The 230,686-nt window shown below is 44.0% G+C and carries 184 protein-coding genes, 3 tRNA genes, 3 rRNA genes and 1 pseudogene (1 of these 191 cut by a window edge); 61 read left to right on the forward strand and 130 right to left on the reverse strand.

The window, feature by feature from the left end:
* Positions 1-7 precede the first annotated feature (7 nt).
* The 5 genes from rrf to ACXACS_RS00025 all read right to left on the reverse strand — a co-directional run bounded on the left by rrf (position 8) and on the right by ACXACS_RS00025 (position 5,368).
* Positions 8-123, reverse strand: a 5S ribosomal RNA gene (gene rrf, locus ACXACS_RS00005).
* 220 nt (positions 124-343) lie between these two features.
* Positions 344-3,219 (reverse strand): 23S ribosomal RNA (locus ACXACS_RS00010).
* 349 nt (positions 3,220-3,568) lie between these two features.
* Positions 3,569-3,645 (reverse strand) — tRNA-Ile (locus ACXACS_RS00015).
* A gap of 37 nt (positions 3,646-3,682) precedes the next feature.
* A tRNA-Ala gene (locus tag ACXACS_RS00020) sits at positions 3,683-3,758 on the reverse strand.
* Positions 3,759-3,835: 77 nt separating this feature from the next.
* Positions 3,836-5,368: ribosomal RNA gene (locus ACXACS_RS00025) — 16S ribosomal RNA — on the reverse strand.
* Together the 16S, 23S and 5S rRNA genes with 2 tRNA genes alongside form the textbook arrangement of a ribosomal RNA operon.
* Positions 5,369-5,887: 519 nt before the next feature.
* Here ACXACS_RS00025 and ACXACS_RS00030 point away from each other — a divergent pair.
* Positions 5,888-7,036 (forward strand): iron-containing alcohol dehydrogenase, encoded by a 1,149-nt coding sequence (locus tag ACXACS_RS00030; RefSeq protein ID WP_474802591.1) that lies wholly within the window; start codon positions 5,888-5,890, stop codon positions 7,034-7,036.
* Here ACXACS_RS00030 and ACXACS_RS00035 read toward each other — a convergent pair.
* The 7 genes from ACXACS_RS00035 to ACXACS_RS00065 all read right to left on the reverse strand — a co-directional run bounded on the left by ACXACS_RS00035 (position 7,033) and on the right by ACXACS_RS00065 (position 14,680).
* Complete coding sequence (locus ACXACS_RS00035; RefSeq protein WP_474802594.1) at positions 7,033-7,800, reverse strand: 3-keto-disaccharide hydrolase; 768 nt, start codon at positions 7,798-7,800, stop codon at positions 7,033-7,035. The genes ACXACS_RS00030 and ACXACS_RS00035 overlap by 4 nt on opposite strands.
* Positions 7,801-7,920: 120 nt before the next feature.
* Positions 7,921-8,538 (reverse strand): gluconate 2-dehydrogenase subunit 3 family protein, encoded by a 618-nt coding sequence (locus tag ACXACS_RS00040; protein ID WP_474802597.1) that lies wholly within the window; start codon positions 8,536-8,538, stop codon positions 7,921-7,923.
* The gene (locus ACXACS_RS00045) at positions 8,538-10,223 is read right to left on the reverse strand and encodes a GMC oxidoreductase (protein ID WP_474802600.1); all 1,686 of its coding nucleotides are present in this window, start codon (positions 10,221-10,223) and stop codon (positions 8,538-8,540) included. Before ACXACS_RS00045 ends, ACXACS_RS00040 begins: the two co-directional genes overlap by 1 nt.
* A 44-nt stretch (positions 10,224-10,267) precedes the next feature.
* Positions 10,268-11,185 (reverse strand): hydroxypyruvate isomerase family protein, encoded by a 918-nt coding sequence (locus ACXACS_RS00050; protein ID WP_474809170.1) that lies wholly within the window; start codon positions 11,183-11,185, stop codon positions 10,268-10,270.
* Complete coding sequence (locus tag ACXACS_RS00055; RefSeq protein ID WP_474802603.1) at positions 11,178-12,395, reverse strand: nucleoside permease; 1,218 nt, start codon at positions 12,393-12,395, stop codon at positions 11,178-11,180. Before ACXACS_RS00055 ends, ACXACS_RS00050 begins: the two co-directional genes overlap by 8 nt.
* 26 nt (positions 12,396-12,421) lie before the next feature.
* Positions 12,422-13,489, reverse strand: coding sequence for a sugar phosphate isomerase/epimerase family protein (locus ACXACS_RS00060; RefSeq protein ID WP_474802606.1), 1,068 nt, complete (start codon positions 13,487-13,489; stop codon positions 12,422-12,424).
* Positions 13,490-13,525: 36 nt separating this feature from the next.
* A complete protein-coding gene (locus ACXACS_RS00065; RefSeq protein ID WP_474802609.1) occupies positions 13,526-14,680 on the reverse strand; it encodes a Gfo/Idh/MocA family protein in 1,155 nt (384 codons plus the stop codon).
* A 375-nt stretch (positions 14,681-15,055) separates the two neighbouring features.
* Between ACXACS_RS00065 and ACXACS_RS00070 the strand changes: the two genes are divergently transcribed.
* The 3 genes from ACXACS_RS00070 (at position 15,056) to ACXACS_RS00080 (ending at position 17,456) form a co-directional block, all read left to right on the forward strand.
* Positions 15,056-16,060, forward strand: coding sequence for a LacI family DNA-binding transcriptional regulator (locus ACXACS_RS00070; protein ID WP_474802612.1), 1,005 nt, complete (start codon positions 15,056-15,058; stop codon positions 16,058-16,060).
* 55 nt (positions 16,061-16,115) lie between these two features.
* Entirely contained in the window at positions 16,116-17,069 is a 954-nt protein-coding gene (locus ACXACS_RS00075; RefSeq protein WP_474802615.1) for a sugar phosphate isomerase/epimerase family protein, read from the forward strand.
* Between the two features lie 63 nt (positions 17,070-17,132).
* Positions 17,133-17,456 (forward strand): DUF3392 family protein, encoded by a 324-nt coding sequence (locus ACXACS_RS00080; protein ID WP_474802618.1) that lies wholly within the window; start codon positions 17,133-17,135, stop codon positions 17,454-17,456.
* A 27-nt stretch (positions 17,457-17,483) separates the two neighbouring features.
* Here ACXACS_RS00080 and ACXACS_RS00085 read toward each other — a convergent pair whose 3' ends face one another.
* Positions 17,484-21,326, reverse strand: coding sequence for a hybrid sensor histidine kinase/response regulator transcription factor (locus ACXACS_RS00085; protein ID WP_474802621.1), 3,843 nt, complete (start codon positions 21,324-21,326; stop codon positions 17,484-17,486).
* Between the two features lie 74 nt (positions 21,327-21,400).
* Between ACXACS_RS00085 and ACXACS_RS00090 the strand changes: the two genes are divergently transcribed.
* Complete coding sequence (locus ACXACS_RS00090; protein ID WP_474802624.1) at positions 21,401-21,556, forward strand: hypothetical protein; 156 nt, start codon at positions 21,401-21,403, stop codon at positions 21,554-21,556.
* A gap of 3 nt (positions 21,557-21,559) precedes the next feature.
* On the opposite strand, the gene ACXACS_RS00095 is transcribed toward ACXACS_RS00090, so the two are convergent.
* Complete coding sequence (locus ACXACS_RS00095; RefSeq protein WP_474802626.1) at positions 21,560-22,078, reverse strand: HAD family hydrolase; 519 nt, start codon at positions 22,076-22,078, stop codon at positions 21,560-21,562.
* A gap of 278 nt (positions 22,079-22,356) precedes the next feature.
* On the opposite strand from ACXACS_RS00095, the gene ACXACS_RS00100 reads away from it, so the two are divergent.
* Positions 22,357-23,250: a DMT family transporter gene (locus ACXACS_RS00100; protein WP_474802628.1), complete on the forward strand. Its 894-nt coding sequence runs from the start codon at positions 22,357-22,359 to the stop codon at positions 23,248-23,250.
* A 149-nt stretch (positions 23,251-23,399) separates the two neighbouring features.
* On the forward strand, positions 23,400-25,199 hold the full coding sequence (locus ACXACS_RS00105) for a GGDEF domain-containing protein (protein ID WP_474802630.1): 1,800 nt from the start codon (positions 23,400-23,402) through the stop codon (positions 25,197-25,199).
* A gap of 79 nt (positions 25,200-25,278) precedes the next feature.
* Here the strand turns inward: ACXACS_RS00105 and ACXACS_RS00110 are convergent, their stop codons facing one another.
* From ACXACS_RS00110 to ACXACS_RS00120, 3 genes are all read right to left on the reverse strand, one after another.
* Complete coding sequence (locus ACXACS_RS00110) at positions 25,279-26,802, reverse strand: trehalase family glycosidase (RefSeq protein ID WP_474802632.1); 1,524 nt, start codon at positions 26,800-26,802, stop codon at positions 25,279-25,281.
* Positions 26,803-26,804: 2 nt separating this feature from the next.
* The gene (locus ACXACS_RS00115; protein WP_474802634.1) at positions 26,805-28,043 is read right to left on the reverse strand and encodes an MFS transporter; all 1,239 of its coding nucleotides are present in this window, start codon (positions 28,041-28,043) and stop codon (positions 26,805-26,807) included.
* Positions 28,044-28,210: 167 nt separating this feature from the next.
* Positions 28,211-29,245, reverse strand: coding sequence for a LacI family DNA-binding transcriptional regulator (locus ACXACS_RS00120; protein ID WP_474802636.1), 1,035 nt, complete (start codon positions 29,243-29,245; stop codon positions 28,211-28,213).
* Positions 29,246-29,549: 304 nt separating this feature from the next.
* Between ACXACS_RS00120 and ACXACS_RS00125 the strand changes: the two genes are divergently transcribed.
* Complete coding sequence (locus tag ACXACS_RS00125) at positions 29,550-31,808, forward strand: TonB-dependent receptor (protein ID WP_474802638.1); 2,259 nt, start codon at positions 29,550-29,552, stop codon at positions 31,806-31,808.
* Between the two features lie 268 nt (positions 31,809-32,076).
* On the forward strand, positions 32,077-32,748 hold the full coding sequence (locus ACXACS_RS00130; protein ID WP_474802640.1) for a haloacid dehalogenase type II: 672 nt from the start codon (positions 32,077-32,079) through the stop codon (positions 32,746-32,748).
* Between the two features lie 71 nt (positions 32,749-32,819).
* Here the strand turns inward: ACXACS_RS00130 and ACXACS_RS00135 are convergent, their stop codons facing one another.
* The 27 genes from ACXACS_RS00135 to mutY all read right to left on the reverse strand — a co-directional run bounded on the left by ACXACS_RS00135 (position 32,820) and on the right by mutY (position 67,272).
* Entirely contained in the window at positions 32,820-33,080 is a 261-nt protein-coding gene (locus ACXACS_RS00135; protein ID WP_474802642.1) for a hypothetical protein, read from the reverse strand.
* 432 nt (positions 33,081-33,512) lie between these two features.
* Complete coding sequence (locus ACXACS_RS00140; protein ID WP_474802644.1) at positions 33,513-34,559, reverse strand: protein-glutamate methylesterase/protein-glutamine glutaminase; 1,047 nt, start codon at positions 34,557-34,559, stop codon at positions 33,513-33,515.
* Between the two features lie 2 nt (positions 34,560-34,561).
* Positions 34,562-35,179: a chemoreceptor glutamine deamidase CheD gene (cheD, locus tag ACXACS_RS00145; RefSeq protein ID WP_474802646.1), complete on the reverse strand. Its 618-nt coding sequence runs from the start codon at positions 35,177-35,179 to the stop codon at positions 34,562-34,564.
* An 8-nt stretch (positions 35,180-35,187) separates the two neighbouring features.
* On the reverse strand, positions 35,188-36,018 hold the full coding sequence (locus ACXACS_RS00150) for a CheR family methyltransferase (RefSeq protein ID WP_474802648.1): 831 nt from the start codon (positions 36,016-36,018) through the stop codon (positions 35,188-35,190).
* A complete protein-coding gene (locus ACXACS_RS00155) occupies positions 36,018-38,933 on the reverse strand; it encodes a methyl-accepting chemotaxis protein (RefSeq protein ID WP_474802650.1) in 2,916 nt (971 codons plus the stop codon). The genes ACXACS_RS00150 and ACXACS_RS00155 overlap by 1 nt, the downstream gene beginning before the upstream one ends.
* Positions 38,934-39,034: 101 nt before the next feature.
* Positions 39,035-41,341, reverse strand: a complete 2,307-nt coding sequence (locus ACXACS_RS00160) for a methyl-accepting chemotaxis protein (protein ID WP_474802653.1) — start codon at positions 41,339-41,341, stop codon at positions 39,035-39,037.
* Between the two features lie 4 nt (positions 41,342-41,345).
* A complete protein-coding gene (locus ACXACS_RS00165) occupies positions 41,346-41,849 on the reverse strand; it encodes a chemotaxis protein CheW (protein WP_179982088.1) in 504 nt (167 codons plus the stop codon).
* The gene (locus tag ACXACS_RS00170) at positions 41,846-43,780 is read right to left on the reverse strand and encodes a chemotaxis protein CheA (RefSeq protein WP_474802655.1); all 1,935 of its coding nucleotides are present in this window, start codon (positions 43,778-43,780) and stop codon (positions 41,846-41,848) included. Before ACXACS_RS00170 ends, ACXACS_RS00165 begins: the two co-directional genes overlap by 4 nt.
* A 38-nt stretch (positions 43,781-43,818) precedes the next feature.
* Complete coding sequence (locus ACXACS_RS00175; RefSeq protein ID WP_039217225.1) at positions 43,819-44,184, reverse strand: response regulator; 366 nt, start codon at positions 44,182-44,184, stop codon at positions 43,819-43,821.
* Positions 44,185-44,248: 64 nt separating this feature from the next.
* Positions 44,249-45,460 carry a methyl-accepting chemotaxis protein gene (locus ACXACS_RS00180; RefSeq protein ID WP_474802658.1) on the reverse strand — a complete coding sequence of 404 codons (1,212 nt, stop codon included), beginning with the start codon at positions 45,458-45,460 and terminating at the stop codon, positions 44,249-44,251.
* 225 nt (positions 45,461-45,685) lie between these two features.
* On the reverse strand, positions 45,686-46,732 hold the full coding sequence (locus ACXACS_RS00185; protein ID WP_474802660.1) for a protein-glutamate methylesterase/protein-glutamine glutaminase: 1,047 nt from the start codon (positions 46,730-46,732) through the stop codon (positions 45,686-45,688).
* Positions 46,707-47,336, reverse strand: a complete 630-nt coding sequence (gene cheD / locus ACXACS_RS00190) for a chemoreceptor glutamine deamidase CheD (protein ID WP_179982083.1) — start codon at positions 47,334-47,336, stop codon at positions 46,707-46,709. The genes ACXACS_RS00185 and cheD (ACXACS_RS00190) overlap by 26 nt, the downstream gene beginning before the upstream one ends.
* A gap of 14 nt (positions 47,337-47,350) precedes the next feature.
* Positions 47,351-48,181, reverse strand: a complete 831-nt coding sequence (locus tag ACXACS_RS00195; protein WP_474802662.1) for a CheR family methyltransferase — start codon at positions 48,179-48,181, stop codon at positions 47,351-47,353.
* Positions 48,182-48,184: 3 nt separating this feature from the next.
* Positions 48,185-50,665: a methyl-accepting chemotaxis protein gene (locus ACXACS_RS00200; protein ID WP_474809172.1), complete on the reverse strand. Its 2,481-nt coding sequence runs from the start codon at positions 50,663-50,665 to the stop codon at positions 48,185-48,187.
* 474 nt (positions 50,666-51,139) lie between these two features.
* Positions 51,140-51,643 (reverse strand): chemotaxis protein CheW, encoded by a 504-nt coding sequence (locus ACXACS_RS00205; RefSeq protein ID WP_474802664.1) that lies wholly within the window; start codon positions 51,641-51,643, stop codon positions 51,140-51,142.
* Positions 51,640-53,811 (reverse strand): chemotaxis protein CheW, encoded by a 2,172-nt coding sequence (locus tag ACXACS_RS00210; protein WP_474802666.1) that lies wholly within the window; start codon positions 53,809-53,811, stop codon positions 51,640-51,642. The genes ACXACS_RS00205 and ACXACS_RS00210 overlap by 4 nt, the downstream gene beginning before the upstream one ends.
* A 38-nt stretch (positions 53,812-53,849) precedes the next feature.
* Positions 53,850-54,215, reverse strand: a complete 366-nt coding sequence (locus ACXACS_RS00215; RefSeq protein ID WP_474802668.1) for a response regulator — start codon at positions 54,213-54,215, stop codon at positions 53,850-53,852.
* Positions 54,216-54,272: 57 nt separating this feature from the next.
* Positions 54,273-55,433, reverse strand: coding sequence for a methyl-accepting chemotaxis protein (locus tag ACXACS_RS00220; protein ID WP_474809174.1), 1,161 nt, complete (start codon positions 55,431-55,433; stop codon positions 54,273-54,275).
* A gap of 521 nt (positions 55,434-55,954) precedes the next feature.
* Complete coding sequence (locus tag ACXACS_RS00225; protein WP_474802670.1) at positions 55,955-56,122, reverse strand: DUF2986 domain-containing protein; 168 nt, start codon at positions 56,120-56,122, stop codon at positions 55,955-55,957.
* A 451-nt stretch (positions 56,123-56,573) separates the two neighbouring features.
* The gene (locus ACXACS_RS00230) at positions 56,574-59,531 is read right to left on the reverse strand and encodes a TonB-dependent receptor (protein WP_474802672.1); all 2,958 of its coding nucleotides are present in this window, start codon (positions 59,529-59,531) and stop codon (positions 56,574-56,576) included.
* Between the two features lie 6 nt (positions 59,532-59,537).
* Positions 59,538-60,479, reverse strand: coding sequence for a FecR family protein (locus ACXACS_RS00235; RefSeq protein ID WP_474802675.1), 942 nt, complete (start codon positions 60,477-60,479; stop codon positions 59,538-59,540).
* Positions 60,479-61,009, reverse strand: a complete 531-nt coding sequence (locus ACXACS_RS00240; RefSeq protein ID WP_474802677.1) for a sigma-70 family RNA polymerase sigma factor — start codon at positions 61,007-61,009, stop codon at positions 60,479-60,481. The genes ACXACS_RS00235 and ACXACS_RS00240 overlap by 1 nt, the downstream gene beginning before the upstream one ends.
* The gene (locus tag ACXACS_RS00245) at positions 60,999-62,510 is read right to left on the reverse strand and encodes a CehA/McbA family metallohydrolase domain-containing protein (RefSeq protein WP_474802679.1); all 1,512 of its coding nucleotides are present in this window, start codon (positions 62,508-62,510) and stop codon (positions 60,999-61,001) included. Before ACXACS_RS00245 ends, ACXACS_RS00240 begins: the two co-directional genes overlap by 11 nt.
* 58 nt (positions 62,511-62,568) lie before the next feature.
* Positions 62,569-65,250 (reverse strand): TonB-dependent receptor, encoded by a 2,682-nt coding sequence (locus ACXACS_RS00250; RefSeq protein WP_474802681.1) that lies wholly within the window; start codon positions 65,248-65,250, stop codon positions 62,569-62,571.
* 396 nt (positions 65,251-65,646) lie between these two features.
* Positions 65,647-65,722 (reverse strand) — tRNA-Phe (locus ACXACS_RS00255).
* A gap of 151 nt (positions 65,723-65,873) precedes the next feature.
* Complete coding sequence (locus ACXACS_RS00260; RefSeq protein WP_474802683.1) at positions 65,874-66,146, reverse strand: oxidative damage protection protein; 273 nt, start codon at positions 66,144-66,146, stop codon at positions 65,874-65,876.
* 58 nt (positions 66,147-66,204) lie between these two features.
* Positions 66,205-67,272 (reverse strand): A/G-specific adenine glycosylase, encoded by a 1,068-nt coding sequence (gene mutY / locus ACXACS_RS00265; protein ID WP_474802685.1) that lies wholly within the window; start codon positions 67,270-67,272, stop codon positions 66,205-66,207.
* Positions 67,273-67,405: 133 nt separating this feature from the next.
* Here mutY and ACXACS_RS00270 point away from each other — a divergent pair, with 133 nt between their 5' ends.
* The 6 genes from ACXACS_RS00270 (at position 67,406) to arcA (ending at position 74,304) form a co-directional block, all read left to right on the forward strand.
* Positions 67,406-68,110: an alpha/beta fold hydrolase gene (locus tag ACXACS_RS00270; protein ID WP_474802687.1), complete on the forward strand. Its 705-nt coding sequence runs from the start codon at positions 67,406-67,408 to the stop codon at positions 68,108-68,110.
* Positions 68,111-68,201: 91 nt separating this feature from the next.
* Positions 68,202-68,921, forward strand: coding sequence for a tRNA (guanosine(46)-N7)-methyltransferase TrmB (gene trmB / locus ACXACS_RS00275; protein WP_474802689.1), 720 nt, complete (start codon positions 68,202-68,204; stop codon positions 68,919-68,921).
* Positions 68,921-70,003, forward strand: a complete 1,083-nt coding sequence (locus ACXACS_RS00280) for a methyltransferase (RefSeq protein ID WP_474802692.1) — start codon at positions 68,921-68,923, stop codon at positions 70,001-70,003. The genes trmB and ACXACS_RS00280 overlap by 1 nt, the downstream gene beginning before the upstream one ends.
* Positions 70,004-70,149: 146 nt before the next feature.
* Entirely contained in the window at positions 70,150-71,574 is a 1,425-nt protein-coding gene (glgA, locus tag ACXACS_RS00285) for a glycogen synthase GlgA (RefSeq protein WP_474802695.1), read from the forward strand.
* Between the two features lie 221 nt (positions 71,575-71,795).
* The gene (locus ACXACS_RS00290; protein ID WP_474802696.1) at positions 71,796-73,442 is read left to right on the forward strand and encodes a sensor histidine kinase; all 1,647 of its coding nucleotides are present in this window, start codon (positions 71,796-71,798) and stop codon (positions 73,440-73,442) included.
* A 154-nt stretch (positions 73,443-73,596) separates the two neighbouring features.
* Complete coding sequence (gene arcA / locus ACXACS_RS00295; RefSeq protein WP_014996957.1) at positions 73,597-74,304, forward strand: two-component system response regulator ArcA; 708 nt, start codon at positions 73,597-73,599, stop codon at positions 74,302-74,304.
* A gap of 75 nt (positions 74,305-74,379) precedes the next feature.
* Here arcA and ACXACS_RS00300 read toward each other — a convergent pair whose 3' ends face one another.
* On the reverse strand, positions 74,380-77,490 hold the full coding sequence (locus tag ACXACS_RS00300) for a beta-galactosidase (RefSeq protein WP_474802699.1): 3,111 nt from the start codon (positions 77,488-77,490) through the stop codon (positions 74,380-74,382).
* A 104-nt stretch (positions 77,491-77,594) separates the two neighbouring features.
* Between ACXACS_RS00300 and ACXACS_RS00305 the strand changes: the two genes are divergently transcribed.
* Positions 77,595-78,449 (forward strand): AraC family transcriptional regulator, encoded by an 855-nt coding sequence (locus ACXACS_RS00305; RefSeq protein ID WP_474802701.1) that lies wholly within the window; start codon positions 77,595-77,597, stop codon positions 78,447-78,449.
* Here the strand turns inward: ACXACS_RS00305 and pmbA are convergent.
* A complete protein-coding gene (pmbA, locus tag ACXACS_RS00310; RefSeq protein ID WP_474802703.1) occupies positions 78,446-79,777 on the reverse strand; it encodes a metalloprotease PmbA in 1,332 nt (443 codons plus the stop codon). The genes ACXACS_RS00305 and pmbA overlap by 4 nt on opposite strands.
* 72 nt (positions 79,778-79,849) lie before the next feature.
* Between pmbA and yjgA the strand changes: the two genes are divergently transcribed.
* Complete coding sequence (yjgA, locus tag ACXACS_RS00315; RefSeq protein WP_334058562.1) at positions 79,850-80,407, forward strand: ribosome biogenesis factor YjgA; 558 nt, start codon at positions 79,850-79,852, stop codon at positions 80,405-80,407.
* A 365-nt stretch (positions 80,408-80,772) separates the two neighbouring features.
* Here yjgA and tldD read toward each other — a convergent pair whose 3' ends face one another.
* The 29 genes from tldD to ACXACS_RS00460 all read right to left on the reverse strand — a co-directional run bounded on the left by tldD (position 80,773) and on the right by ACXACS_RS00460 (position 113,273).
* The gene (gene tldD / locus ACXACS_RS00320; protein ID WP_474802705.1) at positions 80,773-82,215 is read right to left on the reverse strand and encodes a metalloprotease TldD; all 1,443 of its coding nucleotides are present in this window, start codon (positions 82,213-82,215) and stop codon (positions 80,773-80,775) included.
* On the reverse strand, positions 82,208-83,026 hold the full coding sequence (locus tag ACXACS_RS00325) for a carbon-nitrogen hydrolase family protein (RefSeq protein WP_474802707.1): 819 nt from the start codon (positions 83,024-83,026) through the stop codon (positions 82,208-82,210). The genes tldD and ACXACS_RS00325 overlap by 8 nt, the downstream gene beginning before the upstream one ends.
* Entirely contained in the window at positions 83,019-87,020 is a 4,002-nt protein-coding gene (locus ACXACS_RS00330; RefSeq protein ID WP_474802709.1) for a YhdP family protein, read from the reverse strand. The genes ACXACS_RS00325 and ACXACS_RS00330 overlap by 8 nt, the downstream gene beginning before the upstream one ends.
* A 26-nt stretch (positions 87,021-87,046) precedes the next feature.
* Positions 87,047-88,513: a ribonuclease G gene (rng, locus tag ACXACS_RS00335; RefSeq protein WP_474802711.1), complete on the reverse strand. Its 1,467-nt coding sequence runs from the start codon at positions 88,511-88,513 to the stop codon at positions 87,047-87,049.
* Complete coding sequence (locus ACXACS_RS00340; protein ID WP_474802713.1) at positions 88,510-89,115, reverse strand: Maf family protein; 606 nt, start codon at positions 89,113-89,115, stop codon at positions 88,510-88,512. The genes rng and ACXACS_RS00340 overlap by 4 nt, the downstream gene beginning before the upstream one ends.
* Before the next feature lie 36 nt (positions 89,116-89,151).
* Positions 89,152-89,628, reverse strand: a complete 477-nt coding sequence (gene mreD / locus ACXACS_RS00345) for a rod shape-determining protein MreD (RefSeq protein ID WP_474802715.1) — start codon at positions 89,626-89,628, stop codon at positions 89,152-89,154.
* Positions 89,621-90,523, reverse strand: a complete 903-nt coding sequence (gene mreC, locus ACXACS_RS00350; RefSeq protein WP_474802717.1) for a rod shape-determining protein MreC — start codon at positions 90,521-90,523, stop codon at positions 89,621-89,623. The genes mreD and mreC overlap by 8 nt, the downstream gene beginning before the upstream one ends.
* Positions 90,524-90,560: 37 nt before the next feature.
* Entirely contained in the window at positions 90,561-91,604 is a 1,044-nt protein-coding gene (locus tag ACXACS_RS00355; RefSeq protein WP_118490596.1) for a rod shape-determining protein, read from the reverse strand.
* Positions 91,605-91,957: 353 nt separating this feature from the next.
* On the reverse strand, positions 91,958-95,707 hold the full coding sequence (locus ACXACS_RS00360; protein WP_474802719.1) for a DUF6701 domain-containing protein: 3,750 nt from the start codon (positions 95,705-95,707) through the stop codon (positions 91,958-91,960).
* A complete protein-coding gene (locus ACXACS_RS00365; protein ID WP_474802721.1) occupies positions 95,707-96,195 on the reverse strand; it encodes an agglutinin biogenesis protein MshP in 489 nt (162 codons plus the stop codon). The genes ACXACS_RS00360 and ACXACS_RS00365 overlap by 1 nt, the downstream gene beginning before the upstream one ends.
* Entirely contained in the window at positions 96,185-96,916 is a 732-nt protein-coding gene (locus ACXACS_RS00370; RefSeq protein WP_474802723.1) for a type II secretion system protein, read from the reverse strand. Before ACXACS_RS00370 ends, ACXACS_RS00365 begins: the two co-directional genes overlap by 11 nt.
* Positions 96,916-97,437: a type IV pilus modification PilV family protein gene (locus ACXACS_RS00375; RefSeq protein ID WP_423078691.1), complete on the reverse strand. Its 522-nt coding sequence runs from the start codon at positions 97,435-97,437 to the stop codon at positions 96,916-96,918. Before ACXACS_RS00375 ends, ACXACS_RS00370 begins: the two co-directional genes overlap by 1 nt.
* Positions 97,427-97,888, reverse strand: a complete 462-nt coding sequence (locus ACXACS_RS00380) for a type II secretion system protein (protein ID WP_474802725.1) — start codon at positions 97,886-97,888, stop codon at positions 97,427-97,429. The genes ACXACS_RS00375 and ACXACS_RS00380 overlap by 11 nt, the downstream gene beginning before the upstream one ends.
* Before the next feature lies 1 nt (position 97,889).
* Positions 97,890-98,405 (reverse strand): prepilin-type N-terminal cleavage/methylation domain-containing protein, encoded by a 516-nt coding sequence (locus ACXACS_RS00385; RefSeq protein WP_474802727.1) that lies wholly within the window; start codon positions 98,403-98,405, stop codon positions 97,890-97,892.
* 22 nt (positions 98,406-98,427) lie between these two features.
* Positions 98,428-99,015 (reverse strand): prepilin-type N-terminal cleavage/methylation domain-containing protein, encoded by a 588-nt coding sequence (locus ACXACS_RS00390; RefSeq protein WP_269917640.1) that lies wholly within the window; start codon positions 99,013-99,015, stop codon positions 98,428-98,430.
* Between the two features lie 44 nt (positions 99,016-99,059).
* Entirely contained in the window at positions 99,060-99,554 is a 495-nt protein-coding gene (locus ACXACS_RS00395; RefSeq protein ID WP_474802730.1) for a hypothetical protein, read from the reverse strand.
* A gap of 30 nt (positions 99,555-99,584) precedes the next feature.
* The gene (locus tag ACXACS_RS00400) at positions 99,585-100,814 is read right to left on the reverse strand and encodes a type II secretion system F family protein (protein WP_474802731.1); all 1,230 of its coding nucleotides are present in this window, start codon (positions 100,812-100,814) and stop codon (positions 99,585-99,587) included.
* Positions 100,814-102,526 carry a GspE/PulE family protein gene (locus ACXACS_RS00405; RefSeq protein ID WP_474802733.1) on the reverse strand — a complete coding sequence of 571 codons (1,713 nt, stop codon included), beginning with the start codon at positions 102,524-102,526 and terminating at the stop codon, positions 100,814-100,816. The genes ACXACS_RS00400 and ACXACS_RS00405 overlap by 1 nt, the downstream gene beginning before the upstream one ends.
* A complete protein-coding gene (locus ACXACS_RS00410; RefSeq protein WP_474802736.1) occupies positions 102,526-103,872 on the reverse strand; it encodes a tetratricopeptide repeat protein in 1,347 nt (448 codons plus the stop codon). Before ACXACS_RS00410 ends, ACXACS_RS00405 begins: the two co-directional genes overlap by 1 nt.
* Positions 103,869-104,771: an ExeA family protein gene (locus ACXACS_RS00415; RefSeq protein ID WP_474802738.1), complete on the reverse strand. Its 903-nt coding sequence runs from the start codon at positions 104,769-104,771 to the stop codon at positions 103,869-103,871. Before ACXACS_RS00415 ends, ACXACS_RS00410 begins: the two co-directional genes overlap by 4 nt.
* A 2-nt stretch (positions 104,772-104,773) precedes the next feature.
* Positions 104,774-106,522 carry a pilus (MSHA type) biogenesis protein MshL gene (mshL, locus tag ACXACS_RS00420; RefSeq protein ID WP_474802740.1) on the reverse strand — a complete coding sequence of 583 codons (1,749 nt, stop codon included), beginning with the start codon at positions 106,520-106,522 and terminating at the stop codon, positions 104,774-104,776.
* On the reverse strand, positions 106,506-106,823 hold the full coding sequence (locus tag ACXACS_RS00425) for an agglutinin biogenesis protein MshK (protein ID WP_474809176.1): 318 nt from the start codon (positions 106,821-106,823) through the stop codon (positions 106,506-106,508). The genes mshL and ACXACS_RS00425 overlap by 17 nt, the downstream gene beginning before the upstream one ends.
* Positions 106,824-106,841: 18 nt before the next feature.
* Positions 106,842-107,489, reverse strand: a complete 648-nt coding sequence (locus ACXACS_RS00430) for an agglutinin biogenesis protein MshJ (protein ID WP_474802743.1) — start codon at positions 107,487-107,489, stop codon at positions 106,842-106,844.
* Positions 107,464-108,090 (reverse strand): PilN domain-containing protein, encoded by a 627-nt coding sequence (locus ACXACS_RS00435; protein ID WP_474802745.1) that lies wholly within the window; start codon positions 108,088-108,090, stop codon positions 107,464-107,466. Before ACXACS_RS00435 ends, ACXACS_RS00430 begins: the two co-directional genes overlap by 26 nt.
* On the reverse strand, positions 108,087-109,001 hold the full coding sequence (locus ACXACS_RS00440) for an agglutinin biogenesis protein MshI (protein WP_474802748.1): 915 nt from the start codon (positions 108,999-109,001) through the stop codon (positions 108,087-108,089). Before ACXACS_RS00440 ends, ACXACS_RS00435 begins: the two co-directional genes overlap by 4 nt.
* 167 nt (positions 109,002-109,168) lie before the next feature.
* Positions 109,169-109,672, reverse strand: coding sequence for a hypothetical protein (locus ACXACS_RS00445; RefSeq protein WP_474802751.1), 504 nt, complete (start codon positions 109,670-109,672; stop codon positions 109,169-109,171).
* A gap of 226 nt (positions 109,673-109,898) precedes the next feature.
* Positions 109,899-110,480, reverse strand: coding sequence for a phosphoglycerate mutase family protein (locus tag ACXACS_RS00450; RefSeq protein WP_474802754.1), 582 nt, complete (start codon positions 110,478-110,480; stop codon positions 109,899-109,901).
* A 141-nt stretch (positions 110,481-110,621) separates the two neighbouring features.
* On the reverse strand, positions 110,622-112,169 hold the full coding sequence (gene glpD, locus ACXACS_RS00455; protein ID WP_474802757.1) for a glycerol-3-phosphate dehydrogenase: 1,548 nt from the start codon (positions 112,167-112,169) through the stop codon (positions 110,622-110,624).
* Positions 112,170-112,514: 345 nt separating this feature from the next.
* The gene (locus ACXACS_RS00460; RefSeq protein ID WP_474802760.1) at positions 112,515-113,273 is read right to left on the reverse strand and encodes a DeoR/GlpR family transcriptional regulator; all 759 of its coding nucleotides are present in this window, start codon (positions 113,271-113,273) and stop codon (positions 112,515-112,517) included.
* A gap of 159 nt (positions 113,274-113,432) precedes the next feature.
* On the opposite strand from ACXACS_RS00460, the gene glpK reads away from it, so the two are divergent.
* The 6 genes from glpK to ACXACS_RS00490 all read left to right on the forward strand — a co-directional run bounded on the left by glpK (position 113,433) and on the right by ACXACS_RS00490 (position 124,343).
* Positions 113,433-114,917, forward strand: a complete 1,485-nt coding sequence (gene glpK, locus ACXACS_RS00465; RefSeq protein ID WP_474802763.1) for a glycerol kinase GlpK — start codon at positions 113,433-113,435, stop codon at positions 114,915-114,917.
* A 304-nt stretch (positions 114,918-115,221) separates the two neighbouring features.
* Complete coding sequence (locus ACXACS_RS00470) at positions 115,222-118,044, forward strand: TonB-dependent receptor (protein ID WP_474802766.1); 2,823 nt, start codon at positions 115,222-115,224, stop codon at positions 118,042-118,044.
* A 125-nt stretch (positions 118,045-118,169) separates the two neighbouring features.
* Positions 118,170-119,702 (forward strand): tryptophan halogenase family protein, encoded by a 1,533-nt coding sequence (locus ACXACS_RS00475; protein ID WP_474802769.1) that lies wholly within the window; start codon positions 118,170-118,172, stop codon positions 119,700-119,702.
* A 13-nt stretch (positions 119,703-119,715) separates the two neighbouring features.
* Entirely contained in the window at positions 119,716-120,465 is a 750-nt protein-coding gene (locus tag ACXACS_RS00480) for a SapC family protein (RefSeq protein WP_474802772.1), read from the forward strand.
* Positions 120,466-120,485: 20 nt separating this feature from the next.
* A complete protein-coding gene (locus ACXACS_RS00485; protein WP_474802775.1) occupies positions 120,486-121,943 on the forward strand; it encodes an SLC5 family protein in 1,458 nt (485 codons plus the stop codon).
* Positions 121,944-122,213: 270 nt separating this feature from the next.
* Complete coding sequence (locus ACXACS_RS00490; RefSeq protein ID WP_474802778.1) at positions 122,214-124,343, forward strand: alpha-galactosidase; 2,130 nt, start codon at positions 122,214-122,216, stop codon at positions 124,341-124,343.
* 99 nt (positions 124,344-124,442) lie between these two features.
* Here ACXACS_RS00490 and ACXACS_RS00495 read toward each other — a convergent pair whose 3' ends face one another.
* Positions 124,443-125,534, reverse strand: coding sequence for a tetratricopeptide repeat protein (locus ACXACS_RS00495; RefSeq protein WP_474802781.1), 1,092 nt, complete (start codon positions 125,532-125,534; stop codon positions 124,443-124,445).
* Positions 125,535-125,704: 170 nt separating this feature from the next.
* The gene (locus ACXACS_RS00500; protein ID WP_474802784.1) at positions 125,705-126,991 is read right to left on the reverse strand and encodes an alpha/beta hydrolase family protein; all 1,287 of its coding nucleotides are present in this window, start codon (positions 126,989-126,991) and stop codon (positions 125,705-125,707) included.
* A 514-nt stretch (positions 126,992-127,505) separates the two neighbouring features.
* Here ACXACS_RS00500 and ACXACS_RS00505 point away from each other — a divergent pair.
* Positions 127,506-130,247, forward strand: coding sequence for a restriction endonuclease (locus ACXACS_RS00505; RefSeq protein WP_474802787.1), 2,742 nt, complete (start codon positions 127,506-127,508; stop codon positions 130,245-130,247).
* A 904-nt stretch (positions 130,248-131,151) separates the two neighbouring features.
* Here the strand turns inward: ACXACS_RS00505 and ACXACS_RS00510 are convergent.
* Genes ACXACS_RS00510 through ACXACS_RS00520 form a run of 3 tightly spaced genes read right to left on the reverse strand, consistent with a single transcriptional unit; the run spans position 131,152 to position 135,059 of the window.
* A complete protein-coding gene (locus ACXACS_RS00510; protein ID WP_474802790.1) occupies positions 131,152-132,036 on the reverse strand; it encodes a hypothetical protein in 885 nt (294 codons plus the stop codon).
* Positions 132,026-133,141 (reverse strand): AAA family ATPase, encoded by a 1,116-nt coding sequence (locus tag ACXACS_RS00515; RefSeq protein ID WP_474802793.1) that lies wholly within the window; start codon positions 133,139-133,141, stop codon positions 132,026-132,028. The genes ACXACS_RS00510 and ACXACS_RS00515 overlap by 11 nt, the downstream gene beginning before the upstream one ends.
* The gene (locus tag ACXACS_RS00520) at positions 133,134-135,059 is read right to left on the reverse strand and encodes a GmrSD restriction endonuclease domain-containing protein (protein WP_474802796.1); all 1,926 of its coding nucleotides are present in this window, start codon (positions 135,057-135,059) and stop codon (positions 133,134-133,136) included. The genes ACXACS_RS00515 and ACXACS_RS00520 overlap by 8 nt, the downstream gene beginning before the upstream one ends.
* A gap of 162 nt (positions 135,060-135,221) precedes the next feature.
* Here ACXACS_RS00520 and ACXACS_RS00525 point away from each other — a divergent pair, with 162 nt between their 5' ends.
* Complete coding sequence (locus tag ACXACS_RS00525) at positions 135,222-136,295, forward strand: hypothetical protein (protein ID WP_474802799.1); 1,074 nt, start codon at positions 135,222-135,224, stop codon at positions 136,293-136,295.
* A 3-nt stretch (positions 136,296-136,298) separates the two neighbouring features.
* Here ACXACS_RS00525 and ACXACS_RS00530 read toward each other — a convergent pair whose 3' ends face one another.
* Together ACXACS_RS00530 and ACXACS_RS00535 are read right to left on the reverse strand one after the other, a co-directional pair.
* A complete protein-coding gene (locus ACXACS_RS00530) occupies positions 136,299-137,423 on the reverse strand; it encodes a DNA cytosine methyltransferase (RefSeq protein WP_474802802.1) in 1,125 nt (374 codons plus the stop codon).
* A gap of 188 nt (positions 137,424-137,611) precedes the next feature.
* Complete coding sequence (locus ACXACS_RS00535) at positions 137,612-138,187, reverse strand: recombinase family protein (protein WP_474802805.1); 576 nt, start codon at positions 138,185-138,187, stop codon at positions 137,612-137,614.
* 312 nt (positions 138,188-138,499) lie between these two features.
* Here ACXACS_RS00535 and ACXACS_RS00540 point away from each other — a divergent pair, with 312 nt between their 5' ends.
* Positions 138,500-139,762, forward strand: a complete 1,263-nt coding sequence (locus ACXACS_RS00540) for a hypothetical protein (RefSeq protein WP_474802808.1) — start codon at positions 138,500-138,502, stop codon at positions 139,760-139,762.
* Between the two features lie 815 nt (positions 139,763-140,577).
* Here ACXACS_RS00540 and ACXACS_RS00545 read toward each other — a convergent pair.
* Together ACXACS_RS00545 and ACXACS_RS00550 are read right to left on the reverse strand one after the other, a co-directional pair.
* Complete coding sequence (locus tag ACXACS_RS00545; RefSeq protein ID WP_474802811.1) at positions 140,578-140,844, reverse strand: hypothetical protein; 267 nt, start codon at positions 140,842-140,844, stop codon at positions 140,578-140,580.
* Between the two features lie 120 nt (positions 140,845-140,964).
* On the reverse strand, positions 140,965-141,714 hold the full coding sequence (locus ACXACS_RS00550) for an HNH endonuclease family protein (RefSeq protein WP_474802814.1): 750 nt from the start codon (positions 141,712-141,714) through the stop codon (positions 140,965-140,967).
* 493 nt (positions 141,715-142,207) lie between these two features.
* On the opposite strand from ACXACS_RS00550, the gene ACXACS_RS00555 reads away from it, so the two are divergent.
* The gene (locus tag ACXACS_RS00555; RefSeq protein ID WP_474802817.1) at positions 142,208-143,134 is read left to right on the forward strand and encodes a hypothetical protein; all 927 of its coding nucleotides are present in this window, start codon (positions 142,208-142,210) and stop codon (positions 143,132-143,134) included.
* A 284-nt stretch (positions 143,135-143,418) separates the two neighbouring features.
* Here ACXACS_RS00555 and ACXACS_RS00560 read toward each other — a convergent pair whose 3' ends face one another.
* The 8 genes from ACXACS_RS00560 to ACXACS_RS00595 form a co-directional block, all read right to left on the reverse strand.
* Complete coding sequence (locus ACXACS_RS00560) at positions 143,419-145,092, reverse strand: transposase (protein ID WP_474802820.1); 1,674 nt, start codon at positions 145,090-145,092, stop codon at positions 143,419-143,421.
* 137 nt (positions 145,093-145,229) lie between these two features.
* On the reverse strand, positions 145,230-145,967 hold the full coding sequence (locus tag ACXACS_RS00565) for a hypothetical protein (RefSeq protein WP_474802823.1): 738 nt from the start codon (positions 145,965-145,967) through the stop codon (positions 145,230-145,232).
* Between the two features lie 35 nt (positions 145,968-146,002).
* Positions 146,003-146,746: a hypothetical protein gene (locus tag ACXACS_RS00570; RefSeq protein ID WP_474802826.1), complete on the reverse strand. Its 744-nt coding sequence runs from the start codon at positions 146,744-146,746 to the stop codon at positions 146,003-146,005.
* Between the two features lie 83 nt (positions 146,747-146,829).
* Entirely contained in the window at positions 146,830-147,897 is a 1,068-nt protein-coding gene (locus ACXACS_RS00575) for a hypothetical protein (RefSeq protein ID WP_474802828.1), read from the reverse strand.
* A 1-nt stretch (position 147,898) separates the two neighbouring features.
* The gene (locus ACXACS_RS00580; protein ID WP_474802830.1) at positions 147,899-148,996 is read right to left on the reverse strand and encodes a hypothetical protein; all 1,098 of its coding nucleotides are present in this window, start codon (positions 148,994-148,996) and stop codon (positions 147,899-147,901) included.
* 40 nt (positions 148,997-149,036) lie between these two features.
* Entirely contained in the window at positions 149,037-149,687 is a 651-nt protein-coding gene (locus ACXACS_RS00585) for a hypothetical protein (protein ID WP_474802832.1), read from the reverse strand.
* A gap of 12 nt (positions 149,688-149,699) precedes the next feature.
* Positions 149,700-150,518: a DNA/RNA non-specific endonuclease gene (locus ACXACS_RS00590; protein WP_474802834.1), complete on the reverse strand. Its 819-nt coding sequence runs from the start codon at positions 150,516-150,518 to the stop codon at positions 149,700-149,702.
* Between the two features lie 192 nt (positions 150,519-150,710).
* Positions 150,711-150,839: a hypothetical protein gene (locus tag ACXACS_RS00595; RefSeq protein WP_474802836.1), complete on the reverse strand. Its 129-nt coding sequence runs from the start codon at positions 150,837-150,839 to the stop codon at positions 150,711-150,713.
* Positions 150,840-151,217: 378 nt separating this feature from the next.
* On the opposite strand from ACXACS_RS00595, the pseudogene ACXACS_RS00600 reads away from it, so the two are divergent.
* Positions 151,218-151,373 (forward strand): annotated as a pseudogene (locus ACXACS_RS00600) (DNA repair protein RadA); the annotation flags it as partial.
* A 231-nt stretch (positions 151,374-151,604) separates the two neighbouring features.
* Positions 151,605-153,131: a P-loop ATPase, Sll1717 family gene (locus tag ACXACS_RS00605; protein ID WP_474802838.1), complete on the forward strand. Its 1,527-nt coding sequence runs from the start codon at positions 151,605-151,607 to the stop codon at positions 153,129-153,131.
* 323 nt (positions 153,132-153,454) lie between these two features.
* Here the strand turns inward: ACXACS_RS00605 and ACXACS_RS00610 are convergent, their stop codons facing one another.
* From ACXACS_RS00610 to ACXACS_RS00620, 3 genes are all read right to left on the reverse strand, one after another.
* Complete coding sequence (locus ACXACS_RS00610) at positions 153,455-153,772, reverse strand: hypothetical protein (protein ID WP_474802840.1); 318 nt, start codon at positions 153,770-153,772, stop codon at positions 153,455-153,457.
* Between the two features lie 208 nt (positions 153,773-153,980).
* On the reverse strand, positions 153,981-154,277 hold the full coding sequence (locus ACXACS_RS00615; protein WP_474802843.1) for a hypothetical protein: 297 nt from the start codon (positions 154,275-154,277) through the stop codon (positions 153,981-153,983).
* 148 nt (positions 154,278-154,425) lie between these two features.
* Complete coding sequence (locus ACXACS_RS00620; RefSeq protein WP_474802845.1) at positions 154,426-154,773, reverse strand: hypothetical protein; 348 nt, start codon at positions 154,771-154,773, stop codon at positions 154,426-154,428.
* Positions 154,774-154,882: 109 nt separating this feature from the next.
* Here ACXACS_RS00620 and ACXACS_RS00625 point away from each other — a divergent pair, with 109 nt between their 5' ends.
* Positions 154,883-155,113 (forward strand): helix-turn-helix domain-containing protein, encoded by a 231-nt coding sequence (locus ACXACS_RS00625; protein WP_474802848.1) that lies wholly within the window; start codon positions 154,883-154,885, stop codon positions 155,111-155,113.
* A 261-nt stretch (positions 155,114-155,374) separates the two neighbouring features.
* On the opposite strand, the gene ACXACS_RS00630 is transcribed toward ACXACS_RS00625, so the two are convergent.
* The 9 genes from ACXACS_RS00630 to ACXACS_RS00670 all read right to left on the reverse strand — a co-directional run bounded on the left by ACXACS_RS00630 (position 155,375) and on the right by ACXACS_RS00670 (position 167,290).
* A complete protein-coding gene (locus ACXACS_RS00630) occupies positions 155,375-155,782 on the reverse strand; it encodes a hypothetical protein (protein WP_239241744.1) in 408 nt (135 codons plus the stop codon).
* A 2-nt stretch (positions 155,783-155,784) separates the two neighbouring features.
* A complete protein-coding gene (locus ACXACS_RS00635; RefSeq protein ID WP_474802850.1) occupies positions 155,785-158,049 on the reverse strand; it encodes an integrase in 2,265 nt (754 codons plus the stop codon).
* On the reverse strand, positions 158,042-159,628 hold the full coding sequence (locus tag ACXACS_RS00640; protein WP_474802853.1) for a site-specific integrase: 1,587 nt from the start codon (positions 159,626-159,628) through the stop codon (positions 158,042-158,044). The genes ACXACS_RS00635 and ACXACS_RS00640 overlap by 8 nt, the downstream gene beginning before the upstream one ends.
* An 18-nt stretch (positions 159,629-159,646) precedes the next feature.
* On the reverse strand, positions 159,647-160,951 hold the full coding sequence (locus ACXACS_RS00645; protein ID WP_474802856.1) for a tyrosine-type recombinase/integrase: 1,305 nt from the start codon (positions 160,949-160,951) through the stop codon (positions 159,647-159,649).
* A 183-nt stretch (positions 160,952-161,134) separates the two neighbouring features.
* Positions 161,135-161,719 (reverse strand): single-stranded DNA-binding protein, encoded by a 585-nt coding sequence (locus tag ACXACS_RS00650; RefSeq protein ID WP_334058631.1) that lies wholly within the window; start codon positions 161,717-161,719, stop codon positions 161,135-161,137.
* A 267-nt stretch (positions 161,720-161,986) separates the two neighbouring features.
* Positions 161,987-163,549 (reverse strand): sodium/sugar symporter, encoded by a 1,563-nt coding sequence (locus ACXACS_RS00655; protein WP_474802859.1) that lies wholly within the window; start codon positions 163,547-163,549, stop codon positions 161,987-161,989.
* Positions 163,550-163,910: 361 nt separating this feature from the next.
* On the reverse strand, positions 163,911-165,050 hold the full coding sequence (gene galK / locus ACXACS_RS00660; protein WP_025256943.1) for a galactokinase: 1,140 nt from the start codon (positions 165,048-165,050) through the stop codon (positions 163,911-163,913).
* Positions 165,043-166,098 (reverse strand): UDP-glucose--hexose-1-phosphate uridylyltransferase, encoded by a 1,056-nt coding sequence (locus ACXACS_RS00665; protein ID WP_474802861.1) that lies wholly within the window; start codon positions 166,096-166,098, stop codon positions 165,043-165,045. Before ACXACS_RS00665 ends, galK begins: the two co-directional genes overlap by 8 nt.
* A gap of 169 nt (positions 166,099-166,267) precedes the next feature.
* On the reverse strand, positions 166,268-167,290 hold the full coding sequence (locus ACXACS_RS00670) for an aldose epimerase family protein (protein WP_474802863.1): 1,023 nt from the start codon (positions 167,288-167,290) through the stop codon (positions 166,268-166,270).
* 309 nt (positions 167,291-167,599) lie between these two features.
* Here ACXACS_RS00670 and ACXACS_RS00675 point away from each other — a divergent pair, with 309 nt between their 5' ends.
* Positions 167,600-168,601 carry a LacI family DNA-binding transcriptional regulator gene (locus ACXACS_RS00675; RefSeq protein WP_474802865.1) on the forward strand — a complete coding sequence of 334 codons (1,002 nt, stop codon included), beginning with the start codon at positions 167,600-167,602 and terminating at the stop codon, positions 168,599-168,601.
* Positions 168,602-169,007: 406 nt separating this feature from the next.
* Here the strand turns inward: ACXACS_RS00675 and ACXACS_RS00680 are convergent, their stop codons facing one another.
* On the reverse strand, positions 169,008-169,871 hold the full coding sequence (locus ACXACS_RS00680; protein WP_474802867.1) for an alpha/beta hydrolase family protein: 864 nt from the start codon (positions 169,869-169,871) through the stop codon (positions 169,008-169,010).
* Positions 169,872-170,081: 210 nt separating this feature from the next.
* On the opposite strand from ACXACS_RS00680, the gene ACXACS_RS00685 reads away from it, so the two are divergent.
* Positions 170,082-170,690, forward strand: coding sequence for a hypothetical protein (locus ACXACS_RS00685; protein WP_474802869.1), 609 nt, complete (start codon positions 170,082-170,084; stop codon positions 170,688-170,690).
* Positions 170,691-170,764: 74 nt separating this feature from the next.
* Here the strand turns inward: ACXACS_RS00685 and ACXACS_RS00690 are convergent, their stop codons facing one another.
* Positions 170,765-171,349, reverse strand: coding sequence for an HAD family hydrolase (locus ACXACS_RS00690; protein WP_474802871.1), 585 nt, complete (start codon positions 171,347-171,349; stop codon positions 170,765-170,767).
* Between the two features lie 68 nt (positions 171,350-171,417).
* Positions 171,418-172,755 carry an MFS transporter gene (locus tag ACXACS_RS00695; RefSeq protein ID WP_474802873.1) on the reverse strand — a complete coding sequence of 446 codons (1,338 nt, stop codon included), beginning with the start codon at positions 172,753-172,755 and terminating at the stop codon, positions 171,418-171,420.
* A 380-nt stretch (positions 172,756-173,135) separates the two neighbouring features.
* On the opposite strand from ACXACS_RS00695, the gene uvrA reads away from it, so the two are divergent.
* Positions 173,136-175,967 carry an excinuclease ABC subunit UvrA gene (uvrA, locus tag ACXACS_RS00700; RefSeq protein WP_474802876.1) on the forward strand — a complete coding sequence of 944 codons (2,832 nt, stop codon included), beginning with the start codon at positions 173,136-173,138 and terminating at the stop codon, positions 175,965-175,967.
* Positions 175,968-176,169: 202 nt separating this feature from the next.
* Positions 176,170-176,337, forward strand: a complete 168-nt coding sequence (locus tag ACXACS_RS00705) for a hypothetical protein (RefSeq protein WP_474802878.1) — start codon at positions 176,170-176,172, stop codon at positions 176,335-176,337.
* Positions 176,338-176,401: 64 nt separating this feature from the next.
* Here the strand turns inward: ACXACS_RS00705 and ACXACS_RS00710 are convergent, their stop codons facing one another.
* Entirely contained in the window at positions 176,402-177,904 is a 1,503-nt protein-coding gene (locus tag ACXACS_RS00710) for an Hsp70 family protein (protein WP_474802880.1), read from the reverse strand.
* Positions 177,905-178,026: 122 nt separating this feature from the next.
* Positions 178,027-178,767, reverse strand: a complete 741-nt coding sequence (locus ACXACS_RS00715; protein WP_474802882.1) for a hypothetical protein — start codon at positions 178,765-178,767, stop codon at positions 178,027-178,029.
* 326 nt (positions 178,768-179,093) lie between these two features.
* Between ACXACS_RS00715 and ACXACS_RS00720 the strand changes: the two genes are divergently transcribed.
* The 3 genes from ACXACS_RS00720 (at position 179,094) to ACXACS_RS00730 (ending at position 182,223) form a co-directional block, all read left to right on the forward strand.
* A complete protein-coding gene (locus ACXACS_RS00720; protein WP_474802884.1) occupies positions 179,094-180,965 on the forward strand; it encodes a winged helix-turn-helix domain-containing protein in 1,872 nt (623 codons plus the stop codon).
* Positions 180,966-181,082: 117 nt separating this feature from the next.
* Positions 181,083-181,502 carry an acyl-CoA thioesterase gene (locus ACXACS_RS00725; protein ID WP_474802886.1) on the forward strand — a complete coding sequence of 140 codons (420 nt, stop codon included), beginning with the start codon at positions 181,083-181,085 and terminating at the stop codon, positions 181,500-181,502.
* 22 nt (positions 181,503-181,524) lie between these two features.
* Entirely contained in the window at positions 181,525-182,223 is a 699-nt protein-coding gene (locus ACXACS_RS00730; RefSeq protein WP_474802888.1) for a 2OG-Fe(II) oxygenase, read from the forward strand.
* A gap of 19 nt (positions 182,224-182,242) precedes the next feature.
* Here ACXACS_RS00730 and ACXACS_RS00735 read toward each other — a convergent pair whose 3' ends face one another.
* The 3 genes from ACXACS_RS00735 to ACXACS_RS00745 all read right to left on the reverse strand — a co-directional run bounded on the left by ACXACS_RS00735 (position 182,243) and on the right by ACXACS_RS00745 (position 184,541).
* Positions 182,243-182,728 carry a DUF3299 domain-containing protein gene (locus ACXACS_RS00735; RefSeq protein ID WP_474802890.1) on the reverse strand — a complete coding sequence of 162 codons (486 nt, stop codon included), beginning with the start codon at positions 182,726-182,728 and terminating at the stop codon, positions 182,243-182,245.
* A 142-nt stretch (positions 182,729-182,870) separates the two neighbouring features.
* Complete coding sequence (ppa, locus tag ACXACS_RS00740; protein WP_014947861.1) at positions 182,871-183,401, reverse strand: inorganic diphosphatase; 531 nt, start codon at positions 183,399-183,401, stop codon at positions 182,871-182,873.
* A gap of 165 nt (positions 183,402-183,566) precedes the next feature.
* Entirely contained in the window at positions 183,567-184,541 is a 975-nt protein-coding gene (locus ACXACS_RS00745; protein ID WP_474802894.1) for a class 1 fructose-bisphosphatase, read from the reverse strand.
* 309 nt (positions 184,542-184,850) lie between these two features.
* On the opposite strand from ACXACS_RS00745, the gene mpl reads away from it, so the two are divergent.
* The 3 genes from mpl to ACXACS_RS00760 all read left to right on the forward strand — a co-directional run bounded on the left by mpl (position 184,851) and on the right by ACXACS_RS00760 (position 187,719).
* Positions 184,851-186,209, forward strand: a complete 1,359-nt coding sequence (gene mpl / locus ACXACS_RS00750; RefSeq protein ID WP_474802896.1) for a UDP-N-acetylmuramate:L-alanyl-gamma-D-glutamyl-meso-diaminopimelate ligase — start codon at positions 184,851-184,853, stop codon at positions 186,207-186,209.
* Between the two features lie 65 nt (positions 186,210-186,274).
* Positions 186,275-186,907 carry a flavin prenyltransferase UbiX gene (locus ACXACS_RS00755; protein WP_014975357.1) on the forward strand — a complete coding sequence of 211 codons (633 nt, stop codon included), beginning with the start codon at positions 186,275-186,277 and terminating at the stop codon, positions 186,905-186,907.
* A gap of 2 nt (positions 186,908-186,909) precedes the next feature.
* Complete coding sequence (locus ACXACS_RS00760; protein ID WP_474802899.1) at positions 186,910-187,719, forward strand: S1/P1 nuclease; 810 nt, start codon at positions 186,910-186,912, stop codon at positions 187,717-187,719.
* A gap of 164 nt (positions 187,720-187,883) precedes the next feature.
* Here ACXACS_RS00760 and rraA read toward each other — a convergent pair whose 3' ends face one another.
* On the reverse strand, positions 187,884-188,369 hold the full coding sequence (gene rraA / locus ACXACS_RS00765) for a ribonuclease E activity regulator RraA (RefSeq protein WP_179982013.1): 486 nt from the start codon (positions 188,367-188,369) through the stop codon (positions 187,884-187,886).
* Between the two features lie 368 nt (positions 188,370-188,737).
* On the opposite strand from rraA, the gene ACXACS_RS00770 reads away from it, so the two are divergent.
* Genes ACXACS_RS00770 through ACXACS_RS00805 form a run of 8 tightly spaced genes read left to right on the forward strand, consistent with a single transcriptional unit; the run spans position 188,738 to position 195,063 of the window.
* Complete coding sequence (locus ACXACS_RS00770; RefSeq protein WP_474802902.1) at positions 188,738-189,250, forward strand: phosphatase PAP2 family protein; 513 nt, start codon at positions 188,738-188,740, stop codon at positions 189,248-189,250.
* Between the two features lies 1 nt (position 189,251).
* A complete protein-coding gene (locus ACXACS_RS00775; RefSeq protein ID WP_474802904.1) occupies positions 189,252-190,319 on the forward strand; it encodes an MJ1255/VC2487 family glycosyltransferase in 1,068 nt (355 codons plus the stop codon).
* Between the two features lie 51 nt (positions 190,320-190,370).
* Positions 190,371-190,568: an LPS translocon maturation chaperone LptM gene (lptM, locus tag ACXACS_RS00780; RefSeq protein ID WP_474802905.1), complete on the forward strand. Its 198-nt coding sequence runs from the start codon at positions 190,371-190,373 to the stop codon at positions 190,566-190,568.
* A complete protein-coding gene (gene lysA / locus ACXACS_RS00785; protein WP_474802906.1) occupies positions 190,568-191,818 on the forward strand; it encodes a diaminopimelate decarboxylase in 1,251 nt (416 codons plus the stop codon). The genes lptM and lysA overlap by 1 nt, the downstream gene beginning before the upstream one ends.
* Before the next feature lie 35 nt (positions 191,819-191,853).
* The gene (gene dapF / locus ACXACS_RS00790; protein ID WP_118490701.1) at positions 191,854-192,684 is read left to right on the forward strand and encodes a diaminopimelate epimerase; all 831 of its coding nucleotides are present in this window, start codon (positions 191,854-191,856) and stop codon (positions 192,682-192,684) included.
* On the forward strand, positions 192,681-193,376 hold the full coding sequence (locus ACXACS_RS00795) for a DUF484 family protein (RefSeq protein ID WP_474802907.1): 696 nt from the start codon (positions 192,681-192,683) through the stop codon (positions 193,374-193,376). Before dapF ends, ACXACS_RS00795 begins: the two co-directional genes overlap by 4 nt.
* A 5-nt stretch (positions 193,377-193,381) precedes the next feature.
* Positions 193,382-194,302: a tyrosine recombinase XerC gene (gene xerC / locus ACXACS_RS00800; protein ID WP_474802908.1), complete on the forward strand. Its 921-nt coding sequence runs from the start codon at positions 193,382-193,384 to the stop codon at positions 194,300-194,302.
* A 20-nt stretch (positions 194,303-194,322) separates the two neighbouring features.
* A complete protein-coding gene (locus ACXACS_RS00805; protein WP_474802909.1) occupies positions 194,323-195,063 on the forward strand; it encodes an HAD-IA family hydrolase in 741 nt (246 codons plus the stop codon).
* 37 nt (positions 195,064-195,100) lie between these two features.
* On the opposite strand, the gene cysE is transcribed toward ACXACS_RS00805, so the two are convergent.
* On the reverse strand, positions 195,101-195,898 hold the full coding sequence (cysE, locus tag ACXACS_RS00810) for a serine O-acetyltransferase (RefSeq protein ID WP_179982004.1): 798 nt from the start codon (positions 195,896-195,898) through the stop codon (positions 195,101-195,103).
* Positions 195,899-196,409: 511 nt separating this feature from the next.
* On the opposite strand from cysE, the gene uvrD reads away from it, so the two are divergent.
* Both uvrD and ACXACS_RS00820 read left to right on the forward strand, forming a co-directional pair.
* Positions 196,410-198,581 (forward strand): DNA helicase II, encoded by a 2,172-nt coding sequence (gene uvrD / locus ACXACS_RS00815; protein WP_118490711.1) that lies wholly within the window; start codon positions 196,410-196,412, stop codon positions 198,579-198,581.
* Between the two features lie 42 nt (positions 198,582-198,623).
* The gene (locus tag ACXACS_RS00820) at positions 198,624-199,901 is read left to right on the forward strand and encodes a GGDEF domain-containing response regulator (RefSeq protein WP_474802910.1); all 1,278 of its coding nucleotides are present in this window, start codon (positions 198,624-198,626) and stop codon (positions 199,899-199,901) included.
* A 45-nt stretch (positions 199,902-199,946) separates the two neighbouring features.
* Here the strand turns inward: ACXACS_RS00820 and rarD are convergent, their stop codons facing one another.
* From rarD to ACXACS_RS00835, 3 genes are all read right to left on the reverse strand, one after another.
* A complete protein-coding gene (rarD, locus tag ACXACS_RS00825; RefSeq protein WP_474802911.1) occupies positions 199,947-200,861 on the reverse strand; it encodes an EamA family transporter RarD in 915 nt (304 codons plus the stop codon).
* Positions 200,862-201,087: 226 nt separating this feature from the next.
* The gene (locus tag ACXACS_RS00830; RefSeq protein WP_474802912.1) at positions 201,088-202,425 is read right to left on the reverse strand and encodes a magnesium transporter; all 1,338 of its coding nucleotides are present in this window, start codon (positions 202,423-202,425) and stop codon (positions 201,088-201,090) included.
* A gap of 84 nt (positions 202,426-202,509) precedes the next feature.
* The gene (locus ACXACS_RS00835; RefSeq protein WP_474802914.1) at positions 202,510-203,010 is read right to left on the reverse strand and encodes a thioesterase family protein; all 501 of its coding nucleotides are present in this window, start codon (positions 203,008-203,010) and stop codon (positions 202,510-202,512) included.
* Between the two features lie 269 nt (positions 203,011-203,279).
* Here ACXACS_RS00835 and recQ point away from each other — a divergent pair, with 269 nt between their 5' ends.
* The gene (recQ, locus tag ACXACS_RS00840; RefSeq protein WP_474802916.1) at positions 203,280-205,121 is read left to right on the forward strand and encodes a DNA helicase RecQ; all 1,842 of its coding nucleotides are present in this window, start codon (positions 203,280-203,282) and stop codon (positions 205,119-205,121) included.
* 86 nt (positions 205,122-205,207) lie between these two features.
* Here recQ and ACXACS_RS00845 read toward each other — a convergent pair whose 3' ends face one another.
* Entirely contained in the window at positions 205,208-205,876 is a 669-nt protein-coding gene (locus ACXACS_RS00845) for a glutathione S-transferase (RefSeq protein WP_474802918.1), read from the reverse strand.
* Positions 205,877-205,981: 105 nt separating this feature from the next.
* On the opposite strand from ACXACS_RS00845, the gene ACXACS_RS00850 reads away from it, so the two are divergent.
* From ACXACS_RS00850 to ACXACS_RS00865, 4 genes are all read left to right on the forward strand, one after another.
* Positions 205,982-206,299 (forward strand): hypothetical protein, encoded by a 318-nt coding sequence (locus ACXACS_RS00850; protein WP_474802920.1) that lies wholly within the window; start codon positions 205,982-205,984, stop codon positions 206,297-206,299.
* A 148-nt stretch (positions 206,300-206,447) separates the two neighbouring features.
* Positions 206,448-209,288: an EAL domain-containing protein gene (locus ACXACS_RS00855; RefSeq protein ID WP_474802922.1), complete on the forward strand. Its 2,841-nt coding sequence runs from the start codon at positions 206,448-206,450 to the stop codon at positions 209,286-209,288.
* Positions 209,289-209,420: 132 nt separating this feature from the next.
* A complete protein-coding gene (gene ribA, locus ACXACS_RS00860) occupies positions 209,421-210,035 on the forward strand; it encodes a GTP cyclohydrolase II (protein ID WP_014947836.1) in 615 nt (204 codons plus the stop codon).
* Between the two features lie 226 nt (positions 210,036-210,261).
* Positions 210,262-211,710 carry a DUF3300 domain-containing protein gene (locus ACXACS_RS00865; RefSeq protein ID WP_474802924.1) on the forward strand — a complete coding sequence of 483 codons (1,449 nt, stop codon included), beginning with the start codon at positions 210,262-210,264 and terminating at the stop codon, positions 211,708-211,710.
* Between the two features lie 109 nt (positions 211,711-211,819).
* On the opposite strand, the gene ACXACS_RS00870 is transcribed toward ACXACS_RS00865, so the two are convergent.
* Complete coding sequence (locus ACXACS_RS00870; RefSeq protein ID WP_474802926.1) at positions 211,820-212,701, reverse strand: ATP-grasp domain-containing protein; 882 nt, start codon at positions 212,699-212,701, stop codon at positions 211,820-211,822.
* Between the two features lie 171 nt (positions 212,702-212,872).
* On the opposite strand from ACXACS_RS00870, the gene ACXACS_RS00875 reads away from it, so the two are divergent.
* The 3 genes from ACXACS_RS00875 to ACXACS_RS00885 all read left to right on the forward strand — a co-directional run bounded on the left by ACXACS_RS00875 (position 212,873) and on the right by ACXACS_RS00885 (position 215,773).
* Complete coding sequence (locus tag ACXACS_RS00875; RefSeq protein ID WP_474802928.1) at positions 212,873-214,354, forward strand: methyl-accepting chemotaxis protein; 1,482 nt, start codon at positions 212,873-212,875, stop codon at positions 214,352-214,354.
* A gap of 38 nt (positions 214,355-214,392) precedes the next feature.
* Positions 214,393-214,911, forward strand: a complete 519-nt coding sequence (locus tag ACXACS_RS00880) for a DUF6436 domain-containing protein (RefSeq protein ID WP_474802930.1) — start codon at positions 214,393-214,395, stop codon at positions 214,909-214,911.
* 121 nt (positions 214,912-215,032) lie between these two features.
* On the forward strand, positions 215,033-215,773 hold the full coding sequence (locus ACXACS_RS00885) for a MauE/DoxX family redox-associated membrane protein (protein WP_474802931.1): 741 nt from the start codon (positions 215,033-215,035) through the stop codon (positions 215,771-215,773).
* Between the two features lie 35 nt (positions 215,774-215,808).
* Here the strand turns inward: ACXACS_RS00885 and ACXACS_RS00890 are convergent, their stop codons facing one another.
* The 6 genes from ACXACS_RS00890 to ACXACS_RS00915 form a co-directional block, all read right to left on the reverse strand.
* On the reverse strand, positions 215,809-216,789 hold the full coding sequence (locus ACXACS_RS00890; protein ID WP_474802933.1) for a histone deacetylase family protein: 981 nt from the start codon (positions 216,787-216,789) through the stop codon (positions 215,809-215,811).
* On the reverse strand, positions 216,779-218,626 hold the full coding sequence (locus ACXACS_RS00895) for a GNAT family N-acetyltransferase (RefSeq protein WP_474802935.1): 1,848 nt from the start codon (positions 218,624-218,626) through the stop codon (positions 216,779-216,781). The genes ACXACS_RS00890 and ACXACS_RS00895 overlap by 11 nt, the downstream gene beginning before the upstream one ends.
* Positions 218,627-218,942: 316 nt before the next feature.
* Positions 218,943-219,440, reverse strand: coding sequence for an alpha/beta hydrolase (locus ACXACS_RS00900; protein WP_118490741.1), 498 nt, complete (start codon positions 219,438-219,440; stop codon positions 218,943-218,945).
* A gap of 58 nt (positions 219,441-219,498) precedes the next feature.
* Entirely contained in the window at positions 219,499-222,597 is a 3,099-nt protein-coding gene (locus ACXACS_RS00905; protein ID WP_474802937.1) for an efflux RND transporter permease subunit, read from the reverse strand.
* Between the two features lie 21 nt (positions 222,598-222,618).
* On the reverse strand, positions 222,619-223,764 hold the full coding sequence (locus ACXACS_RS00910; RefSeq protein ID WP_474802939.1) for an efflux RND transporter periplasmic adaptor subunit: 1,146 nt from the start codon (positions 223,762-223,764) through the stop codon (positions 222,619-222,621).
* 309 nt (positions 223,765-224,073) lie between these two features.
* A complete protein-coding gene (locus ACXACS_RS00915) occupies positions 224,074-224,745 on the reverse strand; it encodes a DNA-J related domain-containing protein (protein WP_474802940.1) in 672 nt (223 codons plus the stop codon).
* A 164-nt stretch (positions 224,746-224,909) separates the two neighbouring features.
* Between ACXACS_RS00915 and ACXACS_RS00920 the strand changes: the two genes are divergently transcribed.
* The gene (locus ACXACS_RS00920) at positions 224,910-225,626 is read left to right on the forward strand and encodes a DUF1499 domain-containing protein (protein WP_474802942.1); all 717 of its coding nucleotides are present in this window, start codon (positions 224,910-224,912) and stop codon (positions 225,624-225,626) included.
* Positions 225,627-225,744: 118 nt separating this feature from the next.
* On the opposite strand, the gene ACXACS_RS00925 is transcribed toward ACXACS_RS00920, so the two are convergent.
* Both ACXACS_RS00925 and ACXACS_RS00930 read right to left on the reverse strand, forming a co-directional pair.
* A complete protein-coding gene (locus tag ACXACS_RS00925; RefSeq protein WP_118490751.1) occupies positions 225,745-226,062 on the reverse strand; it encodes a DMT family transporter in 318 nt (105 codons plus the stop codon).
* Positions 226,063-226,171: 109 nt separating this feature from the next.
* Positions 226,172-226,774 carry a LysE/ArgO family amino acid transporter gene (locus ACXACS_RS00930; protein WP_474802944.1) on the reverse strand — a complete coding sequence of 201 codons (603 nt, stop codon included), beginning with the start codon at positions 226,772-226,774 and terminating at the stop codon, positions 226,172-226,174.
* A 216-nt stretch (positions 226,775-226,990) separates the two neighbouring features.
* Between ACXACS_RS00930 and ACXACS_RS00935 the strand changes: the two genes are divergently transcribed.
* Positions 226,991-227,875, forward strand: a complete 885-nt coding sequence (locus ACXACS_RS00935) for an ArgP/LysG family DNA-binding transcriptional regulator (protein ID WP_474802946.1) — start codon at positions 226,991-226,993, stop codon at positions 227,873-227,875.
* Positions 227,876-227,882: 7 nt separating this feature from the next.
* Here the strand turns inward: ACXACS_RS00935 and ACXACS_RS00940 are convergent, their stop codons facing one another.
* Together ACXACS_RS00940 and ACXACS_RS00945 are read right to left on the reverse strand one after the other, a co-directional pair.
* Entirely contained in the window at positions 227,883-229,466 is a 1,584-nt protein-coding gene (locus tag ACXACS_RS00940; protein ID WP_474802948.1) for a GGDEF domain-containing protein, read from the reverse strand.
* Positions 229,467-229,595: 129 nt separating this feature from the next.
* Positions 229,596-229,904 carry a hypothetical protein gene (locus ACXACS_RS00945; RefSeq protein ID WP_474802950.1) on the reverse strand — a complete coding sequence of 103 codons (309 nt, stop codon included), beginning with the start codon at positions 229,902-229,904 and terminating at the stop codon, positions 229,596-229,598.
* Between the two features lie 210 nt (positions 229,905-230,114).
* On the opposite strand from ACXACS_RS00945, the gene ACXACS_RS00950 reads away from it, so the two are divergent.
* Entirely contained in the window at positions 230,115-230,594 is a 480-nt protein-coding gene (locus tag ACXACS_RS00950; RefSeq protein WP_474802952.1) for a hypothetical protein, read from the forward strand.
* Here ACXACS_RS00950 and ACXACS_RS00955 read toward each other — a convergent pair.
* Positions 230,591-230,686, reverse strand: partial view of a BaiN/RdsA family NAD(P)/FAD-dependent oxidoreductase gene (locus ACXACS_RS00955; protein ID WP_474802954.1) — the 3' end only. 1,086 nt of this gene lie beyond the right edge of the window; the window shows 96 of its 1,182 coding nt (coding positions 1,087-1,182); its start codon lies off the right edge, out of view; its stop codon occupies positions 230,591-230,593. The genes ACXACS_RS00950 and ACXACS_RS00955 overlap by 4 nt on opposite strands.

Genomic DNA, 230,686 nt, shown 5'->3' on the forward strand with positions numbered 1-230,686 from the left:
TAATGGGACCTGGCAGTGTCCTACTCTCACATGGGGAAGCCCCACACTACCATCGGCGCTAATACGTTTCACTTCTGAGTTCGGAATGGAGTCAGGTGGTACCGTATCGCTATGGCTGCCAGGAAAAACTTTTAGTGCAGAATCATGACGCTTTTTGTCATGACTTCTGCGCAAGGAGGACTAACAGTACTCTCAGGAGCATGTTTAATCATCGTTGCTTAATAACTAACAAATCGGAAAGTTTGATATTAATTCAATCAGTGAGTAACTACTTTTTACTCTTACTTGCTTACTTTAGCTTGTCTACAACACTTCCAAAAGCCTAAAGCTTTTTGGGCGTTGTATGGTTAAGCCTCTCGGGCAATTAGTACAGGTTAGCTTAACGCCTTACAACGCTTCCACACCCTGCCTATCAACGTCATCGTCTATAACAACCCTTCCAGACCTTAAAGGTCAGGGATGACTCATCTTTGGGCCGGCTTCCCGCTTAGATGCTTTCAGCGGTTATCCGTTCCGAACATAGCTACCGGGCAATGCGATTGGCATCACAACCCGAACACCAGCGGTTCGTCCACTCCGGTCCTCTCGTACTAGGAGCAGCTCCCATCAATCATCCAACGCCCACACCAGATAGGGACCGAACTGTCTCACGACGTTCTAAACCCAGCTCGCGTACCACTTTAAATGGCGAACAGCCATACCCTTGGGACCGACTTCAGCCCCAGGATGTGATGAGCCGACATCGAGGTGCCAAACACCGCCGTCGATATGAACTCTTGGGCGGTATCAGCCTGTTATCCCCGGAGTACCTTTTATCCGTTGAGCGATGGCCCTTCCATACAGAACCACCGGATCACTATGACCTACTTTCGTACCTGCTCGACGTGTCTGTCTCGCAGTTAAGCTAGCTTATGCCATTGCACTAACCTCACGATGTCCGACCGTGATTAGCTAACCTTCGTGCTCCTCCGTTACTATTTGGGAGGAGACCGCCCCAGTCAAACTACCCACCAGACACTGTCCACAACCCCGATAAGGGGCCAATGTTAGAACATCAAACATACAAGGGTGGTATTTCAAGGACGGCTCCACACAATCTAGCGACTGTGCTTCAAAGCCTCCCACCTATCCTACACATGTAGGTTCAATGTTCAGTGCCAAGCTGTAGTAAAGGTTCACGGGGTCTTTCCGTCTAGGTGCGGGTACACAGCATCTTCACTGCGATTTCAATTTCACTGAGTCTCGGGTGGAGACAGCGTGGCCATGGTTACACCATTCGTGCAGGTCGGAACTTACCCGACAAGGAATTTCGCTACCTTAGGACCGTTATAGTTACGGCCGCCGTTTACCGGGGCTTCGATCAAGAGCTTCGTCCGAGGACTAACCCCATCAATTAACCTTCCGGCACCGGGCAGGTGTCACACCCTATACGTCCTCTTACGAGTTTGCAGAGTGCTGTGTTTTTAATAAACAGTCCCAGCCACCTGGTCACTGCGGCCTCCATTTGCTTACCACGCGAAGTGTTCACAAACAGAGGCGTACCTTCTCCCGAAGTTACGGTACAATTTTGCCGAGTTCCTTCACCCGAGTTCTCTCAAGCGCCTTAGTATTCTCTACCTGACCACCTGTGTCGGTTTGGGGTACGGTTCATATAATCATAAGTTTAGAAGCTTTTCCTGGAAGCAGGGCATCAACAACTTCACTCCCTTGGGAGCTCGTCTCGTGTCTCGGCCTTGAAAACCCGGATTTACCTAAGTCTTCAGCCTACGCACTTTCACTTGGACAACCAACGCCAAGCTTGCCTAGCCTTCTCCGTCCCTCCATCACTGATTATATAAGTACGGAAATATTAATCCGTTTCCCATCGACTACGCATTTCTGCCTCGCCTTAGGGGCCGACTTACCCTGCCCTGATTAGCATGGGACAGGAAACCTTGGTCTTCCGGCGTGGGAGTTTTTCACTCCCATTATCGTTACTCATGTCAGCATTCGCACTTGTGATATGTCCAGCAAGCTTTACAACTCACCTTCATCCACTTACACAACGCTCCCCTACCCAGCATGTAAACATGCTGCCGCAGCTTCGGTATATTGCTTAGCCCCGTTACATCTTCCGCGCAGGCCGACTCGACTAGTGAGCTATTACGCTTTCTTTAAAGGGTGGCTGCTTCTAAGCCAACCTCCTAGCTGTCTATGCCTTCCCACATCGTTTCCCACTTAGCAATATTTTGGGACCTTAGCTGGCGGTCTGGGTTGTTTCCCTCTCCACGACGGACGTTAGCACCCGCCGTGTGTCTCCCGGATAGTTCTCATTGGTATTCGGAGTTTGCAAAGGGTTGGTAAGTCGGGATGACCCCCTAGCCTTAACAGTGCTCTACCCCCAATGGAATTCGTCCGAGGCTCTACCTAAATAGATTTCGGGGAGAACCAGCTATCTCCCGGTTTGATTGGCCTTTCACCCCCAGCCACAAGTCATCCCCTAACTTTTCAACGTTAGTGGGTTCGGTCCTCCAGTTGATGTTACTCAACCTTCAACCTGCTCATGGCTAGATCACCGGGTTTCGGGTCTATACCTAGCAACTAAACGCGCAGTTAACACTCGCTTTCGCTACGGCTCCGCTATTCGCTTAACCTTGCTACTAAATATAAGTCGCTGACCCATTATACAAAAGGTACGCAGTCACCCCGAAGGGCTCCCACTGCTTGTACGTATACGGTTTCAGGTTCTATTTCACTCCCCTCACAGGGGTTCTTTTCGCCTTTCCCTCACGGTACTGGTTCACTATCGGTCAGTTAGGAGTATTTAGCCTTGGAGGATGGTCCCCCCATATTCAGTCAAGATAACACGTGTCCCGACCTACTCGATTTCACTGTAAAGATTGCGTCGTGTACAGGGCTATCACCTTGTATCGCTCCTCTTCCCAAAGGATTCCACTACATTCAATACAGCTTAAGGGCTGTTCCCCGTTCGCTCGCCGCTACTAGGGGAATCTCAATTGATTTCTTTTCCTAAGGGTACTTAGATGTTTCAGTTCCCCTCGTTCGCCTCGTCACACTATGTATTCATGTAACGATACCTATAAATAGGTGGGTTTCCCCATTCGGACATCTGTGGCTCAAATGCATTTTGTCGGCTCACCACAGCTTTTCGCAGACTTACACGTCCTTCATCGCCTCTAACTGCCAAGGCATCCACCGTATACGCTTCGTCACTTAACCATACAACCCCAAACAGCCTTTTGACTTCTGTCTAAGTTATGTCGCATGAATGACAAGCTAATCGGAAGAATTGCCTTGCTATCAATAAATTGATAACAAGCAATTCAGTCAAGTAGAGTAAAAAGTTCATCTTTCGATTTCTCAGTTACTCAATTTTGATTGATTACTATTAATATCAGCTTTCCAAATTGTTAAAGAACATTCGATGTTTCCTGCAAAAGCAGTACTTTCATCTTTAGAGTAAAAAACCCTAATCAATGCTTACTGAAACAGTAAATATTCATTAGGATTTCGGGTTCAACGTGACACGTTTCTACCTTTTTTACCTTCCTTTCTTAAAGCAAGGAAATGGTAGGCTTGGGCAGACTTGAACTGCCGACCTCACCCTTATCAGGGGTGCGCTCTAACCAGCTGAGCTACAAGCCTTCAGTACTTCGCTTATGCAAGCTCAGTGTCAAGTAGATGGTGGAGCTAAGCAGGATCGAACTGCTGACCTCCTGAATGCAAATCAGGCGCTCTCCCAGCTGAGCTATAGCCCCATAAACTTGTGTCGTTCTTCATTTTAAACAAGACTATCTGTGTAGGCACTGCATCAAGGCGTCTATCGACGTAATGGTAAGGAGGTGATCCAACCCCAGGTTCCCCTAGGGTTACCTTGTTACGACTTCACCCCAGTCATGAAACACAAAGTGGTAATCGTCCTCCCGAAGGTTAGACTAACTACTTCTTTTGCATCCCACTCCCATGGTGTGACGGGCGGTGTGTACAAGGCCCGGGAACGTATTCACCGCAGTATTCTGACCTGCGATTACTAGCGATTCCGACTTCATGGAGTCGAGTTGCAGACTCCAATCCGGACTACGACATTCTTTAAGGGGTCCGCTCCACATCACTGTCTCGCTTCCCTCTGTAAATGCCATTGTAGCACGTGTGTAGCCCTACACGTAAGGGCCATGATGACTTGACGTCGTCCCCACCTTCCTCCGGTTTGTCACCGGCAGTCTCCTTAGAGTGCCCAACTTAAGGCTGGCAACTAAGGACAAGGGTTGCGCTCGTTGCGGGACTTAACCCAACATCTCACGACACGAGCTGACGACAGCCATGCAGCACCTGTGTCAGAGTTCCCGAAGGCACCAATCTATCTCTAGAAAGTTCTCTGCATGTCAAGTGTAGGTAAGGTTCTTCGCGTTGCATCGAATTAAACCACATGCTCCACCGCTTGTGCGGGCCCCCGTCAATTCATTTGAGTTTTAACCTTGCGGCCGTACTCCCCAGGCGGTCTACTTAGCGCGTTAGCTTCGCTACTCACGACTTAAAGTCACAAACAGCTAGTAGACAGCGTTTACGGTGTGGACTACCAGGGTATCTAATCCTGTTCGCTACCCACACTTTCGCACATGAGCGTCAGTCTTTGGCCAGGGAGTCGCCTTCGCCACTGATGTTCCTCCAGATATCTACGCATTTCACCGCTACACCTGGAATTCCACTCCCCTCTCCAAGACTCTAGTCTGCCAGTTCTAAATGACCATCCCAGGTTGAGCCCGGGGCTTTCACATCTAGCTTAACAAACCGCCTGCGTGCGCTTTACGCCCAGTAATTCCGATTAACGCTCGCACCCTCCGTATTACCGCGGCTGCTGGCACGGAGTTAGCCGGTGCTTCTTCTGTTGTTAACGTCACGGCTAGCAGGTATTAACTACTAACTTTTCCTCACAACTGAAAGTGCTTTACAACCCGAAGGCCTTCTTCACACACGCGGCATGGCTGCATCAGGGTTTCCCCCATTGTGCAATATTCCCCACTGCTGCCTCCCGTAGGAGTCTGGGCCGTGTCTCAGTCCCAGTGTGGCTGATCTTCCTCTCAGAACAGCTAGAGATCGTCGCCTTGGTAAGCCTTTACCTTACCAACTAGCTAATCTCACTTGGGCCTCTCTTTGCGCCGGAGCCTAAGCCCCGTTTGGTCCGTAGACATTATGCGGTATTAGCAGTCGTTTCCAACTGTTATCCCCCTCGCAAAGGCAAGTTCCCAAGCATTACTCACCCGTCCGCCACTCGTCATCTTCTAGCAAGCTAGAAATGTTACCGTTCGACTTGCATGTGTTAGGCCTGCCGCCAGCGTTCAATCTGAGCCATGATCAAACTCTTCAATTAAATATATCGAAATATGAATCGTCGTTATTTGACACTCTTAACGAGTGCCCACACAGATTGTCTTGTCTAAATTGTTAAAGAACGTTGCGACTTCGTCGCAATTCACTAGAAGCCGTTGCCTCTTAGTGACTCACCCTGTTCGAGTGAGGTGCGCATTATACGCTGGAAGTTTTCGTTGTCAACACTTTTTGAAAATTTATTTTCTGAAGCGTTTCTTCTAAACTCCCGTCTTTACTGGCCTATATAGGTAGTAGAGACTTACTTCAGGAGGGTTGCTGTTTTGCTTTTCCCCCGAAGCGGATGCGCATTTTAGGGAAATGAGCGCTCACGTCAACACTTATTTCGAAAAAAACCTTATTTTTCGATCGTTTGCACAAACAACACACAAAACGTTCATTAAAACCACGAATTCACCTCACTTTTAACCATCTATAAGGTTAGTTAAGTGGTATCCGCTGTGTTGTACTATAAATTAAATAACTCGTAGCTATTAAAAAACGCCCTTATCAGGAGCACTTTATGAAGGTTTCGGAATTTAAGACCGCGGGAAAACTCATTACTGGACTAGGTGCTATTAAAGCCCTTACTGATGAAATGAAGCGTTTAGGCATAAATAATTGCGCTGTGATAACTGATAAAGGCGTATCTTCTTCAGGGCTTCTCGACCAAATACTCACGCTCACTCCTTCTAAACCTTTACTTATTGTTGATGACATACCTCCTGAGCCTGAAGTAGATGTTATAGAAAGAAAGTTGCGCTTGCTTCGGGAAAAACAAATAGACGGAATAATCGCGCTGGGCGGAGGCAGTGCTATTGATAGCGCTAAAGTACTTGCCTCAACATATGACTATACCGGACCTCTTGTAGATCTCTTCGGTGAAAATACACTTACACAAAGAAATCTCCCCCTTATTGTTATCCCCACTACCGCTGGTACAGGTTCCGAAGTTACCAACATTGCTATATTGTCTGACCCTAAGGCCAAAATGAAAAAAGGCATTGTTAGCCACTGCTTACTACCCGATGTAGCAATTGTTGCACCTGAGATGACTAAAACGTGCCCTGCGTCCATTACAGCAGCTAGTGGAATAGACGCATTCGTTCACGCTCTTGAAGCTTATATAAGTGTAAATGCCAGCCCAATTACCGATGCGTTAGCAGAGAAAGCACTGAAGCTTATCTTTAATTCATTACTTCACGCTTATAATAATGGTGAGAACTTGTCAGCACGCGAAGATATGGCCACCGGCAGTTTAATGGCTGGCCTTGCGTTTGGAAACGCGGGCGTGGGCGCAGTACATGCACTGGCTTACCCCTTAGGCGGGCGCTTTCATTTATCACATGGCATGAGTAACGCGGTAATGCTTCCTCACGTTTTGAAAGTTAATGCGCCTTTCTGCCAAGACAAACTTTATTGCGTAGCTAAGCTACTGAAGGTATGTGAGCGTCACCATTCAAAAGAAGAAGCAGTTAAGCTGCTATTAGGTGCTATAGAAAAGCTGTGTAGGGATGTAGACATACCCGCTTCACTCACCCATTTTAATATTTCGCCAACTTGTGTAGGGGAACTAGCAGAAGAAGCGAGTAAAGTAACTCGCCTTCTTCGCAATAATCCCAAGCAATTAAGTATTGAAGAGATTGAAGATATATATCGGCTTGCGTTTTAAAGCGGTCTTATCCACATATTTTTAAAGCTTACTAAGTTACCGTGATCTTGCAATTGAAGCGGGGCACATCCGTGCGCTTTATATTTGGGTGCACCTATCCATTCTGTGGTTCCTTGGATCTCGGTATGGTTTTGAACCACTACGCCATTATGTATTACGGTAACATAGCCCTTTGTCGCTAACTCTTCCCCGTTAAAGGTAGGAGCTTTATAGATAATGTCATAGGTTTGCCACTCACCAGGGGCCTTCATAGCATTGACTAACGGGATAGTTTGCTTATATACACTTGCTGCCTGACCATTGGGATAGGTCTTATTCTGATATGAGTCTAATACCTGAATCTCGTACCTTTGCTGAAGGAAGATACCGCTGTTATTACGCTGCTGTCCTTCCATACCGGCTTCTGGCTGAGGCGCTTTCCACTCTACGTGCAGTTGTACATCACAAAACGCTTCGTTCGTTTTAATATCGCCCGTGCCTGGTTTTACGGTAAGTACACCTTCTTGAAGCGTCCATTTAGCCTCACCTTCTTTTACCGAACTCCAATTTGATAAGTCATTGCCAATTAAAATAGTGGCATCAGAAGGCGCGCCATTTTCATCGAAAGAAACAACTTCCGGAACCGGCTCCCAAACTTCTGTTTTGGCTGCCTGCTGTTCACGAGTTAGGCGTGACTCGCTTTTCTCTGTATCTGCTTTTGTTGTTGCGCACGCAGTAAGCGGCATAAGTAGCGCCACTGTAGAGGCAAGAAGAGTCTTATTCATTGTGTTAGTACCTTTTCTAATCTGTTTCATCACTATGTAGCGATTGGCTTTTTTGTTTTTGCTTTATTCACTAAGCTTTATATATCAAGCTCTTGTCTATCAAGCCTTTGTATACCTGGCTTACGTGGCCCACGCTTTGTCGCCCTTCTTATAAGGAAATGCTCCGTCGTAACGCCCAGGAATAGCTACATATCGAAGTACTTTGGTAGCACCAACTTGTGACGTGAAAAAGCAATAAAGTGTCAGTTGCTTTAATAAGGTGAAGTAGTGAGGGGTTGGCTCATCGGTACCAGGCTCCCATTGACTTGGTTTGCCTGTTTCAACGCCTTGATAAACGCCGTTAGAAAGATTCGCCGCTTTTGCTTCCACATCCAAATCGTTAAAGAAAGTTTCTCGCTCTTGCTTGGTAAGCTGGATAAATGGCTTATTGAAGCGACTTTTACTTAATGAAGATATTTTCTTTATGCCATCGACAAACGTTTTTTGAAGTAAGGGTGTGTAGCAATCGGTTACCAGCACAGCCATTGTTGCACCAACGTTTGCAGCTTTTGCTCCGGGCGTATCTGTTTGGGGGATGATTACCTCCCCCATCTCATTGAGTAGAGCCACGTCTTTTTCATTTAATAATGTGTCACTTAGCGGTACCGCAGGAATATCTTTGTAGGCAAACACATTTCCTGCAAATAACGCCGTACCCGTGGCTGTCGCGATAAGTTTAAGTAGTTCTCTGCGTTCCATTAAAGATTTCCTCGCTTTAACTCTTCCACGGCAAATTCAGCAGCTCTTGCCGTTAGCGCCATATAGGTTAGCGACGGGTTAACACAACTGCCTGATGTCATTGCTGCACCATCTGTAACAAAGACGTTAGGTGCGTCCCATACTTGGTTGTGCGCATTTAACACAGACGTTTTTGGATCTCTGCCCATACGCGCTGTACCCATTTCGTGAATACCCATGCCAGGAGCATAGTCGGCATCCCAACCTTGAACATTCTTAAGCCCAGCTGCTTCGAACATATCAACGGCGTCTTGCTGCATATCTTTACGCATCTTGAGTTCGTTTTCTTTGATCTCAACGTCCATGGCAAGTACTGGCAAGCCCCACTTATCGGTGACTTTTTTGTTCAGGTACACTTTATTTTCGTGGTACGGAAGAATTTCACCGAAAGCTGTCATCCCGATGGTCCAAGGACCCGGCTCGGTGATCGCATCTTTTAGTCCTGCTCCTATACCAAGTTCGGCAATGTCTTTGCGCCAGCCCGAACGACTTGCGCTGCCTTGATAGCCGAATCCACGTAGATAGTCACGCTTATCACTACCCCAATTTCTAAACCTTGGCACATAGAAACCGCTTGGTCTGCGTCCGTAAGTATATTTATCCTCAAAGCCTTCTACTTCTGCCGATGCTCCTACTCTAAAGTGGTGGTCCATAACGTTGTGGCCTAGCTCGCCACTACTGCTTCCCAATCCACCGTCCCACACATCCGTGGCAGAATTCATTAGTACCCATGCCGAGTTCAAAGCTGACGCATTAACGAAAACGATTTTACTTTTAAATACATAAGTCTCGTTGGTTTCTGCATCGATAATTTCAACGCCAGTGGCGCGCTTTTTGTCTTTTTCGAACAAGATCTCTTTTACAATCGAGAAAGGACGAAGGGTTAAGTTACCTGTTTTAACAGCCGCCGGAAGCGTAGATGCTTGCGTACTAAAGTAGCCACCAAACGGACATCCCAACCAACACTTATTGCGGTACTGACAATGAACACGTCCTTCTTCAGGTTTGCTTTGTGTCATGTTAGATGTTCGACCGTGTACTAAATGGCGCGAGCCTTCGTAAGCTTTTTTAACCCGTGCAGCGACACTTTCCTCTACAATATTCATTGGCATCGGCGGCTGGTAAATACCATCAGGCAACACATCTAAACCATCTCGGTTGCCGCTGATACCTGCGAATTTTTCTACATAGTCATACCAGGGTGCTAAGTCTTCGTAGCGAATAGGCCAGTCAACCGCTATACCTTCTTTAGCATTGGCTTCAAAATCTTCTTTGTTTAAACGGTAGCTTTGGCGCCCCCATAACAATGAGCGCCCGCCTACATGGTAGCCTCTGTACCAGTCAAAGCGCTTGTCTTCGGTATAAGGATTTTCTTTTTCATTTGCCCACATACCGTAGGTTTTTTCATTAAGTGGGTAGTCGCGTTTGAGCACCGGATAATCTACTTTCATCGCCTGTGTAGGTAAGTCGCGATGTGGATAATCCCAATCTTCTTTATGCGCATTCTTGTAGTCTTTTATATGTTCAATATTTTGACCACGCTCTAGCATAAGCACTTTTAAGCCTTTCTCGGTAAGCTCTTTCGCAGCCAAACCACCACTGATACCAGACCCAATGACTATTGCATCGTATTCGTTACTCGCCATAACACGTCCTTAAAACTTCATTCGTCGCTGTGCCTGTTCGCACGTTATACATCGCAGATTTGAATCGCTTGGTGTAGCGACGCTATTCTGCTGGCTTTGCTTTTCGGTGTAGGTATAAACTCTTGTGCTAGATAGCCTTTGAATCCGGTCTGAACAATGGCTTTAGCAATGGCTTCATAATTAAGTTCTTGTGAAGCATCTATTTCGTGACGTCCAGGAACGCCGGCCGTGTGATAATGACCAAAGTACTGATGGTTATCGCGAATAGTTCGGATGATATCCCCTTCATTAATTTGCATGTGGTAGATATCGTAAAGCAGCGAGAAGTGCTGCGAGCCAAGACGTTTGCAAAGTTCTATGCCCCACGCAGAGTTGTCGGCCATGTAATCAGGGTGATCGACTTTGCTGTTGAATAGCTCCATGAAGATCACCACATTGCGTTTTTCAGCGTGAGGTAAAATTCGCTGTAATCCTTTGACGGCAGTTTCAAGCCCGTCTTCCGACGACATTCCTCTGGCATTGCCGCTAAAACAAATAAGGTTGGTGTAACCTGCATCGGCGACTAAATCGATGTGCTTTAAATAGCGTGCTTCTAGTTCATCGTGTAATTCAGCATGAATAAAGCCATCTTCAAGGCTAATTTCAGCGCCATTACACATAGAAGAGTCGATGCCATATTGCTTTAGTACAGGCCAATCTTCAGGGCCAACCAAGTCAATTGCTCCAAACCCTAATTGCTTAACAGTTTTGCACAACTCTTCAATGCTTAAATCGCCGTAAGTCCATCGACTTACCGAGTGATTCACATTGCCTCTAAGCGGTGTATTCATGACATTACGACCTTTACCTGCTTTGGTTGACTCGCCTACCGCTAAACTAGAGGCGGTTAATCCTACTCCAGCTATTCCTACCCCAGTCACTGCCATGCTTTGAAGTAACTTTCTGCGGGCATTGTTATGCATCGGCATTAACCTTCTCCTTTCTAAATAGAATGGCAAAGAGTACTAACACCACCGCGGCAAACCCTGCTGGGAATAACCAAACCTGCTGCCAACTATGGGCACCTGTTTCCAACGTATAGGTATCAGTAATTGCGCCTGCTACAGCAAACCCCACCAGCATACCTACGCCGTACGTAGCCAAGGTAATTAGCCCTTGCGCGGCACTTTTTACATGTTCTCCCGCTTTTGCATTGGTATAGATTTGGCCTGATACAAAGAAGAAGTCGTAGCAAATACCGTGCAGTGCAATACCGATAATAAGCATGAATAAACTTTCGTCAGCGTTCCCAAATGCGAACAACGCATAGCGAATTACCCAAGCAGCCATACCAATTACTAAGGTGGCTTTAATGCCAAAGCGATTCAAAAATACCGGTAGAGCCAACATAAACAGTACTTCAGATACTTGGCCCAACGTCATTTTTCCTGTGGCGTTTTCAACGCCTATTTCAGTAAGGAATGGATTCGCATTCTGGTAGTAAAACGCCAGTGGAATACAAATAAGTACCGATGAGAGAAAGAATACAAAGAAGTTTTTGTCTTTTAACAGTGCCAACGCGTCTAAGCCAAGAATGTCGCGTATAGTTACCGTTTTACCGCTAGATTGAGGTGGCGTGTTTGGTAGTGTAAAACTGAACACACCTAAAATTAACGAGGCAATGCTACATAATAAGAAGGTGTTTTTGAGCATACCATCGGCAATAGATTGGGCAGAATCCCATGAGAATACATAGCTAATCATAAGACCTGCCACAATCCAGCCGATAGTGCCCCACACACGAACTTTTCCGAACTCTTTCGACGGGTCGACCATTTGCCCGAATGACACCGAGTTGACCAGTGCCAGCGTAGGCATATAGGCAATCATGTACGCCAACACATAAGGGTAGAAGCTGGCAAAATCATTCGCTTGGTACATACAATACATAAGTACGGCGCCAATGAGGTGTAAGAAACCGAGGATCTTTTCTGCATTAAAGAATCGGTCGGCAATAAGCCCCACAATGAAGGGGGCAATAATGGCGCCCCAACTTTGGGTTGAGAAAGCCATACCGATTTGCCCGCCATTAGCAGCCAAGGTATTCGACAAATACGTACCTAATGTTACAAACCAGCCTCCCCAAATGAAGAACTGGAGGAACATCATCAAACTCAGGCGTAGGGTTATCATAGTTATTGTTATCCTGTTGATGGCGCTTAGCGCTCAAGCCCTAAAATACGATTATTCTTCGCTTCACTCACATCACCACCCGCAAAATCGTCAAAAGCGTATTTGCTTGGCTCAATAATATGTGAAGCAATGAAAGGCGCGCCTTCTGCAGCACCTTGCGCACTGTCTTTTAAGCAGCATTCCCACTCAAGTACTGCCCAGCCGGTGAAGCCGTACTGGGTAAGCTTGCTAAAAATTCCTTTGAAGTCGACCTGGCCGTCGCCAAGGGAACGAAAACGGCCAGCTCGTTCTTGCCAGTCTTGATAGCCGCCGTACACACCGTTTCTACCGTTCGGATTGAACTCGGCGTCTTTAACGTGAAACATTTTGATCCGGCTGTGGTAGCGGTCGATGAAGTCGAGGTAGTCAAGCTGCTGCAAAACAAAGTGGCTTGGGTCAAAAAGAATATTTGCCCGAGGGTGGTTATCTACCGCACTTAAAAACTGCTCGAACGACGCACCATCGTGCAGGTCTTCACCAGGGTGGATTTCATAACACACGTCTACGCCCGCATCATCGAATGCATCAAGTATGGGCTTCCAACGCTTAGCGAGTTCAGCAAAGCCTTGCTCAACCAAGCCAGCTGGACGCTGAGGCCAGGGGTAAACCAAGTGCCACATTAATGCACCTGAAAACGTAGCGTGGGCTTTTAACCCCAAACGTTTACTAGCGATAGCCGCACATTTCAGCTGGTTGATTGCCCACTCGGTTCGCTCTTGTGGCTTGCCGTGTAAGTGCGCCGGTGCAAAATTATCGAATAACTCGTCGTAAGCAGGGTGTACAGCAACTAACTGACCTTGTAAGTGCGTAGAAAGCTCGGTTATTTCCACGCCAGCGTCTTTACAAGTTTGCGCTATATTGTCGCAGTACTCTTGGCTTTCAGCCGCTTTCTCTAAATCGAAAAGACTAGAATCGGTAGGAACTTGTATTCCCTTATAGCCAAGCGACGCTGCCCACTTCGCCATATTTTCGAGCGTATCGAAAGGCGCTTCTTTTCCCATAAACTGGGCAAGGAAGATTGCGGGCCCTTTTATAGGTTGTTGGTTAGTAGCCATAAGCGATCACCTTTTTCATATTAAGTTGTAGTTGCATTATTGCGTTCCTTCCTGACTAACCGACTCCCATTTAGTGTCACTGTCAGTACTAGCTAGCATGGCGTCGATAAATACCATTCCGCGTAAGCCTGAATTTATTCCAGGAACGCCGTCAGCTTTGCCTTTTCGATTAGCGCGCACTGCTTTGGCAAAGTCGGTATACAAATTTGCCATGGCTTCTAAGTAACCCTCTGGATGACCAGCTGGAACACGACAACGTTCAGATGCCTCATCACATAGACCAACTTGACCTTGGCCCGCTCTAAACACTTGATAAGGGGCATCAACCGGGCGATAGATGACAGAGTTTGGCTCCATTTGGCGCCACTCCAGACCACCTTTGTCACCATATACACGGATCTTCAATGCGTTTTCCTCCCCGGCACATACCTGTGAAGCAATCAACACACCCGAAGCGCCCTTTCTAGTTTTGATAAGCGCAGCACCGTCATCGTCCAATCGACGTCCTTCAACATGCGTGTTCAACTCGCCAGATAGCGAAGTAACACTGTCGTTTAATACAAACTCAACCAGACCAAAGGCATGAGTACCTATGTCTCCCATTGCACCTGTTGCCCCAGAAATTGCTGGGTCGGTGCGCCACTGCGCTTGCTTATTGTGCGTTTCTTCTTCGCCAGACAACCAGCCTTGGGGATACTCAACATACACTTTTCGAATGTTGCCCAGCTTACCGCTTTCAATAAGATGACGAGCTTGCCAAACCATAGGATAACCAAGGTAGGTATGAGCCAAGCCATATAGCGATTCATTTGCGTGAATAACATCTTGCAGCTCTTTTACTTCAGCAAAGCTAACGCCAGCTGGTTTTTCACAGAAGACATGAAAGCCCGCTTTAATTGCGGCAATTGAAATGGGTACATGAAGATGATTAGGTGTGACGATTACTACCACCTGCATGCGCTCTTGCTCAGGCAACTTAGCTTCTTCGTCAAGCATTGCCTGCCAACTACTATATGCGCGAGTTAACGGCACGTTTAACGATGCGGCAGTGCGTGAGTTATTGTCTTCATTTCGGCTAAATGCGCCACACACCAACTGGTAGTTCCCATCTAACCCTGCGGCATGGCGATGTACGGCACCGATAAATGCACCTTCACCGCCGCCGATCATTCCCATTCGTATTGGTTGCATCGAAATTCCTCTTTGTGCAATTGCACTATTGGTGTAGCTAATGCGATAAAATGTAACCCGTTACATTTTAATGGTCAATACAAAAAACAGCATTTTATTAATCTAAAGTTTACATTTGGCAGTGTAATATTGGCTATCAACCCAAATAAGTGGCGATAAAACGGGCTGAATATAGAAGACGGATGAAGTGAAATTTACAATTAATCTACAAATAACCTTTGACGTTCTCATTAAAGTACGTATTCTTAAGTCAAAATGAAAACGGTTACATTCCACCTTTACGGTTAATTTTAATTCGCTACCATCGTATAACGCCTACCGTTAGCTGGTTGGGTTTACAATGCATACATGAACTAACAAATAACAAAAATAGAAATGGCAAATATTAGAGATGTAGCAGATAGTGCCGGCGTTTCGGTTGCTACCGTATCAAGAACACTACAACAACCTGAGCGTGTTTCTCCAAAAACACGCAATAAGGTAATGGCTGCAGTTCAGGCAGTGGGATATAAACCTAACTTAATGGCGGTTAAGTTTCGCTCGGGAAAAACGCACAATTTAGTGGTATTGGTGCCCACGGTAGCAAACGTATTTTTTGCCCGTGTTATTAGCGGCATGCAGGAAGCCGCTGCAGAGCTAGGTTATTCCATTTTGCTTGCCAACACCCTTGGTAACAGTGAAATTGAAGGCCATTACGCCAAAATGGTAAGCACTTCGCAGGCAGACGGGCTTATTCAGTTGCGTGCACACAATCCTTTTGATGCCACTATGGTCAATGACAATGGTCTACTTCCCATGGTCAATGCTTGTGAAGTGATTGACGATGGCCAATATCCTGTTGTGTCGTTAGATAACCGCGCCGCGGCCAAAGCAATGACCGAGCACCTAATTTCGTTAGGGCATTCCCGCATTGCCATGATCAAGGGGCCAAACTCAAGCCCGCTGACCCAAGACCGGTTAGTTGGCTACCAAGACGCACTAACGCAAGCTGGTATTTCCTTTGATGAAAACTTGCTGTTCCCAGGCGACTTTACATTGCAGGCCGGATACAACGCCGGTGAAACTATCGCCCGTTTGAAAGACAGGCCTACCGCTGTTTTTTGTGAAAACGACGAAACAGCTATTGGTGCTATGCAAGCCTTCAAGCAGGCTAATTTGCATGTGCCAAACGATATTTCTGTAGCAGGTTTCGACGACATTGCGTTCTCAGCCTTTGTCGACCCGCCGCTAACGACTATTGCACAACCGGCAGAAGAGTTTGGTAGAACGGCGGTTACGCTTTTAGTGGACCTACTGAACGGCAAAATTCGCAAAGCCCCCAAGGTTATTATGCCGTTTGAACTTATTGTACGTGGGAGCACAGGCAAGGCTTTGAGTTAATTAGTGAGAGTAAAGCGCCAGCACCTATGAACCTAGATATATAAAGGAGCACACAGTGAATTGGAGTAAAGAAACGTTAAGCAAGACAGTGATTTTAGACGCGGCCAGCAACATTGGCTCTGGCGTTTCAAGACGACAGTTCATTAAATACTCGTCTGGTTTATTGGCGGCTATGAGCGCTCCTGCTGTTTTGGCAGATACGAGTTTGGCGAACGGGCATGGTGGTGATAAAGGAGCAATGATGAAGGGCATGCATAACAGCGCGGTTGGCCTGCAGCTTTATACCCTAAGAGATATTATGAAAGTAAGTGTACCGGCTACGCTTAAACTGGTAGCTGACGTAGGCTATACGGAAATGGAGTTTGCAGGCTACTTTGACCATAGTGCAAAAGAAATTAAGCAACTGCTTGATGAAAACGGCCTTACTGCGCCATCGGCTCATATTCAATTAGATGCGTTCGATAATAACCTTTCACAAATTTTAGATGACGCTCACACCGTTGGTCACAAGTACTTGGTAGTTCCTTGGCTTAGCGAAGCTCAGCGCGGTACGGGTATAGCGCCTTACCAAGCCCTTGCAGAAAAGCTAAACACCATTGGTGAAGCCTGTAAGAAAGAAGGCATTACCCTTGCCTACCACAACCACGATTTCGAGTTTGAAGTGCGCGACGGCAAGACACCGTTAGACGTACTAATTAACCAGACCGATCCAGACCTTGTTACCATGGAGCTAGATTTGTACTGGACGGTTAAAGCGGGTAAAAACCCCGTTGATTACTTTAAGCAGTACCCAGGCCGCTTTAAGCTTTGGCATGTAAAAGATTTGGCGGAAGACGGCAGCTTTGCTGATGTAGGCACAGGCACCATTAACTTTAAAGAAATATTCGCACACGGCAAGTTGGCAGGCATTGAACATAAATTTGTAGAGCGCGACCAAACCACCGACCGCATAGCCACTATTGAACAGGGCTTTAAAGCGGTAAGCGCATTAAATAAAGGCGTTAGTTAACGCTTTTGACCGTACCGTGTTTATAATGGGCACATAGCAAAGCATCATAATAGTAGTAATTTTATGAGAGAACTTTTCAGTGCCCTTTCTCGCACATTAAGCCCCTATTACACCGAAATGAGCATTATGCTTATGGCCACAATTTTAGTGGTGTACGGCGACCTGATTAACGGCCATGTAAAACGCATTCTTGCACCTTATCACTTTATTATTCGCGTTAGCATGTTTGTAGTGCTGTGTGCCTTCGGCTATGGCGCACTAACCTTGTACGGCGCACCTTTCTTGAAACACACCCTAGCCTACTTGCCTTGGAAGTACCAAGGAGCAGGCTATGTGGCATCGTTTCTGTTGATTGGCTTTTTGGCGGAAAGGCGTAGGTATGTTTAGCAGCTTTTTTTACTCTGTCTTAAAAAACTAAGCGACAGTTTTACTATATTGCTCTATGTACTTTTTAGGTGGTAGATGCATGACCTTTTTGAAAGAGGTAGAAAAGTAAGCAGCTGTTCCAAAACCCACGTCTAGACATGTATCTAAAATGCTATTTCCTTCTAGCAGCAGTGGAATAGACTTTTCGATTCTAAAGCGCGACAGAAACTCGCTGAAATTGTAGTCGAACAACTCAGACATCCTTCGATTTAAGCTTCTTGGGCTTATCAATAATTGTGAGGCAGCTTGGTCTCTATTGAATGCTTCATCATGATAGTTCTTTTCAAGAACAGCGATGAAGTTTAGATAAAATGCCATATCCTTCTCGTTATCAAATTCTGGAATTATTAAGCACCCGAATTTGAAAACGGGAAGCGTACTTTCATCATCTTCTTTTTCTTTTGCTTCTCTGATCGACAATAAGTGTTCAACACGCAGAATTATTTCTTCATTTGAAGCAGGCTTTGCTAAGAAGTAATCCACTTTTTCTTCTAGCGCTGCTTTCTCCAGTTCAGCTCCTGTTTCAGCAGTGAGCATTAATATCGGAATGTTTGCGTAGCTAGGGTTTTGGCGAATAGCCTTAGTTAAACCAAGGCCATCCATTTCGTGCATCATTTGATCCGTTATTACCAAGTCCACCAAATAATGTTGCATTACATCTAAGGCTTGGACACCATTTCGCGCGACTAGACAACGATATTTGTCTGAGAACAGGTCGAAAAGGTAAGAACGGAATTCTCTGCTGTCATCAACAATTAACAGCGATTTCTTGTTTGTTTTTGCATCCGCTGGCACAAGATCTTCAGCGTGCGAATTCACAAAAGCAATATCATCAACCGGCAATGTTACGGTTACTTTTGTTCCCACACCTTTTTGGCTTTGGAGTGCAATCTCTCCTTGGTTTAACTCTACTAGAGTTTTAACCGTAGCCAATCCCACACCATCTCCATCTAATTTTGTGTTGCCCCTAGCAAACCTTTCAAACACTTTGCTTTGCAAGTTCTCATCTATTCCCTCACCATCATCATTTACAATAATCTTTAGCGCCTTGCTATCCTGTACTGCGCTAACTTTTATCGTGCCAAGTTCAGGTGTAAACTTGATAGCGTTCTGAACAAGATTAGCCAATATTTTTTCTAAGCTCTCACTAATCAGAGACACATCTTTTTTAACCTTTATCCGAACTTCTAAATTTTGTCTTTTTTGTTTAGCTAAAGGCTCAAGAGATAAAACAATAAAACGAATATTTTCAGGTGAATAGGACTTGTAATAATCTTCTGCTTTGAAAGCTGTCGGGACATCCTGACTCATCTGGTTAATTAATTGCTCGACCCTTTTCACATTGTCTTGAATACAGATTAGTTCTTTGCGCGAGCCCTTATCTGCATCAGAAATTTTTTCTAATGAACCATTAATCACTTGAATAGGTGTTCGAAGTTCAGAGGTGATATCGTTTATAAAACGCTCTTTACTGCGCAGCATTTTTTCGAACTTTGAATGCCCGTCAGTAATTTCATAGCGAGTAAGATGTGCGTATAGATTGGTGGTTTTGAATTTTTCATAAAGCTTACTTGCAATACCCACCTTCCATAAGTAATAAAGCAATATGACGATAGATAGATATAAAATGATGCCCCATTTAGAGGCCCAGAAAGGCGGAGCTATATCAAACTTTATAGTCAACCCATTTGAAGTGTCTCTATTGTGGCTGCTAATTACATAAAGCGTGTGAGTACCAAAGCCCAAGTCACTTAAAGTTAAACTCATTGATGTTTTGTTATGTGAGAACCAAGCATTATCGTCTAACTTGAACTCAATCCCCTCGCTCTTGCTATAAACATCACTATCGACAAAATTAAAGGTGATCTCTTTAAAATCGCTGTCGAAGTTAAAATTGAGATGCTCAGGAAAGTGAAGCTCGTTCTGTCCTTTTTTATCATTCCATTTAATGTGCGTTAGAACAGTAGTTTCTACTTCAGTGGGTAGATTTTTAAGGCTTTGTATTAATTCCTTTTCATCGAGCAAATAACTGTATTTATCCCCTTTCACTAACACTTTTGTGCGCAGTTCCTCAAAACTTCTGTACTCAAAGTCTGTATCAAAAAGACCAAACTGCATGCCAACATTAAAAGCTGACTCACTTGTCCGAGGTTTTATGAAAAGCCCCATATTTGAGGCCACCCATAGATTACCGCTCTCAGTAACCATAGCGCCGCGAATAAACCTTAGTTCACTTAGTCCCTGAATAAATGAAGAGTTGACCAAGCCACTCTTCTTATCGATTTCTTTTAAGCCAGCCCCAGATGTACATAGCAAATAAGCGCTTTCAAACTCAATTAAACACTGAAGTCCAAACCAATTCCCTTCGTCGGAGCTAATTGTCCGCCAGTTAAACTTAGACAACTGAAAATGCACATTATCAAACGCATCAAAAGCAACTAGCTCACCACCACTTAACAAAGAGCTATAAACAATATTACGGGGAGCTTTGATTGTGTCTTTTATGGCTTCATTCACTAAATAGTAGTAGTTGGCGCTAACTCCATCATCGAAGTAAAAATAGAAAGTGTTTTTATCGACTTGAATAAAATGAGTGAAATCACTTCTACACAGTTCCAATGGGTTTACACCTGCTAACCGAGCAAAAATTTCTTCTTTGTGGGATGTACAATGGGTGATTTTATCTTTTACTAACTTTTTCTCAGTTAGCTCCCCACTGCTTTCATTTAAAGTAAATAGACCATTTTCAATTCTGACCAATGTTTCCGTTTCGTCGATAGCAGATTTCTGTATGTTTTCTCTTAAAGCGTTCCCATTGAGCGATACTAGGTTTGTCGACAACTTTGTTTTGGGTAAAGAAATTAAGCCCAATTGAGATGAAGCAATAAGCATTGAATCATAAGGGCCGACCGCTATTTTGGTTATAGAGCGAATTGCCTCAGATGTCAGAACTGGGTTCATAAAGGGAGGCGTTGAAAGCTTCCCATTTTCTAACATTAATAGCCTCCCATCCGAAACCCAAATTTTGTTATCTTCTGTTTTAATTACATCGTTTATATAAGTACCACTAATTCCCTCAGTAGGAATATATCGCTCTTTATTGCCAAATATGTAAAGTCCCTCTGGACCTCCAATGTATAGCTCTTTATCGATCACCTTGATAAATGTCGCACTAGATAGCAACGGTAATTTGTCTCTTAATTTATACTCTTCCACACTACCTGCCGTTTCTGAAATTGAGACGTAACCTTTGTCTGAAGCTATATGCACGTTACTTTTTTCAGAAAAAAGAGAGTAAACACCATTTAACTTTAAAGCTGCCAATTGGGAGCTTAACTCGGTCGAATGGCTTGATTGCCTATTCACTTGTATAACATCGTCGATGACAGAAAAGTAAAAGTTTGTGGAAGTCATTGTCATGGCCCAAACAGAGCGTGACCAATTTCTATCGGCAAATAGCTGCTTAGCTTCCTTGGTTTTTAAATTAATTTCGAAAATACCCACGCCATATTCGACAACCCACAAACTAGCGCCAATCAAGTGGATATCAGAGATGATACCTGTAGCATTACTGGTCGTGTTAAACTTTAAACGCTCGGACTCCTTTCCAATTACTTCGAACACACCATTTTCCGCGGCTACATAAACTACCTTGTTTGATACCTCTATATCGCGGATAACGCCTGAAGGAATCCCGCCGAAGGTAGTCCTCCCCTCTAAATTGACACCTATGGCTTGGCCCGTTTTTGGAAGAAAAATCAAATAGACAAGGAAAATTAGGACATAAGGATGAGTCTTCAGTCGATATCGATGAACTGTCTCAGTAGTCATATCTTACATCCCTGTATAGCGTGTACTTTTTAATTGCTCATAAGAGCAGGAAGATTAAAAAAATAGGAATGGACATGAATATCGAACAAAAAACAAACATGCAAGAGCTGGCTGAGGAAGACTATACTAAAGTATATGCAGGGATTAACGTGCCATTATTGGATGGAGGTTATTATTTTATTTTACCAATAGGGCCGATAAAACCAAAAAAACCAGATGTGGATAGATGACATCTAAACCAATAACCACTTCATCCCAGCATTCTCGGCGGCTTGCTGGTCATAAATAAAGTCGCCTACATACAGGCAGTCTTCAGGTTGAAGCTGCCATGTATTCGCCACCATTAATAAGGCGGTTGGATCGGGTTTGGCTGGGGCATCTTCGCGGGTAAGCACGTAGTCGATAGGTATACTGTTGTTGGCTACTTTAATAGCGGTAGCTTGGCGGCAGTTGCGGGTAACAATTGCCATGGGAAGTTTGTGTTCCTGTACCTTTTCTACCATGGCTTTGCCTATGGCTAGCCATTTTGCATTCTGCGCATCCTCTAGTTCGTGCTGCAAAATAGTGCGGTGTGCATTGGCTTTGGTTTCCGCGCAGCTAAGGGCATCGACAAAGGTAAGAATATCCTCGTCTTGTGGGCAGCCTATGTCGGCGCGCATTCGCGTAAAGTTAAGGCTAGACTCTACCAAGGTGCCGTCTAAATCGAATATTACACCTTTAATGCCGGTTAAGTTCATCTGCTCTACACTCACGCTTTTCTCGTCCTTTTACTTCATTAATACTCTAGAGACACGATTAAGACACACTTAAAACAGTTCAGCGCGTTTTTGCTCATATTTTCTGATACCAATATAATGCCACAAAAGCCTTTCACCTTCTGTTACGTTTACTTAAGGCTATGATGTTTTAACTAAAAACCAACTGGATGATTTAAGTTTACGCCAACTACACCATGCATTAGCATAGCCGCTCTTTTTGGCAGACTAAACGTTGCCCTTTCTCATTTATTCATATTGTTAACAGGTAGTTTATGGGTGTTTTTGCTGCGCTAGGTACAGCGCTTTGTTGGGCTATTGCTGCGCGCTTATTCCGTGGTACGGGCAACGCATTTTCGCCGCTAACTATGAACTTTTGGAAAGGCTTAATTTCAATTACCATATTGGCCGTTGTGCTACTTTTCGTTCAGCCAACCGGGCTTACCACTGGCGCAGTGTTGTGGCTATTGCTTAGCGGCCTTATTGGCATAGGCATTGGCGACACCTGTTTCTTTAAAGCCCTACAGAGCATTGGCGATAGCCAAGCGGTACTGGTAGCCGAAACCCTTGCGCCTTTATTTACCGCGCTTTTCGCTATGGCCTTTATTGGCGAGTGGATTACCTGGCAGCAGTGGGTTGGCGTTGCTGTAGTGCTATTCTCGGTGGATATGGTGATAAAGGCACGTAAACGCAGTTCTACTCATGTATTTGCTACCAGCGGTTATTTATATGGCGTAGGCGCCGCACTATGCCAGGCCATTGGCGCGGTAGTAAGCCGCGACATTTTAAGCGCTGGAGAAGTTGACGCGGCAAGCGCGGCATTTTTGCGATTAGTAGGCGGCATGGCCTTTGTGATACCGCTTATAGCCTTAACCAAAACCCGCTATATGCCTGTTATCGACTATCAAAGTAGCCACGGCAAGCGCATATGGCCGGCTTTTGTAGTAGCAACATTGCTTGGTACTACTGCCGCTATCTACTTACAAATGTTTGCGTTCGCCTATGCCAAAGCCGCCGTTGTTCAAACGTTAATTGCCACCAGTGCGTTAATGTCGTTAGGGGTAGCCTGGGTGCTTGGTGAAAAAGCGACAAAAGCCACCATTGCATGGTCTGCCGTTGCCTTAGTTGGCGTGGCAATTTTGGTAAGTTTTGGGTCGCCTGTGCATTAGGGGTGATGTGCTTACCACTTACAATAGCTGCTAAATTCAGACACAAAATACGCATAAGAACATAAAAAAGCAGTAAGATTTACGGGCTTTATATAGTAGTTATTGGCTCAAATCGATATTATAAAGAAAAAACGTAAACGCTATCTCTTATGGCTCGAAGGTTATATTTAACAGTCTTATCTTTTTTCAGCGTGTTGTTCGCTTCTTCTGCGACTCTGGCAAATACTGATGTCGATGCCGTTATCGAAAAAGTTCGCTCGCCCTCGTACGATTGCCCAAGTCAATCGTTACTGCCAGAGTTAGAACAAACGCTCACTTTAGAAAGCCTCACACCCCAACAACGTTTTGCTTTGACCGTAGCCAAAGGGCAGTTTTTAATTTGTCGCGGCAAGTATGAAGAAGCAGAAAAAATGCTGCTTAAAGCCATAATGCAGGGCAATATAGATGAAAGCTCGTACGCATTTGCATCGGCTATTTATCAAATTGGCTTTTCTTATGATGCCAGAGAAAACCCGGCGCGCTGTAAATATTACCAACAGGCCCAAGATTTATCTTCACCAAAACGTCATAGCGATATTTTCACCAGCTCTTCGCTAGGGCTGATTAGCTATTGTTCAGAGTCTACGTCGCCCGAAGTCAGACTAGGTAAAATGTTCGGCGTGCTTAAACGCTATTCCGATAACGGTAGCCCAGGCGAACTCGCGCATATCCACAACGCTATCGGTCTTCTCTATGGTAGCCTAGAGCAGCACGCGCTGGCCGCCGAGCAATATTTGAAAGCACATAAAATGGGCCTACTTGTTTACAAAGGCAGCAATAAGGTAAGTATTATTATTAGTGCCATTGTATCACTGCTAAGTAGCGGTCAGACTGATAAAGCCTATCAAAGTATTTTGGAGCTAGGTGCACTGAATAGCGAAATCAACACGCCACTCAGTAATTTTTTGTATCAATATGCACTGTCTATCTACCATAGAAAAACGCGTGATTATAGTAATCTAGCCTACACCCTTCCGGCCCTCGAAGAGGCAACTGCAAATATCTCTAGCTCCCTCGGTCATAAACTGGTTGCTTGGCACAAAGCCGAATTATGTTTACATAACAACGATCTCACCTGTGTAGAGCAATATTTAGCTGGCATTGGCGCATTAGACAAAATCGTTATTCCAAAAGTCTTCAATACAAACCTGGATTACTTAAGTTTTAACGTTTCCATGTACCTAGCGTTAAAAGATATTGCTCTAACCAAGGAAGCGCACAACATCTACTCAAAAGAGGTCACGAAGCGACGTGAAGTGGCACAAGATACCGCTTTAATTGTTGGCGCCGCCAATCTGTATACACGTATTTATGATCTTGAATCAGCCATTGAAAAAGCCGAAGAACAAAGAAGGAATACTTTGTATACCGCTATCGTTGTGTTCTTAGCGCTCGTTCTTATTGCCGGGTACGTTTTACGTAAAAAGCATCTTGCACGCAAAGCCATCGACCCAGTAACACTTCTACTTAATGCCGATTCAGCCATCGCACGCATTAATAAACTGGATGCCCCTAAAAAGGGTCGAGCTATTGCTATTGCAATATTCGACATCAGTAACCTACGTGAAATAACGCGTAAAATGGGCTCTACGAAAGGCGATTTTGTGTTGCGGCAAATTGCACAAACTTTTCAGACCGTTATTCGAGGCAACGATATTCTCGGCCGCTTTGGAACCGACCAATTCATTTTATGCCTTCACAATATTGAAGAACGAAGCGCGCGCCAGTTCTTTGACCGAGTGCAAAGCGCGCTAGAAAGCACCTTTGAGAGCGACACCACAGATGACTATATTACGGTAGAGTCTCAAATGAGCGTATTTATTGCTACCGAAAAAATTACTGGGCTTAACGATATACTCGATGACATCGCCATGTCGATTGATATGGAAAGTCGAACCGATACCAATTAAAATTTTCATAAGCAAAGAACGCGCGGCCCGTTATTACGTTATTATATTACCGCGCGTTTTTGTTGTAACGGAAGCTTGTTTACTGGTTCAGGTACGTCTGAAAACGGGTATACACGCCATTGGTCCAACCGAAACCTAGCTGAACGTCGTATTCACCGCCGCCTGCTTTTATTTCCGGTTCACACACATTGTACTTTTCAAGTAGCACACCGTTTGATGCAAAGTGGCCTTCAATGGTTTTACAAAAGCGCAGCATGATGGTTTGAGCCTGCATTTCAAACCCATAGTTGCGCAGCCCTTCAACGGCGAACAGTTGAAGCGGCGCCCAGCCATTTGGCGCATCCCATTGTTGCGACGTAGCGTTTGAAGTCGTTACCACGCCACCTTCTTTTAGCAAGGTGTCCATTACCGCTGCACACACTCCTTCTGCCTGTTGATCATTTGCGATACCAACGAACAACGGCACACACATAGCCGCTGACACTACATCGGTTTGAGTTTGTGTGGGGAAGTGGTAGTCAAAATAGCCCGCTTTTTCAGCATTAAATAAATAGGTGTTTATTGCGTTGATTCGTGCTGTAGATGCCGCACTGTAGCGCGCTTGCTCGGCACCTTCAGTCACGCTTGCCAGGGTTTGCTCAAGCGTTACCAAAAGCGCATTTAAATCTACGGGAATTATTTCAGTAGTACGAATACTTGCCAATGAATTGGGATTAGCTAGCCAGCGCGAACTAAAGTCCCAACCCGATTCGCAAGCCGCGCGAACATGCTGGTAAAACTGACTTTTATCAGCGCCTATGAGCTCTGCAGTTTCAATGTCTTCTCGATAAGACTCAGGGCGAGGCGTAGGCTCGGTGTCGAAGTAACGATTGAGTATAGCGCCACACGGCATGGTGACGGTACGTAGTTGTGCTGTGGCCTTCTGTGACGCGTTCTCGCCCGCTTCATTCATCCAAAACTGGTATTCTTTCTTTAAGCCGCAGATAACGTATTCTTTTTGCTGGTCGCATAGAGCGTCTTTTAGCAAGTTATAAAACAACGCCAAAATAGGAGGCTGACTGCGAGAGTAATAATAGGCGCGGTTGCCATTAGGAATGCAGCCCACTTCATTTAAAATATCTACAAAATTAACCAACATGTTGATTGCCATGTCGGTGCGCCCCGCGTCAATTAAACCTAGCGCAGTGAAATATGTATCCCAATAATAGATTTCGCGAAAGCGTCCACCCGGCACTATGTATGGGCGGGTTAGCGCTATTAAGCTGTCTTTCTGTTCAGTGTCGGGGGTACGCGTTAGCACCTGCCACATATGCTCAATATAATCGGCTACATTTTCAAACTTGGTTTGCGATGTTGCGCTAATCATTTCTGGCATATCGAAATGGGTATTAACAAACGTAGCTAAGTCTACTGCTTCACCGCTTTTCTCAGCATCTAAACACGCTTGTTCATAGGCCGCTAAAACGGTATTGAGATCGGTTTTAACAATAGCGTCAGCAAAGGTTTTGCTGTCTGGGAATAACTGTGCCATTTGCACATGTTTAAACAAGTCGCTGGCAAAAAACGACAAGCTGTCGCGCCAGTTGTGTGAAGAAGAACTCATAGTTACTGCGCACCTTTAGGCGATAGAGAAGAAGACGCTCGTTTAAAGAAGAATAGGGTTACCACTAATGCACCTATTGGAATAAGCGATAGATAAAATGCTTGTTGGCCCCCTACTTCGTCGAAAATAAATCCAGTCACGATAGAACCTGTGGTTCCCCCAAGAGCCGAAAATACAACAATTAGCCCTGTCATAGGTGCATGTTGATGTTGAGGTAGCGCGCTTAGCATTACCGAGTTTAATACGGGGTAAATAGGCGCCATCATCAATCCAATTAATGGAATAAGGAACGCAGCTATTGGTGCGTCAGCCCAGCTAGCTATTGTGCTGTCAGCCACGTTTTCGGCAAGCGGTAAGCTTAGTAGCATTACCGCAGCCATACCCGCCAAACAGATATTTAAGAAGGGATACCAATTCATTCGCGTAAGTACTGCGCCCGCAGTTAAGCGTCCAACGGCCAGCGCTATCGCAAAGATACTGGTTATTTGAATGCTGACTTGAGTAGGTAAGCCCAGCACCTCTTTGTTAAAAGTTGGCAGCCACGAACCTATGCCCTGCTCAATTAACACGTATAAGAAAATAGAAAAGATAAACACCAGCACTAAAGGCTTATACGCCAATTTCAGCATGCTGAAGAACTCGCTTGCAAGGCCTTCTGATTGCGCTTTTTCCACAGGCTTTATAGGCGCCAATGCCACAACAATTAACGTAAAACCAACCAGCGCAGCTAGTAAGTAGTAAACGTTCAGCCAAGATAAAGAAGCGTCGTTATTGGGGTCGATAAAACCAGCGAACACCCAGTAGCCAGACAATACGCCCAACATAAAAATACCTTCAATGGTGTTCATTAATGATGAGTGCGCTTTAGTGGTAGACGACAGCTGCCCAATTATGGCGTACACCGACACTTTCACTAGCGCAAATGCAGTACCTATGCAGGCAAACAACACTTTAATGAACCAGAAACTTGCGATAGAAGGCGTCAGCGCACAGGCAACGGCCACTAATGCTAACCCAAGTAACATTGAAAGCTTGTAGCCAACTCTTGGAATGAAGCTGGCGACTAGGAATGAGACAACAGCAATAGAAAGATCTTTAAAGCCTTCTAGTGTGCTTGCTTCTGGCTTACTAATGTCGAAGCTATTGATCGATTGCAGAATAACGGTACCCACACTGTTAAGTAGTATGGCAAATACATAGTAGCTAATGGCAATGGCTGCAATGACCAAGAATCGGGACATGTGTAAACACTCTGTTAACTGAATTATGCAGGAGTGTAGTCGTAAGAAAATAAAAATGCAAACGTTTGCAAAGCGCTATTATTTTTTCGTTAGTGCTAAATATTGACACTTTGCTATCGTCAAATAATCGCGCTTATGCGTTAAAAGGCTGATTAAAAGATGAAATATTAGTCGCTGTGCTGTGTAGAGCGACGAGCAATTAAAGTTGTTTCCACTACCTGGCTTTTTGTCGGTTTGTTTTCAAACTGGTTTAATAGCTGCGTAACCATCTCTATTGCGGCTTGCTGAGTATTCTGACGCACTGTTGTTAGCGACGGGTGCATAAGTTCGGCTAAAGAAATATCGTCGTAACCCACAATGCCTACATCGCTTGGAATACCTACATAGCGCTCTTTTAATGCTTTTAACGCGCCTAATGCCACCATATCACTTACACAAACGATCCCATCGAAATCTAATCCGTTCGCCTTTATGCGCTCGTTAATGTATTGGTATGCTGCTTTCGACGTAATATCGATGGCGCAGGTGCACTGCGTGTCTATTGGCACATTCGCATCGCGGTGGGCTTGCGAATATCCCTTGTGACGTTCCTGCATTTCCGCGTGTTCAGAGTCTCCAAGAAACAAGATGCGTTTGGCGCCGTGGCTCAGCAAATGCTGGGTTGCTGTATAGCCACCCAGATAGTTGTCGCCGCCGATAATGGGATATGGCGCGTCTGTTTTTGCATCGCCCCATACTACAATGGGAATGCCCGACTGTGCTGCTCGGTCGATTTTTGCCGTAGATTTGCCTTGTCCAATGACAATAATGCCGTCGGCACGCTGGCTGCGAATAAAGTAGTTCGCCCAATCGTCAGATGCCATAAATGAGTTAGACAGCAGTAGCTCGTAGCCTTTGGCATTTAGCGCCTGATTTAGCTCTCCCACCAGCTTAAGCAGGAATGGGTCTGTGGTGCTTTGTTCGGTGTTGTCGATTAGATTTAAAATCACCGCTATGACGTGAGTTTTCTGCGTTCTTAAGCGGCTAGCGGCGGCGTTAATACTAAAATTGTGCTCTTTAGCTAGTGCCTGAATTCTGCTTCGGGTTTCCTGTTTAATAAGTGGGTTGTCTTTCAATGCCCGTGATGCTGTCGATGTTGATACACCAGCAATATCAGCCAGCTTCGCTAAGGTGAGTTTTGTTTCAGAAACCAATGTGACCATTCTCTAAAAATTAGGTATACCGGGTTACCCGTAATAACACTACAAAATAAAAGCATAAAACCGCTATTTAGACCGGATAATTCGTCGACTCAACAGCCGAATTCACAATATAGCGCGAATTGTCTTGGCGTAAAACCATGTTAACAACAATAAACAAAAAATTTGCAAACGATTGCATTTTATCCTTGCAATCGTTTGCAAACAGATCTATTTTGTTTCGCAATCGTGATGCGTATAACAAATTTTAAACCTGTTTAACGCATTCAGTTAACAACGCAATAGAACATTTTCGGGAGCACACACCATGAAAACGTTGTTTACAAAAGGAATGCTGGCGAGTGCAGTAGCGGTAGCACTAACGCAGCCTGCCATGGCACAAGAAGACGTAAAACAACAAGCGAAAGACAACGCAGAGATCATTGTTGTCAGCGGTACGCCAGGCGGCGCAGGAATTAGAAAGATTGACGCAAGCTTCGCGGTAACCAACATCGACGCTAGCGACATTGAAAAATTGGCACCTAAGTCTACAGCCGATTTGTTTAAGGCCATTCCAGGTGTTTGGGTTGAAAGCTCAGGCGGTGAGTCTGGCGCGAACGTATTTGTGCGTGGTTTTCCAGGTGGTGGCGATGCGCCGTTCTTAACGATTGCGCTTGAGAACTCTCCTATCTACCCTGCACCTACGCTATCTTTCCTTGAGAACTCTCAGCTGTTTCGCATCGACGATACAATTGAAATGGTTGAAGGTTTACGCGGTGGTCCAAACCCAGTCGTAAGCAACGGTCAACCAGGCCTTACAACTAACTTCCGTCTTAAGCGCGGTGGTGAGTCAACAGAAGCATCAGCCAAGTACACTATTTCTGATTACGGCCTAAACCGAGTAGATGTTGTTGCGAGCGGCGCACTAGATGACGACCTGTATTACATGGTAGGTGGTTACATCAAAAGTTCAGAAGGCATTCGTGATGCCGGCTTTAACTCTGAACAAGGTAACCAGTTTACCGTTAACATCACTAAAGTATTCGACAAAGGCGAGCTTAATCTTTACACCCGCCAGACAGATGACCGCGGTACGTGGTACTTACCTACACCTTTGAATATTGAAGGCGTTGATGCGAACTATACGCAGATAGGACCGTTGAACCGTCAGGGTACTATTACCTATGGTCCTAACGATACTACCGAGTCATTCGACTTCGGTGAAGGTCGTGGATGGGACGGTCACGTAAGTGGCGGTAGTATTAAGCTAGATTTGGGTAACGATTGGCAGCTAGTTGACCGCTTTAACCTTACAAAAGGTGAAGCCAATACGTTTGGTCTTGTGCCCAGTGGCTCTGCGACGACTGTTGCAAACGTTGCAGATAACGGCGAGTCTGCCACCGGCGCTGTAACTGGAACCGTATATGACGGCGACACTCCAATTCAACAAATTGGCCGCTGGGTTGTACTAAAAGACATTGAAGCCTTCACTAACGACCTTGCTGTGTCAAAAAGCTGGGAAGATTTCGACACGTCATTTGGTATTTACAGTGCATCTACAAAAGCTAAAGACTGGTGGAGCATAGGTAATACGGCTTATCACGTGTTGCAGTCGGGGGGGGAATTGCTTGAAGGTATCGAATGTAATACAGATGCTCAGGGTTGTGATTTTAACTACGATATTAACTCTGTTGGCGACGCAAGTACCTTTGCTCTATATGCCACAGGTACATGGTATGCCAGTTCAGACTTGAGCATTGATCTAGGATTACGTCGTGAAAACCACGAAGTTAGTTACTCAGTTGACGAAGACCTTGATGGTGAAATTACCAAAGCGCTTGAATACGATGAGAGTAAAACATCGTGGACACTTGGTGCTAATTACGCGCTCGACGATACCAGTGGTGTATTTGTTCGCATGAACCGCGGTTATAAAATGCCTTACTTCGACGATTTCAGAGACAACTGGGGCGCATATACTGGCGGTAATGATCTTATTAAACAAGTTACGCAGGGCGAGCTTGGCTATAAGTACATGAATGACAGTATTCAGTTTTTCGCTACAGCTTTTGCCAATGAAGTCGAAGGTGACACGTTTGTCCGCCGTCCTGGCGCGCCAGCAGAGATCTTGACCAACGAAGCCTACGGTCTAGAACTTGATGGTCGTTATAATCACGATTCTGGTTTCTCATTAAGCGTTAATGCGACTATCCAAGAAACTGAGATTACAGAAAGCGCAGAAAACGAAGGTAATGAAGCGCAGCGTCAGCCAGGGTGGCAGGTTCGTGTTACCCCTAGCTATGCGTTCGATATTGGTGATATGTATGCCACCGTATACGGCACATTATCAGCCGTTGATGACCGCTTCGGCAACAATGAAAACACCGTTGTACTTGAGGGATATGAGAAAGTTGATGTAGGTCTAACATTAGAGCCGACGGATTCACTTCGTCTACAATTTTCCGTTGATAACCTTACTGATGAGCAAGGTATTACCGAGGGCGATCCACGTAATCCCGAGTCACCTAACGGTCGCTACATTATGCCTCGGAGCATGAAGCTAAGCGTTTCCTACTTGTTCTTCTAAGAACATAGTATTAAATCTACAAGATTAAGCCGGCCTCTGTGTCGGCTTTTTGTTATCATCGCTTCCCCATAGGTTCACCTCTATTCAGTGTCTTCTCAGTTCGATCTATTCTTTTACTTACCTCCCCTCGCTCTCCTTCAACGTTAATCCATCGACATTGGTCGTATAGCGCTTTAGCAAAACCAATTCTGTCTTACAGTGGTATAAGCATCAAGCGAGTTGGGATAACACGCAACGTTTAATGTCATTATTAATAGGAAGGTGAAGTGTGACAACAAGAGTTATTTTCTTCGATATCAATGAAACACTCTTAGACATGCAGGCTATTAAAACGGGATTAGCATCTGTATTAAACGGCGATGAAACACTGGTCGACTTATGGTTTGCTAACTTGCTTCACCATAGTTTGGTGGATGTAACGTCGGGGCAGTTTCATGACTTTATTGATATCGGCGCGGCAGTGCTTACCATGGTAGCCCACAGTAAAGGGATAGCCCTTGATGAAACTACCGCGAAAGACACCATTAAACAGCATATAACCAAGCTACCCGCTCATAGTGACGTTATCCCGACGTTGAAGGCACTTCAAAGTGCGGGGTTCTCCTTAGTAGCACTTTCAAATTCATCAAAAGCAGGGCTGGATGCGCAGCTGGAATATGCCAATATTAAGCCGTATTTTTCTCATGTATTGAGTGTGGAAAGCGTACGAACTTACAAGCCTCATGCAGCGGTTTATCACTGGGCCTGCCAACAGGCTAATGTGACGAACGAAGACGCCATGATGGTAGCGGCCCATGGCTGGGATGTAAGCGGCGCTAAGGCGACAGGTATGCAAACTACATTTGTAGAGCGCCCGGGCAAAATGATGTACCCGTTAGGGCTTGCACCTGATCACAGTATTAGTTCGCTGAATGATTTAATACGTATAGTGACTGACTAACTTTATTTACTGTACAAACAAAAAAAGTCTTACCAAGGTAAGACTTTTTTGTTTCTAAACACGCTTCGCGATTAAAGCTTTGCTAACTCTGGACGGTTAGCTTTAAAGCCTTTTGTGCTACATGAGTTGCGTTTAGTTTCTAATGCACTCAATTGGCGCTTAAGCCATGATTTTTGAATACCAGACTTTGCTACGTCCATTTCAGTGCTTACGCGAGTGATTTCTTTTCCGACGTTTACACATGCTTTCTTATTCGGCTCAAAGCCGCCGTTAGCTAAAACTGAAGAAGAAAACATTAAGGCTGATAGCGCAATTAGCGTTTGCTGTTTCATAAGAGTCCCCAACTACTCGTTATAATCCCGGGTTAGTGTTTTACCGTAAGAATGAGCATATACTTGCTCTCAAATCTGTAAGGAATATAGCAGGCCTTTTTTTGTTATTAGGTACAGCAAAATATACGTAGTAATAAAACTTTGCCTACTTTGCCGCCGCTATCACACATAAACCGTTGTCTTTTATATTATTATGACAACAACGCTTTACCTTACCATTCCACTTACGTAGCGATTTTTATATTTTTACGCACTTCCAAGTAAGCCTATCCATAGTATCGGCTTCAGTAACAGCATTCTGAAGCAGCATTACCTACTCATTAAGCTATGCTATTAAAACACCTAAACTTTTCTGTAACAAGAAAAGTTATAACAATCGCTTTACAGTTTTTAGGACAAAATTTGCATTCTGTAAGTATTTACTCACTATTCTTATAAGCGACTACCTGCCGAAAGCTTTTCTACAGTTTGCATTACCGCTTTGCCCATATCATCTAAGCTTAATACTTGCTTAGCAGCCCCCTTTTCAATAGCGACCTTAGGCATGCCAAATACAATGCAGCTTGCCTCATCCTGACAGAATGTCTCGCAACCGGCGTTAAATAATTCTTTAAGACCGATAGCACCATCACTACCCATTCCCGTAAGCAATACGCCTATCGTGTTATTACCCGCACTTTTACACAGCGAATTAAACAACACATCAACAGAGGGTTTGTGACCCGATACTCTCGGCCCGTCGGTAAGCCTTATGCGGTAATCTGCTCCGCTTCTTTCAATTTCCATGTGCTTATCGCCCGGCGCTAAATACGCTTGCCCAGGGAGTAGGCGCTCCCCGCCTTTAGCCTCTTTGACCTGCATTTGACACACAGAGTCTAACCGCCTTGCATAGGTAGAAGTAAATCCAGCCGGCATGTGCTGGGTTATCACCGTTGCAGGAGCGTTTGCAGGGAAGGTTCGCAGCACTTCTTTTATAGCTTCGGTACCGCCTGTCGAGGCGCCTATGGCAATAAGCTTTTCTGTACCGGAGTAACTGACTTTGTTTACAGAGGCCGTCTTAGTAGGCGAGGATTTCTTTACTTTTGAACGTGCGGCAGTTCGAATTTTATCGACAATTAACTCGTGATATTCTGCCATACCTTGTGCCACGCCAATTTTTGGTTTAGCAACAAAATCAATCGCACCTAATTCCAGCGACCGTAATGTGGCGTCAGCCCCTTTCTCTGTTAGCGTTGATATCATAACCACAGGGGTTGGTCTGGCATTCATAAGCACTTCAAGAAAGCGCAAACCATCTACTTTTGGCATTTCGATATCCAATGTTATGACATCGGGAGACTTTTCTAGCACCAGCTTTTTCGCCACAAACGCATCTGGCGCTGCGCCTACCAGCGTCATGTCGGGTTCACTTTTAATTATTTCGCTGAGTATTTGGCGGATAAGCGCTGAATCATCTACCACTAACACTTTTATTGTCATGACTAGTCCTCAAATAAATCTACGCTGCCACTTGGCGTTTGTTTTGATAATTCCCAGCGGTGCTGACTTTCTCGCTCGATGATTGTTGCGTTGTTTAACTCGTGTATGCGCTTCATCATCACGTGGCCACTACTTGGAAAGAAATAGACTTTTCGCGCATAAACATCGCACAAGTCACTGGCTAAAATAGGTATGCCTTCGGTTTCTAAAAACTGAGTTACAAATTCGGCATTAAACTTACCCACGTCGTTTTGAACAAAAGAAGGAACGACCTTACCGCCGCCGAAGACTTTTGCTTTAAGCCGGTTCTTTTGTGCGCCTACTTTAACGAGTTCATTAATTAAAATTTCCATAGCGTGAACGCCGTATTTTGCTGCCATTCCTTGAACTTGCTCAAATTCACCTGCCGATTTATTCACGGTAGGCAACATAAAATGGTTCATACCACCAAACCCCGTATAGGGGTCGAACAAGCAAGCTGCAACGCAAGAGCCAAGCACCGTGACCAGCATTTTGTCTTTAGTGGTAACAAAATACTGACCGGGTAAAAGCTTTACCGCTTCTTTAGAAAAACGCTTGTCGTAGTAACTTATGGGCAGTTCAAAATTGGGGGTCGCCACGATATCTCCTAATCGACGGGGCGATAAATGGTTTTCCCCACCGGTCTCACAAGGTTAGTATACATATTAAAGTTTTCAGAATGCCCAGCCATATAAAGTCCAGATGGCTTTAACATACCCACCATTTTTTGTAGTACTTTTAGCTGCGTTGGTTTATCAAAATAAATCATCACATTGCGGCAAAATATAACGTCAAGCGGCCCCTTAACATCCCATTTTGCATCGGTAAGATTCAGCTTTTTGAACTGCACCATATTGCGAAGCTCATCGACCACTTTCACCTTTCCCTCGTTAGCACCTTTGCCCTTGTGAAAGAACTGCTTTTGCCGGTATTGAGGTATTTTCGCTATCGAGGCTAAGGGATAAACACCGGCTTTGGCCTTGGCTAACACTTTGCTGTCTATGTCTGAGGCAATGATCTTGACCGGAGTTTTAAAACTTCCGAACGCTTCAGCCACTACCATCGCGATTGAATATGGCTCTTCACCAGTAGAGCTGGCTGCACACCAAATTTTAGTAACGTTGTGCTGGCTAAGGTAATCAGCCAGCGCAGTAAAATGATGCGGCTCGCGAAAGAAAGACGTTAGATTTGTGGTAAGCGCATTGATAAACTGCTCTAACTCCGATTCCGATGTGTTCACTAAAGCAAGGTATTCATTAAAACTGCGTAGATTTCTTGCCCTTATCCGACGTGCTAGCCTGCTGTAGACCATTGCTTCTTTGGCATCAGATAGGTTTATTCCTGCCTTTTTAAACAACATCTGTTGCACGTTTTTGAAGTCCGCCTTTTCAAAGGCGAACTCCCTGGTGCTGTCTTGTTTTGAAACAGCCGCTGTCATTAGAATGACTCCCACTCTGCTTCGTTAGGCATAGCCGGTGTTAGCACTTTAGCCTGGGGTGCATGCTCCATTCTTTGTGCAGCTAAACGTTGCGGCTGTTGGAAGTTACCATGCGTTAGTGCCGCTACAGGCCGTTGTTCATTAGTAAACCCTTTGCCTACTTCGAAAACAGAAACCCGTTCGTTCAACTGGAAAGATTGCTGTTTAAGGCTGTCTGCAGCGGCTGCGGCCTCTTCCACCAACGCGGCGTTTTGCTGCGTCATTTCATCCATTTGAATTACGGCTTTGCTTACCTCTTCAATGCCAGCAGCTTGCTCAGCCGATGCCGCAGCAATCTCTGACATAATGTCATTCACTCGTTTGATAGAGGTTACTACTTCAGCCATAGTCTCACCCGATTTCACGACCAGCTGGTTACCGCTGGCAATTTTACCAACCGAGTCAGATATAAGCTCTTTAATGTCTTTCGCGGCTTCTGCAGAACGCTGCGCTAAGTTACGCACTTCAGAAGCAACAACGGCGAAACCACGACCTTGCTCGCCTGCTCGTGCAGCCTCTACTGCGGCGTTCAACGCCAGTATGTTAGTTTGGAACGCAATGCCGTCGATAACGCCGATGATGTCTGAGATTTCTTGTGCAGAGTCATTAATCTGCGTCATGGTATCAACAACTTCGCTGATGACCTCTCCCCCCTGAGAGGCAATTTGACTTGCCTGCGCTGCAAGGCCGTTGGCTTGCTCAGCATTCTCGGCGTTAAGCTTTACGGTTCCGGTTAGCTCTTCCATGCTCGACGCTGTTTCTTCAAGGCTTGACGCTTGTTGCTCTGTGCGGCTCGACAAGTCGGCATTTCCAGTCGCAATCTCACCTGAAGCAACATTGATGGTTTCAACCGCTTCATTAATATTGGTGATGGTGCCGCGCATTTCATTGATAAATTGATTTATTGCTTCGCCTAAGACAGCAAAGTCGCCGTCTAATGCGTGGTCGATATTAACGGTTAGATCGCCTTCTGTAAGCTTGGTCATTACGTGCTTAATTTCATCTACAGCCTGAGTTCGGCCTGTAATGTCGGTAGCGAATTTCACAACACGGAAGGGTTTACCGTTATGATCTAAAATGGGGTTATAGGTAGCTTGCATAACGATCTCTTTGCCGTTTTTGCCAACTCTGCGGTACTCACCAGAAGAGTAGTTGCCACTGCGCAATGCATCCCAAAATGCTGCATACTCTGGGCTCGCTCGGTATGCTGGGTCGACAAACATACTGTGGTGCTTGCCTTTAATTTCTTCTAGGGTATAGCCCACCGTATTTAGAAAGTTTTCATTGGCATCTTGGATAATGCCGTCCATGTTAAATTCAATAACCGCTTGAGACTTTCCTATGGCCGCTAACTGCCCTTCAAAATAGGCGTTTTTTACTTTTTGTTCGGTAATGTTGCTCGCGTATTTCACCACTTTTACTACATTACCACTCATATCTAAAATGGGGTTGTAGGTTGCCTGAATCCATACATCAGAACCATCTTTGGCAACACGGTGAAACTCACCTGAATAAAACTGGCCTTCAGCCAATTTCTTCCAAAAAGTGCGATACTCTTCAGATTCACGTTCTTGTTTGGTGACAAATATGCGGTGATGTTTGCCCTGAATCTCGTCTAGAGCATACCCAACCGTGGCTAAGAAATTATCGTTTGCGGTCACGATATTACCATTAGAGTCAAACTCAATAACTGCTTGAGATTTACTTATCGCGTCTATCTGCCCGGTGTTAAATGCATTTTGCAGCTTTTGTTCAGTAACATCGGAAGCGTATTTCACCACCTTCTGAGGCTGACCGAACTCATCAAAAATTGGGTTGTAAGACGCCTGTATCCAAAGCTCGCTACCGTCTTTTTTTACCCGCTTAAACTCTCCTGACTTAAACTCACCTTTTTTCAAGTCGCGCCAAAATGCTGAATATTCAGGGCTCATTTTATAGTTAGGCTCAACAAACATACTGTGATGTTGACCTTGGATTTCACTTAAATCATAGCCTGTTGTAGCGCAGAAGTTTTCGTTGGCGTATTGGATAACGCCTTCAAGGTCGAACTCAATAACAGCAAGGGACTTGTCGATAGCGTTAATCTGGCCTTCGTAGTCGGCATTTTTGCGTTTTTGTGCCGTCACATCGGTAGCGAATTTAACAACGCGAACAATATTGCCCAACTTATCGTAGATAGGATTATACGAAGCCTGGATCCAAATTTTGTCACCGTTTTTCGCTACGCGACAATACTCACCACTGCTGCGTTTTCCGTTTCTCAGGTTTTCCCAAAATCGGTTATATTCTTCAGATACACCATAGTCAGGCAATACAAACAAACGGTGATGCTTACCGACAATATCTTCTTTCGAATAACCTGTTACTTTGAGAAAGTTATCGTTAGCATCTTCAACAATGCCATCTGGGGTAAAAGAGATTATGGCTTGGCAACGGTCGAGGCCTTCCAATAGGCCGGTTTTATGCTGCAGTTCTTGGTCGTTTATCCACTCCACCATAGTTCCAAGCTTCTCACCTTCGACACTTTTAATCGTGGTGAGATTCAATGTAAATAACAGGTCGTCTATAGGTAGTAAAAAGGTGTCGCTACTGTTACAGGTGTCGTACCGCTGATTTAGTTCACTACTATTTGCGAAGAAGCCTGCAACCGAGGAGCCTGTTAAGTTTTCAAAGTCAATGTTGGGAAGAGAGCGCGAGAATTGTGCGCGAAACTCTGCTGTAAGTTGTTTAAATGCTTTGTTGGCAAAGGTTATCGTTCCCGACGCATCCACCAACATTAAACACGCCGAACTCTCACTCAACGCCTGTTCTTGAAAACGAGAAAGACTTTGAGCAGCCATCAACTCTTCATTGTGAAATATATTAAAAACACCCATAGCATCACCTATTTTTTGTAGCGCTACGTGTCTGAAGCGCTGAGTAAAACTGCAAACAATAAAAAGGCGAATTCCCTTTTAAAGAATTCGCCTTTAGTTAACTAAAAAGACTCCCACTCATCATTGTTCGGTACTTTAGGAGCTAACTTTTTATTCGTTCTTAGCGTGGCTACGGAAGCCACTTTTTTCTCTGACACTACCTGAGGCGCTTTTTGTGGGCTCGCTTCTGCAACAGCAGCTTTATCACCTATATTAAACGCCGACACACGCTCAGATAGATTACCGGATTGTTGTTGTAAACTTTCGGCAGCCGCCGCGGCTTCTTCTACCAGTGCCGCATTTTGCTGCGTCATTTCGTCCATTTGCACTACCGCTTTACTGACTTCTTCAATGCCTGAAGCTTGTTCAGAGCTCGCTGCAGCAATTTCTGACATGATATCGTTAACCCGTTTGATAGACGTGACTACTTCTTCCATGGTATCGCCAGACTGATTGACAAGTTTATTGCCCCCGTCAATTTTGCTTACCGAGTCTGATATAAGCTCTTTTATCTCTTTTGCCGCTTCAGCAGAGCGCTGGGCTAAGCTTCTTACTTCTGATGCCACTACTGCAAAGCCTCGACCTTGCTCACCTGCTCGTGCCGCCTCAACAGCAGCATTTAATGCAAGTATATTGGTTTGGAATGCAATGCCGTCGATAACACCGATGATGTCTGAAATCTCTTGGGCTGACTCGTTAATTGACGACATGGTATCAACCACCTGACGAATTAACTCACCGCCTTTTGTCGCAATATCGCAGCTCTGCGAAGCTAAGCTATTAGCTTGTTCCGCGTTTTCAGCGTTGAGTTTTACCGTGCCGGTAAGCTCTTCCATACTCGAAGCGGTTTCCTCAAGGCTAGATGCCTGCTGTTCAGTGCGACTTGAAAGATCAGAGTTTCCTGTGGCTATTTCAGACGATGCAGTATTGATGGTTTCTACTGCTTGGTAAATGGAACCGATAGTGCCAGACATTTCACCGACAAACTGGTTTATGGCATCACCTAATACTTGAAACTCGCCCTGGAACTGCTCGTCAAGCTCTGCCGTCAAGTCGCCACCCGATAAGCGGGTCATAACGTCACTAATTGACCCGATAATACGGCGCATATCGTCAATGAAGCGGTTTATTGATGTGCCTAGCTCTTGAAACTCGCCATCGAACTCATGCTCAATGCGGCAATCTAAATTTCCCTGAACCAGTTCATTCATGGCCATTTTGATATCACTTATTGCTTGCTTTCTACCTGTGATATCAATGGCGTATTTTACTACGCGATGCGGCCTACCATTTTGATCCAAAATGGGGTTATAAGATGCCTGGATCCACACCTCTTTACCGCCTTTACCAACGCGCTTAAACTCATCGGTGAACAGCACGCCTTGGCGTAACTGCTCCCAAAACTGGCTATATTCAACACTGCGCTTGTATTCATCTTCAACAAACATGCTGTGATGTTTGCCAACAATTTCATCTAAGCTGTAGCCAACCGTGTTGGTAAAGTTTTCGTTGGCGTCAAGAATTTTTCCCTCAAGGTCAAATTCAATAACCGCCTGCGCTTTGTTTATTGCTTCAATTTGCCCTTCGAAGTACGCGTTTCGCAATTTAGTAGCCGTGATGTCGGTAGCGAATTTAACGACCCGAATCACCTTACCGTCACCGTCAAAGACCGGGTTATACGTGGCTTGGATCCAAACCTCTTTTCCCATTTTATCAAAGCGGCAAAACTCACCATTTTGTAGCTTGCCTGCTTTGAGATCGCGCCAGAACTGCGCGTACTCTTCAGTACGAATATACTGAGAGTCACAAAACATCTTATGATGGTTACCTACGATCTCGTTGAGGCTATAGCCGAGGGTATTAAGAAAATTATCGTTCGCGTTTTGAACAACGCCATCTGCGTTAAATTCGATAACCGCCTGCGCATTGTTAAGCGCATCAAGCATGGTACTTTTTATAAGCAACTCAGATTGATCAACCCATTCAACCATAGTGCCTATATTTTTATTATCTTGGTCGAAGAAAGGGGTGAGCGTAAGTTTGAAGTTTAAGTCGCCTATGCTTATTGTAGAAGTCATTGTCGACTTGAGTTCTGCAAGAATATTACGCTGATGTGATGGATTGCGGTGAAACTGATCGATATTCTGACCTTCTAAGTTGTCAGCAGAAAAACTGGGAAGGACAGCCTGTAGTTTCTTTTCATTTTCTTTAAGCAGTGTTTTTACCGACTGATTGGCATAAATAATATTTCTATCTGCATCGGCCATCATGATGCAACACGTTGTGGCATCAAGCGCCTGTTTGTTTCTCAACGCTTGATTTACGTCCGTTGCCTTCGTGAAGTCTTCTAACCACGTCATGATTCCCATTATCTCAGCCCTCAACCGTTTGTGTTTTTGTTTCAACTAAGCCCAATTCGTTACTTGTAATTAAGCTCTCAATATTCACTAAAATAACCATGTGTTCGTCCACATCCGCCAGCCCATGAAGATATTTACTATCGAACGCTACCCCAAACTCTGGCGGAGGAAGCATGTCTTCTTCCGAAAGACGTATCACGTCAGAGACGCCGTCGACTACAATGCCAACAATACGCTCGTGAACGTTTAGCATGATCACGATAGTAAAGTCGTTGTAGGTGGCTTCGCCGACATTGAACTTAATCCGCAAATCCACGATAGGTACAATATCGCCACGAAGGTTTATCACCCCCTTAATAAAGCTTGGCGCATTGGCTATTTTGGTGACCTGCTCATAGCCGCGAATTTCTTTCACCGTCGTGATGTCTAAGGCGTAGTGTTCTTCGCCCAAGACAAAACTTAAAAATTCATTCTCTTTCGACGCACTAACGGCTTGCTGTAATGCTGCTTCGCTCATAGTGAAACCTCTTCATTTGGGATATTGGTACAATTTGCTGCTACCGAATCGGCATCCAAAATCATGGCTACCTTGCCATCCCCCATGATGGTGGCGCCTGCGATCCCTGCGACTTTTTTGTAATGTTGCTCTAAGCTCTTGATAACGACTTGCTGCTGACCCACTAAAGAGTCCACCAGCACGCCATAGCGTTTCTTGCTGCTTTCTAGCAATACCACTATGCCTTTGGTCGGTTCGATAATGCCGTCATCTACCTGCATTAGTTGGGTAAGCGATACCAGTGGCCAGTACTGGTCTCTTATCCACAGTACCTTGTCATTACCGAGTGTTTTTACTTGGGAAGCTGTAGGCTGAAAAGACTCGATAACGTTAAGCAGTGGAATAACAAAAATTTGGTCGCCAACAGACACGCACATGCCGTCGACAATGGCGAGCGTAAGGGGTAAATGGATATAAAAGGCTGAGCCCTCGCCTTGCGATGATTCGATTTCAATGCGTCCGCCAATAGATTCGATATTTCGGCGCACTACGTCCATACCAACGCCACGCCCCGATACATCGGTCACTTCAGCGGCGGTAGAAAAACCTGCTTGGAATATAAGCTGCCAAATTTCACTGTCTGGCATATCAGGCGTAACGGCCAATCCGTTTTGCGTGGCTTTCTCTAAAATCCGCGCTTTGTTTAAGCCAGCCCCATCGTCAATAATGCCAATAATGATGCTGCTGCCTTTTTGCTCTGCACTTAAAATAACGGTTCCGTTTTCAGACTTACCCGCTTGTAAACGCTTTTCAGGGCTTTCGATACCGTGATCAATACTGTTTCTGACTAAATGAGTGAGCGGGTCGACTAATTTTTCAATAAGGCTTTTATCAATTTCAGTGTTGCCCCCCTGAATGACCAAATCGACTTTTTTGCCTAGCTTTGTTGAAAGGTCACGTACAACACGAGGAAAGCGATTAAATGTCATGTTCACGGGTAACATACGCATAGACATCACCGATTCTTGTATTTCACGGGTATTGCGCTGCAGCTCATCGATAGCAAGCTGTAAGCGTTCGCCCACCTGCCCTTCAACTTCCTGGCCTACGTTAGAAAGCATGGATTGGGTGATGACGAGTTCACCAACCAAATTAACCATGGCATCAATTTTCGTTGTGTCTACACGAATTGATGCCGCTTCTTTTGCCACTGCTTTGGGCTTGGTTTTTACAGGCTTAACGATAGGTTGTTTGGGGGCAGCTGATTGGGTAACCTCTGGTTTTACAGGGAGGTTTTCTGGCTCGAAGAAGCCAAAGCCTTCGTCGTTTTTACTTGCGTGAGGTGCCTCTTCAACCTGTTTCTCCGCTGTTACTTCATCATCTTCAAAGAATCCAAACCCTTCAATTTCCTCTGCTTCTTTTTTATTTTGTGAAGTTTCAGATGTGGCGCCTTGCGTCTCAGTATCTTCATCATCGAAAAAGCCAAAACCTTCAATCTCGTTGTCCGAAGCATCTTCAATATCTTCGGTTTGATCATGAGGCGCATGTGCGACTTCACCTGAAGCGTTAGCAAGCGTCTCTTCGAGTACTTTTATGCTTGCGTCAATCTGTGCTTGAGGAAGATCTGTCTGCTCTTTATAAGCAGACATGGTGTCTTTGAGTACATCGAGGGTTTGCAGGAAAACATCAACAATTTCAGCTGTCACCTGAATTTCTTGGTTGCGCGCTTTATCGAGCAGATTCTCCATTACGTGAGTAAGGTTCATTAATGCGTCGAAGCCGAAAATTCCACTTCCGCCTTTTATGGAGTGAGCCGCTCTAAAAATACTGTTTAATTCTTCGGGATCGGGAGCATCCACATCTAAGGTCATGAGCAACTGCTCCATGTCTTGGAGGTGCTCATCACTCTCATCAAAAAACACACCGTGAAATTGGTTTACATCAATGGTCATGGTTGACTCCCACTTGCCCTATTAAAACCGACGTTCGATTAGCCCAACACTCGCTTCATCACATCTAGCAGTTTATTTGGATCAAAGGGCTTCACCATCCACCCCGTAGCTCCCGCCGCCTTACCTTTAGCCTTCATATCATCGCCCGCCTCTGTGGTAAGCATTACAATTGGCGTTGAACGGAAGTTGGCTAACCCTCTCAACGACTTAATAAGTGTCAATCCATCCATGCGAGGCATGTTTTGATCGGTCAGTACAAAGTCGAAGCGAGCCCCTTGGCATTTGTCTAACGCATCTTGCCCATCTTGCGCGGTGGTTACGTTGTAGTTCGCTGACTTAAGGGTCATTTCAACCATCTGGCGAATAGACACAGAGTCGTCAACAATCAATATACTTTTACTCATAATTCAATCACCTTTTGAATTGTCGAAATTGCTCTTATCTTGCTTTGAATAGGTTTTGTTACCGCTAAAAAAGCTCCACATCACCCGCATCCATAGAAGTCGCAGAGACCGGATTGTGGTCTGCCTGCCCTTTTTCAGTAAGCGAGTGTTGATAGTTTTCTAGGTTTTCACGCACACGTGCTGCACTTTCTGGGTTGAGCTCTGAAAGTTGCTCAACAATGAAGTCGATAATTTCGCGGGTATACGTCAGGTTTTGGCCATTTATATCGCCAAACTGAAGACCGCGAATGGCAGCTGCTGTGGAATCTGCAAGCTGTTGTCTGATGGCTTCAAGTTCGCTTGCACCTTGTATGTCTGCTTCTGCTTTTTTAATGATGCCTTTAAGCTGTGCGCTAATCGCATCCTTTGCGTTAACAACATGAGAAATATCTTGAGACGCAACAACTTCAGCAGTTTCCGTTAGTTTATCGATGAGGGATCTAATGTTTTCTATCTGGTTTTTTATTACATCGCTAAATTGCGTGGAGCGAGTAGAAAGCGCACGCACCTCATCTGCGACAACTGCGAAGCCGCGACCTGCCTCACCGGCCCGCGCTGCTTCAATGGCTGCGTTCAGCGCTAGTAGATTAGTTTGTGAGGAAATATCATCGATGCCGCTTAACGCTTCAATTACGGTGGGCATTGCTTGCTGTATGGTTTGCACTTGGGTTTCTAACGCTCTTGTAGAATCGGTCATCTCTGTTGTTGATTCGATAAATTGCGTTAACGTAGTGTCTGTGTCAGAGGCAAACGAGCGCATTTTGTCGGCGTAAGCGCACTCACTGTTATCATCGTCTTTTAGCAAATTGTTTATGCTAATTTCTTGCTGACTAAGCAGGGATTGAAGAGAAATAAAAGATTCGCTTAACGTAGCCACCGCATCGCTTTGCGTTGAAAAGATGTCGCCAATATTTGATGAAGTAACTGATAATATGTCGCTAGCTTCGCATACTGCAATATTGATGGAATCAGACGCTAGCGAAGCCTCATGAGAATGAGAGTTGTGCTGTTTTGAATGATTAGCGTTAGGCGTCGCTGCTGCCTGACTTACGCTAGTTACTCTTAGTAGTACGAACAGCAGAAAAATTACACAAGCGGAGCTAAGAGCAAGGCCCAAATGCACTACTGACGTAAAGGATAAAGTCCAGCTCCCTAGCATCATCAAAAACGCCACAACGAAAACGTTGCTCTTGCTAGAGAAGAAGTTATCCAAATAATTTGCTGTGATGGCGACCACAATTTCACCTCAATTGTTACTTCCGAGTTAACGGATGTGCAAAACACAAACAAATTATGGTCTAATTTCCACCAGTAACAATTATACTTTTGATTATTTTTGTTAACTTGTTACTTTAGCGACAATTGCGACATTCATTGATAAAGGTTCCCCAATAACGCATATAGTCTGCAAAAAGGAAAGTACTTGGAGGATTTGTGAAAGCGCCAAAAGGGATAAAAAAGCTTAAAGCCGACTGCCCGCTCCTAATGCTTCGAGTGTATCAAGTATAGCGTCTGATATTTCTTCTAAGGGTTTTATGAAGCTTGCAGCTTTCATTTCTACAGCGGTTTTAGGCATGCCGTATACAACACAGGTTTTTTCATCTTGGCAGAAAGTGACAGAGCCTCTAGTGTGCATGTTCTTTAAACCTTTTGCCCCATCACGTCCCATACCAGTAAGCAATACACCCACTGCGTTTGCACCTGCATGCACAGCAAGTGAATCAAACATCACATCAACAGAAGGCTTGTGCCCCGACACCTTAGGGCCATCATCAAGAGTTAAGCGATAGTCAGCGCCACTTCGCTCTACCTTTAAGTGTTTATTGCCTGGGGCTAAATAGGCAAAGCCTGGCAATAAGCGCTCTCCCCCCTGCGCTTCTCGTACCGTTATTTCACAAAGGTTATCAAGACGCTTGGCATAGGTGGTGGTAAAACCCGGTGGCATATGTTGGGAAATAATAGTTGCTGGAGCATTGCGAGGAAAATGCATGATGACATCTTTGATCGCTTCGGTTCCCCCAGTTGATGCACCTATTCCAATAAGCTTTTCAGTGCCGGTGTAGCGCATGGAAGCGTGCTTAGTACAGCGAGTTTCGGTGGGATGGCCTAACTTGGAGTGGGCAGCTGCTTTTATCTTTTCTACGATAACTGCGGCATATTCGGCCATACCTTGCGCCACACCTAACTTTGGCTTAGCCATGAAATCAACCGCTCCCAACTCTAGGGCGCGCAATGTTGCATCGGCTCCTCGTTCAGTGAGCGTGGAAATCATTACCACTGGGGTTGGCATCGCCTTCATCATCACTTCTAAAAAGCGAAGCCCATCTACCTTCGGCATTTCAATGTCTAAAGTAATAACATCAGGCCTAAACTCTTGTACCATCCGCTTGGCTACGTAGGCATCGGGTGCTGCACCAACTAATGACAACCCTGGCGCTTTAGCGACGATTTCTGACAAAATTTGTCGTATTAAGGCAGAGTCGTCAACGACGAGAACTTTTATAGGCATGTGATTGTTCCGAAAATGAAATAACGCCGGTTTTCGCTTGCTCAGAGAGTAGAACGCGGTGCGTAGATTCACGCTCGTAAAGCGTAGCATTGTTAAACTCGCGAATTCGCTTCATGTACACTTTTCCGTCAGCCGGAAAATAATATATTTTTCGAGCATAAGTAGACATTAAATCGCTGCTAACGAGCGGGATGTTGGCATTATCTAGATACTCTAAAACGAACTCTGCATTTACTCGCCCAATGTCTTGTTGCACAAACCCTGGTAACACTTTTCCGCCACCAAATGCTTTCGCCACCAGTTTGTTACGACGCGCGCCTAAATGCACGAGTTGGTCTATCAGCATATTCATAGCGTGCACGCCATACTTTGTGGCCAAGCAGGCGTCGAGATTGGTGGTGAAGTTGAGGTCGGGCAACATGAAGTGATTCATACCGCCAATTTTCTTTTCTTGATCGAAAATGCACGCTGCAACACACGAACCAAGGATAGTTACCAAAGCTTTGTCTGCGGCAGTAGCATAGTATTGCCCCGGCAGGAGTTTTACCGCTTCTTTTTGAAGGCGGTTATCAAAATAACGTATGGGGTTTTCATCCTGACTCATACTGCAAGTTCCCTTTAAACAACTGGTCGATAAACGGTTTTCCCCATGGGCGCCACAAGTTCAGGGTATATAGTGAAATTTTCAGAGTGCCCTGCTACGTACATGCCGTCACTACACATTAACTTCACCATACGCGCTAAAATTTTGCGCTGCGTAGGTCGGTCAAAATAAATCATGACGTTGCGACAAAAAATTACGTCTATCGGCGCATCTACACACCAGCTTGGCGACATTAAATTGAGCGGTTCAAATTGCACCATTTTTCGCAGTTCATCTACCACCCTTACTCTTCCAGTTTGGGCACCTTTCCCCCTGTAGAAAAATTGGGTTTTATAATCGTAAGAAAGCTGACTAATACTGTTTTGGGCATAAACGCCTTGGCGGGCCTTCTGCAATACTTTACTATCAATGTCTGTGGCAAGTATTTGTATGCTTGGCGTAAAGGTGCCAAACACAGACGCCACCGTCATCGCAATACTGTAAGGCTCTTCACCCGTGCTGCTCGCAGCGCACCAAATACGTTTAGTTTGCGGTCGCTTTCGAAGAAAATTTGCTAGCGCCTCAAAGTGATGCGGCTCTCTGAAAAACGCAGTCAGGTTAGTGGTAAGCGCATTGATGAAGTGCTCCATTTCATCGTCATTGCTTCCAACATAAGCTAAGTATTCTTTGAAGCTATTTATTTCGAGCGCGCGCAGCCGCCTCGCAAGACGGCTATAAACCATCGCATCTTTAGAGTCGGCTAGGTTAATACCTGCTTGTTTAAAAAGCAGACCTTTTACCCGCTCGAAGTCTCTTCGGCTATACGAGAACTCCCTTTGCGCGTCCGTGCTTTGTATGGCCGACATACACTAAAATGCCTCCCAATCCGACGCATCAGGCGCGGCTGGATTCAGCGCTTTTATCCGCTGTTTTGGCACTTCGCGTTCTCTAGGTAACCCACTGCTGCCATTTAACGATCGTACCTCTGAGCTCTGTTCGGGCTTTCGATTATTTCCTACTTTGAAAACCGATACTCGCTGCGCGAGTTCACCCGACTGCTGCCGCATACTGTCAGCGGCTGCCGCGGCCTGCTCAACTAAGGCAGCATTTTGCTGGGTCATTTCGTCCATTTGAACCACCGCATTGCTCACTTCTTGAATGCCGGTAGCTTGCTCAGATGACGCCGCAGCAATTTCAGACATAATGTCGTTAACTCGCTTTATGGCAGTGACGATATTGGCCATGGTTTCCCCCGACTTATTCACCAATACATTGCCATCGCCAATCTTTTCCACCGATGCTGAAATTAGCGCCTTAATGTCTTTTGCCGCCTCTGCCGAGCGCTGGGCAAGCGTCCTTACTTCAGAAGCAACAACCGCAAACCCGCGCCCTTGTTCGCCCGCTCTCGCCGCTTCAACGGCTGCGTTTAGTGCAAGTATGTTTGTTTGGAAGGCAATGCCATCAATTACGCCGATAATGTCGGAAATACGCTGAGCAGAGTCATTAATTTCACCCATGGTATGCACCACTTGTTCAATAACTTTGCCGCCCTCAGACGCCACATCCGACGCCTGACTTGCCAACCCTTTTGCCTGGTCAGCATTCTCTGCATTTAGCTTCACCGTTCCCGTTAGTTCTTCCATGGCTGAGGCAGTTTCTTCTAAGCTAGAAGCCTGCTGCTCGGTACGACTAGACAGGTCGGCGTTACCCGTGGCTATCTCGTTTGAGGCAGTATCAATGGTTTCAACAGCAGTGTGAATTTTCACTATGGTGTCGCGTAGTTCGCCAATAAAGTGATTGATGGATTCACCGAGTACTTTGAAATCACCATCTAGTGGCTCATCTATTGTTTTCAATAAATCGCCTTCTGTTAAGCTCGCCATAATAGATTTGATACTTTCTACTGCTAAGGTTCTACCCGTAACATCTGTCGCGTATTTCACTACTCTAAACGGCTTGCCGTTTTGGTCTAAGATGGGGTTATAAGAGGCTTGGATATAAACTGGCTTTCCTGATTTGTCGAAACGCTTATACTCGCCGCTGGCATAAACCCCTTGACGCAATTGCTCCCAGAAAGCTGCGTATTCGGGGCTATTTTTAAAAGCAGGATCCACAAAAATACTGTGGTGCTTACCTTTTACTTCATCAAGGGTATAACCCATCGCTGCTAAAAAGTTACTGTTCGCGTTTAAGATTACGCCTTCAAGGTCAAATTCAATGACAGCCTGAGACTTACTTATGGCGTTCAACTGGCCTTCAAAATAGGCGTTTTTCAGTTTATCTTCGGTAATATTAGTTGCGTACTTTACTACCCTAAACGGGTTACCGTTCATGTCTTCTATTGGGTTGTAAGAAGCTTGAATCCATACGCTACTCCCTGACTTGCTTACTCGCTTAAATTCACCAGAGAAGAATTTGCCTTCTTTAAGTTCAGACCAAAAACGCTGGTACGATTCTGTTTGTCTGTTTTCTTCATCTACAAATAACTGATGATGCTTACCTTTAATTTCGTCTAGGCGGTAGCCCATAGTGTTGAGGAAGTTGTCATTAGCGGTAATGATATTGCCATCTACATCAAACTCGATGACCGCCTGAGATTTACTAATAGCGTTAATTTGCCCTTCGAAATATGCGTTTCTTAGCTTATCTTGGGTTACGTCGGTGGCAAATTTAACTACTTTAAATGGCTTGCCTGTACTGTCAAAAATGGGGTTGTAAGACGCGCGGATCCATATCTCCTTGCCGCCTTTTGCTATCCGTTTATACTCCCCCTCGCTGTGCTCTCCCGCTTTTAAGCTTTGCCAAAACGCGGCGTATTCTGCACTTAGCTTATACCTTGGGTCGACAAACATACTGTGATGCTGCCCTTTAATTTCAGACAGGCTATAGCCCATTGCGGCAAGAAAATTTTCATTGGCGCTTAAAATATTTCCCTCAAGATCGAACTCGATTACGGCTTGAGATTTGTTAATGGCGGTAATTTGCCCTTCAAAATCTGCATTTTTCTGTTTTTGTGCAGTAATGTCAGAAGCAAATTTAATGATGTAATCCACCTCGCCGTTGTCGTCAAACACCGGGTTATAGGTCGCTTGGATCCATACCTCGTCGCCTTGCTTATTGATTCTGCAAAACTCACCGCTGTGTACGTCTCCGCTTTTTAGCTTTGTCCAAAACGCTTTGTACTCATCGCTTTGTGCGTAGTCACTGTCTACAAAAATACGATGGTGCTTTCCTACTACTTCAGCCTCGCTATAACCCATGGCGGATAGAAAATTGTCGTTAGCCGATAATATTTCCCCATCTGTAGTAAAGGAGATCACAGCTTGGCTTCGCATAATGGCATCGACCATGCCTTTGTTGCGTTTATTTTCTGTGTTGTCCTGCCATTCTGTGACAAAAAGCTCAGTCCCGCTATCGTCAGCCGTTATCGCAGATGCACTTACGCAAAAGCTATGTTCAGCAAGTGAAACAAGCTGCTTGTTACCACCTGTAGAATGGGTGAGTAAATAAGACGGATTTTCTGCTGTGCTTGCACTGACAGTAATATCGTCAATGTGCTTTCCTGATAATGTGGATTCGCCACCGCCGACAGAAAAGTCTTTAGGGTAGGCTTTTGCCATATGCAGGAATGCCGGTGTGCAGTAATTAATAACCCCAGACTTGTCGATAACCAACAAGTTTGAGGCGCTAGCCTTTAAAATATTCGACTTTAATAGCGCGTCGTGCTTCGCTATTTTTAATTCTTCGCCGTTAAGAAAATTAAATACGCCCATAACTAATATTTCCCAATGTCAGGTGTTTCCGTTTAGTGAAGGACCTTGTAACTACGCGTCGTCGTTGACGCTATCAGGTGCAACTAAACCCAGCTCTTCGCTGGTTATTAAGCTCTCAATGTTCACCAGAATGACCATGTTTTCATCCACATCGGCTAAGCCGTGTAAATATCTGCTGTCAAACGCTACGCCAAACTCTGGTGGCGGAAGTACTTGCTCTTCAGACAAGCGAATAACATCGGATACACCATCTACCACGATGCCAACAATGCGTTCTTGAATGTTTAGCATTATCACTATTGTGAAGTCGTTATATGTGGCCTCGCCTACGCTAAACTTGATACGCAAATCCACGATAGGAACTATGTCACCACGCAAATTAATTACCCCTTTGATAAAAGCAGGCGCATTCGCAATCTTAGTGACTTGTTCGTATCCTCTAATTTCTTTTACTGTGGTGATGTCCAAGGCGTAATGCTCATCGCCAAGCACAAAACTCAAGTATTCTTTGTCCTGTCCGCCGGTAACCGCTTGATGCAAGGCAGTTTCACTCATGAAAGTAACTCCTCTATTTGACTGGAGGTATAGGTTGTAGCAATGGAGTCTGCATCGATAATAAGTGCGACTTTACCGTCACCCATAATGGTTGCCCCCGCTATTCCAGCCACTTTACGGTAATGCTCCTCTAGACTTTTAATGACTACCTGCTGCTGACCAACAAGCGCATCAACTAAAACACCAAATCGTTTTTTACTGCTTTCAAGTAACACCACAATGCCTTCAGTGGGAGAAACTGCAGCCCCTTCTACTTCCATGAAGTCGTAAAGAGGGACCAAAGGCCAGTATTGGTCTCGAATATAAAGTACAGTGTCGTTGCCCAAGGTTTTCAGCTGTTGCTTTGTGGGCTGGAAGGATTCAATAATATTTAAAAGTGGGATCACGAAAATTTGCTTACCCACCGACACACACATGCCATCGACAATAGCTAGCGTAAGCGGTAAGTGAATGAAGAAAGCTGAGCCTTCACCAGCGCTCGATTCAATATCGATACGTCCGCCAATAGACTCGATATTGCGGCGCACCACATCCATACCTACCCCTCTTCCCGAGACATCGGTAATGGCTTCGGCAGTTGAAAATCCAGGTTGAAATATAAGCTGCCATACTTCTGAGTCAGGCATATCATCAGATACGGCAAGCCCGTTACTACGCGCTTTATCAAGAATTTTATCGCGATGAAGACCACCACCATCGTCGATAATACTGATGATAATACTGCCGCCCTTTTGCTCGGCACTTAAGATAACCGTGCCCTTTTCCGGCTTGCCGGCAGCCGTGCGCTTTTCTGGCATTTCGATGCCGTGGTCGATACTGTTGCGCACTAAGTGAGTGAGCGGGTCGACTATTTTTTCAATTAGGCTTTTATCTATTTCCGTACTGCCACCTTGAAGTACCAATTCAACCTGTTTACCCAACTTTCCTGCTAGGTCTCTCACTAAACGGGGGAAGCGATTGAAAGTTGCCGTTAGCGGAAGCATGCGCATAGACATGACCGACTCTTGAATTTCTCGGGTGTTGCGCTGTAACTCATCAATAGCAAGCTGTAGCCGCTCGCCAATTTGCCCATCAACATCTTGGCCTATCATGGAAAGCATTGACTGGGTGATTACCAGTTCGCCCACCAAGTTAACCATGGCGTCAATTTTTGTGGTATCTACTCGAATTGAAGCCGACTCTCGAGCAGAGCTTTTTTTCGTAGAAGGTTTAGTTTTCTTTTTAGCAGTTGCAGGCTTAGAGCCAGCCTCAGCTTGCGGTGCTCTAGAGGCTGTTGCTGAACTTTTTGAAGTACTGGCGCTTTGACTTTGCCCGTCGTTAGTTGTGTTTGCTGCAGTATTTATGTGGCGAGCCGAAGGTACGTCTTCGAAAAAGCCGAAGCCTTGGCTTTCCTCTTTGTTACCACTTTCAGCTGTTGCTGCTTGTGATTTTTCCGTTTTAGATTCGACGAGATTACTTTGGGTATCTTCATCGTCGAAGAACCCAAAGCCTTCTTCAGCTTGTGGTGACGAATGGGTAGTTCCGCTGTCTTGAAGGTCTTGGCTATCAGGTACGTCATCAAAAAATCCAAAGCCATCATCGTTTTCTTCGCTGCTTTCGCTAGATAAATTTTGAATAGGCTCATCATCGAAAAAGCCAAAACCGTCGTCAGTAGCTGAACTAGACTCAGAAGGCTCGTCATCAAAGAAGCCAAAGCTGTCATCGTGTTCACTTTCGATTTGCGCGTTCACGCTTACTTCAGTTGACCCATTGTTACCATCTGTTTCGGCATCAGTGGGTTGCCCGTCAATAACAGCGTTGAGTATTTTTATGCGCTCATCAATGCCTTCTTGTGGAATTTCAGTTTCATCACGATAGGCATTTAGGGTGTCTTTTAAAACGTCTAGGGTTTCTAAAAGCACATTAACAATGTCAGCTGTGACGCTAAGTTCATTATTACGGGCTTTGTCTAGTAAATTTTCCATCACATGCGTTAAGTTCATCAACGCATCAAAGCCGAAAATACCGCTACCGCCCTTAATGGAATGAGCAGCGCGAAAAATACTATTGAGTTCTTCAGGATCGGGAGACTCGACGTCCAAGCTCATCAATAGCTGTTCCATATCGTCGAGATGCTCGTCGCTCTCGTCGAAAAATACGCTATGGAACTGTTCAATATCGATGCTCATTCTGAATCCTTCCAGACTTAAGGAATTAGTAAAAGGGACTAACCTAAGACGCGTCTAGTCACATCAAGAAGTTTGTTTGGATCAAAAGGCTTTACCATCCAGCCTGTGGCCCCAGCAGCTTTGCCTTTAGCTTTCATATCGTCGCCCGCTTCTGTGGTAAGCATGACAATTGGGGTTCTGCTGTAGGCCCCTAACCCACGCAAGTTTTTAATAAGCGTAAGGCCATCCATACGAGGCATGTTTTGATCAGTGAGTACAAAGTTAAATTGCTGCCCCTTACATTTATCCAGCGCTTCTTGACCGTCTTGGGCTGTAGTGACGGTATATCCGGCGCCCTTTAGTGTCATCTCTACCATTTGACGAATCGACACCGAATCGTCGACAACTAAAATATGTTTGCTCATGTGCTCACTTCTCCAAAATATGTCATTACTGACAGTGCTTCCTGTTCCTTTCTTAGCTTAGAACAATTCAACTTCTCCAGCGTCCATAGAGGTGGCAGACACTGGGTTGTGGTCATTTTTACCTTTTTGTGCGAGCCCTCTTTGGTACTCGCTTAATTCGCTGACGAAACGCTCAATATTGTGGGGATCTAACGTTGCCAACTGTTCTAAAATGAACGTAATCATGTCTTGGGTATATTGGATATGCTGGCCATTGATATCGCCAAACTGCATACCTCGGATAGCAGCATTTATAGACTCATCAAGCTGTGAGCCTATATCTTCAATTTGTTTAGTAGTAACAAGGTCTGCTTCTGCTTTTCTAATGATTTCGGCCAGTTGATCACTAATATGTGATTTAGCATTAACAACCTGAGATATATCTTGCGAGGCTACAAATTCTGCAGTGTCAGTGAGTTTGTCTACCAAACTACGGATATTCTCAACTTGGGTTTTTATAACGTCACTAAATTGTGTAGATCGCGTTGATAATGCGCGCACTTCATCAGCCACCACCGCAAACCCTCGACCAGCTTCGCCTGCCCTTGCCGCTTCTATCGCAGCATTTAGAGCCAACAAGTTGGTTTGCGCGGCAATATCATCAATGCCGCTAAGTGCGTCAATAACCGTTGGCATCGCCTGTTGAATGGTTTGCACCTGTTCCATAAGGTGCTTTGTTGATGAAGACATTTGCTCCGTTGAATCGATGAACTGCGTTAAGGTTCCATCGGTTTCTTGTGCAAACGTACGCATGCGTTCTGAATACGATTGTGTTTGCGTACTATCGACGCTTAATAAGGCATCGATACACTGTATTTGCTGTGCAACAAGCGCTTTTAAGCTGCTAAAAGCATTGGATAAGGTTTCAACAGCGTCATCTTGGGTAGACTTAATGGATGATAAATTGCTATCACATGTGCTTAAAGACAGAGCAAGCTCGTCGCTCGCTTTTTTGATATCAGCACTACCCGCTTGGTCGCTTTGCGCTTGGGAGTCGTTACTTGGATAGACCTCGTCAACTTCATCCGCACTTTTGCTATAAATGAAAGCACTAAAGACAACTACGCCTGTTAGTACCGCAAGCGCTGTGAGCGCGGACACAAAAAAGAACAAAGCCCAAGAAACAGCTATGCCTACTACACAAAGTACATATATGCTCTTTAAAGCCCCTTGCTGCATTGAAGGTAAGTTATTAGATGACAAAAAAACTCTCCTTGAAAAAACACTGCGACTTAACTTCAACAGTACTCTTTCATAATTAAGCACGTTACTTGGTTCACGAATTACAAAGCGCTGGGCACACTCTATGAGCGCCAATAGACATAAAGCCTAGCGCAAAGGCAACATAACGTTGTTAGCCAAGTTGGGTAACAACGTTATGCTTAACTGGCTTTGCACACATGAGATAAGCGTAGTACCCAATTTGAAAAGTAGGCAAGAACATGCATAAGTTTTTTATAAAAAAAGCGTTTTAGTCGCTATTTGTGTCTAACTTGCTAAGAAGTGTTAAAGATAGTCTTGATGAGAAAGCACCAAGAGATATGCACATGCAGCAAACTTTGCTGGAACAGTGGTGATGATGATGGCGCTTCGCTATGACATGCGTATTCGAGATTGTTCAACTCAGCTGGGCATAAAAAATCCCTTTGTTTTAGCTAGGTAACTTCATCACCCAGTTTGCCCGCTATTTTATCTGTCGACTAGTTTAGTACTTTTTCGGTCACAGACAATTCATCGTGCTCTTGTTCTGCAAGCTTTGCCCGTTCCGCTTTAGAGATATAAGCTGGCTTGTTACTTTTATGAAGTTTAGCCTTAGCTTTCTTATCTTTTTTCTTAAGTTTAGTGAAAATTTTCTTACGACGATTCATGCTCTGTTCTCTTAATCAGTACCGCATATTGCTCGTATTATACGATGCTCATCGCAAAAGCCGCCATATGAGTTTTCGCGAGCACAAATTTCAAAATAGAGGAAAGTGGTTTGGAATCAAAAAAGCCCCGTATTTTCATGCAGGGCTCTCTGAAAAATGGTGCCTCGACCCGGGATTGTAACGCGTGGCGCAGCCGCAGGGACACGCGGATTTTCAATGCAACCCTACGCTTTAATTAATTGTTTTTATTAAACTTTCATTTTACTTGCAAATTCTTTGCATAAGCTGGGGTTTCATGACAACTATTAGCATGGCCACTCTAGTTGAACGACTAATGTCTACACAACCACCTGTATGCCTCTAAGTAGTGAGCGTTGTTATGTTGAATAATCAAAAGAAATAGCAGTGCACTTTAATCAGTACTTACGGTTTTATGTGCTTTGTTTCGTGATTAAATCTCTAATGAGAAACCTATCAAAAATGTACGCCCGCTCAATGTAGTATTATAAGCTCGGTCGTTTGAATCGCTGTACAGTTCCTCTCTAACATCAGTTAAATTTAGACCTTCTATAGTCATTCTTAATGATTGACTAAGTTGCATGCTAGCCGATGCATCAATGTAAGTAGTTGCATGATAGCCCGATTCGTCTTGGTCAGTATTTCCTGGCTGGACAGACAATATATAAGGGCTACGGTAGACAGCAGATACACGAGCCGACCAATGCGACTGTTCATAATACAATGTAAAATTATAACTACGTCTAGACAGCCCCGCGAACGTCTTAACCTGATTTTCTCCCGTACCTTGTACGTCTCGGTAAAGGGTTTGACCCTCGGCATAAGTGAAGTTGGTACTAATCCCAAGAAGATCAAAAGGAGAAGGAAGAAATGCTAAATCACGAGAATAAGTCATTTCAAAACCTTTAAATGTGGTTGTATCGGTATTCTTGGGTGTACTAACATAAAAAACATCATCGACACTATCCCCATCTTGAAGCAAGCTAGCGGGGAGTCCCAATTCTCTATACGGTATAGCTTCAACATCTTCCACTACGAAATTATCTATCTGCTTGAAGAAGCTAGAGAGAGCCATAATGCCGCCATCTTCGAAATACCACTCAACACCGGTTTCTACATTCAATGACTTTAGAGGCTTTAAATAAGGATTTCCTAAAAATACTTGCCCAATGTCGCCTTCATTCCGGGATGCTTGCGACACCTCGGCGGTAATAGCCAAATCTTGAATAGACGGGCGCGTGATATTCTCATCAACGCTGGCACGCCACAACCAATTGTCGTTGAGTTCAAGTACGGTATTTACGCTAAAAAGCACATCGTCATAAGTTTTGGTGACGGCGGACGGCAATCCCTTTTGAATACCTGAAGATGTAAACCGCGTATTGAAATACCGAATTCCCCCTTGCGTATAAAGTGGCTTACCCAGCCAATGTCCTACGCTATCGTATATCGCGTAGAGCGCGAGAGTGTTTTCTTTTACCTTAAAGTTGGAACTATCTACTGTATCCTCGGCGGTAAGTTGTACGTTACCCAAGTCAAAATGTGTTTGAATAGCATTAAGGTTGCCCTGCATCCATGTTTTATCTGGGTGCTGACTGAACAGAGATAAGTGCGCTTTAGTCAGCGTATTATCATCAAGAGCCGGGTAAACACTTCTAGCGCCATCCATCCCTGTGTTCTCAAAGGATTTATAATGTGCCCCCGCCGACAGGGCATCACCGTTACTAAATAAATAGCGAAGTGATCCCTTTACATTGTTATACGAATTACGTATTTCGTTTTCTTGAAAATAGAGATCTTTTACGGTTAGTCCAGTTAGGGATGCCGTATCCATATTAGTTGAATAGCTCTGGCCGTAAAAACGGTCTTCACGAAAGTCCGTAACGATATCCACCCCAGTTTTACGAATGTTGACTTTATTTACTTTAGGCTGCGAGTAATCACTGGCACTGCTGCCGAGGCTAACGTTAAAGCTTAGTGCAGAAGTGGGCTGCCACTGACTTTCCATACCAATTTGATAAAACGTTGACGTATTTTCATCTTCCCGAGTTTCGATACGCCATGTTGCATCGGTATATTTCGCAAACAATATTTCCTTGTCATTTTTATTTTGTTCCCATGCGAGTAGCGTAACATTGTCATTGTCTTTCACTGCAATATGATGCTCATCAAGGCTATTTTGTAAACGGCTGGCAATACCATTAAACGCAATTTGCCACTTATCGTTTGGCGCGTATTGCAGTGAGGCTGTTACCCCTAATCGACGTTGATTATTATTCCAAAGAGAATATCGATGGCCTCTGGGAAACCAGAATACGCCTTGTGCTAATTCATGCTGCAACACACTATCTTCGTCTCCGCTGTAATGCTTTTTCTCCTGTCGCCACCGCGTAGTATTAGTACCAAACTCAGTAGTGTGTCGCTGACTGTATACGGCGGAAACAAGACCTCCGAATTTATCATTTCGTCGGCTGAACAACCCAATAATACTTGGGTCGAGCTGTTTACTGTTTTCGTTGTAACTTTGTTTCACGGTAAAGCTATTTATGTCATCCGTAAAATCGAAGGGTTTTGGCGTATACAACATAACTGTGCCACCAATACCGCCTTCATCTTGTTCCACCGAATACGACTTACTTACATCAATACGATTAAAAATTTCTGATGCAAATAGAGTGAAGTCAAAGGCTCGGGTACGACTCACACTTCCTCTGGCGTCCATCGCCGAGGATGTCATCGCCATCGCTTCCATACCATTTACCTTTACACGGGTAAAGTCAGGACCTAGTCCCCGAAGTGAAATCTGTCGCCCTTCGCCTCCTTCACGGGTGATAGTAATGCCCGGTATACGTTGTAATGAATCAGCCAAATTCAAATCGGGGAAATCAGTAATGTCTTCTGACAAAATCGATTCTTGTGTGACCATGGCAAGGCGCTTTATCTCTCTGGCACGAATAAGAGATTGCCGAAATCCTGTGACTTCTATTTCAACAGTAGGGTGAGTACGCGTAATAGCATTGCTTTCTGTTTGGGTTGTTTTGCTAGTGTTTTCGTTTTGTTGTGTGTCGCACCAGTGAATAACCCAGCCATTTTGGACAGGCGCTAAACAAAGTGAAAACGGTTCCAGTAGTGAAGATAAATCACTGGCGTTAGTCGTGCGCCATTGTGTAGGCGTTATGGTTAACCCCTTAAGTAAGGTGGGGTCAAATGCAATGGTCTTCCCGGCGTCACGACTAAATTCAGTGACAAGCTGTGATAAGGGAATAGTATTGATGGCTTTGTCTGCTAACCCTTCTTGAGCAGCAAAACAAGCAGGTGATAAACCGACCGATATTAACCAAAAAACGTGACCCACAATGACCACTGACTTTTTGTTTCTTCGGTTCATCATGCCAATTTAGTTTACTTGTCGACGTATTTCGATACCTGAACGAGTATCAGCTACCTCCAGTTGATAGAGGGAACTAAGTACCGCTAACGTTTGCGCAGTATCTTCTAGTTTAAAGCGACCAGCCACACGGTGTTTCCCAATAGTGCTATCTATCATCAAAATGGGCTTATCTGAATAACGGTTCAATCGTTCCAACAAATAAGTGAGAGATTCATTATCTACTTCTATCCAGCCTGTGCGCCAGTCTACCACTTGTGACAAATTAACACGCTGCACCGGTTCTGCAACTCCCCTATTAATTATTATTTTCTCACCTGCCTTGAGCAATATAGGCGCGCTATCGACCTTACCTCGAACTTCTACAATGCCCTCGTGTACTATCACATCAACACGCTGCCCTTGCCTATCGATGTTGAACGCCGTGCCAACCGCCGTCACTGAAGTCAGTCCGGCCTTAACCACAAACGGGCGAGCCCGGTCTTTCGCCACATCAAAATACACCTGTCCCTTTTTCAAGTTCAAAGCGCGGGTATCGTCAGAAAATAGAACGATTAGCTCACTTTTGGGTTGTAGTTGCACCTCACTACCATCACTTAGTGCCTCGTGCGCGGAAGTAATTAATTGGGATGAGGTTGAGGGTGTTATGATGTGATAGCGTGAAAATACTAGCGCAATCACAAGTAATGACGCAGCAATGGCGCTTCCCCATGTCACAAGTGAATGCCTTCGGTTTACGATTTTCGACGACTTTTGGGCGTTTAAATAAGCAGCATGAACTGCTGGGTCTTCCCAAGTTGCTATCATCTTTTCTAACGCGTCTTGATGCCGCTCACTTTCATCTAACCAACGGATAAAACGGCGTTTATTTAACGCATCTAAATCTCCGTCTGCGAGCCGGTCAATCCACTCACCTGCCTCTAGGTATGTCTTTTCTTGTTGGCTTGTCATTATCTACCTGCTTTATCCAGATGCAGTTGAATATCTGCCATTGCGCGCGAAATATGCTTTGTTACTGCTTCTGCTGAAATATTCAAGCTAGACGCTATGGCTTGACGGCTTTGACCTTCGATACGACGCATTTCGAAAACACGCCGACGTTGAACTGGCATGGCATTAATCACTTGCGCGATGAGCTCGATTCGTTGTTGTGTTTCAAGGTGCAGCTCTGGATTTTGTCGGTAGCATTGTTGTTCATCAGCATTGTCAGTGTCTGGAAGCTGGCGTTTCGAAAGCAGATTTCTCGCTACGCGAAACGCGTATGCGAGAGGATTATCAATAGTGGTTGCTTTAGATTGTTCTAACACGCGAACGATTGACTCTTGATAAAGGTCTGCCGCCTCTTCACTGTTAACGGAGTGCCTGCGCAAGTATTGCTTGAGGACTTTCGAATTTATCAGCGTTTGAAGTGAAGAGCTGGAGGTTTCTTCTGGCATGTCTAACGACGATACTGCTGTATTAATATGATGGTCACTTATCATCGCACTCGCCTGTGACAGATTCATTGCAGTGTCGAGAAGTGTGAGGATTGGGGTGATGTAAATATACGGGATTGCTGTAAAACCAGAGATCATCCCACGGATTTTCCCCTCTAGGATCAACCTCTGGCTCCAATTCTTCTTTTAAGTTGGTCCCGCGTACTCGTATGTAGGCATCGTTGTCAGGTGCGGGCAAAGAAAATTGCACAACATTATAGGCTCCCTGTCTTTCCCAGTCTTGCTGATAAAATCGGTGAATCACCTTCACAGGTGCTTTTTCTGTTTGGGGGTATTTGCCAACCACACCTCCATAGATTACATCTAATCGCTCTACCGTCGGATACTGACGATTAAAGTTAGTACCTTGCGGATCGTGAAACGCCACAGTAACGGTTATAGGCGCGTTATTGTTAACGTCTAAATCTAACGTATCACCAATGTTAACGCGCTTAGCTCCATGTTGAACACTCACATACAGCTCGTCAATCAAATCACCGGTAACGATAAAGACATTTCCTTCGCGCAGACCATCTAGTACGCTGTCGTAGTCTCGTGCCGCTCGTACATACGTTTTTGCGTATTCTCCTGGCCAAAAATCTGTACGGCCTTCGGTATAATGTGCATGGCTATCAGAAACAGCGGTAACCGTCCACTTTCTGCCTTCAGCCAGTAACTTATCCCAAACCCCTCCAACAATTGCCGACATTTGGTCAGTGCCGCCAAGGGTCGGATAGCCAAAATACTCTGCGCGAGGCGCTCTCGGATTATTCGAACCGTCTGGGTTGATTGATGCAGCCTGATGACCAGGAATAGCAGTCATACCGGTAACCACATCTGGCGCGGTATCCTGCCACTCCCGCATTTTTTGCGGTGTAACCTTTTGGTACACATTCAAAGCAGTAGCCTTTCGGGCAGGGTGATTCACTACCAACACCGGTCGTGGTGACATATTCTGCATAGCTTCTAACGCGCTAAGCATAAACGCCTGCGTATCTCGTGGAGATTCATCTGGGTAAATTTCTCTGCGGTTGTACTGACTTTCCAACTCCAAAAGTTGATCAGCTTCTTTCTCACTTTTTGGAATAATCAGGGTGCTGTGTCGCGCACCTGGGGTGTCGAACTCCATACCATAGAACTGCATAATTTCTGGGATGGCGGCTCTGGAGGCTACGAGTTCAGGGTACGCTGAATTTCGGTTTACTGCGCTGTGATTTGGCCCACCATGGTCGGTTGTTACCATCCAATCTAATTGATGAAATGCTGCCATTTTGGCGTTCAATGCAGTGAAATAGTGGGCGTCACCAAATAAGAGTGGCGAAGGGGGTTGAGTCTTCCAGTTCCATCTTGCGCTATATTTGCCGTGAATATGGTGATCACCGGCTAGCCAGTTTTTTCCATCTTCGGGCACAAAAGCACGGCTTTCATTGTGTTGCTGGTTTACTGATACACACGCTGACAAGACGAGTAATCCGCTCGTAAACGTTATCATTAAAACTTTTTTCATTACTGTTTAAACTTCCATTGGAAAAAGCATACCAGGCAAGCCTGGTATGCTACTTAGTTTAAAATTGCATGGTTGCACCAAGCATATAAGTACGTCCACTGGTGGTGGTATTGTATGCACGATCGTGAGAATCGCTATATAACTCCTGACGCTCATCGGTGAGGTTAATGCCTTCAAAGCTCAGTTTAATAGTGTCGGTTAGTTGGTAGAATGAAGAGAAATCGATGAATGTTGTACCGTGATAACCTGATTCATCCTGATCGCCGCTGGAAGACGCGCCAGTAAGGTATGCACTACGGTATGCTGCTGACACTCTAGCTCCCCAGCCTTCCTGCTCGTAGTACAGCGTAAAGTTATAACTATTTTTTGATAGTCCCGTGAACGGTTTTTCCTGATCATTTCCCGCTTCGCCATAGATATTGCGATACAAAGCATCACCATCTGCATAGGTATAGTTTGCAATAACACCTAAATGATTAAATGGAGCAGGAAGAAAATCTAAATCGCGAGAAAAAGTTAACTCTACCCCTTTAATTTTCGAGGCGTCCATATTCTCTGGACGCTGTAAATAAAAAATACTGTCTACGGTTTTATCTACAGGTAGTAATTCTGTCGGTAGGCCTAATGACGAATACACTACTTCGCTGGTAGTATCGACAATGAAATTATCGATATCTTTATAGAAAATCGCAGCTGCGGCATAACCAACGTCATCGAAATACCACTCAAACGCGGTATCTAAATTAATCGATTCAAAGGGTTCCAACATGGGATTTCCCATCGTCACGCTGGTAATCGCATCCCCCGATGTCTGCGAAACTGACGCGTTATAGCTTAGCGACCCCAATGATGGACGGGTTATGTTTTTGCTTGCCGATGCACGCCACAACATGTTTTCTTGCAACTCGTAAACGAGGTTGATAGTAGGTAAAATATCAGAATATGAACGGGTGGTTTCTATGGCAACACCCGATGATTTGCCGGCCGCCGTAATATCTGTTTCAAAATATCGTAATCCCGCACTTACTAACAGTGGGTTACCTGCAAACTCTGTCTCCCAGCCATATTGCACGTACATTGCCAACGTTTCTTCTAATACTGGCGATTTGTCATTACGCGTAAGCTCACTGCTATCAATGTTATAGCCATTCAGCCCATAAAAGTTTAGCAATGCGTCTAAATCACCTTGAAGCCAGCTTGTGTTGGGATGTTCACTGTACACCTCAACCAAAGCATCATTTAATGTTGTGATACCGGTATTTTCAGGTGCAATATTCTGCGCATTGCTCTGTGTTAATTGGTAAGCAGAATTCTCAAATTTTTTATAGTTCACGCCAAATTGGAATTCTCCAGTTTCACCGACGAGGTAGGTGAAATCGACTTTTGCAGTATCAAAATCATTAGTTATATAGTTTTGCTGCATGTAGATATCTTTCATCTCGTAGCCATCGAGTTGCGTAGTATCAAAATTAGGTGAAGTGCTAATACCGTAGAAACGATCTTGTCTGAAGTCAGTAGCAATATCCACGATGCCCTTGGCATGAATATTCGATTTTATAACTTCAGGCTGATCAAAGTCAGATGAACTTGTTCCAATAACGGCACTGGCATAGAACTCCGGGTTTATTGTCCAGCCCATACTAAGCGTATATTGGTTAAAATCTGACTCATTGTAACGACGAGAATTCTCATTTCGCCACGTTGCATTCTCATACAGCGCGTAAACCACTTCTTTTTGCCCGTCGTTTTCTGCCCATATAAGGTCAGATACAACCTTGTTGTCTTTCACTGCAGAGTGATGTTCATCGGTATTGTTTTCTAATTCTGCATGCATGATGTCTAACGTTAATGAAAAAGAATCAGACGGTTTGTATTGGAATGCGGCAGTAACACCTAAGCGATCTTGAGTATTATTCCAGCGAGAAAAGCGATGACCACGAGGAAACCAAAGTTCACCTGAGTCTAACTCAGCTTGTAGGTCGGTGTTTGCTGGATCCGCAGCAGTTTTTCCGCCTTCCCGGCGCCAGCGCGTAGTATTCGTGCCAAACTCGGCAGTTTCACGTTCACTGTATGCTACTGAAACCAGAGCGCCAAATTTGTTCCAGACATTAGAAATAAGCCCAGCCATGCGAGGGTTGCTTGCTTCGCTATTGGTGTTGTAGCCACCTCGTACCGACAATGCACTTTTGAACCCGTCATAATCGAATGGCTTTGCGGTAAATAGCCCGACCGTTCCGCCAATGCCGCCTTCTTCCTGATCGGCTGAATAAGTTTTGCTGATGTCGATTCGATTAAACAACTCAGATGCGAAAACATTAAAGTCAAAACCACGAGTGCGACTTACACCACCACGAGCATCCATGGGGGATGAAGACGTACCCATGGCTTCCATACCGTTTACTTGAACACGCGTAAAATCGGGGCCTAAGCCACGCAATGAAATTTGGCGGCCTTCGCCACCTTCTCGGGTAATAGTGATCCCTGGTACTCGCTGCAGTGAGTCGGCTAAATTAAGGTCCGGAAAGTCTGCGATATCTTCTGCCAAGATTGTATCGCGGGAAATAATGGCATCTTTTTTCAAGTCTTTCGCTCTAATTAGTGAGCTACGAAAAGAAGTGACTTCAATTACTTCAACGTTTTCTTCGGCTACTGATGACTGCTGTGCTATCACAGGCGTAACACCCGTTAACCCAGCCAATACACTCAACGAGAGTGTGGTTTTGGTAAATTGATTTTTCATGTGTGATCCTAGTTGTGCAAAGTAAGAGATAGATGTTCCGGTGCGCACGGTTAACACATGTAATGAGTCAGTAGCTGAAAAAAGTAGACAGAGTTTTTGATGAAACTTTTGTGACGAAACGAGTGGGAAGGTTTTTTATAAAAATGTGTGGATAGCGTCGCTATTTTAATAAGCAATAATAAATTTCGATAAATAGGTTGGTTATATACAATGTCACCGTTATCCAAAGAAAATGAAGGAGACAGAATAATATATACTTCGAGCTCAAGCGTAGTGAGGATTCATTGTCGCGGGACCGCAACGCGCGGCGCAGCCGCAGGGGCACGTTAGCGTGTGTCTGGTTTTCCAACCGCCGGAATCAAAAAAGCCCTCGCATTTCTGCAAGGGCTTGAATGATGGTGCCTCGACCCGGGATCGAACCAGGGACACGCGGATTTTCAATCCGCTGCTCTACCAACTGAGCTATCGAGGCTGAAACTTGTTAGCGTTCTAGGCGTTTACTGCCTGTCCTGCTGTGGGTGCGTATTAAACGGTTTTCGCCTTCACAAGTCAACCGTTTTTCTCGCTTTTTTTGCGCTTTTATTACTGTTTGCGCATTGTTTGCTCAAAAAACGCATTTTTGCTTATTTTTCAGGCGGAACATAGCCTTCAATCGTAGGCTCTACGTCGTCAAATAAGTAAGCCGACATTTTTTCTTCCAAAAATGAACGGGCATTCGGCTCCATCATATTTAACTTATGCTCGTTAATCAGCATAGTCTGTTTCTTTTGCCATTCAGTCCATGCTTCTTTAGAGATGTTGTCGAAAATACGCTTACCCAGTTCACCCGGATAAAGTTGGAAATCTAAGCCGTCTGCTTCTTTTTGAAGCTTGCGACAAAATACCGTTCTTGCCATGTTATTTCCTTTCGTTCGCTATCTGCTTAGCAATTAATACAAGGCTACCTTTACAAGCCTAACGCATTAACTGCTGAATTATCTTGGTTGTCGGTGCCGCTAAACCAACTTCAATAGGTTCGTTCAACGAAAACCAGCGATATGCCGTTTCAGCTACGCGCTTTGTTGGAGCAGAGTTTACCACGGCCACTACCGGGGTGATATCTAAATGAAAATGACTAAAGGTATGGCGGAAACCTTCAAGCTCTCGGGTATCTTCAACACTGATCCCCCGCTTGTTAAGCTGCTCAATAACCTCTTCTATTGAAGATACCTCGATAAAACCATACAACCCACCCCAGAGACCTGTTGAGGGACGCTGTTCTAAATACACTTGGCTATTGAACTGTGCCACCACCATAAAAGTGGATTTTTCCGGTAGCGTTTTTTTCGGTTTTTTACCCGGGTACTCGGTTTGAGCGCCTTGGGCGTAGGCAATACAGTCGGCCTGAAGTGGGCACTCATCACACTTTGGTTTGCTTCGCGTACAGATCATTGCGCCCAAGTCCATCATTACCTGGGTATAGTTGGCACAACGTCCACCTTCTGGATTGGTAGGCGTATTTTTCTCGGCGACCTCCCAAAGTTGGTTTTCAACTTTTTTCTGCCCCGGCCACCCGCTTATTGCGTAGTAACGTGCCAACACGCGCTTCACATTGCCATCTAAAATAGGAAAGCGCATATTCCTTGACAGCGACAATATGGCACCCGCTGTTGAGCGACCTATGCCGGGCAAATCCATCACCTCTTCAAGGCTATAGGGAAATTCTCCGTCATACTTATCCACCAGCGTATTTGCCGCTTTGTGCAGGTTTCTTGCTCTTGCGTAGTAACCAAGCCCTGTCCAATGATGGAGCACGTCGTCTTGAGATGCCTTAGCCAAGTCATGCACCGTGGGGAACGACGCCATAAAACGTTCGAAGTAAGGAATTACCGTGGCGACTTGGGTTTGCTGCAGCATAATTTCCGATACCCATACCTTATAAGGCGTTACCTCTTGCTGCCAAGGCAAATGCTTTCGACCATGCTTATCAAACCATGCAAGCACTCGCTCTGCAAAGCTTCTTGAATATTGTTGTTCTGTCATAATTATCTATATGGGTAATTGCTACCGCTTATTCTTTTACCAATAAAGCTTAATGCTTTCTGCCTAGCGACCATTCATTAACTAGCGCGCTATGGTAGCATGTAACTAGCTAGTTTAATGTTAAGGAGCACACGTGTCTGTGCAGCACCCTGTTTTGTTTTTTCCCGGTACACTCTGCGACGAGCGCGTATTCCTGCCACTATGGCGCACGTTGAATATTTCACAGCGCAGGTATGTGCCGCTTCAATGGGCAGCATCTCAAGAAGAAATGCTGGCATTAAGTGAAGACCGTATCCTCGATGACGAAAAAGTGCACCTTGTAGGTTACTCCATGGGCGGGTTTATAGCTGCACTAGTCGCACAGCGCAATCCTGCTAATGTAGCCTCTGTCACACTTATAGGCTACAACCCAGAAGGTTTGTCAAAAGAAGAAATTGCTAAGCGTAAGCAGCTGACTACCATGCTTAAACAAGGTAACTTTAAACCCGACAATGATGCCTATCTCTCACGGTTTATTCATCCTTCACGTTTGGACGATGAAAACGTGGCTGGCGTTATTAAATCGATGGCACAAGATTTAGGTAAAACAACATTACTTAATCACACACTAGCCACGACGCCACGGGAAAGTACCGTTAAAGCACTCGCAAAGATCAACGCGCCAATCACGTTTATCACCGCACAGCAAGACGCCATTGCACCTGCAGAGGCAATACTACAACTTCAAAGCACACTGCCTAACGCTACGTTTCACACTATTGATGATGCAGGACATATGCTAGTGCTTGAGCAAACTGAAGCAGTAGCATCTATTATTGCTAAACAAATTGGCGTATAAAATTACAGCATTTTTACCACGATAGCGTTGCATAAGCCGTGGGTAAGTGGATAATGCGCCACCAGAAAATTGGGTTAGAAAGGCATTGCAAATGAGGCAATTCAAAAGTCAGGCGGAAGCAGAAGCCGCTGGAGTATATGTAAGCAAGGTAAAAAGCTTCGTTAAACGCGAAGGCAGACTTACAAAAGCACAAGAAAAAGCACTGGCGGATTACTGGCCAACTAAAGGCATAGACTACGTTGACGCGCCCTTGTCGTTGTCAGAGTTGTTTGGCCGCGACGCAGATGTGGTTGTGGAAATTGGCTTTGGTATGGGCAAATCATTGGTTGAAATGGCCGCGAATGCTCCTGAAAAAGACTTCATAGGCATTGAGGTCCACCGCCCTGGTGTTGGCGCATGCTTAGCCGATGCTAGTGAGCAAGGCGTTGAGAACTTGCGTGTAATGGAACATGACGCCGTTGAAGTGCTTAAGAATATGATCCCAGATGGTTCATTGTCTCGCCTGCAGTTGTTTTTCCCAGACCCGTGGCACAAAAAGCGTCACCACAAGCGCCGTATTGTACAGCCTGAATTTGTTGAATTAGTTCGTACTAAGTTGGCTATTGGCGGTTGCTTTCATATGGCGACCGACTGGGAACAGTATGCTGAGCATATGTTAGAGGTCATGACCCAGGCTGAGGGCTACACTAATACCGCAACCGATGGCGACTACGTGCCCCGTCCGGACTACCGTCCGATCACCAAGTTTGAAACTCGCGGTCAAAAACTAGGCCACGGCGTGTGGGATCTAATTTTCGAGCGTACTAAGTAATGATTCTATCTCCTCAAAGCCAGCTGTTAGAACGTAATATTGCGCTTTTTGATGAAGGCCAGTGGGCATTTATTAACCCTACTGACGCGTATTTTTTGGACGGCCTTAAATCGCAAGAAGTCACTGTTCTTCACCAGTATTTCGACATTTTTTCGGAGTGCGTACGCGTCATACCCTCTGTATCGTTTGATAGCAGAGACATTACGCGCACAGGCTTTGAGGTGACGCAAAAGGTTGGCAATCATACCCATATTTTTGCGCCTTTCTTGGCTTTAGAAAAATCTCACACTGACGTAATGATTTTCTTACCTAAAGCAAAAACCCATTTTCAAATGTTACTGCGAATGGCCGCAAGTATGGTTGGCCAACATGGCCGTATTCATGTGGTTGGTGAAAACAAAGGCGGTATTAAAAGTGCCGCCAAGTTAATGCAGCAATATGGCCCTACGCAAAAAGTTGATTCGGCGCGCCACTGTAGCCTGATTACCGTTATAGTTGAAGAGCCTCACCTTGCCTTTGAGCCCGATGCTTGGCTTGATATGAATACCTATGAAGTTGAAAGTACAGCTTGGCAGGTGGCCTCTATGCCTGGTGTTTTTAGTTATAAAGAACTGGATGCAGGAACAGAGCTACTGCTTGAAAAGCTTTCCACGTCGCTGAGCGGTGAAGTATTAGATTTCGCGTGTGGTGCTGGCGTTGTTGGTAGCTACATTATGCTGAAATACCCGCATTTAAAGCTGCACCTAACCGATGTGAGCGCCCTTGCGGTGTATTGTAGTGCTTTGACTTTGGCTGAAAACGAGTTGTCAGCAACCTTATATGCTGCGGATGGTTTGCATGGGTTTTCCCAAAAAGTACAGCATATTGTCACCAACCCACCGTTTCACACCGGCATTAAAACCGACTACACCATTACGAAGCGATTTATCTCAGATGCAAAGGCAACCTTAAGCCATGGTGGCAGTATGCAAATGGTGGCAAACCGATTTTTACCCTACCCAGGTTTACTCGCTGAGCACTTCCAAACGGTTTATACCACGGCACAAACATCACAATTTTCTGTTTATCAGGCAGCTTTGTAATTAAAAAAGCCATTAGCTTGTGCTAACTTAGCTTTTCTACCTGTTGCTTATGCCATTGTGGATACTTCACAATGGCACTCAGCGCTTTTCGTACACTTAACTTAAGCATTATGAGTGCACTACATGTACGCTCTGGGAGATTAACTGTGAATATTGTATTTGCTATTTCAGAAGTTGAAGAGTTGGTCAAAACTGGCGGACTTGCTGACGTTGGCAAAGCACTCCCTCTCGCACTACATAGTATGGGCGAAAGCATCACGATAATAATGCCTTATTACCAAGTACTGGCAGGGCAATTGAACCTGCCCACGGTAGCCGAGCAACAAACCCTGTTCACCGAAGGGCAAGTGTACCATTTCGATATTCGCTATATGCAATGGCACGACATTCCAATTTACTTTGTAGACGCACCTGACTATTTTATGCGTGAAGGGCTATACGCCAATGCCTTTGAAGCTTATGAAGATAATGGCGAGCGCTTTAGTTTATTCAGCGGCGCCGTTCTTCAAACGCTAAAAGCGATTGATAACAAGCCGGATATTATTCACTGCCATGATTGGCACACGGCTATGCTTCCGTTTTTACTTACCCACGACAAATCAGGGTATTTCGACAGTACCAAAACAATATTCACTATTCATAACGCCGCTTTCCAGGGCGTGCACAAACTAGAAACCATCCCGTTTCTTCGGCATCACCCGAACATATTGGCGCAAGTACACGGCGGGTACATCAACATGTTGCAAAGCGGTATTGAGTTTGCGTCGAAAGTGACGACAGTAAGCCCTAACTATGCAAGGGAGCTGCTTACCGACTTAGGCAGTCACGGCCTGCACGAACGCCTTGTAAAGCGTCAAGCCGACTTAAGCGGTATCTTGAACGGATGTGATTACACCCAGTGGAACCCCGAAACAGATACATTTCTGCCAGAGCACTACAGTGCAGATAACCTTCATCCAAAAACGGCCTGTAAGCAGGTATTACAGGAAAAGTCAGCACTGCCTGAGAATAGCAATGTTCCGCTTATTGGAATGGTATGCCGCCTTACAGAACAAAAAGGTTTTGGGTATATACTGCCCATTTTAGACGACCTAATTAAGCATAATATTCAAATGGTCATTGTAGGCACTGGCGATCCAAAGGTATGTATGGACCTTGGTGAGTTTGCCCAACAGCACCCTGACAAATTTGCCTTTATCAACGGGTTTAGTTCAGAGCATGCACACTTAGTAGAGGCTGGCGCTGACTTTTTCCTTATGCCTTCACAATTTGAACCATGTGGGTTAAATCAAATGTACAGCCTGGCCTACGGCACTATCCCTATTGTGCGTTCAGTAGGAGGGCTTAAAGACACGGTCATTGACTATAGCAACGATAGTGAAGGTACAGGTTTTGTGTTTGATGAACCTACGCCGCATGCTTTGTTAGCTTGTATCCGACGTGCTCTGCTGGCTTTCTATGAAGATACAGGTAAGTTCAGGGCAATGCAGCAACGGGGAATGCGAACCCGCTTTACGTGGGAAACGTCTGCCAAACATTATCAGCAGCTGTATTTATCGGCGACTAACTAGTCGCCACTGTAGTTGTATTCCTGTCGTTTTACCCCCCTTATTGGAACACTGACTTAACTATAAGCAGTGGCGATATAAGCGTCTAAAAAACCGTAGCGAGAATAGGTAATAGCTCTATAACCTTCTACATTAATTATTGTTTATAAGCGCCTTTCTTTTTGCCTACTTTTGCGCCACTATTAAAAAACGGAAGACGTGGATGGACAGTACACAAGGCAGGTATGACGGATAAGGCAGTAAAGCTTTCTATAAAAAGCCTCTTTCTTTGGGTGGTAATGTCTATTATTACCTTCTCAATTGCAGTGTTGTCGGGCCTTGCTGTTTATACGCAAATAAAAACCTATCGCCATGAGCTTGAATCTAACGCAATGATTCTTGCTAAGTTGGTTGCTAGAAGCTCATCTATCTACCTTTATGATGAAACCCCTGAACGTATAGAAGTTGCGTTAAGTAACCTTACAGCTGCAGAGCATGTACTCAATGCTCACGTGTACAAAGCCCAAAACGGCATATCGCAGCCAGAAATTTTTGCTTCGTACAATAAAGAGGGGCAGCTTTTATTAGGTGGCAAGGAAAACCAGTTAGCTTCCATGGTTATGAATCCAATACTAGCTGATAATGGGCATTACCTTGAACTGAGTGCAAAAGTGTTCGACCCAGAGACCAACATCCAGTTAGGGTGGGTATATTTAAGGGTTTCCTCAGACAACTTTAACCAACTGGTAGGGAAGTCAATTTGGCTAAATTTAGCAGTAGCTTTAGTGCTGCTGGCCATAAGCTTTTACTCTGCACTCAGAATGCAGCGCTTTGTAACCGGCCCGGTGGAAAGTATAGCCAATTTTTTACAACGCACGTCGCGACAGCGTGACTATTCAGCTCGCGCTACTGGCTCAAGCATTAAAGAGCTCGACATTCTAGCTGACGCGGTGAACGTATTGCTGCTGCGCATGCAAGAATACATGCAAAAACAAAGACAGGCAGAGGAGCAGCACAGAAAACTTAATGCCAGTCTTGAAGATATGGTCAGCCACCGAACAACAGCACTTAAAGACGCGAATCAAGAGCTTATTCAAACATTAGAAAAGCTGCATCAATTTCAGCGGCAAATCGTGCAGAATGAAAAAATGGCGTCCCTCGGTGATATGGTTGCCGGTGTCGCCCATGAAGTTAATACACCAATAGGTTTAGGCGTAACTGCATCAACCATGATGCTAGACAGGTTGGCTGTTATTCAGAAAGACTTTGAAAATAAAACGCTGAAAGCCAGCGCAATGAAGCGCTTCTTGGAAGAAAGTAACGAAAACCTCAATATTATTTACCGTAACTTGAACAGAGCTGCAGAGCTTATCAGTAGTTTTAAGCAGGTTGCCGTCGATCAAACCTCAGAATCTAGTAGAAGTTTTTGCGTTGTACAGCTAGTTAATGAGATACTATTGTCATTGCAGCCTCGACTCAAAAAATTAAAACACAACATCAACGTAAATTGCGACCCTACCCTTAGCGTTGAAACGAAGGCTGGCCCAATAAATCAAATTTTGATTAATTTAATAATGAATTCGGTTATCCATGGGTTTGAATCTATGGATAAAGGCACCATTGATATTCGTGCCGAGTTGGTTAGCAGTGATAAGCTCAAACTAGTTTATACCGATAACGGAAAAGGCATTTCCCCAGAAATCCGCAAACGGATTTTTGACCCCTTCGTTACCACCAAACGTGGGCAAGGCGGTTCAGGATTAGGAATGCACTTAGTGTACAACTTAGTAACGCAAGCTCTTAACGGTTCAATATCGATTACCAGCGAGGAGGGCAATGGGGTAGAATTTGTCATTATCTTCCCTGTTGTTAATGCGAAAACATCAGAATAGTTGTATAAAGTATGAACTTTTCTTGATTTTTATTGGCTAACCCCAATACCTTAACAATAAGAATATTCACAAGTTACTTGCAATCAAGTACATGAATATTAAAATTTAACCAGTTAGTTGCTTAAATCGTATTTTAGAAAGAGTGTAAAACACCATGCAGACGCCAAATGTGTTAATTGTTGAAGATGAGGTGGTAACCCGTACCACGCTTAAGAGTCTATTTGAAGCGGAAGGGTATAATGTATTTGAAGCCGAAAATGGTGATCAAATGCATGATTTCTTCGAGAATCACGCTATCAATTTGGTTATCATGGATATCAACCTTCCAGGCAAAAACGGCCTGATTTTAGCCCGTGAAGTACGTGACCGTAAAAACGTTGGTCTTATCTTCCTAACAGGTCGTGACAACGACGTTGACCGCATTCTAGGTCTTGAAATTGGCGCAGATGATTATTTGACTAAGCCGTTCAACCCTCGTGAATTAACTATCCGCGCGCGCAACTTACTGTCTCGTACAACTAACTCTTCAGAAGATGACGATTTACCAAGTCGTGTAAGCTTTAACGGTTGGACTCTTGACGGTGACAGCCGTTCATTGATTTCTCCTAACGGTAAAGAATTCCGTCTACCTCGTAGTGAATTCCGAGCGCTTCACCTTTTCCTAAGCAACCCAGGTAAAATCCTTACCCGTGAACAGCTAATTATGGAAATGACAGGTCGCGAGCTTCGTCCGAATGACCGTACGGTTGACGTTACTATTCGTCGTATTCGTAAGCACTTCGAGTCAGATCCTACAGATGAAGAATTGATTGTAACTATCCACGGTGAAGGTTACCGTTTCTGCGGTCAGGTTGACGGCTAAACCGCTGCCTGAACGAATACTGAGTTAATAAAGCCGCTACCATGTAGCGGCTTTTTTGTGCGTAATGGTATCTGACTAGCTAGCAGTAGCGCTAAAGCAAACCGAGTAGCGATAACGCTTTTCTTCCAATAAGAACGCTTTGTGCGTGCTCGGGCTCCACGAGTCATCGCCGCCCACGCCCATATGCGCATGGTCAATATAAACAAACACACAGTCTTGGGGTACTAAATCACAGGTATGCTTTGCCTTATCCAACTGTGCTTGCCCATATTCACTTACACTGAAGTGGAACTGCCCGCTAGCAGCTAATTCGCCGATGGCCAGCTTTTTACAGTGACTGCGCAAACCATTATCGGTTGGGAACACATAGCGCGTTTGCATAGCGTTAATAGGTAAGGTGTAGTGGCCATAGCGCGCCGCCGCTTTTCTGTCAGGGTAGTTCTCAAACGGCCCAAGCCCATGCCAAGTCACCTGCGTACACTCTTCGTTTACTGGCACTGCCATTTGCATACCAATGCGCGGCATTGGTGGTAAGCCATCGTCTAACAACACGTCTACATCTACTGAAAGCTCGGCTTGTACATCTAGGGTATAAACCCACTTAGTTGAAGCCATTAGCTTTTGACCATAGTGATATTCAAATAACGACGTTATACGTACGTCTTGGGCACCCTGCTCGACGTTTATGCCCGTACAAGTGCGTGACCATTCTCCTATACCAGCACGACGCCAGCGAGACTCCCATGCGTTCGGGTCGGGGTTATCGACTTCACTTACCCCAATGTCGTTATCTAGCGGCGCTCTGAAGAAGTTATCTTCTAACGGCGCACTAAGTATTTCCTTCGCGCCGTGAAGCCACGAGGTTAATAGCCCGCTTTCACTATTAAAGCTAAATACGTTGTTTTGGACATTTACCAGTAGCATCCCGTCTTGGGCCTCAACAACTACTTCACTTTTGTCGTCTTGTTCATTGAAAGAAAACGGGACCATACCGCACATATTGGTTATTGCTAACTGCGCAATGTCCATAACATGCCCTGCACCAGCCCACGCACACTCATTCGCTGTTACAACATCAATATTTAAATGATACTCAGCCCCTGATTTAAACGTGATTTCAGGAGATAGCGTTAGGGTCTGTGCTTGCTGCGGACCTATATTGATTTCGCACTCGCCCTTTGCATTTGCAATTGGTTTTCCATCTTCTAGTACTTGCCAACACAACAACTCATTATCTGTATGTCTAAATAGGTAATCGCTGTTTACTGTTAGTTCAAACGCACTGTCTTTCTCGGTCAGTGAAAAGCTTAAGTGCTGCTGACAATATTTAGCTTCAAACAAATGGGGGTGTGGTGTTCTGTCTGGGAACAGCAATCCGTTAATACAAAACTGACGGTCGTTATCGGTATCACCAAAGTCTCCACCATAAGCCCAGTAAGCTTCACCACTACCGGTGTACTTAGTTAACCCTTGGTCAACCCAGTCCCAGATAAAGCCGCCCTGAAGACGTGGATAGTCTTTAAATGCCTTCCAATATTCATCAAAGCTTCCCAAGCTGTTACCCATAGCGTGGGCGTACTCACATAAAATAACGGGGCGGTTTTCACCTGGCATCGACAACCACTTCTTGATAGCCCATTTAGGTACAGCATCGTCTTTTACATCCGTATCTACCCGTGCATACATAGGCGCGATAATGTCTGTAGCCGTAGTATCAGAGCCGCCACCTTCGTATTGCACAGGTCGTGACGGATCAAATGACTTTGCCCAGCCATACATGGCGTCATGGGTAGGACCATGACCACATTCGTTACCTAGCGACCAGATGATAATACTAGGGTGATTTTTGTCCCGCTCAACCATTTGCGTGAAGCGCGCCATGTAAGCACCGGCCCAAAGCGGGTCGCGAGACAACCTGCCCATGGGAAACATACCGTGGGTTTCGATATTCGCTTCATCTACCACATAGAGCCCATATTCATCGCAAAGCTCGTACCAGCGAGGATGATTAGGATAGTGCGCAGTACGCACGGCGTTAAAGTTGTTTTGCTTTAATAGCTTAATGTCTTCAAGCATGTCATCTTCGTTGATGGCATGACCTTTAAGCTGATGATGCTCATGTCTGTTTACCCCGCGAATAAGCACAGCTTTGCCATTAACCAATAGCTGGCCATTTCTCATTTCAATAGTTCGAAAGCCAACATTGTAGGCTTCACAGTCTACCGTGTTACCGCTCTCATCAATAAGGGATACGACAATGCGGTACAAGTTTGGCGTTTCTGCGGTCCAGTGCTTGGGCTCTTTCACATCTAATGTTTGGAAAACCACATCATCCCAACCGCCCTTTTCATCAATACGCTTATTGTTAGTACCGGTAATAACTTGCTCGGTGACAGCGTCATCGCCATCAAAAAGCTGGATACCCACTTTAAAGGTAGATGGCGCATTGATGGCTGTACGAACTGAAACCGTAGCGTCGCGGTAACACGCATCAAGCTTTGGTGTAACGAACACATCTTGAAGGTGATGCTGAGGCTTGGTGACCAAATTAACGTCGCGAAAAATACCGCTTAGCCACCACATATCTTGGTCTTCTAAATAGCTGCCGTCAGACCATCTGATCACCATAACAGCCAAGCGGTTTTCACCCTCTACTAAGAGGCGGGATAAATCGAATTCAGCAGGCAAGCGACTGTCTTGAGAATAACCTACATACTCGCCGTTACACCAAAGGTGAAAAGCGCTATTCACGCCTTCAAACACAATATGATTGCGCTGCTTTAGTTCATCCTTGGTAACGTTGAACGTAGTACGATAGCAACCCGTTGGGTTATCGCTAGGTACTACAGGAGGATTTACTGCAAACGGATATTTAACGTTGCAATAAATAGGTTTGTCGTAGCCCTGTAGCTGCCAGTTGGACGGCACGATAATAGGCTGCCAATTTTCAGAGTCATCATTACTTAACGTTTTAGAAAGTAGTCTTTCAGGTACACTTTCTGGGGCATCAAACAAACGAAAATCCCATTGACCATTTAAACTGCGCTTCTGCGCATTGGTACTGTGCAGTGCATCTTCTAGCGTTTTGTAACCATGATGAGGACTATGGGCACTGATGCGGTTTCTTTGAAACACAACTGGGTTTTGCCAGTCTTTTTGAGCGACTACTTGGGCAACATTAAGCATGTCATATCCTTTACTTTTTCGTTAAGCGAAATATAGCTAACTTTTCACAGATCCTTTATGCTCTAAACTTACATCTATTTATCCAAAACTATCATTTTACATTTATGCAACCTAGCTTCAGAGACATTGTAGATATTGGCCCCCACTGCTTCGAACGCTTTATAGATAGTAGTAACGCGCCAGAAATCAGCAACCTAGGCATTGAACTAGCAGGATGCTCTAACTTATCAGGAAACTATATAGTGGGGCGAGTTTCTCCGCCTAACCATACCTTGTTTTACAGCATAAAGGGGCAAGGAAAGTTTCGCGTTCCATCAGGCGAACTGCAGCTAAATGAAGGGCAGCTTATTATTTTACCTGCTGGACAAAGCTTTGAAGTTTCCATTATCAGCGAGCAGTGGGACATAATTTGGGTAAATTTAGCTAATGTTGAGCGCTGGAAGTCATTTAGAAAAAGCGATGCCCTAGTTGTAGATAACGCCATGCTAGAAGGACTGCATCACGCCATGGAACTTGTGTACTTGGAACGCGACATTGATAACCGTCGCGCTGCCATGCAGTTTGTTTCTCGTTACCTGTGCCGCATAGCAGATGCTCCATTAGGTAAAAAGCATGCCAGTGACGAAAAGGAGCGGCGCCAAATAAGCCGGGTACATGCGCTGTTTTCAGTGGTTGATAAACAGCTACAGTTTGACTGGGATATGAAAAGCTTAAGTGAAAAGGCCCATTACTCTGCCCCTCACCTTCATAGGTTGTGCTTACAAGTGTTTGGGCGAAGCCCAAAACAGCACGTTATTCATTTGCGGATGGCACGGGCCAAAAGCTTATTGTTAAGCACGCAGTGGCCCGTTTCCTACATTGCAAGCTATGTTGGCTACACAAATGTATTTACTTTCTCAAAACGCTTTAAGAAATCGACAGGTCTCTCTCCTTCAGCGTTTCGAGAAAACGCGAGCTAGCTGCCCGCTATCTTCATTTGGTCGATAAGCACAGAGCCAGTCTGTACACTGCCGCGCACATCTTTTTCAGCACCAATAGCCACAATGCCTTTGAACATATCTTTTAGGTTACCGGCAATGGTTACTTCATGGACGGGGTATTGAATAATGCCATTCTCAACCCAGTAGCCCGCAGCACCGCGCGAGTAATCACCGGTTACACCATTAACGCCCTGCCCCATAAGTTCGGTCACAAATAGTCCTGTGCCCATTTCTTTTAGAAGCTCAGCGTCGCTATGTCCTGTATCGCCTACTAGCCAATTATGAATACCACCAGCGTGGCCATTCGAGCGGGTATTAAGCTTACGCGAGGAGTACGTGGTGTAAAGGTATGTGGCTAATTTACCGCCATCGACTATTGTCATATCAGAACAAGCTACACCTTCGTTGTCGAAGCTAGAGCTTGCCAAGCCGCCTTTAATAAACGGGCGCTCTTCAACTTTAAGCCATTCTGGGAAAACCTGTTTACCAAGGCTATCAAGTAAGAAGCTAGAACGACGATAAAGGCTGCCACCGCTGATAGCACCGACATAATGACCGAACAGGCTTGATGCGATGTCGCGGTGTAAAAGTACAGGTACATTCGCAGTATTAATCTTACGGGCACCTAAGCGGTCTACAGTCGCTTTTGCAGCGTCAATGCCTACAGCACTTGCTGATTGCAGCAAAGAAGCTTTGCGGCTTACCGTGTAGGCATAATCGCGCTGCATATCGTCATCTTGTGCGCCAATCACCATACAGCTTAAAGAATAGCGGCTACTAGGGTAACCTGCGTTTATACCGTGGGTATTGCCATAAACGCGCATACCTAAATTTGCGTTATACGACGCGCCATCTGAATTGGTAATGCGCGTATCGTAATCCATTGCTGCTTTTTCAGCCTCAATGGTAGTTTTGATGGCCTTTTCAGTATCTAACTCTTCGGGGTGATACAAGTCTAAATCTGGGAATTCAGTAGCAATAAGGTCAGCATCGGCCAAACCAGTACAAGGATCTTCACTGGTGTAACGTGCAATATCTACGGCTTTTTCTACCGCTAATGTTAACGCTGCTTTGCTTAAATCAGCAGTAGACGCGCTGCCTTTTCGCTTGCCTACGTATACGCTTATACCTAAGCCACCGTCGTTGGTAAATTCAACGTTTTCAACTTCTTGCATACGTGAAGATACGGCGATGCCCTGCACTTTCGACATGCTGGCTTCAGCTTGCGTTGCGCCTTTTGAAACGGCTAATTTTAGTACATCATCTACGACATTTTGAATGTCGGCTAACTGCTGCTCAATTTGCATAGTAAGTTTCGCTGTCTTAATTCGACTGTGATAGTTACAATTTAGCTAAAGTGTAACACTAATGAGTTTGAAATGAGTGATCAGAAATACAATTCTCCTGAAGATCCTTACTTCGAAGATGCGCAAGCAGATGAGTTCGAAGAGGAAGAGTTTGTCAGTAAAACTGAGCTAAAGCGTCAAGCAAAAGAGCTTCACAAGCTAGGCGAAACCTTAGTTAACTTAACCGATGCAAACATTGCCACTATTCCTATGGATGAAGAGCTAGCCGATGCGGTTGCTATTGCCCGTAAAGTTAACAAGAAAAAAGATGGTTATCGACGCCAGCTTCAGTTTATTGGTAAAGCACTGCGTAATCGCGATACTGCCGATATAGAAGAAGCGCTAGCAAAACTAACGCATCAACACCAAGCAGCAAACGCGGCTTTTCATGCGCTAGAGAAAGCCAGAGAAGCGGTAATTGAACAGGGCGACCCAGCTATTCAGAAGTTGATTGAAGCGCACCCTGAGCTTGATCGCCAGAAGCTGCGTCAATTTCACCGCCAAATTAAGAAAGAGCGTGAAAAAAATGCGCCACCCAAAGCGTTCAGAGAACTGTTTCAGTACCTAAAAGACGTTATTCACGAAGATTAACTTATTGCCTTTTGGGCTTTAATACCAGTCCGCATAAATAGTTACCCACTCAGCGAGAATTAAAATGTTCGTAATCGCGGCGTGTCACCGCAGGTATAGTGGTTCTACATCAAGGTGACACAACAAAGAGTACGGACATTTTAAACTCGCCCTTCGGGAAGGTCTGGCAAGCTTCCTAGCTTCATTCTGGGAATTTGAAAGGGAACAGCCATTCCTGCATTCCCACGCTTCGCTAGGAAACTTGCCAGCGCCTTCTGAGTGGGCAATTATCTATGCGGATTGGTATAAGTGATTTTCAGATACAAAAAAGGTTGGTGCCTATGGCCCAACCTTTTTTAGTTCTATGAGTGACTGTGTGAGCTGAACTACGCCGTACCGCCCACTGTTAGCTCGTCAATTTTCAGCGTAGGTTGGCCTACACCTACTGGTACGCTTTGACCGTCTTTACCGCACACACCCACGCCTTTATCTAGCGCAGTGTCGTTACCGATCATTGAGATTTTTTGCATAACCTCAGGGCCGTTACCAATTAAGGTTGCCCCTTTCACTGGTGCAGTAATTTTACCGTTTTCGATAAGGTAGGCTTCAGCGCTAGAGAAAACGAATTTACCAGAGGTAATATCTACCTGACCGCCAGCGAAGTTCGGCGCATAAATCCCTTTATCAATAGAGGCGATAATTTCTTTCGGATCGTGCTCACCTTCCAGCATGTAAGTATTGGTCATACGAGGCATAGGCAAGTGAGCGTAAGATTCACGACGCCCATTTCCAGTAGGTGCAACGCCCATTAGCTTGGCGTTATGTTTATCCTGCATATAGCCCTTTAAAATACCGTCTTCAATTAGCACGTTATGCGCCGTTGGCGTGCCTTCGTCATCTACCGATAACGAACCGCGACGGTCGCTTAATGTACCATCATCAACAACCGTTACACCTTTGGCGGCTACGCGCTCGCCAATGCGACCGCTGAAGGTTGATGCACCTTTACGGTTAAAGTCACCTTCAAGACCATGACCCACAGCTTCGTGAAGCAATACACCAGGCCAACCATTACCTAATACCACAGGCATAGCGCCTGCAGGTGAGGCCACTGCCTGCATGTTTACCCGCGCCATGTGAAGTGCATCATCGGCGAGTTGCTCATAATAGGGTTTGCCATCTTCATCTTGCTTAAAGAATGAGTAAGCGTATCGCCCGCCAGCACCCGCTGAACCGCGCTCGCGTCTATCGCCTTGTTCTAGCAATACTGAGCAGTTTAAGCGCACAAGCGGACGAATATCTGTGGCCAACGTACCGTCGCTACCAGCAACTAAAATTTCTTCATATACGCCGCTTAAACTTACTACCACCTGATTGGCAGATGGCTCTTGCTTACGGATATAAGCATCTACCGCTTTAAGCAGTGAGATTTTCTCGGCATCTTGCATCGCAAGAATAGGGTTATTTTCGGCATAGCGTGCTTCGACAGGCTTGTGACCTAAGCCAGCAACTTGTTGGGTTCCGCCGCTTGGCGCAATACCGCGGGCCGCTTTGCACGCTTTAGTTAACGCTTCTTCACTTATTTCATCAGAATAAGCAAAGCCCGTTTTTTCTCCGCTAATAGCACGCACGCCTACGCCGCGCTCAATGTTATAGCTGCCTTCTTTGATAATACCGTCTTCCAGAACCCAACTTTCGTGTTGGCTCGACTGAAAATATAAATCGGCATAGTCGGTGTCGTGGCGATGAATGGTCGCTAGCGCGCTCTCTAGCTTTGTAATATCTAGGCCTGAGTCAGATAATAAATGACGCTCAACAGATTTAGACAAAATGACTCCTGAATCGGTTATGTTCGGCAACCGGCATATTCTGTTTAATGGTTTCTCTTGCTGCAATATCTACGTTTGCCGATACCAGCCCTGTTTCAGAGACTTGTTCGGCAAGGGTTTCGCCCCAAGGCGACAGGATAATACTATGCCCATAGGTTTCGCGACCGTTAGCATGAACGCCACTTTGATTTGGCGCTACCACAAAGCACTGTTTTTCAATGGCTCTGGCTTGCAACAACGCATGCCAATGGGCCTCTCCAGTACGCTGGGTAAAGGCCGCAGGCAACACCAAAATATCGATATCGCCCATTGCAGTAAATAACCCTGGAAAACGTACATCATAGCACACCGCAAGCCCAATGTTGCCTATTGGCGTTTGAACAGTGACGACTTCGCTTCCCGCTTCAGTGGTAGCCGACTCTTTGTAGCTGCCAGTGTTATCGTTTACCGATACGTCGAACATATGAATTTTACGATAGTCAGCCAAAAGTTCGCCGCTTGGCCCATATAACATGCATGCAGCAGAAAACTTATCGGGGTTTTCCGTTTTAACCGGAAATGTTCCTGACACTATGTAGCATTGGTGCTGCTTAGCAAGTGAGGATAAACGGCGCTGTATTGCACCATCACCTTTTACTTCAGCGACGTCGAGTTGACCTATGTCTTTGCCACCAAAGCAGGCGAAGCACTCTGGCAACACCACTAAACTGTCCTTTTCAATATTGGCCGCCGCCATTTCCCTTGCAACTGTATCGAGATTCTCTTCTACATTTGGCGTAGAAGTCATTTGTAGTGCTACTAAATTAACCATCGATCACCTCCATTTTCAGCCTGCGTACGTCATCATCCGTTAATGGCCTGTCTTGCGGATTCTCTGGAACAGGCACATTTTGGGTAGGTAAGCTAATGTCTTTACTGTTACGTTCAACTTCATCGAACTTAGGTTCTTTTATGGTACCCGTTACGCGATAGTTCACATTTGAAATGACTTTCGCAGAGGTTAACACTTGGTCAATGGCAAGGGCAGCTAATGCAGTGGGCGGCGTTGCTAAGAAATACACAAGAAACGGAAGGTTCCCAGTTACATTGGGCGCGAACGACACGTTGTAATTTAATCCACCCGTATTCAAGTCGGTGAAGCCGGTAATTTCTATTTCCCCAGCGCCGCCGTCAATTTCAGTATCGTCAGTATACGCTTTACCGTTAACAATGCTTAAGGTGCCGCCCATGTCGTCGTAGAAAAAGCCTTTGGCAAAAACGTCACGAAAATCTAGGCTTAGCTTTCGTACTAACGAGTTTAAGCTGAACAAGGTAAATATTCGCGACCCCTTGTCACTCAACTCCGTAAGATAACCATCAGACAGTGACCACTCTACGTTGCCGTTAAGCTGTTCAAATCCAAAGTCCATTGGCGCGTTTGGCCAGTTGATGTCGAACTGCACGTTTGCACTGGAATCTTTAATACCCGATTCAACGCCATACTCTTTTAGCATTTGACCAACATCTGGAGACGTTAAAGTTCCGTTTAACGCGCTTTTAAACTCGCCGCCTACGTGCTTCCAGTAACCCGTTGCGGTTACGTTGCTTTCATCAGACTTCACTAAGAGCTGGCGTATGGCTAGGCCGTCATCTTCTTTCGCTACGTCTAATGTTACTTCACCTAAATCAATACCATGTACGCCACAAGACTGACAATAAAAATAAATGGGCGGCAGCGTGTTGGGGTCGATATTAAAAGGAGACTCATCTTCGTTGCTTGCAACAGAGTTAGTAGTGGCTAATACCGCGTCGTTATCATTATCTGCTGTCGCTGATATCTCAGGCTCAATAGGTTTATCTAACGATAAGTAGTCGGCATTTACCTCAATGCCTTGCTCATCTAAATCGCTGTTGATGCGAATGGTCGCCCTAGCCTGAGGTGAGGCTAGGTCTAAAATCCAATCCCTATTGCGCTCGGTGGCATTCAATTCTGCCTTTTTAATGCTATGGCCAGCGAAATTAAGCATGTCGGCTTTAGCAAATATACGCGACGGTGTGCCGAACAAATTTGTGCGCTTGGCTTCAGGAGCTTCTGAATCGATAGATGGTTGAGCATTAGTTTGCGTATAGGTGTTACCCGCATCTTTCCCTTTGCCAGAAAGCAACATATCGATTGTGGTAAACCACTCTTGTACATCGGCTTGAGCTAAATTTACACTGATACTAAAACCTGTTCCAATATTGGCAATATCGCTTTCACCCAGGGCCAAGTGCGCCCGCGAGAACTGCATTTCTTTGTGAGGAAGCACGCCGTCAAAACGGATATTACTGCCAAGCGTGGCTTTGACGTTCGATGCTTTGCCATCGCCAGTACTGATTATCTGTAGAGGTAAGCTAGTACCGACTGCAGTATCAAAAGGAGCAGGTAATATACTTTGTGTTGCCGTTAAATCTGCCGATAGATTTGCGGAGTATTCAAAGCTAGTTTTAGAAAGAGTTAAGTCTACCTTAGTATTCCAATCACTTTCACCATCTATGTACGTGGTAAGATCCGTGTTTACATAGTTAGCCAGCGGGTGTACGTGCCAACGCCCACCTAATTCCACATGGAGATCGTAGGTGTCGCTCTGCCTGCCAGACAGCGACAAATTTACCGGCTGCTGAAGAAATTGCGCAGTAAGATCCCCTGCATCTATATCTCCATTAGTAAATGACACATCACCCGACGCTTTATCAAAAAGCATGTTAGTTTTTGTGATATAGACAGGATTGTTAGATAAATGCGCGGTACCCGATGCCACCACATCTTTACCTTTTAAAGGTATATCTAACTTAATGTCGGCAGAAAGCGGCCCACTAATTTGCACATCATCGTTCAATACCTTACCCAGCGAATTTTTAAGCGATGAGTCCATCATTAGCGCCGTAAGCGCCTCGCCAGAGCCTGTGCCGGTAGCATAGATTGCCAAGCGAGCCCCAGGCTTAAAACTAGGTATAGCAGCCGACATATTGCTTATTTTAACATCAGCAAGAGTTGCACTTGGGCTTTCCATCACTAAGGCATTGTTCACAAAATACAAAGACAAATCTAAGTTATTGAGCGCAGGCCAGTTAGGCGCAAAAAGAAAATCTCCCTGCTTAATATCAACATAAGCTTGGAAGATGCCGGTATTGTCTTCAAAGGGGAAGTCACTTGTACGGCCATGCCACAAAACACGTGCGTTTGTAATGTCACCTTCGCCGGTAAACGCGCGAGTGAGGTATTTGTCGGTGTTAGCTCCCATTAGGGAAGTCGGAAACAGGCTACTCACTTCATTTAAAGCCAGCGGGCTCACATCGACATACAGCGACATAAACCCCGTTGCCGTATTCAGTTTAAACTGAGGGTGCAAAGTAACAGCGTCACTATCTAGTAGCATATCGCTACCTTTTACTATCCACTGCTTTGCTGCTTGGCCTGTTTGCTCTGGATAAATATAAAAACGGGATTTGAACTGGTTTATATGAATGTCTTTTTTGATGACGCCATCAGCGCTAAACACGCTATCCTGACTTTCTAGGTAAACGGCGCCATTATTTTTATACCAAAACAGTTCGGCGTTGAGGGAAGAGAGGCCTGGCACCTTATCTGTTTTATCCCACTGCACATCTAGCACTTTAGCGGCTAAAGAAGGTTGGCCGTTGTGCAGCTGTATTTGCAACGTGGCTAACTCGCCTTTTGGGTTTAGTCCACGTATTTCCTCTTCACTGGTATCATCCATAAAAAGGGGTAATAACAGTAAAAACGGATTAATTTGCAGGGGCTTCATGGTGTTTATTAGCACATCACCGTTCGCACTAATGCTACCAATAAGATCTGTGGTTAGGGTTTCATTACTTGAGGCAAGCACAAGCTGGTCAACTCTCACATTCCACCCGCCTTGTTTACTTCCATTGTTAGGCAACGCCTGTAAGCTACCACCGCTGATGCCGGTTACGGTTTTCGCACGGCCACTTCCCCACTCTAAAAGGCTTTCACTTAGTTCGGCTTGTATACTCGTAATTTCACTTTGAGAAAAGTTCGTCCATACCTCAAAGTTTGCACGGCTTTGGGCTAACGGGCGCTTAGTTTTTATTAGGTCGCTTACCCAAGGAGAAATATCAAGTTCTTCGGCTTTGGCGTAGAACACGCCCTCAAACTCTTCTCGCGTACCCGTTATATCAATAATGAAAGACGCAGAGTTAGCAGCTAAATCTGCAACTTTCAGTTGTCCTAACCCTTGGTGCCTCTCTTTATGGTTGTTCCAGGATAAGCTCTCTATATCGAAAGAATTGGTTTCGTTGAGGTGGGTCACGGAAACCACACCGTCTTCTAGCGAAAAGCTTTGCAGTTGTTCTAGGAAAAGTCGCTCAAGGGCTTTAACCACGGGAAAGTTATTTTTACCGTCACCGGACAGGCGATCGGCATCAATATCGAGTTTTAAACCCCGCAGTTCAAAGCGATTGGATGAAATAAGCTGATGGCGTAGCGATTCCCAAAAATCTAGCTCAACGTAGATTTGTCTGATGTCCAACGCCACAGGAGATGCATCACTTTTAGCCAGCGACACAGAATTGAGCACAATGCTGGGGCCGCTGCGCTGCCAAACTGCATGCACACTTTTTATGGATAGATTTACACCATATTGCTCATTTATATAATTTTCCAACAAATGTTTGTTGTGCTCAATATGCGGCAGAGCATAGCGTGCAGCGCTCAAAACAAGCGCGAAAAGTACAAGCAATACGGCAATTAGCAGCCAAAACTTCTTGAGTAGATAAGCGGCTACCGACGAAAAATTTGTCACATTTTGCCTTAGTATACGTTAATGCATTACATCATGACGACGTCGTACTTATCCTGATTGTACAGTGTTTCGGTTTGGACCTTGATCTGTTTAGACACAAATACTTCTAGTTCCGCCAGCATATGAGACTCTTCACCCATTAAGGCTTCTGCCACTTTTGGTGAGGCATAAACCACAAACTTGTCTGCGTCATAGGCGCGATTCACCCTTACAATCTCACGCATAATTTCAAAGCAAATGGTTTCAATAGTTTTTACTGTGCCTCGGCCTTTACACACCGGGCATTCGCCGCACAGTATATGCTCAATGCTTTCACGGGTGCGCTTACGGGTCATTTCAATAAGCCCTAGCGCGGTAAAACCGTGAATGTTTATTTTGGCTCTGTCCTTGTTCGTCGCCACCTCTAATGAATGTAAGACACGTCGTTTATGGTCTGGTTCAATCATATCGATAAAGTCGATAAGGATCATACCGCCTAAGTTACGCAATCTTAGTTGACGCGCAATCGCCTGCGTCGCCTCAATATTGGTGTTAAAAATTGTTTCTTCTAAATTACGGTGACCAACAAAGGCACCCGTATTGATATCGATAGTGGTCATGGCTTCGGTTTGATCGATGATCAAATAGCCGCCCGATTTCAAGTCCACGCGACGCTCTAGCGCACGCTGCGCTTCGTTTTCCACATCATACAAATCAAAAATAGGTCTATCACCTGGGTAATATTCGAGCTTGCCGTTCATTTCAGGCACGTACTCTTTGGTGAACTGGTGAAGTTCATTGAATGATAGTTTCGAGTCGATACGAATTCTGTCTAGCTCTGTACCAACAAAATCGCGTAGCACTCGTCGCGCAAGCGGTAAGTCTTCGTAAAGCACGTTAGACTTACGCTTTTTCATTCGCGACTGAATTTTATCCCACAGCCTTCGCAAGAACGCAGCGTCTGACTGCAACTCATTTTTACCCACACCTTCGGCAGCCGTGCGTAAAATAAAGCCGCCGTTTTCATCGCAAAACTCTTGAACCAGCGACTTTAAGCGGTCTCTCTCTGCTTCTTCTTCAATGCGTTGAGATACACCCACGTGAGTTACCGAAGGCATAAAAACCAGATAACGGCTAGGGATAGTGATATCTGTGGTAAGGCGTGCACCTTTGGTACCGATGGGATCTTTTACCACCTGAACCACAATATCTTGACCATCACGCACCAGCTCACGAATGTCCTGCTTCTGTATGTGACTAGCCGAGACTTCTTCAGCAATTTCATTGTGAATGACGATGTCAGAGGCATGTAAGAACGCCGCTTTTTCTAAGCCAATATCGACAAATGCCGCCTGCATTCCCGGCAATACACGGCTTACTTTTCCACGATAAATATTGCCAACTAAACCCCGTTTAGTATGACGCTCTACGTGAATTTCTTGCAGTATTCCGTTTTCAATAAGCGCCACCCGTGACTCTGACGGGGTAACGTTGATAAGCAGTTCAGCACTCACGATACTACTCCAAATTCATTCAGTCCAAATGCATTAAGTAATTGGCGGGTTTCGTATAGCGGTAGACCTATTACGGCACTTGCACTACCGTTGATAGAGACCACAAATTCACCACCAACACCCTGAATAGCGTAACTCCCTGCTTTGTCAGCAGGCTCTCCTGTTTCCCAGTATGCGTCAATTTGCTCATCCGTCAATGCTGCAAAAGTCACAGATGTGGTAATGACTTGGGTCTGATGCTGAGCGTCATCGAGTACACAAATAGCCGTAAGTACGTCATGAGTTTTACCAGAAAGCATGGTAAGAATGCGTTTTGAGTCGGCTTTATCTTCAGGTTTACCCACACTTCGCCCGTTAAAAGATATTAGTGTGTCGCTGGCTAAAATGACTTTGTCTTTCGTCATTGCGCCCTGAGACACTAGCTGCGCCTTTACTGCTTGGGCTTTTTCAGTAGCAAGCCTGGCTACAAGCTCCATCGGTGATTCATTGTCACGAGGCGACTCGTCAATATCGGCAGGTTGTATTGTATGGGCTATGTTCATTTGCTTGAGCAAAGCAGTGCGTCGTGGTGAGGCCGACGCTAACACTACCGATTTTGTCATTGGCTTACCTTTGGTTTAATCGTGAAGGTGTTTACATTAAGAAATTGATAGTTGTCTACGCGTGCGCCTAAGTAGCCAAAACACCCACGGCCATAGCACCATAGACGTTAAGACTGGCCACAAGTAATCAACTTGGAAATAGATATCCGTTAAGAGGTGTTGAACCCAAAACGTTAATAAATGATATAGCGAAGCAAGTAGACCAATGATAATTGCCTGCTGCCAAACAGAGTAATTTCTTAGCCTTTGGTAATTAGCAGCCAATACATAAACACAAATACTTAAACCGAAGCTGTGAATGCCCAGCGTTGTGCCAACCAGCACATCCATAGCAACACCAGTTAAAAACGCCACACCTACATTTACCCTATGGGGCAAGGCCATACTCCAGTATGCGAGCACAACTAGCACCCAGTCAGGGCGATACACATCTACTTGAGAGGGCAAAGGAACAATTTGCAGTACCAGCGCCACTAGCAGACTTAACCAAATAACGAGGTTACGTTTACGCATCTGAAGACTCTTCCTCGCTCGTAGCAGGTGTATTTACCTTTTCATCCTTATCAGTGTCAGACTTTTGTGATGAATCATCCGTTCGCCATAGAAGCAAAAGATGACGAAGTCTGTCTAAATTCGCCATGGGTGTAACTATCACCCGAGCAAAGGGACGACTTTCATCTCTCACTACCTGTTTAACTGTTGCCACAGGGTAACCTTCTGGAAATACCTTACCCAGCCCAGATGAAATAAGGGTATCGCCTTCCTGAATGTCTACGCTGTGCGGTACATGTTCAAGATATAACTCGTTAAGCGCACCGCTGCCGGTGGCAATAAAGCGGATATCATTTCGAAGGGAGCGCACTGGGATGGCGTGTGTCACATCAGCAATCAGCAATACACGACTGTTGGTTGACCCCACTTCCATCACCTGACCCACAATACCTTTTTCATCAAGAACCGGTTGCGATGGATATACCCCATCTATCGCCCCTTTATTGATGACAACCTGCTGACTATAGGGGTTTTTATCTACCGCCATCAGCTCGGCAACCATCTTTTTAGAAGATAGGCGCACGGGTGCTTGCAGCAGTTCGCGAAGCTGAGCATTTTCTTTTGCAATAACATCGTACTGCTGGAGTTTTTCGCTCATTAGCAACAGTTGATTATTCAGCTTTTGATTTTCAGCCAGTAGCTGTTCTTTAGAGGTAAGGCGCTGGGCGCTTTCGCTTAGCATTAACCCGGGGAGGTTAGCAATGTATTGAAGTGGGCTCATCAAAGAGTTGAGGTACACCCGCGTAGATTTGAAGCCATCCATTTTGTGATCAACAAATATCAGTGTTACTGACAACACAAGCGCCAGCGTAAGCCTGATATTTAGAGAAGGGCCGCGAGTAAAAATAGTATCCATGATACAAATAAGGCAACCTTACGGTTGCCTTTCCTGTTTATTCGTAGCTAAACAGGTCGCCACCGTGAAGGTCAATCATATCGAAAGCCTTACCACCGCCGCGTGCTACACAGGTTAACGGATCATCAGCGATAACCACTGGGATACCCGTTTCTTCCATTAATAGCCTATCTAGATCTTTAAGAAGTGCACCACCGCCGGTAAGTACCATACCGCGCTCAGAAATATCAGAAGCAAGTTCTGGTGGAGACTGCTCTAGCGCCACCATAACGGCAGAAACAATACCCGTTAGCGGTTCTTGAAGTGCTTCAAGAATTTCATTTGAATTTAGCGTGAACCCGCGAGGCACGCCTTCTGCTAGGTTGCGACCACGAACTTCAATCTCACGAACCTCTTCGCCTGGATACGCCGCGCCAATTTCGTGCTTAATACGCTCAGCAGTAGCTTCACCAATAAGAGAACCGAAATTACGACGAATATAGTTAATGATAGCTTCGTCGAACTTATCACCACCAATACGAACAGAAGATGAATAGACCACGCCGTTTAGTGAAATGATAGCAACTTCGGTAGTACCACCACCGATATCTACCACCATAGAACCCTGCGCTTCTGATACAGGCAAGCCTGCACCGATTGCCGCAGCCATTGGCTCGTCAATAAGGTAAACTTCTCGCGCACCCGCACCCAAAGCAGATTCTTTAATCGCTCGGCGTTCTACTTGTGTTGAACCACAAGGTACACATACCAATACACGAGGACTAGGACGCAAGAAATTATTATCATGCACTTGCTTAATAAAGTGCTGAAGCATTTTTTCAGTCACGTAAAAGTCGGCGATAACACCGTCTTTCATCGGGCGGATAGCGCGTATATTACCTGGTGTACGACCAAGCATTCGCTTAGCTTCTGCACCTACTGCCGCAACACTTTTCGGCCCGGCTGCGCGCTCTTGACGAATAGCTACTACTGAAGGCTCGTTTAGAACAATACCTTGGTCTTTTACATAAATCAGCGTGTTAGCTGTTCCGAGGTCGATGGACAGATCATTAGAGAACATGCCTCGAAGCTTTTTAAACATGAAGTGTGTATTCCTGTTTCTGTGTTAACGCGTATTTGCAAAGGTGAGATGGCGACGCTTTAACGTGAAGTCGATATTTATTCGCACACTTTAACAATGGGGGCAATTTTGGGCAAGTGATGCTGTCACTTAGAGCCAAAATAACTACTTTATTAACAAGCAAATTCGGCGACTGCCCCATAAAGGCATAGCACTTACGCGTTAATCGATTGATTCCTACTTTAGACCCACTAATGACCTTACAAAAAACGGAAGGTTCAAAAACCTTGGTCGATTAGCCAGGTCTTTTTGTATTGAGGTCGCGATGGTGTTTTTAACGCACAGCGTTACGACCAAATCCAGCCCATACTTTTCTAATTGTTGATTTGCTCGCGCTTGTAAATGATGTTGTCGTTCCCTCTGTAAACACCATAGGTTAGCGTGGCGTTAGGCGGATTGTCAGCTTCGCCATCTCCATCCCAATCCCACAGTAACCAAGCATCGGGGGTATACGTTAACGAATAATTACCCGCCCCGTTTGGCGATGATAAACGCATGCCTTCGCCGGTGGTATACGCACCTTCACTTAGGGTTCCGTCTTCAGAAGAAACTAGCTCACCTGAGGCATCATTTATATTAGCGTGTGCAAAATCCGTGCAGCTGTCGTACGTGTTTATGCGCCACGTTTGACCATCCCAGTACTGAGTGCGAAGGGGAAGCAATAGGGCTTCATCAGCCCCGCCGTAATTGTTTATCAAGGTTGCCCGACCATAAGCGAACGTCAAATCACTATCAATGGTCGCAACACAATCGCTTGTGCAAGAAATACCATTCACCGTAGCACCGTCAACAAGAGAAGACGCAAACGTTAGCACTAGCGACGTATCCTCAAAAGGTCCGTCTGTATCTGTTGCAGAACTCCCCAAACGCGTAAATGTCACGTCGTTGTCAACGATACTCAATACGCCAGTAGCCCCGCTTTGCGGCCACGTCCCTGTATCATCATTAATGAGTCTGTCGAGCCGTGTAAGCGGCGTGCCGTAGGCAACCTCAAGGCCCATAGCGTTCAACTTATCAAACCCGGCAAAGTAGTTCTGAGTAACCGAGCCCAAATGATTTGTGGCAGCAAGGGTATAGGTAACGCTAGGAATTGGCTGGCCAAAGTAAGTAAAATTATCATTTACACTGCACGCTGGGGTCACTTCACCAGATAAGGTAAAGTTTGAAGGCGCGAATCGGCCTACATTAGCCGCTAACCCCGTTACTGTAGAACTAGCAAGGTAATTGCTTGTAGCGGCGATACTTATTATTCCAACTTCACTGTAATTCAACGCTACATTTAATTCGCTCTCATTATCGAAGATCACACCGCTTTCAGCCCCTGCTAGAGTCCCGGTTGATCCACCTGCTGGTAGTGAAGTGGTAGGCGAAAGCGAAACGCTTCCAGAAAAATGCTCTGCCGTGCGGTTGTTTTGCAGTTGTCCATAATTATCTGGAATACCATCATCATTGGCGTCTTCACCATCAACCCACTGCACACTTTTTATTCCAAGAATAAAATCTTCACCTGTTAACTTAAGTAGTGAATCGTTAGCGCTGTTAGCATAGCCATTTGGGTTCGTTGTATTGCCTGCATCATCTAGTATATCCAGCGCAAAACCAAACGGCCTGACTATGAAAGTATTAGATGACCCAGAAATAGGACTTCGGTCAGCAATTTCAGCACTAAGCGATAGTTCGCCAGCATCGGGGTACTGAATAGAAAAAATAGCCTGCGAATTATCGTCAAATTGCAGTTGGAATGTATCTGAACTTGTTCCTAGTTCATATTCATTGCCATTATTTTCAAAGACCAGTTTATTTGAACAGGTAGACGCGCTTCCACAGTTGTAATTCAACTCAACATCTACAAGCTTGTTTCTAAGTAAGTCTGTATCTCCGCAAGCCTCAATAGCGTATTGCTTCCCGTTGAAGCCCACTTCCGAAGGCTTACCCGATAGCTGCGTGACTAAGGTATTACTGTTATCTGTAAGGTTTTTAAAAGTAAGACCATCGGCTTCAAAATTTATTTTACAGCTGTTGAGGTTAACTTCAGAACCCCCGATGAAGCAACGAAGCTGTGATGATGGTGTCTCGCCTGAAGTAGCAAGCGTGGGGTCGTTTCCGTTTAGGCTATCTATGGCAAGTGATGTTTGCCCGATAAAGGTAACACTGTCGCTGGGTGACCATGTATAATTATTGGAGCTTGGTAAAAGACCTACTGTTGCGCTTTGAGAATACAACAAATCACAATTAACGTCCGCACACGCTTTCAACGTCACTTCTTTCGCGGCACAGCTACTGCCCCTGTTATCCGCTAACTCAAATCGATAGTGGTTTAATACTTCTATAACCTCACGACCGCATATACCGGGTATATTGTTTGGAACCGTCGTTTCTTGAACACTTAGCTCTGCTCGGGATTCTATGCCAGCGCCGGCGGTAAACGAGCCCACGATAGTTTCGCCTGATACATTTACAAACGTTATACTACCTGTCGCAAGCACAACGGCGTGTGGGTTAGAACCATCAATAACTACATCGCCGTTGACATATATAGCAAGATAAGCGCCGTCAGCCACATTTATGCTTGCATCTACCATCGAGAAAATCGTTGAAACCCCTAAAGGGTTATCCCCCGGATCATTGATATAAATTCGCGTTGGCGCAATAACATTATAAATACCCAACCCCATATTTACGGTAGCTCGACTGAAATAATAATCCCCCGCTAAATCCCCAGGAGTAATTTCTGGGCCGCTGTCGTCAATAGTAATGGAAGGTATAGCCCGAGCTTGAGATTCACTTAACGCATCAGTATTTGAAGGAAAACACGCAACAGCATTTTCACCACATTTAGGAAAAGCTTCTGCTGTATCTGCATCACTATCCACACCAAAGGTAGTTAATACCCCGCCGTTATCATCAAATATTCGGCTATTTGCTCCTAGATAAATTTCACTGCCTCCGAAGGTAGCCAGGGCACCAGGAAAAGCAACTTCACAGCTAGGAAACTCACCACTAAAAACAAATTCCGAGGTCATCGCAATAATACTGGCATCTTCTGGGTCGTGACTTCGCTCATTATCCCGGCTTCTATCCTCATCCACACGAAGACCTAAGCGCGTGCTATTCACGCCACAACTTCTCAACCAGCCTCCGTCGCCACCATTGCGGCTAATTTTACTGGCAGCAACAAGAGGCGTTTGGGCATAATTATTTCTATAAAAATTATACGTACACCTGTCACTCCACCCCACTATTTGGTTATCGGCAAAGAACGCTTCCCAGTCAACTTGCACCCCATTGTCGTCAAAAAACACCCGACCATCGCCTTCAGTAGTTGCCATATACGCCAGTGTTTCTGTGCGCGTAACAGGTTCATAAAGCGTTTCCGATGCCTCTAGTGCAACAAAGTAAGCTTGGCTTAGCTGAGGAGTAGGTGGTTGAGCATTGCTACCGATAGCGTCGTATTTCGCTGCCACCGTTAAATAGGGGAGAAGGTATGTGTCAGGGGGAGCCTCCCCTCGTACATCAACTTGGTTATTAACAGTCTGAAGCGAATGGAAAAAAACCGGTTGCTCGCCAAAGTCTGTTTGCAGCGGTACTTGTGCGTATCGCGCATCTTCTTCTCCGATTCTTAGCGGCCCATTGGGTTCGTACCAAGGAGAATTAACTGATGCCTGTATAGTATCAGCACCTAACTCCATTTTTCCTACTTCAACGATATCGCCGTCAGGAAATTCGTGAATACCGTAAGCAATGGCCAAGTAATGACCACCCATAGTGATATGAGGGCCATCTTCACCGGAAGGCTCAAGTGGCAGTGCTTCAAAACCCGTTCGGGTAACGTTGCGAATCTTGACTATAGCAGGGTTTCCCCCCTGATTTGTCGATAGCATAAACACGGCTGGAGGCTCGTCGTACACCTGCGAAAAGCTTATGGTTGTCCACTCTGCTTTGTTGTAGGTATTTTGAAGTTCGATGAACCTGCCTTCGATTTGAGGCACGGCTAGTACGGGCACCGCTGGCATAAACAGCAGAAAAGCCCAAAAGAGACGAACAAGAGATTTAAGGAAAGTCATTATTCTTCCTGCCTTACTTCAACAAGAACACGTTTGGAGGTTGCAAGTTGACCTGCGCTGCACTGCGCTTCGGCCCCCAATGCATAAACCCTTATTTCACCAGCGGCAACCTCAGGTTCTTCAACTTCGGTCTCCACCTCACAAGATAGCGTAATTACACAATTCTGCACATTAGCGGCATCTATAGTTATTGGTTGAGTAATTACGGCACACGCGGGGTTATTCCCGTTAATTAGTCTCGAAATCGCGACTTCCATTCCGCTTTGGGCGGCTAAATAAGCACGAGCACCATAATATTCAATGGATTGCTGCCGGATGTTAGATGAAATTTGGTTTGATAAAGCTATACCGAGTCCTAAAAGAACAATGCTTATAATGATCGCAACAATCGTTGTCGAGCCTTTTTGACGAACAAGAGAACCACGCAATCCGACTGTACGCTGGCCGCTGCGATTAACGTTTAATTGGTGTGTTTTACTATGGCACATTAGGAAAATGCACCTCATGTACAACCGATATTTGTTCGTCATCACTGCTTTCTAACGTCATTTGTAGCTCAATTAAGCCATTTTGGCGTAAACCCGCGGTGACCACATTCGCGCTCCACGATGTCACATTAGTTCCAAGAACGCCCGACGTAGCGCCTTGTGTTCTTATTAAGCGTTCACCTTGGGCTGTAGACGTTCTACAAATTGTCACTTGCGTTTCAGGAACAAAGAAACGTTTGCCTGGTGAGGATTGTGTGTTCGCGGCGCTAAGCGTGAGGTCGTACTGATTACTATCAGTCAATAATGGATTGGTAATAATTGTTCGCCCGTTATCATTCACGCTTTGTGGATTCGTTGGGTATATAACGAGGGTGTCGCCCATACTTAACTGACTATTAAACACGACTACGTGCATAGGGTTGTTAAACGCATCACCCACGTAGGTGCCGCTTTCCTTGATAGGGTAATATGAGAGGCATCCTAAACTCGAATCAAATGACACAGAATTCGGCACCACATTGCGTAGCTCTTTTTCCAGTCGCAAAATAATAAAGCGCGCGTCTGAAACAAGCCGAGTTCGCTCTGCGCCTGTTATGTAAATTTGGGCACTGACTGAAATCACTTGCGCTACAGATACACTAATTACGCCTAAGATGGTGATCACTAAAATAAGCTCTATAAGCGTAAAACCGCGCTGACGCTGTGCTTTGCGTGGAAACATTAATAGCTCCCTCGATAAGCGCTGAAATTGTAGACTTGGCCGTCTGGAGCGGTAACTGCTATATCAATACGCTTGAAAGTTTGCCCATCAGTTGGCGTACTGTCATCTAAGTCACTGTCGTAATCTACCGTTACCGCAAAACCAAAATTGTTATAGTTACCGCCCACATTGCTGACTACATAACCATTGTAGTCGTCAACATCGTCATAGTCGTCTTCACTCGCCTCTTCAGGACCAAGGGTTGTTGAGCAATTTCCTTTAGTATTACAGGTTTCAAATGGCGGGCTTCTGTCGCTGTTTTCATCATAAGAGCGGCTTAGAATATCGTTCATTAACGACTGACCTAACTTAGCAGCTTTTACTTGGCGAAATGGCTCAGCCGTTTGTTCAGCTTGAGGCACAATAAGCGACAGCACTATTGTTAAGCTGATAGTGAAGACAACAATACCAATTACTAGCTCTAATAAAGTAAAGCCTTCACTGCGTTTTCTGAAGTTAGGCAACATTGCGCTAGCACGCATAAATTGCCCCTTCGCTTTGCAAACACATGGCAAAGGTACTTATTTGAATTTTGCAGTTAGTTGAGCAGGCAATATTGCTTGGTCGGCCAAACCCGTCAAACTGAATTTGGGAAAAACTATCGCCGTTTTCATCTGCAGTTTGAAAAGTGAAATCAGTATTAGACGCGTTGATAACTTGGTCGTCGTCAAAAGCAGTGGAAAGAGCATTTGCGCAGTCGTGCCCAGCGGGGGGAGCAATAACTGTACTTGTAATTTTCACGCAGCTGCTGTCTTGTACATTTTGCATGGCGCGAAGCTGCATATTTCGCACTAGCTGAAGGGCTCTGTCCCGAAGTGCAATGGCTTCTTCGGTGTCGCTACCAAGAAAGCGAGGTGCGGCGGTTACCGCCAGCACCCCAATAACCAATATGGTTATAATAAGTTCTACGAGTGTAAAACCGCTTTTCTTCACATTACTGAACGCAAGAAGTTACCGTCACTTCAGGTCGCTCCCCTTCAGTATCGGTATTTTTATAAGTAATAGTACAGTCAGCCTCTGCTTGTGAAGGTGCTGTATCAGAGTAACCAGTGAAACCCTTATAGTAGATCAAAAGCTCAGTAGGGTCTGAGTTTGCAACGACTGTCATCAAATAATCACTGTCGCCGCCAATTTCAGCATCAAGAAGATCGCTTATATTAGTCGAGAGATATGTAGCATCTGGATACCCGTAAGCTGTTGTTACTGTCGCGCTACCTACGTCAACCGAACCTGTTTCTGCGCTCGCTACGCCATTTATTAACGCTTTACCGTAAACCACAGATGCTGCCGACTCTAGTGAGCCAGCAATCCCCTGTAATACAGAATCACGTGCGTCGTCTTGAAGGTTTAGAAACTTAGGTGCTGCGGTTACCGCTAGGATACCCAGCAATACAATTACAATGATTAACTCGATTAGGGTGAAACCCTGTTGTGTTGATACTTTTTGCATAATCAAACTTCCTGAGTATTAATTAAAAAACAGTAACCTGGCCAGTGGCTGGGTTGTAAGTGAAACCGTCAAACGAGGTACCGTCAGGCGTGCCGTCTGCTGGTGCTGAAGTATTAGGTAAACCCATAGACTCAACTAAGTAGTAAACACAAAGCGTGTTTGCACCAGAGTCATCTGAACGTACCGCGTATCTGAAATCAGCAACAACCGTATCGTTTGTCGATGTGGTATTGGTAGGTGCCGACTGTAGAATTAGGTCAAATGTGTTTTTACACTCGGTGTTGTTAACCGTAGAAATAAGTGTATTACCAGTAGAGCTGCCGGTAGGGTAACCAATGGTACCGTCAACGCCCACTGGCGTTTGGTCGTAAGTAACTACTGTGCCGTTGCCGTTCCCGTTGTTGCCACTTGGGCGACCTTCCACTTCCCATTGTGCGCGCACAAGACCTACAGCAGCGGCAAAGCCACCTGCTACACCTTCAACACTGGCTTCTCGTGCTTCATCGGTAACATCGATAAAACGCGGTAGCGCCGTAGCCGCAAGCAAGCCCAAAATAATTACAACAATGATAAGCTCTATCAGCGTAAAGCCTTGCTGTCTCGTGTTCATAGCATCTCCTAGATTACAAATAAGCGCATAACTCCGACGCTTAGTTAACTTTTTCTTTCTCTTACTACGCCGCTACCAGCGTTGTACTCGAACCAAACTTTGTCTTGAATAAAGAATGCACACTGCAAATATCCGTTTGTGTATTCATCGCTTACCGATATTTTTGACGACACATCGAATTCTCTTAATGTCGCCAATGTAAACAGGTATTCACACGCATTTCCTTGGTCTGGTTCCAGCCCTTCAGGCCAACCCTTTGTATTTACGAATAACTCTGCAGCCACTTCTTTTTGCTGTTTTATGCCGCCGCTGGCATCAAAGTCAATTTCGTAAATCAAAACCTTTGATTGCTTGGTCTTTATCCACTGGGCCCTTGCCAACATAACAACCCGTTGAAACTGAGCCACTGCGTTTTCTTTGTTAACTTTTTCAGCTTCTTTTATTACTGGTGTTGCGTGATAAACATACGTAGCAGTCACAACAGCAAGCACCAAACCAATCACAATAAAGTTAAATAACCCTGCTCTAGTACTAGCCACGCTTTACCCCATTAAAAAGGCGCGAAACTCTTACCCGCCTTTCACCGCCGACATCATGTTCCACATTGGCGTAAAGATGCCAAGCGCCAGTATTAACACCATAACTGCTACAAAACCTATCAAGATAGGCTCAATCTTGGCGGTTAAGCTTTTCAGGTCAAAATCGACTTCCCGTTCGTAATAATCTGCGCTTTCTTCTAAAAGCGGCTCTAGCCGACCGGTTTCCTCACCTACAGCTATCATCTGTAGTACAAGTGTAGAAAACAGTTCGCTATTTTTCGAAACTCTCAGCAAACTTTCGCCTTTTTCTATGCCTTGGCGCATCTCTTTAATGCGCATTTGCATATGAGCGTTATCTACAGCATCCGCTGTTAGTGACAAACCCGCCGTTAACGGCACGCCTGCCCGCAGAATCATAGAAAAGCTACGGCTATATCTTGCTAATAATGATCGCTCAATAATGCTGCCTACAACAGGCAACTTTAGTTTAAATTTGTCCCATTTAAGTCGTCCATTAGTCGAATTAACGTATTGTATAGCCGAAAAAAGTGTTCCAATTAATACAATTAAAATTAACCACCAGTAGTTTACAAAGAAGTTCGAAGTACCTATTAACACGCGTGTCATTATGGGAAGCTCGGTGTCAAACCGCTCAAACATTTGTGTGAAAACGGGTACAACGAAAAGATTCAATATAAACATAGCAATAGCGAGCGCTATCAATACGAAAGTGGGGTATCGCAATGCCGATTTAATACGCTTTCGCGTTTCCTGTTCCCGTTCGAAATAGAGGGCTAACTGCAGGAAAACATCGTCCAGCTTACCGGTATTTTCACCTACTACGACAACAGAAATGGTTAACCGCGTAAAGACTTTTTCATACTTTGTCATGGCCGAAGATAAGCTTCTGCCTTGCTCAAGCTGCTCAGCGATGTCCTTTAAAATTTCTTGGAAACGCTTATGTGAGGCGTTTTCACTTAGCCCTTTAATTGCCCTAATAATCGGAATACCCGCTTTAAGAAGCGAGTACATTTGGCGAGAAAAGATGATCATCTCATCTAGTCCAACTTTAGGTTCGAATAGATGCCCTATGTCTAAACCAGTACCCGTTTTCTCTGTTTTTTTAGTTTCTTCTATCGAAATAGGCACTATGTTTTTAGACAACAAAGCCTGCGCCGCTGCTTGCGCTGAGGCAGCTTCAATAACCCCTTTTTCAGGACCACCTTGAGTCGATTTACCCGCATAGCTAAACTGAGGCATTAGTGGTTCACCACCTCAGGCACAAATTCAGCGACTTTGAAGACCTCATCTAATGAGGTTTTGCCTTCAGCTGCATAATCAAGAGCCATATGAGAAAGTGGAACAAAGTCTTTGTTGGCCTTTGTCGCGTCAACAAACCCCTGCGTATCGTCATCTCGCAGCGCTTCCATCATATCTTCGTTCATTTCCAAAAACTCGAAAACACCAATACGCCCTTTGTAACCTGTGTGGTTACAGCTATTGCAGCCCCTACCTTTGTAAAAAGTCGCATTTGCTAGTTCTGGCTTTAGGAAACCTACCCATGCTTGCTCTTGCGCGCTTGGCGGCCGCTCTTCTTTACAGTTGTCACATACACGACGTACCAAACGCTGCGCCAAAACGCCACGCAGTGATGTTGCTACTAGATAGGGCGCCGCGCCCATATCGATAAGACGGATGGCGCTAGTTACAGAGTCATTGGTGTGAAGCGTACTTAAAACCAAGTGGCCAGTTAGTGCGCCTCTCAGTCCTATTTCAACGGTTTCTTGATCGCGCATCTCCCCCACCATGATAATGTCAGGGTCTTGTCGAAGCGTGGTACGCAAAATTGACGCGAAATCTAGGCCAATTTTTGAGTTCACTTGTACTTGGTTTATACGAGGCAAGCGATATTCAATGGGGTCTTCAGCGGTAATGATTTTCAAGTCGGGTTTATTGAGCTCGCTTAGCGCGCCGTACAAGGTTGTGGTTTTACCCGAACCTGTCGGCCCAGTAACCAATATCATGCCGTGGGGTCGGTTTATTGCTGCGCGAAATTTCTCGGCCATTGCATCCGGCATCCCCGTCTGATCTAACGTCAAAAGACCCGCGGATTGATCTAGCAATCGCATAACCACCGCTTCGCCATTGGCAACAGGCATGGTGGACACACGCACATCAAGGGTGTGACCTTTCACTTTTATATTAAAACGCCCATCTTGGGGTATACGCTTTTCTGAAATGTCCAAACCTGACATCAGCTTTAGTCTTAATACCAATGCCGAGGCAATTTTTACCTGGTTTAGCGTATTTTCCTGAAGCACACCGTCTACACGCTGCCTGATGCGCAGAATATTTTCATCTGGCTCAATATGAATATCGGAGGCGCGCACCTGAACAGCATCTTCAAAAATAGAGTGTAGTAGCTTTACTACCGTGGCATCGGAAGTAGTATCGTCTAAGGCAGAGAGTTCAAAGTCCGCTTCATCGGCGTATTCTTCGCCTAACTTTTCTGCAAATGACGCAATATCCTGAGTACGACGATAAACTGAATCAAACGCTTCTAACATTTGATTCTCTTGTACTATTGCCAGTTCAATATTACGCGGCGCCACTAGCGGCCCAAGCTGATCAAGACCGCCTAAGTCGGTGGGGTCGCTCATACCTAGCAGCACTTCATCGTCGTCAGCTTCGAGTACTAGCGCGCGATAACGTCTTGCATAGGTTTCTGGGATAAGTTGTGCTTGCTCTGGATCTATTCGACGCTGTGTAATATCTAAAAAAGGAATATTGAGCTGCTGGGCAAGAAAGCGAAGAAGTTGTGGCTCACTGATAAACCCTAAGTCAATCAGCGTATCACCCAGTTTTCGCCCGGATGAGCGCTGTGCCGATAGCGCATTATCAAGCTGTTCGCTGGTAATAATATTTTCGTGAACTAATAAATCGCCGAGGCGCATCTTTAATCGAGGACGCATTAAGGTTGCTCCTGTAAATCGGTTAGGCGGGCACTGGCATATTGCGATGATGTAGAAGAGAGGCCACCAATCGCAAGGGCTCTGGAATATGAAGATATGGCTAAACGCTTGTCAGACAGTGCGTCGTAATTAACCCCCAGTGCCAACCACCATTTTGCATTATTCGGTTGTAGCGAGGTCATGGCGCTAAACGCCGAGATAGCTTGTTCTGGTTTATTGATTGTCTGTGCAGAGGTCCCTTTTAGTATCAGATAATCGATACGCTTTTCAGCCAGTGCTTTCGCATCTAAGCTATCTGGCATAAGGTTCAGAGCTTCTTCAAAACGGCTTTCTTGAACCAGAATCTTAGCCATGAGTTCGCGCCACACTAACGCCTCTGGTGATATTACAACGCCTTCTGAAAGTACCTGTAACGCTTGTAGGTTGTTATTTTGACCAAAATAAAGCGCGGCCAACTGTTTGCGAGCCTCGGTGTTTTGCGGGTAGGTAGATAGTGCAAGAGTAAAGCTTTTTTGAGCGTCGTCGAAAATACCAAAATTATAAGCTTTAAGCCCTGCCTCTAAATGAACGGCGCTTTGTTGCTCTGGCGATTTAGGCGTAACGTCAATCGCTGGCTCACGTGAAATAATACTATCTGGTTTAGGCGAGCTTAATTCACCAGTTGTTTTAACGTTTGTTCCAGGGTTTGTCCTGCTTGCCGTTTGTATGTTTGCTTTTTCTTGGGTTAAGCCTGAGGCTTTCACTACCGCCGAGCCGGTTTCTTCAGTCTCTTCTGATACGTTTGCGGCTGATAGGGTTTCGTCTTTAACTTCGGCTGCCTGTTTATCTGTCTTTTGATCTGATTGGGCATCCGAGTTTGAGCTTGAAGCATTAGCAACTTGCGTACGTTGCCTATATTCTGCCTCGTCGTCGACTACCGTTTCATCAATACTGTTAAATACAATCTCAGCCACGTCTGACGGCGTATTTTGGTATGCCAAATCTTGCTCGGATAACGGTGTAGACTTCATGCCCTCTAACTGTTGTTCGGCACTATCGACACCTTGCTTGGAAGTACTTTCACTGTCCGTTTGGATGGGCTTATTTTCCATTGAGCTTGCTGCTGTATTCTGTACATCGCCTTTTGCAACAATGTCAGGGCTACCTGTATTACCAGCACGCTTACTATCCCCAGACTCAGTCATATTGCTCAACACCAGCCAAATAACTAGCCCTAGTGCAATGAGCGCAATTAGCGCTTTTGGCCAAAGCGAACGATTTTCGACGTGCACCGTAGGCGGCAAGCCAAAATCTTCATTCTGGTTTCGCTCATCTAACGATTTTAAGGTGTCATTTAAAATGCTCATAAGCCCTGCGCCCCGTAAAGGTAAAGGGCACTTGCTACAGCAACCGCAGCTATAGAAAAAATAACAATGCTTTGTCTAGGAACAAGCCTTCGCTTGCAGTCATCAGTATCAAACACTGCATTTATCGTATGTTGCCAAGTCGCAGCGCTTTTACCCTGGCCGTAAGCGCGAAGAAGAATTTTGTGGCAAACAATATTAACCAACCGTGGCGTTCCTCGGGTGACTAATGCGATAAAAGCCCGTAAACCTTTAGAAATTAACTGCTCGCTGCCGCCGGCCGTTGTTAGTCTGTGGCCTATGTAATATTCCACTTCTGCCGACGTCATTGTGCGCAGCGTGTACGAAAAGCTGATGCGCTGACGAATTTGCCTAACCTTGGGGTTTGACAGGTTAGCGTCAAGCTCTGGCTGGCCGAATAAAACGATTTGAAGCAGCTTACTTTTCTCAGTTTCTAAGTTGCTAAATAAGCGCAGCATCTCAAGTGCATCCCAGCTTAACGATTGCGCTTCATCGATAATCAGTACCGCTTGCCGCCCCTCTTGTTTAAGTGCTAAAAGCCTTGACTCGATGGCACTGTGTAACCCTTGAGAAGCTTCGTTTTTACATATATCAATACCTAATTCATTGGCGAATGCTATACGCAACTCGTCAGGGCTTAGGTATGGATTCGGTAAGTAACAGGCTACAAATTTGTCCGAAAGGTGATTTATCAATTTGCGGCACAACAGGGTTTTACCTGTACCTACTTCACCGGTCACTTTAATAAAGCCTTCAGACATACTTAACGCAGACAAAATGACTTTTAACGCTTCATTGTGCGGCGCCAGTGCACAAAAGAAATCCGTGTTCGGCGTAAGCGAAAACGGCATTTCTGTGAAATGATAAAAGCCTTGGTACATAATTAGTTTCTATACCATTGATCAAGTAGTGACTGAGTGCGAAGGCGCTGCTTTTCCCACGTATCTGGCTGTACCACAGAAGGGCGAATGAGAATAACCAATTCGCGCTTGCTCTGGGTTTTCGCTTTGTTTTTAAACGCGTTACCGATAATAGGGATATCACCTAACAGCGGTGTTTTGGATTCTTGCTCGCTGGTAACCGTTTCCATTAAGCCGCCTATCACCACAATTTCACCGTCGCGAGCGCGGATCACCGTGTCTGATTCACGAATATTGCTTTGTGCTAGCGGTAACAAAATTTGTTGGTCACCTACTTGGATAACCTTTGTCTGTTCCGCCGTTTCTGTTACTGAAGGGTGAACATGCAGTATTACAGAGCCACTTCTGTCTATTTGCGGTGTTACGTCCAGCGCGATACCAGAAAAGAAAGGAGTAAGTTCGATGTCATTCTCGTTCTCTGTGCTTGTTGTGCTTTGATCTTCACTGGTCGACACATCGGTAACAAAGTACTCGTCTTGCCCTACTTTAATAACGGCCTTTTGGTTGTTAGTTACCGTAACGCGAGGGTTACTTAGCATTTGCACGTCACCCTGGGTTTGAAGCATGTTGATAACGCCATCAAAGTCGCCGCGGGAAATACGTAATGTTGATACCCCACCGATATCGGTAGAGATAGTATTGCCGATAGCATTAACCGCATTAATAGCAGGGTCGATTCCCGCTGCAGTGTTTGCTGCAAAATTAGAAGCAAGCGCCCCGCCGCTAAACCCAAAATTGAGGCTCCCCGTTAAGCCGCTTGCTATACGGTCCCATCTAACGCCTTGTTGGTAACCATCATTTAGCGTGACTTCAATAATGCGAGCTTCTAGCACCACCTGGCGTTGCAGGCTTTCTTGGCTTTGGTTTAAAAAGTCTTTCACCACGGCAATTTCGCTTGGTAGCGCGCGCACCGTCACCAACCCCGCCTGCGGTGACACCACCACCTGACGGCCTTCAGTAGGTGATACCAGTACTTTTAACGCTTCTTTTAAGTCACTCCAAAAATCGTTTTCACTGGTGGTTTGAATATTTGAACCGTTGAGCTGCTGTATATTGTTGCCGCCAAGACCACCTTGGCCACCAAAACCACCTTGACCGCCCAGTGCGTTACCGCTGATATTATTGTTGCCGTTAATACCACCGTTGTTACCACCGTTATTTTGGTCCTGCTCGCTTACTCCACCTGCAATCACGCTGACGTTCGACACACCGAAACGCTTGATCATAAGAAAGTTAACCGGGATAGATTCTGTTTTTAATTGAGATGGCATAACCTGGATGACCTTACCTTCTAAAAATACATCCAGCGGATACATTCTAGAAATAATCGTAAGCACATCTTCAAGCGCCACGTCTTTAAGCGTTAAGCTAATTTGACCAGACACCGCTGGATGCACAGCCACGCTATAAGGCGTATCTTCCACCAGCGCATCGAAAAACGGTCGAACATCCACATTATTAGCAGATACGGCAAATAGCTTCTGAGACGTAGGAGCTGGTAGCGACTGATAGCGAGCTACTTCTGACAGCAGTTCTTGGTTTAACTGCGGTGGAGGAGCTGGTTTGGTCGCAGGTACATTTTGGGAACGATTGAGTTCATCGCGAATATGCGGTTTCACTTCCTCGCCAACACCATAGGTTTGACAACCCGCGATAACAAACGCCGCAGCTAGCATCAGTGCGTTAGAAATAAGGCTATTTTTTAATTTCATATGCATACATTCTTAGTATTTTCTGCTGACGACCGTCAGTTATAATCACGTGTTTAGGGGTTATTTTGGACACAGTAAATTCATTCAGCGTGTCGCCCTCTCGATAAGACTTGCCAGAGATGATCGCGCTGTAACCGGAACTGCGTTTAAAAATTGACTGCAGTGCCAATTCGCCATCTAAAAGGTTGTTTTCGCTTGCACTCGCCCCCTTGAACTGGGCAGGTTTGGTTGGGTCTACCGCGGCTATTGCAGGCTTAAGAACACTACCTACTACCAACAAACTAAATATGAAGCATTTCATTTTCTTCACCTAGCCTCCCTAAAGCGAAATGAAGGTAGCGTTATTGCTTACTGTCGCTAACCCCAGTGTCAGTGATGCACTGGGGTATTCGTCGACGCTATAAGCGAAGTACGTCACAATGACTTTTTCTGGTGCCGCTTGTAGACGCGCTAGATAACTGCGTAAGTCGAAGTAACTACCCTCAAGCACTAAACGCATATTGTGACGATAGAATGATGTACTTTGCGTTTCACCTTCACCAAAACGAAGGGTTTGAGTAGGTTCTACGTTAAAGTTAACCAAGCTCACATTGTTTTCTTCATTCAATAACGTCATTAACAACTCGGGCATTCTGTCGGCAGCCACGAAGCCTTCGTTCAATGAAAGTAGCTCATCGTCTAAGCTCAGTAGTACTTTTCTCGCGCTATCCAATTCTTGTTGCATACGCTGTGTGTAATCGACAGACAGCGCTTGTTCAATAGCATCACGCTGAATGACAAGCGCCTTGTATTCACTTTCTTTTCGAGTAAGGGTTTTATCCGCACCAGACATGCTATCTAGCGCAGGCGATATGCCAAACCAAAAGAACAGATAAACGATAAGGCCAAAGCTCACCCACAAAATAAGCTGCTTTTCTCTGTTTTCGAGCGCAGAAAACTTATCAGAGAGCTGTTGATACTGACTCATCAGCGTCTCCTTCAAAATCAGTTGATATTAAAAATTGCTTCACGTTTTCAGCCCCGTCTACTTCATCAAACTTCACGGACGAAAATGACTTGCCCTGAAAGAAAGGTGACTGCTGTAACTTCTTTAACCAAACAGGAATAGACGACGGTGCTACCGTTTGCCCTGACAAACGAATTTTCTGGGTATCTATGTTTATGCTGGTAAGCCAAAGGTTCTGGTTGTGATAGTTAGCTAAATCGTCCATCACTTCGCCATACTTGGTTGCATCAAAAGACAGCTCTCCACTTTCTAAATAGGCAAGCAATTGCTTTCTGTTTTCTATCTTGGCATTCACTTGCTCAAGCTGCTGCTGAAGCGTTTTGGTATCACGCTTTTTCTCTAGTGCATTATTCAGCGCTTTAATTTCGTTATTAATTTGGCGTGTTGACGCTGATTGCTGTGCTATTTTTTCTTGTTTGGCGCTAAGTAAAACATTTAGAGCCACAACGGCAATTAGCATTACTCCAAACGCTACGCCGTTTACCCAAAGCACCTTTGATAGGGGTAAGCGCTCTTTTTTAGGCTTAAGCGAGGGGTGATAAAGGTTTATCGTGCGTTTCACTGTGCCTCCCTCGCTGCAACAAGCGCACTAGCCAAAGCAAAGTGGCAAGTGGGGTCAACAACATCAACTAATTCAAGCTCTGCAACGAATTTTTTCATAGCCGCAGGCTGAAAGGGCTTTAAGCGCTCTATAACAGGCTCGCAATCAAACTGTGTTCTGAACAAGATTTCTTTTAGCGGTGGCTGTTTTAGCTGTGACTCATAGAAATCCATTGAACGTTGAATTTCTAAACCAAGCATATCGCTTAATTGAACTAAATCTTCTGGGGCGGAGGATTTTTTAACAAATCCCCTTAATCGACGCGATAGCCAAATAGCACGCGAGCGCACTATCATCAAAAAAGGTTCGCTATTGGGCTCTTGAATAATAAGTAAACGCGCGTAATCATCATCAGGCACCATTTCGGTAGCCAGCACTTCTTTAGCGTGAATATGGGTGAGTTTAACCTCTTTCTTTTTCGATAGGCTTTGTACCAGTGCAGAAAGCGATGACTTTTCGGCAGCAAACACATCTATTTTTTTGCCGCCGGTCCGTGTTTGAACCGGGTAATCGATGTAGTCCAAAACAATATTACTAGAATCGAACGGAACCAACTCACCAAGTGTCCAAGGTAGTGCAGTCGTGATGTCCTCTTCGGGTACATCAGGCTTTTCCACTTGAACCATATGATACATTTCTTGAGAAAGCACAATGGATACTCGACATGCCTCTTTTTCAAATTCTCGTAAGGCCTCGCTTAATTGCTGTTCAAGAGGTTGTCGATTGTCAAAGGGAACAGACGCAAAAGAGTTGAGTACATAGCCACTGTCGCTAAAATTAACAGCGGCAATATGTAACTCAGCAGCACTCACAGACACACCTACCGTGAGCGTTGTATTGTTCTTCTGCGAAGAGAATAAGCTAGAGAGCATATGTCTACTTAATTCGTTAGTGTCGAGTATTATCTTGTTATCAACAATACCTTAAGGTGCCAATTTATGACATGGCGCTAACTCAAAAGTAGACTAATTATCTAAATAAACCAAATACCTACATAGGTAATTATTTATATTAATATGTTAATGGTATGAAGACCTTACTAGTCTTCCAAGGCAGTTACCGAACCGCTTGCTGGGTAATAGTCGAAGTAGGTTCCTCTACTCAAGCTGAAGCGACACCAGTAGTTATCTTCACTTGTTTCAAGCTCGGCGTAGTATTTTGCATGAACTTTGAATCCGTCGACACGTAATGGGGATGCTACTATTGATGACCAAATTTTTTCACATCCAGCGTCCGACATATCAGCGGTCGGCCATCCATTGTGATTCATACGAACTGGCGTTCGGTTCATTTCGCTGCCAGAGTCGTCATAGTGAATAAGCATTATCATAGTGGTAGGCTGACGTACTCGCCATTGCCAATGTGAAGAAATCACATTCCGCTTGAACGTCTCTAAACGCTCTGCAAAAACTTTTGTAGTGGTATCTTCTTCGCCAATATGAAAATGGTTAATTGCTATGCCTAGCGAGAACGCGAAAACAACGGCGATAGAAGCTTTAATAAGGTTTTTAGTGGTCTCGGTATCTTTATTATTTTTATTCATCTGTGGCTCCTCAGCTTATAACTGAAGTATTAAACCTTGTTTGGCGTGGTGTTTGTCGCTATTTGCGCAACATGAAATTGCTACCGCAGCAAAACGACTTTTCTATGATGATAGTTTATCGGCATTTTGGAGGAAATATGAAGCAATACCAGCTTGCATAGATAATTAACCAAAACCTTAAGCCTAGCGCGTTTTCAAGTATCGATGATTGGAGTAAGACTCTTGGCTAAACGTCTTTCTGCAAAATAGTAATTCCCCAGAAATCACTGTCTTTTTGCTTTAGCTTCCACCCGCTTTTCATTAGCGCCTCTCGCGTATAGTAGTTCGTCATCCCATGCCCAAAAAGAACCACTCTAGGGTGTTTTTCGCTAAGTTTATTAATATGTATTGAAAGTTTTTCAACCCGTTTTTTAGCAAATTTGAAACTTTCAAAGCGGCCTTTAGTTCCCATAAACCAAAGCGCACGGCTTAGCAAAACCCAGTGCCAACTGCGCAATGTGAAAGGTAGCTTGTAGTAAGGTATATCCATTTCTCTCAATTCCGGTAGCTCTTCATCAATTGAAGTTGCCCCATATTGAGCTGCTGTTAACTTTGCTCTTAAAAGCGGGCTGACGGCAATGTAGCTACCGGTTATATCTATTTTTTGTTTAGGTTGGCTGGCTGGGTCTAGGGGGGATTTATTATAGTTACGCACCCAGCTTGCATAATCCGCAGCATTCACTTTCTCATTGTGGACTGAAAGTGGCTTTCCATGGCGAATGAAAATAACTTCTCTCACTGTGCTTTCTTTTATGACATCCGTGTTCATATTGAGTCCGGCTAATTGAAGCTTGCGACCTTGCTAATGTAAAAAGTTATAAAAAACGGTATCAAATTGATAAGACCGGATATATACGAGAATATAGGGCGTCCTATTAGACGAAACGCCCTTTATATCTATTTAATGAAGCTACGCACTTGCCAATACTGGGTCAATAGCTTGTTGCTCGCTATCAAGTGAATGAGCTTTTTGCTCAATGTATTGCGATAGCGCCTCTTGTTGCGCTTTGTTTAAACGCAATCCATGCTTAGTTCTGCGCCAAATAACATCTTCCAGGGTACATGCCCACTCACTCTCAATTAAATAGTCTACTTCTGCGCGATACATGCCTGCGCCAAAGTCTTCTCCCATCTCAGCAATTGTCAATTTTCCTTTTAAAAATTTGTAGCTTAAAAGGCCATATTGACGGGCATAACGTTGAGCAATATCTTTGTTCAACCACGGGTACTCACCAATTAACTTATTTACAAGCTCGTCTTGGCTTTCGAATGCGCCACCTGGTAAAGGAACATCTTTAGTCCATGCTTTCTTGGCTTTAGGGAAACATGTAGTCAGTTTGTCTACCGCATGCTCAGCTAATTTTCTGTAGGTCGTTATTTTCCCGCCAAAAATATTGAGCAGCACTGGCTTTCCTGTTTCACCTTTCAGCTCAACTTTGTAGTCTCGCGTTAACTCTTGAGCAGAAGCATTCTTTTCTTCCAGTAGAGGTCTTACGCCACTGTAAGAGTGAACGATATCGCTTAGGGTGATTTTTGATTTAAAGTATGTGTTTACCACGTCAATTAAGTATTCGGTTTCTTCATCCGATATAGCAGCATCTGATGGATTACCTTTGAAATCTTCATCAGTAGTACCTACCAGCGAGAAATCTCCTTCATACGGAATAACAAAAACAATACGCCCGTCTTTGTTTTGCAGTATGTATGCTTCATCAGTATCGTAAAGTTTAGGCACAATGAAGTGGCTTCCTTTTACCATACGCATAGCATTTGGGTTGTTAACATTTACTAAACGATCTAAGAAGGATACCGCCCAAGGGCCTGCAGCATTGACAATAGACTTCGCTTTTACTGTAAACGTTTTCCCTTTTGCTGTTTTAAGCTCAACACTCCACAGGTTGTCTAGCTTTTCAGCTTTCACACATTCAGTGCGGGTATAAATTTGTGCGCCTTGATCTTGTGCGGCTAATGCGTTCAATACCACTAAGCGTGCATCGTCTACCCACCCGTCAGAATATTCAAAACAGGTTGTAATACCGCTAACTAAAGGGCTTTCGCTGGTTGTGGACAGCTTACGTGAGCGAGGTAGCATGTTGCGTTTCGCCAGTGAATCGTAAAGGAACAAACCAATTCGAATCATCCACGCTGGGCGTAAATGCTTTTGATGCGGTAAACGAAAGCGCAAAGGCCACATGATATGAGGGGCTTTTTGAAGCAATACTTCCCGTTCCGCCAATGCTTCTTTTACTAAACGGAACTCGTAATGTTCTAAATATCTAAGGCCGCCGTGAATGAGCTTGCTACTTGATGAAGATGTAGCGCCAGCAAGGTCACCTTTTTCACATAATGCTACTGAAAGCCCACGTCCTGCAGCGTCTAGCGCCACGCCAACACCGTTAACGCCGCCGCCAACAACTAAAACGTCGACTGTTTTTTCAGATTCATTGCTGTGACTCATAGTTTGCCCCTGCTCATATTCACATTTGCTTTATCTAATGGTTGGCTATTTGACAACCAAAAAGAAAACATGTCAACACAAAACGAACATTATCGAACATTAAAGAAAGTTAAATGAACCCATTTATGCGTTAACTTGCTGGTAAATAATGCAAAGGAAGAATAAAGGGTTTAGCTAATCTATATACGCTGAGTCGCATATTTGTAAATACAACTAGACGAGTAAATCAATACAAAACCATGTGCAAGGGGCACTTGGCAACACACACATTATCGAGTGATAAGGCTAGTCTAGAATTATGACAGATCTGTGATTATGACGATAAGTCAGTAATACAACTAATGGTTATGCTTTTACAAAAGTAATGTTATTTTCTTTTATAATTTTGCCTATGCTTGGCGGTGGTGTTTTGTCGCAAACTAAACAGTCGACTTGTGATATATGGCCCTGTTCAACCATTGCGCGGCGTTCAAATTTACTGTAGTCGGCTGCAAGGATAACGTGTTGAGTATGTTCTAAAATAGCTTGTGAAACTTTCACTTCTCTGAAGTCAAAGTCTAATAGCGCGCCATCTGAACTTATGCCACTTATACCAATGATGCCGTAGTCCATTCGAAACTGACTAATAAAGTCACAGGTTGCTTCACCAATAATACCACCGTCGCGATACCGTACTTCACCTGCGGCAATAATCACCGAGAAGTCTTCTTTAGCAGATAGGATTGTCGCTACATGAATGTTGTTTGTTACTACATGTAGATTTTTATGATTTAGTAGCTTAGTAGCAATAAGTTCAGTCGTAGTACCAATATTGATAAACAAAGACGCACCATCGGGAATCATGGCCGCTACAGCTTCAGCTATTTTTTCTTTTACTTCACTGTTTTGCGTTTTACGCTCTTGATAAGGCGTGTTTTCCCAGCTTCTGTTTAATCCAGCGCCACCGTGATAGCGACTGACCACGCCATTCTCAGCAAGCTGATTTAAATCTCTTCGAATGGTTTGTGGCGTCACTTCACAAGCATTAACCAAATCATCAATAGACATAAAACCATGTTGCTTTATTAGCCCAACAATTTTTTCGTGTCTTTGCGTTTGGTTCATCACACATCCTCATAAATAAAAACGACAATAATTATACGTGCTTAATAACAAAGTTCACGCGATAAAACGAAAATCAGATGTTCGTTTTCGAAAATATGGCATTGTTAAACACCTGTAAATGATGCAAACTCTATGAAAATTATCTTCAGGAGTGACCTTATGGGACAACATATTCTTGCCATTGATCAAGGCACAACAAGCTCTCGCAGCATTATTTTCTCTGCCAAAGGCAGTATAGAGGCCATCGCTCAACAGGAGTTTTCTCAAAAGTACCCTAAAGATGGCTGGGTTGAACACGACCCGGAAGAAATTTGGGAAAGCGTTGTCGCTACCCTGAAGGAAGTTTTTAACAAATGTAATGTAACCCCGTCTGACGTCGCCGCTATTGGTATCACAAATCAGCGCGAAACCACGCTAGTTTGGGATAAACAATCAGGAAAGCCTGTTTACCCTGCAATCGTTTGGCAAGACAGACGTACAGCGCAATATTGCCGAGATTTTAGCGAAGACGAAGAATTTGTATCGTATATAACAGAGTCGACAGGGCTTTTACTTGACCCTTACTTCTCAGCAACGAAAGTCGCATGGATACTAGATAACGTCGAAGGCGCCCGAGAGAAGGCAGAAAACGGCAAGCTTCTGTTTGGTACCGTGGATACGTATTTGATTTGGCGCTTAACGGGCGGTGAATCACATAAAACTGATGCCACCAATGCTTCTAGAACCATGTTGTTCGATATTCATAACCAGTGTTGGGATGAAAAGCTTCTTGATAAATTTAACATTCCAGCTTCAATGCTGCCTGAAGTTATGGACTGTGCCGCAGATTTTGGGGTAATTAAAGAAGACATCATCGGAAAAGCTATTCCTATTCAGGGTGTAGCAGGCGATCAGCAAGCAGCACTTGTGGGCCAAGCGTGTTTTGAAAAAGGCATGGCAAAGAGTACGTACGGAACCGGATGCTTTATGATCCTTAACACCGGCGACGCCCCTCTTCAATCAAAAAACCGCTTACTTACTACTGTAGGTTACCGACTAAATGGCAAAACCACCTATGCGTTAGAAGGCAGCATATTTATGGCTGGCGCTACTGTGCAATGGCTCCGTGATGGCCTAAAGCTTATTGACGACGCGGCAGAATCTGAAGCTCTAGCACAGCGCGCTAGAGAAGATAACGGTGTATTTTTAGTTCCCGCGTTTACCGGGTTAGGCGCGCCTTATTGGGACCCTGATGCTAGAGGCGCAATTTTAGGCCTTACTCGTGATACAGGAATAAGCGAAATTGTGGCAGCAGGCCTGCAATCGGTTTGCTACCAAACCAAGGACCTTCAAAAGGCAATGGAGAGCGACGGAGCTCGCCCTACGAATATACGTGTAGACGGCGGTATGTCGCGTAACGACTGGGTTATGGGCTTTTTGTCAGATATATTGGGTGCTGAAGTAGAGCGACCTGAAATCACCGAAACAACTGCGTTAGGCGCAGCTTTCCTTGCCGGGTTACAAGCAGGTGTGTTTAACAGTATTGATGATCTAACCCAGTGCTGGAAGAGTGATAGCGTTTTCACCCCAAGACTATCGAAGCAGGAACGTGATCAAGCCTATGACGGTTGGAAAGCTGCTGTAGACCGTATCCGCTGTAGTTAATTTCTCCTTATTTTTCTTATTGTTAATAAAGTGCGGTTATATACCGCACTTTTTTTATACAAAAAAATTTTTATAACATTGTAATTACATTGTCATTTTGTGCTAGTATTGGATTCAAGGTAAACGTTTCACCTTTTACCTTGGAATAGAAACGCTATATTTTTCATAAAGTTACAAATAATAATCGAGAAAATATAACGTTAAATGTGTAAAAGTAATGTTAATAAGCTTGATCCGCACATACTAAAAACGTAATTTAAGTGCAAAGTACGTTAAAACGTAGCCTACTCACGGAGAAAACACAGTGACACATAAAATTAACACATCACAGTTAGGCCCAATTGCGAAACGCTCACTTTTAGGTGTTGCTATCGCCTCTGCCCTACACGCACCGGTAGCATTTTCTCAAGATGCTGACACTCAAAGTGTAAACGATGCACCTGTTGAAGTTATTGAAGTTCGCGGCATTGTAAGCAGCTTGAAAAGAGCAATGTCTGATAAGAAAGAAAACCTCGCTGTTTCAGACGGTATCGCAGCGGAAGATTTAGGTAAATTCCCAGATCTAAACGTTGCTGAATCACTTCAGCGTATCACTGGTGTTTCTATCGACCGTAATGGTGGTGAAGGCCAAAAAGTTACGGTACGTGGTTTCGGCCCACAGTTTAACACGGTACTTGTAAACGGTCGCCAACTCGCTACTGACGACGCTGGCCGTGCATTTAACTTCGACGTACTTGCTGCCGACCAAATTACTGGCGCAAGTATTTATAAAAGTGGCGTTGCCAACCTTCAATCTGGCGGCATCGGCTCTACCATCAATGTATCGACTGCTCGTCCATTCGACTATGACGGTTTCCAAGCGGTAGGAAGCGTGAAAGGTGTGTATGAAACCCTTTCAGAAGAAACGTCTCCACAAGCCTCTTTCTTAGTTAGCAACACATTTGCTGACGATAAATTTGGTTTGCTACTTGCGGTATCTCATCAAGAGCGTCAGGTTCAAATTAACCGTATTCAAACAGCGGGCTGGCGTCCGGGCCTAACACTTTCTAACCGTGGCGATGGCGAAACGGCTGAGATTATTGCTACTGATGTTTATTTGCCTCGTAACTGGGACCAAGTTGTAGACCAGCAAGACAGAACCCGTACTAACGCATCACTTGTTGCGCAGTTCGCGCCATCTGATGATGTAACCATTACCCTAGACGGTTTTATCTCGAAGTTTGAAGTTGATTCACAGGTTACTGACCTTGCATCATGGTTTGAACCAGACCGCGTAGGTTCTGCCACTATTTCTGAGTTTGGTACAGCTGTACAATTTACGCAGGAAATTGACTTACACCAAGGTAGCGGTAACCCAGCATCTGACTTCGTATCATCAACCCGTGGTGTACGTGATGTAACTAACAAAGGGTTCGGCTTAAATGTTGATTGGCAAGTAACTGATGCCCTTTCAGCAACTTTCGATGTATCAACATCTGAAGCTGAAAACGACGTTGCTGGCGAAGGTCGCTTTAACGTTGTAGGTATTATCAACAACTACGAGTTTGACAGCACAGGTGGTACACCTACTGTAATTCACGACGGTTTTGGCAATGGTCAGTTACCTGATATTTCGCTTAACCGCCTTCACTATAACGACTTAGGTAACGTTGTTGCGTCTGAAGACGAAGTAACAGAATACAAAGCTGACTTCACTTACCTTGCTGACTCTGACGTTTTCCGTAAAGTTGACTTCGGTATTTTGCGTTCAGAGCGTGAGAAGTTCGTTTTCCAAGAGTTTGCGTCACAATGTGTATTCTGTGGTTATGGCACAGAGGCGCCAATCGATGAACTGAACATTCGTCCGTTCACCGCGAACAACTTCTTCAGCGGTCTGATTGACACTTGGTACACGTATGATGGCGATGCATACCTAGATTACCTTGCTTCTCAAGGTGCGCCAGTAGTACCAACGCTTCAGCCTAACTATTACAACATCGAAGAAGACGTAACCGCGCTTTACGCTAACTTCGAATTTGGTTATGACATCGGTGATATGCCGTTAACAATGAACTTTGGTGCTCGCTACGAAGAAACCAGTGTTTCAGTTTCTGCAGTACAAGCCCTTATCGCTGACGTTGTTCCTACTACTGACTTGACCTTGTTCTCAAATGTTTTCGCTCCATCAGAAAACATCACAGGTTCATCTTCATATGCCAACCTTCTACCTAGCCTGAACGTTAAGTTAGAAGTACAAGAAGATATGATCGTACGCTTCTCGCGCTACGACTCTTTGACACGCCCTACTATGTCTCAGATGTCGCCAGCGACTACTTTCAACGAGCCTCGCCGTCAAAACCTTCAGGCAAGCGGTGGTAACCCTGACCTTAAGCCATTTAGCGCTGAAAACTGGGATCTATCATTTGAGTGGTATTACAGCGATGACTCTGTGTTCTCGTTTGCAGTATTTAGCAAAGAAGTAGAAGACTTCATTGTTACGCTTTCTGGCGATGAAACTTATACCATGACGAACCGCCTTCCAAGTGACTATCGCTGTGCAGCGGATGACTGTGCGGTGGGCGTATCGCTTGACCCACAAGACCCTGATCGCGACGTAGTGGCGGACACAGAAGAGCTTAATGGTGCAAGCGAAGTTTATACCGTTACACGCCCTCAAAACGGCGAAACAGCAACGGTTAATGGTTATGAAGTAGCGATTACCCACGTTTGGGATAACGGCTTTGGTGTAACCGCTAACGCTACTGTCGTTAACAGTGATGCGGAAGTATCTGGCGATACAACTCAGACGTTTGCGCTAGCAGGTCTTGGAGATTCACAAAACCTTATCGTGTTCTACGAGCGTGATGCGTTCCAGGCACGTGTAGCGTTTAACAACCGTGAGTCGTTCCTATTTGCACTAGATAACACTGAAGTTGGCGGCGCGACTGGCGAGCCAATTACGACTGAAACTTACGGTCAGTGGGATGTAAGTGCAAGTTACGACATCAACGAACACCTTACGGTATTTGTTGAAGGTATCAACGTGACTGAAGAAGAGCTTACGCAAGTAGGTCGCTTCCCAGACCAAATTTACTCAATTGAAGACAATGGTGCTCGCTACTCTGTAGGTATCCGAGGCTCATTCTAAAATTTGTGTGTGTGTTTTGGCAGGGGTAAAACCCTGCCATTTATCCATAAGCCTATTGGCAAAACGAGTACGTTTATGGATAAATGTAGAAAACAGTCATAATTCCATTTAAGCAGTGTTGTTTCATGAACCATTCATCTAATACATCTCAAAAACAACGTATTGTCATCGTAGGTGGCGGCACCGCTGGCTGGCTTACAGCCGCTATCGTCGCGGCTAAACACAAGGTAGCAATGGGTGAATGTGGCTTAGACATAACTTTAGTCGAATCCAGTGACATTCCTACTGTCGGCGTAGGTGAAGGAACCTGGCCAACCATGCGCAACACGCTGAAAGACATTGGCCTGTCTGAAAAAGAAGTATTTAGACGCTGCAGCGCTGCATTCAAGCAAGGCGGTAAGTTTGTAAATTGGGTAAATGGCGACGGCGACTTTTATTACCACCCGTTTACCGTTCCGCTAGGTTATGGTCGCGTAGAAATGGCCCCCTATGTAGGCGATATTGCAAATTTTGCCAATGCCACTAACTTTCAGCAGCACGTGTGTGAGCGCAATATGGCGCCTCGCACCCTCAGCGAACAAGAATACAGCAGCGCGCAATCGAACTATGCGTACCATTTAGATGCTGGCGCATTCGCTGACATGTTACGGGACTTCAGCAAAACGGAGCTAGGCGTTAAACACATTGTCGCCACGGTAGAAAGCGTAGCCGCAACCTCAAACGAACATATCGAAAGCGTTACGCTTAACAACGGCAAGATTTTAAACGCCGATCTGTTTGTCGACTGTTCTGGCTTTCGCTCACTATTGCTTGGCGAAACCCTTGGCGAAAGCGTTATTTCCACAGACGACGTACTATTTAATAACTCTGCCCTTGCCCTTCATGTACCCCACGAGGAAGACTTCGAAATAAAGCCCTATACCCAAGCAACAGCACAAGAAGCAGGCTGGATTTGGGATATTGGTTTATCTTCAAGAAGAGGCGTAGGCCATGTTTACTCCACCGAATTTACTACCGATGAACGCGCCGAAGAAGTATTGCGTGAGTACGTCGGTGACAAGCACGGTGATTTGAAAGCGCGCACCATTCGCTTTAACTCTGGTTATAAGAAGCGTATTTGGAAAGGCAACTGCATTGGCGTAGGCCTTTCCGCAGGGTTTGTAGAGCCGTTAGAGGCAACAGCCCTCATGCTTATTGAGATATCAGCACGTTATATTGCAGAGCAAATGCCGCTGCCCGTTTCTGCTATGCCTATAGTCAGCCAGCGCTTTAACAAACAAATGAATTATCGCTGGCAGCGCATTATCGACTTCTTGAAACTTCATTATATTTTTAATCAACGCAGTGAACCTTACTGGGTTGCCAATCGCGATGCGGCTTCTATCCCCGATTCTTTAAAAGAAGATTTGGAAATTTGGAAGTATCGCGGCCCACAAATTGCTGATTTTTCAGCGGCAATAGAGTTATTCCCTGCCGCCAGCTATCAGTACGTACTATATGGAATGGGATTTTCTCCAGACTTTTCTTTGCAATCTCATTTCTACAACGAACGTGACCTAGCTGATAAAGTAATTCAACAAAATCAGCTAATCACGCAGCAAAAACTAAGCAGCTTACCTAATCACCGCGACTACATTGAGCAGTGGTTGGCAAGCTAACGAGAATTATAATATGCCAACATTTGAAACCTTATCGGCTGATACCCACAGCGCTCTTACTATTGATGAGAGCAAGCTTGCTAGTACTTATTCGAAATTTCACCTTCTCAACATTGAGATAAAAGAAGCCGTTCAAGCATCTAGCGACTTCCCTCTGTTTTTCAGCAAATCTACTGATGCACAGTATTGGACAATTTCGGCCCTGTGCGGCCTAGCTCCTCAAGAGAACGTATTTGAAACGCAAGGCACGTGGCTAGGTCACTATGCACCGCTTAGCCTTCGCACCTTACCTTTTATCGTACGATTGGGAAATGACGCTCAACAGCAAGAAGTTTTAGTTGATGTCGACTCGCCGGCCGTTTCTTCTGAAAACGGTGAAGCGCTCTTTTTGCCTTCAAAGCGCCCTACTGCGTACTTAGATAATAAAAAGAAATTGCTGGATGAGCGCGTTACCGCCATGCAGCAAACCGCTGTAATGATGAATCAAATTAGCGAGATGGGACTCATTCATACTGTTGACTTGATTATAGAGTACAAAGACAACACCAATCAGCGCGTAGGCGGGCTAGCTACGGTGAATGAACAACGCTTGCAAAACCTTACGGGTGAAGAGCTGGCTAGTTTGAATCAAAAGGGCCTGCTCAACGTGCTTTTCAATATTCTTGGTTCTATTTTGCAAGTGAACCGCGTTATCCGTCTTCATAACACTAAATTCCCTGATCGCGCTGTAAACAACATTAAGTTCGAAACCAGCAAGTCATAACTTTCCTTTAGGAGTAAAACATGTTTTCCAGCACTATTCAGGTGTCTGTTTTTGTCTTTGTGACTGCTTTAATCGGTTTTCTTACCTATTTGAGTTGCCGCGGACAAAATAGAAATGCCCAAAACCAAAACCGCGAATACTTTCTTGCAGGCGGAGGTCTAGCTTGGTATTTCGTTGCAGGTAGTATCACGCTCACCAACCTAAGTACCGACCAGCTAGTAGGTATGAACGGTAACCAAATGGCCTTGTTAGCCCTATGGGAGCTAGCAGCCGTTGTAGGCCTTTTCGTACTGGCAAAAGTATTTCTGCCTGTGTATTACAAGTTCAAGTGTACAACGACAACGGAACTTCTAGAGCAGCGCTATCACGACAAGCACATACGTGCAGTTATTAGCGCGCTCTTCTTCGCAGGCAGTGCTTTAATATTTTGCCCGGCAGTAATCTATTCGGGTTCTTTGTTTATGCAGTCAATGTTTAACGTTGAGCTGCCGCTGATGTACATTGCAGTTATCTTCGTTATTGTCGGTGCTCTATACGCTATCTTCGGCGGACTTCGCGCGGTAGCAGTGTCTGATACCTATTCAGGCGTGCTTCTTTTAACCATGGCTGTATTGGTGGTTATTCTGGCGCTTCAAGCCATCGACTATAACTTTGACGGTATTCCGCAAGAGCGACTTACCCTAATTGGCGATGATGAGTCTCCAATTCCTTGGCATACCTTGCTTACCGGGATGATCTTTATCCAAATGTTTTACTGGGGAACCAACCAAGTAATTACACAGCGCGCAATGGCGGCACCTTCGTTGAAAGAAGCGCAGAAAGGCGTATTCGCTGCGGCCGGTATTCGCTTGCTGATTGTACCTGCCATTATTGTTATTCCAGGTATTGTCTCGTATAAACTATTTGGTGATATTGGTGATAGTGCTTACGGAAAAATTGTTGCAACGGTATTGCCTGATTGGCTTTCTGGCGTATTCGCTGCGGCTATGGCGGCTGCGGTGTTAACCACGTTTAACAGTAATTTGAACTCTGCTACTGCGCTATATGTTTGTGATATCCACGAAAGCTATATCAACAAAACACCTAACGTACCTAAGTTAAGCGGCTACGTTACGGTCTTATTGTGTTTAGTATCGCTTGCGCTAATCCCCGTATACCAACAAGCTGATAGTATTATTAACCTAGTTCAAAAGCTGTACGGTCTATTAAGCATGCCTATTCTTTCGGTATTCATTGTTGGCCTGCTGTTTAAAAACGTGCATGCTTTTGCAGCCATAGGTGCGGTACTGTTTGGCGTTTCTATTTACGCATTAATGAGCTTTGAAGCTTCGCCTCTTTATGCACCATTTGGGCTTCATTACATACACCTAATGTTCGCTACTCTTATTGGCTGTGTCGCGTTCGCGCTTATTGTGAACCGCGTGGTGTTTAACCAAAAGGCAGAGTTTTCGTTAGAGCTCTATAAGAAAGAAGCCTAACAAGTTAGTAACATGTCGAAAAAGGATGCCTTTTGGCATCCTTTTTTGTTTTTAACAATTAATATCGTCTATATTTTACAACTATTGGTCAGACTTCATTTCCTTTCCAATGCAGACTAACATTGAAAGTAAAACGTTTACCCTAAAATTGTAGAATAGGTATAGTGAACGTGATTTAATATGCGAAACTATGCCGTAAGAAGACACTACTTACGTTGTAAAAAAGTTGTATCGCCACCTAATTTACGTTTTATTAACGCTGAGGTTTTTATGTCGTCACTTTCTCAATTCGTACGCTTGTCGAACGAAAAAGTCACCTTAATATTCGACTGCCAGGGTCGCATGCCAAAAGTCATTTACTATGGTGCGCCATTAAGTGACAACACAACGCCTGAAATGCTTAGCGTTTTAAACACACGCCAAGAAGCTAAATGTGCGCCGGTTATCGAGCCACCCATTACTTTAGTGCCTACCCATGGTGAAGGTTGGACAGGACAGCCAGGCCTTGAAGTTTCCGGCGATGCTGACCAATGGTCAGCAGGCTTTAGCTTAGTAGAGATAAATCAAGAAGGCCAATCGGTTGCCTTCATTGCTGAAGATGCACATCGCGGTATGCGCCTTATCACAAGTGTAGAGCTTGATACCGCGACCAGCGTTGTAAAATATGTTTCTCGTGTAGAAAACACCGGCAGCAGTGCGCTGAACCTCAATTACCTGAATGCCGCTAGCCTTCCACTTCCTACAACGGTTAGTAAAATCAAAACATTCGAAGGTCGTTGGTCTGCTGAATTCCAAACCAAAGATCACGACTTATTCTTTGGCAGCTACGTGCGTGAAAACCGTCGTGGCAAAACCTCTCACGACACCTTTCCTGGTTTAATTGCGTTCCCTCAGGGAACAGGGGAACTTAGTGGTGAATGTTTTGGTTACCACCTTGGCGCTTCAGCGAACCATAAGCTTCGCGCCGAGCTCATGGCTGATGGTAGAAGCTATGTTCAGTTCGGTGAACTATTGTTTCCGGGTGAAGTGGTACTTAACGCTGGCGAAAGCTACACATCTCCGGTGCTTTATACCGGCTATGGCTGTGAAGGTTTTTCTTCCCTGTCTCAACAGTTCCATAACTTCATTCGCAGCAATGTGCTAAACCACAGCGCTGAATCAAAACCTCGCCCAGTGCACTACAATACCTGGGAAGGAATTTACTTCGATCACAACGAAGACGAGCTTAAAGCCTTGGCTGACAAGGTAGCACCGCTAGGTATTGAGCGCTTTGTATTAGATGATGGTTGGTTTAAAGGCCGCAGGAACGACAAAGCTGGGCTTGGTGACTGGTTTGTAGATGAAGCCATCTACCCTGAAGGGCTAGACGGATTAATTGACCATGTTACTGGTCTTGGCATGGAATTCGGCATTTGGTTTGAGCCAGAAATGGTTAACCCAGATAGCGATTTATATCGCGCACACCCTGAGTGGGCGCTGCAAACCGAGAATAACCCGCACGTCCCTTTCAGAAATCAGTACGTATTGGATTTAACCAACCCTGAAGTGGTTGAGTACCTGTATAAGGTGATTACTGATGTACTAAAAGCCTATCCCAAAATTAGCTACATCAAATGGGACATGAACCGCGATGTAAACCATCCGGGTAACCTTCAAGGCAAACCAGCAATGCACGGCCAAATGGCAGCGCTTTACGGTTTAATTGACCGCGTAAAAGCAGCTAAGCCAGGCATCGAAATAGAAAGCTGTTGTTCAGGTGGCGGACGTATAGATTTAGGCATATTGCCACACACAGATCGCTTCTGGACATCAGACTCTAACGACGCACTAGACCGCTTATATATTCAGCGCGGCTGCTCTTACTTCTTCCCATCTGAAGTCATGGGCGCCCACATAGGTCCGCGTGACTGCCATATTACTGGCCGTAACCTACCTATTGAAATTCGTTCAGCAGTAGCCTTGTTTGGCCATATGGGTATAGAAATGGACCCACGTGAACTGACTGACCACGAGCAAAGCGTGCTAACAGACGCCATTTCGCTTTATAAGAAATATCGTCATATTACCCACGGCGGCGACCTATTCCGCATGGACGATGACGGCATGAATGTGAAATTTGGTTATGTGTCGAAAGACAAGCAGGAAGGTATTTTTGCATATAACAGTGTTACAGAAACCGTACGCACTACGCCGAATCGTTTCTACTTTGCAGGGCTTGATGCTAACAAGCAATACACCATTGAGCGTGTATGGCCTGAAAAGCTGAAAGAATACACTCCTTCAATTTTGCAGCAAACTGAAGGACAAGTGTTCTCTGGCGAAGTCTTGATGAAATACGGTATGCAGCTGCCGGTACTCTTCCCACAAACAGCGCTGATTTATACTGTTAAAGCCCTTTAGTTTTCTAAACGCTATGGCTTTCTAAGCGCTATGGCCTTTTAAGCGCTTTAAATTCTAAGCGCTGCTTAAGGAAAATACAAGTAAGCGAGCTACGCGGTGCTACACCGCCGCTCGCTTTTTTAGTGCCTTTTTGATTTTTTTGAGTGTCTTAGCAAAGCGTTCATCTTTCTCTTCTTTTATTGCCTCAACAAGGTTTTGTGCCTCATTTACCTTATCTGCATTAAGAAGAAGTTCAGCTAAGCGCAGCTGAGCCCAATTAGCTCCTGGTAAGCCTTCAGTGTCAATAGTCGTAACTTGGTAGTCTTCCAAATAGCTTTTTAGCGCGTTTATACCTGAAGTTGTGTACTCGCCACTTTCAACAGCAACTTGCCCTAAGCGATACTTTCCATACATAAGGCTGGCTTTACGCTTTTGATACGTATCCCAAGCCTCAGTATCCGCTTTCGAAACTGCGGCCACATCTGTATCTGATAACGGCAACAAAGTTTCGTAAGACGCAGCATACTGCTCGTCACCTAAATAAAAACTACCTAGCTCAACTCTAGCGCGAATATGAGTACTATCATCTTCAATTAAAGAGGCAAAAATCGCCTCTGCTTCTGCCTGTTTATCTTTTTCCAAATAAACTTTAGCTAAAGCAAACTGACCTTCGGTAGCATCAAGTTTTGAAATAGTTTGCGCAAGTTTCGTGGCCTCATCCAAATCGCCACCAGCAATAGAAGGAGCCATTAAGTGAAACTGCATTAGGGCTTGGTAAACAGCAACCTCTTTTGGGGCAATTTCCACTGCTTTTTCTAAACTCTTTTTTGCTTTTTTCGCATAGCCTAGGGCTGAAAATATACTACTTGAGGCTTGGGCTCCCATTACGCTGGCGTGTGTATGATAAGCCTTATAGTTATCACTGTAATCCTGAACAAACTGCTCTGCTGCCTCCTCGGCATCATCTAAATCTAGGTTCATCAGGGCAGAAATAAGCATATTGTGCTGTTCTGGCGATTTGCCTTCAACGGCTTCGAGGGATTCTACAACGTAGTTATAGTCGCCTTGTTTGAAGTAAGATTTTAGCGTTTCTATGTCAACGGCATTCGTTGTAGCAACGTCTTGTGCTGCTGCATAGCTTTGGGTAACGGTTATGGAAGGCATTAACAAAATAGAACACACACATAGTGCTGACACAGTAGATTTACGCATTTTCACTTCCTTATGGTTTAGTTTATGGGTAGCCCGAAATGCCGCTTTAACGCACTTTTTACTATCAATGATTGATATAAGCAGTCTTACATTACGCCACTATGCGTTACGATAGAAAATAAATATGTAACAAAATTAAAAAAGGATGCCGAAGCACCCTTTTCAAACTGTTATTTACTGTCCATTTCTAGCCCCAATGCCCATCGGTCGTCGAAGCCCTTCCAGGGCTCTGGCTTCTTACCGTCTACAGGCACTTGTGCGCTACTGCCATTCACGTTCAGGTATTCACAATCCTCTTTTAAACCTTTCACATGGCAGTTCATAAGCGCCAACGCAAAGTGCTCGTTGATGGCATTTAACTTTTGTACTTCCCACGCAGGTTCAATGTAGCTACCCAAATCAAACTCGCTACCATAGGCTTCTTTAGGTGCTGGGTGTGGCGCTACGTTATGACGCGCATTTTTAACCGTAAGTAGCTTAGAGCCTTCACTGCCGGTATTTTCGAATAACCACTTGATACCTTCGTAACCAGAAATATCGTCGTTATCACCCGCCACATAAAGAACCGGTACCTTGATATTGTTAAGCGATTCAACGTCAAAGAGCTGATGTTGCCCGCCACATGGGGCAAGCGCTAGCGCTGCTTTCCAAGCTGGCAGCACATCCTTGCTACTTTCTTCGCCACCTGCGCACGTATTTAGCGCGTCTTTAACTAGCGCTGCCACTTTAGGGTCTTGTGTACCAGTAAAGGTTGCTGCTGTTTGATCGTTAAATGCATAGCAACCACCGACTGTACTTACCGCACCATAGCCTCCCATGGAATAACCAATCACACCTGCTTTGCTTGCATCAACGCTCGCTTTAAAAAAGTCATGCTCGCTAATACTATTTAGGGTAAAAACCTGATCGCGAGAGCGATTAAGTAGCGTGCTTGGAAAACCTGAATACGGATTTTCCGCAAAGTTAACGTCTTTGTTTGTTGAGTCTGTATGGTCGATAGATGCAACCACATAGCCGTGAGACGCAAGGTGTTCACCTAAATAATACATAAGCGTGCGATAGCCAGTATAGCCATGAGATATAACTACCACAGGGTAATCAGAATCTGCTTTAGCAATAGGCGCATCTCGGCTTGCATCACCCTCAATTTCAAATACCTGACCACTTCGCGTTTCATTCACATACGTTGCCGTCTCGGCAGCACTTGAAGCTGGATACCAAACCTCTAGGGTCAACTTACGTTCGACATCATTCCCAGCAATATCTTTTACTTTTTCGGGATACGTGGCTTCAATCGTTTTTACGCCAACTGTATGTGTACCTTTCTCGCTAAGCGACGGCATCACGTCGGCAGGAAAAGGCTTATACAGCGTTTGTGCAGCTGATACTGTGGGTGAAACGATGGCAGCTGCTGAAACCAAAGCGATCGTACTAGCAAGTAGGGATAACGTTTTCATGGTGATAGGCATTTTACTAATTAGTTAATAAAATAATAATACCTTTTAACGAGTGAGGAGCAAGATATGCGCTATTTATAATGGTAATTAGAAACAATAAGAAGCAATGATTGAAAGGTGAAACGTATTACTCCTTTCAATTTATGACGCTTCCTTGAACAGTCACTTATTAATCTAAGAATTTCAGTTTTATTTGCAGTCCTCAAATAAAAGTGCGACTTGCTACAACCACCCTAGTGCTGACTGTACTGCATTCAATTACCTTGCTAGCAGGAAACACAGATTTTTAGGAAAGTAACATCCAAAAGCAGCCATAGTTTTAAATAAGTTAAACGATTTTGTAATTGCAATTGAGGAGTAAACAGTAAAGAAATAGCAACAAGTTTATTTAAATATTTAAAAATAATATACATTTCATAATGATAGGGCTAACATCTGACTTATAAAAATATATTAGAACCAATTGCATTCAGTATGTAATCTGAATGCAAAGCATTCAAATAGGTTTGTGCAGATGAAAATAGAGATCGCATGTAAAGAATCTGATAATACAAAGATAAAAGGTGACCTTTTTGAAGGTTTATCCAGAGACTTGTTGTTAGCTCAGAATTATGAAGTTATAGAAGAAATACGCATTACAGGAGCTGAGCTCGATCTATTATGCAAACACAAGATTAGTGGAAAGCAAGTCTATGTAGAATGTAAAGCACAAAAAGATAAAATTGGTGCCCCGATTCTCAGACAGCTTCTGGGAACAATTACCGCTTACGATTATGCTGAAGGTTGGTTAGTATCCACATCTGAATTTGGTAAAGAAGCGAAAGGCTTCGTAGAAAACTGGAAAAGCAAACCAAGCGAACAAGCTTCAAAGCTAAGTTTTTACTCTCCTGACTTAATCATAGAATCGCTAAAAGCTGCTTCAGTGATATGTGAACAACCAATAGAAAAGGCAACGGAAATTGCAGGAAGTGCCGAAAAACTAGGTAGTTGGAGCCTGATAGTTTCGGAATATGGCAGGTATTGGGCAGTTTATACTTTAAAAGCAGGAGCTCCATATGGTGTTTTATTATTTCATGCAACGAGCGGGAAATTAGTTTCAGATAGAGAGACTGTAACGAATATAGCTAAATTAGAAGCTGAAATATCAGATTACGACATCTATATTGGAACTAAGCCAACAGAAAATACAGTTGCAGCTAACAACGAGTTACCTAATGTTGCCGAAGTGCAAATAGGAGACTCATGGAATGACTATCGCCCAGCTAGACCCCAAGACTTCGTTGGTAGAGATAGCACCCAAAAAGAGATATTAAACTTTTTGGGTAGTGTTAGAGAGTGCTCAACTGACTCTAGGATATTTGCGATTACTGGCAACTCTGGTTTAGGTAAAAGTTCCCTTATTGCCAAATTGAGAGACAGATCAAAAAACAAACATTACAAAAAAAAGTATTTTATTTATGCAGTGGATATTCGTGGTGCAACGACACCATCATATATAGCTGCGGCATTACTGAAGGGGCTCAATGAAGCTCAAGCGCAAGGATTTGGAGATAAAATTAAACTAACATTAACAGATCCTGCCTCTCCAATGACATCCAAATCTATTACAAAATTCTTGCGCTCGTTAAGAGAAAAAGAACAAGTAGTTTGCTTGGTATTTGATCAGTTTGAAGAACTATATTCTAAGCCCGATCTGTTTGGCATATTCAAAGCCGCAAAAAATCTGATGCTTGATATAGCCGCAATAAAAGAGAATATTGCATTAGGCTTTGCTTGGAAAACCGATAGTACAACTCAACAAGACCATCCTGCGTACCATATGTGGCATGACTTAGCAGACTACAGAAAAGTGTACAAATTAAATGTTTTTGATCCTGGAGAGATATCTGCGTCAATTACTAAGTTTGAAAAAGAAATCCAGCGTCAAATTCCTGTAGAAATAAGACATCAATTGACACATAACAGCCAGGGCTTTCCATGGCTATTAAAGAAACTTTGTATAAATTTGTACGAGAATATAATAAAAGGAGATGATGATTCTATTTTACCAGACTTCGATGTTAGAGCATTATTCGAAGAAGATGTCGCTAGCCTTTCACCTGAAGAGTTCTCATGCCTAAAAGTTATAGCGAACTCAGCTCCAGCCGACTGGAGTGAAATCATCGAAATATCAGGTATAAACACTGTTAATAGTCTAGTCAACAAAAGATTGATTATTAAGAGCGGAACTCGATTAAACATTTATTGGGATATTTTTAAAGACTACCTCACAACTGGCCGAGTGCCAGTAGTTCCTTTTAACTATGTCCCTACATCAGATTTTAACTCAATGTATAAAGTAGCATTAAAGTTAACCGCAGTTAGCTATCAAGATGCAAAATCTATTTCAGCAAAAACAGGGCATAATGAAAGGACAATATGGAATATTGGTGCTGACTTAGTGATGCTTGGTATAGCCGATAGAAAAGGAGTTAACTTTAAACTTCGAGAGGAACTATCTGAGAACCATGAAAATGCAATCGTGCTTAAACTTAGGCAAAAATTTGATAAGCACTCGGTAAAATTAGCATTATTCAAAAAGTTTTCGGGAAAAACTGTAGAAAATGCAGATATAAAGAGTGCTCTAAAAAATTGCATGCCGAACTCGAATTTCAACGACAAAACATGGCAAGTTTATACAAATAGATTTATTAAAATATTCATCGCAACTGGATACTTAGTAAAAATTGGTAGGAAGTTGACTGTTCAAGATACTGGGACACCTTTATTTGATAAAGACTTGCTAAATAGGAAAAGAACGACTAGAGAAAGAGGAATAGTATTTTCGGCTACTTCCTCACCTGCTAGTGTCTGCGATGCATTAGACTTAATTAGAAATGGGATTTCTCTAAAAAACTTGAACGAAAAGGGCTATAGAAATGCTCTCCAAATCCTTACTAGATTTGACTTAATTAGAATCAATCCTGATTCTATTATCGTTAGCGAACAAGCCATTAATAAGTTTGGGGGCGTAAATGCTGCAATTTGGTCTTTAGCTAAAAGTGAGCCAACAGTATCAAAATGCATTAAGAAAATCGAAAGCTGCGATACTATTACTGGTTTTGAACTAGGTCTGTACGTCGCACAAGAATATAATATGACTTGGACAGAAAGTTCTCAAAAAAGAAATGGTAATAGCTTGAGACAGTGGTCAACTTGGGTAAAGGACGGTATCGACAATAGCTTTGTTCCTGCCCCTCCAGGAAGAAAAAAATAACTTCATTTGAACGAATGTTTATATGAACTATCAGGTTTGATTAATAAGGCTTGATCAAATCTGATAGCCATATATTTCTAGCAAGAATTCACATAGGCTATACAGTTGAATTGGTCTAAAATTTATTTGGAAAATATTCCTTCCCGCTAACCATAAATAGATATCGATTTCCCTCAAGCTATATCCTGTAAAAAAATGGTGCTTACTGAAGAACTAGATTATTTTAAAAAACCTGCGATAGTCTCTAAGTTGGCCTTTTTAGAGCTGACAAAATGAATCTGTTTTTTTGAAGTACATTGGTATTTTTTCAACATATTAATCATAAAAAGGATAGTCATTGGATTCATGGTGGCTACAGTATTTAGTCACAAAGGAATAAATCTTTCAAATTTTCCCTTTAATTTCGATAGATCCAATTTTATAAACTATATATAAACCACTCTAGTTGAGTTCTTTCGACAATTGGCTTTAAAATTTTTTTGAAGCTTTCCTATAATCATAGATTTAACCCAAAAAGAAAATAAGCTTCAAAGCTTTATATTTGGCAGGAAAAAAGTCTAAAATTAACTAAATAGTCACCTATAAAATGATGAGTATTTCTATATAAATGAATTTTCTTTCGGTGTTAATGAAGGGAAGCGAAAACAATCTAAAGAAGTTTATTTATGTTTTTCATGTCGACAATTTTTAATTTTTTTCTTAAGGGTGTATAAAAAAGGCCTGTATATACAGACCTTTAAAAGAAATAAACTTTACAAACAAAATGTTGGCAGGCTAGAACGGTTTCTTTTACTAAAGTCTATATTTAATTTTGTAAAATTTAACATAAGATTCTAATTTAATTGAGTATTTAATGTTACCAAAAACTTAAAAAGCAATATTTTGTAAACTATTTTGTATCTTTTTACAAGTGAGGCCCTACACTTGCAACTGCTATGAGCCTCTTATCACCTTTTGGTAAGAATCCGAAATAGATCCTGTTTTGATAAAACCTAGAGTCACCAGGATTATTACTGTCAGATGGTTTGAGATGAAACTCGCAATTTAACTTTATAAAAAGTGGTTCCCCATTTTCATCGAGCTCGCCAGATTTAAATTTGAAGCTCAGCTCCGGTCGAGAGCAGCCTTCGCTAGTGCAATCATATGGTGTCAGCGTTTTAATATACGAAATATTCGCGTTGGGGTCATATTCACTTGTCGGGCTGATGCTATCGAGCGCTGACAAACACTTAGTAAATGAGATAGTAAAATTGCAAAAGTCTCCATCAAAATCATTCATAGAACCAAGGCAATCCTCATGAAATACAAGATTTTTATACCTCGCCACCACCTTGCTAAAATATGTCTCAGTTGAAACCGGAAATTTACCAAGAATATCGTCATAATGGACAAGGAAACTTTTGATCTCGCTTATGCTCTCCATGTTTTTAAACTCAAGAGAAGGCGTGTAAGCAAAACATTTGCACAGTTCATCAGACGACTGCCACTCTCCAGCTTCATCTCTTAAACTAACAAAATCATGATTCGCAAAATATTTAGAAAAGACAATGTTTAAAACAGTGCCGTAAATCATAGGGTCATTATTACATAGGTTATCAATTTGCTGTTTTAGCGTAAGACCATAATAATTTAAATCAAACAAATTTGAATCGACTACACACGAAGAGTCCGGATAGTCAAATTGAGTTTTATGACAGCCCAGCTTTTCTAGGTCGCCCATCATCTTATCGTAACTACCAAAGTGACTTTCGGGGAGACTAAAATGAGAAATGAAAATTTTAATTTTCATCCTTTAACCTGCCCTGCATCAACTGCTCCATATCTATTGCTTGTTGATCAAAAAATCCCTTTGGCCATTCTGTCATTTGTCCATTTACATTGATCTCTATTGGTGTCACCTGCTTTTCACCATCAGCAGATATATAGTAGATTTTTACCTTATTGTGCTCAACGCTTTTGACACGCACCATCAGACGAATTCCATTAATTATGTGGTCACTATGCGTTTCGATGATTACCTGCACGCCAGCTTCAGCGCTGAGTGCAATCAAACGCCCTAGATAACTCTGTCCTTTAGGATGCAGGTGAGCCTCTGGGTTTTCGATAATCACTAGGCCTCCTGGCTTTGTAGACATTAGTGCGGCAACTACACTTAACGAATAAGTTAAGCCAAAACCCATATTTATTGGTTTGACCAAAGACATGGAGGAAGAAGAGTATGTCGAATAGCTTACGTCAGCATCCTCTTGAACGTTAGGATCAACATGAAATCCTTCAGAAATTTCAGACATCCATAATTCAATATTCGCATGAACGCTTCTGTTCCCTGCATTATTGGGATGGTTACGAGCATCGTCATCAGACAACCTCAGCCTTTGTTTATTAACAAGGTCAAAAATTGTTTCCCACGTATATTCACCTCGTGCGCCTAACCAATTGGGAAAGGCTGTAGACTGCCGTAATTTAAAGTTGTTTCTAGGCCCAAACCTTTCTGCCTCTAGAAATTGAAATCCTTTGTCTGCATATTCGCTGATAATCGTAGCCGACGCTTGAACATTACTATCGACAGCCTCTATTTCATGGGCTCTTGGGTCTAAACTAAGGTCAGAATACCCCCAGACGAATCGATGCGATATTTCGCTATGCTTAAGCTCAATCTTTAATTCATCATCAAGTACATTTCTATTATGTAAGTCCTCCCTTACTCCTAAAGAAACTAACTCTCCATTGAGGCTAACTCTGCGATCGAAGCGAGATTGGAATGGAATGGCGATAGCCTGAATGGCTGTACTTTTGCCGACAGAGTTGGATCCACAAAACACTGTTAACGGCTCGAATTTAAACTCTTGATCCAAATAACATTTGAAATTACTTAATTTTATGTAGTTAAGCATTTCTCACCTCAGCAATGCCTTGAAAATTTACAGTTTCACCTAACACAATTTCTAACATTTTTAACAGTGAGTTAAATCGATAAAGAACCGTCGCTTTCTTACCAGTTGATAGAGATATAGAGTAGTTGAAGCCTCTCTGCAATTCCTCATATCTTGAGGAACCCCAAGTGGCGTAGGACGTAGAGTCAGATTCAATTGCTCCAAAAAATTCATTAAAGAACGTAGTTTTTTTCTCTAAGAGCCTTTGCCTTTGCCCGTCCGTCAGCATGGAGAACACAGAAACGATTAATTCAAACAGCGGCTTATTAACAGGTGCTTTAGAATCAGAATACAACTCTTTCTTAAACGCGTCTTCACCAAACAATTTGGAGGTGAACTCAAGGGATGATAAAAACCGAGTCTCAAGCGATATTAAACTATCAGGCAAACTTTTAGCGACTATCGTTCCATCTTCATTTGCGTCTATATCTACTTCAAATTTATTTAACCAGTCCATTCCTTGCTTTAGGAAATCGTCATACTTATTGTAGTTAAATGTCCTAAACCCGAAGATCATGAAAGACATAGCTCCTAAGCAGAGCTCTACATCTTTTTGTCGTTCTGTTCTCACTTTTCCATGTGTAGCATGCACAAAAGCAGCACTGGATGCTAAATATTTCAGATAAGAAACACTACTACCCAAGTGAATTGCTGTCCTTATCTCTTGAGGGCTAAGCTTTAGTCCATATGTATTGATGCGATGGAATAGCTCGGTGATAAACGGCTCTCGTCCGTCTTCTATATCGACCACGTACGCAGTAAGCTCAAATTCACGAATTTTTCGTGTTTCAATTCTACTCAACTCTGAATATCTGACGCCATTATATTTGGAGTTTTCACCCAGCTTTTCCAATGCAAACTTATCTTGCATAAAATCTTGAATTGTCGTAATACGCTGTAAACCATCGATAATTGCCCAGTTTCCGTTTTTCCTTTCAGCGAAATAAAAAATCGGCAAAGGTAAACCGATTAAAATTGACTCAATAAGACGAGATCGCTGCTCCATACTCCAGATACGATCTTTCCGTTGGTACTCCGGTTGTATTTCAATTTCTTTATAAATGAGGCGATCATAAATAAGGGCACATGTTGGAGTTTGCCGCCTTACTCTCGGTGGCTCATCCTTATTTGAAGAATTAGATCTGTCTTCTGAATCAACGCTAGGGTCTGTATCATCTCCCTCGGTTGAGTCATCTACCCCTAAAATGATAGGTGATTCTAATACGGACTCTAAGGAAACATTGACTTGGTTAGTGTTTTGGAAATGTTCCGTATCAAAGTCGTCCAAGGTAACTACTGAATCTTCGATTGATTTCTTTAATTGCTGAAAGTTACCGATTACTTTGGATAGAATATGTACCTCTGCTTCACCGGGATATTTTTCATAAATATTGGCTAAACTTCGATCAAGCGCCTCAATCGTATAGTTTAAAGATGAACCAAATTCATCTAACCTAAAAGACTTCCGCCTATCTATCTTTTTCTTTATTTGCCTTGTTTCTTCAAAGCTCAACTCACTTAATTCGCCAAATTCATGAACTTTTTCTTGCCGCAGTAATAGATGTTTTTTATGTCTGTATTTAAAATGTTGAACATATGGTAGGTGGGCTAATAAAGTTTCAGGTTGGTTTCGGCTCGAACCACTGCCATACAATGCTTGGTCAACATTCACGAATCCATTAATGCATAACGCGTCCCAAATCTCTTTCAATTGATTTAGTGATCTTCCAACAGCTGTACCAGATTTATTTAGAACGAAATATTTGTTCTCTTTGACATTGATATCAACTAGAACGAGTGGCGGCGTACTAGGTGTTATTGAGGTAAGTGAGAGCCCTTTCAATCTTCGCAGATCACCTATAACCTTCTCGAATTCCATAATCTACTTTGCATTTTTCATAGTCTTAGCATTGTACAATAGTAACCAATTTGATTTTAAAATGATAACCTCTCCATATTAGTAAAGCACATTGCAATACCACTAGGATATTTCGGTAATATTTAGGTAGTTTATGTGCTGTGTTACAAAAAAGGACTTCATATGGCACTTCTTACGGCGTCGAACCTAGTTAAAGATATAGATGCTCTCGACAAATCCGCTGTCTACGAGTACCCAAATAGGCAAACCAAAACTAAAATTAAAATAATATCCGTAACGCTTCCCGAAGGGCCTATATCGATAAAAAGATGGAACCCAGTAAAGATTGAAAGAGAGAGCGACGCTAGAATAGAAACAATTTCATCTACAGCTTTGTGGAGACTAGCCAGCGCTATTAAAGCCGATAAGCCATTCAACATAGATCGAGTTTTCGGAGCAAGTTACAATACCCGCTCTGCTCTCGAAGCTCTCTTATTGCATACTCCAAATTTCTATCTTTGTTATCCGGGTAGACTTGAAAATAAAGGAAGCCAATCAAAAATCAAAGTTGGGCACAAGCACTTAGTTTTTAAACCTGAAGAACCGCACAGAAAAGGGGTTATTCAAACTCTAGACCTATCTGGGTCTGTCATAGCAGAAATCGACCGTGAATTGGTATTCGACTCGTTATCTAATGTCTCAAAAAAGACTGGTGAAAGTGTCGAGGTTGAAAGACGTCATGCTCAAATTCAAATCATGCTGGTTAAGATCGCGGAATCATTAAAGTTAAAATCATGGGTTGCCAAAAACGATCACTCTATTACTTATGCAGACAAAAAACTAATTGAATGGGATTCGGTAGTTAAAGACCTTCAAACTCAACCTGCGCTCATGGGCTTTCCTAATGCACCCAAAGCTGGTGAGTTAATTGATATCATTTGGTTTGATTTAGATGGCAAGAAAATTCCAGCGATCATAGAAATTGAACACAGTACGGGAGTCACATCAGGATTAACAAGAATGAAGGGGTTTAAAGACGAATGCCCAGATCTTGCACACATGACTTATATTATTGCTGCACCAGATGATTTAAGGGACCAAGTTTTTTATAAAGCTGCAAGGTCGCAATTTGCTTCTATGAACACTAAGTACCTTTCTTACTCCGCCATAGAAGACTTGTACTACCTATGCCAAAGAAATTTGAAAGGGATAGATAACATTATATTCTTCCACACGTTTTTAGAAGATATAGGCTGAAAGTCAGTACACGTGATTTTCGAAAAAGTCGGCCACTGTCATCGCTAAGCCTTTTGCAGCAAGATAAGGTACTCCATTTCCTATAGTTTTAAACATATCGCTTAGAGTCATATCTGGTGGTAAGAAGAAGTTAGCCGGAAGGGACTGTATCGCTAATGCCTCTGCTGCACTTAATCTTCTTGCTTTATATGGATGCAAGTGAACTTCGTTATTTCCGTACGCGGCTGTTGGCGAGTATCTCCAACGATGAAGTCTTTTGAAAGATTTTTTTGAATCATCTCCTTCTTTTATGATCGAGAATTTATCCGATTTTGGCTTAAAGCAATGAGATGCGTTCGGGTGACTTATGACATTATTTTTGTCAAACCAAAATTGAACGGTTAATCGCTTTAAATCATCTGGAATGTAATCTTCCGAAACCGTACAGGAGTCCGCTTCAAACTTCTCTTCACTTGGCCAGGCTGTGTTACTTAAAACTTCATCTCTGTCTGCACATAAAAACTTCTTCCAATTGAATTGGTCGGTGATATTTAAGTCGCTTAATCCTTTATTAACTAGCTCTTTTTTAATAGCAAACAGGAAGATTCTGTCGCGGTCTTGAGGTGCACCATATTCTATCGCGTTAGTTAGTCGATCGACTAATACATAGCCAGCAGACTTCGACATCAGTTTCATTTCTTCATAAAATTTCCGATGAAGTTTAGTCCGCCATAATCCCTTGACATTTTCAAATACGAAAAAATCAGGTCGGTCTTTAAAAATAAGCTCAAAGTATGTGCGTGTCAGCTTTCCATTTGTTCCAGTGCTTCCTCTATTTTTGCCTCCAACGGAAAAGTCAGGGCAAGGAGGCCCGCCGATAAAACCAACCAGCTGTCCGCTCGATTTAGCTTTTACTACTAACTCGCTAAAGTTTTTGCCTGTTTCATTCTCTAATAGACTTTCGATCGAATCTGCATTGTAACCATATCTGGGAGGAGCAATTCCCATTTGCTTTCTGGAAAACTGGTATGCTTTTAAGAAAGGAAGATGGTATTCATTTACGAACGCTACATCGAAACCTGAATTCTCGAAGCCAAGGTCCAAAAAGCCTGAGCCTGAAAAAAATGAAAATAAAACAGGTTTGTTCATAATATGGTTGTTCCGAGGCTGTGGTAAATTTTAAAGCTGCGCATGTTAGCATGAAAGAGAATAATACTTGACGGGTTTGTACGTCCAAATTCTCGTAAGAAAGATTGTTACATCGCTTTAGACTTCAATTATTCCCGACCAATTCTAAGCTAGAGGCTTTTTAAAGCCGAAAAATTTCAATGTTGGTCCTATTTCGAAGGAAGCCCATCGAGGCCTTCTCTAGCGAGGGAATTATTGAGTGTTACACGGCTGATTAAAAAATGGTCTGCGACTTCTTTTTTTGTAATACTAGGGTCCTTTAACATTGCAGCAGCCTTTTTCACGTCAGCGCTACTCATTGTTGGCTTTCTTCCTCCTTTTCTACCTCTTGATCTTGCAGCATCAAGACCGGCTTTAGTTCGTTCTGAAATCAAGCGACGCTCGAATTGTGCAATTGAACCAATTATATGAAACGCTAACTCACCAACCGCAGTTGTGGTATCAATATTTTCGTTGAGACTTATAAAGCTAACCTGCTGCGATTTAAGACTGTCTAACAACTCAATTAGATCTCTTAAGCTACGCCCGAGTCGGTCAAGGCGTTGCACAACGACAGTATCACCTTTTCTCAACGTGTCGAGCATTCTCTCTAGTTCCGGACGCTGTCTTGACTTGCCACTTAGCTTCTCACTAAATATACGCTCACACCCAGCGTGTTTTAGCGCATATACTTGAGCGTTATCAGACTGTTCATCTGTGCTAACTCTAGCGTATCCGAATATCATACCAGTCCCACCAATGTGCAAAAAACGTACGTTTACTTTACATAGTTTAATTTACGGGTTTATTTACATTAAAACAAGAAAAGTTATTGAAGTTTGGAAGCGTAAAGTCAGCGTAAATAAAACGGTCGTTTTATTTACGCTAGCAAATTCCTAATTGATGGGCACGGCGGGAACTAATGACAATACACTAATTAGAACTTAAGGAAGATGTGATAACGTTCGTGATTGATATTGAAAGACTTGTAATGTCAACAGATAATACCATCTCGGATAATTTGTATAATTAAAAATAATATTTTAATAAGGACTTTGATGAGACATCTTTGGCTTTTTTTATTCTTCGTATTTCCTACGACTGCTTCAAATAACGAATTTACCCCCCAGTCTTTTCATGAAGTTGAGTCAGCCCCCTTAAAGTATCATTACAAGGATATTTATTACCAAAAGATCCTAGATAGTAAAGCTGACGGTTGGGAAAATGCTCATTTAGAGTTGAGTGATGATCCATCGTACTGGTTAGAAGCCGCGGATAACGGTAACTCATATGCGCAGTATCGTCTCTCAAGCATGCATAGTTTGAGCAATGGATGGAAGGGTATAGAACCATCAAAGGAACGCGCTGAATATTGGATGAAACGCGCAATAGAATCAAAGTACCCGCTCGCCGTAGTAAGAAAATTCAGAAAACAAGGCACATGGCGCGGCGATGAGAAGATTATCGCAGTAACAACTGAACTTGCCGATAGTGGTAATACTCTCGCAGCATCCGCACTTGCTAGAAGATTTGCAAAACAAAGAAAGTTTGATTTAGCAATAAAGTACGCACTTCTTAGTAATAGTCATGGTACTGGACTATTCGTTATGAAGTCACTTTTCAAAGAAAAATACAAAATGAAACATCCTTCTTTAGAGCATGCAAATCTGTATTTGAAATTTGCAGAATTAGGCGCGGACTACTACAAAAAATATACTGGTGACCAGTTCGCCATTCTAGATAAACATAGAGATGACGCGAAAAAGGAAGTAAGAAATGGCTTAAAATATGTGACTTGTTCAGACAAAAACAATCGCATAACTACCATCTTTAATGAGTCTTTTAACTGTACTAATCGATTTTTGTTAGGTCTCGCAGTCAAAGAAGCAGGTGCGAAACCTCTTCAAGAGCTAGCATCTTCGGGAAGTGGTCTCCCCTATGACCTTTATACTGATGTTTACGATTCTTCTGCCATTTTAAGCGGTAGTGAGAACTTGATGTTAACGTATAGTTCACATGAAGAGCTTGCTCAAGTAAGGTATACATTTCCTGAACAGGCGTTGGATAAAAAGCTAACTGAGATAAAAGAGTTCGTCTCTTTTAAGTATGGCCACTTTAAAAGTACTACTGGTTCAGCTCACGATAACTATTTCGCTTATCGGTGGATTTTGAAAGACGGAATAGTATTAGAAGCTTATCGGGACAGAAAATCTGGAGAAGCTGGGTTGCTATATATGAGAAAGGATAGAGTTAATTATCTTAAAGCGGAAATAGAAGAAGCTAAACGAAATAAATACCGAGAGCAATCTGATGCTTTTTAAAAATAACTAAGGTACAAAATGCTGCTGACTCCTGGCTCTATAATTAAACTATAGAGAATCTCGTGTTTATTTTGTCCGAGTTATTTAACACCAGTTGATAATAGTTACTTCATCTTTTTCAGAGCAACGTTTCTCCTTTATAAGGAAAGCGTTGCATTGAACAGTGGAACTCATATAAAGAAAGAAATTAAACTCGCTTCAGGAAATTAATATTCAATTCAATTATTAAGAACAAAGCAGGCCGCTTAAATTGGGCAGGGGGGGCAATCTAGGCAAGACATGCCATTAGTTGACTCAGCCCTCTCAAGACAGAGCGATGTGTTGGAAGTGTTCATGTTCATATAACCCACTACAAGTGGTTGGTTTTCGTCATTGCTAAGTTTTTCATAAATTAAACTTTTATCGCTATCCATTCTTTTGTCCTCATCTTTACAGTACAGTGGCTTTTTCAATGCCCTAGCAAGAGTTCTATTCATTCAGTTTTTTTGGGGGTTCAGTTAGGCACTTTTTACAAGGCGAATCTCGTAGCTTGTAAACTGGGAAAAGGTCTTCGACCTTTAAACCTGTGAAAGTCCTTTACTTATCATTAAGACTACAACCTATTAAGAACATAAACCGTCCAACTGAACTACTAATAATCTAACAAGTAGTTTTGTTATTAGTCACGATATTATCGTTTTAAACACAGAATTCAAGGAATAAATTCTAAAAATCATATTGATTAATATAGGTTTTTTGATGAGGCTTAATTGAGATTTAGAACACTTCTATTTATTCAAAATAATGTAATATCCCGCTCTACGAAACCAATTATGCTAAATAGAATGCAAAGCTGAATTCAATATAAAGCGTTGAACAGTTTTGTTAAAAAGTACAATGATATCTCGCTCCATCAGCTTCATTTCATCAATCAGTTCATTGTCTGTAAAGGCTATGAACTTCGGGTCTCTCCTTACATCGAGAAGTGAGGCTGGCCTTGATATAAAGCGCTTAAACGCTTCGGCACCATGGATGTCAGAAGTATAAGAAAGGTAAGTGTCTGCGACCATTGCTCTTACTTCGTTCGTAAATATAGATTTCATTCAATTAATCCATTCAAGATAGCGATGCAAACTAATCTACCGCCCTTTTATCGAACTAGTAACTGATCTAATGTATAGTTATATCGTCTTTTTATTCAATTGTTCAGGTAGTTAACCAAGTTATTTCCTTGCACAAGCCTTTTGCATTTTATTGATGACTCTTCTCTCAGCAGGGATGAGTGTAAGACTATAGTCGTCGATAATGTCCATGAACCTCTCTATATACTCACATCGATAAGCGTGATTAGGTGGTAACCACTCATCTAAGCCTTTGGCTCCTTTTTGTCGATTTAATGATGCTTTAACTAATAGGAGATTATGGGGGTCATTTGCAAAAGCTTGGCGCTTATCCCTCGACCATTTGTCGCCGCCATGGCCATGCGCAAATTTAAGAGGAACAATGTGGTCGAGGTCTAGCGCGGTAGAATCGACGAACGTCTCACCTGAATACGGGTCATACCATTCACCTACAACGACTTGGCAACCGTTATCAGTCTTAAAAACTACAGAAGTCTTTGATTTCAATATCAACATTTCATGACGTGTATTTTGGCAATCGTTGTCGTCGTCAATCCAATGGGGCCAATTGCCTCTATCATAGTTAGAGGTAAAAGCTCTACCATCGTTTAGCGCATCTACTTCCGCTTGATGATATGTCGTTTTCGCTTTGGGTAATCGACCGCCACTACCGAGGCAAGCTTCAATAGTACTAAATGCTTCGAAGCTCTTGGTTCGATTGTAGGATGAACTTGACGTGTCATGACAAATGCCAGATTTGCTTTTTTTTACTAGAGCATGAGCATTACTGGGTAAACCACATGACACTACGGAAAAACTCAGTAGAAAGAGAATTAGAGAATTGCTATTCATGATTACTTAGTTCTCACTTGTGGTTGCTCCCCTTATCATGCCGTGATTGAAAACTTTTATCACCTTTAACTAACTCCCTAACTCCCCCAGTTTGTTTATTACTTGAACGAGGCAAGATGACTTTACTTAGGAATATTTATGTTGCGCTTCTGGGGCCCTACAGAGCTTGCTAATGACTCTTGATTCTCGTGATATATATGTCCTCCGCCCACGACGACTTTGCGTCGACAGTGAGCTGTGGCGCCGCATGACGCACAAGAGTGTAAAGGCTCCTTAGACACGATAATGTTAATATGAGTGAAAGTGCTTTGTAGGAAGCAAGATTTACGTGGAAATATCCTAGTAGACTTACTATCGCTCAATCGAGGGTATATAACTGACGAACGTTCGCCGTTTATCGCCATTACGCTTTTATGTATATACTTAAACCTTCTGCTATGACTAAATGCACATTGCGATTGCTTGCTAATCGTAAATTTAAATAGGATTTATGATGACTAGAACCGAATGGATTTTTAGTGACGAGAACCATAGCTTGCACCAAGAGTTTCCTAGTGAAGACAGTGCCTCAAATCCAAGTGACAATACAAACCCAGCAGAACTGATTATAGACTTCCCTGTTTCATTTAATTTAACCCAAGGGCATACGGGTGATGACGCCTTTTCTCAATTGTCTATTGATATTCCGGCAGACATCATGGATAAGATGGCCATCGCTTGGTGCAAAAAAAGAAGGTTGCACGGAGCGCTCGGGGGTCCAGTTGGCCGTGAGTTTGGGCCCGTAGATTGTGATTACGACGAGCAAGCTTCCGAAAGACTTGAAGAAGATGCTGAGCTTCGAGAACTAGTAAAAGACAGGGAAGGGCAGCCTGAAATACAAGCAAACCTCGAGTTTGATAATATTTTTGAAGTTGTTGCAAACACTAAAGAGGAAGCTCAACGGTTAAAAGAAGAGTCTGATAAGTTAATTCAAAACAGGGACACCAACAAAGCAACAAGAGAGTGCTCGATGTTACCTACGAGAAACAAACGAGCAGCTTTGTGCATTTTCGACCATATCAGAGCAAATCAAAGTGTGAATGACGAATCATCACTGCTTTCGGCAATTGAAAAAGCGCTATTATCCGACCATTTTATGTCCTCTGATGAGTATTTTTTAGACTCAATCTGGCAGTTTGAAGATAAGTTAGCGACTGGGGTATATGCACCTGGATTAGATGTACATGGTCGATGGATACTCGTTGGGAAAGATAGTTGCAACGAAACACTGGTTGCTGCACTTGAGACTCTTAGTGTAAAAGTTGTTGAGCGATTAATTCAACAAAAAAAGTTGATTCCAGAAGTATCGCCGAAATGGATTACGCCTCAACTTCAGCTAACCATGCATAGATGGCATGGGTTAGCTAAAAGAGAATCTTAAGCAATTGATTTGAAATGTTAACCCAAGTTTTAACTAACACGTTAGTTGACAGAACAGAACCAAATCTGACGGACTGCTGTGAGCGAATAGCGGACATTGGATTTAGCAATTGCGACAGGCCGCTTCAGACAAACAACAGACATTCAGCTTATTCAGGTCTTGAATGTTTAACATATCGTTTTTTCTCAGAGCTGATGTCTACGATATTTAGAAATATCGCAACCTGTTATTTGATTTAAAATTAAAGTTCTGAGACAAAGGCTTAACAGAAAGTTCAAAATAACTCAATCCCATGGAATCGAAAAATCCATTTGAATATAACCTACTCGATTCGCGATCTCTTCTGCCCTTTTTTTTGCCTTAACGAGCATAGAGTCAAACTTTTCCTCACTATTTAAATTTTTATGAGTTTTTAGTATGCCGAGATTTGTTTGCCAGTAGTTATCTTGGTTAGCACGCCTTAGAACAAACGATACATAGTTGTAGATGAAAAATGATTCCATGTCACCAAGGTCTTTAGCAGCATCTGCAACTTCGCCTGCTTGCTGCCCCAGATTATCTTTATTCTTTAAATTTATATAGCCTTCTAAAGCTTCATTTGAATAGAAATACTGCCTTTCATAATTTCTCAATCGACCATATACAATTCCCAATGCGGCATGCGTTAACGCTTTACCGTATAAATTGTTTCCTTTCTCAAAAAAGGAAAGAGAGGTTATATAGTCTTGTAGTGCTTTATCGTTTTCACCCCTTTGACTACGCACAGCAGCAATATTGTAGAAAGCTCTAGCAATTCCAGTGTCGTCATCAATAGATCTGGAAAGTTCCGAAGACTGTCTGTAAAAGGAAAGCGCACGTTCCAGATTCCTATCATCATTTAATCTTGTGTGTAGAATCATCCCTAAGTTGTTTAAACATTTTATTTTGCCTCTTATATCTTCGTTTTGCGTAAACATCTCTAGTGCTTTTTCATACAGTTCTGCCGCTTTGATAAAATTAGACTGAAACTGTTCATTTTTTGCCATTTGAAATACTATTTCAGCAGAAGAATTGGTTGTATTTTCTAGTTTTAAATTGCTCGCAGTTTCTAGCCTGTCATGAGCGCTTTCGAATTGATGAGTCCACACGTAACTTGTCGCTAGTAAGATGTTATACTTTTGTTTCATTTCGTCGGATTGCTGGATGAAATGCTCTTCTTTTTCTAGAAGAAATCTAATTGCCTCTTCGTACTCGGCACTTGCGATAAAAACTTCAGAAAGCATAAGTATCAGCTTTTCGTAGTCTTCATCCTGTCCAATCCTTCCGATAAAAATGTTTTGAACAGTATTGAGTTTTAGCAATATTCTTATTAAGTCTTCCGCTTCTTTAATATTTTTTCCTTGAAGAATCGCACTCTCTGCAAATAGTTTTGCTCGGAAATAAAGTATGGAAGGGTTTAGTTTTGCCTTATCTTCTACCATTTTAAAAATGGACTCTGCTCGATTGACATTTCCGGCTTCAGATAGGGAGATAGCGTATTCGGTAAAAGTCTTAATAAGGTATTTTTCAGATAGACTTTTTCTAGAGTTTTGTACAAGGTCATAAACAGGCAAAACTGATGCTAATAGTAATGCAGGAATCCCTAAATACTTTGTTGTCTTTACAACCAACAAGTAAATTTTGTGCCCGAGACTATCACTTTCTTTTGGATAAGCACGTTTTAAAATTTCTTCAATATTTCTTATTGCTTGAATATGTTCCTCATACTTCTTGTTTACTCTTGGCATATGTTCTGAATTAGTATCGTTTTCTTCTTGTTGCCACTGGCTCGAATGCTTTTTATATCTTTTCACCCAATCAGATAGCGCCCCCAAGCTCACACCTAATCGCTTAGCAACTGACGATATTGATTGGCCTTGTTTTATCACTTGCTCAACGGCTTGAATCTTAAACTCTTCTGGGTAGGGTTTCCCGCTCATGTAAGCACCTCAAAATTCTTAAAATGATTAAGTAATAAAATATCTAGCTCACTAAAGCAGTATCATAATTTATTTTTGTACATTATATGCCGGTGATAGTTGCAGTTGTCAGTAAAATGAGCTGCGGTATAAAAGCCTTACTTGCTTATGTCACTTTTCTTATTTAGGCTAAATTCACTTGGCTTACACGGTATTGCTGATTTTTCAGCTTCCTCAAAAATCCCTACTAGCGCCTTCACTAACTTTGGTTCTCGCGTAAAAAAAGCTTGCTCTGCTATATCACTGTGATTTGGAATAACAAAAATGGCTCTTAAATCATCGAAGATCCAACACATAACATTTGGGAAATCGTTAGGTTCGATTGTGGTAAACACATCACTGTGCATTTCTTGGTTTAACATATTGACCAAATCAGAATCTCGCTTGAAAAGGTGGTTCATCAAATCTTTATTTGACAAGTCTGCTGGAAGCTTGCTGAATGCAATGTATTCTGATTTAAGTTCTGGATTTTTTGAGATGTAATGCGTCACTTGAGATAAATCTTTCTTGGTTTGAAATTTCGGCGAGTTAACAATTACCTTAGCTTCTATACCAGCAGTTTCATCAAGACATTTATTTGTGAGCGCGACTTTATACTTAGTAAATAGCCTTGGAGCTGAAAACGATCCATAGGCTGGTGAATCCACTACTATTTTTATAGTTTTTCTCGCATCTTTTATTTCAGTAACAATATCCGAGATATGAGCGGGAAAGGCTCCGATGTATTTTGTGCTTAAATCATTTCGAAGGTCTCGTGCTGAATTAAAAGCATACCAGATTCCACCAATCGATATAATAACTGACACTAGTCCTAATATTAGTGAAAAGAGTTCCATTTGTTAGCCTTTTATTAGATGTATGCGAACGTAAATCAACATTGATGGATCCCCAATTTAGAACGTATATCATCAATTTTTTCTTGATTAACAGTCATCAATTGTTGCTGTTGTTCTTGTGGTTGTTGTTGCTGTTGTGGCTGAGTTATGCAAAAGTCTTCCCTCTCCTTAGATGCTCTCAGGCTGGCCTTTTTTTCTTTGAAATCCGAGAAATTATCAAAATCAAGATCCAAACCTTCTGGCAAGAGCGTGCAAGTTTCATAGGAGCCTTTGTGAATAATCTTGGCTGCGACCTCTCGATTGTTTTCTGAGGACTTCTTTCGCACTGACGAATATACCGAGACATCTGAAACCCAAGGAGCTATGAAAAAGGAGAACTGATAAGGCTGTTTTTCTTTCGGCTTGATGATCGGATAGAAGGCCATCGATTGAGATCCTTCCCCGAGTAACGGAAAAACACCAAATTGAGCGGAGTCTGCAAAATCTATGGAACCTAATACTTCATCTGGTACTATTTCATATGAGGGCTGTAAATCCCTCACTGTAACGTATAGCTCTGAGTCATTATCGTACTGTTTATCTGCGTTTCCTACATTCGAGATGGTTGCATAAATGCGTAAAAACGTCCTCGAATCATCGAGCATGAACGCTTCACATTTGGTGTCTATCACGATAGACGGCTGTGTAGTTATAATAAATTCAATGACGGCCCAAAAACCTGCAATAACAAGGGCAAGCGAGACAACTATATTGTGAAATTTTTGGTGGTTTTGCATCATTCGCCACATCCTCTCTATTGATGTGAATAAATTTAGGGAACGCAAATTAATTCTCTATATTTCCGAACAAAGTCAAAAAATAGCTACTTTATATAAGCTTTATACTTGTCTTTCTTATCGCTGAACCAGTCCATTAATTCAATACTGACGTAAATGCTATTGTCTCCACCACCTCGGTTTGCGAATCCAAAACTGAGTGTGTTGTTTACATGAAACATCAATCCATGTCCTATACTTTTACCATCCTGTCGGTCAGCGTACACGGACGCTATGGAAATCCCCCAAGGGATACGATTATCCCATCTATTAAAGCCAATCCATTCAACTGCAAGTCCCAGCTCGTCTCGGTCCCCCCTTGATGCTTTTGAGAAGTGGTCGACAACAACGCTGGGGTGAAGAAGAAAATATTGTGCACGTGGCGGTGGTGCCAATTTTTGTCCATCAGAGAGTTTGTCTCGATATAACCAAGATGTGAACAAAATATCTATCGGTGTTTGAAAACGAGACTCATCACTGAACTTTGTCCAGTTATCTCGAATTTGTCTTACATTTGTGAGTGTTTCGTCCGAGTAGCGCTTCTTTATATAGCTATTTTGAATAGTGGTGACACGGTCGATATCAGCAAAAAACGATTTGCAGTTTTCGTACCCGTAACCAGAGCATGCTTGTTCCATGTCTTGTGTTGGATTTTGAATACCAATTCGACTTCGTTCGGGCCCATGAAAGCCGAATCTTTGACCAGACGAATATGCAGCGGTTAGCTCAAATAGTCTTGTATCCAGTCCAGAATTTTCACCGTACTCGACTAATCTATTTTGAAAGACTTCGTTCTTAGACCAAGCTTCAATGGCCATTGTTACATCTGGGAACACATTAGGGTCAAAGGCTTCCTCATAAAAATCGATTAAAGAATCACGCGAGCCATCTGACTTGTTCCCAGTCAGATATTCAAAGTCTGTCAGCGCTCTCAACTCATCACTTTTAAGGGATTGACACGTATTGCGAGCGAAAGAAACTACGTCAAGGTAGAGTGGAATGAGTATTTCTTTAGGTTTGGCGAATTCTTCATTGCAATCTAACTTATTGGTATCAGCATTTACTGAAAACTGAATGCTGAGCATGATTAACAGCAAAAAAATTGAACGACTCATATCATCCTTTCCCTTTTCCATCTTTCATTATGTCGTACGCTTTTTTTATAAGCTCATACAACTCAATTATCTTAGTAACTGCCGTCAAAAGTGTTGCCGCGTTTCCTGTTTGTTTGGCAAGTTCACGCATAGCTGCTTTAACTTCATCGAACGCATCTGAGATTGGACCGCTAACCGTCGTTTTTTTGTATTTTTTCTTAGCTTCCTGCATTTGCGAAGTGGAGAAGTTGAGTGTTGAAAATTGTGATAAAAAGACTCCACCAACCTCAGGATCGGCTAGATATTCAACCAAGCTATGTGGGTTGAATGGAAAATCACCTTCACCTAGGTCTCGTATTTCGTTTGTACGAATTAAGTCTCCCCATTGTGGATCAAGGGCGAAGCGTTTAAATACAGTGAAAGGATCGTATTGGTTATAGACAGGGTAAAACTGGTAGCTCATTCCCTCAAATTGTGGATAGTCATCATCTCTTGCAATCGAGTGATTCGGATCTTCAAGCCTTGTTAATAACTGCGTCATCCGAGACACATTTGCTATTGTCCACAAACCAGATATGGGGTAATTCGTAAATTTTATTTTGGTACCAGTATCAGGCTCATCACGCTTTGCATATAGTTTAGTAATAGAATCATGTAATACGGCAGTACCCAAACTATGCCCGAGTAAGATGACTTCACGAAGATTTTCAGGGTCATCTCTAGCCTCTTTTACGGTAGCCAGAATAGTCTCAATGCATCTTGATAGTATTGTTTCTCTCAGTGTCCCAAGCAAGCAGTATGTCACTACGTCAAGCCAATGCGTATAAAGAAAACTATCGTCATTCAGTTTGCTTTGAAGCGCATAAATTTTTTGAACAATTACTGGACCTGCTCCAATAAAGTCGGAAATGGCTTTTGCTTCATCACTCCACTCCTTGCGAACTTCGTCCAAATAGTCGGAATAATTAAACTCTCGAAACTCAAATTCATTATCGGCATTAAAAGAGTCTTCATCAAAAAAACTGCAACACTCTGTGAGTCCCTTTTTGATTTCATCTGTTATATTGCCGGGTTTATGAGTTCCCATACCGTGAATGGCTAAAACAATCGGCTTTTCCATATTTTATCCTAAAGTATTCGGTACTACTTTGGTTTTAAAATTACGTCTTAGACGGGTTAATACTGCTCTCAACAAATTTAGTTACGCTATTCCAGCCTTCAGAGCCCCCAGCGACAATCCACGCCGAAATGACAACACACAGCCCATCAAACAACGCACGATGAAGCCCTTCAGAATGAGTGCCAATAAACAAAGTGTCATCAACAAAGGGGGAGAAAGCATTAAGACAGCCAATTGCTGAAAGCCCCCCTCCCATCAACACAGAAATCCTAAGCAATGTTGTTCGTGTTTCTTGTTTAAAATCTTGTAGCTCAGCACGTTTTACTAGTACCTGCGAGTCCAGTGATTCTATGTCTCTAAGTAAGGTTTGGTAGTCAGCGTTTGTGGTGACACTAGACAATTGCTTTGCCAGTTCTTCTTTCTCTGTGATTTTCCGGTCTCGCTTCGCAGAGAGTTCTTCGATATGACTTATAAATTTCTGTCGAAGTGGTTTTCTCAATGAGGAGTTGTAAGATTCAAGAACTCGTTCAATGACGATAATGACAAAAGTGATATAAATCATGTTGGCGAGAATAGCGTTTTCGGAAATCTGATAGAGATTGATTTTAAATATCGATGCGCCCAAAAAACTTGCTACACCGCCGAATACAAACAAGGCCAGACTGATTCCCCAAAAGTTTTTCATGTTCATTGAGCCAACCCTCTATCCGTTTCTTGAATGGCATTTACGGTTAATATATAGCTCTACAGATTGAGCATCCGCAGGTAGCTCACGATTGAGAAGCTGAATTACAGGCTTGTAAGTGTCAAATTCCAAATTTAGTAGTGTCAGCAAGCCCGCTTTTGTTAACGTATTTTCTGTTAAAGGTTGATATGCACCTTCGTCCGAATTTTCGAATATCCATGCCGTATAGAAAGTTTGATTTTGTTCATCCAAAAACTTAATTAGCTTCCAAAACCTATCTGGTGTTTTGACTAATCCGTGGCTAGCGATAAAGTGGTCATTATCAGAATCGTTGCCAACAATGACACCAGAGTAGACGGTTGTTCGTCGATATTCTTCTCTATAACACTCTGTTAACCTCTCACTTTTTCTCCATGCGCCATGTCGATTCAAAGAGGCGACTTGAGGCACAAGGTTTGTCATAAAGTTAGTTTCAAGCGCAGCTGCTTTATCGTTGTCGAGATGGTCGATTGCTGTTAGGTGCCCCACGTCATATCCCGGTTCGACGGGATTATATTTTTTGTCTGACGTTTGCTGACAGTTAAGTGCGGCTGCACTGGGATCTATTTTATAATTTCGACTTGACGTATCTGCGTCACCCGTGTCCTTCGTAAGTCCTACCCAAGACACCAATGGTAAATTTAAAGGACAGTAATTGATTGTCTTGTATAACTTGTAATCGCACTGAACAAAGTTCTTGCTGCCATCACTCAGTAATTCGCAAGCTGGAAAAGCAAAAGATTTAACGCAAGTTAAATTGAGTAAGAATAAGAAAAGAATGACTTTCTTAAAATTCATCGTCTGCGTCCTTGTAAGCGATTTGTTTATTATTTAACCTGTTTTTTCTGCAAGTCAAGAGTTTCTTAAAAGAATTGGGTAAAAATCAAACAGGTTGTTCGCAATAACTAAAAACTTGATTTTACTTTTGCAGGTAACAAGCTAATGATTGGCTACATGCTCTTGAGCATCCTGCAGTAACTTCACAGCTGTTTAAATGGAAACGACAACATCGTCGTGAGGTATTGAAAATTCATTTTCTATTGGCTGCTGCAATGCAACCAGATTGCTCAAAAGTACTTCTGCTTGCTCTATCAAAATCTGTTTTCTACTGACTGGCATCTTTTAATCCGATTAACTCTTGTTTCCAAAAAGGATTAAAAACGTGCTCAAAGAATAATACTGTACCTGATGTCAGATTTTGCAAATCAACGTTTCTTTGCCCAAAAGCGGCAATTCACAATTTAGGCTTATGGTCCTCCTAGAGAAAGCTTCAGCAATTGATAATGCCACATGTGACAGGCCATTTTAGACAAACAACGGACATTCAACTTTCTGATTTGCTACTGCAGCATTGTGCCATTTCCGGATCGTCGATGCCATCTGAGTGAACGAGTGCTATGGGCTGGTAGGAGACAATTACCTAGAATTTGTAATGTGAATCAAGCCTTTGTTATTAATACACAAAATAAAATGGCCTGTAGGTTGCGTAGTTTTTAAATACGGCCCGTACCCAATGGCACAGAATGCTTACAGGAAGCAGCAAAACATGGGTTTAGACACGCAATAGTACCGGAAGCAAATCGACCCAAAAAACAGGTTGAAGGGTTGAATGTGACTGGGGTGACTCGGTTGTCTGAGGCGCGGGAGGCTGTGTATACCTTATCAATAAGAGTGAGGTTTTACGTACAAATTGAGAAACGTCTTATTCAAATACGTCAAAACTACCTGAAAGCTATACTGGATATAGTTTAACGAATGAGAATTTTATTCCGCAATATCACTACATGTTCATTTCATTTGACTTTGATCAATTTTTAACCAAACATTGTTCAAAACTATTGCCATATGAGTTAAAACCCTGATTTTACATGGAGGTAACCGATTTTGTTTCACTACAAACATCCTTTTGGGGAAGCTAGCTGCGAAGACGAGATAAAAGTACTCAAGGAAAACTATGAAAATTATTATTTCGAAGAAACTCCTTTTAATACAGCGACGCTAGAAGACGATTGTTATCTAATAATTGGTCGAAGAGGTACTGGTAAGAGTTCACTCGCACACTACTTTACATTTCAAGATGAAATTGAAAACTCAAGATGTATCGATATCGACGAGCCTGAAATTTTTTCGAATGTCCTAAAAAAAGTCTCAAAATTTTCAGATCCCGATCCGACTATAGCAATTCCAAGGATAGTAAAAATATGGGATTACATTTTTTGGACGCTCATATTTAGTAAATACAAAGATCGTTCTCCAGAGATAGGTGCTGCATGCTTGTCACAGGACTCCAAAGGCTCTTTCCTAATCAGAAGTGTTTTAAAACACATATTGGAAAGATTTTTACCTGATGATTCAGAACAGCTTTCAGAATCTTTAGAAGATTTTCTGTCCTCCAAAAGTGTCCAATTGGCAAAAACAAAAATGCTTGAAATAGCAAAAAATGAGCCGGTTATCGTCGCTATGGACTCTTTGGAAAAATATTCTGTTGATAATATTGATGTAATGAATTCTCTGGCGGCACTTATACAATGCTCAAGCAATTTTAATATCGAATACAGTCGTCAAGGTATTCATATTAAAACGTTTGTTTCTGCTGAAGTTTTTCCGTATCTCACCGAGTCAGCAATGAGTAATACGGTCAAGTTCGTTAGACATCCAGTTTACATGCATTGGAGACCAAAAGATCTCATGCGTTTAGTAAGCTGGAGGTTTTATAGACACTTGGATCGTTATTTCAAAGGTGCGATTTCTTCACCACACAAAATTAAGTGGTCAAATTTCTCAGATGTATTAAATAAAGTTTGGATTCCCCATTTTGGCGAATCGATCACGAATGGTTCAGGTATACCCGAAAAGACTTTCCCTTATATTTTGCGACACACACAAATGAGACCAAGACAGATAGTTGTGTTGTGCAATGCAATCGCTAGAAATGCAATAAATAAGGAGTTTTATCCACTTTTTAATGAGCGACCCGCTGATATGATTGCGATCGTGAAAGATACTTCAGTTACTTTAGCCAATGGCGTAATTAATTCTTACTCGACTGTATATCCGAATGTTAACAAGGTTTTGGATGCTCTTAGTGGAGTGCCTAACATATTTGAAGGCAAATATTTAGATAGAATAGCTCAGCGAACAGCAGCCGAATGGCCGAATGGTGAGTACTCTAGAACGAGGTTTAAACAAATAATATCAGAGTTGGGTATTGTCGGCGTGATACGCCAGCAAAACGAGAACTCTAATATCATTGAGGCTGATTTCGAATACACAGTAAAAGACCGATTAGCAATCACTGCAGAGGACAAATGTGTGATTCACCCTATGTTTTATGAAAAGTTCAGGATAGAAATCGTAGAAAAGGTAGTTGTTTATCCGTTTCCTGATAATCCAGAATTTCATTATGCGTGACCTTAGAAAAAATGAAGACGGAGTCGTGCGTCCCTAACTCTGTTCGCTTACCCTGCTCTGGTCGGTGGCGTTTATAGGTATGCGTGTGAGTGGCTAACAATGGCGTCCTTGCCAAGGATTGGTTGCTCAGTGTGCAGATGTTTTTGCTATTAGTCTACTGGCCATTGAGATGGAAAATTCATTGCTCCAAGGTCCGGTTTACGTACAAAGCAGAAGTAGCTAGTCAATAATCTGTTGGTCCGCAACTTATCTTATGGCGCCTGTCAGATGGTATTTAAACCAGCAAACAAAAGTGTCAGACTAGATATTTAGTGCTTCTAATGTTATCTAGCCTGCTCGTCTATTTTCATATTCCCAGTCTCAAGTCTGAGCTTTCTAAATCGGTCACTGTCGGGGTACAAAGTAAATGGCTGCCCCGATGCTCTCAACTTACCTTCCCGATAGAGCCGCTCAATAACTGTTTTATACTGAGGTAAAAACTTGTCAACTGACGTGTAATCAGAATTTCCCATACCTTGATAGTAACTTACGTAAAACAAGTCGTCATCCAACGATATCAATAGTGACGGTGAGCTAATCCCATCATCTGTCCACTTCTTGAGCGTTTCTATTATGTTTTCGGTGCTAGAATCTGAATTCATAGTCTTTCCAAATTTGAAGTCATGCTAACCATTTAGCACTTTGAAATTTAAATGCTCATGTCGAAATAGTACGCCCCCACCAAAAACGGTTCCCTATCATTGGTTCGTACAATTCCACATTTGATTCCAAGGCAGCAACAAATCAACTCTTAGAGCTTCGCTTTTTATCCGAGTTCGAGTTAACTTTTGTAACTACCTATTCGTAAAACTATGCTTTTTCGGAGAAGCGCGCCGAAACGGCGTAAAAACCATGGAGGTCTTTTAGCTTATAGTTAATTCGATGAGCGAGCATATGCCTCCCCTCGTCGTCGAGAAACCTCGTCATCGCAAGTAATTCAAGGTTGTCTTTGGCTACGCTCAGTCTATTTAACTTGGAGTGTATATAAATATCATCAAGCCCTTTTTCTTCAAGGACTGCCCGTACATCGTACATTAGAGAAAGTACTAGTCTCCTTTCTTTCTCTAGTTTTGCAAAGAGTCTGTCAACTGATGAAACTTTACCCATGCTTTTTGTCCTTTTGAAGTTAACGTTAATTTACCTACACAAATATTATCGGGTATTTCAGCAAGTAAAAAAAGACATCAAAATGATGTGTGCGCGAACAATAAAGTCATTAATTTTCAATACTTTAAACCATCTCTAAATAATATTTCTATGCAGGCCTGTCTGTGGCCAAGTATTTTTCGTAGTTCCTAGTATGAAAGTCATTAATAAACCACATTTGAAAAAAAGGAGTTGTTATCGATGGGAGAATGCCTTCTCTTAAAACTTCATAAAGGCCTTTTTTTCCCTCAGATACGTAGACTTGACAACAAAAGTGGTAATAAGGCTGAACGAGTAGAGCTCCTTCATTTTCGATTCGATTGTGATTTTCCATCAATTGCGCCACGCCATCCCGATACTCTTTCTTTTCTTCAATATTCGATATCATCGCTTGCGCACCGACTTTGAGCAGCTTCTCTACATTTTCAGACATTGGGTCGCTATCTATATCTTCCATTTCAAGTGTTTACCATTGTTAATTAAGCTATCTATTATACATACTAGCAGGCAAATGCCATTTTGGCTCCATTTTGGAGACAAATAAAAACAGCATCATAATGATGCTTATGAAAAAAACTATCACTACTCAGCAGTACGCCGCTTTGATAAAGTGGTTGGTCTCTGCAAGAAAAGCACAAGGTCTTACCGTTAGACAGCTCGGTGAAATGATTGATGAAACACATCAAATTGTAAGCAAAATTGAGCGTTGTCAGAGAAAAATCGATGTGTATGAGTTTGTTCAATACTGTGAAGCATTAAACCTCAACCCTGAAGATGGTTTGAAGTTATTAAAGTGAAAAGCAAAACAGTTATTTTCTATGCTATACACACTTCTATAGAAATGATGCTATTTTCCCGTAACAAAACACTACTCTGATAGACTGTCCTACACATTTAAATGGCTCGCAAAGGCGAGCGCTGAACGCATGCTGTATATCTATCAAAGTCACCTGTAAGTCGGCTGTGTCTAATTCAGACTGTCAGGTCAGCCAGTATTAGATTTGATATAGGTAAGAATAACTGTTTTGACTAACATACGGTTTTAGTCTGAAAACGATTTAATCACGTTTGCTTTCAGGAAGTGGTCGATTAAGTTGGTCTTGCTTCATTCCATGTATATGAGCGTTGTATTGCCAGACAAGAAACTGTTCCAGTAGATTTTTATTTTCTCGCTCTAATCGAGCATTCTTTCGATTTAGTGTTTCAATCTCTTTGGCTGCGGCGGCTAAAGAACTGGGTAGCACTTTGCCTCCTTGTTTCTTTCTGCCTCTGAGGTGGAGTTTTAGCTCATCAAATGCGCTTTTTATTCGGTCATGACTTTGCAGTGTTTGTCGTGTGTGGCTGATATCTAAGTCTTCATCCAGAGCAGTGCAAAGCTTCTCCCAAGTCACTTTCTTACTGAGATCCCATTCGTCAATGTATTCAACAATCGCCTCAATGTCGTTATCAGTTAAATGCTTTGCCATAATTAAAAATCATCCAAGACAAAGTCGTTATAGTCTAAGTCGTCATCGTCATTTGGAACCACAATACCAGTTGGCGCCAGTAGCTGATCTATAGAGACAAACTCTACTGGGACTGTATCATCAGCAATCTTGTTTTTACGGAGATGATTCTCAATCTTAGGTAACCTTTTGCGGCCGTTAGCCTCTAATGCTCTGTCTAAGTGTGTCACATTCTCAGCGTCAGCTAGTTTAATCATGTCGCCATCTTTGACATCATCGCTTGTAAGCCATTCTATGAAGCTCTCACAACGCTTTATGGTGGTCAGTCTGCGCTGATACCACTGCTCTGCACCTTTCACTCCATCATTAACTGCTTTTTCGTCTCCTCGCAGTAATAATCTTTCCTTCTTGAGCTTTTCCTGAATCCGCTTAAGCCTATCGTCATTGCCTTTAGTACAAACTAGTTCATTACAATTTAAACAATCTCGGTGTTTCATACAGGGTTCGTCGATATATGAATGCTTGCATTCACCGTATTCAGTAATATGAACAGCAAGACTTGCACGAGTATTGTGCTCTTGCAGAGAGCGCATATTGCCTTTCACTATTTGGACTTTGAACAGGCTTCTAACGTCACGGTCCTCTAGTAGCTCACCTTTAGATTGATGTTCTAACCAATCATGGTTGTACTCTTGCTCATCCGTATGGTCGTAATACCGATTGTGTTTTGGGTCAGCTCTACCCGCCCATTTAGACCTTAATGTATCACTCATTCCATTAACAGAAGCCATGGTGTCTAGTAAATGTCGAGGTTGATGACTTCTTAACTCCAATCCCTTGTATCCATGACGAGCGAAAATCGAAAGATTACCAGCAGCGACTTTACCAGTGGAACGGTTTTGCTTAATCGTAGGTTTTAAATCCTCATTTAAAGTCGTAATATCAGGAATCCAAAGCTCTGTATATATAGTTCCTTTGGATGCACTGAATTGGTTAACAAAGCCAGCATAGAGCGCTTCTGACCACTTGAGTTTAACCTTTCCTTTTTTAAATGGTATGTACGGCCATCCTTCTGGTAGCCTTGCTCTTACAATTTTATTTAGGTCTCTTAATGAAACTACATAGTCAGCTCTTTTTATACCAACTTTAGTAAGGAGTTGATTGCCAGATATTCTCGCTTGTGTATGGGTTAATAGAGATGTGTCCAGGCCAAGTGCAGCGACTGCTTGTGCTTTTGTAAGTAACTTGTCTTCATCGACTCTCGGACAAAGAGGATGACGAGGAAAGTCATCCGACTCTTCAAGCATTTTTGCAAACTCCCTGGCTTGTTTTGACTGCTCCTTCAACCTCGTTATCGCCGTTTTAATGACAGGGTTCATGACATCAGGCACCCATTTATTTTCGTAGCCGTAACCTTTTCCCGAAAACCACCGTATACCTATTTGCTCTTCAACAGGGAGCTCGTCGTCATTGTCGGCCAGCAAAATCTCTGTTCTATCATCTTGTCTTAATACCTTGTCAGAATCTCGCTCAGTGTCATTCTGCGACTTTTTAATAATATGTACATCAATACAATCAGTTCTAAGATAAAGAGGCTCAGAACCTCTTTCAGGAGCGCTCATCATCAAGCTAAATGTCGACGTTGTAAATATATCCCTCGGGGTAAGCTCTGAATCTTTCTTTGCGAATATTGCTGCCATTGCCATTATCGAGTTTTCATCGGGCATTTTGCTTTCTCGGTACTCTTGACCAACGTCGCCCGTAAGATCTTTTTTGTCTTTTGGTTTAGAGAAAGGATTTTTCCACTCAAAAGGCTTTATCATTTTGTGATCAATTAAAAACTTGCGCATGAAGTTTAACTTCATTCCCGCTTGATATGCGGCGCCCTCCGCCATATTAGCTTTAGCTTCTTGGGCTGCCTGATCGAAATCTCTGGGAAGCAATTTAGGAATTACCACTTCTTCACCACGCTTTATGAATGCAGCTTCCAATGCTCTGATTGCATAGAAATGCGCATACATAGACGCGCCACTCTTTATTGCTTGATATTTTATGTAAGCTTTTGCAAACCTAATAATTGAGTCATCAAGCCAAGTAGATTTATCTTTTTTTCGACTATTGACGCCCATTTTTGTGAAGTTACCGAGACCATCCCAATAATAAGAACTGTAATTCATTTTGGAATTTGGATTTGGAGCGCTTTCAACTTCGCTGATGAAGTCTGCAATATTCTTCTCAAAATCAAGCTCATGCTTAGGAGTAAATAGTAAAATCTCGGTTTCAGTCATTATTCTTTTTCTTCTCTTCACAAGCTTTCATCACTTGCGCAACAGCTAAGATAGCGCTGTCATTGATTTGCACTACCTTTGCATCATTAAGTGTTTCGGCTAACCTATTGCGTTCTTCGAGCAGCCATTCCAGCACTTCATAATGTGGCGCGTCTTTCCAAGGCAAAAATTTGGGGCAGAGATAACAAGCTACAGGGGCATAGTCGGTGCAATAACCTCTAGAACCACAACTACCGACATCACACCCTTTATCAGCACAAGGAATGCGAGTAGCATCAGGATTAACCTGAAATGCATCTTCTTCATCTGCGACAATCTCACCTTTGAATGCACTTGCATAGCGAGCCAACGGGTTATTCATAATGCTTGAGATTTGCTGACCTAACTCAGGTGAATTAGCAAAGTATACTCCAACATGCTGAGTATCTAGATGATCTAATAATTCGGCGATAGTTGTCATGCCTGCCTTGGCCTCTGCTGCCCTTGTTCCACCACTGTATCGAAAGCGATACGCGGTTGTTTTCAAAAGCTTTCCTGTGCGCTCCGATATAATCTTTAGCTTATCAACTATCGCTTGCAACTCTCTTGTTAATTCATTTGTCGTTAAATGTGGAATTTCACTTTCAATATAATCAAGTGCATTATCGGTACTACACTCACGCAAGTCGTCTACCAACCTGTGGTTAAAAAACATCGGTAGTTCTTTCGCTTCTTCCTCACTCAGCTTCCGACCTAGCTTGACCTCTACCTCTCTAATCGAGTTTTGGATATATTTTGTTAGGACTAAACCAATACTTTCGACTAATGCAAATGGCTTTGACTGCGAGCGAAATTTCCTATTCTTACCTTTAGCTCGAGGAATATTAAGTATGAAGATAGTCTGCCGAGTAGCCAGTGTGTTTGAGTTCGCTTTGAGGTCCTTTACTTTTAACTGCTTCAAATTTGCTGGCCTTCTAAATGTCGCCATGAATAACTTTACAAGTGAATATTCTCTATCCGATACAGTGTAATCAGCATATTTATAGTCCAAGGATGAATGAATCGCTCTAAACTCTAACTCACTAAACGGACCATCTACTGGGTCCTGGCTCAATACTGGAACTCCTCTTTCACCTCCTCCTAGCACCCAAGTATTAAACTCTTTCATAAAGTCTTCTGGCACATAAAATCCAAGGTAAATCATTTGGCGAAAGAATGCTCGAAGTCTGCTTGTGCAATTATCCCTTGATTTCTCTGGTGTTGATTGTTTGTAATTTAACAATCCTGATAAGGTAAACCCTCTGCCATGCTTGAGAAACCTTCTTAGTTCGACAGCATGCATTCCAACATAAGCTGCCGATCTAGTTTCAGCAAAATATGCCAGTGTATACAATATATTCTCACGAAATTCGTCTGAATAGAGTTGTATAAATTTTACTCCAACTGTGTTTTCGGAGTCTAATACCCACATATCATCAGTTATTTGAAACTCGAATCCACTAAATGAAATTCTGCTATTTGATTCAGATTTTGTGTCAAAAAAACCGGAAGTACCTCGATTAGACTCTGAATGTGCATTATTAGTATTATGTTTGTTCATGTAGTTCTCTATACAGGTCTAAAATGGAAGGTCTTCGTCATACTCAATACTTTCCTTTGTCGCAAAGTCAGCATCTTGCATATTCAGCGCAAGCGTCATAGCGCGCTTTGCGTTATGTCGAGAGGCGTACACAAGTGACATTGTCGAACCTTGTCGCCAGCCCATAAGTTGGCAGCGGTCAGCCTCTGATTTATTTTCATTTGTTGTGCCAGCGGCGATCGCTCTATCCATTGCTTCACTGAAACGATCGTTCCAAGTATGGCGGAGTCGGTGCGGATGCACATGAAAGCCCAATGTTTCGCTTAGTTGTGCAAATATTTTTTCGGCTGCACTTATCGATAAGGGGTTTAATTTACCTTTCCTTACACGATGAGAAACAAATAAAAACTCATTAGTGGCAACATTCTGTAAGTTTGCCCTATGTTCGTAGATGTAATTATCAAGGATCTTTTGGAGCTTAGCCGACAATGCCAAGCTCCTTCCACTGGTTTTAACCTTTGGTTGGTTAATTCGTGAGTCGTTGACATCATCAGCATTTCGCCTTATCACGACGTAGCGTTTTCCTTTTCTAACAACCAGGTCTTGAAGCTTCACATTGAGACACTCGCCTAGTCGCACACCCAATGCCCACATAAACATACACATTGCATAGTTGCGTACCCTAATACTTTCGTCGTCCCATGGGTTATCAGAATAGTCGGGGCGAATACGATCAAGGAAAATTGCGTATTCGTCACGAGTTAGAGACTTGTATGTAACGGCCTCTAGCATCTCTCCATAAGTTGGACCCTCATTCTTTTGAGGTCGTAGTTCAGTAAAGTAAAATTCGGTCCTCGTTTCTGTGTAGGGATGATGATACTTTTCAAGCCAACTAGCGTAACGTAAAAAAACACTGATTCGGTTGTACTTGGTTTGCCAATGAACCTTGTTTTCTTTTTTTTCTGCGACAATTGAATACCTAGCTGTTTCTAACATTCTAGGTTTAACCACTTTAAGCTTCGTAACTTTGCTGTTTATTGCTTTAAGTTTTACTTTCGTTGCTTCACGGGTGATCCCTGCAAAATAAGCAATCCTCTGTATTTCTTCATAAGTAAGAAACTCGGCTTTAGCGATTCTTGATTCAACATCAATTTCTAAACCGTTGCACACCTCTAAAAAAAAAGAAACATGCTCTAACGCTTTTTGACAAGAAGAAGCTGCTTGTCCATCGTTTCGATAAACCATGGTGGCAAATAGGTTCGGGTATTGTAGTGGAATCCCCTCATCATTTAAAAGAATCGAATATCTTTCACCTGTTTTACTAACAAATAATTTTGTTCTCATAATGCACAAGACTATACAGAAGTATGCACAAGACTATACAGGTTTCTAAGTAACAATAAACCTGAAGATTGAATACAAAAAAAGTTTACAAAGAAAATCAATTCAATGTAAACTTTTGATTCAATATCAAGTTGGTAAAGGCCTACAGAGTAAAACTTTACAAAAATGGGTCTTAAGTACTAGCTAGAACGGAATATCGTCGTCGAAGTCAAAATCTGGCTCAGCCATTGGTGGGTTCTTAGGCTGACCTTGGTTGCCACCTTGAGGCGCTTGATTATAGCCGCCACCTTGGTTTTGATTGTAACCACCTTGTTGACCACCGCCTTGCTGTGGCGCTTGATTATAGCCGCCCTGCGCTGGTGCTTGGTTGTAACCACCTTGGTTGTTTTGAGGACGCTGATAACCACCGTTACCGCCGCCACCTTCACCGCCACGACCGCCAAGCATTTGCATTTGGTCTACGATAATTTCGGTAGTGTATTTATCCTGACCTTGCTGATCTTGCCACTTGCGCGTTTGCAATTTACCTTCAACGTAAATCTGCGAGCCCTTTTTCAGGTACTCTCCGGCAATTTCTGCTAAGCGACGGTACATTGTAAGGCGGTGCCACTCAGTGCGCTCTTGAACCTGACCCTGTTGGTCTTTCCAGCTTTCGCTAGTTGCTAGGCTTAAGTTCGCAACGGCGTTTCCGTTAGGCATGTATCTAACTTCAGGATCATTGCCAAGGTTTCCAACAAGAATAACCTTATTAACGCCTTTCGTTGCCATTGATGTCTCCTGTAACGTTTTTAGTGGCTTGCTGTATAACTCTTCTTAGTAAGACATCAGCAAGCGCGAAAGTTCATCGAATATTAGCCGGTTAGTATATCGTATTTTATGAGGGAAAATTGAAATTTTTCGCCTCACGTTTACTCCACTAACTGCAACACGTTCTAGAACTTAACAAAATTTATTGTCAGCGTCTTCTGAACTTTCGCGTTGTTTTGAGCAGAACTTAGTTAGGGCGTTACTATTAGAAACACCCTCTTGTACTTGCTACCACCACGTAATATAAAACGCTGCCGTCAAAATCACTACAGCGATTGAAGCTACGTTAAAACCACTTGTGGTTTTGAACTGCACTTCATTTATATCAACCGCGTTTTCGCTAACGCCCTTTTTCTCCAGAAGTGAAACAACTACAGCCAGAGCAACACACAGTAGGAACACGAGGCCTACACGGTCAATAAACGGTAGTTCTGGCCAAAACTGTCTAAATACAATGCTTAATAAAAATGAACCTAACGCGGCAAGCAGGCCACCGTTTGCCGTGGTTTTCTTCCAGAACATACCTAATACGAAGAGCGCGCAAATGCCTGGCGTAAAGAAACCGGTAAACTCTTGAATGTATTGGAATGCTTGGTCGAAATTACCTAATAACGGTTTAGCTACCACCATAGCAATAATTAGCGCGACCAGGCTTACGATTCGCCCTACTTTTACATAGTGCTGCTGTGACTCGTTCGGGCGCTTATCTTTATAAAGGTCCATAGTAAAAATAGTGGACACGCTGTTTGTCATTGAGGCTAGTGATGACACAATTGCCGCCACAAGCGCGGCGAAGATAATACCTTTAAGGCCAACAGGCATTAGCGTCATCAAGCTTGGATAAGCTTGGTCAGGCTTAGCTAGGTCAGGCACAATTAGTACCGCAGCTATGCCAGGCAACACCACAATTAATGGCATAAGTAACTTAAGGAATGCCGCAAACGCGATACCTTTTTGGGCTTCTTGCACGCTCTTTGCCGCCAACGTACGCTGAATAATGTACTGGTTAAAGCCCCAGTACGACAGGTTCATTATCCACATACCGCCAACCAGTACAGAAATGCCCGGCAAGTCCATATAGTGCGGGTTGTCTTTTGACAAAATCATATCGAATTTTTCAGGTAGTTTATTGGTTAAATCGACAAACCCCTGAATAACACCGTTTCCATCACTGATTAGGTTTAACGCAGTATACGATAGGAACAGTCCGCCAATGACTAACAGCACCACTTGAATAATGTCGGTTAACGCAACCGCTTTTAGGCCGCCATAAAGTGAGTAGGCTAGCGAGAAAAGACCTAAGAACATCATGCCGTAAACCATATCGACACCAGCAATGGTATTGATAGCCAATGCACCTAGCCACAGCACAGCTGTCAGGTTTACAAAAACATAAACGCCTAGCCAGAATATTGCCATTACCTTACGCACGCGATGATCGTATCGCTGCTCTAAGAATTGAGGCATGGTGTAAATTTTATGCTTTAAAAAGATAGGTAAAAAGAACTTGCCCACAATAAGCAGTGTAATGGCAGCCATCCACTCATACGACGCTATAGCAAGCCCTAGCTGGTAGCCTGAGCCAGACATACCAATGATTTGTTCGGCAGAAATGTTGGCGGCAATTAACGATGCGCCAATCGCCCACCATGGCAAGCTTGAGCCCGCTAGAAAGTAATCGTTAGTGTCTTTTTGGTGGCCCTGCTTTTCGCGCGAAACCCACCACGCAATTCCGATAAGCGCGACGACGTATACCACGAACAACGTGATATCTATTGATGCTAATTTCATAGTTTTTCCCAAAGTTCTTATTTTGGGTGCGGCGATTGTTATGCAGGGTACACAGGTGAAAAATTGTTTTTATTATTTTATTAGTTGTTGCCACACCAGTGTCACGTTTTTTACAACGCGTTTTTCGCATTCTACGATAACTGTCAACCGGTCAGAAAGTCACCGATAAACGTATCGTGTTACTGCGGGTAGTATTAGTAACACACTTTGTTGATCTTTTTTAACAAGAAACATGCAATTTTGTAAAAAAAAGCCGCTACCTATGGGAGCGGCTCAAGGGACACAAACAATTCTAACCTTTAGGATTGTTTAGAAAAGGGAGAGGTTTTCGTTTCTAATCTTTGTTTTCATTCATGCGAATTTAAGCAAATGCGCCTTGTGTTGCGGTGCACACGTAGATGTCTGCATGGTAGCCAGTTTCGTCAAAGTATTTGTCTGCTACTACTTGCTTCACAGCATCAACTTTGTCTGTAGGGGCAAGCGCTACTACGCAGCCGCCAAAACCACCGCCCGTCATACGGACACCGCCAGATTTGCCAAGCACTTCACCGATAATCTCAACCAAATAATCAATTGGGCGTACGGTAATTTCGAAATCATCACGCATAGAAACGTGAGACTGGGCCATAGCGTCACTTACCGTTTCAATATCACCAGACTTTAACGCTTGGCTTGCGGCCAACGTACGCGCGTTTTCAGTAATGATATGCTTTGCTCGGCGATAAACCACTTCAGGCATGTGTGCTTTGGCTTCTTCTAGCATCTCCATGGTTGCTTCGCGCAACGATGAAACACCCAGTAGCGATGCACCTTGCTCGCACTGCTGACGACGCAAGTTATACTCGCTGTCTACCAAGCCACGTTTCACATTCGAGTTGATAATCACGATTTGATGCGAGTCAGGAAGCGGTGAATGTTCGATGGCTAACGACTGACAATCAAGCAGCATTGCCATACCTTCGTTACCCATGGCTGAGATTAACTGATCCATGATGCCGCACGAACAGCCTACGAAAGTGTTTTCTGCTTTTTGACCTAATAGCGCAGCTTGTACACCATCAAGAGGCAATTCATACAATGCGCTTAGGGCTTTCAGTATTGCCACTTCAAAAGACGCTGAAGAGCTTAAACCGGCGCCTTGTGGAACATTACCCGTTACCAACAAATTTGCGCCGCCAAAATCTGGCATCGCCTCTTTTAGTACTTTCACTACGCCGCGAACATAGTTTGCCCAACCTTGTTCCTCGTCGTAATTAATGTCTGACAATGAGAACTGGTTCTGCTGATTTTCGTAGTCCATCGCAGTAACCAGAATGTCATTATCGTCGCGCTTCGTTGCCGCAACCCAAGTACCAAAGTTGATAGCAGCCGGAAAGACGAACCCTTCGTTATAATCGGTGTGCTCACCAATGATGTTCACTCGACCAGGGGCGTGTGCTATTAACGTAGGCTCGTTGCCATAATGCGCTTCAAATTTAGAAGAAAGTACTTGGTTATCCATTGGTATTCTCACGTTGCTTGTAGTGCACCGTAGGCAGTGCTTTTAATCTGTCTGCCGCCTGTTCAGGGGTCAAATCTCGTTGTGCTTCGGCCATCATTTCGTATCCAACCATAAACTTGCGAACACTTGCTGAGCGCAATAGCGGCGGGAAGAAATGTGCATGAAGCGTCCACTCAGGATGGTCTTCATTATTAAATGGCGCACTGTGCCAACCCATTGAATATGGGAAAGACGTTTCAAATAAATTGTCGTATTTAGCTGTTATCTCACCAATAATTTTCGCAAGTGAAAGCGATTGCGAATCAGATAGCTTATGCAAAGATTGAACATCAAAACGTGGCAGTAATAGCGTTTCAAATGGCCATGCAGCCCAATATGGCACCACAACCACCCAATCATCGTTTTGGCATACTACACGCTCTTGCTTATTAACTTCTTGCTCAGCGTAATCCAACAACATAGGCGTGTTATTTTCACCAAAGTACTGCTTCAGCTGTACTAGTTTTTTTGCTGGGTCTGTGGGAATGTGCTGCTGCGCCCATACCTGACCATGTGGGTGTGGGTTTGAACACCCCATCATTGAGCCTTTGTTTTCAAAAACCTGTACCCAACGATAACTCTCACCCAGCTCAGCGGTTTGTTCTTTCCACGTGTTAACCACATCTACCCGTTCTTCGTCAGTAAGCTCAGGAAGTGTTTTACTGTGATCTGGAGAAAAACAAATAACGCGACTACAGCCTTGCTCTGTTTCAAATTGGAACAGACCTTTTTTCTCACTGGCTTGCTCAGTATCTTGCTTGAGCGCAGCAAAATCGTTTTGAAAAACGAACGTGCCTTTGTAGTCTGGATTTACCTCGCCATTTACCCGAGTGTTAGTCGGGCACAGATAACAAGTAGGGTCGTAAGATGGCTTTTGTTCGTTATTCGGCTCTTCAGAAGCCCCCTGCCAAGGACGCTTAGCACGGTGTGGTGATACAAGCACCCACTCTCCCAACAACGGGTTATAACGGCGATGCGGATCATTGGTTGGGTCGAAAGGGGTTCCCATAATCACTCTCTCTGCATTAGTCAGTTACGCTGAGAAGCGCAACGTCAAATAGGGTTAAACGTTTACCCTAGTAATAATATAGCAAGATATACTGTTTATCAATTAACTAACAAAGAAAATTAATTGTTAAATTAATAACAATTAATTTTCTTTTAGCACTTCAGTGCGTTCACTCAGCGCTGAATTTATAACGAATCGTTTCCTCGTAAGTGTCACCCGGTTTTAGGAAACAATTCGGAAACGACAGTTTATTCGGGGCGTCGGGAAAATGCTGGGGTTCTAAACATAGAGCTCCTAGCTGATTACTGTCTTTTAAACTTCCCGTATAAAATTGCAGCCCCGGCAAGCTAGTAAATAACTCCATGGTCAAGCCAGTATCAGGCGCTTTCACAGTTGCTTGCGGACTATTTTCATGGGCAGGCTGAAGTACATAGTTATGGTCGTAGCCACCTACTCGGTCAAACAATGGATGTGAATTGTCTTGTTCAGCCCTTTCCTTTATTGCACGAAATGAAGTGAAATCAAGAGGTGTATCAGCGACATCAACTAAATCACCAGTTGGTAGCAGAGTACTATCTGCATCCGTCACCTTTTTTGCATCGATATGTAGCAGTGTACTACCCACTTTCTCATCGTTACTTAGTGTAAAGTAAGCATGCTGTGTAAAACTAAGGGGCGTTTCCTTATCTGTCGTTGCTTTGACTACAAGGGTTAACTCATTTTGCTGATTAAGCGTATAACACGCCTCAACACTAACATTTCCTGGAAAACCACCTTCGCCGTCTGGGCTTGATAAGGTGAATGTTACACTGGCACTCTCGGGGGATTCTTGGGTACTAGCTTGCCACAATTTTTTGTGAAAGCCGGCATGCCCTCCGTGAAGATTATGCTCTCCCCCGTTTTTATCTAACGTGTACTGCTGGCCATTTAAAGTAAATGTGCCATTCCCTATTCTATTAGCATAGCGCCCTACAATTGCACCGCGATAGCTAGGGTCATCAATATAGCCCTGCAACGTATCAAAGGTTTGAACACAGCTAATCAACTCGCCCTTCGCGTTGGGAAAATAGAGTTCCTTGATAATTCCACCATAGTTGAGCAAGGTAACTGACATCCCGTTGTCATTACTCAAAGTAAAAGCACTAACAGCTTTGCCACTTACTTCACCAAATGTCGATACGTTGATTTTCATAACAATTATTTTACCTTATCGGGTGCTCGATTAATTAATCTCGGGCAATTTTTCGTGCTCGCCTGCAAAGTTTTAGAATCGGTAGAGCGTTCAGAATTGCTAAAAGGTTATACGTTTTCCATTCTTTTTGACAGGGGTTTAGCGAAGAACTGCGTATGGTAAAACCACTTGATAGTTTTATCTATTGCTTGAGACGTGCCGCCATAGCACAGAAAGAGAGAATTTTACCTTTTTATGTAAATATAATGTACGCTATGCCAATCAGACCCCAAGGTCTTCAATGCATTAAAAAACAAAGTTAAAGAGAAAATGGCAACAATAAAAGATATAGCCCAAGCCGCTGGCGTTTCGTTAGCCACAGTATCTAGGGTTATCAATAACGGCCCAAAAGTAGGCAACGATACTCGACAACGCGTTAAAAAAATCATGGAAGAAATGGGCTACCGTCCTAACGCAAATGCACGGGCTCTCGTAACTAAACGCAGTGCCTCATTGGGTGTGGTTATTGCTGAACTCCACGATCCATTTTTCGCAATGTTAGCCCATGGTGTTGAATCCATAACGCGCAAAAATAACGTTCAAATACTATTAAGCGCGGGGTCAATTGAAAAAGAGACAGAGTTGCGCGCCATCGAAACCTTGTTAGAGCACCGTGTTGAAGCCATGGTTGTTCACAGCAAAGCTCTTGATGATAAGACGTTGATTGGCTTTGCTAACCAAGTACCAGGCTTTGTTCTAATTAACCGATACATCCCAGAAATCGCGAACCGCTGCGTATGGCTTGATAACGTGACCGGTGGCCGCCTTATGGCGGAATATGCAATCAACCAAGGGCATGAAAATGTAGCGGTAATAAGCAGCCAATACCGTATTGATGATCCGAATCATCGTCTCGAAGGAATCAGAAACGCCATCGATAGCGCAAAGCTTAGCTTACCTGAAAGCATGATTGAATACGCCACGCCTGATCAAGAAGGTGGAGAATTGGCAATGCAGAACCTGCTTGCCACAGGCGCTAAATTTACCGCTGTCTTGGCTTATAACGATGCGATGGCATCAGGTGCAATGACCATGTTACAGGATCACGGCATCTCAGTGCCCGAACAAGTATCTGTGATGGGGTATGACGATGTATTGCTAGCTAAATACTGTCGCCCTAAGTTAACTACGCTGCGTTACCCTGTAGAAATGATGGCTGCAAAGGCCGCTGAGCTTGCATTGAAGTACGCGTCGGGAAGTAAGCCAGAAGAAGGCTTAACCTTTAAATATACACCTACTGTTGTGAAGCGAGATTCCGTGGTACGAGTGTAGTCTTCGGTTATCTCGTAGTTGACGATAGTAACAAGTACCCGCCTGCGGCGGGTATTTTATTTATACAGTAATAAGCCAATTTGATGAGTGATTAATCGTAATTCGCCGCATCCTCGTGCAGCCGTGTTCTAAAAATTTCATGACATGAAACTATTGACAAAAATACGCGCTTGATCGTTATGCTCCAAACTTTTATCCCCAATAGAGAAAATTGCCTGATCCTGCACCAGGTTATGATCGAAAAACAGTAGGATCAGCAACAATGGCTCTACAGCGCTTGATTTAACTGACATTTCGTGATCCGACCAGAAAGCGCTTACGAGATCGTGATCTGTTGTTTTATATGGCTATTAACAGACTTACCAACAAGGTTTTCCACTATTTATCCACAGCAGGTAAGATTGGCTTATTGAGTGAATCTCGCTAAAAATTGTTTGTACTGTTCAATGGCATAGTCACTTTTTAACGTTGCGTTGTGTGTAGCTCCAGGAATGACGGAAATGTATTTCTCACTACTAGATGCATCTTCTAATAACTGCTGACTGATAGGATAAGGCGTTATCTTGTCTTCCTCTCCGACGACTAACCACAGTGGACCTTCATAGTGACGAAGAATAGGCGCGATTTGCATGCTATGAACTTCATCGTGAAGTTTCATATTAGTAAATGAATTAGAAAAACCTGGCACCATGTTGGCGATAAGGTCTGAAATATTATTGAAAGCCCCGTCTAATACCAAAGCATCTATTGATCTATTAGCAGCAACATAGCTTGCGAAATAACTCCCTATGCCTCGCCCGTGAACAATAGTGGAAATTGAAGCATCAAATGCACTTTCGACATAATCAAATTGAGTTAACGCGTCTTGCTTGATAGCGTTAATGCTTAGGCTCTTCGCTTTATCGCTAGCCCCTACTCCCTGATAATCAAGCCACAATATATTAGCAGGCAGCTTACCCAGTCTATGAATAACACTATTATTTTCACTTACCGGCATACGATTGTCCGCGAAGAAAACAATGTTAACAATAGGGTCAGGGTATGAAACGGCAACACCTCTTAGGGTTAATCCGGCTTCATTTTTAACTTCAACACGGGTTATGCCCGCTGAAGTTTTATCTTTTTGAATAGCAGCGTGCAGCTTTGTAGTATCAAGAGGCTTTTGCTGTGTGTCTTGATAAAAAAAGGCCGAAGGGGAAACGTTAATTGCACACCCTATTAATGAAACACTTGCAAGTACACTGATTACTGCGTTTTTAAAGGTCATCATTTAAGAACTGTCCGTGTTGATTGAAAGTAGGGAAATTTATAATAAACCTATAAGTTATCGTTCGTTGCGTAGCTGAACAAATCTTATACTCTGCTACGCTAAACAGACTGTAACAGTTTGCAACAGTTGTTAGGTTTATTCACGTTACAAATTTTCTTATACTTGAGTCTATATTACTGCCATAAGCTTTCCATAAGAAAAATTAAAATAATGAAAAATAGAGCATTTTTCTCACCCCGCATTGTGCCATCAGCACGCATGTTTGTTGCCTGCTGCACTCTACTTTTGCTCGCTGCTTGTGAGTCTACGCAATCCGAATTCGATTCTTCACTAATACCCGAGTCGCAAAAGGCCGATTATCGACTGACAATGTCTAAAGCGAAGGCTTGCCCGGTTAATTTAGCGGAGCTTATCGATACTCGATCCAGCAAAGATTTGTTAGTGGGGAGCAGTAACGTCACTGAAGATGCTCTTTATACGCTGCTGCAGCAAAGCCTAGAGCAAATGAATGTAAGCCCTGACATTGATGCAAGTAATAGCGTGAAAGTTGGGCTTAATCGCGCTTTCGTAAAAAGCTTGGGAAGTAATTTGGTTGCTACAGTTGTACTTAATGTTAGATACAAACCTGACTATGCTGAGGAGTATTCACCCGTTACTGTTTTTAGAGGCAAAAGCATGAGCGTGAATGTCAGTGAAGAAAAGAGCAATCAAATTGCTATCGATGCTATGAAAACCGCCATTGAAGATGCCACCAAACGTATAAAGTCGTCACTTTTACATAACTGTGGCGATGCGCTAAGTGAACTAGAGGCGGTATAAGCCTAAGAAACTGTATAGTGAACGCGGTTGAGTGAGCGTAAGCCCTAAGATCGAACTTTCAATCAAGGTAAGATTTAGTAGATAAGCCGCCTGTTATCGACCATAAAGCACGCCATGCCGCCGTCGAGGGCCGCTCTTCTACCCATGTCTGTATCTTCAAACACCACACAATGCTGCGGTGCTACACCCATTAATTCTGCCGCACGCACAAAGGTTTCAGGGTGAGGTTTACCTTTAGTCACATCATCTGCCGTTACCAGCGCAGATAATTGTTCTAATAAACCATGTTCGTTTAATACCCATTGTGCATGTTGCCTTTCTGAGCCTGTCCCCACTGCAATGGGCATACTTCCCTTATAGTGATTAAACACATCCAGGGTATCTTGAATAAGCCTTGGCACATGATCTAGCCCTTCAAAGGCCTGTTTTTTATATGAAGCAACCTGCGCAGGATCATGGCTTTTGCCATACTTAGCATTCATAAGATGCACTGTTTCGAAGGTAGGAACTCCACCTAAACTATGTTGATAGTCAGGGTCGAAGGGGTAGTCGAACGCGTGGCAGGTCAACTGCCAGGCATCAATATGCGCGCCCATTGAATCAACCAGGGTGCCATCCATGTCAAAAATAATAGCTTTATAACGGCTTAGGTCAATCATGGTGCTCACTTCCTTTTTAAAAGATTGGGTGATACTAACTTATCTTGGTATTTAACGTACTGCCTCCATTATGCTGACAGTACGTCTCGCGCTTTTACCGCATCAAAGTCACGGTTCACCTTAAGATATACCGCATTATTTTGACCGTTTAATGTTACTTCCAGCACACCTGGCACCAACATTAATTCTGACTCGATTGCGGAGGCTTTTGAATTATCAAATTCAGCGTTCATCATCACACGCTTTACTCGGCTCACTTCCTTCACGCCATAAATAATGAAAAGCCAAAGCAGAGTACTGGCAGCGCCGATGCCATACGCTAGTTCTTGCGACCAAATATCGGTAACGAAACCTGAAATTACACCACCTAAAAACGCGCCAAAAAACTGAAAACTAGCGTAAAGCCCCATGGCCGTTCCTTTTTGTCCGGCAGGCGCAATGCTCGACACCAATGCAGGAAAATTCGCTTCTAAATAATTAAAGCCAGTAAAGAAAAGAACAACGGCTGTGGTAACCCACCACCAGCTTTGGTCTTCTAAGCTAAGTGCTAAAAACGCGCCGCCCATTAACACTACACCGGTTAAAAGAAGCGATTTAGGCGTACGGCCTCTTGCTGCTCCCATCATAATGATTAGACCAACAATTGACGCACCAAGTACAGGTAAGTAAATCGTCCAGTGGCTATCTAGCGTCATATCAAAGTTCAGTAGCGTGACGGGCAGTTGTACAAACAGTAGCGTAATCAGCATGTGCAGAATCATTACGCTGACATTTAAACGCCACAACTGTGAAGAGAAGATTAAGCGCTTTAGCTGGTCTTTTTGCGGAAGGGTATCACCACTACTAAGTTGCACACCGTTTGGCACTACCCATTTAACCAGCGGCATGCAAAGAATGGCCAGAATACCAGTAATACCAAACACGCCGGCAAGCCCGTAGCTGTTAGCAATAAGAGGCCCTAAGATAACGGCTAAATAGAAAGAAAACCCAATAGCAATACCTATGATGGCTAACACTTTGGCTCGCTGACTTTCCCGGCTGACATCGGTAGCTAGCGCCATTATCGCACCTGCAATAGCCCCAGCACCTTGAAGAATACGCCCAACAATCATCATGGCCATACTGTCAGCGTTGGCTGCTACAAAGCTTCCCAATGCAAACACGGCTAACCCTAGCAAAATAACGGGTTTACGCCCCCATTTGTCAGACATCATGCCCATAGGAATTTGCAGCGCAGCCTGGGTTAGGCCATATCCACCCACGGCAAGCCCCACCAATAGCGGTGAGTAATCCGGGTAGTCCATCGCGGCCACAGCCAATACAGGCATAACCATGAACAACCCCATCATGCGTAATACGTAAACGGAGGCGAGTGCAAGCGCGGCGCGTAATTCCAAAGCGTTCAAAGCGTCTGTTTCCCTCAATAAATAAAATCAAAAAAACATAAAAGCGCGCAGAGAACACTTGTTTCTGCAGCATCAAGAATAAGGTCGCGAAGTGTAGCATAAATTGCACTTACACCCACTTACCTTAAATTCGATTAATACAATTTGCATTTTCTTCAACTCGCGAGGTTGATTTAGCCTTTTCACGCCACTCTTTTTTCAAACAGGGGTTTAAAAGTGGGGATAAAATCACCATTTTACAATGTAGTTTCGTTAGTTCTAATCGTAAGCTTGGGCCTGTAAGGTGATCTGCTTACTCCACTCACAGTATAACTTGAATGTCATATCACTTTACTTGACACCTATGGCATACTGATTCTTTTTCTCTCATTTAGGCTTCAATGGATAAAATCGAAATTCGCGGTGCTCGCACCCACAACTTGAAAAACATCGATTTAACACTGCCACGAGACAAACTGGTGGTGATAACCGGCCTTTCTGGCTCGGGTAAATCGTCTCTTGCATTTGACACGCTATATGCGGAAGGTCAGCGTCGTTACGTTGAATCTTTGTCTGCGTATGCCCGTCAGTTTCTATCTATGATGGAAAAACCTGATGTTGATCATATTGAGGGTTTATCACCAGCAATATCCATTGAACAGAAATCAACATCGCACAATCCGCGCTCCACCGTGGGTACAATTACAGAGATTTACGACTACCTACGTTTGATGTTTGCCCGCGTAGGCACACCACGTTGCCCTGAGCACGATGTGCCCCTGGACGCACAAACGGTTAGTCAAATGGTAGATAGAGTGTTAGCCATGCCAGAAGGCAGTAAGCTGATGCTGCTCGCGCCCATCGTTAAAGAGCGCAAAGGTGAGCACGTTAAGACACTGCAAAACCTCTCTGCACAAGGCTTTATTCGCGCGCGTATCGACGGTGAGGTTTGCGACTTATCCGATCCTCCGCCACTGGATTTGCACAAGAAGCACACCATTGAAGTTGTGGTTGACCGCTTTAAAGTGCGTGACGATATGGCACTGCGTTTATCAGAATCATTTGAGACAGCGCTAAGCCTTGCTGGTGGTAACGCGGTAGTGGCTGATATGGACGACAAAGACGCAGAAGAAATAGTGTTTTCTGCTAACTTTGCCTGTCCTCACTGTGGCTACAGCATTAGTGAACTTGAACCACGTCTGTTTTCATTTAATAACCCAGCGGGTGCCTGCCCAACTTGTGACGGGCTAGGTACAAGACAGTTTTTTGACCCAGCACGCGTTGTCGGCAATACCGAATTGAGTTTGTCTGGCGGCGCTATTCGCGGATGGGATAAGCGTAGTTACTACTATTTCCAAATGCTGCAGGCAGTAGCAGACCATTATAAGTTTAGCCTTACCGTGCCATTTGAAGAACTCGATAAAAAGCACCAAGACATTGTGCTGTATGGTTCAAAAGGCAAGTCGCTGTCGTTTAAATATATAAACGAGCGTGGCGACGTGATGGAGCGTAAGCATCCATTTGAGGGTATTATCCCTAATATGGAACGCCGCTACCGTGAAACCGAGTCGAACTCGGTGCGCGAAGAGCTAGCAAAATATTTAAGCCAGCAGCACTGCAGTAGCTGCAACGGCACGCGTTTACGTGTTGAAGCACGCAATGTGTTTATCCAAGATACTAATCTGCCAGCCATTGCCGAGATGTCGATTGCTGATGCTTACGGCTTTTTCGAGACACTCAACCTTGAAGGCCAACGTGCTCAGATAGCCGAAAAGATTTTGAAAGAAATCATGGACCGCTTAAGCTTTTTGGTGAATGTAGGCCTAAATTATCTTTCTATGTCGCGCAGTGCCGACACCTTATCCGGTGGTGAAGCCCAACGTATTCGACTAGCAAGTCAAATTGGCGCAGGCCTCGTTGGCGTAATGTACGTACTCGATGAACCGTCCATCGGTCTTCATCAGCGAGATAACGAACGATTACTCGGCACACTTACGCGTTTGCGCGACCTAGGCAACACGGTATTGGTTGTAGAGCACGACGAAGATGCAATCCGCGAAGCCGATTACATTGTGGATATTGGCCCGGGTGCTGGTGTACACGGTGGTGAAATTATTGCCGAAGGTTCACTTGAAGATATAACAAACAGTGAAGACTCACTTACCGGAAAATACTTATCTGGTAGAGAGAAGATTGAAATCCCTGCAACACGCACACCGGTGAAAGACGACAAGTGGCTAGAACTTTTAGGCGCTACAGGCAACAACTTAAAATCTGTTGATTTGCGTATACCTACCGGCGTAATGACCTGTGTAACCGGCGTATCTGGCTCGGGTAAATCAACGCTGATTAACGATACCTTCTACAAAATTGCCCAGCGCGAGTTGAACAAGGCGACCACTTCTGAACCGGCGCCGCATAAGTCGATGACCGGATTAGATCAACTCGACAAAGTGGTCGATATTGATCAAAGCCCTATCGGCAGAACACCGCGCTCTAACCCGGCGACTTACGCTGGTATTTTCACACCTATTCGTGAAATGTTTGCCGGAACACAAGAGTCGCGTTCACGAGGTTACAAGCCTGGCCGCTTTAGCTTTAACGTAAAAGGCGGTCGCTGTGAGGCATGTCAGGGCGATGGTGTAATTAAAGTAGAAATGCACTTTTTGCCAGACGTGTACGTGCCTTGTGATGTATGTCAGGGCAAACGCTATAATCGTGAAACCCTAGAGATAAAGTACAAAGATAAGAACATTCACGAAGTGTTAGAAATGACCGTGGAAGATGCCCGTCAGTTCTTCGATGCTATACCGGCTATTTCACGTAAATTGCAGACGCTGATGGATGTGGGTTTGTCTTATATCCGACTTGGCCAAGCCGCTACTACGTTATCTGGTGGTGAAGCGCAACGAGTAAAATTGGCGAAAGAGTTGTCAAAAAGAGACACTGGGCAGACCCTTTACATCTTGGATGAGCCGACTACAGGTTTGCACTTCCACGATATTAAGCAGTTGTTAACCGTACTCCACCGACTGCGCGATCACGGTAATACCGTTGTGGTTATTGAGCACAACCTGGATGTAATTAAAACCGCAGACTGGATTGTTGACCTCGGACCGGAAGGCGGATCCGGAGGTGGCCAGATTATTGCAGAAGGAACTCCTGAGCATGTGGCACAACAAGAAGTTTCACATACAGGTCGTTTTCTGAAACCCATGCTCACACAAGCTTGAGCCAGTTATGATGTAAATTCTTAGGCATTAAGCGCACGATTTCTTCTTGCGAGTTGTTGTGAAATTTACACTTCAATTTGTAAAAAGTGCGCGTTGATGCTTATTTACACGTTTTTTACGCTGGTCAGAGCTTGTTTTGGCAAATCATACGTTACGATGATTTATGTGAATTTTGCAGTAAGAATTGCTGGAGCGAAACCCAATGACTCAAACGCCACCACTAGCCTTAGTTAAGACTTGGTACCACTTACTTTCATCATCTGAAGATAACGATGTGAAAGCGCGCGCACAAGAAATGCTGTTAAATGCTTTCGAGTCGCCAGAAGCCATCGCAGTTTTTTTGAAAGAACACAATATTCTTAAGCACTGATCAAAAAAGCCTTAGCGTAGTAGGCGTAACTACGCTAAGGCTTAGTGTTTAATTATAGACGATATTAAGCGTGCTTAGCCGCTTGAATTGCTAATCCTTCGCACACCGAGTTGAATGCATCGTTTTCTAATCGAGGCAGCCCCGTAAGCAGTTTTTCATAGAGTGCATCAACGACAATAGGCGATAAACTCATACCACCCGTTATCATTACCACCTCTGGTTTTTCACTGCTGTTTTCCAAACATTCCACCACTAGTGCTTTCACTTTATCTAGCCAAGGTTTTAACGCCTTTTTAAGTGAATCCTGTGAGATCTCTACATCAAAGTCGTCTTCAATATAGTGCAGCGGCAGCGTAATGTTTTGCTTGCTCGAAAGCAGTTCTTTGGCTAATCGAGCTGAGTTTACGACTCGAGCAGACAACTTGTTCTCTTGCACGATAAGCAAACGCTCTAATTGGGCCGGCTCTTTAATTACAGACATGGTTTGAGAAATATCTAACCCGTAGTCATCAGAGAAAAAGCGCGTAAGCGCTGGAATGTTGTCAACTGCGCACATATCAGAAAAATAGGTAGGCGGAACAGGAAGCCCGTTCATCATTTTAAGGCCCATACCCATTTCAGGCGCTATGCCTTTAAGAACTAAGCTTTTATCACAATCCATACCGCCTAAACGTCGGCCTGTTACCGCTAGCACATCATCTTTACGGTCAAGCTGATTGGAACGCTCAGGTGAGAGCTTAATACAGCAAATATCTGTGGTCCCCCCACCAATATCTACAATCAGCGTGGTAGTGTCTTTTGGTAAGGTTTGTTCAATCTTATAAGCTGCAGCAATAGGTTCATCCAAGAAGTTAACACCTGAAAACCCAGCATTAGTTGCCGCTTCAGTCATAATTTGAATGGCTTGTGCGTTGCCCTCTTCACCGCGGGTGCCGTGAAATTTCACAGGTCTGCCGATAACCGCATTGTTTACCACCTTGCCTAACTGCTGCTCGGCACACTGTTTAAAGTAAGCTAGCTGCTTAGCAATAATACCGATGAACGCCTGTTTTTGGTCGCCATCTAGCGATGCGCCTAAAAAGTTCTTAGGTGAATAGATAAGTCGGCCTTTGTCCGGCATTTTAAGAAAGCGTCTAAACCCTTCTTCACCAAACGCAAACTTGCCGTGCTCTACTAAACGCAGCAAAGGAATCTCGTCTAGCGACATAGCGTGCATTAACTGCTGAATCGCTTTGCGTTGAAGGGCGGGCTTGTTATGAAGGTCACCACGCAGCGAGTCAATTCGGCTGCTATACATCGCCTGCTCTTTCGGGTCTTTTGCCGAATAATAGCCGTCTTTGGCTTTATCTATCTGTTCGCTGATCACTCGCTGTAACTGCGCAACTTTCGCCTCCACCATAGCATCAGGAGGCGGTGGCAGTTCATCCTCAAAATAGATGAACACCGAAGAACGGATTTTGTTGCCTTTCTTATCTAGCGGGTCAAGTTTGATGTGCTGATGGGCCGCTCCATCAAAATACACAACCTCAGAATTTGATGTACCGTAGTCAATCCCAATCGCAGTCATAGTATGTTCGCTCAAAAAGTTAGAAGCGGATTGTAGTGCAAAAGCCTTTAGAGGTCACACTATGAGGACTAACAAGAAAAGAAAAAGGGGCGAACGCCCCTTCTTAGATGAATATTTTGTAATTAGTTTGGAGCAATAGGAGCTGGCGATAAATAACCTTCGTTATTAAATATTTCTCCAGAGTCCTGCCAAGGAGCAGAGTTCAGTCTCGGGTAGCCTTCCACATATTTAATTTCAGCTTGCGATACTTGTTTTATTTTTCTAACAACATCTAACACTGTTTTTTCGGCCCACTCTTCAGGCGTACCTGCAATTGCATATGCCGCCTCCCGTGCTAGGCCAGTCACACCAAGAAAACCACCGCCCTCTTTTTTAGTATAGTTGGCGTAAACATCAAGTGCGTAACCACCTTGATACTTCCATAGACATAGGTTGAAAGACATGTTGAATGCATTGTCAGCATTCTTTTGAGCAGTTGCTGTCCAAACAGCCCCTTCACATGAAGCAGTTTTGAGAGCATTACCAATAGATGAATTCATTTTCAATGCCAAACTCATCATTCCATTTGCGTTGCCAAAGGCCGAAGTTCCATCTACAGGTTTAAATCTTCCAGGCTTCTCTGGCAGATCTCCCATTACGATAGGGTTGCGCTCGTCTGCTGAGGAAACATTAGCACCTAACCCATCGCTGGCAGCCTCTGTTACCACATATCTATCAGCATTAGTTTTGATGTCAAAAACTCTGTATAACTCAATACTTTTGTTTTTCTCAATTGAAGCGTTGTTAACTGTTGCACAGCCACTTAATACGAATGCTGCTGCAACAGCTCCTATACCAACTTTTTTCATTTTCCAAGTTTCCATGTTCTAATTTTCATTTTGAGCAAAAGACGTAGTTTTGAAGTTGTTGACCACTTCTTTTTGATGTTTCTATTTATCAACTTTTTAAGTCTTTTCTAACCGCTAAAGCACACACTTATTTTTTAATGTTAGTGGTGGGACCTAATATCTGAGGTTTAAAGGTAGTTTCGTAGTTAATTGTTGTGAACTTCTGTGATAAAGTGTGAAATTAAATAGTTATCAGTAGCTTACACGCTCATCATTTGAGCGATATTTTTGACGGTGATATTGAGAAAAGTCGCTTTTCTCCAGTAAGAATGTAGTAAATGTATTTAATAAATGGATTTAGGGTGGCCGATGATTTAAGTCATGCCACAAAAAATGGATGTAAAATTGTATTTTCCTTTCATGAACAGGCAGCACTGAACGCCTTCTTTAATTCAGATAATGGCTTCGTGAGTACACAGACTTTAGAAGCCGAAGTATGGGAACAAAGAGTTGTTACTCATAACTCCGTTAGACGTCTCATCAGTGATTTAAGAAAAAAGTTCTGTGCTAAAGATAACTTTAAAAATTTGAGAGGCAGGGGTTACCAGCTAGATTTCGAACTTCTCGACATTGAGCATCCCCAGAAGCGCCCTATTTCTCAAAAGCAGATCTTCTTTGCCTTGTTTTCTCTTGTGATATGTTCATTATGTGTATTTATCATATACGAATATAGACAACTCGACTCTTCAACTATTAGTCAAGCGCTCACTAAACAAACCGTTTTTTCATCTGACGAGTACATTGTAGATTACGATAAGTTTGGCGAGGCTTACTTTGTAACTACAAGAGACAAAAGTACGTCCTCTATTTTTAAAACCCGCAACCGCCAAAACACCCTGATCCGACACGCAAATTATCCCGGAGCCTTTAGAGGTTTAGAAATTAGCAACGGGGGAAAAACAGTTATCCATGTAGTCGAAGATGGTCAGTGTAAGATCAATATATATGAGAAACCTATTGAAAATCTGATTGACGTAATACCTTGCAATCGACAAAACGCTTTTCCTTCATTTGACTGGATAGATGAAAATAAATTTTGGATAACTTTTAACCTTAATAAAAGCGACTCGATAAAGCCTTTCATTTACGACCTGAAAACAAGGCGATTAGAAACTCAAGAAGATGTTATTGGCTTTCCCGCAAATTCACCTTTTTACATTGATGGATTCATTAAGGCTTACCGCCATGGCTTATTCTCTCTTAGGGAAGATCACTTAAAGCAAACAAAGCTCATATACTTAAAAGATAGGCAGCAGAGAACAATCTTCGAATATGCTGCAACCCCATATTCAATTGCATTGTCCGAGGACTCACTTTTTTATACTGGTAACCATAATGAATTATTCCAATTGAGACTGGAAGATAACGTTCTTGATCAAAGTATTGAGCCATCTTTATTTCTTGCATCACAGGCGGTAAAAATCGACGATCCTCTTTTCCTTGACGGTAACCTTCATCTGACTCTCGGAAATGCTTCGCAAGAATTCATTACAAGCTATTCTCAAAAATACGAATTTCATTTAGAAGATGGGGTTCGAGATTTCACGTATACAGACGATACACTTTCCATTATGGGCCTCACTCACTTTGGCTATGTTATTGAGCAGAGAAAAAACGGTGACGTATCAAAACTGCAATATATTGAAACCGAGAAATCATTAAGACACTTAGCATTCTTCGAAAATGATATATATCTAGCTGGTGCGTCTGGGGTTTGGAAGTTAAAAGATAAAGAACTCTTTGAAGTTGCTGACCTTGATGTTATTGATATCATTTCTAACGGTAATTGCATGATATTAGAAGCGTCTAGCGGAATTTATTCATTTGCAAAATCACTTGGCACTTTCAATAAGATCGCGTCTCAAGGCGAGCGTATATTTTCGGCGCATGAAGGTTGCATGTACGTAGATAACGTATCAAATACGATTAGGAATGAAAAACGGGAATTCGTCGCTACACCAACAATGCAAAAACGTATCTTTGAATATAAAGGAAAGCTTCACCACTGGTATAGCGAGGGAGAAGTAACTCACATCGTTGACCTCTCTACTAACCTTAAAGTGGCTACACTACAATCTAGAGCGTTGCTAAAGCGCGTAATTGGATATAAAGGCGACATCCTATATGCGGCGCAATCGGGCGTGAATACATCAATAATTAAGTTAGGATTGTAACGCTTCTTAGTTATGAGAAAGCTTTCATAAAGAACATACATGATTTTTCAATACTGAAAAGTACACTCCATAGTGCTAGAGTGGAAACCAAACTTATAACAATGCCTACAAATAATTATGAGTAATACAGCACCACTTATCACTTCTTTCGACGTGCGTTTTTGCGAAACCGATGCTTTGCAACATGTTAGTAATACGGCACTAGTTGCGTGGTTTGAAGCAGCTAGAGAGCCCATTTTTAGAATGTTTACGCCTGAGCTAGACTTACAAAACTGGCCGCTAATTTTAGCCAGCTACAAGGTCGATTTTTTAGCTCAAATTTTTTATGGAAAAACAGTTACGGTGAAAACCTACATTAGTCGGTTGGGAAACAGTGCATTCGACGTGTTTCAGGAGCTTTGGCAAGACGACAAGCTATGCTCAACTGGCGTGACTACTATGGTACATTTTGACTATAAAACACAGCGCTCTGCGCCTATCCCGGATAAAGTGAAGTCGGAACTGCAGTCACACTTTAAAGAACTACCCACTAAGTAATAAAGCGCAGTACGAGGTACCCATGAGCGATTTAATTGAAGTTATTGATGATGTGTTACCCCCAGAGCTGTGCTCGCAGCTTATGGCGCGCTTTGAAAGCAGCCCTAATTTGAGTCAAGGCCGCACTGGCGGTGGTGTAGATTTAGATAAAAAGCGCAGCATGGATGTGTCCATAAGCCGAAGCCCGGAATTTAAAGACTTATTTCAGCAAGTGATGCAGCACACCGGAAAGCAGCTGGTTGCCTATATTGAAAAGTACTATTTTGCGCTTGTTGGGCCTATTGGCCTAACCGTACGCCACCCCAAAGCCGGCGAGCCGGTAAAAGTTACTGGGGAAAACTTTGAAGAAGTGGGTAAGCCAAATTTAGCCAACCTGGTTAACTACCTATTCCGAGTAGGCGATGTTAATGCGCAGCGATACACCGCAGGTAACGGTGGCTACCCCTACTGGCACTCAGAAGTGTACCCGCAGCTTCAACATAACGATGCGCTGCACCGCGTGCTGCTGTTTATGTACTACTTAAATGATGTGGACGAAGGCGGCGAAACAGAATTTTACTATCAAAACCGTGCGGTCAAGCCCAAAGCAGGCAGAATGGTGATTGCGCCCGCCTATTTTACTCACACGCACCGCGGCCAAATTCCAAAAAGTAACGACAAGTACATTCTAACGTCGTGGCTTCTATTTAACCGCGCTGAACAAATTTATACGCAGGGCTAGCCAACTCGGCTAGCTATCTTTAAAACCCTTCGACTGCTTCGCCGGTCAAACGATAACCTACAGATGCGATATCGCCTTTCCAGCCGTCAGTCGACAGTTCGCCGGTTACCCAAATCGCGTCGTAAATATTGTCTATGCGCACACCTTCTTCAAACTTTACGTACACAATTTGATTCGAAGGCGGTGGTGGTACGTGAATACAGGCGCCAAAATACGGAACGAGTAAGAACTCGGTAGTAAGCTCAGCGGTACCTTCTAGCGGCACAACGAACCCAGGTATTTTTACACGCTTTCCGTCAAAGGTATCGACCACTGGTGCATCAGGCTGAAGCTGACTCATTTCACCATTGTGTTGAACTGAAGGTGGCGCGAGCTCATTAAAGCCTTCAGGCACTAGGTCTTCCCAATATACTTCTACGGGAGCTTCATCTGCCAGAGCGTTGAAGCTTACAACCATCAGTATTACAGCAAATAATGAAGGCATGGATAATTTATGGTGGATCATACTGCTCTCTATCGTTGAGTATTTTGTTAGCTTTTTTTGTATAGGCTTTTGCTTTTCGTTTTCAATCTTCACTTTTAGACCACATACAAAAAGGGCCGGTATTTCACCAGCCCTTTGTATCATCAATTTAAAGCAGCGTGAATTATTCTGCTTCGAAACGCGCGATGCTTGCGGTAATTTCTTCTTTTGCAGCTGCAGCGTCTGCCCAACCGTCAATCTTCACCCACTTGCCTTCTTCAAGATCTTTATAGTGCTCGAAGAAGTGCTCGATTTGCTTAAGAAGAAGCGGAGGTACGTCTGCAATTTCTTTAACGTCACGATAGATAGTAGAAAGCTTATCTACTGGTACCGCTAGTACTTTTGCATCTTTACCAGACTCGTCAGTCATGTTTAGTACGCCAACTGGACGACACTTAATGACAGAACCTGCAAGTAGTGGGAACGGAGTCATCACTAATACGTCAACTGGGTCGCCGTCTTCAGACAAGGTGTTGTTCACGTAACCGTAGTTAGTTGGATAGTGCATGCAAGTTGCCATGAAACGGTCAACAAATAGCGCGCCAGTGTCTTTGTCTACTTCGTACTTCACCGGGTCAGCGTGTGCTGGAATCTCAATGATTACGTTCACTTCATCTGGTACATTTTTACCAGCAGAAATAGCACTCAAGCTCATTCTTAGGTCCTTTCAATAATGGATTAAAAATTTTGGTCGTAAGTATACGGTGACAACAGCAAAATAAAAACGCTTTACGACCCATGTCGTACTAATCTCTTTATTTTTCATTAAATTTTGCTGCTTTTTAATAAAAAATGGCCCTTCAGGGCCATTTTTTCGCTACTACGCTTTGTCGTTGTAGCTTAAGCACATATCAACTTCGTCTTTCGAGCCGATAATGCAAGGTACGCGCTGGTGAATTTCTTCAGGCATTACTTCTAGAATTCGGCCTGCGCCCGTTTCAGCTTTACCACCAGCTTGCTCCATCAAAAATGCCATTGGGTTTGCTTCGTAAAGCAAACGCAATTTGCCTGGCTTAGACGGGTCTCTGTTATCAAACGGGTACATAAAGATGCCACCACGACAAAGTAAACGATGAATATCACCCACCATAGCCGCTACCCAGCGCATGTTAAAGTCTTTGCCACGAGGACCTTCTTTACCTGCTAGCAGGTCAGCAACATACGCCTGCATTGCCGGTTCCCAATGACGCTGGTTCGACGCGTTAATTGAGAACTCAGAGGTTTCTTCAGGCACTTGAATATTCGGGTGAGTCAGTAGGAAGCCACCGTGAGTTTTATCAAGGGTATAGATGTGCGTACCGCGACCTGTAGTTAGCGCTAGCATCGTAGACGGGCCATAAAGCACATAACCTGCTGCAACCATTTGTGTGCCTGGCTGCAAGAACGCAGACGGATCATCTGGCTTCATCCACTGCGGTGCATGGGTGATAGAGAAAATAGTACCAATTAGGCTATTAATTTCAGTGTTTGACGAGCCATCTAGCGGGTCGAAGCTTACTAGATAGTTACCTTCCGGATTGCACGGAACAACATCGTCTTCTTCTTCAGACGAGATGGCTTTAACGTAACCAGATTCCCTTAGCGTATCCTTTAGAATGTGGTTTGAGATAACGTCGAGCTTTTTCTGCGTTTCGCCCTGTACGTTTTCTGAAAGAGTCGAACCAAGCACGCCAGCAAGTGCGCCTTGACTCACGCGGAAAGAAATTTCTTTACAGCCCGCTAGCAGTGTACGAATGAGTAGTATTAACTCAAGCGGTGCACCGTCTTGTTGCAATTGGGAATTTAAACGTTTCATTGAATATAAGCCTTTTTTTATTTGTAGGGTGTTGTACTTGCAGTCGCTCAGCTTTCCTTACCGGCGTTTATCTGAAGCACACACAGGTTTTAAGCCTGTGGTTAGATTGTAACCGTGTTCTTAGTTAAGTGGAACACACCTTCAAAAAGTCATTCACACACCATACCAGTTTGAAAGCTGCGAATATTCAAATATTTGTTCTAAACAAAGGCTGGCGACCATTATAAATCGATGAAAATTGAATTATCTATCGGTCGTAGGGTTCTGATACAGTACGCCAATAACATGATAAATCACCGAGAATGCGCTATGCATGTACATATTTTAGGCATTTGTGGAAGTTTTATGGGTGGCATCGCCGCCATTGCCAAATCACTAGGCCACAAGGTTACAGGCTCAGATAAGAACGTTTATCCCCCAATGAGCACTCAGCTTGAAGCACTAGGCATCGAGCTTACACAAGGCTATAGCGAAAGCCAATTTGATCCAGTACCAGATATGGTAGTGATTGGTAACGCCATGTCGCGTGGCAACCCGGCGGTAGAGTACGTATTAAATCGCAATTTACCTTACACCAGCGGCCCACAATGGCTGCTAGATAACTTACTCAAAGATCGTTGGGTCATCGGTCTATCTGGTACCCACGGTAAAACCACCACCAGCAGTATGGTGGCGTGGATTTTGGAACACGCAGGTCTTAATCCAGGTTATTTGATTGGCGGCGTTCCTGAGAACTTTGGCGTATCGGCCCGCGTGGGTGAAAGCCCTTTTTTTGTTATAGAAGCCGATGAATACGACAGCGCATTTTTCGATAAACGTTCTAAGTTTGTACACTATCGCCCGAAAACATTGGTTATCAACAACCTTGAGTTTGATCACGCCGATATTTTCGCAGACCTTGCAGCTATACAAACCCAGTTTCACCATTTGGTTCGCATGGTGCCGGAAAATGGGCTTATTCTTACGCCAAACGGCACGCCCGCTATTGAAGATATGCTCAAAAAAGGGTGCTGGTCGTCACGTCAGTCTTTAGGCAAAGAATGGCATGCTGAACTGCTAAAGAAAGACGGCAGTGAATTTAATGTATTACATAACGGGGTTATAGCCGGAACCGTAACTTGGTCACTTGTGGGTCAGCACAATGTAGACAACGCTCTTATGGCAATAGCCGCTGCCCATCATGCAGGCGTTACCTTACCCGATGCTATAGCAGCACTATCATTTTTTAAAAACGTTAAGCGCCGCATGGAAGTTAAGGGCGAAGTCGACGGCGTCACGCTTTACGATGACTTTGCGCACCACCCTACCGCTATAGCGACTACACTTGATGGACTGCGCAAAAAGGTAGGTAATGCACGTATATTAGCCGTGCTAGAGCCGCGCTCGAACACCATGAAAATGGGCGTACACAAAGATACACTGGCTAATTCATGGCAAAAAGCCGATGAGGTTTACCTTTATGAACCTGAAGGCATGGACTGGTCTTTAGTCGATTCGGTAGCGCACAGTAATGCGCCTACTCACTGTTTCAGAGATGTAGAGAAGATCGTTCAAGACGTTTGCAACGTAGCACAATCGGGCGATCATATTCTTGTAATGAGTAACGGCGGTTTCGAAGGCATTCACGGCCGTATTCTCGACGCTTTAAAAATGAAGTCCAAACTGTAAAAAATTAGAATAACGTTATATTCGATGGACAAGCCACAAGGCTTGTTATCAACAGAGGCTAAATCATGAAACACGATAAGCAAGTTACGCTTGCTATTACAGGGGCATCTGGCGCACCTTACGCTCTAACACTGCTGAAATCGTTGGTTAATGCAGACTATCAAGTTTACGTACTTATCTCTTCAGCGGCCAAGGTGGTATTTGCTACTGAAGAGAACGTAAAAATACCGGGCCGCCCCGAAGACGCAGCGGCGTTTTTTACGGAACACTGCAATGCTAAACCTGATCAAATCAAAGTATTTGGTAAAGAAGAATGGTTTTCCCCAGTTGCTTCAGGTTCAGCCGCCCCAGCTAAAATGGTGGTATGCCCATGCTCTACAGGTACGCTTTCTGCCATTAGTATTGGCGCAAGCGACAACCTTATTGAGCGCGCCGCCGATGTCGTGTTAAAGGAGCGGGGACAACTTATTTTAGTTCCACGTGAAATGCCTCTTTCATCTATTCATTTAGAAAATATGCTTAAACTTTCACAAATGGGGGCTACTATAATGCCCGCTGCGCCAGGCTTTTATCACAACCCCAAGACAATTGACGACTTAGTGGATTTTGTTGTGGCGCGCATACTAGACCACCTAGGTATTGAGCAGTCTCTTGTCGCAAGATGGGGCTATCAGTCTTCAAAACATTCAGAGGATTAATCATGTTCGCGTTTGCAAACAAGATTTGCGCAGTTGCGCTGAGTACACTATTTACATTGTGTATTGCATCACCCGCTTTCGGATGGGGACAAACAGGCCACAGAGTAACAGGCGCTATTGCCCAGCAATATCTTAGCCCTCTATCGCAGGCTGCACTTATGGAGCTGTTGCCACATGGTTCGTTGGCTGAGGCCTCGACCCATGCCGATGAAATGCGTTCTGACCCCAGCGAATTTTGGCAAAAAACCGCTAGCCCTTGGCACTATGTTTCTGTACCTGAAGGAAAGACCTACGAAGAAGTTGGTGCACCAAAGCAGGGTGATGCTGTTACAGCGTTAAAGCAATTTACTGAAACCTTAAAAAGCGACACAGCCAGCATTGAAGAAAAGCGTCTAGCCCTTCAGTTTATTGTGCATATCATAGGCGATCTCCATCAACCACTGCACGCTGGCAACGGCACCGACCGCGGTGGAAACGATGTAAAAGTACGCTTCTTCTGGCAAGATTCTAATTTACACCGCGTATGGGATTCGCAGATGCTAGAGCAGCGCAAATTGTCGTATTCTGAGTGGACTGAATGGCTTACACAAACCATTACCTCAGAAGACATTCGCAGTTGGGCTACGACCGACCCTATGGTATGGATTGAGGAAAGTACCGCTATTCGCGATACCATTTACCCAGATGACGCCAATAACATGAGCTACGACTACTTATACAATCATCTGCCTACTGCTAAAAAGCGTTTACAGATGGCCGGTATTCGCATTGCTATGTATTTAAACCAAGTGTTTGAAGAAGCGAATAAGTAGTTTTAAGTAGCACCGACGTCAATTCGACGTTATCTCTGGGCTTATCAATTCGTCTTATTGGCGCTATCGTAAACCCCGCAAATAATAAAAACGCAAACGGAGGCCTTACGCCTCCGTTTTTTCATGTATTCTTAAAGCAGGTAGCTTTTGTTTACTGCTTAACTTCAATCTAAATCTAGCGGTTCAGGAGAAAGAATAACGCCCGTGCTATCTGCATATAGGTGGTCTTCAGGTAAAAACGTAACGCCGCCAAAGTTAACCGGTACGTCAACTTCGCCAATGCTTTCACATTCGGCATTTACTGGAATGGCTGCTACGGCTAATACGCCAATATCCAATTCAGCAAGGCTATCAACTTCACGCACGCTACCGTAAATCACAACCCCTTCCCAATCGTTATCAATAGCGACTTGAGCAGATGATGCATCAAATAGTGCACGTCGGCTTGAGCCTCCGCCATCTATCAGTAGTACTTTACCTGCACCAGGCTGGGCAAGCACACGGTCGATAAGACCTCGGTCTTCAAAGCATTTTACGGTGGTAATCTCACCACCAAAAGAATAACGGCCACCAAAGCTTGCGAAAATCGGATCTACTACGTCTACGCTGTCAGCAAACAAGTCGCATAATTCAGATGTGTTGTATTCCATTATTTTGCCTTACTAAAATTGAGAAGCGTTGAAGCTCTATGCTCGTTAGACCTAGCATAGCATTTATTCTGATGATGCAAATGGTTGATTTAGCGCGTTTCATCAAATTTTTATGTTTTGTTAAAAAAGCAGTAATTCAACGCAGATGAGCCTTAATTGAGCACGTATTTTGCTTCATGAATCAAGCTAAAATTGTTCTTCTAAAAAATTTTGTTTAATAACCACTTTCCCCGTGAGTGAAATGGGTAAATGACAAAAAATAGGAACCGCGTTAGATGTCAAAAAAGTTTCTTTTTTCCGTCACCCACTGGTCACAGACACACTTTAGCCTGTGCAGTAATTAACCGATAGGGGACAAGGCGATGTTGATGAAATCCTTGACCAAGTACGACACTGACTTATTTTATCGCCTCTACAAACTGACGCAAAAAAGAGACTGTAGAAGTATTGTCTGGTTGTCGAAAACAGGTGACGGCTACTTATACTTTGTAATCGGTATGCTGCTTTGGGCATTTGAGCCGGAGCACGGTGAGCTTTTCCTTTACACAGCGCTGATGGCATATGCGCTGGAATTACCCATCTATGTGCTGCTTAAGAAAATGTTCAAGCGCCCTCGCCCTTGCGATTTTCTAATGAATTTAACAGCACATGTCACGCCTTCTGATAAGTTTTCTCTACCCTCAGGCCATACTGCTGCGGCAACACTAATGGCGTGTATCATTGCGCACTATTACCCGCCATTTGCCTTACTTGCTTACAGTTGGGCAGCACTCATAGGGCTGTCACGGGTACTGTTAGGTGTACATTATCCTTCTGATGTGGTCGCAGGCTCTCTACTAGGCGTAACAATCGCGACACTAAGTATTTCAATTCTGGGGTAGCATGAAATTATTGTATGGTGTGCAAGGCACCGGAAATGGGCATATTGCTCGAGCACGAATTATGGCGGCAGCATTGGCCGAGCGAGACGATGTTAGCGTTGACTTTGTTTTTTCTGGTCGCGCCCCTGACAAATATTTTGATATGGAAGTGTTTGGTACATACCGAACATACAAAGGGTTAAGCTTTATTACGAAAAGCGGGCGCGTAGACAAATGGTCTACCGTTAAAGACGCCAACCTTCGTCAGTTAAACAAAGACATCAAGGCATTCGATACCAGTGGTTACGATTTGCTGGTAAACGACTTTGAGCCCGTAACGGCCTGGGCTGCAAAGAAACAGGGGCTACCTTCTATTTCTATCAGCCATCAAGCGGCGTTTACGTACAACGTGCCTAAAAGTGGCAATACCATTTTTGATAGTTTGATAATGAAGCTATTCGCACCTACCGAACTTCAACTAGGTGTACACTGGTATCATTTTAATCAGCCTATTATCCCGCCGTTCGTTTCGGAAAAACCCGTTGTGTCTTCCGGTAATGGTCACGTACTGGTTTACCTACCTTTCGAAGATATTGAAGATATTCACCAAATGCTTGAACCGCTAAGCGACCAAGTATTCGAATGTTTCCATCCGAATATCGACGAAGCGAGAGAGATGGGCCATATCCACTGGCATCCAACCTCTAAAAAACATTTTCAAAAAGCCTTACAGCATGCCAGTGGCGTAATTGCTAACGGAGGCTTTGAGCTATCTAGCGAAGCACTCCAGCTAGGCAAAAAACTGTTGATTAAACCGTTACACGGTCAGTTTGAACAGCTTTCCAACGTGTTAACCCTTAACAAATTGGATTTGTGTCAGACGCTATTTCAACTCGACACCGACATAGTAGAAGAGTGGCTTGAAGCGCCTGAAAATGAAGCTATCGCTTTTCCTGATAACCCCAATGTTCTAATCGATTGGCTCAAAAACAAAGACTTTTCTGATACACAGAGCCTGTGTGACGCCCTTTGGAAAAACGTTCAATACGGCGATAAAACACAAGAACGTTTATTGGCTCTTGCAATTTAACACCGCAATGCGATGATAGCGGCATTTGTCGTATTCTTTGCGGGATTTTTCGTGCTTAAAAAGTCAGTTGTTTTCTTGCTAACACTCACAGCATTGTGTGGCTGTGGTTATAAAGGGGCGCTTTATATTCCTGACGCGCCTGCACAAAACACCTCTACTGAACCAACGTCTTCTGAAAATACAGGAGTCGATGCTTCGTCTAGCGCCAATACCCCATCCCCCGCAACTACTTCTGGAGAGCTGAACTAGTGGATTTTTTCGCCTACAGCCAAGGTCAGCTTCACGCTGAACAAGTGGCTGTTTCTGATATTGCAGCCCAGCACGGAACGCCGGTTTATATTTACTCACGCGCTACGTTAGAGCGCCATTGGCATGCGTTTAACGATGCTATCGGTGAACACCCTCACCTTGTGTGTTATGCAGTAAAAGCTAACTCAAACATTGGTGTGTTGAATGTTTTAGCGAAGTTAGGATCAGGCTTTGACATCGTTTCAGCGGGTGAACTAGCCCGTGTTATTGAAGCCGGTGGTGACGCAAGCAAAGTGGTATTTTCAGGCGTAGGCAAAAAACACGACGAGATCCGCTATGCGTTAGAGCAAGGCATCATGTGTTTTAACGTAGAGTCAGAGCCAGAGCTTCACCGCATTAACCAAGTAGCCGGCGAAATGGGTGTAAAAGCCCCTATTTCACTGCGCATAAACCCTGACGTTGATGCCAAAACTCACCCTTATATTTCTACGGGTTTGAAGGCGAATAAATTTGGTATTGCACGTGAACGCGCGTTGGCTACTTATGAGCTGGCTGCATCGCTTCCTCATCTGAATGTGGTTGGTATGGACTGTCACATAGGCTCACAGCTTACCGAAATTGGACCTTTTGTTGATGCATTAGAACGCTTACTTCTGCTTATTGATGAACTAGCCGAGCGCAACATTATTATTGAGCATTTAGATGTAGGTGGTGGTCTTGGCGTAACTTACAACGACGAGCAACCGCCTCATCCTAAAGCCTACGCACAAGCCATGGCTGAAAAGATGGTAGGCCGCGAAAACCTTAAGCTTATCCTTGAACCTGGTCGAGCTATTGCGGCTAACGCGGGTATTCTGGTCACTGAAGTTGAATTTATCAAAGAAGGTGAAGAGAAGAGTTTCGCCATTGTCGATGCTGCTATGAACGATTTATTGCGCCCTGCGCTTTACTCTGCATGGCAAAATATTATTCCTGTGAAAGAAGAAACCACGGCAACGCCTCGCACCTATGACGTTGTAGGGCCTGTGTGCGAAACCGGTGACTTTATAGGAAAAGATCGAGAATTAGCTATTGAACCAACCGACTTACTTGCGGTTCGAAGTGCTGGCGCCTATGGTTTTGTAATGGCGTCGAACTACAATAGCCGCTGTCGACCAGCGGAAATTATGGTAGACGGCGACAAAGCAATTGTGGTTCGCGAACGAGAAAAACAAAAAGATCTCTGGCAAGGTGAGCATAAACTTCCGTAAACTAGAGACAAACTAACAAGATAGATGCGCGTTTAATGCAGGTTCAATTTTCTAAAATGCACGGCTTGGGTAACGATTTCATGGTTATTGATAACGTTACTCAGAACGTCTTTTTCTCTAAAGAAAAAATTCAGCAATTAGCTAACCGAAACTTCGGTATTGGCTTCGACCAGCTGTTGATGGTAGAACCGCCATATGACCCTGAACAAGATTTCCACTATCGCATCTTCAATGCAGACGGCTCCGAAGTAGAACAATGCGGCAATGGCGCCCGTTGTTTTGCCCGCTTTGTTAAGCAAAAAGGCCTAATTAACCGCAACAAGATAGTGGTAAGTACCAAAGCAGGAAAGATGGTGCTTTATCTAGAAAAAGATGGTCAAGTAACGGTCAACATGGGCAAACCTGAGTTTGAACCTGCGAACATTCCGCTTACAGCCAACAAGCAAGAGAACACGTATATTTTGCGTGTGGGCGAGCGCACCTTGTTTATTGGCTCAGCGTCAATGGGCAACCCTCATTGCGTTATGGAAGTAGACGATGTGAATACGGCCAATGTCGCCGAAATTGGCCCGCTTGTTGAAAAGCACGAACGCTTTCCAGAAGGCGTAAACGTTGGCTTTATGCAGATAATTAACGATTCGCATATCAAACTTCGCGTATTTGAGCGTGGTTCGGGTGAAACCTTGGCCTGCGGCAGCGGTGCATGTGCAGCAGTTGCAATTGGTCAAATACAGGGTAAATTAAGTAAAGACGTACGGGTAGACTTGCCCGGAGGCAGCTTACGTATACGCTGGCCTGGCCCAGATAACGTGTTAAAAATGACAGGGCCTGCCGAACACGTATATGACGGACATATAAATTTATGAGCGAAGTATCAGGGCAATCTAACGCCACGCAATTAATTGAGCCATTTAACGACACAACGGAATTGTCGAATGCTGATGTGCGCGCGTTCTTATTACAAAACCCTGAGTTCTTTGCCGAGCATGCCGACCTTCTTGAAAAAATTAAGCTTCCCCATGAACACAAAGGCAGTGTTTCACTTGTCGAAATTCAAAGTGAACAGCTTAGACAAAAAGTCAGGCAGCTAAATTTCAAGCTAAACCAACTGGTTACCATAGCTAAGCAAAACGAAAAAATATATCGCGTTTATACCGACTTGAACGTGCAGCTACTGCGCTGTGAAAGTGTTGCCGAAGTGCAGTTTACCTTAGAAGATGTGCTGCAAGAGCGTTTGCAGTTGTCCTCTGCGGTGATAAAAAGCTTTAAAGGGCCCCATGCCATCCCTGAACTGCAACAACGCCTGTTTACGGAAAAGCGCTTTAAAAATACCAACTTCTTCTTTGGTCGTTTGTCACAGCATGAACGTCAGCTTCTTTTCGGCGAAAGTCCTGCGGAATCTGTCGCATTAATGCTACTTGGTGACAACCGTGAATTAGGTATTTTGGGCATTAGCAGCAGCGACGCCAGCCACTTTACGCCAGATATGGATACCCTCTTGCTTCAACAGCTTCAGCAAGTGCTAAATATCATCTTGCCTGAAATGATGGGATATTAGGTGCCGTGTCTACGGACGCCTTAATCAGCGAACCGTGTCAGCAATGGCTCGATAAATTTCTACTTCATTTGCAGGTAGAGCGCGGTTTATCCCTACACACCATCAAAAATTATCAGCGCCAGCTAACCGAAGTGGCAAAGCTACTTGGGCTGTACGAATGGTCTGGGCTCACGCCAAGCGATATTAAGCGTGTTATGGCTGATGCAAAAATGTCTGGGCATAGCCCGCGTAGTATTGCCCTTAGACTATCGGCCCTAAGAACATTCTGCCAATACCTTATTGACCATCAACAGCTATTCAGCAACCCTGTTGAAGGCATCCAAGCCCCGAAACAAGGAAAGCCGTTACCTAAGCAGCTAAGCGTGGATGAGATGCAGCAGTTACTTAATGCCTCGCCTCGAAGCAGTGACGATGATGAAGGCATGCAGTTAAGAGATGTTGCCATGTTTGAACTGCTTTATGGTTGCGGCCTGCGCTTAAGCGAACTTACCGGGCTTAATTTAGCCGACTGTTTAAAAGACGGTACGGTGAAGGTCATGGGTAAAGGAAGTAAACAACGTATACTGCCATTAGGCCGGCACGCGCAAAAAGCGCTAAACGCATGGTTGAAAGTACGTCCTGCCTACGCTTCCCCGTATGAAAGCGCAGTATTTGTCAGTAAGCGTAAAACCCGTATATCGAACAGGCAAGTTGCAAATCGTTTAGATAAAATGGCGCAAGACCAGTCGCTTTCGCAAAAAGTAAGCCCCCACAAACTGCGCCATTCTTTTGCTACTCACGTATTAGAATCAAGTGGCGATTTGCGTGCGGTTCAAGAGCTTTTAGGTCACGCTAACTTATCGACAACACAAGTTTATACTCACCTCGACTTCCAGCATCTCGCCAATGTATATGACGCCGCTCATCCGCGGGCGCACAAGAAATAAGGCTAACCTAAGGTTTCACCATGCAGTTTTTCAGGTCAATTAACAAAGTCCAGGCAATGACCTTCGACCTTGACGACACCCTTTACAATAACGGACCTATTATTCGACGGGCCGAGGAAGCACTTCAAGCGCATATTGCTAAGCACCACAAGTCGGCCGCCGCGTTGTCGGCTAACGACTGGCTAGCACTTAAGCGAGCTGCCATAAAAAAGGATCTGCGCTTAGCCTCTGATATGGGGCAGCTTAGGCGTGTAGTACTTACCGCCGCACTATCGAATACGGCTCCCAAAGAGTTAAAAACAGACCTGACCAACAGTGGTGAACTTAGTGATGCGGTAGAGGCCTGCTTTAACTGCTTTTACGACTCAAGAAGTAACTTTGAATTGACTGACGATGTACACGCAGCCCTTAAGGCAGTAAGTAGTCAACTACCGCTTATCGGCATTACTAATGGTAATGTAAACGCAGAAAAAATAGGGATTGATGGTTATTTTGAAACCATTCTTCACGCCAGCACATCGCGCCCTATGAAACCGGCCCGAGACATGTTTGATGAAGCCGCAGCACGTTTACACATTGCACCGAAACACATTCTTCATGTAGGCGACAATATTATCAAGGATGTACAAGGAGCAATTAACGCTGGCTATCAAGCAGCATGGTTTGCCTGTAACAGACCCATGACACTAGCGAACGAACCTGTAAGCGTATTGCCTCATGTAGCACTAGACAACCTCAACGAGTTAACCCACTTCCTGTGAATAATGGGGTCAGAGTCAGGACTCTGACCCCACAGCTTTAGTTATCTTCTAGGACGTTTTGGCGCATGGACTCGCAGGGGCTTTGACAAACCGGTCTCCCAACCACTTTTGCTGGCACGCCCACCACGGTAACGTGGGCTGGAACACTGTTCAGTACAACGCTACCAGCGCCGACTTTCGAACCTTCGCCGATTTCGATATTCCCTAGAATTTTGGCACCTGCGCCAATTAATACGCCTTGGCGAATTTTGGGGTGACGGTCGCCCGACTCATTACCCGTACCGCCTAACGTAACGCTCTGCAAAATAGACACATTATCTTCTACCACCGCAGTCTCGCCCACCACAATACCAGTTGCGTGATCGAACATAACGCCCTTACCAATTCGCGCTGCTGGGTGAATGTCTACACCAAAGCTTGATGAATTGCGGCTTTGCAAAAATAAGGCTAATTGGTGGCGCCCGTGAAGCCAAAGATAGTGCGCCATTCTATGCACCTGCACGGCATGGAAACCTTTAAAGTGCAGTAAAGGAGTAAGGTAATCGTTCACTGCGGCATCACGTGCATTAATCGCCATAATATCAGCAATGGCTGCCTCGCTAATACCTGGCTCTAACAAGTAGGCTTCGTCGAACACCTCACGTATAGCAAGCGCAGGCATCACGTCATCTGCCATTTTGTTTGACAAAATGAAGCTTAGCGACGACTCAAAATTATGATGCGCAAGAACACTGGCATGCACATAGCTAGATAGCAAAGGTTCGTTTTCAGCAACAATTTGCGCTTCTTGTTTAAGCGTCGACCAGAAATCGATGGGCGTAGAGAGTGCGGTCATGAGCATATCCCGTTAATGTGCTGTTAGTGAGCTGGTTGTGTGCCAATGTACGTCGTTAATAAATTGGGGCCGTGTGCTTTTTCAGCTTGCCTAAAATGGCTCAACTTTTTGACTAACTCTCGCCTTGTATGAAAGTGCAGAGGTTGCCAAAGTAAAAGAGCAGAAAGTTTACCCGAGTTTGGCGTGATGCAATACCGATGTGATACCTGCCAAGCGCATAATTCGATCAATTTATCGTATTAATTCGTTATAGCTAATAACTGTACCTTCCAGTTGTGCACTTTTGGGTCTGCCTTTGGCAACATTAAGCACTGTAACATTTTAATTAGAACGGTTAAAACACCTATTTCTTTCATTAAAAGCCCCGTATAACTGCACATCTTAAATACCCAAATAACCGCGCTTTTACTTAACGAAAACGGTAAAAAACTGGACTGTATAAATTAACAGTCAGATGGCATAATAGCCCGCTGCTGAATGTATAACACTATCAACTAACAGGTACCACACTATGGATGTATCTCGACTGCTAGACGAGCTTAACGACAAACAGCGTGAAGCAGTAGCAGCCCCATTATCAAATGCCCTAGTATTAGCTGGCGCAGGTAGTGGTAAAACCCGTGTATTAGTGCATCGCATTGCGTGGTTGATGGAAGTCGAAAACATCGCACCTTTTTCTATTCTCGCGGTTACCTTTACCAATAAAGCAGCAAAAGAAATGCGCGGCCGTATTGAGTCGTTGATGGGTCGCAGCCTGCACAATATGTGGATTGGTACCTTCCACGGGCTTGCGCATCGCCTATTACGCGCACACCACGCTGAAGCTAACTTGCCTGAAAACTTTCAGATTATCGATTCTGACGATCAATACCGTTTAATTCGCCGCATTCTAAAAGCCATGAATTTAGATGAAAAGCATTGGGCCCCGCGTCAAATCCAGTGGTACATAAACGGCAATAAAGACGAAGGCCTGCGTCCTCAGCATATCGAGACCCATGGCGATCATATCCAAAAGACCATGCGTGAAGTCTACGCAGCATATCAAGACGCCTGCGACCGTTCAGGCTTAGTTGATTTTGCCGAGCTTTTACTACGCGCTCATGAGTTATGGGCAAAGAACCCTGAAGTGTTGGCTCACTATCAGCGCCGTTTCCGTGCTGTGTTAGTTGACGAATTCCAAGATACCAACAATATCCAGTATGCATGGCTTCGTATGCTGTGTAGCGGTGACAATAACAACATTATGATTGTTGGCGACGACGATCAGTCTATTTACGGCTGGCGCGGTGCAAACGTAGATAATATTCAGCATTTCCTAAAAGACTTTAATGAGCCTACCACTATTCGCCTTGAGCAGAATTACCGTTCTACCGGGAACATTTTGAAAGCGGCGAACACGGTTATCGACAACAATACAGGCCGGTTAGGGAAAGAGCTGTGGACAGAAGACGCTCAGGGCGAGCTTATCTCTGTCTATGCCGGTTTTAACGAACTCGACGAAGCCCGCTTTATCGTGTCTAAAATTAAAGACTGGCTAAATCAAGGCAACGCCCTTAGCGACACCGCTATTCTTTATAGAAACAACGCTCAGTCCCGTGTACTGGAAGAAGCTTTATTACACGAAGGGTTGGCCTATCGCATTTACGGTGGCTTGCGCTTCTTCGAACGCCAAGAAATTAAAGATGCGCTTGGCTATATGCGCATGGTAAGCCACCCCCACGATGACGCGGCTTTTGAACGTGTGGTAAACACCCCAAGTCGCGGTATTGGTGAGAAAACCCTATCGCAAGTACGCGACACTGCACGTATGCATAACTGTTCTATGTGGCAAGCCAGCCAGCTGCTTATAAACGAAGGTGGCTTTAAAGGCCGTGCGTTAAACGCTATGCAAAGCTTTGTATTACTCATTACAGAGCTTGAACAAGCCACATTAGACGAACCGCTTGACCAACAGGCTGATAAAGCCATTCGCCAATCTGGTCTGTACGCCATGTACCAGGCTGAGCGTGGTGAAAAGGCTCAGGCTCGACTAGAAAACTTAGAAGAACTCGTCAGTGCTTGTAAGACTTTTATCGTGCCAGAAGAAGCCGAAGAAATGTCGCCTCTGGCCGCGTTTTTGGCCCACGCTTCCCTTGAAGCAGGCGAAACTCAGGCGGACAAAGACCAAGACGCGGTGCAGATGATGACTATCCACACTGCAAAAGGCCTTGAATTCCCATTAGTGTTCTTAGCCGGCGTGGAAGAAGGTATGTTCCCTAGCCAGATGACCAACGACGAACCAGGTCGAATGGAAGAGGAACGCAGACTTTGCTATGTTGGTATGACTCGCGCTATGCAAAAGTTGTATATCACTTACGCAGAAAGTCGTCGATTATATGGTCAAGATAAGTATCATACGGCTTCGCGTTTTATTCGTGAAATGCCAGCAGATTGTGTGGAAGAAGTCAGGCTTAAATCCACCATCTCGCGGCCTGTACATAACCGCTTTAGCCAAGCAACCTCGCACGCCAGTTTTGAAGAAACAGGCTTTAGTTTAGGTGAGCGCGTAGTGCATCGTAAATTCGGCGAAGGCATTGTGCTTAACTATGAAGGTAGTGGTGAGCATGGCCGAGTTCAAGTAAACTTCGATGAATTTGGCAGCAAATGGCTGGTACTTGCTTACGCAAAGCTGGAGAAAGCGTAACGTTATTAATTGGCAAGGTAGCCTAACTCTAAGTTGGAATGTATGCAGCAACACGTGCTGATCATCGAAAATGGTGAAGGCAACCTTGAACTTATCGCGAAATTAGTACGCCGTTCGAGCCTTACGCCCGTGGGCGCAACGTCGCTCACCGAAGGAAAGGCGCGCTTTGCACAAGAAATACCCGAAAGTTTTTTGTGCGCCATTGTTGCTTACTCTTTACCCGATGCGCCAAAAGGCGAAGCCATCGACTTCGCCGTCGAATCCTTCATTCCTACCATTGCGACAACAGAAAACCTAGACAATGCTATCCGCGACAAGGTGCTTGAGCGGGATGTTGTCGACTATATTCCGAAAGAAAATTCACAAAACTACGACTACCTAAACCGGCTTATAAGCCGCCTTGAAAAAAACAAATCTACCGGCGTTGTGGTGGTAAGTACCAATCGCGTTTTACGCTCAAAAACGGTTTCATTACTTCAGCGACATAACTTTATTGCCTTCGAATGCTTAACAGCTACCGACGCAATGCAGTGCCTCTCTGAACATAAAAATGTGCGTCTTGTTATCACCGATAACACGCTACCCGACATGACGGGCACCCATTTTGTGGCAAGCTTGAGAAAAGCGTTTTCTAAAGAACAGCTTGCCATAATGGGCATTGCTGGAGGTAAAGGCATGCTAATGTCTGCGCACTTCATCAAAAGCGGCGCTAATGACTTCTTACGCGTACCTTATTGCCATGAAGAGTTCTTGTGCCGCGTAATGCAAAACGTGGAATATATTGAAAGTGTTGAAGAAATACGCCGTGTAGCGAATACAGATTATTTAACGGGCCTACCCAACAGACGCCACTTCTTTTACATGGTTACGGTTCAACATCAAAATTTATCTGACGATCATGCCTTGGCACTTATCGACCTAGACTTCTTTAAGTCAATTAATGATACCCATGGCCATGACGCCGGAGACATAGTGCTAAAGGCCATGGCAGCACTTATTGAGTTTTACTTCCCAGATGAAATTATTTCGCGCTTTGGTGGTGAAGAATTTTGTATCTACATGCCTTCAACGCCTGTTGATGAAGCCTGCAAACGCTTGGAAGATTTCAGAAAAGTGGTAGAAGCTGAAGTTATCCAGCTTCCCAAAACCGATATAAAAGTTACCTGCAGTATCGGAGCAAGTGGTGCCCATACTCAGCGTGTAGATAAGCTGCTAAGCCTTGCCGACAAGCAGCTGTACGCTGCCAAAAATAGCGGGCGAAACCAGGTGAAATGCGAGCCGCCTGATGCTCCTCACCAAGAGCAAGGCTCCTTATTGTAGTTTTCGTTTTGGCTTTACGTCTCAAAAGACTGCAAGAACCAGCCTCTACTCTACCGCTAGCTTTTGGGCTTTACGCTGACTGCGATAATTAACCAAGGAGTCGGCACTAAATAAAATTAGCGCAAGCCACACAAACCCGAACGTAACCAAACGCGACTCTTCAAGGGGTTCGCCGTACAGGTAAACTGCCAATATGAACATAAGCGTTGGCCCTATGTACTGAAAAAAGCCTAACGTTGAGTACATAATGCGTCGCGCTGCAGCGGTAAAGCAAAGCAACGGGGCAGTGGTAACAATGCCTGCCGCTAAAATAAGGGAGTTTAGGGTGGCATCATTATTAAATAAGTTACTGTATTCAGAACCAAAGAATACCCAGTAGACGATAGCTAATGGCGACAACATTAAGGTTTCAATGAACAGACCTGGTAGCGAGTCTACCGCCACCTGCTTACGTAATAAGCCGTATACGCTGAAGCTTCCAGCAAGTACTAAGGCAATCCAGGGCACGTGGCCGTAAGATAAAATAAGAATTGCTACACCAATAACAGCAAGCCCAACCGCTACACGCTGCAGATTGCGCAATCTCTCGCCTAAAAATAGCCGGCCTAAGAAAACGTTGATAAGAGGGTTAATGTAATAGCCCAAGCTTGCATCAAGAATATGGTCGTTATTGATCGCCCAGATAAACAAAAGCCAATTTGCCCCCAGCAACAGCCCAGCTACGAACAAAATCTGCATAACTCGCTTATTACGAAGAGCAGCCCCAACTTTTGGCCATTGTTTTAATGCAGCGATTAGCCCAACTAAAAGCACTACAGACCAAATTACTCTGTGCATGAGTATTTCAGCGGCGGGTAATACCATTAACTGTTTGAAGTAAACAGGTGCAACACCCCACATACTGTATGCGGCAATCGCGCAAATAACGCCGACTTGCGCGGCACTGGCTTGCTTAGACAAGGCTGGCTCCAACGAGATTCAGGGTAAGAAAGCGCGTATTGTTTATCAGGTTACGGTAATACACAACCCTTAACGCTTTCCAATGCGGCAAAGGGCAGGTAACAGGCGGTACAACCAACGAAAAAAGCCCCACCAATTGCATTCCTTCAGTGGGGCTTTAGATGCGTACGACACTTTTAGGCTGAACGAGGCCCTAAACCGGAACCATCTTTCAGAAGAAGCCGACTTATAGAAGAAAGAGCGTTCCCAAACCCAAAAACGCCACAAAACCTACAATATCGGTGACAGTAGTCAGTATGACCGACCCAGACAATGCTGGGTCTATTTTAAGCTTGTCTAAAATGACGGGCACGAATACGCCAGCTAAGGCAGCGGCGACAATGTTGAACAGTATGGCTAAACAAATCACCAAACCAAGCATAGCGTCAGTGAACCAGAAATAAGCAACCACGCCGATTACCAAAGCCCAAATCACGCCGTTCACCCCGCCTACCTTCAGCTCTTTCACCATTAGCGCTCTTAAGTTGGCTGGGGTTACCTGCCCTAGTGCAAGCCCGCGTACAATCAAGGTAAGCGTTTGGCTACCAGCAATGCCGCCCATACTCGCCACCACTGGCATAAGTACCGCAAGGGCAACAACTTGCTGCAGCGTACCTTCAAACAGCCCAATAAACCAAGATGCCATAAACGCGGTTAGCAGGTTTATGCCAAGCCACAGGGCACGGTTTTTCGCACTTTTTGCTACAGGCGAGAATAAATCTTCGTCCTCATCCATACCTGCCGACGCCATCACCTGGCGTTCGTAAAATTCATTGACTAGCTCGCTCGCCGAGGACACATCTAAACGACCTAACAGTTTGTTGTTCTCATCAACCACCGGCAAAGACGCCAGACCTGAACGCTGTACAAGGAGCGACGCATTCATGGTGTCATCCTCTCCCTGAATAGTAGTCACATTTTCTTCAGATAAATCAAATAGCGACACGTGATCTTGTGCGTTAAATAGGTGGCTAATTTTAACTAATGCTGAAAACTGACCAGACCGATTCACAAGAAAAATACTGTCGCAGTGCTGAGGTATATCACGCCTTAATAGCCGCAAGCCCTCGCGTACTTTCGCGTTCGACGGCAATACTAACTGTTCGTGGTTTACCCAGTGCCCTATTTGATTATCGGGAAATTGAGTGGCTTCTCTGAAGTACTTTCGCTCTTTGGAGTCGAGCGACTCATACGCCATATCCACAAGGCGCTTTGGCAGTGAGTCAAGTAGTTCAAGTAAGTCTTCGGCATCAATATCAGCAAAAATAGACGCCCATTCATTGTGAGGCGTATTGTCGATAAGGATTTCACGAGGATCGCTACGCATCTCAACAAGTACATCGAGCTTGCGGTCGCGAGAGATACCATCCCACACCACCAACCGTTTTTCTACAGGCAGTGATTCTAAAAGAGATGCAATGTATACCTCGTCTTGTCCGGCTAAAGCCGCCAACAGAGTTGCCGGGTCATCCCCTATACTTTCGGTAACAATCTCTTCGATTAAATCTGGTAATGGCTCTGCCATGCTACACCTCCCGTAATACCGCTCACTTCCCTCACACAACGAAAAACAAGTATTGCGGGATAATGCAAACCTATTAAGGCACGGCTATCCCAGCATATAAGTACCCGTGCCGAAGGCGATATGATCGCTTTTTTCGTTGTGTAACTCCATTCTGCAAACCACTAGTTTACTACCCTTGCGTATAATCGCTGCCGTCGCGATAAAGCGCTCGCCACGCCCTGGACGCAAATAGTCAACACGCATATCAACGGTGCCCATGGTCGGCAATCTAATCTGCAAATCTGCAAGGTGCTCTTCTGGGGTTTGCTTTATGGTCTCTAAAATTGAAACTAAACCACCGATGGTGTCTAGCATAGTCGCTGTTACGCCGCCGTGTAGAATTTTTTGCAAAGGATTACCGGTAAGCGTAGGTTGCCAATTGAGGTGCAACGAAATCTGTGTATCTAGACCGGCACCTTGCGTAACAAATTCCAAGCCTAACAGCTGATTAAAGGGCATGTTATCACGAAAAAGCGTAATGACATGATCGATCATAGCTTGGTGGTCTAATTTCTTATTTACCCTAGTCTCTTCATTGATAGGCATTGTGTTATCCACTTACTGTGACAGTACCCACAACATTACTATTGAATATATCGAGTAAGGAAATTCATCCAACCAATATTATCCAATCAGAGTCACTTATGTACCACAACGCCCTTATCGGTTCCGCACCTTCACGCCACACAATTTGTTCAAAAAGCACACGGCCCTGTTTATTTGAATGGTGATTACCCGCGTCATCGCTACATTTTAGTCTAGTTTTTTAAATTGCCCCGTGAAGCCGAGCCTAAAAACGCGTAAAATCCTGCGCCATGACAACTGCAATCGCGCCATCAGAATTAACGCCTAAAACCCAGCACGCAAAAACGCCTGAAACCGTCTTAAAAGAGGTATTTGGTTACGATGCTTTTCGCGATGGTCAGGGCGAAGTTATTCACCAAGTATGTGAAGGAAAAGACGCACTTGTTTTGCTACCTACAGGTGGCGGGAAATCGCTGTGCTATCAAATCCCTGCACTGGTGCGAAGCGGCACCGCTATTGTCGTTTCACCGCTTATATCGCTTATGCAGGACCAAGTAGAGCAGCTAAAAGCGCTTGGCGTAAACGCCGCCTATCTTAATTCCACGCTGGAAACTGACGAACAAGCGCGCATAAACGATGCCCTCCAAGCTGGTAAGCTGGATTTACTGTACGTATCGCCAGAGCGGTTAATGCAGTACTATTTCCAGCAGTCGCTAGCCCACGCCGACATCGCTTTATTTGCCATTGATGAAGCGCACTGCGTTTCCCATTGGGGTCATGATTTTAGGCAGGATTATCGCGCCTTGGGTCAAATAAAATCTCGTTTTCCTACTATTCCTGTCATTGGGCTAACGGCTACAGCAGATTCAGCGACACAAGCAGACATACTAACGCAGCTAAACCTAAACGACCCGCTCGTTTACAAAGGAAGCTTCGACAGACCCAACATTCGCTACCGCGTAATGAGTAAGTACAAGGCTTTTGATCAAGTTGTCGCTTACGTAAAGCAACAAGAAGGTAGCGGCATTATTTATTGTAACAGTCGCGCTAAAGTCGATGATCTACACGCAAAGTTATTCAAGCAAGGCTTTCGCTGCGCGGCGTATCACGCCGGTATGGATAACGACGAACGAGAGTTAGTACAGCGTCAGTTCCTTAATGACAAAATCGATATTGTGGTGGCCACTGTTGCCTTTGGTATGGGTATCAACAAATCAAACGTGCGTTACGTGGTGCATCATGATGTACCGCGCAGTGTTGAAAGCTATTACCAAGAGACTGGGCGCGCCGGGCGAGATGGCCTAGAGTCTGAAGCCCTATTATTGTTTGACGAAAAAGACGCGGCCCGCGTAAAACAGTGGATAGAGCAAGGCGAAATAGCTGAGCGCAACCAAATAGAGCTGCAAAAGTTCGCGGCCATGGAAGCCTTTTCAGAAGCACAAACCTGCCGACGGCAAGTGCTTCTGAACTACTTTTCGCAGTTCAGTGACAGCGCCTGTGGCAACTGTGATATCTGTCTAGATCCCCCTAAAATGATTGACGGCTTAGTGATAGCGCAAAAAGTACTATCGTGCGTATTAAGGCTTTCACAACAAGCTTCTAGTCAGTATGTAATTGACGTATTGCGAGGCAAGCAGCTTAGGCGCCTCCAAGAGGCCGGCCATCATCAGCTTTCAACCTATGGCATAGGTAAGGATAAATCGGACAGCTACTGGCATAACATTATCAACCAGCTTGTGCATAAAGGGCTTATTCGCGTTGATATAACTGCTCACGCCGCACTGAGATTAACCGAAGCCGCACGGCCCGTACTAAAAGGCGAAGTCGCCGTTCAATTAGCCGTACCGCGACTTGAATTTAAGCCCGATAAGAAAAAGGCAAAGCACGCGCCTGCTAACTACGACAGAACCTTGTTCACGCGCCTCAAGCACTTGCGCAAGGTGTTGGCCGAAGAAAATGAAGTGCCGCCATATGTGGTATTTAGCGACGCCACTTTGGTTGATATGGCGTGTAAACTGCCTACTACACGCAACACGTTATTAGAGGTAAGCGGTGTGGGCCAAACAAAATTGGAACGCTACGGTGAGGCCTTTATTCAGCTCATTGACGACTATATCAATCGCGACCATTAAAAGCTTCAGGGCCAATTAGGTCTTTATTTCCCAGTCGGCCGCAGGGTTTGCACAAAGTAAAGGTGCGCGCCTTGCGGATGAACACATTAGGCGTAAGCGTACTCACCACCCTTTTCTAACGCTGCTTTGTAAGCTTCTCTGGCATGAACACGCTTCACGTAACCCTGAATGGCAGTAAAGTCTTTCGCTCGCCCGCTGGCTACCAGCGACTCTAACGGAAATATCATTTGAACATCTGCGCCACTCGGTGCATCGCCGGCAAACCAAGTGTTCTTAGCGAGGTAAGATTCTACATAGCGCAAACTCTGCGCTAAGTTAGGCCCATAGTAAGCATTGAGAATACCGTCTATCAGTTTGTTAGTAATTGGCTTAATAAAGAAAGGTTTAGAACCTTTCTGACGTGCTTTTTCTAGCACCAAATTGGCCACCAATGGCGGCATTAATGAACCTTCCGCGAAGTGAAGCCAGAACCAATATTGTTGAAGTGCTTCGGGGTCTTGGGGAACAGCAAATGCGTCGGTAGCGTGATGACGAACTAGATATTCCACAATAGCGCCAGATTCTGCAATTGCACCGTGTGGCGTAGTAAGAACCGGCGAGCGCCCCAATGGATGCACAGCCCGCAGCGAGTCAGGCGCCAGGTTCGTAGAGCTGTCTCGTTGATAAAATTCTATTTTGTACTCTACGCCTAGCTCTTCTAAAAGCCACAAAATTCGCTGTGAGCGAGAGTTATTTAAATGGTGAAGTGTTAGCATACCTCGTCCTTAATACGCTTAGTTTAACGCTATTGTTTTTGTGTTGTACTATATACACTTTTTAAACCAAGCGGGTTTACTAACGCCAATAAATTGTTAACTTCTATGCAAAAACTTACAAAAGAAGACATTCTACAACACGCCCTTGTTAACGAAGGCAGCGTAGAAATTCGCGCTGCGCTACCCGCTACCCCACTTAAAACTCAACAGTGGGTGGAACAATTTTGTGCATTGTTTAATTTCAGATTTTCAGAGGCAGATTGGGGAGCTGACCGGTTTCAGGCAGTTGTCACCGCAAGTGCAAGCGACACAGATTTGCAGTGTATGCTTTGTATAGAATGGCTTTGCGAAGCGATATGGCTGGAGCCTATTGGTACGCAGCAGTCGCCATCGGTAATTTTTAATTACCTTTTGCAAGCATAACCCGTAAATTATCCACTATACGTTGAGTTTGGCTTTTCGTTAAAACTAGTATTATTCTAAGGGTAGCATCCAAAGGATAAGAGGGCTTAACAACACATATTTCGCCTTTATAAACATCCTCTTACTATGTGGTTCAAGGAATTAACGAGTGGTAATAGCCCGGCTATTTAAGTACGTATCAGCTTTGCTCATCAGTTGGATGTTGCTAAGCCTAAACGTTTCGGCTAACAGTCAGCTTACTGTCAACGAGTCCTTTGAGCGGGAGATTATTAATCTCCATGCGCGTTTGTCTGTCGCCCCCACTAGCGCCACATATTTTGATGTTTTAAATGGCAACACTAAGGATACTTCAGCCAACGCCTCTTTTACCGATGAACGCATATGGTATTCCACCGAACTAATTCATACAGGCTATAGCCCTATCCCATTAGTACTCAATGTTGACCGCCTGAATGTGGACGATTTACAGATATTTCTTCTTGATAGTAGCGAGCGAATCATCAAGTCCTATCGGTACCAAGCAGGAAAAGGTGATTATTCTTTAAAGCAGCCACTTCCTAACATTAGGCTTGCATTTACTCTTCAGCCTTATCAAGACGCTCGCTTACTCATTGCGGTAAAAGACGAGGGGCTTAAGTACTTCCCTATCACCTTGTGGGAAAGAGACTTACTCGCACAGCATGACACCAATATGCTTACTTTGCTTGGCGCGGTAACGGGTATCATGGCGCTAATTGCGCTCTATTTTTTGTTTTCTTACTTGTATCAGCGCATTGCCACTCGGTTTTGGCTTACCATGTCGTCGCTTGTGCTTATCGCACTATTGTTTATAACAGCAGGAGGATTGGCAATTTGGCCAAGCTTAACTAACGGCAGCGAGCACTTCTATGCTGTATGTTTTTGTATGTTATTGTTGTGCATTGCCAAAGTAACACACCATCTTTTCACCCGTATTCCCATTGCTCTGCGGTCGCTAAGTTATCTTGTACCCGTCGTCGCTACCGCCTATTGCTTTATTGTGAATACCTATATAGCGTCTATCACACTTCTACTGTTAACCGCGGGCATGGGGCTTTATCACGTTTTACTAGCACTCGTATTTAAAGACAAAGGGAGTCGTGCAGTAAGTATCACTTATACACTTGCCTGGCTTTCCTTTTTTGCATTTTATGCACTGGTAACGCAAAACCTATTTAGTAATCTGGTTTATACCGTAGACGTTGCTATTGGAATGCTGTTCTTTCTTACTCTCGGCTTTCTGTGTTTTGGCTTTGCTGTCATAGCCAAAGAAGACGTGTTAAATCAGCGCCAGCTTTCAACGCAAGCAGAAACCATATCAAGCTTGAATCACTTCTATGATTTATTTAGGCACTCAGCGGAAGGGCACTACACCTCAACATTGGATGGAAAGCTTATTTCCGTTAATCCGGCCATGTGTAACGTATTCGGCTATGAAAACGAAGAGAAGATGCTTGCCGAAGCAGAGAACACAAAAGTGTTTTACGCCAGTGCGGAAGACAGGCAGGTTTTACTCGGTGAAATATCACAAAACGGTCATGTAACCGGTAAGGAAATTAGAGGTCGGCGACGAGACGGAAGCGAGTTTTGGTTCTCCCTATCCTGTCAAATCCGAAAAAATGGCGAAGGCGACTTTCTCTACGGCTCTATTGTGGATATAACCGAGAAGAAGCAGTCAGACTTAAGCCTGCAATATTTAGCTACCCATGACTCGCTAACTGGCGTTTATAACCGACGCCAGTTTGAATCTATGTTTAAAGATAAAGCAGTGAACGCAAACGACACACCAGTATGTTTACTGTTTTTAGATCTAGACAGGTTTAAAGTAGTTAACGATACCTGTGGCCATAAAGCTGGCGATGTACTTATTAAGGATATTGCCCGTTTGATTGAGAACACCTTGCTTTCGGACGCACAATTGGGCCGCCTTGGTGGCGATGAGTTTGGCATTATTTATTCAGGTATTGATGCCGACGCCGTTTATGTAAATGCGGTAAAGATCCTAAACACGGTGCAGGCTTATCGCTTTATGTGGGACAACCGCATTTTCAACTTAGGCGTGAGCATAGGTATGGTGGTATGCGACGATACCGATGTCGACCCGGGCCAGTATTTAAGTATGGCCGATGCCGCATGTTACTTCGCTAAAGAACAAGGAAGAAATCAGGTTCATAGATACAACAAAAATGACGAAAGTATGCAGCGCTACCAGCGCGAGCTTGATTGGGTATCTTCTATTAACAACGCGTTAGAAGAAGGTCGCTTCGAGCTTTTTTATCAATCGCTAAGGCCATTAAGCAAAACCAGCGACGGGCACTACTACGAAGTTCTGCTGCGTCTTAGGGAAAAAGACGGGCAACTTGTCGAGCCTGCCAACTTTTTACCCACGGCTGAGCGATTTGAGATGAATGTCAGTGTTGATAAATGGGTAGTAACAAATACCTTCAAATGGCTATCTGAAAACCCTGAGCACCTTGCACAATTGAAACGGTGCAGCATCAACCTTAACTGCCACTCACTGGCAGATAGAGACTTTACCTTGTTTATTCTCAATGCATTCGAAACCTTTAATATCCCGTACAACAAAATATGTTTTGAGGTTATTGAGTCAGTAGCCATCATTAAAATGGAAGTCACTCTTGCCTTTATGCGTACCTTTAACCGTCTCGGGTGTTCTTTTGCCCTCGACGACTTTGGCAGTGGCTTCTCTTCTTATAATTATCTTAAAAGCTTACCCGTGAGCCAGGTAAAAATTGACGGTATGTTTATTAAAGATATGCTAAACGACAGCGTAGATACGGCTATGGTTGCCTCTATTAACGATGTTGCCAAAGCCATGGGTATGCAAACTGTTGGCGAATTTGTAGAAGATGAAGGCATCATGGCACAGCTAGGCAAAATGGGCGTTGATTTCGCCCAAGGCTACGGTGTTGCTAAGCCCGCGCCTTTACGAGAATTTAAGCCCCTCTGATAACTATCCTTGATACACCCTTTGCGAAAAAAGTGATAGCACAAGCGTCAACTCGCGTATAATAAAATGGTAGACTTGCAAAAATAGAAGTCGTCCCCACTTATTGCCCACTGTCCAAAGTGTAGAAGTAACATGAGTAGCAAACAGCCTAAATACGAATATGTCAGTACCGCAAAATTACCCACAAGAATGGGTGATTTTAAAATACACGGCTTTGTTGAAGCCAGTGGTCAGGAGCACGTTGCCCTTTCTTACGGAGAGTGGAAAGAAGATGACGTAGTGCCTATTCGTATTCATTCAGAATGTTTAACCGGTGATTCTTTATTTAGTACCCGCTGCGACTGTGGTTTTCAGTTAGAAAAAGCCATGCAAAATATTGTAGATAACGGTCACGGTGTATTGCTTTACTTGCGCCAAGAAGGCCGAGGTATTGGTCTTTTAAACAAGATTCGCGCTTATAACCTTCAAGATAGCGGCATGGACACCGTTGAAGCGAACGAACACCTTGGTTTCGACGCAGACCTTAGAAGTTACGACATTTGCAAGCTCATGTTAGACACCCTCAATGTTAAACACGTGGAGCTAATGACCAACAACCCTAAGAAGCTTGCTGCATTAAAAGCACTAGGAATAGACGTTGTAGCAAGAAAGCCGATAGATCACGGTATTACTAAAGACAACAAACACTACCTTAAAACGAAGACAGAGAAGCTCGGTCACGCCTTCGACCCGCATGTTTTCAAATAGCTAGAGACATTGGCAAAGCCCATACAAACTAGCATTCATTATCTTCTAAAAGCGCCCACTACAACAATGTGGGCGTTTTCTATTCAGCTTCGGTTAATTATCGTTCGAGCATAATGTATACAGACTTACCACATTGCGCGCAAAAAGCAGCGGCTTTCGGCATAGCAATTTAATACCAGTCCGCTTAGAAAATTAACCTCTAAGCCGATTGGTATAAGGAGAATGTATGAAAAACATAACCTTATCGATAGTTATAGCGCTGTCCAGCGCGCAAGCGCTACCTGCACTTGCTCAGTCGAATACAAACCTTGCCCAGGTTTCGTCTTCAGCTCAGCAATATTCTGATGCCGAATTAGATAGTGCACTTGCGCCCATTGCCCTTTACCCGGATACACTGCTTACTCATATTTTAATCGCATCTACCTACCCTTTAGACGTAGTTTCAGCCGACCGCTGGCGTCAAAGCAATAAGCATTTAACGCCTGAACAAGTAGAGGGTGTGTTAGATGGCGTAAGTTGGGACCCGAGCGTAAAAGCACTCGCGCCATTCACCGAGCTACTTAATACCTTAGCCAGTGATCTTGAGTGGTTACAGCAGCTTGGCGACAATGTACTTATTGATCAAAGTCGAGTGTTAGATCGTGTTCAAGTGCTTAGGCAGCATGCTCATAACACAGGTAACTTGGTAACTAACGACTACATTGAAGTTGAAAGAGAACGAGAAAGCAGTCGAGAAATTATTTACATAGAGCCGCGCCAGAGAGAGGTGGTTTATGTGCCATATTACGACCCACATGTTGTGTATGGTAACTGGTGGCACCCAATTTCGCCAATTCGCTGGAGACACCATGTAAGCTACCATCACCATAGCAATGTATACTGGTCTCCAAGCGTTCGCCTTTCTACCTTCTTCTTCTTTGGCAGTGTGCATTGGCATAACCGTCACGTAGTTATTCACCGCGAGCCCGTGCGCCGCTATTACCACGGTAGCCCACGTAAACGCGTGGTAAGTCGTGACTATCGCCGTTGGGAGCACAATACAGTGCATCGCCGGGCACGTTACTCTAACCGCGTGGTTCACAGTGCGCCTGCACGCTATGAACATGCTGGTGTAACGCGCGCACAACATGTTTCCGCTAAACATATTAGAACGGCCAATCGCCCAGCGCATAACGACAATAAGCGCTCAGTAAGCTCTGTGACACGTACCAATAATGCTAAACCGATAAAGCGGACGATTGAGCCTAAACAAGTAACGCCTCTTAGAGAACCCCGTCTGTCGAACAAGCAGAACTCTGTGAAGCGCAAGCAATCGATAGAGCATGCGCTGAAACGCAATCAATCGGTGGCTAAAAATGAAAAACCAACGCGGAACAACACACTTAAAGCCTTGAAGCGTGACAAGCCAGCTAGAACAGCACCATCGCCACAGTCTAGGAAGTATGCAAACAGGAATGGTGCGCAACATGGTTCAGTGAAGCAAAACGTAAATCGTCAACGGATTGAAAGGGCGAGTCCACAACACCGTTCCGTTGCCCGTGAAAGTAGTAAACCTAAGCGTGTAGAACGAACATCTAGCCATAGATCGATAAAACAGTCTCAGCGAGAAAGACCACAAAGGCAAATATCTCGGGTGGAACGCAGCGTTTCGAAAGGAAATAGCTTAAAGCGCTGACCTTAAGCGCTAGTTCTAAACGCTCGCCTTTCAACAAACTCGGACAAGGACAGTTAACTAAATAGCGGCTTGCAGATTCAAAGTTTGCACGCCGCTTTTTTTACTTTGTTCACTGCGCTGACGCGTGAAATCTCACTAAAGCCTCCACAAAGCGAATTGGAGACTGGGGGTCAAGGTTGAAATACAGCGAGGGTTCAATGAGCTCAAGCTCCATTATCGCCCAATTATTACCCTGCTTCACCAAATCAACACGCGCATACAATGCATCACACGGCATAGCAGCCAAGGCTTTTTCAGCGATAGCCAGTTGTTCAGTATCTACTGCGATAGAGTGTAAACTGCCGCCATGCTCTTCTTGTACGCGAAAGTCGCCTTTTTGTGGCACTTTCTTAATAGCATGGCTGAACTCCCCACCGAAATAAAATAATGAATACTCCCCTTCATCAACAACACTACGTAAGAACGGTTGGATCATAAAATCCCGCTGGTGAAATGTATCGTAAAGTACTTTCTGATTTACATGCCCCTCACGCCAGTCGGCAGCAGAAAGTTTGAAAGTATCATCAGCGTTAGCACTCAGCGTGGGTTTAATCACCACAGTGTCACAGCCAAATTGCGCAAACGCTTCCTCTATAACATTGTTATTAAACTCGCTTCTCCACATTGTTTTGACAATAGGAACCCCTTTACTCTGCAAGTCTTTAAGGTAGTGTTTTTCAATATTCCACTTCATCAAGGATATCGGGTTTAATAACACCGCACTCGACGCCTCAATGCCTTCTAAACAAGCTAAAAACTCTTCAGCGTGCTGCTGATAATCCCACGTGCTGCGAACAATAACATAGTCAAACTTATCCCAATTCGGCGAGGCGCTATGCCAAGAGACCGTTTTTACAGTCCACCCGCGTTGTTCGAAAAACGGTATTAATAATTCATCATAGACGAAAAAATCTTCAAGATTATCGGTCGATAAAAAAGCGATAGCAGGCATAACTGAGTCCTCAATTTACACGGGCTTCGGCGCATTAAAGTTTTGTAATAATTTAAGTATCTATACCAAAGTTAAATAGCGTAGACACCGCAATCTGCGTAGACTGCAGCGAAATTAGCACACCTATTATTTTTAACCTACACTTAATCTAAATAACCATCGGAGATCGGCATGCAGTACCCTTGGCTCCTTGAAGGTCACAAAATTTTTCGCGTTGTGATTGTTATACAATTACTCATTGCTGTAGCTATTGGTGTGTTTACAGGTGAACTTTTACCTGCGTTTATTTTTGGTATTCCTATTGCAGCTTTGCCACTTATACTCAGCCTTCAAAATCCTTACTCGGCGATAAGCCGCCATGCTATGGCAATCGGCGTTCAATTGCTAACTGCGCTTCATATTCATCAATCTTTTGGGTTGATTGAAATTCACTTTGAAATTTTTGTACTTCTTGCCTTTCTTTCTTATTTCAGAGACTGGAAAGTGGTTGCAACAGGAACTGCGGTTGTAGCCGTTCATCATATATCGTTCTTTTTTCTACAGGCAGGCGGTGCGCCAGTAATGATTTTTGAAGAAGGTCATGTTGCCTTTACTATCTTGCTTATGCACGCAGCTTTTGCATTAACAGAAGGTGGCGTATTGATGTACATGGCTAAGCAAGCCCATCAAGAAGGTGCAGGCGCGGCCGAACTACGCCTGGCCATTGAAACCATGCAGCAGACTGATGGCAAGCTCGATTTGTCCGTTGAGCTAAATCGCGGCCATAAAATAGTCAGGCCTTTCGCTGAACTTATTGATCAAGTGAAATCTCTCATCGAGCTTGCTTCTAACTTGACTGATGAAGTGGTAAAAGGGGCTTCAAATATGGAGTTAGCGGCTAATAACATGTTTGAAATTAGCAGAAATACTGACCAAGAACTTGCCATGGTGTCGGCATCGTCAGAAGAAATCGCACAAACCATGCAGCTTTCAACAGAGCAAACTACCCTTGCTAGTGATAAAGCGTCGGCAGCGCAAAGTGCCTCCCAGTCGACCCGCGACTCTATTTCTCAATCCAGTAAGACAATAGATTCGTTGCGCAATACGCTAAATGCTGCGGCGCAGACTAACTCGGCTCTTAACGAACAATGTTCACATATTTCTGACGCCATGCGCTCGATTACTGCGGTAGCTGAACAAACTAATTTGCTTGCATTGAACGCTGCTATTGAATCAGCCCGCGCTGGCGAACACGGCCGTGGCTTCGCCGTGGTAGCCGACGAGGTTCGCACACTTGCAATTCGTTCAAAAGAAAGTGCAGACCAAATTACTAGCATTACTGAACAGCTAGTAGCACAAACAGCCAGTTCGGTTGATCAAATGCAAACCTGTATACAACTGGTCGATGAAGCTGTTGTTTCAAGTGATAGTGCCACATCGGCCATGTCAGAAATCATGCAGCAAATCCGCGAAGCCAGCGAAAGTATGACTGAAATTGCCACCTCTGCTGTGGAACAGGAAACCGCGTCAGCTTCCATTGCGCAAAGCACCGCGCGATTGAGTGAACTTACTTCTGAAGAGCTTGCCACCGCTGAGTCGCTTGCAGGTGAAGTTGAAGTATTGTCACAAATATCTCAGCGCATGCGCGGCGCTATTGAACGCTTTAAGCTTTAAGCACAAAACTTAAAGCACTAACGAAGGCGTTTTGCCTCATGCATAAAAAGTCGAGTTGGCTGCTACTAATATTATGGGCGGTGGGTTTACTCGCCGCCTTATTAGTATATGGGCAGCGTCAGCTATCAGACTTCGACCCTAACGGCGAATTGCTGCACCGCACTACTGCGCCAGACTTTGACGCCACCCTCGTTGCAATATTAGAAAAACAGGATATCCAACCAGGTTCTATCATTCATGTGGGAACTCAGTCCCGCTGCTATTGCGATACCCTTACAACACCCCACCAGGCTCAACTCCACTTGAAACTTGGTGACGACTTTCATCAAGTCAGGCTGAATGTAGAAGATGTGCCTGAACTAGCGGCTATGCTTGAGGCCGTGCCGGCCCTTATCGTGTTAGATAAAGAAAAGCAACTTCGCTATCTAGGCCCTTACGCTACAGGCTACGGATGCTTTACCGGTAAAAACCTCGTCGAGCAGGTAGTAAGCTACACCACGCAACTCCCCTATGCAGGCGCTGTTATTAATACTGATGCTACAGGTTGCTTCTGCTAAAACGCTGGCATAAATTATGTAACTCTCTTTGTATCACGTTATATCACTTTAGATAGCGCAAAAAGCCGGCAAACATTGCACGCTCTTTGCTCTATCGTGAAAGCTTTACAAGGAGTCCACTATGTCTAAGCAAGCCACCCTCTATCGCATGGTCACTCCGGAGCATATTTGCCCTTTTGGGCTCAAATCAAAAGACCTGCTCGAAAGAAAAGGCTATAAGGTCGATGATCACCATTTGTCTAATCGAAGTGAAACAGACGCTTTTAAAGAAAAGTACGGTGTGAAAACAACCCCGCAGACGTTCATAGACGATAAACGTATTGGCGGTTATGACGACTTGAGAGATTACTTCAATTTAAAGCAAGAAAGTGAATTTGGATCGCGCTACACACCTATTATCGTAATTTTTTCTTTAGCGGCACTTATCGTATTTGCCCTTATGCTAAAAGGCGGCCTACCGGCAGGATTAGAGCCTTTTATATTGAATTTTATTGGAGTGGCAATGGTGATTCTTGCCCTCCAAAAGCTGCAAGACTTAGTGGCTTTTTCAAACCAGTTTATTACCTATGACCTGTTAGCAATGAAGCAGGTACGATACGCGTATATTTATCCTTTCGCGGAGGCATTTGCCGGGCTTGGCATGCTTGCAGGGCTCCCTGCACTATTGGTTTCACCAGTCTCCATTTTTATCGGCGCTATTGGTGCAGTTTCAGTTATCAAGGCGGTTTATATCGATAAGCGCGAGCTTAAATGTGCCTGTGTTGGCGGAAATAAAGACCTACCCCTTGGCTTTATTTCACTGACAGAAAACCTTGCTATGCTAGGTGCGGGTCTTTATATGCTTGCAAGATGGCTAGCCTAGTCTGAAAGATTATTGAGGCTAGATAACCTGTCGTCCTATTGTGCTTCTTCGATAGGACGACTCATGCCTTTTAGATGAGACACTACGCTGCGGCCCAAGGCACTTAGGTCATAGCCGCCTTCTAGCATACTTACGATACGACCTTCGCAACATGTATCAGCAACGGCGCGAAGCTGTTGGCTTACCCAGAAATAGTCATCTTCTACTAGGCGTAGATGAGCCATTGGGTCTTCAGCATGAGCATCAAAGCCTGCAGAGATAAAAATCAGTTCAGGCTGAAAGTTACGTAATGCATCGAACCAATACTGCACTTTTTTCCTAAAAACGTCTCCTGTAGCACCAGCTTCAAGCGGTACCGAGAGAATATTACTTGCTGAAACCGGCGAGCCACTGTGTGGGTAGAAGGGATGCTGAAAACTACTGCACAACATTATGCGCTGGTCGCCGGCGACAATTTGCTCGGTACCATTTCCGTGGTGCACATCAAAGTCGACAATGGCAACCCGTTTTAGCTCATAGTTTTGAAGCGCGTAGCGAGCAGCTATAACAATGTTATTAAAAATGCAAAACCCCATAGCACTATCGTATGTCGCGTGGTGCCCGGGTGGCCTAGTGGCACAGAAGGCTTGCCGGTCATTGCCTTCCATTACCCAATCGACAGCATTACACCCTGCTCCCGCCGACTCTAGCGCAGCATTTAAACTGTGGCGCATTAAACCTGTGTCTTCATCTAACCAAGCCACGTTGTCTTTGTTTTCTGAATAGAGCGTTTTTTCGTGGTCGTTAAAGATAGATTGAGCTGCATGCTCAAACACACTCTTCACATAATATGGGTCGTGCGCTAGCTTCAGGTAGGCTTCAGCAATAGGAGTGGCGTCAGCATGCTCACACACCATATCGAGTCCTGAAGAAAGCAGTTGGTCGTCAATAGCAAATAGCCGGTCTGGCGATTCGGGATGGTCCTTGCCTAAATCGTGCTTGGTGCCGTGCTTGCCGCGAAATATTTTAATTGTCATGCAGTGATGCCACGTCTAGTACTAACTCTATATCACTGGGGTCGCCAGTAAATTTCCGTTTAAATTTAGCTTGTTCGAAAATAGTGATCATGGGGCTATTATCGCCACGCACATAGGCCATCATTTTCGCAATACCTCTTATTTTTGCTACCGTGATAAGCTCGTTTAATAAGCGGCTTGCCATGCCTTTTCCTTGCTGGGTCTCTCGAGTAACAAAAGCAGCTTCGCAGGTATTGTCGTTTGGGTTGTAGTAAAAACGCCCCACTGCGTGAATAGTAATGCGCGAGCCCTCTTGCCTCACAATACACAGCGCCGCATCAGAGCTTTGATCTACCGACACCAAGTTACACGACTTTTCACGGGACATTTGTTTCGGGTCGTAGTTGTAGCGCAGCCTTAATGTTTCTTTTGTGTGGGAATAAAAGAATTCTTGCAGACGCCTTTCATCCGCCGGATTCAGAGGGCGCATGTAGAACGTTTCGCCTTGAATATTAAGCTTTTTAAGCTGAATAGCTCCCAGTTCTGGGATATCTGTGGGGTACTTTTCTTGGTAATGGGGCACCCAATAATGCTGACGCACTTCTTCTAACAATGCTGCACGGAACTTAGGATGGGCCACGCGAATAAGCTCTAGCGCACGCTCTCGAATACTCTTACCTTTAAGTGACGCTATACCATATTCGGTTACCACATACTGTACATTACCACGGGAGGTGACCACGCCTGCGCCTTCGCTTATACGCGGCGTAATGCGGGAGATAGTTTCATTTTTTGCCGTAGAAGGAAGCGCAATAATGGCTTTACCGCCTTTACTAATAGACGCGCCCGTTACGAAATCAACCTGCCCTCCTATTCCACTGTAAAAGTCATAGCCCAGTGAGTCGGCAACTACCTGCCCGGTTAAGTCCACTTCAAGGGCACTGTTTATGGCAACCATATTGTCGTTTTTGGCAATATTAGTAGGCTTGTTGACATAGCTGCTTGGGTAAAATTCAATATGCGGGTTGCTGTCGATTAAATCGTATAGCTTGCGGGTACCAATGGCAAAACTGGTAACAATTTTACCGGGGTGAAACGTTTTTTTCTTATTGGTAATAGCCCCAGATTCCAACAGTTCGATAATACTGTCGGTAAGCATTTCGCTGTGAATACCCAAATCTTTGTGATTACACAGATATTTCAGCGTGGCGCTGGGTATTTTTCCAATACCAAACTGGAGCGTTGCGCCATCATCCACCAGCATAGATACGTACTGGCCTATACGTTCTGCGACTGTATCTATTGGCGGCGGCGTAACTTCAACAAGCGGCTCCTCCGCTTCTATACACGCCGTTATCTCACTAATATGAATATAGGAGTGCCCTGAGGTTCTCGGCACCTGAGGGTTAATTTGAGCAATGACCTTTTTGCTTTGCCTAATGGCAGACATAGCAATATCTACAGCTGGGCCTAGTGAGCAGTAGCCGAATTCATCAGGAGGGCTTACATTGACAAGGGCTGCATCGAGCGCCAGCGTGCCATCGCTAAACAAACTTGAAATTTCAGATAGGAATACGGGGGTATAGTCGGCGCGACCTTCATCGACAGCTTTTCTCATGGCTTCACCGCCAATAAAAAACGTATTCGCTTTAAAAAGGTTTTTATACTCGTCTTTTACCCACCTCGTATCGCCTAAGGCCAGCATATGCACCAGTTCGATGTCACTGAACCCTTCGCTGTTATCAATAAGGTGCTGCACTAGTGCGTGCGGTACTGCTGCGTTTCCGCCGACAAAGACACGACAACCCGACTTTATCAGCGACGACCATTGCGGCTCTTGAGGTAAGTTAAATGCCATTTCCACCTGCCCTGTTTTAAGCAATATCCCATCATGCCATAAATACAGGTAATTTCATGTATTAACCCGACGCAGCGCTATAAGCGATTAGTCTTACCCTTAAAACGCAGATACAAAAAAGCCTACATCATCGATAGTTACCCCTGCGGCTATCGATAAGTAGGCTTCTCAAAGAGTTTTTAGCTTTTAATTGCGAGGCGTTACTTTTTGTTTAGATTGCTCAGTATAGACTGCCAAGCATAGATGCCTAACGAAGCTCGGTAGCATAGCTTAAGAAAACTAAAGCTAAGCAGTCGTTGCCATGACGCTTAGTACCCTAGTAGCGGAATTTCTCCAACCAATTTCTGAAAAAAGGTGAAATAACGGACTTACTATTCGCAAGTCGGTGCCCATCGTTTAGAAGCAACAGTTGCGCCTTTTGATGGCGGGCATACTTAAGGCTGTTCTCAATTGGCACGATATCATCGTTCCAGCCGTGCACTAGACTAACATAGCCGTCGTACGGAAAGCGTTGAACTTTATAGTTGGGTAAATAAAGCGCTGGCGCCATCAAAAATACGCCTCTGGCAGAGATCTGACTGGCAGCAGCAAGTGATACATAGCCGCCCATGCTCGAACCCACTAATACAACGTCATTACACTTTTCAGCGATAGTTTCCTTTAAGCGCTCTAAGCGGGCTTCGGGACAATCGAGATCTTGATAATCGATACTCTCAACACCAAAGCCCATATCGTTTGCTACATTCGAAAGCGTGGTTATCTTACTGCCCCATGGCCCGCTTTCTTTACCGTGAGAAAAAACAACCGTGGTCATTACCAATATCCCTATGTAAAAAATGAAAAATTTTTTCCCACTCTAGCGTACTTACTCGTTACTTGTCTTCCTTATGGAATAGTTTTTCTACCATAACGTAAAACATGGGAACGAAAAATATGGCTAAGAAGGTCGCTGCAAACATACCGCCCATTACCGCAATACCAATTGCATTTTGGCTTGCCGCTCCTGCGCCACTGGCAAGCGCTAGTGGCGTAACCCCTAAGATGAATGCCATAGACGTCATCAATATTGGACGGAAGCGCTGAGCAGCCGCATTAGATACAGCCGTCATTAGGTCTTCACCGTTTTCGTACTGCTCTTTAGCAAACTCTACAATAAGAATGGCGTTTTTCGCCGCTAAGCCTACCGTCGTTAAAAACGCTACCTGCAGATAAACGTCATTAGGTAAATTAAAGATAAAGGCAGCGGTAACTGAACCCAATATCCCTAACGGCACCACTAGCATAACTGCAAACGGTACCGACCAGCTTTCGTATAGTGCGGCTAAGCAAAGGAATACCACCAGTATTGAAAGCGCATAAAGCATAGGTGCTTGAGACCCTGCCTCCTGTTCTTCATAAGATAAGCCTGACCATTCAATTGCAAAACCAGCCGGCAACTGCTCAACCAGCTTTTGCATTTCAGCCATGGCTTCACCTGAAGAAATGCCTGGTGCTGCACTACCTTGAATGTTTACCGACGATATACCGTTAAAGCGCTCTAACTTGGGCGAGCCATATACCCACTCGGTTGTTGAGAAGGTGCTGAAAGCCACCATTTCTCCGTCGCTGTTGCGCACGAACCATTTCTCAAGGTCTTCTGGCGTCATACGATGAGGAAGGTCCGCCTGCATGTACACCCGCTTAATTCGCCCTTTATCGATAAAGTCGTTCACATAGCTTGAACCCCAAGCAATTTGCAGCGCACTGTTAATATCACTGAGATTTAAGCCAAGTGCAGACGCCTTTTCACTATCAATATTGATTTTAAATTGGGGAACATCGCTCAAACCGTTAGGGCGGACACCCGCCAATTTCGGGTTTTGTGCCGCCATACCTAACAGCTGATTACGGGCATTCATAAGGGCTTCATGACCATTGCCACCGCGGTCCACCAGCTGCATATCAAAGCCTGTTGCGTTACCTAATTCCATAATGGGTGGTGGCACAATAGGAAATGCTGAAGCATCTTGAATCTGGCCAAATGCGCCAAAAGCTCGGTTCATTACAGCAAAGGCCGAGTTACTCTCGTCACGTACACTCCAGTCGTTGAAGTTTAAGAATGCCATACCGGCATTTTGCGCTTGTCCTGCAAAGCTAAAGCCCACTACCGCAAACATACCGTTAACCGCTTCGCTCTCTTCTTCAAGAATGTAGTCTTCCACTTGCTTAATGGATTCGAGCGTACGACCCGCGGTAGCGCCTGGTGGCGTGCTTACCAACACCATCATTCGACCTTGGTCTTCATCTGGAAGGAAGGCACCAGGAAGCTGACTGAAGATAAACACCATCCCGCCAACAAGTAAGCCGTATACAACGAAATAACGCTTAAAACGCTTCGCCATGTGGTTGGTCGTTTTTTGATAGCGGTCGCGCCCTTTGTTAAACGTGCGGTTAAACCACCCAAAGAAACCTTTATTTTTATCGTGATCCTCGGAATGCTGCTTCAATAACGTGGCGCATAAAGAAGGCGAGAGTACGATAGCCACCAACACAGAAAACGCCATCGCTGAAACAATAGTTACTGAAAACTGACGATAAATAGCCCCGGCTGAACCGCTAAAGAACGCCATAGGGATAAATACCGTTGACAGCACCGCGGCAATGCCCACAAGTGCGCCAGTAATCTGTGACATAGACTTCTTCGTCGCTTCAGCAGGCGGTAAGCCTTCTTCTTCCATAATGCGCTCAACGTTTTCTACAACAACGATAGCGTCGTCAACAAGAAGGCCGATAGCCAGCACCATGGCAAACATGGTCAATACGTTGATGCTAAAACCAAAGGCCAATAGCACCGAGAAAGTCCCAAGTAGTACAACAGGTACAGCAATGGTGGGAATAAGCGTTGCGCGCCAGTTTTGAAGAAACAGCAACATCACTAAGAAAACCAACACAACCGCTTCAATAAGCGTATGTACTACTGACTCTATAGAAAGCTCGATGAAAGGCGAACTGTCTACTGGGTAAACCACTTTCACCGTATCAGGTAGGTTTGAGCGCAGCTCTTCAACGCGAGCTTTCACTGCTTTGATAGTGTCTAGCGCGTTTGCGCCAGAAGCAAGGCTTATCGCCATGCCAGACGCTGGTTTGCGGTCATAACGAACAATAACATCGTAACTTTGCGCACCCAGCTCGACTCGGGCCACATCACGCACACGTACCTGAGAACCATCCGTGTTCACACGTAGCACGATATTTTCAAAATCTTCAACGGTTTGAAGGCGGCTTTGCGCCTGAATAGTGGCGTTAATTTGCTGATTTTCGATAGCAGGTAACCCGCCCAACTGACCTGCTGAAACATCGGTATTTTGGACCTGGACTGCGGCCTGTACGTCAGTTGGAGTTAGGTTGAAGCTGTACAACTTGTCTGGGTCTAGCCAAATACGCATAGAGCGCTGCGCACCAAAAACCCGTACGTTACCTACACCGTTTACCCTGGAAATAGGGTCCTGAAAGTTAGAGACGAGCATGTCACTCAGATCATACTGCGTCATCGAATCGTCTTCAGAATAGAAGCCTACGGCTAATGCAAATGCACTATTTGCCTTGGTAACCGTAACTCCCTGCTGCTGAACCTGCGTTGGCAGTAAAGGTAACGCACCCTGCACCTTATTCTGAGTCTGTACCTGGGCAATATCAGGGTCTGCACCTGGCTCAAACGTCAGAGTAATTGACATGCTACTGTTAGAGCTACTTGCCGAGAAATAACGTAGGTTATCGATACCCGTTAAGCTTTGCTCAATGACCTGCGTTACCGAGTTTTCAACGGTTTCTGCAGAAGCACCAGGATACGTTGCCGAGATAGTAACCGACGGTGGTGCTACCTTAGGGTATTGTTCAATGGGGAGTGAGGTTATCGCCAACACACCCGCCATCATTGTGATAATTGCCAGCACCCATGCAAACACGGGCCTGTCTATGAAAAAACGAGCCATATTACTTAAATCCCTTGTTTGCTATCGTGAGCCACGTGATGACGGTTGCCATTCAGACGGGTTAACTTTCGCCCCAGGCTTTACCTTCTGGTAGCCAGTTACAATGACTTTTTCGCCTTCGCTCACGCCATTTATTACAACGTACTGGTCGCGGTAGACCTTGCCGATTTCTAAGGTTCGGCCTTCTACCTCATTGTTCTGGTTCACTACGTAAACCGAAAGCGAACCGTCTGGCTGGCGAGTCGTCGCACGTTGAGGAACCAAAAGCGCATTTTCGCGACCAGTAATAACATGGCCCTTTACAAATAAGCCGGGAAGCAACACACCATCAGGGTTTGGCATTTCGGCGCGAAGGGTAACTGAGCCCGTAGATTCATCCACGGTCACTTCAGAAAACTTCACACTACCTGTTTGTTCGTAGCGCTTGCCCGTGACTTCATCTACTGTTAGTTCAACATCCATTGAGCCTTGCTTACGCATAGACTGGCGTAGCGTGATGATAGACGCACCAGACTCCTGCATATCAATATAAACAGGGTCTAATTGAGTAATAGTGGCTAGCTGTTGTGCCTGGTTGGTAGTAACCAACGTGCCTTCGGTGACATATGAACGGCTAATTCGACCGCTTATAGGCGCGTATACCTTGGTGTAGCCCATGTTTACCTTTGCCACATCAACTGCCGCTTCGGCTACGCTGATAGCGGCTTGCGCTTGGTCTTTTTGCGCAATTACGTCGTCGTACTCCTGCTTACTTACTGCATTTTGTGCAACAAGGTCGTCGTAACGTCGCGCCTTAGCTTCCAAGGTCTTTAAATTTGCTTGAACGCTTTTCAGATCCGCTTTGGCACTGTTTAATTGGGCCAGGTAACGCGCTTCATCTATTTGATATAGCTGTTGCCCTTTTTCCACATATGCGCCTTCTTCAAACAAGCGCTCAGTGATAACACCATCCACCTGAGGGCGCACTTGCGATTGGCGCGATGGACTTATCCGCCCAGGCAGCACCATTTCATGTACTACAGGTTGCTGTTTCAGCGTAACTACCGACACCGATGGTGCAGGCATACCTTGCTGAGCACCTTGCTGTGCTTGCTCGCCTTCATTCGAACACCCAATAACACCTAATAGTGTTATTAGTGCTGCAGTAACATAAAAAATGCGACTCATAAATTTTCTATTTCCCAATAACTTTCACATAGAACGCGATTTGCGTTCTATACGGATAAATTAAACGTAAGTTTTGCTTCCAATGCGCCGATTCATCCTGCTCCTATAACTTGGACGTGAGGATAATCGAAAAAGACGTGGCATAGTTAAGCGATCATTGATACGAATCTACGCTCTTATAGGTCATATTGTGCGCATTTATCACATACAAGAAAAGTCAATGAAGCTGAAGTTACCGATGTTGTCGGTCAATTACCGAAGCCTGTATACATTATGCGAATAATACGAAGTTGAACGCCAATACACGTTCTATTTAAACGAATAATAGCGGCTAAGAGTTTGATAGGCGTGAATGACCGCTTGAGCATCTTGCTGTGTTCCACCTTTGTCAGGGTGGGCCGATTGAAGCGAGCGTTTGTAGACACGTTTTAACTGCAGCAGCGTGATAGGCTCGTTCAGGGAAAGACCAAGCAAAGCATGCGCTTTTTCAATATCACCTTGCGTATAGCTAACAGTATCTCCCTTCAGCATCCTTTCCCAAAACGCGTTTAGCAGGTTATCGACCGTATCGCGATCAGCCTCTTCAAAATTCTCCCAATTTAGATAATACGCAGCAAGTGGATCAGGGTTTTCCAGAGTCGTCACACCTAGACCATCATTGCTTTGCGTCAAATGACTCTCGTTAAGCGGGTCTAGCTTTATGCCAAGTGCGTGAATCTCTAACACACCTTCGTTTTGTTCTATCCAATACTGCCTCAACTGATACAGTGCATGAAACAGAATAAAGTGCGTTTTAAAAAGCATGAGCGGGTCACGCAAAGCATCTTCATCGAAAAGCTGATAAGGCGGCTTTTTTAAATTTTCAATAAGCGCATATTCAGTAATACCATTGATAAACTGGCTTTTTTGCGTCGATAAGATATCAACGAGGAGTTCAGCTTGCATTGCGTACGTGTGACTGGCGTCCGGTTGTGTATACAAAACCTTAGTACCTATAACTTGATGCCGATAAAAAGACAGGACCAGTGTACAAAGATGTTGCACGCGGGCCTAGTCGAATTTTTCTTTAACGAAAGTAAACCAAATTGCCGCTTTCGCTGTTAAAGTAGGTTGGTCAAACTAAAAAGAATAACTTTGGAGTTCCCTTGAAAGCACTCATTGCCCTTACCAGTATTGTTGGTTTTTTGATGGTGGTGTTACCCGGACCACTATATCAGTATGCTGGTGTCAGTTTAGGCACCGCAATTACGTCACTACGCTTTGGTGTATACGTAGGTGGTGCAGCGTTAATACTCATTATTTTACAAGTATTGATTAATCGTAAGAACGTAAGTTGGGGTAGTACGTTTGTATGTGCTGTTCTTGCTTTAGTAGCCGTTGGCATGCCCGTTAGCATGATGAGTAAAGCTAGCGCCGTACCGCCAATTCACGATATCACCACTGATGTTACAAACCCGCCTGAATTTGTTGCCATTGCACCGCTTAGAGAAGGTGCGCCAAATTCTATTGCCTATGAAGGCGGTGATGTGACGAAGCAACAGCTTGAAGCATACCCTGAAATTAAAACTCAGCTGCTTCCTCAACCTATAAACGAAGTTTATATGGCTGCTGAAAAAGCCATAGAAGCTCTGGGTTGGGAACGCGTAAATGAGGGCGCACTGCCAAACACACTAGAAGCCACAGATACAACGGCGTGGTTCGGTTTTAAGGACGATGTGGTTATTCGCTTAACAGTTAAAAGCGACGATACCCTTGTTGATATTCGCAGTAAGTCGCGCGTAGGTAAAAGTGACTTAGGCAAAAATGCTGAACGCATCGAAACCTTTATGGCCGAGTTAAGAAATCAACTGGGTTATCACTAAACCAACCTGAAAAGCTCAGCAGATATATAAGAGCCCGACAGTGAATCACTGTCGGGCTTTTTATTTTTATCAAACGGGCTAAACACAGCCATTAAAAACAGAGCTCGGTTTTGTCGTACTAGTGCGCGAGTTTGAGTACCACAACGCCGGCCACAATAAGCGCCACGCCAAAGTAACGCGCTAAGGACGACGGGTCGCCGTAAAACATTACGCCTACTAAAAACGTGCCCGCGGCACCTATCCCCGTCCATACAGCATACGCTGTACCTATGGGTATTTGCTTTTGTGCCATCCAAAGGCAAAAACCACTGGCAGCCATGAAACCTATGGCTAGCAGAATTCCCATAATGCGGGTTTCCGCCTCTTGCGACATCTTAAGTCCTACGGGCCACCCAATTTCCAGTAAGCCCGCAACAATCAAATAAATCCAGCTCACTTATGTATCCTTCAAAACAGCAGGTTTGGCTTATTTGTAAAAGTATACTTATGCGTTGAAAGCAAGATACTCAACGCACCTTAGTATTTTGCTATTCAGCGTTTTTTCACTAAAGGCTTGCCAGTTGAATACTGACCATTCCAAGTACCGCCGCATTTAATCGATTAAACCAGCGCCAAAAGTTGGGCCGCTGCATATGATGGGCAAAACGTGCTGTAAGCGTACTTAAACCGATAAACCACACGATAGATGCACCTATCGCTCCACCCACAAACCACCATTTATTTTCCTGCCACTGGCTCGCCAGATTACCCATTAGCAGCAATGTATCTAAATAAAAGTGTGGATTTAGCCAAGTTACTGCTAGCGCAATAAGTAGCGCTTTTTTAAACGACAGCTGCTTTTGTGCCATTTCTAATACAAGGGCATCATTAGCCAGCGAAGACTTTATTTTGTTAAACGCAATCCACAACAAAAACGCTACGCCAGCCCACTTGGTTACCGTAACTAGCATTGGATACTCTTGCAGCAATAAGCCAAAGCCCATAGCACCCAAACTAATAGAGATGGCATCGCTTAGAATAAACAGTAAGACAAATAGTGTGGTCCACTGTTTTTTCATGGACTGCTCAATCAGAAAGCTGTTTTGCGCACCTACTGCGATAATAAGGGTGCCGCCCATTACAAAACCACTGGTTACTGCCGCTAACATGCCAAATGCCTCTTAAAATAATAAATTGAAAGTACGGTTCTATTGCTCGGTCTTTCGTTGCTTGGCTTTATGGTGCCTAACGTTAGGTGTAGCCGGCCAACCAAGAATTTGAAGTGGCGCTATTTTATACAGCTTGCGATGCTTAATTAAATTAATGATACTTGTATTCAATAAGTAAAATTAATAACTTTAACTTTCCTTTCACAGGCTTTAAAAATGCTCGATTACGATGCCCTTCGATGCTTTCATGAGGTACTGCGCTATGGTGGTTTCGAAAAAGGCGCTCAGGCGCTAAACCTTACGCAATCTGCTGTTTCACAAAAAATAAAACGTCTTGAACAAAGTGTTGGCGGGCCTGTTATGGTGCGCACTAAACCCCTTCGTGCTACACCGTTGGGGCAAGAATTGCTTTCCCATATACAAAAAGTGAGTGTGCTAGAAGAAGCACTGAATATAAAAAGTGGTTTAGAAGCCTCGGCGGTACCTATCAGCGTAGCGGTGAACAACGATGTGCTCGCTACTTGGTTTTCGCAAGTTATGGCAGCATTCAGCGATAAGCGGGCCAACCCAGTTCACATTGTTAACGCGGATCAAACCCAAACACGAGACATTCTTCAGCAAGGTCGCGTTATGGCATGTATTAGTCAAACAGGTACACCGGTTACTGGCGGTCAGTCAGTGAGACTGGGCACCATGCGCTATCAACTTTATGCGTCACCGCGGTTTATTGAGCGATATCTTCACAAGGGCATAACGCCTGAAAATGTGATGAATACGCCAGGCCTTTTATATGATGAGTACGACGTTACGTTACTTACTGACTATCAAAGGGAATGCTTAAATATTGCACCTACCTTTACCACGTGTCACTGGTATCCCTCGTCTCATGGTTTTGTAAAAATGGCGCTGGACGGCGTGGTGTGGGCCCTACTCCCGACTCTTCAGGTGGCACAAGAAGTGAAAGAAGGCGAGCTTATTGCGCTTTTCCCAGATAAAGCGCTAGCTATTCCTCTTTTTTGGCATTTTGCAACGCTCGAGTCGGCTGCGCTTGCCGACCTTACTAAAGCTGTTAAGCAAGTCGCGAAGGCACAATTAAGATAACGCCACATCAAGAGCTAGTGGCAAACACCGCGTTTTTACGCTTTTCTTTGACGCTATACATCAATTTGTCGGCTTTGTTTAGCAAACTCGGCAAGTCTTTGTAGCGTTCTTTTGTAATGTAAGCACCTACACTCGCCGTGGTATTTATCACCACGTTTTCTGTTCTGATATCACGCTCGGATAAGCTTTCCTCAATGCGGGCGGCCAATCGCTCAGACTGACCTTCACTGTAGCAGTGACTTAATACCACAAACTCATCGCCTCCTAAGCGCCCCACGGCGTCTTGCTCGCGACAGCGACTCATTAAAATTTTTGCAACCACCTGCAAGACCTTATCTCCTGCGTGGTGTCCGTATTGGTCATTAATCTCTTTAAATTTATCAATATCAATGAAAAGCAGTGTTAAGTAGCCACCCTCTTTGTTGAAATTATTCAGCAGCGACTGCGCCACACCTTCCCAACCGGCGCGGTTTAACACATTACATAAAGAGTCTGTAGATGCGCGTTTAAATGCACTAAGCCTGTCGTCATTAAGCTTTTTCACTTTTCTTGACGTTGCAATGGCAAAAATAAAGGCCTCGATAGTTATCCCTAATACAAGGGAATATCGATATAAAAATGGCGATACTTCTGTAAAAACCAAACGGAAAAGCATGGACAAAACCATCACTGCAATCCCAAGCATGACCAAATTTGCACAATGCACCTTACGATAGGCAGCATAAACACAACTTGATAGCGTGCACGTCATAGTAATAAGTGTAATTAGACTTAACATGCTGTTAATTTTCATAGCATCTGAGACTGGGAGGATAAGCTGGACTACTGAAAACGCCAATGCTGCACATGCCATCCCAAGCATAAATTGGCGCTGCCAACCTTTTAGAAGCGCTTTAAAATCAAGTAGCTGATCTAAGAATTTCACACCTGCAAAAAGGGTAATTCCAGCAAATAGTAAATGCAGTTGGAAATTCGCAAGCAAAGCGACGTGTGGAAATACAATGTTCAACAACCCTTCTTGAAGCAAAAAGAATACGCCAGCACTGAAAACGTAAAAGCTATACGAGTACAGGCCATAGTTGCGCATACTAGCCCCCAGCATGCCTACGTATAAAGTAAGTGCCAAACAAAAGCCAATAAATAAGCTCATTGTGAGGGTGTGAATAGAAGCAAACTTATGAAAATCACTAAGCTGCGTCACTTTAAACGATACGCGGCGTTCCACCTGTGCGTTGATATCTAGATAAAGGCGGTTGTTTGAACTGTTGATTATGTATGCTTCAAATGCACTAGGTAATCTTTCAACTTTGCGCATTTTGCTATCGTATAGCTGGTTGTAATTAATATAATTACGCGGAAAATACAGAACATGCTGCGCATCGACATTACAGCTTAGCGCAAGTCGCTGATCACCCGCTTTAAGAAGAAAGGTTGTTGAAGTGGGTGCATCAATTTCGTTTTCGAAGTTACATTTAGCAAGCGAGTGGGAACTTATTGCACATAAAACAAGCCCTATTAATAAGCGAATAAAATTACCTGACACACGCCATGTCATAGATTTGCTTCCTACTGGTACCGCAGCTAAATCCATGTAGCAAAAATATCCCTGTACGGCTATTACACTAAGATAAGTTATGCTTGGTTATATTAAGGTATAAAAACCAACACACATTAAGTTTAGTTTATAATTTTCAGTTCGCTCAAAAAATTTTACTTTTATTTAACGTCGTTCAATGGCTGGTATTGCAAAATAAGCATCTAAGTCTGACTCTTTTAATGCATCGAGTTTGCGCTTTCTCTGTGCCCTTTGGTTAATGGTTTCTCCAAATACTTCCATGTGCAAATCGGCTATAAGGGCCTTACCTTGTTCTTTGCTGATTAAGCCTATGACTTCACCGGCGTGCATGAATCCTTGCACTCGATACTTTTCTGCCTCTACTTTTTTCCCATCTTTACTTGCCTTGTAAAGGCTTAACAATTGCGCTTTACAGGCGTCTAAAAATAGTTGTTTTTCAGTCTCGTTTTGCATTTTCGCATCCCTTTTATTTGCTCGTATACCTTAGCGGTAAATCACAAATATAGATAGCAGCCAAGAAAAGGGGCCTTACGTTCATTCCTATGCCCTAACAATGACTACAACTAAAGTTCATTGGTGAAAATGAGGTATACCTCCTACGCTTAGCTAAGTGCTAGAGGTTTAATCTTCTAGGAAGTCACAAGTAAAAAAGCGAGCTCCTTTATGCGAATACCAACACTTCTAGGTATGGCCACTTTCTTGGTATTTACCCCCGCTGCTGAAGCTAAAGAGGCAGCACATGGAAATGCTCATCATTGGCAAACGTCCCCTCACCACTTGTCTGCTCTTGTGGGCACTACCTACACGAAAGAGTGTGGCAATGCATTTACCTTGGGCATCGATTACGAATATAGGCTTAGCGACTTTTTAGGTGTGGGGTTTGTTGCTGAATACGCGTTTGAAGATTTAGATGCCTACACTTATTTACTCGTCGCTGACCTTCACATCACCAACAATTTTATCGCTCAAATAGGCCCTGGCGTTGAGTTCCACGGCAGCCATAAAATGGAAGTAGCCCGAGTAGGCTTATTGTACGAGTTTGAAATGTCGGGCTTTACCGTGTCGCCCCAGCTTCATTATGACTATCACCGAAACCACAAAAGTGCGGTTGTTGCTGGGTTAGCAATTGGTATGTCGTTCTAAACCACCTGCCCTGCTGCCCAGCCGCTACTCCACGCCCACTGGAAGTTAAAGCCGCCGAGCCAGCCGGTAACGTCAACCACTTCGCCAATGAA

This window comes from Alteromonas sp. AWM4_230, from assembly GCF_056158305.1.

Bases quoted from the DNA above. Each gene is read 5' to 3' on its own strand.
- ACXACS_RS00950 (WP_474802952.1), top strand. From the start codon at position 230,115: ATGCGAATACCAACACTTCTAGGTATGGCCACTTTCTTGGTATTTACC.
- ACXACS_RS00375 (WP_423078691.1), bottom strand. From the start codon at position 97,437: ATGCGTGCTAGCGCAATGTTGCCTAACTTCAGAAAACGCAGTGAAGGC.
- ACXACS_RS00155 (WP_474802650.1), bottom strand. From the start codon at position 38,933: ATGGGTGTTTTTAATATATTTCACAATGAAGAGTTGATGGCTGCTCAA.
- ACXACS_RS00510 (WP_474802790.1), bottom strand. From the start codon at position 132,036: ATGAAAATTAAAATTTTCATTTCTCATTTTAGTCTCCCCGAAAGTCAC.
- ACXACS_RS00770 (WP_474802902.1), top strand. From the start codon at position 188,738: ATGAAATCCTTGACCAAGTACGACACTGACTTATTTTATCGCCTCTAC.
- ACXACS_RS00525 (WP_474802799.1), top strand. From the start codon at position 135,222: ATGGCACTTCTTACGGCGTCGAACCTAGTTAAAGATATAGATGCTCTC.
- ACXACS_RS00070 (WP_474802612.1), top strand. From the start codon at position 15,056: ATGGCAAATATTAGAGATGTAGCAGATAGTGCCGGCGTTTCGGTTGCT.
- ACXACS_RS00870 (WP_474802926.1), bottom strand. From the start codon at position 212,701: ATGCCTGCTATCGCTTTTTTATCGACCGATAATCTTGAAGATTTTTTC.
- ACXACS_RS00050 (WP_474809170.1), bottom strand. From the start codon at position 11,185: ATGCATAACAATGCCCGCAGAAAGTTACTTCAAAGCATGGCAGTGACT.
- ACXACS_RS00500 (WP_474802784.1), bottom strand. From the start codon at position 126,991: ATGAAAACGTTATCCCTACTTGCTAGTACGATCGCTTTGGTTTCAGCA.
- ACXACS_RS00325 (WP_474802707.1), bottom strand. From the start codon at position 83,026: ATGGTTAATTTAGTAGCACTACAAATGACTTCTACGCCAAATGTAGAA.
- ACXACS_RS00805 (WP_474802909.1), top strand. From the start codon at position 194,323: ATGCAGTTTTTCAGGTCAATTAACAAAGTCCAGGCAATGACCTTCGAC.
- ACXACS_RS00235 (WP_474802675.1), bottom strand. From the start codon at position 60,479: ATGACAAGCCAACAAGAAAAGACATACCTAGAGGCAGGTGAGTGGATT.
- ACXACS_RS00100 (WP_474802628.1), top strand. From the start codon at position 22,357: ATGGGTGTTTTTGCTGCGCTAGGTACAGCGCTTTGTTGGGCTATTGCT.
- ACXACS_RS00590 (WP_474802834.1), bottom strand. From the start codon at position 150,518: ATGAATTTTAAGAAAGTCATTCTTTTCTTATTCTTACTCAATTTAACT.
- ACXACS_RS00205 (WP_474802664.1), bottom strand. From the start codon at position 51,643: ATGAGTGAAACTGCCTTGCATCAAGCGGTTACCGGCGGACAGGACAAA.
- galK (WP_025256943.1), bottom strand. From the start codon at position 165,050: ATGGATAACCAAGTACTTTCTTCTAAATTTGAAGCGCATTATGGCAAC.
- ACXACS_RS00580 (WP_474802830.1), bottom strand. From the start codon at position 148,996: ATGGAAAAGCCGATTGTTTTAGCCATTCACGGTATGGGAACTCATAAA.
- ACXACS_RS00665 (WP_474802861.1), bottom strand. From the start codon at position 166,098: ATGGGAACCCCTTTCGACCCAACCAATGATCCGCATCGCCGTTATAAC.
- ACXACS_RS00450 (WP_474802754.1), bottom strand. From the start codon at position 110,480: ATGAACACGGATGTCATAAAAGAAAGCACAGTGAGAGAAGTTATTTTC.
- ACXACS_RS00575 (WP_474802828.1), bottom strand. From the start codon at position 147,897: ATGAGTCGTTCAATTTTTTTGCTGTTAATCATGCTCAGCATTCAGTTT.
- ACXACS_RS00065 (WP_474802609.1), bottom strand. From the start codon at position 14,680: ATGCAACCAATACGAATGGGAATGATCGGCGGCGGTGAAGGTGCATTT.
- ACXACS_RS00220 (WP_474809174.1), bottom strand. From the start codon at position 55,433: ATGCAGCAAGGGGCTTTAAAGAGCATATATGTACTTTGTGTAGTAGGC.
- ACXACS_RS00910 (WP_474802939.1), bottom strand. From the start codon at position 223,764: ATGAGTCGCATTTTTTATGTTACTGCAGCACTAATAACACTATTAGGT.
- ACXACS_RS00260 (WP_474802683.1), bottom strand. From the start codon at position 66,146: ATGGCAAGAACGGTATTTTGTCGCAAGCTTCAAAAAGAAGCAGACGGC.
- ACXACS_RS00300 (WP_474802699.1), bottom strand. From the start codon at position 77,490: ATGCTTAATGTTGCCCAAGTAGTCGCTCAAAAAGACTGGCAAAACCCA.
- ACXACS_RS00460 (WP_474802760.1), bottom strand. From the start codon at position 113,273: ATGAACCAAACGCAAAGACACGAAAAAATTGTTGGGCTAATAAAGCAA.
- ACXACS_RS00035 (WP_474802594.1), bottom strand. From the start codon at position 7,800: ATGAATAAGACTCTTCTTGCCTCTACAGTGGCGCTACTTATGCCGCTT.
- ACXACS_RS00905 (WP_474802937.1), bottom strand. From the start codon at position 222,597: ATGGCTCGTTTTTTCATAGACAGGCCCGTGTTTGCATGGGTGCTGGCA.
- ACXACS_RS00945 (WP_474802950.1), bottom strand. From the start codon at position 229,904: ATGCAAAACGAGACTGAAAAACAACTATTTTTAGACGCCTGTAAAGCG.
- ACXACS_RS00110 (WP_474802632.1), bottom strand. From the start codon at position 26,802: ATGAGTTCTTCTTCACACAACTGGCGCGACAGCTTGTCGTTTTTTGCC.
- ACXACS_RS00885 (WP_474802931.1), top strand. From the start codon at position 215,033: ATGTCTAAGCAAGCCACCCTCTATCGCATGGTCACTCCGGAGCATATT.
- ACXACS_RS00115 (WP_474802634.1), bottom strand. From the start codon at position 28,043: ATGTCCCGATTCTTGGTCATTGCAGCCATTGCCATTAGCTACTATGTA.
- ACXACS_RS00630 (WP_239241744.1), bottom strand. From the start codon at position 155,782: ATGGCAAAGCATTTAACTGATAACGACATTGAGGCGATTGTTGAATAC.
- ACXACS_RS00175 (WP_039217225.1), bottom strand. From the start codon at position 44,184: ATGAGTAAAAGTATATTGATTGTTGACGACTCTGTGTCTATTCGCCAG.
- glpK (WP_474802763.1), top strand. From the start codon at position 113,433: ATGGGACAACATATTCTTGCCATTGATCAAGGCACAACAAGCTCTCGC.
- ACXACS_RS00030 (WP_474802591.1), top strand. From the start codon at position 5,888: ATGAAGGTTTCGGAATTTAAGACCGCGGGAAAACTCATTACTGGACTA.
- ACXACS_RS00290 (WP_474802696.1), top strand. From the start codon at position 71,796: ATGACGGATAAGGCAGTAAAGCTTTCTATAAAAAGCCTCTTTCTTTGG.
- ACXACS_RS00645 (WP_474802856.1), bottom strand. From the start codon at position 160,951: ATGAGAACAAAATTATTTGTTAGTAAAACAGGTGAAAGATATTCGATT.
- ACXACS_RS00185 (WP_474802660.1), bottom strand. From the start codon at position 46,732: ATGCCTATAAAAGTTCTCGTCGTTGACGACTCTGCCTTAATACGACAA.
- ACXACS_RS00940 (WP_474802948.1), bottom strand. From the start codon at position 229,466: ATGGATTTAGCTGCGGTACCAGTAGGAAGCAAATCTATGACATGGCGT.
- ACXACS_RS00715 (WP_474802882.1), bottom strand. From the start codon at position 178,767: ATGGAAACTTGGAAAATGAAAAAAGTTGGTATAGGAGCTGTTGCAGCA.
- ACXACS_RS00820 (WP_474802910.1), top strand. From the start codon at position 198,624: ATGCAGCAACACGTGCTGATCATCGAAAATGGTGAAGGCAACCTTGAA.
- ACXACS_RS00610 (WP_474802840.1), bottom strand. From the start codon at position 153,772: ATGAATTCAGATTCTAGCACCGAAAACATAATAGAAACGCTCAAGAAG.
- ACXACS_RS00060 (WP_474802606.1), bottom strand. From the start codon at position 13,489: ATGGCTACTAACCAACAACCTATAAAAGGGCCCGCAATCTTCCTTGCC.
- ACXACS_RS00540 (WP_474802808.1), top strand. From the start codon at position 138,500: ATGAGACATCTTTGGCTTTTTTTATTCTTCGTATTTCCTACGACTGCT.
- cheD (WP_179982083.1), bottom strand. From the start codon at position 47,336: ATGAGTCAGGATGAAAACCCCATACGTTATTTTGATAACCGCCTTCAA.
- ACXACS_RS00150 (WP_474802648.1), bottom strand. From the start codon at position 36,018: ATGACAGCGGCTGTTTCAAAACAAGACAGCACCAGGGAGTTCGCCTTT.
- ACXACS_RS00045 (WP_474802600.1), bottom strand. From the start codon at position 10,223: ATGGCGAGTAACGAATACGATGCAATAGTCATTGGGTCTGGTATCAGT.
- ACXACS_RS00830 (WP_474802912.1), bottom strand. From the start codon at position 202,425: ATGGCAGAGCCATTACCAGATTTAATCGAAGAGATTGTTACCGAAAGT.
- ACXACS_RS00850 (WP_474802920.1), top strand. From the start codon at position 205,982: ATGCAAAAACTTACAAAAGAAGACATTCTACAACACGCCCTTGTTAAC.
- ACXACS_RS00625 (WP_474802848.1), top strand. From the start codon at position 154,883: ATGAAAAAAACTATCACTACTCAGCAGTACGCCGCTTTGATAAAGTGG.
- ACXACS_RS00735 (WP_474802890.1), bottom strand. From the start codon at position 182,728: ATGATCCACCATAAATTATCCATGCCTTCATTATTTGCTGTAATACTG.
- ACXACS_RS00305 (WP_474802701.1), top strand. From the start codon at position 77,595: ATGCAACCTAGCTTCAGAGACATTGTAGATATTGGCCCCCACTGCTTC.
- ACXACS_RS00680 (WP_474802867.1), bottom strand. From the start codon at position 169,871: ATGATGACCTTTAAAAACGCAGTAATCAGTGTACTTGCAAGTGTTTCA.
- ACXACS_RS00685 (WP_474802869.1), top strand. From the start codon at position 170,082: ATGAAAAATAGAGCATTTTTCTCACCCCGCATTGTGCCATCAGCACGC.
- ACXACS_RS00565 (WP_474802823.1), bottom strand. From the start codon at position 145,967: ATGGAACTCTTTTCACTAATATTAGGACTAGTGTCAGTTATTATATCG.
- ACXACS_RS00480 (WP_474802772.1), top strand. From the start codon at position 119,716: ATGCCAACATTTGAAACCTTATCGGCTGATACCCACAGCGCTCTTACT.
- ppa (WP_014947861.1), bottom strand. From the start codon at position 183,401: ATGAGCTTGAGTGCTATTTCTGCTGGTAAAAATGTACCAGATGAAGTG.
- ACXACS_RS00515 (WP_474802793.1), bottom strand. From the start codon at position 133,141: ATGCTTAACTACATAAAATTAAGTAATTTCAAATGTTATTTGGATCAA.
- ACXACS_RS00390 (WP_269917640.1), bottom strand. From the start codon at position 99,015: ATGAACACGAGACAGCAAGGCTTTACGCTGATAGAGCTTATCATTGTT.
- ACXACS_RS00210 (WP_474802666.1), bottom strand. From the start codon at position 53,811: ATGAGCATCGATATTGAACAGTTCCATAGCGTATTTTTCGACGAGAGC.
- ACXACS_RS00240 (WP_474802677.1), bottom strand. From the start codon at position 61,009: ATGATAAGTGACCATCATATTAATACAGCAGTATCGTCGTTAGACATG.
- ACXACS_RS00935 (WP_474802946.1), top strand. From the start codon at position 226,991: ATGCTCGATTACGATGCCCTTCGATGCTTTCATGAGGTACTGCGCTAT.
- ACXACS_RS00710 (WP_474802880.1), bottom strand. From the start codon at position 177,904: ATGACTGCGATTGGGATTGACTACGGTACATCAAATTCTGAGGTTGTG.
- ACXACS_RS00745 (WP_474802894.1), bottom strand. From the start codon at position 184,541: ATGAAACGTTTAAATTCCCAATTGCAACAAGACGGTGCACCGCTTGAG.
- ACXACS_RS00570 (WP_474802826.1), bottom strand. From the start codon at position 146,746: ATGATGCAAAACCACCAAAAATTTCACAATATAGTTGTCTCGCTTGCC.
- mpl (WP_474802896.1), top strand. From the start codon at position 184,851: ATGCATGTACATATTTTAGGCATTTGTGGAAGTTTTATGGGTGGCATC.
- ACXACS_RS00795 (WP_474802907.1), top strand. From the start codon at position 192,681: ATGAGCGAAGTATCAGGGCAATCTAACGCCACGCAATTAATTGAGCCA.
- ACXACS_RS00560 (WP_474802820.1), bottom strand. From the start codon at position 145,092: ATGAGCGGGAAACCCTACCCAGAAGAGTTTAAGATTCAAGCCGTTGAG.
- ACXACS_RS00485 (WP_474802775.1), top strand. From the start codon at position 120,486: ATGTTTTCCAGCACTATTCAGGTGTCTGTTTTTGTCTTTGTGACTGCT.
- mreC (WP_474802717.1), bottom strand. From the start codon at position 90,523: ATGGATACTATTTTTACTCGCGGCCCTTCTCTAAATATCAGGCTTACG.
- ACXACS_RS00640 (WP_474802853.1), bottom strand. From the start codon at position 159,628: ATGAACAAACATAATACTAATAATGCACATTCAGAGTCTAATCGAGGT.
- ACXACS_RS00225 (WP_474802670.1), bottom strand. From the start codon at position 56,122: ATGAATCGTCGTAAGAAAATTTTCACTAAACTTAAGAAAAAAGATAAG.
- ACXACS_RS00090 (WP_474802624.1), top strand. From the start codon at position 21,401: ATGAATATCGAACAAAAAACAAACATGCAAGAGCTGGCTGAGGAAGAC.
- ACXACS_RS00705 (WP_474802878.1), top strand. From the start codon at position 176,170: ATGACTCAAACGCCACCACTAGCCTTAGTTAAGACTTGGTACCACTTA.
- ACXACS_RS00230 (WP_474802672.1), bottom strand. From the start codon at position 59,531: ATGATGAACCGAAGAAACAAAAAGTCAGTGGTCATTGTGGGTCACGTT.
- ACXACS_RS00495 (WP_474802781.1), bottom strand. From the start codon at position 125,534: ATGCGTAAATCTACTGTGTCAGCACTATGTGTGTGTTCTATTTTGTTA.
- ACXACS_RS00620 (WP_474802845.1), bottom strand. From the start codon at position 154,773: ATGGAAGATATAGATAGCGACCCAATGTCTGAAAATGTAGAGAAGCTG.
- uvrA (WP_474802876.1), top strand. From the start codon at position 173,136: ATGGATAAAATCGAAATTCGCGGTGCTCGCACCCACAACTTGAAAAAC.
- ACXACS_RS00835 (WP_474802914.1), bottom strand. From the start codon at position 203,010: ATGCCTATCAATGAAGAGACTAGGGTAAATAAGAAATTAGACCACCAA.
- ACXACS_RS00140 (WP_474802644.1), bottom strand. From the start codon at position 34,559: ATGACAATAAAAGTGTTAGTGGTAGATGATTCAGCGCTTATCCGCCAA.
- ACXACS_RS00280 (WP_474802692.1), top strand. From the start codon at position 68,921: ATGATTCTATCTCCTCAAAGCCAGCTGTTAGAACGTAATATTGCGCTT.
- arcA (WP_014996957.1), top strand. From the start codon at position 73,597: ATGCAGACGCCAAATGTGTTAATTGTTGAAGATGAGGTGGTAACCCGT.
- trmB (WP_474802689.1), top strand. From the start codon at position 68,202: ATGAGGCAATTCAAAAGTCAGGCGGAAGCAGAAGCCGCTGGAGTATAT.
- ACXACS_RS00355 (WP_118490596.1), bottom strand. From the start codon at position 91,604: ATGTTTAAAAAGCTTCGAGGCATGTTCTCTAATGATCTGTCCATCGAC.
- ACXACS_RS00365 (WP_474802721.1), bottom strand. From the start codon at position 96,195: ATGTGCCATAGTAAAACACACCAATTAAACGTTAATCGCAGCGGCCAG.
- ACXACS_RS00775 (WP_474802904.1), top strand. From the start codon at position 189,252: ATGAAATTATTGTATGGTGTGCAAGGCACCGGAAATGGGCATATTGCT.
- ACXACS_RS00530 (WP_474802802.1), bottom strand. From the start codon at position 137,423: ATGAACAAACCTGTTTTATTTTCATTTTTTTCAGGCTCAGGCTTTTTG.
- ACXACS_RS00635 (WP_474802850.1), bottom strand. From the start codon at position 158,049: ATGACTGAAACCGAGATTTTACTATTTACTCCTAAGCATGAGCTTGAT.
- ACXACS_RS00930 (WP_474802944.1), bottom strand. From the start codon at position 226,774: ATGTTAGCGGCAGTAACCAGTGGTTTTGTAATGGGCGGCACCCTTATT.
- ACXACS_RS00725 (WP_474802886.1), top strand. From the start codon at position 181,083: ATGAGTAATACAGCACCACTTATCACTTCTTTCGACGTGCGTTTTTGC.
- ACXACS_RS00690 (WP_474802871.1), bottom strand. From the start codon at position 171,349: ATGATTGACCTAAGCCGTTATAAAGCTATTATTTTTGACATGGATGGC.
- ACXACS_RS00615 (WP_474802843.1), bottom strand. From the start codon at position 154,277: ATGGGTAAAGTTTCATCAGTTGACAGACTCTTTGCAAAACTAGAGAAA.
- ACXACS_RS00650 (WP_334058631.1), bottom strand. From the start codon at position 161,719: ATGGCAACGAAAGGCGTTAATAAGGTTATTCTTGTTGGAAACCTTGGC.
- ACXACS_RS00880 (WP_474802930.1), top strand. From the start codon at position 214,393: ATGCATAAAAAGTCGAGTTGGCTGCTACTAATATTATGGGCGGTGGGT.
- ACXACS_RS00360 (WP_474802719.1), bottom strand. From the start codon at position 95,707: ATGACTTTCCTTAAATCTCTTGTTCGTCTCTTTTGGGCTTTTCTGCTG.
- ACXACS_RS00040 (WP_474802597.1), bottom strand. From the start codon at position 8,538: ATGGAACGCAGAGAACTACTTAAACTTATCGCGACAGCCACGGGTACG.
- ACXACS_RS00250 (WP_474802681.1), bottom strand. From the start codon at position 65,250: ATGAAAAATCAATTTACCAAAACCACACTCTCGTTGAGTGTATTGGCT.
- ACXACS_RS00595 (WP_474802836.1), bottom strand. From the start codon at position 150,839: ATGCCAGTCAGTAGAAAACAGATTTTGATAGAGCAAGCAGAAGTACTT.
- ACXACS_RS00165 (WP_179982088.1), bottom strand. From the start codon at position 41,849: ATGAGCGAAGCAGCATTACAGCAAGCCGTTAGTGCGTCGAAAGAGAAT.
- ACXACS_RS00160 (WP_474802653.1), bottom strand. From the start codon at position 41,341: ATGGGAATCATGACGTGGTTAGAAGACTTCACGAAGGCAACGGACGTA.
- ACXACS_RS00845 (WP_474802918.1), bottom strand. From the start codon at position 205,876: ATGCTAACACTTCACCATTTAAATAACTCTCGCTCACAGCGAATTTTG.
- ACXACS_RS00520 (WP_474802796.1), bottom strand. From the start codon at position 135,059: ATGGAATTCGAGAAGGTTATAGGTGATCTGCGAAGATTGAAAGGGCTC.
- ACXACS_RS00670 (WP_474802863.1), bottom strand. From the start codon at position 167,290: ATGAAAATCAACGTATCGACATTTGGTGAAGTAAGTGGCAAAGCTGTT.
- ACXACS_RS00505 (WP_474802787.1), top strand. From the start codon at position 127,506: ATGAAAATAGAGATCGCATGTAAAGAATCTGATAATACAAAGATAAAA.
- ACXACS_RS00055 (WP_474802603.1), bottom strand. From the start codon at position 12,395: ATGATAACCCTACGCCTGAGTTTGATGATGTTCCTCCAGTTCTTCATT.
- mshL (WP_474802740.1), bottom strand. From the start codon at position 106,522: ATGAAATTAAAAAATAGCCTTATTTCTAACGCACTGATGCTAGCTGCG.
- ACXACS_RS00730 (WP_474802888.1), top strand. From the start codon at position 181,525: ATGAGCGATTTAATTGAAGTTATTGATGATGTGTTACCCCCAGAGCTG.
- ACXACS_RS00245 (WP_474802679.1), bottom strand. From the start codon at position 62,510: ATGAAAAAAGTTTTAATGATAACGTTTACGAGCGGATTACTCGTCTTG.
- mreD (WP_474802715.1), bottom strand. From the start codon at position 89,628: ATGCGTAAACGTAACCTCGTTATTTGGTTAAGTCTGCTAGTGGCGCTG.
- glpD (WP_474802757.1), bottom strand. From the start codon at position 112,169: ATGAGTCACAGCAATGAATCTGAAAAAACAGTCGACGTTTTAGTTGTT.
- ACXACS_RS00755 (WP_014975357.1), top strand. From the start codon at position 186,275: ATGAAACACGATAAGCAAGTTACGCTTGCTATTACAGGGGCATCTGGC.
- ACXACS_RS00545 (WP_474802811.1), bottom strand. From the start codon at position 140,844: ATGAAATCTATATTTACGAACGAAGTAAGAGCAATGGTCGCAGACACT.
- ACXACS_RS00865 (WP_474802924.1), top strand. From the start codon at position 210,262: ATGAAAAACATAACCTTATCGATAGTTATAGCGCTGTCCAGCGCGCAA.
- ACXACS_RS00445 (WP_474802751.1), bottom strand. From the start codon at position 109,672: ATGAATAAAAATAATAAAGATACCGAGACCACTAAAAACCTTATTAAA.
- ACXACS_RS00555 (WP_474802817.1), top strand. From the start codon at position 142,208: ATGACTAGAACCGAATGGATTTTTAGTGACGAGAACCATAGCTTGCAC.
- yjgA (WP_334058562.1), top strand. From the start codon at position 79,850: ATGAGTGATCAGAAATACAATTCTCCTGAAGATCCTTACTTCGAAGAT.
- ACXACS_RS00760 (WP_474802899.1), top strand. From the start codon at position 186,910: ATGTTCGCGTTTGCAAACAAGATTTGCGCAGTTGCGCTGAGTACACTA.
- ACXACS_RS00425 (WP_474809176.1), bottom strand. From the start codon at position 106,823: ATGAAATGCTTCATATTTAGTTTGTTGGTAGTAGGTAGTGTTCTTAAG.
- ACXACS_RS00415 (WP_474802738.1), bottom strand. From the start codon at position 104,771: ATGTACCAAGGCTTTTATCATTTCACAGAAATGCCGTTTTCGCTTACG.
- ribA (WP_014947836.1), top strand. From the start codon at position 209,421: ATGAGTAGCAAACAGCCTAAATACGAATATGTCAGTACCGCAAAATTA.
- ACXACS_RS00490 (WP_474802778.1), top strand. From the start codon at position 122,214: ATGTCGTCACTTTCTCAATTCGTACGCTTGTCGAACGAAAAAGTCACC.
- ACXACS_RS00135 (WP_474802642.1), bottom strand. From the start codon at position 33,080: ATGAAACAGCAAACGCTAATTGCGCTATCAGCCTTAATGTTTTCTTCT.
- ACXACS_RS00370 (WP_474802723.1), bottom strand. From the start codon at position 96,916: ATGTTTCCACGCAAAGCACAGCGTCAGCGCGGTTTTACGCTTATAGAG.
- ACXACS_RS00120 (WP_474802636.1), bottom strand. From the start codon at position 29,245: ATGGTCACATTGGTTTCTGAAACAAAACTCACCTTAGCGAAGCTGGCT.
- dapF (WP_118490701.1), top strand. From the start codon at position 191,854: ATGCAGGTTCAATTTTCTAAAATGCACGGCTTGGGTAACGATTTCATG.
- ACXACS_RS00215 (WP_474802668.1), bottom strand. From the start codon at position 54,215: ATGAGCAAACATATTTTAGTTGTCGACGATTCGGTGTCGATTCGTCAA.
- ACXACS_RS00195 (WP_474802662.1), bottom strand. From the start codon at position 48,181: ATGTCGGCCATACAAAGCACGGACGCGCAAAGGGAGTTCTCGTATAGC.
- ACXACS_RS00655 (WP_474802859.1), bottom strand. From the start codon at position 163,549: ATGAAATTAGCATCAATAGATATCACGTTGTTCGTGGTATACGTCGTC.
- ACXACS_RS00890 (WP_474802933.1), bottom strand. From the start codon at position 216,789: ATGACAATTAAAATATTTCGCGGCAAGCACGGCACCAAGCACGATTTA.
- ACXACS_RS00400 (WP_474802731.1), bottom strand. From the start codon at position 100,814: ATGCCTCAGTTTAGCTATGCGGGTAAATCGACTCAAGGTGGTCCTGAA.
- uvrD (WP_118490711.1), top strand. From the start codon at position 196,410: ATGGATGTATCTCGACTGCTAGACGAGCTTAACGACAAACAGCGTGAA.
- ACXACS_RS00550 (WP_474802814.1), bottom strand. From the start codon at position 141,714: ATGAATAGCAATTCTCTAATTCTCTTTCTACTGAGTTTTTCCGTAGTG.
- ACXACS_RS00430 (WP_474802743.1), bottom strand. From the start codon at position 107,489: ATGAGTCAGTATCAACAGCTCTCTGATAAGTTTTCTGCGCTCGAAAAC.
- rraA (WP_179982013.1), bottom strand. From the start codon at position 188,369: ATGGAATACAACACATCTGAATTATGCGACTTGTTTGCTGACAGCGTA.
- ACXACS_RS00125 (WP_474802638.1), top strand. From the start codon at position 29,550: ATGAAAACGTTGTTTACAAAAGGAATGCTGGCGAGTGCAGTAGCGGTA.
- ACXACS_RS00200 (WP_474809172.1), bottom strand. From the start codon at position 50,665: ATGGTCGATGCCATTATGCGAAGCCAAGCTGTGATCTCCTTTACTACA.
- ACXACS_RS00675 (WP_474802865.1), top strand. From the start codon at position 167,600: ATGGCAACAATAAAAGATATAGCCCAAGCCGCTGGCGTTTCGTTAGCC.
- cysE (WP_179982004.1), bottom strand. From the start codon at position 195,898: ATGACCGCACTCTCTACGCCCATCGATTTCTGGTCGACGCTTAAACAA.
- ACXACS_RS00385 (WP_474802727.1), bottom strand. From the start codon at position 98,405: ATGCAAAAAGTATCAACACAACAGGGTTTCACCCTAATCGAGTTAATC.
- ACXACS_RS00080 (WP_474802618.1), top strand. From the start codon at position 17,133: ATGAGAGAACTTTTCAGTGCCCTTTCTCGCACATTAAGCCCCTATTAC.
- pmbA (WP_474802703.1), bottom strand. From the start codon at position 79,777: ATGCAAATTGAGCAGCAGTTAGCCGACATTCAAAATGTCGTAGATGAT.
- ACXACS_RS00105 (WP_474802630.1), top strand. From the start codon at position 23,400: ATGGCTCGAAGGTTATATTTAACAGTCTTATCTTTTTTCAGCGTGTTG.
- recQ (WP_474802916.1), top strand. From the start codon at position 203,280: ATGACAACTGCAATCGCGCCATCAGAATTAACGCCTAAAACCCAGCAC.
- ACXACS_RS00085 (WP_474802621.1), bottom strand. From the start codon at position 21,326: ATGACTACTGAGACAGTTCATCGATATCGACTGAAGACTCATCCTTAT.
- ACXACS_RS00900 (WP_118490741.1), bottom strand. From the start codon at position 219,440: ATGACCACGGTTGTTTTTTCTCACGGTAAAGAAAGCGGGCCATGGGGC.
- ACXACS_RS00895 (WP_474802935.1), bottom strand. From the start codon at position 218,626: ATGGCATTTAACTTACCTCAAGAGCCGCAATGGTCGTCGCTGATAAAG.
- ACXACS_RS00440 (WP_474802748.1), bottom strand. From the start codon at position 109,001: ATGCTCTCTAGCTTATTCTCTTCGCAGAAGAACAATACAACGCTCACG.
- ACXACS_RS00405 (WP_474802733.1), bottom strand. From the start codon at position 102,526: ATGCGTCCTCGATTAAAGATGCGCCTCGGCGATTTATTAGTTCACGAA.
- ACXACS_RS00875 (WP_474802928.1), top strand. From the start codon at position 212,873: ATGCAGTACCCTTGGCTCCTTGAAGGTCACAAAATTTTTCGCGTTGTG.
- ACXACS_RS00475 (WP_474802769.1), top strand. From the start codon at position 118,170: ATGAACCATTCATCTAATACATCTCAAAAACAACGTATTGTCATCGTA.
- ACXACS_RS00170 (WP_474802655.1), bottom strand. From the start codon at position 43,780: ATGACCATTGATGTAAACCAATTTCACGGTGTGTTTTTTGATGAGAGT.
- mutY (WP_474802685.1), bottom strand. From the start codon at position 67,272: ATGACAGAACAACAATATTCAAGAAGCTTTGCAGAGCGAGTGCTTGCA.
- ACXACS_RS00410 (WP_474802736.1), bottom strand. From the start codon at position 103,872: ATGAGCATTTTAAATGACACCTTAAAATCGTTAGATGAGCGAAACCAG.
- ACXACS_RS00585 (WP_474802832.1), bottom strand. From the start codon at position 149,687: ATGAACATGAAAAACTTTTGGGGAATCAGTCTGGCCTTGTTTGTATTC.
- ACXACS_RS00340 (WP_474802713.1), bottom strand. From the start codon at position 89,115: ATGACAAAATCGGTAGTGTTAGCGTCGGCCTCACCACGACGCACTGCT.
- ACXACS_RS00535 (WP_474802805.1), bottom strand. From the start codon at position 138,187: ATGATATTCGGATACGCTAGAGTTAGCACAGATGAACAGTCTGATAAC.